At 45.8% G+C, this 230,686-nt stretch carries 215 protein-coding genes, 1 pseudogene and 1 other annotated feature (1 of these 217 cut by a window edge); of the genes and pseudogenes, 35 read left to right on the forward strand and 181 right to left on the reverse strand.

Annotated features, from left to right (window positions below):
* Positions 1-33 precede the first annotated feature (33 nt).
* From ACEN8J_RS12210 to ACEN8J_RS12625, 84 genes are all read right to left on the reverse strand, one after another.
* Positions 34-288, reverse strand: coding sequence for a DUF3243 domain-containing protein (locus ACEN8J_RS12210; protein ID WP_013309950.1), 255 nt, complete (start codon positions 286-288; stop codon positions 34-36).
* Positions 289-390: 102 nt separating this feature from the next.
* Complete coding sequence (gene ymfI, locus ACEN8J_RS12215) at positions 391-1,158, reverse strand: elongation factor P 5-aminopentanone reductase (protein WP_029517039.1); 768 nt, start codon at positions 1,156-1,158, stop codon at positions 391-393.
* Positions 1,159-1,178: 20 nt separating this feature from the next.
* The gene (gene yfmH / locus ACEN8J_RS12220) at positions 1,179-2,459 is read right to left on the reverse strand and encodes an EF-P 5-aminopentanol modification-associated protein YfmH (RefSeq protein ID WP_165147547.1); all 1,281 of its coding nucleotides are present in this window, start codon (positions 2,457-2,459) and stop codon (positions 1,179-1,181) included.
* 2 nt (positions 2,460-2,461) lie between these two features.
* A complete protein-coding gene (yfmF, locus tag ACEN8J_RS12225) occupies positions 2,462-3,742 on the reverse strand; it encodes an EF-P 5-aminopentanol modification-associated protein YfmF (protein WP_029517037.1) in 1,281 nt (426 codons plus the stop codon).
* A 160-nt stretch (positions 3,743-3,902) separates the two neighbouring features.
* Positions 3,903-4,754: a spore cortex-lytic enzyme gene (gene sleB, locus ACEN8J_RS12230; protein WP_342425964.1), complete on the reverse strand. Its 852-nt coding sequence runs from the start codon at positions 4,752-4,754 to the stop codon at positions 3,903-3,905.
* Between the two features lie 226 nt (positions 4,755-4,980).
* Entirely contained in the window at positions 4,981-7,653 is a 2,673-nt protein-coding gene (locus tag ACEN8J_RS12235) for an FtsK/SpoIIIE family DNA translocase (protein ID WP_449292717.1), read from the reverse strand.
* A gap of 103 nt (positions 7,654-7,756) precedes the next feature.
* Entirely contained in the window at positions 7,757-7,969 is a 213-nt protein-coding gene (locus ACEN8J_RS12240) for a YlzJ-like family protein (RefSeq protein WP_023988229.1), read from the reverse strand.
* Positions 7,966-8,814: a ClpP family protease gene (locus ACEN8J_RS12245; RefSeq protein ID WP_029517034.1), complete on the reverse strand. Its 849-nt coding sequence runs from the start codon at positions 8,812-8,814 to the stop codon at positions 7,966-7,968. The genes ACEN8J_RS12240 and ACEN8J_RS12245 overlap by 4 nt, the downstream gene beginning before the upstream one ends.
* A 229-nt stretch (positions 8,815-9,043) precedes the next feature.
* Entirely contained in the window at positions 9,044-10,723 is a 1,680-nt protein-coding gene (locus ACEN8J_RS12250) for a ribonuclease J (protein WP_013309942.1), read from the reverse strand.
* A 349-nt stretch (positions 10,724-11,072) separates the two neighbouring features.
* Entirely contained in the window at positions 11,073-11,954 is an 882-nt protein-coding gene (gene dapA / locus ACEN8J_RS12255; protein ID WP_029517033.1) for a 4-hydroxy-tetrahydrodipicolinate synthase, read from the reverse strand.
* Between the two features lie 39 nt (positions 11,955-11,993).
* Entirely contained in the window at positions 11,994-13,211 is a 1,218-nt protein-coding gene (gene dapG, locus ACEN8J_RS12260; RefSeq protein ID WP_069011410.1) for an aspartate kinase, read from the reverse strand.
* Positions 13,212-13,234: 23 nt separating this feature from the next.
* Positions 13,235-14,272, reverse strand: a complete 1,038-nt coding sequence (locus ACEN8J_RS12265; protein ID WP_013309939.1) for an aspartate-semialdehyde dehydrogenase — start codon at positions 14,270-14,272, stop codon at positions 13,235-13,237.
* 134 nt (positions 14,273-14,406) lie between these two features.
* Positions 14,407-15,000, reverse strand: coding sequence for a dipicolinate synthase subunit B (locus ACEN8J_RS12270; RefSeq protein ID WP_029517031.1), 594 nt, complete (start codon positions 14,998-15,000; stop codon positions 14,407-14,409).
* The gene (gene dpsA / locus ACEN8J_RS12275) at positions 14,997-15,896 is read right to left on the reverse strand and encodes a dipicolinate synthase subunit DpsA (RefSeq protein WP_029517030.1); all 900 of its coding nucleotides are present in this window, start codon (positions 15,894-15,896) and stop codon (positions 14,997-14,999) included. Before dpsA ends, ACEN8J_RS12270 begins: the two co-directional genes overlap by 4 nt.
* Before the next feature lie 146 nt (positions 15,897-16,042).
* Positions 16,043-17,442, reverse strand: a protein-coding gene (locus ACEN8J_RS12280) for an IS1182 family transposase (RefSeq protein WP_495594534.1) whose coding sequence is annotated in 2 segments (ribosomal slippage) — positions 16,043-16,875 and positions 16,875-17,442 — 1,401 coding nt in all. Because the reading frame shifts where the segments join, the coding sequence is not laid out codon by codon here.
* A gap of 215 nt (positions 17,443-17,657) precedes the next feature.
* Positions 17,658-18,104 (reverse strand): dUTP diphosphatase, encoded by a 447-nt coding sequence (dut, locus tag ACEN8J_RS12285; protein ID WP_013309936.1) that lies wholly within the window; start codon positions 18,102-18,104, stop codon positions 17,658-17,660.
* Positions 18,082-19,347 carry a M16 family metallopeptidase gene (locus tag ACEN8J_RS12290; RefSeq protein WP_495594535.1) on the reverse strand — a complete coding sequence of 422 codons (1,266 nt, stop codon included), beginning with the start codon at positions 19,345-19,347 and terminating at the stop codon, positions 18,082-18,084. The genes dut and ACEN8J_RS12290 overlap by 23 nt, the downstream gene beginning before the upstream one ends.
* Before the next feature lie 66 nt (positions 19,348-19,413).
* The gene (locus tag ACEN8J_RS12295; protein WP_340885108.1) at positions 19,414-20,418 is read right to left on the reverse strand and encodes a polysaccharide deacetylase family protein; all 1,005 of its coding nucleotides are present in this window, start codon (positions 20,416-20,418) and stop codon (positions 19,414-19,416) included.
* Positions 20,419-20,647: 229 nt separating this feature from the next.
* On the reverse strand, positions 20,648-22,750 hold the full coding sequence (pnp, locus tag ACEN8J_RS12300) for a polyribonucleotide nucleotidyltransferase (RefSeq protein WP_311082739.1): 2,103 nt from the start codon (positions 22,748-22,750) through the stop codon (positions 20,648-20,650).
* Between the two features lie 214 nt (positions 22,751-22,964).
* On the reverse strand, positions 22,965-23,234 hold the full coding sequence (gene rpsO / locus ACEN8J_RS12305; RefSeq protein ID WP_007430074.1) for a 30S ribosomal protein S15: 270 nt from the start codon (positions 23,232-23,234) through the stop codon (positions 22,965-22,967).
* Between the two features lie 132 nt (positions 23,235-23,366).
* On the reverse strand, positions 23,367-24,305 hold the full coding sequence (locus ACEN8J_RS12310; protein WP_340885105.1) for a bifunctional riboflavin kinase/FAD synthetase: 939 nt from the start codon (positions 24,303-24,305) through the stop codon (positions 23,367-23,369).
* A 169-nt stretch (positions 24,306-24,474) separates the two neighbouring features.
* Positions 24,475-25,413, reverse strand: a complete 939-nt coding sequence (truB, locus tag ACEN8J_RS12315) for a tRNA pseudouridine(55) synthase TruB (RefSeq protein WP_340885102.1) — start codon at positions 25,411-25,413, stop codon at positions 24,475-24,477.
* The gene (locus ACEN8J_RS12320) at positions 25,410-26,387 is read right to left on the reverse strand and encodes a DHH family phosphoesterase (protein ID WP_069011407.1); all 978 of its coding nucleotides are present in this window, start codon (positions 26,385-26,387) and stop codon (positions 25,410-25,412) included. The genes truB and ACEN8J_RS12320 overlap by 4 nt, the downstream gene beginning before the upstream one ends.
* Positions 26,388-26,438: 51 nt before the next feature.
* Positions 26,439-26,789 (reverse strand): 30S ribosome-binding factor RbfA, encoded by a 351-nt coding sequence (rbfA, locus tag ACEN8J_RS12325; RefSeq protein WP_010346342.1) that lies wholly within the window; start codon positions 26,787-26,789, stop codon positions 26,439-26,441.
* Positions 26,790-26,809: 20 nt separating this feature from the next.
* Complete coding sequence (gene infB, locus ACEN8J_RS12330) at positions 26,810-29,365, reverse strand: translation initiation factor IF-2 (RefSeq protein ID WP_029517022.1); 2,556 nt, start codon at positions 29,363-29,365, stop codon at positions 26,810-26,812.
* On the reverse strand, positions 29,358-29,681 hold the full coding sequence (locus ACEN8J_RS12335; RefSeq protein ID WP_029517021.1) for a L7Ae/L30e/S12e/Gadd45 family ribosomal protein: 324 nt from the start codon (positions 29,679-29,681) through the stop codon (positions 29,358-29,360). Before ACEN8J_RS12335 ends, infB begins: the two co-directional genes overlap by 8 nt.
* Positions 29,674-29,982, reverse strand: a complete 309-nt coding sequence (gene rnpM, locus ACEN8J_RS12340; RefSeq protein WP_007430067.1) for an RNase P modulator RnpM — start codon at positions 29,980-29,982, stop codon at positions 29,674-29,676. The genes ACEN8J_RS12335 and rnpM overlap by 8 nt, the downstream gene beginning before the upstream one ends.
* A 23-nt stretch (positions 29,983-30,005) precedes the next feature.
* Positions 30,006-31,103: a transcription termination factor NusA gene (nusA, locus tag ACEN8J_RS12345; protein ID WP_013309927.1), complete on the reverse strand. Its 1,098-nt coding sequence runs from the start codon at positions 31,101-31,103 to the stop codon at positions 30,006-30,008.
* 101 nt (positions 31,104-31,204) lie between these two features.
* Positions 31,205-31,666 (reverse strand): ribosome maturation factor RimP, encoded by a 462-nt coding sequence (gene rimP / locus ACEN8J_RS12350; RefSeq protein ID WP_029517020.1) that lies wholly within the window; start codon positions 31,664-31,666, stop codon positions 31,205-31,207.
* Between the two features lie 311 nt (positions 31,667-31,977).
* A complete protein-coding gene (locus ACEN8J_RS12355) occupies positions 31,978-36,294 on the reverse strand; it encodes a PolC-type DNA polymerase III (RefSeq protein WP_029517019.1) in 4,317 nt (1,438 codons plus the stop codon).
* Positions 36,295-36,498: 204 nt separating this feature from the next.
* Complete coding sequence (gene proS / locus ACEN8J_RS12360; RefSeq protein ID WP_495593542.1) at positions 36,499-37,947, reverse strand: proline--tRNA ligase; 1,449 nt, start codon at positions 37,945-37,947, stop codon at positions 36,499-36,501.
* Between the two features lie 51 nt (positions 37,948-37,998).
* Positions 37,999-39,270 carry an RIP metalloprotease RseP gene (gene rseP, locus ACEN8J_RS12365; RefSeq protein WP_029517017.1) on the reverse strand — a complete coding sequence of 424 codons (1,272 nt, stop codon included), beginning with the start codon at positions 39,268-39,270 and terminating at the stop codon, positions 37,999-38,001.
* A 106-nt stretch (positions 39,271-39,376) separates the two neighbouring features.
* Positions 39,377-40,516, reverse strand: a complete 1,140-nt coding sequence (locus tag ACEN8J_RS12370) for a 1-deoxy-D-xylulose-5-phosphate reductoisomerase (protein ID WP_029517016.1) — start codon at positions 40,514-40,516, stop codon at positions 39,377-39,379.
* Positions 40,517-40,661: 145 nt separating this feature from the next.
* Entirely contained in the window at positions 40,662-41,453 is a 792-nt protein-coding gene (locus ACEN8J_RS12375) for a phosphatidate cytidylyltransferase (RefSeq protein WP_029517015.1), read from the reverse strand.
* A gap of 17 nt (positions 41,454-41,470) precedes the next feature.
* Positions 41,471-42,238 carry an undecaprenyl pyrophosphate synthase gene (gene uppS / locus ACEN8J_RS12380; protein WP_029517014.1) on the reverse strand — a complete coding sequence of 256 codons (768 nt, stop codon included), beginning with the start codon at positions 42,236-42,238 and terminating at the stop codon, positions 41,471-41,473.
* Between the two features lie 84 nt (positions 42,239-42,322).
* Positions 42,323-42,877 carry a ribosome recycling factor gene (frr, locus tag ACEN8J_RS12385; protein ID WP_029517013.1) on the reverse strand — a complete coding sequence of 185 codons (555 nt, stop codon included), beginning with the start codon at positions 42,875-42,877 and terminating at the stop codon, positions 42,323-42,325.
* The gene (gene pyrH, locus ACEN8J_RS12390; RefSeq protein ID WP_013309918.1) at positions 42,877-43,605 is read right to left on the reverse strand and encodes a UMP kinase; all 729 of its coding nucleotides are present in this window, start codon (positions 43,603-43,605) and stop codon (positions 42,877-42,879) included. The genes frr and pyrH overlap by 1 nt, the downstream gene beginning before the upstream one ends.
* A gap of 120 nt (positions 43,606-43,725) precedes the next feature.
* Positions 43,726-44,376: a translation elongation factor Ts gene (tsf, locus tag ACEN8J_RS12395; RefSeq protein WP_013309917.1), complete on the reverse strand. Its 651-nt coding sequence runs from the start codon at positions 44,374-44,376 to the stop codon at positions 43,726-43,728.
* Between the two features lie 130 nt (positions 44,377-44,506).
* A complete protein-coding gene (rpsB, locus tag ACEN8J_RS12400; RefSeq protein WP_013309916.1) occupies positions 44,507-45,205 on the reverse strand; it encodes a 30S ribosomal protein S2 in 699 nt (232 codons plus the stop codon).
* 254 nt (positions 45,206-45,459) lie between these two features.
* The gene (locus ACEN8J_RS12405; protein ID WP_495593544.1) at positions 45,460-46,107 is read right to left on the reverse strand and encodes an endolytic transglycosylase MltG; all 648 of its coding nucleotides are present in this window, start codon (positions 46,105-46,107) and stop codon (positions 45,460-45,462) included.
* Entirely contained in the window at positions 46,104-46,736 is a 633-nt protein-coding gene (locus tag ACEN8J_RS12410; protein ID WP_029517011.1) for a hypothetical protein, read from the reverse strand. Before ACEN8J_RS12410 ends, ACEN8J_RS12405 begins: the two co-directional genes overlap by 4 nt.
* Positions 46,737-46,777: 41 nt before the next feature.
* Positions 46,778-47,098 carry a hypothetical protein gene (locus ACEN8J_RS12415; protein ID WP_029517010.1) on the reverse strand — a complete coding sequence of 107 codons (321 nt, stop codon included), beginning with the start codon at positions 47,096-47,098 and terminating at the stop codon, positions 46,778-46,780.
* Between the two features lie 82 nt (positions 47,099-47,180).
* Positions 47,181-48,590 (reverse strand): flagellar assembly protein A, encoded by a 1,410-nt coding sequence (locus ACEN8J_RS12420; protein ID WP_029517009.1) that lies wholly within the window; start codon positions 48,588-48,590, stop codon positions 47,181-47,183.
* A 44-nt stretch (positions 48,591-48,634) separates the two neighbouring features.
* A complete protein-coding gene (locus ACEN8J_RS12425) occupies positions 48,635-49,423 on the reverse strand; it encodes a FliA/WhiG family RNA polymerase sigma factor (protein WP_013309911.1) in 789 nt (262 codons plus the stop codon).
* Between the two features lie 14 nt (positions 49,424-49,437).
* Positions 49,438-49,851, reverse strand: a complete 414-nt coding sequence (locus ACEN8J_RS12430; RefSeq protein ID WP_029517008.1) for a hypothetical protein — start codon at positions 49,849-49,851, stop codon at positions 49,438-49,440.
* A 2-nt stretch (positions 49,852-49,853) separates the two neighbouring features.
* A complete protein-coding gene (locus tag ACEN8J_RS12435) occupies positions 49,854-50,351 on the reverse strand; it encodes a chemotaxis protein CheD (RefSeq protein WP_010346358.1) in 498 nt (165 codons plus the stop codon).
* On the reverse strand, positions 50,344-50,970 hold the full coding sequence (locus tag ACEN8J_RS12440; protein ID WP_029517007.1) for a chemotaxis protein CheC: 627 nt from the start codon (positions 50,968-50,970) through the stop codon (positions 50,344-50,346). Before ACEN8J_RS12440 ends, ACEN8J_RS12435 begins: the two co-directional genes overlap by 8 nt.
* Before the next feature lie 3 nt (positions 50,971-50,973).
* Complete coding sequence (locus ACEN8J_RS12445; protein WP_007430046.1) at positions 50,974-51,435, reverse strand: chemotaxis protein CheW; 462 nt, start codon at positions 51,433-51,435, stop codon at positions 50,974-50,976.
* A 62-nt stretch (positions 51,436-51,497) separates the two neighbouring features.
* The gene (locus ACEN8J_RS12450; protein WP_069011401.1) at positions 51,498-53,594 is read right to left on the reverse strand and encodes a chemotaxis protein CheA; all 2,097 of its coding nucleotides are present in this window, start codon (positions 53,592-53,594) and stop codon (positions 51,498-51,500) included.
* Positions 53,595-53,627: 33 nt separating this feature from the next.
* A complete protein-coding gene (locus ACEN8J_RS12455; RefSeq protein WP_029517004.1) occupies positions 53,628-55,178 on the reverse strand; it encodes a chemotaxis protein CheB in 1,551 nt (516 codons plus the stop codon).
* A gap of 30 nt (positions 55,179-55,208) precedes the next feature.
* Positions 55,209-56,096: a MinD/ParA family protein gene (locus ACEN8J_RS12460; RefSeq protein ID WP_029517003.1), complete on the reverse strand. Its 888-nt coding sequence runs from the start codon at positions 56,094-56,096 to the stop codon at positions 55,209-55,211.
* Positions 56,093-57,535 carry a flagellar biosynthesis GTPase FlhF gene (flhF, locus tag ACEN8J_RS12465; protein WP_029517002.1) on the reverse strand — a complete coding sequence of 481 codons (1,443 nt, stop codon included), beginning with the start codon at positions 57,533-57,535 and terminating at the stop codon, positions 56,093-56,095. The genes ACEN8J_RS12460 and flhF overlap by 4 nt, the downstream gene beginning before the upstream one ends.
* On the reverse strand, positions 57,532-59,565 hold the full coding sequence (gene flhA, locus ACEN8J_RS12470) for a flagellar biosynthesis protein FlhA (RefSeq protein WP_016820963.1): 2,034 nt from the start codon (positions 59,563-59,565) through the stop codon (positions 57,532-57,534). The genes flhF and flhA overlap by 4 nt, the downstream gene beginning before the upstream one ends.
* 23 nt (positions 59,566-59,588) lie before the next feature.
* The gene (gene flhB, locus ACEN8J_RS12475) at positions 59,589-60,701 is read right to left on the reverse strand and encodes a flagellar biosynthesis protein FlhB (RefSeq protein WP_039274693.1); all 1,113 of its coding nucleotides are present in this window, start codon (positions 60,699-60,701) and stop codon (positions 59,589-59,591) included.
* Positions 60,701-61,486, reverse strand: coding sequence for a flagellar biosynthetic protein FliR (gene fliR / locus ACEN8J_RS12480; protein WP_023988198.1), 786 nt, complete (start codon positions 61,484-61,486; stop codon positions 60,701-60,703). Before fliR ends, flhB begins: the two co-directional genes overlap by 1 nt.
* 10 nt (positions 61,487-61,496) lie before the next feature.
* Entirely contained in the window at positions 61,497-61,766 is a 270-nt protein-coding gene (fliQ, locus tag ACEN8J_RS12485) for a flagellar biosynthesis protein FliQ (RefSeq protein WP_007430038.1), read from the reverse strand.
* 37 nt (positions 61,767-61,803) lie between these two features.
* Positions 61,804-62,559: a flagellar type III secretion system pore protein FliP gene (gene fliP, locus ACEN8J_RS12490; RefSeq protein WP_013309901.1), complete on the reverse strand. Its 756-nt coding sequence runs from the start codon at positions 62,557-62,559 to the stop codon at positions 61,804-61,806.
* Positions 62,556-63,089, reverse strand: a complete 534-nt coding sequence (locus ACEN8J_RS12495; protein WP_029517000.1) for a flagellar biosynthetic protein FliO — start codon at positions 63,087-63,089, stop codon at positions 62,556-62,558. The genes fliP and ACEN8J_RS12495 overlap by 4 nt, the downstream gene beginning before the upstream one ends.
* Positions 63,090-63,101: 12 nt before the next feature.
* Positions 63,102-63,467 carry a response regulator gene (locus tag ACEN8J_RS12500; RefSeq protein ID WP_010346372.1) on the reverse strand — a complete coding sequence of 122 codons (366 nt, stop codon included), beginning with the start codon at positions 63,465-63,467 and terminating at the stop codon, positions 63,102-63,104.
* Between the two features lie 29 nt (positions 63,468-63,496).
* Positions 63,497-64,807 (reverse strand): flagellar motor switch phosphatase FliY, encoded by a 1,311-nt coding sequence (fliY, locus tag ACEN8J_RS12505; protein ID WP_495593546.1) that lies wholly within the window; start codon positions 64,805-64,807, stop codon positions 63,497-63,499.
* Positions 64,797-65,795 carry a flagellar motor switch protein FliM gene (gene fliM, locus ACEN8J_RS12510; protein ID WP_029516998.1) on the reverse strand — a complete coding sequence of 333 codons (999 nt, stop codon included), beginning with the start codon at positions 65,793-65,795 and terminating at the stop codon, positions 64,797-64,799. The genes fliY and fliM overlap by 11 nt, the downstream gene beginning before the upstream one ends.
* Positions 65,796-65,838: 43 nt before the next feature.
* Positions 65,839-66,312, reverse strand: a complete 474-nt coding sequence (locus ACEN8J_RS12515) for a flagellar basal body-associated FliL family protein (protein WP_023988194.1) — start codon at positions 66,310-66,312, stop codon at positions 65,839-65,841.
* On the reverse strand, positions 66,309-66,533 hold the full coding sequence (locus ACEN8J_RS12520) for a flagellar FlbD family protein (protein ID WP_013309896.1): 225 nt from the start codon (positions 66,531-66,533) through the stop codon (positions 66,309-66,311). The genes ACEN8J_RS12515 and ACEN8J_RS12520 overlap by 4 nt, the downstream gene beginning before the upstream one ends.
* A 60-nt stretch (positions 66,534-66,593) precedes the next feature.
* Positions 66,594-67,403 carry a flagellar basal-body rod protein FlgF gene (gene flgF / locus ACEN8J_RS12525; protein WP_318626666.1) on the reverse strand — a complete coding sequence of 270 codons (810 nt, stop codon included), beginning with the start codon at positions 67,401-67,403 and terminating at the stop codon, positions 66,594-66,596.
* Between the two features lie 103 nt (positions 67,404-67,506).
* Positions 67,507-67,887: a TIGR02530 family flagellar biosynthesis protein gene (locus tag ACEN8J_RS12530; RefSeq protein ID WP_039274704.1), complete on the reverse strand. Its 381-nt coding sequence runs from the start codon at positions 67,885-67,887 to the stop codon at positions 67,507-67,509.
* Positions 67,884-68,417 (reverse strand): flagellar hook capping FlgD N-terminal domain-containing protein, encoded by a 534-nt coding sequence (locus ACEN8J_RS12535; protein WP_318626667.1) that lies wholly within the window; start codon positions 68,415-68,417, stop codon positions 67,884-67,886. The genes ACEN8J_RS12530 and ACEN8J_RS12535 overlap by 4 nt, the downstream gene beginning before the upstream one ends.
* 19 nt (positions 68,418-68,436) lie before the next feature.
* Positions 68,437-69,897 carry a flagellar hook-length control protein FliK gene (locus tag ACEN8J_RS12540; RefSeq protein WP_342435048.1) on the reverse strand — a complete coding sequence of 487 codons (1,461 nt, stop codon included), beginning with the start codon at positions 69,895-69,897 and terminating at the stop codon, positions 68,437-68,439.
* A gap of 26 nt (positions 69,898-69,923) precedes the next feature.
* Positions 69,924-70,907: a magnesium transporter MgtE N-terminal domain-containing protein gene (locus ACEN8J_RS12545; RefSeq protein ID WP_341039248.1), complete on the reverse strand. Its 984-nt coding sequence runs from the start codon at positions 70,905-70,907 to the stop codon at positions 69,924-69,926.
* A 47-nt stretch (positions 70,908-70,954) separates the two neighbouring features.
* On the reverse strand, positions 70,955-71,398 hold the full coding sequence (gene fliJ / locus ACEN8J_RS12550) for a flagellar export protein FliJ (protein WP_029516992.1): 444 nt from the start codon (positions 71,396-71,398) through the stop codon (positions 70,955-70,957).
* 10 nt (positions 71,399-71,408) lie between these two features.
* Complete coding sequence (gene fliI / locus ACEN8J_RS12555) at positions 71,409-72,728, reverse strand: flagellar protein export ATPase FliI (RefSeq protein ID WP_029516991.1); 1,320 nt, start codon at positions 72,726-72,728, stop codon at positions 71,409-71,411.
* Positions 72,715-73,551, reverse strand: a complete 837-nt coding sequence (locus ACEN8J_RS12560; RefSeq protein ID WP_165147604.1) for a FliH/SctL family protein — start codon at positions 73,549-73,551, stop codon at positions 72,715-72,717. Before ACEN8J_RS12560 ends, fliI begins: the two co-directional genes overlap by 14 nt.
* Positions 73,544-74,560 (reverse strand): flagellar motor switch protein FliG, encoded by a 1,017-nt coding sequence (fliG, locus tag ACEN8J_RS12565; RefSeq protein WP_013309887.1) that lies wholly within the window; start codon positions 74,558-74,560, stop codon positions 73,544-73,546. Before fliG ends, ACEN8J_RS12560 begins: the two co-directional genes overlap by 8 nt.
* Positions 74,561-74,571: 11 nt before the next feature.
* Positions 74,572-76,155: a flagellar basal-body MS-ring/collar protein FliF gene (gene fliF / locus ACEN8J_RS12570; RefSeq protein WP_495593547.1), complete on the reverse strand. Its 1,584-nt coding sequence runs from the start codon at positions 76,153-76,155 to the stop codon at positions 74,572-74,574.
* Between the two features lie 35 nt (positions 76,156-76,190).
* Complete coding sequence (gene fliE, locus ACEN8J_RS12575) at positions 76,191-76,505, reverse strand: flagellar hook-basal body complex protein FliE (protein ID WP_029516989.1); 315 nt, start codon at positions 76,503-76,505, stop codon at positions 76,191-76,193.
* A 39-nt stretch (positions 76,506-76,544) separates the two neighbouring features.
* Positions 76,545-76,997: a flagellar basal body rod protein FlgC gene (flgC, locus tag ACEN8J_RS12580; protein ID WP_029516988.1), complete on the reverse strand. Its 453-nt coding sequence runs from the start codon at positions 76,995-76,997 to the stop codon at positions 76,545-76,547.
* A gap of 6 nt (positions 76,998-77,003) precedes the next feature.
* Complete coding sequence (gene flgB, locus ACEN8J_RS12585) at positions 77,004-77,411, reverse strand: flagellar basal body rod protein FlgB (protein ID WP_013309883.1); 408 nt, start codon at positions 77,409-77,411, stop codon at positions 77,004-77,006.
* A gap of 409 nt (positions 77,412-77,820) precedes the next feature.
* Positions 77,821-79,221: an ATP-dependent protease ATPase subunit HslU gene (gene hslU / locus ACEN8J_RS12590; RefSeq protein WP_340931962.1), complete on the reverse strand. Its 1,401-nt coding sequence runs from the start codon at positions 79,219-79,221 to the stop codon at positions 77,821-77,823.
* A gap of 36 nt (positions 79,222-79,257) precedes the next feature.
* On the reverse strand, positions 79,258-79,800 hold the full coding sequence (gene hslV, locus ACEN8J_RS12595; protein WP_013309881.1) for an ATP-dependent protease subunit HslV: 543 nt from the start codon (positions 79,798-79,800) through the stop codon (positions 79,258-79,260).
* A gap of 26 nt (positions 79,801-79,826) precedes the next feature.
* Positions 79,827-81,167: an FADH(2)-oxidizing methylenetetrahydrofolate--tRNA-(uracil(54)-C(5))-methyltransferase TrmFO gene (gene trmFO / locus ACEN8J_RS12600; protein ID WP_039274718.1), complete on the reverse strand. Its 1,341-nt coding sequence runs from the start codon at positions 81,165-81,167 to the stop codon at positions 79,827-79,829.
* Between the two features lie 27 nt (positions 81,168-81,194).
* The gene (topA, locus tag ACEN8J_RS12605; protein WP_318626672.1) at positions 81,195-83,297 is read right to left on the reverse strand and encodes a type I DNA topoisomerase; all 2,103 of its coding nucleotides are present in this window, start codon (positions 83,295-83,297) and stop codon (positions 81,195-81,197) included.
* Positions 83,298-83,648: 351 nt separating this feature from the next.
* A complete protein-coding gene (dprA, locus tag ACEN8J_RS12610; RefSeq protein WP_029516984.1) occupies positions 83,649-84,767 on the reverse strand; it encodes a DNA-processing protein DprA in 1,119 nt (372 codons plus the stop codon).
* 226 nt (positions 84,768-84,993) lie between these two features.
* Positions 84,994-85,923, reverse strand: coding sequence for a succinate--CoA ligase subunit alpha (gene sucD / locus ACEN8J_RS12615; protein WP_029516983.1), 930 nt, complete (start codon positions 85,921-85,923; stop codon positions 84,994-84,996).
* A gap of 49 nt (positions 85,924-85,972) precedes the next feature.
* Positions 85,973-87,133, reverse strand: a complete 1,161-nt coding sequence (sucC, locus tag ACEN8J_RS12620; RefSeq protein WP_029516982.1) for an ADP-forming succinate--CoA ligase subunit beta — start codon at positions 87,131-87,133, stop codon at positions 85,973-85,975.
* Positions 87,134-87,469: 336 nt separating this feature from the next.
* Complete coding sequence (locus ACEN8J_RS12625; RefSeq protein WP_209948035.1) at positions 87,470-87,940, reverse strand: MarR family winged helix-turn-helix transcriptional regulator; 471 nt, start codon at positions 87,938-87,940, stop codon at positions 87,470-87,472.
* A gap of 147 nt (positions 87,941-88,087) precedes the next feature.
* Between ACEN8J_RS12625 and ACEN8J_RS12630 the strand changes: the two genes are divergently transcribed.
* Positions 88,088-88,516 carry an organic hydroperoxide resistance protein gene (locus ACEN8J_RS12630; protein ID WP_209948033.1) on the forward strand — a complete coding sequence of 143 codons (429 nt, stop codon included), beginning with the start codon at positions 88,088-88,090 and terminating at the stop codon, positions 88,514-88,516.
* Between the two features lie 280 nt (positions 88,517-88,796).
* On the opposite strand, the gene ACEN8J_RS12635 is transcribed toward ACEN8J_RS12630, so the two are convergent.
* The 28 genes from ACEN8J_RS12635 to ACEN8J_RS12770 all read right to left on the reverse strand — a co-directional run bounded on the left by ACEN8J_RS12635 (position 88,797) and on the right by ACEN8J_RS12770 (position 115,034).
* Entirely contained in the window at positions 88,797-90,416 is a 1,620-nt protein-coding gene (locus ACEN8J_RS12635) for a YifB family Mg chelatase-like AAA ATPase (RefSeq protein WP_209948031.1), read from the reverse strand.
* Positions 90,417-90,577: 161 nt separating this feature from the next.
* The gene (locus ACEN8J_RS12640) at positions 90,578-91,129 is read right to left on the reverse strand and encodes a nitroreductase family protein (RefSeq protein WP_209948030.1); all 552 of its coding nucleotides are present in this window, start codon (positions 91,127-91,129) and stop codon (positions 90,578-90,580) included.
* Between the two features lie 155 nt (positions 91,130-91,284).
* Complete coding sequence (locus ACEN8J_RS12645) at positions 91,285-91,668, reverse strand: YraN family protein (RefSeq protein ID WP_039274735.1); 384 nt, start codon at positions 91,666-91,668, stop codon at positions 91,285-91,287.
* Positions 91,668-91,967, reverse strand: a complete 300-nt coding sequence (locus ACEN8J_RS12650; protein WP_023988176.1) for an EscU/YscU/HrcU family type III secretion system export apparatus switch protein — start codon at positions 91,965-91,967, stop codon at positions 91,668-91,670. Before ACEN8J_RS12650 ends, ACEN8J_RS12645 begins: the two co-directional genes overlap by 1 nt.
* Positions 91,964-94,090 (reverse strand): TP0910 N-terminal domain-containing protein, encoded by a 2,127-nt coding sequence (locus ACEN8J_RS12655; protein WP_209948028.1) that lies wholly within the window; start codon positions 94,088-94,090, stop codon positions 91,964-91,966. The genes ACEN8J_RS12650 and ACEN8J_RS12655 overlap by 4 nt, the downstream gene beginning before the upstream one ends.
* 92 nt (positions 94,091-94,182) lie before the next feature.
* Complete coding sequence (gene rnhB / locus ACEN8J_RS12660) at positions 94,183-94,830, reverse strand: ribonuclease HII (RefSeq protein ID WP_081112524.1); 648 nt, start codon at positions 94,828-94,830, stop codon at positions 94,183-94,185.
* Positions 94,831-95,039: 209 nt separating this feature from the next.
* The gene (gene ylqF / locus ACEN8J_RS12665; protein WP_029514994.1) at positions 95,040-95,900 is read right to left on the reverse strand and encodes a ribosome biogenesis GTPase YlqF; all 861 of its coding nucleotides are present in this window, start codon (positions 95,898-95,900) and stop codon (positions 95,040-95,042) included.
* Between the two features lie 77 nt (positions 95,901-95,977).
* Positions 95,978-96,604, reverse strand: a complete 627-nt coding sequence (lepB, locus tag ACEN8J_RS12670; RefSeq protein ID WP_025721709.1) for a signal peptidase I — start codon at positions 96,602-96,604, stop codon at positions 95,978-95,980.
* A gap of 101 nt (positions 96,605-96,705) precedes the next feature.
* Positions 96,706-97,050, reverse strand: a complete 345-nt coding sequence (gene rplS / locus ACEN8J_RS12675; RefSeq protein WP_010346403.1) for a 50S ribosomal protein L19 — start codon at positions 97,048-97,050, stop codon at positions 96,706-96,708.
* 224 nt (positions 97,051-97,274) lie between these two features.
* Complete coding sequence (trmD, locus tag ACEN8J_RS12680; RefSeq protein WP_340955197.1) at positions 97,275-98,093, reverse strand: tRNA (guanosine(37)-N1)-methyltransferase TrmD; 819 nt, start codon at positions 98,091-98,093, stop codon at positions 97,275-97,277.
* Positions 98,093-98,608 carry a ribosome maturation factor RimM gene (gene rimM, locus ACEN8J_RS12685; protein ID WP_013309864.1) on the reverse strand — a complete coding sequence of 172 codons (516 nt, stop codon included), beginning with the start codon at positions 98,606-98,608 and terminating at the stop codon, positions 98,093-98,095. Before rimM ends, trmD begins: the two co-directional genes overlap by 1 nt.
* Positions 98,609-98,705: 97 nt before the next feature.
* The gene (locus tag ACEN8J_RS12690) at positions 98,706-98,936 is read right to left on the reverse strand and encodes a KH domain-containing protein (protein WP_013309863.1); all 231 of its coding nucleotides are present in this window, start codon (positions 98,934-98,936) and stop codon (positions 98,706-98,708) included.
* 23 nt (positions 98,937-98,959) lie between these two features.
* The gene (gene rpsP / locus ACEN8J_RS12695; protein WP_013309862.1) at positions 98,960-99,232 is read right to left on the reverse strand and encodes a 30S ribosomal protein S16; all 273 of its coding nucleotides are present in this window, start codon (positions 99,230-99,232) and stop codon (positions 98,960-98,962) included.
* Positions 99,233-99,298: 66 nt separating this feature from the next.
* Positions 99,299-100,675: a signal recognition particle protein gene (gene ffh / locus ACEN8J_RS12700; RefSeq protein WP_069011393.1), complete on the reverse strand. Its 1,377-nt coding sequence runs from the start codon at positions 100,673-100,675 to the stop codon at positions 99,299-99,301.
* 51 nt (positions 100,676-100,726) lie between these two features.
* Entirely contained in the window at positions 100,727-101,095 is a 369-nt protein-coding gene (locus ACEN8J_RS12705; protein WP_029514999.1) for a putative DNA-binding protein, read from the reverse strand.
* 166 nt (positions 101,096-101,261) lie between these two features.
* On the reverse strand, positions 101,262-101,912 hold the full coding sequence (gene trhA, locus ACEN8J_RS12710; protein WP_025721713.1) for a PAQR family membrane homeostasis protein TrhA: 651 nt from the start codon (positions 101,910-101,912) through the stop codon (positions 101,262-101,264).
* A gap of 165 nt (positions 101,913-102,077) precedes the next feature.
* Positions 102,078-103,094: a signal recognition particle-docking protein FtsY gene (gene ftsY, locus ACEN8J_RS12715; protein WP_025721714.1), complete on the reverse strand. Its 1,017-nt coding sequence runs from the start codon at positions 103,092-103,094 to the stop codon at positions 102,078-102,080.
* 38 nt (positions 103,095-103,132) lie between these two features.
* Positions 103,133-106,702 carry a chromosome segregation protein SMC gene (smc, locus tag ACEN8J_RS12720; RefSeq protein WP_165147625.1) on the reverse strand — a complete coding sequence of 1,190 codons (3,570 nt, stop codon included), beginning with the start codon at positions 106,700-106,702 and terminating at the stop codon, positions 103,133-103,135.
* 255 nt (positions 106,703-106,957) lie between these two features.
* Complete coding sequence (gene rnc / locus ACEN8J_RS12725; protein WP_029515003.1) at positions 106,958-107,656, reverse strand: ribonuclease III; 699 nt, start codon at positions 107,654-107,656, stop codon at positions 106,958-106,960.
* A gap of 12 nt (positions 107,657-107,668) precedes the next feature.
* Positions 107,669-108,907, reverse strand: coding sequence for a beta-ketoacyl-ACP synthase II (gene fabF / locus ACEN8J_RS12730; RefSeq protein WP_029515005.1), 1,239 nt, complete (start codon positions 108,905-108,907; stop codon positions 107,669-107,671).
* A gap of 228 nt (positions 108,908-109,135) precedes the next feature.
* The gene (locus ACEN8J_RS12735) at positions 109,136-109,369 is read right to left on the reverse strand and encodes an acyl carrier protein (RefSeq protein ID WP_007429985.1); all 234 of its coding nucleotides are present in this window, start codon (positions 109,367-109,369) and stop codon (positions 109,136-109,138) included.
* Positions 109,370-109,477: 108 nt separating this feature from the next.
* The gene (fabG, locus tag ACEN8J_RS12740; RefSeq protein WP_039274753.1) at positions 109,478-110,227 is read right to left on the reverse strand and encodes a 3-oxoacyl-[acyl-carrier-protein] reductase; all 750 of its coding nucleotides are present in this window, start codon (positions 110,225-110,227) and stop codon (positions 109,478-109,480) included.
* Positions 110,228-110,277: 50 nt separating this feature from the next.
* Positions 110,278-111,222, reverse strand: coding sequence for an ACP S-malonyltransferase (gene fabD, locus ACEN8J_RS12745; protein WP_165147628.1), 945 nt, complete (start codon positions 111,220-111,222; stop codon positions 110,278-110,280).
* Between the two features lie 81 nt (positions 111,223-111,303).
* The gene (locus tag ACEN8J_RS12750; RefSeq protein ID WP_029515009.1) at positions 111,304-112,293 is read right to left on the reverse strand and encodes a beta-ketoacyl-ACP synthase III; all 990 of its coding nucleotides are present in this window, start codon (positions 112,291-112,293) and stop codon (positions 111,304-111,306) included.
* Positions 112,294-112,301: 8 nt separating this feature from the next.
* Complete coding sequence (gene plsX, locus ACEN8J_RS12755; RefSeq protein WP_039274759.1) at positions 112,302-113,294, reverse strand: phosphate acyltransferase PlsX; 993 nt, start codon at positions 113,292-113,294, stop codon at positions 112,302-112,304.
* Complete coding sequence (gene fapR / locus ACEN8J_RS12760) at positions 113,278-113,874, reverse strand: transcription factor FapR (RefSeq protein WP_069011389.1); 597 nt, start codon at positions 113,872-113,874, stop codon at positions 113,278-113,280. Before fapR ends, plsX begins: the two co-directional genes overlap by 17 nt.
* A 281-nt stretch (positions 113,875-114,155) precedes the next feature.
* Positions 114,156-114,329 (reverse strand): 50S ribosomal protein L32, encoded by a 174-nt coding sequence (gene rpmF / locus ACEN8J_RS12765; protein ID WP_007429979.1) that lies wholly within the window; start codon positions 114,327-114,329, stop codon positions 114,156-114,158.
* 186 nt (positions 114,330-114,515) lie between these two features.
* Complete coding sequence (locus tag ACEN8J_RS12770) at positions 114,516-115,034, reverse strand: YceD family protein (protein ID WP_029515015.1); 519 nt, start codon at positions 115,032-115,034, stop codon at positions 114,516-114,518.
* Between the two features lie 356 nt (positions 115,035-115,390).
* On the opposite strand from ACEN8J_RS12770, the gene ACEN8J_RS12775 reads away from it, so the two are divergent.
* Complete coding sequence (locus tag ACEN8J_RS12775) at positions 115,391-116,626, forward strand: nucleotidyltransferase (RefSeq protein ID WP_165147631.1); 1,236 nt, start codon at positions 115,391-115,393, stop codon at positions 116,624-116,626.
* Here the strand turns inward: ACEN8J_RS12775 and ACEN8J_RS12780 are convergent.
* Positions 116,616-117,647: a YlbL family protein gene (locus ACEN8J_RS12780; protein WP_165147634.1), complete on the reverse strand. Its 1,032-nt coding sequence runs from the start codon at positions 117,645-117,647 to the stop codon at positions 116,616-116,618. The genes ACEN8J_RS12775 and ACEN8J_RS12780 overlap by 11 nt on opposite strands.
* Positions 117,648-117,844: 197 nt before the next feature.
* On the opposite strand from ACEN8J_RS12780, the gene ACEN8J_RS12785 reads away from it, so the two are divergent.
* On the forward strand, positions 117,845-119,128 hold the full coding sequence (locus ACEN8J_RS12785; RefSeq protein WP_029514738.1) for a nucleoside recognition domain-containing protein: 1,284 nt from the start codon (positions 117,845-117,847) through the stop codon (positions 119,126-119,128).
* On the opposite strand, the gene coaD is transcribed toward ACEN8J_RS12785, so the two are convergent.
* The 8 genes from coaD to ACEN8J_RS12825 all read right to left on the reverse strand — a co-directional run bounded on the left by coaD (position 119,091) and on the right by ACEN8J_RS12825 (position 126,105).
* Positions 119,091-119,612 carry a pantetheine-phosphate adenylyltransferase gene (gene coaD, locus ACEN8J_RS12790; RefSeq protein WP_029514739.1) on the reverse strand — a complete coding sequence of 174 codons (522 nt, stop codon included), beginning with the start codon at positions 119,610-119,612 and terminating at the stop codon, positions 119,091-119,093. The two genes, ACEN8J_RS12785 and coaD, sit on opposite strands and share 38 nt — an antisense overlap.
* Positions 119,605-120,246 carry a 16S rRNA (guanine(966)-N(2))-methyltransferase RsmD gene (gene rsmD / locus ACEN8J_RS12795; protein ID WP_029514740.1) on the reverse strand — a complete coding sequence of 214 codons (642 nt, stop codon included), beginning with the start codon at positions 120,244-120,246 and terminating at the stop codon, positions 119,605-119,607. The genes coaD and rsmD overlap by 8 nt, the downstream gene beginning before the upstream one ends.
* A gap of 314 nt (positions 120,247-120,560) precedes the next feature.
* Positions 120,561-120,683, reverse strand: a complete 123-nt coding sequence (locus ACEN8J_RS12800) for a cyclic lactone autoinducer peptide (RefSeq protein WP_023988155.1) — start codon at positions 120,681-120,683, stop codon at positions 120,561-120,563.
* A 5-nt stretch (positions 120,684-120,688) separates the two neighbouring features.
* Positions 120,689-121,204 carry an accessory gene regulator ArgB-like protein gene (locus tag ACEN8J_RS12805; RefSeq protein WP_029514741.1) on the reverse strand — a complete coding sequence of 172 codons (516 nt, stop codon included), beginning with the start codon at positions 121,202-121,204 and terminating at the stop codon, positions 120,689-120,691.
* Positions 121,197-121,829 carry a hypothetical protein gene (locus ACEN8J_RS12810; RefSeq protein WP_029514742.1) on the reverse strand — a complete coding sequence of 211 codons (633 nt, stop codon included), beginning with the start codon at positions 121,827-121,829 and terminating at the stop codon, positions 121,197-121,199. The genes ACEN8J_RS12805 and ACEN8J_RS12810 overlap by 8 nt, the downstream gene beginning before the upstream one ends.
* Positions 121,830-122,000: 171 nt before the next feature.
* On the reverse strand, positions 122,001-123,119 hold the full coding sequence (locus tag ACEN8J_RS12815) for an acyltransferase family protein (protein WP_069011385.1): 1,119 nt from the start codon (positions 123,117-123,119) through the stop codon (positions 122,001-122,003).
* Positions 123,120-123,257: 138 nt separating this feature from the next.
* Positions 123,258-125,075: an APC family permease gene (locus ACEN8J_RS12820; RefSeq protein ID WP_029514744.1), complete on the reverse strand. Its 1,818-nt coding sequence runs from the start codon at positions 125,073-125,075 to the stop codon at positions 123,258-123,260.
* A 193-nt stretch (positions 125,076-125,268) separates the two neighbouring features.
* The gene (locus ACEN8J_RS12825) at positions 125,269-126,105 is read right to left on the reverse strand and encodes an AraC family transcriptional regulator (RefSeq protein ID WP_029514745.1); all 837 of its coding nucleotides are present in this window, start codon (positions 126,103-126,105) and stop codon (positions 125,269-125,271) included.
* Between the two features lie 138 nt (positions 126,106-126,243).
* On the opposite strand from ACEN8J_RS12825, the gene ACEN8J_RS12830 reads away from it, so the two are divergent.
* From ACEN8J_RS12830 to ACEN8J_RS12840, 3 genes are all read left to right on the forward strand, one after another.
* On the forward strand, positions 126,244-128,271 hold the full coding sequence (locus tag ACEN8J_RS12830) for a beta-galactosidase (protein WP_029514746.1): 2,028 nt from the start codon (positions 126,244-126,246) through the stop codon (positions 128,269-128,271).
* Positions 128,272-128,340: 69 nt separating this feature from the next.
* Positions 128,341-129,567 carry an MFS transporter gene (locus ACEN8J_RS12835; RefSeq protein ID WP_029514747.1) on the forward strand — a complete coding sequence of 409 codons (1,227 nt, stop codon included), beginning with the start codon at positions 128,341-128,343 and terminating at the stop codon, positions 129,565-129,567.
* Between the two features lie 211 nt (positions 129,568-129,778).
* Positions 129,779-130,414, forward strand: a complete 636-nt coding sequence (locus tag ACEN8J_RS12840; RefSeq protein WP_029514748.1) for a hypothetical protein — start codon at positions 129,779-129,781, stop codon at positions 130,412-130,414.
* Between the two features lie 74 nt (positions 130,415-130,488).
* On the opposite strand, the gene ACEN8J_RS12845 is transcribed toward ACEN8J_RS12840, so the two are convergent.
* From ACEN8J_RS12845 to ACEN8J_RS12865, 5 genes are all read right to left on the reverse strand, one after another.
* Positions 130,489-131,319 (reverse strand): DegV family protein, encoded by an 831-nt coding sequence (locus tag ACEN8J_RS12845; RefSeq protein WP_029514749.1) that lies wholly within the window; start codon positions 131,317-131,319, stop codon positions 130,489-130,491.
* Between the two features lie 21 nt (positions 131,320-131,340).
* Positions 131,341-131,778 (reverse strand): MarR family winged helix-turn-helix transcriptional regulator, encoded by a 438-nt coding sequence (locus ACEN8J_RS12850; protein WP_029514750.1) that lies wholly within the window; start codon positions 131,776-131,778, stop codon positions 131,341-131,343.
* A 387-nt stretch (positions 131,779-132,165) separates the two neighbouring features.
* On the reverse strand, positions 132,166-132,747 hold the full coding sequence (locus ACEN8J_RS12855; protein WP_069011382.1) for an NAD(P)H-dependent oxidoreductase: 582 nt from the start codon (positions 132,745-132,747) through the stop codon (positions 132,166-132,168).
* A gap of 78 nt (positions 132,748-132,825) precedes the next feature.
* Positions 132,826-133,248: a MarR family winged helix-turn-helix transcriptional regulator gene (locus tag ACEN8J_RS12860; RefSeq protein ID WP_039274799.1), complete on the reverse strand. Its 423-nt coding sequence runs from the start codon at positions 133,246-133,248 to the stop codon at positions 132,826-132,828.
* A 212-nt stretch (positions 133,249-133,460) separates the two neighbouring features.
* Positions 133,461-134,582 (reverse strand): NADH:flavin oxidoreductase, encoded by a 1,122-nt coding sequence (locus ACEN8J_RS12865; RefSeq protein ID WP_341039233.1) that lies wholly within the window; start codon positions 134,580-134,582, stop codon positions 133,461-133,463.
* 246 nt (positions 134,583-134,828) lie between these two features.
* Here ACEN8J_RS12865 and ACEN8J_RS12870 point away from each other — a divergent pair, with 246 nt between their 5' ends.
* Complete coding sequence (locus ACEN8J_RS12870; RefSeq protein WP_029514753.1) at positions 134,829-135,425, forward strand: TetR family transcriptional regulator; 597 nt, start codon at positions 134,829-134,831, stop codon at positions 135,423-135,425.
* 95 nt (positions 135,426-135,520) lie between these two features.
* On the opposite strand, the gene ACEN8J_RS12875 is transcribed toward ACEN8J_RS12870, so the two are convergent.
* Positions 135,521-136,672: an iron-containing alcohol dehydrogenase gene (locus tag ACEN8J_RS12875; RefSeq protein WP_069011380.1), complete on the reverse strand. Its 1,152-nt coding sequence runs from the start codon at positions 136,670-136,672 to the stop codon at positions 135,521-135,523.
* 253 nt (positions 136,673-136,925) lie between these two features.
* On the opposite strand from ACEN8J_RS12875, the gene ACEN8J_RS12880 reads away from it, so the two are divergent.
* From ACEN8J_RS12880 to ACEN8J_RS12895, 4 genes are all read left to right on the forward strand, one after another.
* Positions 136,926-137,960, forward strand: a complete 1,035-nt coding sequence (locus ACEN8J_RS12880; RefSeq protein ID WP_318626687.1) for a C40 family peptidase — start codon at positions 136,926-136,928, stop codon at positions 137,958-137,960.
* Between the two features lie 270 nt (positions 137,961-138,230).
* On the forward strand, positions 138,231-138,761 hold the full coding sequence (locus ACEN8J_RS12885) for a GNAT family N-acetyltransferase (protein WP_029514756.1): 531 nt from the start codon (positions 138,231-138,233) through the stop codon (positions 138,759-138,761).
* 202 nt (positions 138,762-138,963) lie between these two features.
* Positions 138,964-139,335 (forward strand): iron chaperone, encoded by a 372-nt coding sequence (locus ACEN8J_RS12890; protein ID WP_029514757.1) that lies wholly within the window; start codon positions 138,964-138,966, stop codon positions 139,333-139,335.
* 172 nt (positions 139,336-139,507) lie between these two features.
* A complete protein-coding gene (locus tag ACEN8J_RS12895; RefSeq protein WP_029514758.1) occupies positions 139,508-140,185 on the forward strand; it encodes a tetratricopeptide repeat protein in 678 nt (225 codons plus the stop codon).
* A gap of 102 nt (positions 140,186-140,287) precedes the next feature.
* Here the strand turns inward: ACEN8J_RS12895 and ACEN8J_RS12900 are convergent, their stop codons facing one another.
* The 10 genes from ACEN8J_RS12900 to ACEN8J_RS12945 all read right to left on the reverse strand — a co-directional run bounded on the left by ACEN8J_RS12900 (position 140,288) and on the right by ACEN8J_RS12945 (position 148,685).
* Positions 140,288-140,932 (reverse strand): GDSL-type esterase/lipase family protein, encoded by a 645-nt coding sequence (locus tag ACEN8J_RS12900; RefSeq protein ID WP_039274815.1) that lies wholly within the window; start codon positions 140,930-140,932, stop codon positions 140,288-140,290.
* 71 nt (positions 140,933-141,003) lie between these two features.
* Positions 141,004-141,426, reverse strand: coding sequence for a GNAT family N-acetyltransferase (locus tag ACEN8J_RS12905; protein WP_029514761.1), 423 nt, complete (start codon positions 141,424-141,426; stop codon positions 141,004-141,006).
* A gap of 43 nt (positions 141,427-141,469) precedes the next feature.
* Positions 141,470-142,024 carry a nucleotidyltransferase family protein gene (locus ACEN8J_RS12910; RefSeq protein WP_029514762.1) on the reverse strand — a complete coding sequence of 185 codons (555 nt, stop codon included), beginning with the start codon at positions 142,022-142,024 and terminating at the stop codon, positions 141,470-141,472.
* 19 nt (positions 142,025-142,043) lie between these two features.
* A complete protein-coding gene (locus ACEN8J_RS12915) occupies positions 142,044-143,297 on the reverse strand; it encodes an MDR family MFS transporter (protein WP_029514763.1) in 1,254 nt (417 codons plus the stop codon).
* Between the two features lie 56 nt (positions 143,298-143,353).
* Positions 143,354-145,069 carry an ATP-binding protein gene (locus tag ACEN8J_RS12920; protein WP_029514764.1) on the reverse strand — a complete coding sequence of 572 codons (1,716 nt, stop codon included), beginning with the start codon at positions 145,067-145,069 and terminating at the stop codon, positions 143,354-143,356.
* A gap of 49 nt (positions 145,070-145,118) precedes the next feature.
* Positions 145,119-146,183, reverse strand: coding sequence for a cobalamin B12-binding domain-containing protein (locus tag ACEN8J_RS12925; RefSeq protein ID WP_069011378.1), 1,065 nt, complete (start codon positions 146,181-146,183; stop codon positions 145,119-145,121).
* A 192-nt stretch (positions 146,184-146,375) separates the two neighbouring features.
* Entirely contained in the window at positions 146,376-146,837 is a 462-nt protein-coding gene (locus ACEN8J_RS12930) for a MarR family winged helix-turn-helix transcriptional regulator (protein ID WP_029514766.1), read from the reverse strand.
* A 199-nt stretch (positions 146,838-147,036) separates the two neighbouring features.
* Positions 147,037-147,486: a VanZ family protein gene (locus ACEN8J_RS12935; RefSeq protein WP_165147658.1), complete on the reverse strand. Its 450-nt coding sequence runs from the start codon at positions 147,484-147,486 to the stop codon at positions 147,037-147,039.
* Positions 147,486-148,154, reverse strand: a complete 669-nt coding sequence (gene rpiA, locus ACEN8J_RS12940; RefSeq protein WP_340885059.1) for a ribose-5-phosphate isomerase RpiA — start codon at positions 148,152-148,154, stop codon at positions 147,486-147,488. Before rpiA ends, ACEN8J_RS12935 begins: the two co-directional genes overlap by 1 nt.
* Before the next feature lie 60 nt (positions 148,155-148,214).
* Positions 148,215-148,685, reverse strand: a complete 471-nt coding sequence (locus tag ACEN8J_RS12945; RefSeq protein WP_274484967.1) for a GNAT family N-acetyltransferase — start codon at positions 148,683-148,685, stop codon at positions 148,215-148,217.
* Between the two features lie 468 nt (positions 148,686-149,153).
* On the opposite strand from ACEN8J_RS12945, the gene ACEN8J_RS12950 reads away from it, so the two are divergent.
* The 3 genes from ACEN8J_RS12950 to ACEN8J_RS12960 all read left to right on the forward strand — a co-directional run bounded on the left by ACEN8J_RS12950 (position 149,154) and on the right by ACEN8J_RS12960 (position 155,882).
* Positions 149,154-150,923, forward strand: a complete 1,770-nt coding sequence (locus ACEN8J_RS12950) for a methyl-accepting chemotaxis protein (RefSeq protein WP_029514770.1) — start codon at positions 149,154-149,156, stop codon at positions 150,921-150,923.
* A 145-nt stretch (positions 150,924-151,068) separates the two neighbouring features.
* Positions 151,069-154,764, forward strand: coding sequence for a non-ribosomal peptide synthetase family protein (locus tag ACEN8J_RS12955; RefSeq protein WP_495593553.1), 3,696 nt, complete (start codon positions 151,069-151,071; stop codon positions 154,762-154,764).
* 119 nt (positions 154,765-154,883) lie between these two features.
* The gene (locus ACEN8J_RS12960) at positions 154,884-155,882 is read left to right on the forward strand and encodes a polysaccharide deacetylase family protein (protein ID WP_165147683.1); all 999 of its coding nucleotides are present in this window, start codon (positions 154,884-154,886) and stop codon (positions 155,880-155,882) included.
* A gap of 91 nt (positions 155,883-155,973) precedes the next feature.
* Here the strand turns inward: ACEN8J_RS12960 and ACEN8J_RS12965 are convergent, their stop codons facing one another.
* On the reverse strand, positions 155,974-156,594 hold the full coding sequence (locus ACEN8J_RS12965; protein WP_029514773.1) for a TraX family protein: 621 nt from the start codon (positions 156,592-156,594) through the stop codon (positions 155,974-155,976).
* 22 nt (positions 156,595-156,616) lie between these two features.
* A complete protein-coding gene (locus ACEN8J_RS12970; RefSeq protein WP_238437778.1) occupies positions 156,617-157,336 on the reverse strand; it encodes a CBS domain-containing protein in 720 nt (239 codons plus the stop codon).
* 177 nt (positions 157,337-157,513) lie between these two features.
* Between ACEN8J_RS12970 and fsa the strand changes: the two genes are divergently transcribed.
* The 3 genes from fsa to ACEN8J_RS12985 all read left to right on the forward strand — a co-directional run bounded on the left by fsa (position 157,514) and on the right by ACEN8J_RS12985 (position 160,015).
* Complete coding sequence (gene fsa / locus ACEN8J_RS12975) at positions 157,514-158,161, forward strand: fructose-6-phosphate aldolase (RefSeq protein WP_013309811.1); 648 nt, start codon at positions 157,514-157,516, stop codon at positions 158,159-158,161.
* A gap of 197 nt (positions 158,162-158,358) precedes the next feature.
* The gene (locus ACEN8J_RS12980) at positions 158,359-158,814 is read left to right on the forward strand and encodes a MarR family winged helix-turn-helix transcriptional regulator (RefSeq protein ID WP_029516787.1); all 456 of its coding nucleotides are present in this window, start codon (positions 158,359-158,361) and stop codon (positions 158,812-158,814) included.
* Position 158,815: 1 nt separating this feature from the next.
* The gene (locus tag ACEN8J_RS12985) at positions 158,816-160,015 is read left to right on the forward strand and encodes an MFS transporter (protein WP_029516786.1); all 1,200 of its coding nucleotides are present in this window, start codon (positions 158,816-158,818) and stop codon (positions 160,013-160,015) included.
* A 92-nt stretch (positions 160,016-160,107) separates the two neighbouring features.
* On the opposite strand, the gene ACEN8J_RS12990 is transcribed toward ACEN8J_RS12985, so the two are convergent.
* Together ACEN8J_RS12990 and ACEN8J_RS12995 are read right to left on the reverse strand one after the other, a co-directional pair.
* A complete protein-coding gene (locus ACEN8J_RS12990) occupies positions 160,108-161,418 on the reverse strand; it encodes an MFS transporter (RefSeq protein ID WP_029516785.1) in 1,311 nt (436 codons plus the stop codon).
* A gap of 90 nt (positions 161,419-161,508) precedes the next feature.
* Complete coding sequence (locus ACEN8J_RS12995) at positions 161,509-163,227, reverse strand: methyl-accepting chemotaxis protein (protein ID WP_029516784.1); 1,719 nt, start codon at positions 163,225-163,227, stop codon at positions 161,509-161,511.
* Positions 163,228-163,499: 272 nt separating this feature from the next.
* On the opposite strand from ACEN8J_RS12995, the gene ACEN8J_RS13000 reads away from it, so the two are divergent.
* The gene (locus ACEN8J_RS13000) at positions 163,500-164,453 is read left to right on the forward strand and encodes a serine hydrolase domain-containing protein (RefSeq protein WP_340885053.1); all 954 of its coding nucleotides are present in this window, start codon (positions 163,500-163,502) and stop codon (positions 164,451-164,453) included.
* Between the two features lie 144 nt (positions 164,454-164,597).
* On the opposite strand, the gene yicI is transcribed toward ACEN8J_RS13000, so the two are convergent.
* On the reverse strand, positions 164,598-166,922 hold the full coding sequence (gene yicI, locus ACEN8J_RS13005) for an alpha-xylosidase (protein WP_069011369.1): 2,325 nt from the start codon (positions 166,920-166,922) through the stop codon (positions 164,598-164,600).
* 180 nt (positions 166,923-167,102) lie between these two features.
* Between yicI and ACEN8J_RS13010 the strand changes: the two genes are divergently transcribed.
* Complete coding sequence (locus ACEN8J_RS13010) at positions 167,103-168,023, forward strand: AraC family transcriptional regulator (RefSeq protein WP_029516781.1); 921 nt, start codon at positions 167,103-167,105, stop codon at positions 168,021-168,023.
* Positions 168,024-168,038: 15 nt separating this feature from the next.
* Here the strand turns inward: ACEN8J_RS13010 and brnQ are convergent, their stop codons facing one another.
* Positions 168,039-169,397: a branched-chain amino acid transport system II carrier protein gene (gene brnQ, locus ACEN8J_RS13015; protein WP_029516780.1), complete on the reverse strand. Its 1,359-nt coding sequence runs from the start codon at positions 169,395-169,397 to the stop codon at positions 168,039-168,041.
* Between the two features lie 517 nt (positions 169,398-169,914).
* Between brnQ and ACEN8J_RS13020 the strand changes: the two genes are divergently transcribed.
* Positions 169,915-171,189 carry an oligosaccharide MFS transporter gene (locus tag ACEN8J_RS13020; protein ID WP_029516779.1) on the forward strand — a complete coding sequence of 425 codons (1,275 nt, stop codon included), beginning with the start codon at positions 169,915-169,917 and terminating at the stop codon, positions 171,187-171,189.
* A gap of 94 nt (positions 171,190-171,283) precedes the next feature.
* On the opposite strand, the gene ACEN8J_RS13025 is transcribed toward ACEN8J_RS13020, so the two are convergent.
* Both ACEN8J_RS13025 and ACEN8J_RS13030 read right to left on the reverse strand, forming a co-directional pair.
* The gene (locus ACEN8J_RS13025) at positions 171,284-172,987 is read right to left on the reverse strand and encodes a methyl-accepting chemotaxis protein (RefSeq protein ID WP_029516778.1); all 1,704 of its coding nucleotides are present in this window, start codon (positions 172,985-172,987) and stop codon (positions 171,284-171,286) included.
* Between the two features lie 33 nt (positions 172,988-173,020).
* The gene (locus ACEN8J_RS13030; RefSeq protein ID WP_029516777.1) at positions 173,021-174,295 is read right to left on the reverse strand and encodes an ABC transporter substrate-binding protein; all 1,275 of its coding nucleotides are present in this window, start codon (positions 174,293-174,295) and stop codon (positions 173,021-173,023) included.
* A gap of 243 nt (positions 174,296-174,538) precedes the next feature.
* On the opposite strand from ACEN8J_RS13030, the gene ACEN8J_RS13035 reads away from it, so the two are divergent.
* Positions 174,539-175,387: a copper amine oxidase N-terminal domain-containing protein gene (locus tag ACEN8J_RS13035; protein WP_341071961.1), complete on the forward strand. Its 849-nt coding sequence runs from the start codon at positions 174,539-174,541 to the stop codon at positions 175,385-175,387.
* 140 nt (positions 175,388-175,527) lie between these two features.
* Here the strand turns inward: ACEN8J_RS13035 and ACEN8J_RS13040 are convergent, their stop codons facing one another.
* The 5 genes from ACEN8J_RS13040 to ACEN8J_RS13060 form a co-directional block, all read right to left on the reverse strand.
* Positions 175,528-175,869 carry a darcynin family protein gene (locus tag ACEN8J_RS13040; protein ID WP_340931928.1) on the reverse strand — a complete coding sequence of 114 codons (342 nt, stop codon included), beginning with the start codon at positions 175,867-175,869 and terminating at the stop codon, positions 175,528-175,530.
* An 83-nt stretch (positions 175,870-175,952) separates the two neighbouring features.
* A complete protein-coding gene (locus tag ACEN8J_RS13045; protein WP_069011365.1) occupies positions 175,953-176,534 on the reverse strand; it encodes a Crp/Fnr family transcriptional regulator in 582 nt (193 codons plus the stop codon).
* 126 nt (positions 176,535-176,660) lie between these two features.
* Positions 176,661-178,502: an adenine deaminase gene (locus tag ACEN8J_RS13050; protein ID WP_495593557.1), complete on the reverse strand. Its 1,842-nt coding sequence runs from the start codon at positions 178,500-178,502 to the stop codon at positions 176,661-176,663.
* A gap of 153 nt (positions 178,503-178,655) precedes the next feature.
* The gene (gene helD / locus ACEN8J_RS13055) at positions 178,656-181,034 is read right to left on the reverse strand and encodes an RNA polymerase recycling motor HelD (RefSeq protein WP_340885046.1); all 2,379 of its coding nucleotides are present in this window, start codon (positions 181,032-181,034) and stop codon (positions 178,656-178,658) included.
* A gap of 356 nt (positions 181,035-181,390) precedes the next feature.
* On the reverse strand, positions 181,391-182,422 hold the full coding sequence (locus tag ACEN8J_RS13060; protein ID WP_175405266.1) for an FUSC family protein: 1,032 nt from the start codon (positions 182,420-182,422) through the stop codon (positions 181,391-181,393).
* Between the two features lie 187 nt (positions 182,423-182,609).
* Here ACEN8J_RS13060 and ACEN8J_RS13065 point away from each other — a divergent pair, with 187 nt between their 5' ends.
* Both ACEN8J_RS13065 and ACEN8J_RS13070 read left to right on the forward strand, forming a co-directional pair.
* Entirely contained in the window at positions 182,610-183,932 is a 1,323-nt protein-coding gene (locus tag ACEN8J_RS13065) for an MFS transporter (RefSeq protein ID WP_165147710.1), read from the forward strand.
* 93 nt (positions 183,933-184,025) lie between these two features.
* The gene (locus tag ACEN8J_RS13070; protein WP_495593558.1) at positions 184,026-185,195 is read left to right on the forward strand and encodes a glycosyltransferase family 4 protein; all 1,170 of its coding nucleotides are present in this window, start codon (positions 184,026-184,028) and stop codon (positions 185,193-185,195) included.
* Positions 185,196-185,330: 135 nt separating this feature from the next.
* On the opposite strand, the gene ACEN8J_RS13075 is transcribed toward ACEN8J_RS13070, so the two are convergent.
* The 6 genes and pseudogenes from ACEN8J_RS13075 to ACEN8J_RS13100 form a co-directional block, all read right to left on the reverse strand.
* Positions 185,331-185,963: a DUF2238 domain-containing protein gene (locus ACEN8J_RS13075; RefSeq protein ID WP_025721732.1), complete on the reverse strand. Its 633-nt coding sequence runs from the start codon at positions 185,961-185,963 to the stop codon at positions 185,331-185,333.
* A gap of 25 nt (positions 185,964-185,988) precedes the next feature.
* Positions 185,989-186,192 carry a YwbE family protein gene (locus ACEN8J_RS13080; protein ID WP_069011361.1) on the reverse strand — a complete coding sequence of 68 codons (204 nt, stop codon included), beginning with the start codon at positions 186,190-186,192 and terminating at the stop codon, positions 185,989-185,991.
* 63 nt (positions 186,193-186,255) lie between these two features.
* Positions 186,256-186,996, reverse strand: a complete 741-nt coding sequence (locus tag ACEN8J_RS13085; protein WP_029516768.1) for a DUF1361 domain-containing protein — start codon at positions 186,994-186,996, stop codon at positions 186,256-186,258.
* Between the two features lie 312 nt (positions 186,997-187,308).
* Positions 187,309-187,606, reverse strand: a pseudogene (locus ACEN8J_RS13090) (sugar phosphate isomerase/epimerase); the annotation flags it as partial.
* A 200-nt stretch (positions 187,607-187,806) separates the two neighbouring features.
* Positions 187,807-190,359 (reverse strand): beta-mannosidase, encoded by a 2,553-nt coding sequence (locus ACEN8J_RS13095; protein WP_483594385.1) that lies wholly within the window; start codon positions 190,357-190,359, stop codon positions 187,807-187,809.
* 205 nt (positions 190,360-190,564) lie between these two features.
* A complete protein-coding gene (locus tag ACEN8J_RS13100) occupies positions 190,565-191,632 on the reverse strand; it encodes a LacI family DNA-binding transcriptional regulator (protein WP_039270191.1) in 1,068 nt (355 codons plus the stop codon).
* Between the two features lie 280 nt (positions 191,633-191,912).
* Between ACEN8J_RS13100 and ACEN8J_RS13105 the strand changes: the two genes are divergently transcribed.
* On the forward strand, positions 191,913-193,604 hold the full coding sequence (locus ACEN8J_RS13105) for an ABC transporter substrate-binding protein (RefSeq protein WP_340955125.1): 1,692 nt from the start codon (positions 191,913-191,915) through the stop codon (positions 193,602-193,604).
* A 71-nt stretch (positions 193,605-193,675) separates the two neighbouring features.
* Here ACEN8J_RS13105 and ACEN8J_RS13110 read toward each other — a convergent pair whose 3' ends face one another.
* The 3 genes from ACEN8J_RS13110 to ACEN8J_RS13120 are packed head-to-tail and all read right to left on the reverse strand — an operon-like array spanning position 193,676 to position 195,864.
* Positions 193,676-194,899, reverse strand: coding sequence for an MFS transporter (locus ACEN8J_RS13110; protein WP_495593560.1), 1,224 nt, complete (start codon positions 194,897-194,899; stop codon positions 193,676-193,678).
* A 2-nt stretch (positions 194,900-194,901) separates the two neighbouring features.
* A complete protein-coding gene (locus ACEN8J_RS13115) occupies positions 194,902-195,462 on the reverse strand; it encodes a GNAT family N-acetyltransferase (RefSeq protein ID WP_029516763.1) in 561 nt (186 codons plus the stop codon).
* A gap of 39 nt (positions 195,463-195,501) precedes the next feature.
* Positions 195,502-195,864: a DUF2500 domain-containing protein gene (locus ACEN8J_RS13120; protein ID WP_069011357.1), complete on the reverse strand. Its 363-nt coding sequence runs from the start codon at positions 195,862-195,864 to the stop codon at positions 195,502-195,504.
* A 407-nt stretch (positions 195,865-196,271) separates the two neighbouring features.
* On the opposite strand from ACEN8J_RS13120, the gene nrdI reads away from it, so the two are divergent.
* From nrdI to nrdF, 3 genes are all read left to right on the forward strand, one after another.
* A complete protein-coding gene (gene nrdI, locus ACEN8J_RS13125; protein WP_016819181.1) occupies positions 196,272-196,631 on the forward strand; it encodes a class Ib ribonucleoside-diphosphate reductase assembly flavoprotein NrdI in 360 nt (119 codons plus the stop codon).
* Entirely contained in the window at positions 196,618-198,702 is a 2,085-nt protein-coding gene (gene nrdE / locus ACEN8J_RS13130) for a class 1b ribonucleoside-diphosphate reductase subunit alpha (RefSeq protein ID WP_165147728.1), read from the forward strand. The genes nrdI and nrdE overlap by 14 nt, the downstream gene beginning before the upstream one ends.
* Before the next feature lie 218 nt (positions 198,703-198,920).
* Positions 198,921-199,886, forward strand: a complete 966-nt coding sequence (gene nrdF / locus ACEN8J_RS13135) for a class 1b ribonucleoside-diphosphate reductase subunit beta (RefSeq protein WP_029516760.1) — start codon at positions 198,921-198,923, stop codon at positions 199,884-199,886.
* Between the two features lie 96 nt (positions 199,887-199,982).
* On the opposite strand, the gene ACEN8J_RS13140 is transcribed toward nrdF, so the two are convergent.
* From ACEN8J_RS13140 to ACEN8J_RS13190, 11 genes are all read right to left on the reverse strand, one after another.
* Positions 199,983-201,233 (reverse strand): MFS transporter, encoded by a 1,251-nt coding sequence (locus ACEN8J_RS13140; RefSeq protein WP_069011356.1) that lies wholly within the window; start codon positions 201,231-201,233, stop codon positions 199,983-199,985.
* Between the two features lie 154 nt (positions 201,234-201,387).
* Positions 201,388-201,861: a MarR family transcriptional regulator gene (locus tag ACEN8J_RS13145; RefSeq protein ID WP_029516758.1), complete on the reverse strand. Its 474-nt coding sequence runs from the start codon at positions 201,859-201,861 to the stop codon at positions 201,388-201,390.
* A gap of 161 nt (positions 201,862-202,022) precedes the next feature.
* Positions 202,023-202,448: a VOC family protein gene (locus ACEN8J_RS13150; RefSeq protein WP_039270073.1), complete on the reverse strand. Its 426-nt coding sequence runs from the start codon at positions 202,446-202,448 to the stop codon at positions 202,023-202,025.
* A gap of 91 nt (positions 202,449-202,539) precedes the next feature.
* A complete protein-coding gene (locus ACEN8J_RS13155; protein WP_165147734.1) occupies positions 202,540-203,190 on the reverse strand; it encodes a hypothetical protein in 651 nt (216 codons plus the stop codon).
* 209 nt (positions 203,191-203,399) lie between these two features.
* Entirely contained in the window at positions 203,400-205,508 is a 2,109-nt protein-coding gene (locus ACEN8J_RS13160) for a class I SAM-dependent methyltransferase (RefSeq protein WP_318626706.1), read from the reverse strand.
* Between the two features lie 328 nt (positions 205,509-205,836).
* Positions 205,837-206,181: a DUF3024 domain-containing protein gene (locus tag ACEN8J_RS13165; RefSeq protein WP_238794840.1), complete on the reverse strand. Its 345-nt coding sequence runs from the start codon at positions 206,179-206,181 to the stop codon at positions 205,837-205,839.
* Positions 206,182-206,416: 235 nt separating this feature from the next.
* Positions 206,417-207,388, reverse strand: coding sequence for a glycoside hydrolase family 43 protein (locus ACEN8J_RS13170; protein WP_029516753.1), 972 nt, complete (start codon positions 207,386-207,388; stop codon positions 206,417-206,419).
* A gap of 40 nt (positions 207,389-207,428) precedes the next feature.
* Positions 207,429-208,814 carry an arabinan endo-1,5-alpha-L-arabinosidase gene (locus tag ACEN8J_RS13175; protein WP_029516752.1) on the reverse strand — a complete coding sequence of 462 codons (1,386 nt, stop codon included), beginning with the start codon at positions 208,812-208,814 and terminating at the stop codon, positions 207,429-207,431.
* 80 nt (positions 208,815-208,894) lie between these two features.
* Positions 208,895-209,737 carry a carbohydrate ABC transporter permease gene (locus ACEN8J_RS13180; RefSeq protein ID WP_029516751.1) on the reverse strand — a complete coding sequence of 281 codons (843 nt, stop codon included), beginning with the start codon at positions 209,735-209,737 and terminating at the stop codon, positions 208,895-208,897.
* 27 nt (positions 209,738-209,764) lie between these two features.
* A complete protein-coding gene (locus ACEN8J_RS13185; RefSeq protein WP_013309768.1) occupies positions 209,765-210,655 on the reverse strand; it encodes a carbohydrate ABC transporter permease in 891 nt (296 codons plus the stop codon).
* Between the two features lie 93 nt (positions 210,656-210,748).
* Complete coding sequence (locus tag ACEN8J_RS13190; protein WP_029516750.1) at positions 210,749-212,092, reverse strand: ABC transporter substrate-binding protein; 1,344 nt, start codon at positions 212,090-212,092, stop codon at positions 210,749-210,751.
* 509 nt (positions 212,093-212,601) lie between these two features.
* Between ACEN8J_RS13190 and ACEN8J_RS13195 the strand changes: the two genes are divergently transcribed.
* A complete protein-coding gene (locus ACEN8J_RS13195; protein ID WP_029516749.1) occupies positions 212,602-213,531 on the forward strand; it encodes an ArsR/SmtB family transcription factor in 930 nt (309 codons plus the stop codon).
* A gap of 56 nt (positions 213,532-213,587) precedes the next feature.
* On the opposite strand, the gene ACEN8J_RS13200 is transcribed toward ACEN8J_RS13195, so the two are convergent.
* Positions 213,588-214,298, reverse strand: coding sequence for a DUF1361 domain-containing protein (locus ACEN8J_RS13200; RefSeq protein WP_318626708.1), 711 nt, complete (start codon positions 214,296-214,298; stop codon positions 213,588-213,590).
* Between the two features lie 95 nt (positions 214,299-214,393).
* The gene (locus ACEN8J_RS13205; RefSeq protein WP_318626709.1) at positions 214,394-215,002 is read right to left on the reverse strand and encodes a DUF1349 domain-containing protein; all 609 of its coding nucleotides are present in this window, start codon (positions 215,000-215,002) and stop codon (positions 214,394-214,396) included.
* 189 nt (positions 215,003-215,191) lie between these two features.
* Positions 215,192-215,430 (forward strand) — a binding site (T-box leader).
* A 43-nt stretch (positions 215,431-215,473) separates the two neighbouring features.
* Between ACEN8J_RS13205 and ACEN8J_RS13210 the strand changes: the two genes are divergently transcribed.
* Positions 215,474-216,658 carry an aminotransferase class I/II-fold pyridoxal phosphate-dependent enzyme gene (locus tag ACEN8J_RS13210; RefSeq protein ID WP_029516747.1) on the forward strand — a complete coding sequence of 395 codons (1,185 nt, stop codon included), beginning with the start codon at positions 215,474-215,476 and terminating at the stop codon, positions 216,656-216,658.
* Between the two features lie 46 nt (positions 216,659-216,704).
* On the opposite strand, the gene ACEN8J_RS13215 is transcribed toward ACEN8J_RS13210, so the two are convergent.
* From ACEN8J_RS13215 to ACEN8J_RS13230, 4 genes are read right to left on the reverse strand one after another with little or no spacing between them, the layout of a single operon-like run.
* Positions 216,705-217,178: an NUDIX hydrolase gene (locus tag ACEN8J_RS13215; protein WP_069011350.1), complete on the reverse strand. Its 474-nt coding sequence runs from the start codon at positions 217,176-217,178 to the stop codon at positions 216,705-216,707.
* Complete coding sequence (locus ACEN8J_RS13220; RefSeq protein WP_495593561.1) at positions 217,168-217,728, reverse strand: O-acetyl-ADP-ribose deacetylase; 561 nt, start codon at positions 217,726-217,728, stop codon at positions 217,168-217,170. The genes ACEN8J_RS13215 and ACEN8J_RS13220 overlap by 11 nt, the downstream gene beginning before the upstream one ends.
* Positions 217,729-217,760: 32 nt before the next feature.
* Positions 217,761-218,153, reverse strand: coding sequence for a hypothetical protein (locus ACEN8J_RS13225; RefSeq protein ID WP_165147755.1), 393 nt, complete (start codon positions 218,151-218,153; stop codon positions 217,761-217,763).
* 22 nt (positions 218,154-218,175) lie between these two features.
* Positions 218,176-218,763, reverse strand: coding sequence for a TetR/AcrR family transcriptional regulator (locus tag ACEN8J_RS13230; protein WP_495593562.1), 588 nt, complete (start codon positions 218,761-218,763; stop codon positions 218,176-218,178).
* A 195-nt stretch (positions 218,764-218,958) separates the two neighbouring features.
* On the opposite strand from ACEN8J_RS13230, the gene ACEN8J_RS13235 reads away from it, so the two are divergent.
* Positions 218,959-220,194, forward strand: a complete 1,236-nt coding sequence (locus tag ACEN8J_RS13235; RefSeq protein WP_495593563.1) for an MFS transporter — start codon at positions 218,959-218,961, stop codon at positions 220,192-220,194.
* An 86-nt stretch (positions 220,195-220,280) separates the two neighbouring features.
* Here the strand turns inward: ACEN8J_RS13235 and ACEN8J_RS13240 are convergent, their stop codons facing one another.
* The 3 genes from ACEN8J_RS13240 to fabF (ACEN8J_RS13250) all read right to left on the reverse strand — a co-directional run bounded on the left by ACEN8J_RS13240 (position 220,281) and on the right by fabF (ACEN8J_RS13250) (position 223,614).
* Entirely contained in the window at positions 220,281-221,021 is a 741-nt protein-coding gene (locus ACEN8J_RS13240) for a zinc ribbon domain-containing protein (RefSeq protein ID WP_029516741.1), read from the reverse strand.
* A 107-nt stretch (positions 221,022-221,128) separates the two neighbouring features.
* Complete coding sequence (locus tag ACEN8J_RS13245; protein ID WP_029516740.1) at positions 221,129-222,082, reverse strand: helix-turn-helix transcriptional regulator; 954 nt, start codon at positions 222,080-222,082, stop codon at positions 221,129-221,131.
* Positions 222,083-222,375: 293 nt separating this feature from the next.
* Entirely contained in the window at positions 222,376-223,614 is a 1,239-nt protein-coding gene (gene fabF / locus ACEN8J_RS13250) for a beta-ketoacyl-ACP synthase II (protein ID WP_029516739.1), read from the reverse strand.
* A gap of 163 nt (positions 223,615-223,777) precedes the next feature.
* Between fabF (ACEN8J_RS13250) and ACEN8J_RS13255 the strand changes: the two genes are divergently transcribed.
* From ACEN8J_RS13255 to ACEN8J_RS13270, 4 genes are all read left to right on the forward strand, one after another.
* Entirely contained in the window at positions 223,778-224,617 is an 840-nt protein-coding gene (locus tag ACEN8J_RS13255) for a helix-turn-helix transcriptional regulator (RefSeq protein ID WP_023988057.1), read from the forward strand.
* 136 nt (positions 224,618-224,753) lie between these two features.
* Positions 224,754-226,568 carry a DEAD/DEAH box helicase gene (locus tag ACEN8J_RS13260; protein WP_069011346.1) on the forward strand — a complete coding sequence of 605 codons (1,815 nt, stop codon included), beginning with the start codon at positions 224,754-224,756 and terminating at the stop codon, positions 226,566-226,568.
* A 1-nt stretch (position 226,569) separates the two neighbouring features.
* Positions 226,570-227,520, forward strand: a complete 951-nt coding sequence (locus tag ACEN8J_RS13265; protein WP_029516737.1) for a YqhG family protein — start codon at positions 226,570-226,572, stop codon at positions 227,518-227,520.
* A gap of 259 nt (positions 227,521-227,779) precedes the next feature.
* Positions 227,780-228,841 carry a hypothetical protein gene (locus ACEN8J_RS13270; protein WP_495593564.1) on the forward strand — a complete coding sequence of 354 codons (1,062 nt, stop codon included), beginning with the start codon at positions 227,780-227,782 and terminating at the stop codon, positions 228,839-228,841.
* A gap of 96 nt (positions 228,842-228,937) precedes the next feature.
* On the opposite strand, the gene ACEN8J_RS13275 is transcribed toward ACEN8J_RS13270, so the two are convergent.
* Positions 228,938-229,129, reverse strand: coding sequence for a YqzE family protein (locus ACEN8J_RS13275; protein WP_495593566.1), 192 nt, complete (start codon positions 229,127-229,129; stop codon positions 228,938-228,940).
* Between the two features lie 208 nt (positions 229,130-229,337).
* Here ACEN8J_RS13275 and ACEN8J_RS13280 point away from each other — a divergent pair, with 208 nt between their 5' ends.
* Positions 229,338-230,099, forward strand: coding sequence for an N-acetylmuramoyl-L-alanine amidase (locus ACEN8J_RS13280; protein WP_459760218.1), 762 nt, complete (start codon positions 229,338-229,340; stop codon positions 230,097-230,099).
* Here ACEN8J_RS13280 and ACEN8J_RS13285 read toward each other — a convergent pair.
* Positions 230,074-230,686, reverse strand: partial view of a divergent polysaccharide deacetylase family protein gene (locus tag ACEN8J_RS13285; protein WP_459760217.1) — the 3' portion only. Its footprint extends 323 nt past the window's final position; only the last 613 of its 936 coding nucleotides appear in the window; its start codon lies beyond the right edge, outside the window; it ends in the stop codon at positions 230,074-230,076. The genes ACEN8J_RS13280 and ACEN8J_RS13285 overlap by 26 nt on opposite strands.

The following is a 230,686-nucleotide window of genomic DNA, read 5'->3' on the forward strand; positions in this document are numbered from 1 at the left end:
CCCCAAAAGGGAGCTTTTCATGTTGGTTCTTACTTATGCGTTGCTCTTGGCCAATTTAACCATTAGCCGGGCGATGGTGTGACGCTCGTCCTCATCGGCAACTCCCCACAGTTCTTTCAATGCGCGGTTGGAGTGGTTGGCTGGATCGACCTTCTCATCCAGAAAATCACCGATTTCATAAGCAAGCTCTGAAATGGTATCTTGGCTGATTCCCAGCTTCTCCGCTTGCTCTACACGCTGACCGAGGAACTTTTTCCAAACATCAAAATTCTGAACAACTGTTGACATACTTAAATCCTCCTTAGATGATTCAGATTTAAAATCAACAGTTGTAATATGCTCTTCTCAGACGCTTACTATACTGGTGGATTCCTCCAAGCGCTATTTCCCTTAAGTCACCCATCCTCCGTTAGGACTTATGACCTGGCCATTAATATAACCTGACTCAGGAAGCGCAAGAAAATAAACCAGGGATGATATCTCATCAGGTCGAGCCAATCGTCCGGCAGGAATTTCTTCTTCCAAACTGGTAATTTCGCCTTCATCTAAATGATCCAGCATCGACGTATTCACTGCACCTGGAGCTACTGCATTCACTGTCACCCCGGAAGGTGCTACTTCTTGAGCCAGCGCTTTAGTGAAAGCGTTAATGCCTCCCTTCGTGGTGGAATACAACACCTCGCACGAAGCGCCACATATCCCCCACACGGAGGAAACATTCACAATGCGGCCATAGCGTTGGGAAATCATATGTGGCATAAAAACCTGCGTACACAGAAAGGTTCCCTTAACATTGACTGCCATCACTTCGTCCCATTCCTCTTCCGAAACATCTGTCAACAGCCCATAATGAGATAATCCGGCGTTGTTCACAAGAATATCCGGCTTCATCCCGTGATTATCCAGCTTTTCCCGCATGCGTTCGATCTGCTCCTTGCTCCGCAGATCCGCTGACACGGTCATAACCTTGCCCGAATAAGCCATGCAACGACGGGCAACTTCATTTGCTTTTTCATGGGACTTCATGTAGTGAATGACCACATTCATCCCTACAGCTGCAAAACGCTCAGCAATAGCCGCACCAATTCCGCCACTCGCTCCTGTAATCAGCACAGTTGTATCGCCAATCGCTTTTAATTCTCCGCCCTCAGTGGTCATCGTTTCCCTCTCCCTGGACATTACGGACTCACCACTAGTGATATTGCGAGTTGATCCCACTGGATATGATCTTTCAGACGGCGATTTACATCCTCAAGCGTAATACTTTCATAAACCGGAAGCAGTTGGAAAAAATCACTGCCCCGGAAGCGATGTCTTGTAAATTCATGCGCAATATTTTCTGGTGAATTGAGTGTACGCAGATAACCACCGATTTTCTTTTTGCGTGCCCGTTCAAAATGTTCTGCTGCGAAGCCCTGCTTCTGGATGGACTCCACCTCTTCACGTATTCTCGCCAACAGCCGATCCGGGTCTTTGGTATCTCCACCGATTGCGGAAAATGCATATTGCTGCGTACTATTGTACTCATGGCCAAAACTGTCCGAAATCAGATCCTCATCGTAGAGCTTTTGATACAGTTGTGTACTGGAACCAAATAGGAGATCAAGCATCAGCTTGGTTTCCAGATCATGACGAAGCAATTCTTCACCCGTTAAACCTACTTCTGCCTCCTTGAATCCAAACAGTAGCTTTGGCAGAGAAACGGCCAGCTTCACCTCACGACGTGGTTCTGCAACTGTAGTGGGTTCATCGTCGAAAATCCGCTCAATCTCTCCCTGCGGCTTATAGTCCTTTTTGGCCTGATTGTTACGTACCAGCTCTATTACTTCAGCTGGATCCACTCCTCCCACTACAAAAAGAATCATATTGCTTGGGTGGTAGAAAGCTTCATAGCAACTGTACAGCGTTTCCTTTGTAATCGTACTGATGGATTGAATCGTACCTGCGATATCAATATGCACCGGATGGACCTTGTACAACGCCTCGATCAGACCAAAGTAACTCCGCCAATCGGGGTTATCTTCATACATATTGATTTCCTGGCCAATAATGCCTTTTTCCTTCTCTACATTTTCATCTGTAAAGTAAGGATGTTGAACAAAATTGACCAGCGTGGTCAAATTTTCTTGAATACGCTCAGTTGCCGAAAACAGATATACGGTTTGATCAAAGCTCGTAAATGCGTTCGCCGATGCACCATTAGAGGAAAAGGTAGCAAAAATATCTCCTTCAGGCTCTTCAAACATTTTATGCTCCAAAAAATGGGCTATGCCATCCGGCACCTTTACGGGCTGTTGACCTTCTACGCGGAAATGATTATCAACCGAGCCGTATTTAGTCGCAAATGTGGCGTACGTCTTCTGAAAACCCGGTTTGGGCAACACATAAACGTGTAAGCCGTTATCCATTACTTCATAGTACAGCGTTTCCTGCAAATGCTCATAAGGTATATGCTCCACCGTTATTCCCCTTTCTGGTCTCTCAAGAAATAAATAGTGTCCAGTCGGAACGTCCGGGCGGCATCCTGAACATCCTGCACCTTGACTGCCTCCACCTGACTCAGCAGCTCATCTACCGTCCGCTCTTTACCGGAAAGCTGTCTGTTAAAATCATAGGCGATCATCTCAAAAGCGGAATCCTGCATCTCCTTCAGCAAGTTGCGAATCATCGCCTGCGTTTGGGTCATTTCCAGCTCAGTAATCGCTCCGTTTTGCGTATCTTCCAGTTGCTTGCGGATAATAGTAACCGCTTTTTCATAATTAGGAATTTCAATACCAGATTGAATCGTACCAATCCCTTTATGCCCGTCATATCGCGATGAAGCGTAATACGCCAAACTTTCCTTTTCCCTTACATTAACGAACAGCTTTGAATGCGGATACCCGCCCAGAATGCCATTGTACATCAGAGCGGATGCATAGCGATCGTCACCATACGTAATAGGGGTCCGCAATCCCATGTTGAGCTTGCCCTGGTTCACATCAAGACGCTCTACAACAGTTTGAACATCACGCTCTACCGACTTGGGCTGTTCCGGAACATACCCTGCTTCCGCTGAACGGTTCAATTGAAAATAGCGATCAACAAACTTCTCAACTTCTTCTAGCGTCGTATCTCCCACAACGTATAAATCCATGCTGGCATGATTCAGCCATTCTCCATAAGCCTCATACAAGCTCTGTGCATCTATACTGTCCAGATCAGATCGTTGACCAAGAGGGTGCAGACGATAAGGCTCATCTTTGCACATTTCCTCCATGCAGCGCTCACCAGCATAACGTATTTTATCGTTAACTATAGATTCCAGCTTCTTGCGCACATTTTCTCGTTCCTGCTGAACGTATCCAGTTTGAAATGCATCATTTTCCAATGCAGGCTTCGTCAGCACTTCTCCAAGGAAAGCAAACGAACGATCCAGCAAACTATCCGGACTGTTTACAAAGCTGTCATTAATCGTATCCATGCGAAATTGCACGATCTGATAATCTCCACGTTTATACACATCGAATCCGAAACCTGCGCCATACAATTGCTCTAACTGTTCTCTGAATTGTGTAGTCTGCGGATACGATTCTGTACCCCGGCGCAGAACGAAAGGTACCAGCCCCACTCGAGTTACGGTTTCCTCCCGTAGCGGAGTGCCTACATACAATGATATAGCAAACGTCTTAAAGCGCTTGGTTGGCAGTACATGAATCCTCAGTTGTCTGCGTGTGCCACGCTCGAAACCTGTTTTGTTCAAGTCCAAAACTCCTTTGTGACGTCAATTGGCGTCTAGCCTTTGATTAGCATTAGCTGCTGTAAATCGTCCTCCTGTAAAGAGGTAAAGTGTACCAATCTTTATTCTAACCATGCAAAAGCCAAGAAGCAACCGGAGACAAGCTCCCGGCTGCTTCGGCGTTTTACATGCAAAAAATATGTTCCCCGATGGTTTTCACCTGCGGACGGGTCCAAATCCATTTGGAGGTGGCTGTTTTTGGGTTAAAATAATAGAGACATCCTCCGCTTGGGTCCCAGCCGTTCAGCGCCTGTCGTACTGCCTTCTGTGCAGTTTCATTCGGCGTAAGCCAGATTTGTCCGTCTGCTACAGCTGTAAAGGCCCCCGGCTGGAAAACCACCCCAGATGGTGTATTTGGAAAACTAGGTGACTTAACCCTGTTCAAAATAACCGCTGCCACGGCAACCTGCCCTTCAAAGGGCTCGCCACGGGATTCACCGTAGACCGCATTAGCCAAAATCTTAAGATCGTTTGCAGATAGTCCCATGGTGTTGGCCGATCCCATCGTTTCATCTTTTTGATCCGCTTTATCATTATTGTCCGCTGTGTGTCCCTGAGCGGAACCTTGATTGTTACGATGCATAGGAGTCTCCGTTGGCTTCCAGTTAGGGGTAGCATTCACCAGCTTTAATTTCGTCTTTGCTCCGACCACTCCATCGGGACGGATACCAAATTCCTTTTGAAAACCTTTAACAGCTTTTAGTGTACTGCTGCCAAAATGGCTGTCCACTTTCCCGCCAAAAAAGCCCAGCAACTTCAAACGTGATTGCAACTCATATACATCCTGACCGTAAGATCCAAAATCAACCGCTCCCGAGCTGAATGTCGGCTCGGATGGTTGCGCCGCTTGTACTTTCTGCTGTGTGTTGAGCGACTCTGTTTGCTGCTGTGCAGAGTCATTTTTAAAAAGTCCTGTGTACGTAATAGCCGAGGCTGCGAGGATACCCGTGCAAATCCAGACCATTGTCTTTTTCATATGCTGCGCTCTACCTTTCTTTTGTGGGATTAACAGGATGGCTACGTTTATTATGACAAGCTCCGCTTAAAGCTATTCACCCTTTTAATCTTCTTTCAGCAGGTAGTCGCCACACCTCAAAAAAACATCACAAAAAAACGCTGTTTGTACACTTGGAGTTGTCATTTTAGAACAACTACCTTGCGAACGAACAGCGTTTTAATGTAGTGCTGGGTAGAGATAATGCTTAGGAACTAACTTTATTTTGCTGATATTGCTCCATTGAGATAAGAACCTCACGGGGCTTGCTGCCCTCGTAAGGGCCGATGACTCCGCGAGCTTCCATGGAGTCAATCAGTCGAGCAGCACGTGTATAACCGATCCGCATACGGCGCTGAAGGAGCGAAACGGAAGCTTGTTTAGCCTCTAAAATGATGTTGACAGCCTGATCGTACAGCTCATCCAGCATTTCATCTGCATCAGCCGATACCTCTTCCACCTCCGGCACTAGCGTCTCATCATACTGCGCTTCACCCTGTTCACGTACGTAGTTAACAATATTTTCGACTTCTTGATCGCTCATGAACGCTCCCTGAACGCGGACTGGTTTAGAAGCACCCATTGGCATGAAAAGCATATCACCACGTCCGAGCAGCTTCTCGGCTCCACCCATATCCAATATGGTACGGGAATCTACCTGCGAGGAAACGCCGAAGGCAATACGTGAAGGAATATTAGCTTTAATTACCCCGGTAATTACATCAACCGAAGGTCTTTGCGTTGCAATGATAAGGTGGATGCCTGCTGCGCGCGCCATTTGGGCAAGTCGTGCAATCGCATCCTCCACATCTCCCGCAGCTACCATCATTAAATCTGCCAACTCGTCCACAATAACGACGATGTAAGGCAGAAATGCATCCGGGTTATCTTTCATCAAATTATTGTATCCCTCAATATTACGGGTTCCTGATTTGGAAAATAACTCATACCTTTTTTCCATTTCGACTACAATTTTCTTCAATGCAAGTGAGGCACGCTTTGGATCAGTCACGACCGGAGCCAACAAATGCGGGATTCCGTTGTACACGTTCAACTCCACCATTTTAGGATCGACCATCAAAAATTTGACCTCATCCGGCTTTGCTTTGTACAAAATACTCGTGATGATCCCATTGATACACACTGATTTACCCGAACCTGTTGCCCCAGCTACAAGAAGATGGGGCATCTTGGCCAAATTACCGACAATCGTCTGTCCTGCAATATCACGTCCGAATGCAATAGACAAGCTGGAAGCTGACTCCTGGAAAACGGTTGTCTCCATTACCTCACGCATCGTTACAATGGAAACTTCATTATTCGGAACCTCAATTCCGATAGCAGATTTGCCAGGAATCGGAGCCTCCATACGGATATCTTTGGCAGCAAGTGCAAGCGCAATGTCATCCGTCAGACTCACAATACGGCTGACCTTCACTCCAATGTCCGGCTGAATTTCATAACGTGTTACGGCAGGGCCACGGACAACCTCCAGCACCTTCGCCCGCACACCGAAGCTTTCCAGCGTTGCTTCCAGTTTGCGTGCCGTTTGCATATAATCCTTTTGTCCCATACCTTTGCCTGCATTTTGTGGTTTAGCAAGCAAACGAAACGATGGTAGCTTGTACGGTTTAGGCGGCGGCGGAGCCGGGATAGCTGTATGGGTACCTTCAACCTCTTCGCCTGCCACCCCAGTTGCAATCGTCTGAGCTTGTCCCTGAGCACCTTCTAATGTCCCCTGAATCGTAGTCGAATCATCCATATCCTTATTCGCATTGGCACCCATAAAGTCATCATCCAGGGGTTCGTCAATAATGGAAGTCGTCTGCTCTGCCCCTGTCAGGGACTCTCCAAATTCAGCTTCCGTTCTTCTTTCCTCATGCTTTACTTGTTCGAAGAAATCCCTAATAATCGGCGACCTTTTTACCGGAATTGCAGCTTCCTGCTCAGCGTGTTCGACTACGTCAGACAGCTCTTCACTCTGGTTGCCATTTCTCCACTGGGCCTGCGCGTCCTCAGCTTCATATGGAAAATCATGCTCATCCTCATCGACGGAATGCTCTTCCTTGTCCGCTTTATCTGAATTCTTAAGACCAAACAACTGAAAGAAAATCGGTTGTTTGCGTGCAGGAGGCTGCATTTCGTCAAAGTCATCATCCATGTCTTCCTCATAGGCAGGAATCGGCTCAGACTTGATCTTTCTATTTCCATTACCTTTGCTAGATGCCGAAAGCGGAGTAGCTTTACCAGTCCACTTTTTGCGCACACTTCCCCCAGCTGCTAGCAGCTTGGTCTTTACAATCCGCACCAAATCCACATAGGACAGTTGAGTCATCAGCATGAAACAAATGACGAACATAACAATCATGATCAGTTTAGCTCCCGTGAGACCAAACAGCCACAACAGAACAGTAAGCTGCAACGCGCCTACGTAACCCCCGCTGATATCCTTGTTCAGCATTGAGGAATGGCCCTGCTGATCAGGCGACAGCAACTGCTCGCGCATATCTATATGTATCTGGGTCATCACTCCGCCCGGCTGAAGCGCGTTGATCGGCCCCAAACGCTGCTCCATAGATGAAATAGAACTCATAAGTGTAAAGGCAAATACCAACAGGAGCAAACCCGTTTTACGCGAGTTCCACTGGTTCGGCCACTTGCGGTGAATCATCACCATCAGACCATAATAAATGCCAATCAGAGGGATAACAAAATAGAATTTCCCCAATACGAGCCCAAACATCTTGGATAGCGACCGACCAACTGCCGCTTCACCCGATAACGCAATGACCGCTAATGTAATCAGCACAATGCCGTAAATTTCAAATTTTAGAACTCCGCCAAATGCGGCTTTCTTTTTTCTTTTTCTTCTTCTGGACATACAAGGTCACCCCCCAGAAGAATATTATACCACGTCACCCGGTATCCGCACATATGTTCTTTTTCAGCAGTAAATGACCGATTTCTATACTATTCGACACCTTTTACGACCATTCGATGACTTGACCGGGTCCATAACGCGGATTCAGGTAGGCTTCCAGCGGGCAGTCCAACAACCGTACAATGATCCCCCGACGACTTTCAAGCGGCTGTACCTGCATAAGTAGACCGTCTACTCGAACCTCTGCAAGCTCCTCAGCCTCTTTCCACATCCCTTGCCACACCATTTCCATTGGCATTACAGTATATAATGTCATTGAGATAGCTCCCCGCTATGCTCCCCTGACAGTGTCTCTGTAGGAGTTCCTGTGGCACTGGGAATAAAAGGAGCATACGGAGCCTGCTGTTGGATCCCAGCGTTCCCGTTTTGCTGACGCCGCGTTTCAATAATGGTGTTCAGCTGTTTTAAAGCCTCTCCGATCCCTCCAACCGCGTCCATCAATCCATACTTCACTGCATCGGCTCCCCCAACCGCTGTACCAATATCGCGGTTTAACTCACCGGTTTTAAACATCAATTCCTTAAACTGCTCTTCTGTAATACGAGAATGAGAAACGACAAAGCGTACGACACGTTCCTGCATTTTTTCCATATATTCAAAAGTCTGTGGGACTCCAATGACCAGGCCGCTCATACGAATAGGATGAATGGTCATCGTCGCACTCTCCGCAATGTAGGAATAAGTGGAAGACACAGCAATCGGCACACCGATGCTATGCCCCCCGCCTATCACAATGGTCACCGTTGGTTTACTCATCGATGCGATCATTTCAGCAATAGCCAGTCCTGCCTCTACATCACCACCAACTGTATTCAGCAAAATCATTAATCCTTCGATACGAGGATTTTGTTCTGCCGCTACCAGTTGGGGAATAATGTGCTCATATTTTGTCGTTTTGTTTTGAGGCGGTAAAATGAGATGCCCTTCAATCTGACCGATAATCGTCATGCAAAAAATATTGGACTCGCCTCCAGGCATGGAGGTTTGACCCAGTTGCTGCAAAGCCTCCATAGCAGGTAACGCGGGTCTTTGCCCAATTTCTGGTTGATCTGGCGTTTCCGTTTCCTCGTTGCCAGATGATAGATTGCTGTATTGTTCCATATGGGTGATCTTCCTTTCGCTTTACGCATCTATATGACCCGTAGTCACCCTATAGTATGGGATGTAAATGGAATATTTTATACCTACCCCCATGCTTTTCCTTACCCCGAAAAATCAAAAAAGCCTCTCCTTCCGCGGAAACCGTCCAATATTTCCTGCGGGAAGAGAGGCGACTGTGTGCCTGTGACTTAAGTTTTTAATTCAGGTTTTTGAACAAATTTCAATTGAATCACACTTCCATTATAATTGGCAGGATCATCGGTCTGCGACGAGTTTGCTCATACAAGAAGCGACCCAGTGCATCCTTGACATTTGTCTTGAGGGAAGCCCATTCATTTACATTTTCACTCATGAGCTTATGCAGTGTACTTGAGACAATACGATTCGCTTCATCAAGCAAACCTTCCGATTCACGGACATAAACGAAACCGCGGGAAATGATATCTGGACCCGATTTAATCGTTCCGTCTTGCTTGCTCAGCGTGACAACCACCACCAAAATACCGTCCTGTGACAGCAATTTACGGTCGCGCAATACGATATTTCCTACATCCCCTACGCCTAGTCCATCGATCAGTACGTTACCTGCTGTAACTTTACCAGCTCTGCGTGCTCCGCCATTCTGAATTTCAATGACTTCACCGATATCCGTGATGAAAATATTTTCAGGCTCAATACCTACGCCTTCAGCAAGAAGGGCGTGACGACGTTGCATTCTGAACTCACCATGAATTGGCAAGAAGAACTTTGGTTTCATCAGATTCAGCATCAGCTTAAGTTCTTCCTGGCTTCCGTGTCCAGAAACGTGAATACCTGGATTAGCTGCGCTGTAATATACATTGGCACCCAGACGGAACAGTTCATCAATTGTGCGTCCAACGTATTTTTCATTACCCGGTACCGGAGTAGCTGCAATGATGACTGAATCCCCTGGAAGAATGTCAACCTTTCGATGTGTGGAACGAGCCATTCTTGTCAAAGCGGACATCGGTTCGCCCTGACTGCCTGTGCAGAGAATAACTACACGGTCCGCTGACATTTTGCCAACTTCTTCAGGCTCAATCAGCATTCCATCCGGAATTTCCAAATAGCCCAAGTCCGAAGCAATGCCTACGACATTAACCATGCTTCGACCAATAACTGTTACTTTACGTCCCGTTGCTTCAGCAGCATTAATTACCTGCTGAATACGATGTACGTTAGAAGCAAAAGTGGCTACGACCACACGCTGTCTCGACTTGCGGAAAATGTCTTCCAGCACAATACCAACGCTCTTTTCCGAAGGTGTAAAGCCCGGTTTCTCGGCATTCGTACTGTCTGACAAAAGAGCCAGTACGCCACGTGTGCCAATTTCAGCCATACGCTGCAAATCTGCATATTGTCCGTTCACCGGAGTATGGTCAAATTTGAAGTCACCTGTATGAACAACAGCGCCTTCAGGAGTATCAATACATACACCTACAGAATCCGGAATACTATGGTTGGTTCTGAAGAAGGTTGCTTTTAGTGTGGAACCCAGCTTGATTTCGGAATCAGCATTGATCAAAATACGTTTGGTTTCACCAAGCAGATTCGCTTCCTTCAGCTTGTTTTCCACCAATCCCAGCGTCAATTTGGTACCATATACTGGTACATTCAAATGTTTCAACACGTAAGGCAAACCGCCGATATGGTCCTCGTGACCATGAGTCAGCACAATGCCTCTTACTTTGTCGCGGTTCTCTGTAAGGTAGGAAATATCAGGAATAACGATATCAATGCCCAGCATGTCCTCTTCCGGGAATTTCAGACCGGAATCCACCACGACAATGTCATTGCCGTATTGAACGACATACATATTTTTCCCGATTTCACCGACGCCGCCCAAAGCGAAAATCATCAATTTATCGTTGTTTGTTTTTTTAGACAAATGAATCTAAACCTCCTATGGTAGTTGGACGTCGTACCTTGATTTGTTATTTAATTTTCAAAAAAATACCGCACCCAGTCACTTGACCCCATTATACATGATTAAAATACGAAAAAACAAGTCATCCTGTTCGTTACGCTAGGTTTCCCATTGCCGTCTCAAACCATTAGTATCTGTCATTTTATCTATATGCATGGTTAAAAGCACAGCAAAAAGGACGTCCTATAAGAACGTCCTTCATGCTGGAGGACCTTGTCAGACAATAAACTCTATCGGTTTTGTACCTACCGACTGCCCTTAACAAGGTTACTCCTTAGTATTAATTAATATCCTACATTCCTATTTGTCTTTAGCGGGTAAATAATTTCTTAATAAATTCCGCTTCATCCTCAGTTGGAGGAATGAGCGGCAACCGAACCGAACCAACCCTAATCCCCCGTAATTCCAATGCATATTTTACTGCCACTGGATTAGGCAGAGGATGAGGACAGCCAAACAAACCCTTGAAAATCGGGAACAACTGCTGATGCAACTTTGCTGCCTCCTGAGAGTGTCCTCCTACAAGTGAATCGATCATCTGCTTCATTTCAGCACCTACCACATGGCTCGCTACGCTGATAATACCATAAGCACCTACAGCCATAGCAGGCAACCCAGAAGCATCATCCCCGGAATAAACCAGAAAACCCTCTGGCGCTGCCGCTGCAATCTGTGTAACCTGCGCAAGTGATGCACATTCTTTGGTTCCCACAATATTTGGAATTTGTGCAAGACGCAGCGTTGTTTCAGCTGTTAGACTCGCTCCAGTACGGCTTGGAACATTATACAGTATAGCTGGAAGGGATGTGGAGTTTGCAATACTTTCGAAATGCTGATACATCCCTTCCTGATTCGGTTTATTATAATATGGCACTACCAGTAGAACACCATCTGCTCCTGCCTGCTCCGCGGCACGGGTAAGATGAATGGAGTGACGCGTATTGTTGCTGCCAGTCCCGGCAATAATTTTACATCGTCCAGCTGCTTTTTCTACAACAAAAGCAAACAACTTGATTTTCTCATCATCGCTCAGGGTAGGAGACTCTCCTGTTGTTCCAGATACAACAAGTGACTCTGAATGCTGTTCTTCTATTAAATAATCAATCAACGAGGACAATGCAGTCCAGTCAATCTCTCCTTGCTGATCAAAAGGTGTCACCATCGCGGTAATCAATCTGCCGAAGTTCACCATGCTGCCTCCTTTTTGCAAATCCGAGCACGGACCATGCACCTATTGATGGAGTTCAAATTTATTATGCAATGCGCGTACAGCCTGCACCATATCTTCTTTTTTAACAAGTACCCAGATCGTCGTGTTGGAATCTGCGGATTGAAGGATCTGTACGTCTGATTCTGCCAATGCCTCCACAATCGTCGCCATAATGCCCGGTACCCCGTTGATACCACCGCCTATGACAGAAACTTTAGCACATCCGGCCAGTATCTTAGGTTCTAGACCCAACCCGTTCAATACTTCAACCGCTTTGCTTCCATCATAATCGAACACAGTATAAACTGCCCCCGATGGCGTTACATTAATAAAATCAACGCTGATTCCATGTTCAGCCATAGATTTGAACACTTGTAATTGCAAGTGCTCCATACCCGGCTTTAATTCAACATTAATCTGAGTGACATTGCCAACATACGCAATACCGGTCACGAAACGGTCTACGATGTCTGCCTGCACGTCTTTAAAGCCTTCCGGATGGGTAACTAACGTACCTTCTCCTTCGGAGAAGGTAGAGCGAACACGGACCGGGATATTAGCCTGCATGGCGATTTCAACAGCACGAGGATGGATAACCTTTGCTCCCTGATGAGCCATATTACAAATCTCCGTATAGCTAACATGTGTAAGCGGCTTTGCGTTTTCCACAATGCGCGGATCGGCGGTCAATATACCATTCACATCCGTATAAATATCAACCATATCCGCATGTAGAGCAGCACCTAGAGCAGTAGCTGACGTATCGCTGCCTCCCCGACCCAAGGTAGTCATATCACCGTCTGCTGTTTGTCCCTGAAAACCTGTCACAATGACAACTCTGCCTTGGTTCAACTCTTCAACAACACGGTCTGGCTTTATATCCAAAATACGAGCATTGCCGTATTGATCATCCGTAATAAAGCCCGCCTGTGCCCCAGTTAGCACTGTAGCAGGAATACCTTCCTTCTCCATCAGGCTGCATAATGTAGCAGCAGAAATAATTTCACCACAGCACAGCAATAAATCCCGTTCGCGCTTTGGCAGACTGTCGCCGTTAGACACCGCCCAATCCAGCAGCGTGTCGGTGGCATAAGGCTCTCCTTTTCTCCCCATGGCCGACACAACAACAACCAATTGAAGATTTTGTTCCAGCTCCCTCTTCACATGTGCCAACACAAGTTTACGTGCTTCAGGTGTGGAAAGCGAGGTTCCTCCAAATTTTTGCACCAAAATACCCATTATTTTTCCCCCATATTGGAACGTTACTCCGCGTTTGCAGCAATAATTTCCGCGATTTGCACCGCGTTCCATGCCGCTCCTTTGAGCAGATTGTCGGATACGACCCACAAATTCAATCCACGGCTATTGCCCAAATCACGGCGTACACGCCCCACAAATACGTCAGGTTTTCCTGCAGCTTCAGATGCCAGTGGATAAAGCTGAGCAGCAGGATCGTCCACTAGCGTTACTCCCGGTGCTGAAGCCAGCAAATTACGGATTTCTTCTAAATCATAATCTTTTTTAAGTTCTACATATACAGATTCCGAGTGACCATATACAACAGGAATACGTACACACGTTGCTGTTACGTCCACCGATTCGTCACCCAGTATTTTTTTCGTTTCACGTACCATTTTCATTTCTTCCAGTGTATAACCATTGTCCTGGAATTTATCAATTTGCGGAATAGCATTGAAAGCAATCTGATGTTTTACTGGCAACGAGCCTACTGGCAACAGATCAGGCTGAACTTCATCACCGTTAAGAATCGCTGCGCTTTGACGATTCAATTCATCAATAGCTCGGCTTCCAGCCCCGGAAACGGCCTGGTATGTGGATACTATGATACGAGAAATGCCATACTGATCATATAATGGTTTCAAAGCAGCTACCATCTGAATGGTGGAGCAGTTCGGGTTCGCAATAATGCCTTGATGCTCGGCAATTTTGTCGCTGTTCACCTCAGGCACTACAAGAGGAGCTGTCGGATCCATTCGGAATGCATTGGTGTTGTCAATACAAACTGCCCCATGACGAACAGCATGCGGCGCCAATTCCTTACTTACGTCTCCACCTGCACTAAACAAAGCAATGTCGATTCCCTCAAAGCTGTCGGGGGTAGCAATCTCTACTGGAATTTGCTGACCTTTAAAGCTAATTAACGTGCCGGCAGAACGAGGCGAAGAAAGAAATTTGATTTTGTCCACAGGAAAATCCCGTTTTTCCAGCAGATTTACGATCTGTTCTCCTACAGCGCCTGTCGCTCCAACGACAGCTACATTAAACTTTCTATTGCTCATCTGGTATATCTCCCCTTCTCGACTAAAAAACCATTTTTTATTCTGAAAGCATCCACCGCCAACAAGAAATTAGACCCGATACAATATCGAATCATCTTCTAGGCGAAGGATGCTCAGCAGTTAACTATAATACTTCATGGGGTCTTGCGTTCCACAATCATCGGCTGAAGCTGTTTGCCCTGCAATGCTTCATAAGCAGCCTCCGGAATCAACTCCATGTTAGCTACAAGCGAGTTCGGCTTTTTAACTGGATTGTCCTGTCCGAACGGTACAAAAAAGATATTTTTGGCTACGAGTAATTTGGCGATATTGGCAGCATTTAGGCCCAGTCCATCATTAGTAGATATGGCTAAAAGAAGTGGACGGCCGTTGCGCAATTGCGCCTTGGCAGCCATCAAAACCGGACTGTCTGTCATCGCATTCGCTAACTTACTCATCGAATTCCCCGTCAAAGGTGCAATCACCAGCACATCGAGTATTTGGGAGGGACCCAGTGGCTCAGCCTCCACAATTGTAGAAATGATATCATTCCCTGTTATATCTTTCAACTGTTTTTGCCAACTTTGCGAAGTACCAAAGCGAGTATCCGTTGTTAGCACTGTATTGGATATAATAGGGACGACCTTTGCACCCTCATCAACAAAGCGCTGTATAACAGGCATTACCTCTTCAAATGTGCAATGTGAGCCTGTAATTGCATAACCTACTGTTTTCCCTTGCCAACTCATTGTGCATCCCCCCGATCAGGATTATCTTCCATTAACAACTGCACCAGCGTATTCGCTATAATGGCACCAGCAGTTTTGGGAGCAACAATACCGGGAAGACCAGGGGCAAGCATAGCCTTGATTCCACGCTTTTCCGCATAACGGAAATCACATCCGCCCGGGGCGGAAGCAAGATCTATAATCACGGTGCTCAGTGGCAATTTAGACAGGATTTGCGCTGTGATAATCATAGAGGGTATCGTATTAAAAATCAAGTCAACTCCCTTTGTCTCATGTGCTAAATCCCTTGTCATAAAAGGCTTCCAACCCATTTCCACGGCTCTCGCTGCATCCTCTGCCCGCCGTACTCCAACCTTCACTCTAGCTCCCAATCCCTGTAGTGCCCTTGCCATGGTAAATCCAGTCCGTCCCATGCCTAGAACCATACAATCTGCACCGTGAATCGTAAAATCAGTATGCTGAATGGCCATCATCAGTGCGCCTTCGGCCGTAGGTATAGAGTTGTATATGGCCACATCATCTCGCTCCAGCAGCTCTACCAGCTTTAACTCATGTCTGGTACAAATTTCTTTTAAGTACGTCCGCGCCATTCCTGTATATACAATACAATGAGGTGGAAGAGCAGCAGCATGCTCATTCAGGAACTGAAGCTTCTGTGCTCCGAAAAGTGCATTTACGTTGCCTTCCTCATCGCATCCCACCACCGGCAAAATCAATGCATCTGACGATTCCAGCAGCTTGACAGACAGTGGTTCTAGTGTCACTCCTTTGAGTGGTACTTCAAGCTTGTCAAAACCGACCACACTGACGGTAGCATCCATGTCCACACATTTACGGATTACCTCAAGCTGCCTCGCATCGCCACCCAAAACAACGACGCGTATTCCTGTTAGCATCCGGATCACTCCTTTCCGAGACACGATATGCTTTTAGTCTATGCGAGTGCCCGGAAAGGGGTGAAAAAACACAAAAAAAAGCCGCCTCTTTATGAGGCGACCAGATTGTCGAGAAACCCCGTCATTTTGAGACGTGGGTTTCTTTTTTACATCATAATGCTTTGGTCTCTGGAGAAGCAGGGGGGGTACCCCTGTTTCTCCAGGCGATCTAGGTGGATCGCCATCTTCTTCATGTTCTGCACGACTGCCGTCATAAGGGCTTGTTCCCTGACGTTTGGAAGACCGCGCAAACGGCAATAGCGAAACCCATGGAGCTCTTTGGCATCCGCGAAGCTTCGCTCAATCATCTCTTTTCGTTTGCGGTACAGCTTTTTACCAGATGGGCTCAGCCGGTTGCTCCGTACCCACTCTTTGCTGTCTTCCCAGACATGCCGAGTCACCACTTTGCGGTGGTTTCGAGACTGGGTACACTGACTTAGCAGTGGGCAATGCTGGCACTGAGCTGGGTCAGAGGCATACTGCCGGTATCCCTTACGGTCCGTCGTTCGGTAGGGCAGTTCCTGTTGGGCTGGGCATCTATACGCATTGCGTTTGGCATCGTATTCAAACTTCCATTTCGGAAACAGTCCTTGTCTGGGATGGAATCTTCGGTGAGCAATCACGGCAAAAATCTTTCGGTTCTGCAAACCTCGGCAAATCGGCGTTGTTAAATAACCTGAATCTAGTGCAACAGCTTCTACTTGAAAACCAAAACGTTCTCTTTGGCGATCCAAACGGGACAAATAGGGGACAGAATCATGTACATTCCCTGGTGTCACATGCACGTCCGTAATCAGATTGTACTTCATATCCACCGTGCGGTGGTCCAGATAGAAGAAGCCTTCGGGCTTGCCATCACGGATCATATAGCCGCTGTCCGGGTCTGTTTTGCTCACTTTAATTTCTTTTTCTTCGTTCACTTCCTCTCGGGATTTTAAGGCTTTTTTCCGTGGTTTCTCCGGTCATCCTTCACCGCTTCGTTCAGCTCGTCCATATAGTCTTTAGTATTCTGCAACACTTGTTCTTTGGTGTACTGGTGCCTGTTAGCATTGGCTTTGACGTGTGTGGAATCGGTGACGAGAACACGCCCACCCACCATTCGGTGAGAGATCGCCTGCAGCACAATTTCATCGAAGATATCTTGAAAGATCGTGGTGTCTTTAAAGCGAGTGCGACGATTCCAGCTAATCGTCGTATGGTCCGGAACTTTATCCGTTAAGCCCAACCCCAGAAACCAACGATAAGCTAGGTTCGTCTGAATTTCTCGCTCGAGTTGCCGTTCTGAGCGAATGCCATAGAAATAACCGAGAAAGATCATTTTAAACAATACGGTAGGATCAATGGCAGGACGCCCGTTGTCTGCACAATACAGTGGTCGAACTTTATCATCGATAAACGAAAAATCGATATACTTATCTACTTTGCGGAGCAAGTGATCTTGAGGAACCAGATCTTCGATGGAAACAAATTCGTAGGATTGTTGTTTTTCGCGGTTGGAGCGTAGCATATCAACACCATCCGTTCTACAATAGTTACCTATATTATACAACATTAACGCGGTGTCGTCTTAAACAAAATTAACATAAAATAGGCTGTCGAGACTTTCTCGACAGCCTGGCCGCCTCTTTATGAGGCGACCTTTATATGCATACATGCTCTTAAGCAAGTAAATTCGAAGCTTTTACAAAATAGATATTCGTACATTTTAAACCAACCATCGCCTCAGCGTCCTGTATGACCAAAGCCTCCAGCACCACGCACTGTTTCAGATAATTGGTCTACTTGTTTCAGCTCTACCTCAGGTACAACTTGAAATACCATTTGTGCAATTCGCTCATTGCGCGTAATCGTGAATGATTCCTCGCCCAAATTAATAAGAAGTACCTTAATCTCCCCACGATAATCCGCATCAATTGTTCCCGGTGTATTGAGACAAGTAATACCATGCTTAAGAGCCAGTCCACTTCGCGGACGGATCTGTGCCTCCAATCCCGCCGGCATAGCTATTGCAAATCCGGTTGGAACGAGGCAACGCTTGCCGGGTTCCAGTACCAGATTTTCCTGTACTGCTGCATACAAGTCAAACCCTGATGCAAGCTCTGACATTTTGCGGGGCAGCTCAATATCTTCATTGCCCGCGAGTCTGTTAATTTCCACGTAAGTTAACAAAATAGTCCCTCCTCATATCCTTTACCGCTGAATCACTCGCTCCCACCATCGACAGGGCAAACGGCTCCGAGAACATCCGATCCAGCACTTTGTTCACATCATTCGCCGTCACTTGCTCGATATGTTCGATCATTTGATCCAGCGTATAATGCTGACCAAGCATTAATTCATTTTTTCCAAGCCGATTCATCCGGCTACCTGTATTTTCAAGGCTTAAAATCAAACTTCCTTTTAATTGCTCCTTACCTTTACGAAGCTCATTAGCGTCTAAACCGTTGACAGCCACATCTCGTAAAAGCTCCAGAGTCAAATCCAGCACGTCCTTTGTTTGTTTAGGAGCCGTACCTGCATAGATCGTGAACATGCCACTGTCCGCATGGGAGCTATGATAGGAATAGACCGAATAAGCAAGCCCACGCTTTTCCCGAATTTCTTGAAACAAACGTGAACTCATGCCGCCGCCGATCGCGTTATTCAGCAAAACCATAGCATACTGGAGGTCGTCACCCGTCGCAAATCCAGGTAGGGATAAACAAATATGATTTTGCTCCGTTGCTTTCTCATGATACAACAGTTCACCGTTAAACGCAGGTACTGTCAGCGGCGAAACGGTTCCATGATTGTCAAAATGTCCAAAATGTCGCTCCAACAATTCTACCAAGCGATCGTCAACATTACCAGCCACACTGATAACCGTATTGTCGATTGTATAATGTTCCCTCATATAATGGCTGAGATGTGAGCTATCCATAGCAAGCAGGTGATCTTCGGTTCCGAGAATCGGATAAGCCAGTGGATGTTCACCATAGGCGGCGCGAGATACAAGATCATGCACCATATCATCCGGTGTATCCTCATACATGGAGATTTCCTCCAAAATCACATTCTTCTCTTTTGCCAATTCTTCCTGATCTAGTTTGGAATTAAAAAACATATCAGACAGCACATCAACTGCGATCGGTAGATGCTCATCCAACACTTTGGCATAATAGCATGTATATTCCTTCGAAGTAAAAGCATTAACATTTCCTCCGATGGCATCGAATTGCTCAGCGATTTCCTTAGCGTTAAAACGCTCTGTTCCTTTGAAAAGCATGTGTTCGATAAAATGAGAAATACCGCTATTGTCCGGCGTTTCATTCCGGGAGCCAGTTTTAACCCAGATGCCGAAAGAAACTGAACGCACGGTTGGAATTTTTTCAATGACCACTCTTAGGCCGTTTTTGAGTTGAATTCTTTCCACGATTGGCCCTCCTAAACTGAATTGCATACTTAGCCATAATGTTCAATCCTAACAGAAAAAAGACGTTCACTCAACCGGAACAGGTAGCTGCCGATCAGGAGAAAGCGTCTGACTGACAGTTCCGAGCATAAGTCCCTTACTACGAATGGCATGGATCATGCCTTTGAGAGCAGCCGCTGAGGAATCTGTTGGGTGCATTAATATCAGGGAGCCTGATTCAACCTTACTACTGATTTTGTTAATCACCGATTCCGGTGACGGATGTTTCCAATCTACTGTGTCCAATGTCCACAACACTGTTTTGAGCCCACTTTCTGCTGCTATATCCACCGTTTGCTGATTAAAATCACCCGAAGGAGGGGCAAACCAGTAATTTTTGATACCCAAAGTTTCTTGGAGAAGTACTTGAGTCTTTTCAATTTCTTGTGTGGCTCTGGCCCGACTCAGACGGCTCATATTCGGATGAGAGTAAGCATGATTTGAAAGCTCATGCCCTCTTTTTTGAATTTCCTTGGCGAGATCAGGATTTTTTTTCAACCAACTTCCATCAAGAAAAAATGTAGCCTTGATCTTTTCCTGATCCAACGTGTTCAGTATCGGCAGGATAAATTCATTCCCCCATGCTACATTGATCATGAAGGATACCATCGGCTTTTCGGGATTTCCCCTGTATATTGGAACATTACCGAGCTGATTTAAATGTATTTTAGGTGCCAATTGCCGATATACATATTGAATGGGTCGATCCGGAGATGCAATCGCTTTGCGATAGGTAGCATCCAAATCCACCTCCAGCCCGTTATAGCCTGGAATAGCCCTCCATACCCTGTCGATCTTGGCATCAACTGGCTCCCGCCGCTGACGGGCTGCTTCTGTTCTTAGTCGCTGCATAAGCGCATTATCGGGTAAAGCCGCCATCGCCATCGTTGTTTCAACTTTAGGCTCCCCAACTCCTGTAACGTCTCCATTGCGTAATTGATCAGCGAAGTCACGAACCCCGCTAAACTGTCCGATTACCAGTGTGATGGCTAAACTGGCTACCACCCACACTGCTCTTTTTGTCCTACTCATGATTCCTTCAGCCTCCCGCCCGTTTGTCCACATTGTATGCGGAGAGGAAAAGAACTATGACGCAGTAGCCTCTAGAAGCCCACTTTGGCGCAGCTTGTGCATATGTATGAAAAAAGAGCCAGAAACGTAGCTCTGCCTCTTTCCAAAAGCTTAAACAATGCTATTCAAATCCCTTGTACTGTTAATACGAAAAGCTACTCCTGTCTTTCTAGTCTGCAACATGCAGGTCCTAGGATTTTGCAGGTGCTTCTGCTGTCAGAACAGCCTTACGGGACAGATTGACACGTCCTTGTTGATCAATTTCGGTTACTTTCACCGTAATTGTATCCCCAATAGCAATTACATCTTCAACTTTGGCTACACGCTCAGTAGACAGTTGAGAAATATGAACCAGACCATCTTTACCTGGTAAAATCTCAACAAATGCACCGAATTTCTCAATCCGTTTTACTGTACCGATGTAAATCTCACCGACCACGACTTCCTTTACGATACCCTCAATAATGGAACGTGCTTTTTCATTCATCTCTTGATTTGTGGAAGCGATGAACACACGACCATCTTGTTCAATATCGATTTTCACGCCGGTTTCTTCGATGATTTTGTTGATGATTTTACCACCAGCACCAATAACGTCACGGATTTTGTCCGGGTTAATGTGCATCGTCATAATTTTTGGAGCATACGGAGACAACTGCTCACGTGGCTTCTGGATCGCTTCCATCATTTTGCTAAGAATGAACAAGCGTCCTTCTTTAGCTTGCTTGAGTGCATCCTGCAAAATCTGGCGGTCAATACCGTTAATTTTAATATCCATTTGAATGGCAGTTACGCCTTCCGCAGTACCAGCAACTTTAAAGTCCATATCGCCCAGGTGATCTTCCATACCTTGGATATCAGTCAATACGGAGACATGATCTCCATCCTTGATCAATCCCATCGCTACACCTGCAACCGGAGCTTTAATTGGTACACCTGCATCCATCATAGCCAGTGTACTTGCACAAATACTAGCTTGTGAAGTCGAACCATTCGATTCCAGTACCTCGGAAACCAGACGGATGGTGTATGGAAATTCAGTTTCGGAAGGAATTACTTTGGAAAGCGCACGTTCACCAAGAGCACCATGTCCGATTTCACGACGACCTGGCGCACGCAAAGGACGAGCCTCCCCTACGCTGAACGGCGGGAAATTGTAATGATGCATAAAGCGTTTTGTTTCTTCCAGATCAATACCGTCCAAAATTTGCACATCACCCAATGCACCGAGTGTACAAATGCTAAGTGCTTGCGTTTGACCGCGTGTAAATAAGCCCGAACCATGAGTACGCGGCAAGATGCTAGTGTCGCTTTCAATCGGACGAATTTCGTCAAGCTTACGACCATCAGGACGCACTTTATCATGCGTGATCAGACGACGTACTTCTTCCTTGACGATATCATAGAGAACTTCGCTCACGTCGCTCAAAAGCTCTGGTGTCTCTATGTATTGTGTTTCAAAATGGGCAACTGTCTCTTCGTTGACTGCATCAATCGCCTCTTGACGGGCATGTTTTTCTGCAATTTTAACAGCTTCCATTAAACGTTCAGCTGCATAAGCACGTACTTCACTGTTCACTTTTTCATCAACAGCATGCAGTTTAACCTGCATTTTCTCTTTACCTGCTACTTGCACCAATTGTTCAATGACTGCCACAATGTTCTTAATCTCATCATGACCGAACATAATGGCTTCCAGCATAACTTCCTCTGGAATCTCATTGCCTTCGGCTTCTACCATCATGATGGCATCTTTCGTTCCGGCTACAACCAGGTACATGTCGCTTGCATTCTGCTGTGCAATATCCGGGTTAATCACAAATTGTCCGTCTACACGTCCTACAGCGACTCCACCGATTGGCCCATTAAAAGGTACATCCGAAATGCTAAGTGCTGCTGAGGTTCCGATCATTGCTGCAATTTCAGGTTCGCAATCCTGATCGACACTCATAACCAGGTTCAACACCTGTACATCATTCCGGAAACCTTCCGGGAACAATGGGCGAATTGGACGGTCTGTCAAACGGCTGGACAAAATTGCTTTTTGACTCGGACGTCCTTCACGTTTAATAAATCCGCCAGGAATTTTCCCCACAGCATACAATCTTTCCTCATAGTTTACGGTCAGTGGAAAAAAATCCAAATCTTTCGGCTCACGGGAAGCGGTCACGGTACAAAGCACAACTGTTTCTCCGTAACTCACTTTAACTGCCGCATTGGCTTGTTTCGCAAGACGTCCTGTTTCCAGCACCAGCTTTCTTCCGCCGAGCTGCATTTCTACGCGTTGCTCCATGGTATCCCTCCATTTCATTTCATTGTAAAAGTTCTATACATATTCAGTATTTCCTGCGCAGGTCTTATTCATAAGAAGCTCGCAGGCAAATCAGGATATGTAATTCAAAAAAAGATTCCTCATTTCAAAAAAGAACCCGGCTGCTGTCCGCCGTCGCCTTAGCAGGGACAAGCGGTGAACAACCAGGCTTCTTTTCTCATTACATGTCTGAAAATTAACGACGCAGTCCGAGACGCTCGATCAACGCACTGTAACGTTTAACATCAGTCTTCTTCAGGTAAGCCAAAAGTTTACGACGCTGACCGACCATTTTCAACAACCCGCGGCGGGAGTGATGGTCTTTCTTGTGCGAACGAAAGTGACTTTGCAAGTTGACGATGTTTTCAGTAAGGATAGCGATTTGTACCTCTGGTGATCCTGTATCGGATTCATGAGTTTTGTACTCCTCGATCAATTGCTGTTTACGCTCTTGAGTCAATGCCATCCTGTTCACCTCCTTCATTATAATCGCCATTAGCCTCGTAGCCGCCGGTGAAAGCGGACAACCAAGCTAAGGTTCATCGTTGTTTACACAACATAAGTCAGTATAACACAGCGCCTGTCTTATGTAAATAAATTAGCCTAACAGCTTTTTAGCCGTTTGTGCGTCATTGCCAATTTGGTTGATCAGCTCATCCACCGAAGAGAATTTGCGTTCAGGACGGATGTAGTGGTGAAGCTCCACAAGTACAGACTCTCCATAAATTTGCTGATTAAAATCAAATAGATGTACCTCAAACGACGGATTCAGCACACCTTCATGGAAAGTAGGCTTAACCCCTACATTCATTACACCGTTTATCCAACGATCACCTACTAGTGCTCGTACAGCGTATACACCCTTGATCGGAATCACGTAAGTATCATTCAGTTTGAGATTAGCGGTCGGAAAACCGATCGTACGTCCACGCTTCTCCCCATCCATTACAGTACCCTGGATACGATAAGGACGTCCCAACCAGCGAGAGGCATGCGCTAGATCCCCAGTCTGTAAAGCACGGCGAATTCCAGAGCTGCTCACCTTGTCCCCATCCAGTTCGAACGGTGGTACGGTGTGCACAGACATCAGCTTTCCCCCCAGCGTCCGAAGTGTATTCTCATGCCCTGCTCCCCGGTGGCCAAACCGAAAATCAAAGCCTACTACCGCTGTTTGAATTTGCAATGGAAGCAGCACGTCGCTCATAAACGCCTCAGGGCTGACCTTAGAAAATTCTTCGTTAAAACTCAAAATATAAAGTACATCCACACCCATATCAGCCAGAATAGTCTGCTTGTCCGCAAGCGGTGTTAAATAACCTTCATAATCGCCTTTTTTCATGACTTCCTTCGGATGAGGGTGAAATGTCATGACAGATATCGGCATTTGCTGTTCACGAGCCAGCGCAACGGCCTCGCGTATCACGCTTGCGTGTCCAAGATGAAGACCATCAAACTGACCGATCGCCGTGACCTGTGGACGTCCCCATTGCTGCAAAAGCTCATCACTCAATGGATAAGATAACGATACGGTAATCATTATTAATTCACCTGCATTTCACATCATTTGACTAACTTCGTCAAAATTATAGCACAATTCAAGGTAAGAAAAACGTCTATCGACGTAATTCACGGAAGCCAGACCACGCCTAGCGGAAGTTTTTCTTGCGATTATAGAATTGTTCAGCTCCCCTGAAAATCTATAAATTTTATAATCTTAAAAAAACTTTAATGGGAGCAATCGCGTCTGATTCATCCCGACCAAATATGCCTAAAAACGTTTTATCCTCTTTATACAAACGGAAGGGCTGGTTGTCCGTCACAGGTGGTGAAATCATATTCAGCGACAGGCGTTGGCCTTGCAGAGCCGCAGTTACCTTGGCTTCAGCCACTATATGCTCAGGCATATAGTCAATCGCCTGATCCGTTGTAATAAGCCGCTCTCCAAGACTGCCATCCGCTACGAAACGCTCTATCTCTTCGAAAGTCAGACAACGTTCCGCAGGAATTCCCGCAGACATGGTTCGCTCCAGCTTAACCATCGTTGAAGGATATCCTAATTCACGGCCAATATCAACACACAGTGTACGGATATAAGTACCTTTGGAGCATAAGGCACGAAAAGAAATATCCACATACGCCCCCGTCTCCGCGAATCCCGTCATCTCCAACTCATAAATGCTTACTTCACGGCTTTGGCGCTCAACAGTTTTGCCTTCTCGAGCCAGCTCATATAGACGCTTGCCGTCCACTTTTAGCGCGGAGTACATTGGAGGCACTTGGGAGATCGTACCAACAAAACGCTTCAGAACCGCTTTGACTTCCACTTCCGTCACCTCTACTGGACGTTCACTTTCTTCCGTAATTTCCCCAGTCAGGTCCTCGGTATCCGTGGCAATGCCTAATCGCAGTGTAGCCAGATATTCCTTGGGCCGCTCTTGCATGTATTCCACCACGCGGGTGGCACGTCCCAGACACAAGGGCAAAACACCGGTTACTTGCGGATCAAGCGTTCCAGTGTGTCCGATTCGCTTCATACCTAATAAACGGCGAGCCTTGGCCACCACATCATGAGAGGTAAATCCAGCAGGTTTATAGACTGGTAGGACGCCTTCCCAAGCTGCTTGTTCCTTCTTTATCGGGTTCATAGCTCAGACTTCACCCGCCCTACAACTGTCTTAATGATATCTTCCAGTTTACCCTCTAGCCGACAGCCAGCCGCACGTACATGTCCACCGCCTCCAAATGATTGAGCCAGCGCGGCTACATCTACATTCCCTGCCGATCTCAAGCTGGCCTTGACCGCTTGATCATTAATAACCTTAAAGAAAATGCCTACCTCAACACCACGAATATTTCTTGGGTAATTCACGATGCCTTCCAAGTCCTCATTTACAGCGCCACATTCTGTCATATCGTCAGGTGATACAACGACCCAAGCGACTTTTCCATCCTCGGACATCGTGAGCGTTTGCAATGCTTTTGTCAGCACCTTCATTTGTGGAAAGGTCATTTCCTCGAGCAATTTCTCAGATAAAGAGGGACCATCTACACCGTAAGCAAGTAACTGTGACACAGCAGACATCACTTTCGGTGAAGTGTTGGAATAACGGAAACCTCCTGTATCCGTTAGCAACCCTGTATATAAAGCCGTTGCTACTTCGACGTCCCAGGTTACTGCAAACTCTTCCAGTAGATCAAAAAGAATTTCCGCTGTTGCCGCAGCATCCGACTTAATCACATTAACTGTACCATAAGCATCATTTGTTGGATGATGATCAATATTCAGGATAATGGCATCTTCCGTAAAAAACTGCTCTGTCAAACCAACACGACGGTAATCCGCACAATCTACACAAATGATCCGATTGTATTTCCGTTCTGGCGGTTGCTGGCTCATATCCATAATCTCATCGGCATGCCATAAAAAATCCATGCGCTTGGGAATAGGTCCCTCATTCAGCATGGTAAATTTCTTCCCCAGACATGAGAGAAGCCAGCCCACCGTTACGGTGGAGCTGACTGCGTCTCCGTCCGGCTGTACATGCGATACGATCAGGTAATCATCATGCTCCAGAATAAATTCCTTCGCTTGTTGAAGCGCCTGTTCATAGGTATGCATTGCCTTCTCCTTTACATTCAGTTCATGGTTCCTTCAGACAAACTAAAAGTTTTATTTTTCATCCTTGTCGATATCACTCAGCAGTTTTTCAATTCGACTGCCGTAAGCAATAGATTCGTCAATTTTGAAAATCAACTCAGGAATATGGCGCAGCCGTATCCGTTTGCCGAGTTCAGAACGAAGATAACCGTTCGCTTTGTCCAATGCTTTCAGGGAAGAATTTTTTTGTTCTTCATCCCCGAGCACGCTCAAGTATATTTTCGCTTGGGACAAATCATTTGTAAGATCGACACCCGTTACCGTGATAAAACCGATGCGGGGGTCTTTTAATTCAGTTTGGATAAGTTGGCTTAGCTCCTTCTTGATCTGCTCGCCAACCCGACCTGTACGTATTTTAGCCATGGATGCTCACCTCTCTGCCGTTAGCGCTCCACTGTTTCCATGACGAACGCTTCAATAATGTCGAGTTCCTTAACATCATTATAGCCATCAAGGGTAATACCGCATTCGTAACCTTGGGCAACTTCTTTTGCGTCGTCCTTAAAGCGTTTCAGTGAGTCGATTTTACCTTCAAAAATGACGATGCCATCACGAATCAGGCGTGCTTCTGCTGAACGGGTAATTTTACCGGATGTCACCATACAACCAGCGATCGTACCGACTTTAGTAACTTTGAACACGTTACGTACTTCAGCATGCCCAATCACATTTTCTTTATATTCAGGATCCAGCATGCCCTTCATGGCTTGCTCTATTTCTTCAATGACATTGTAAATGACACGGTGTAGACGAATGTCCACTTTTTCAGCTTCCGCTGTAGATTTCGCCTGGTTATCCGGACGAACATTAAAACCAATGACAATAGCATTGGAAGCTGCTGCCAAAATAATATCGGATTCGGTGATTGCTCCTGCACCACTGTGAAGAATTTTAACGCGCACACCTTCGACTTCAATCTTGTTCAAGGAACCTTTCAACGCTTCGACAGAACCTTGCACGTCACCTTTAATAATGACGTTCAGATCCTTCATTTCGCCATCCTTGATGTGTTGGAACAGGTCATCCAGTGTTACGCGTGTATTACTGCCCAGATCAGATTGGCGTTGTGTGATCGCACGTCTGTCAGCAATAGCGCGAGCTTTCCGCTCATCCTCAAACACCATGAATGGATCGCCAGCAAGTGGAACTTCTGTCAAACCAGTAATTTCAACTGGAGTGGAAGGACCTGCTTCCTTAAGACGACGACCTTTATCGTTGACCATGGCACGCACACGTCCGAAGCAGTTACCCGCTACGAAAGCATCGCCAACTTTCAGTGTACCATTCTGAACGAGGATACGAGCCACAGAACCGCGGCCTTTATCCAGTTCTGCCTCGATGATGGTACCACGTGCCCGTTTGTTCGGATTCGCTTTGTACTCATTCACTTCAGCTACGAGCAGAATCATTTCGAGCAGGTCTTCCAGACCCATTCTTTGTTTCGCGGAAACGTTGACGAAAATCGTATCGCCGCCCCACTCTTCAGGTACCAATTCATATTCAGTGAGTTCTTGCTTCACTTTATCCGGGTTGGCATCTGGTTTGTCGATCTTGTTCACAGCTACGATAATTGGCAGACCTGCCGCCTTCGCATGGTTAATAGCTTCGACTGTCTGTGGCATAACACCGTCGTCAGCTGCAACCACGATAATCGTCATATCTGTCACTTGAGCACCACGTGCACGCATAGCGGTAAAAGCTTCGTGACCCGGTGTATCCAGGAAAGTGATTTTTTTGCTATTAATTTCAACTTGGTATGCACCAATATGCTGTGTAATACCGCCAGCTTCGCCACCGGTTACATTAGTCGAGCGAATGGCATCCAGCAAAGTTGTTTTACCATGATCGACGTGACCCATAATCGTTACAACGGGTGGACGTGTTTTCAGATCCGCAGGATCATCATTTTCTTCCACCGTTTCAAAACGATCTTCTTCGACCGGAATTTTCACTTCTACCTCGACACCAAAGTCTCCGGCAAGCAAGAGGATAGTATCCATATCCAGTTCCTGGTTAATGGTCGCCATCGTTCCGAGCATAATCAGCTTTTTGATGACTTCTGACGCATCCTTGTGAAGAAGCTTGGCTGTTTCGCCTACGGTCATCTCACCGCGAACAATAATTTTCTTTGGCGTGTTGTCGATTTTCTCGCGACGTTCCTGTTGTTGACCTTTACCACGATTGTTAAATTTCCCGCCACGATTGCTACCACCGCGATTATTGCCTCCACGACCACCGTTACCACCGCGTCCGCCGCCTTGACGGTTATCATCAAAACGTCCTTGACCGGAACGGTTACCACCGTTGTTGGAGTTACTGCCTGTACGGTTGCCACCACTACGGTTCGCATTGTTGCTACCTGTGGAGGATGATGTTCTTACAGCCGTACCACCCTGACTACTTCCCTGAGGGCGTGAGTTAGTGCTTTGGCTACCTTGAGGACGCGAACCTGTGTTACCGCCGGGACGCTGTTGTCCTCCCTGTTGTTGACCATTACTGCGGTTTTGTGTACTTTGCTGACCAGTGGGTCTGCTAGTACTTTGTTGACTGCGGTTTTGACCGCCCTGCTGACTGCTTTGCGCTTTTGGAGCGCTGCTTCGGTTACTGTTTTGGTTGTTGTTTGTCCTATTCATACTTACCTGCTTTTCCTGTTGATTTTTGGTTTGCTCAGTTGAATGATTACTATTCTGGCTTGAACCGGCCTGATTCGAGCTTACTTGCACCGTACCTGCTTCGCCTTGCTTGGCCGCAGCATTGGATTTAATATTCTTAAAAAAACTTTCCACTTTACCTACGGCATCATGTTCCATGACGCTCATATGGTTGTTCACGGGAATATCCAGCCGTTTAAGAATGGTGATAATTTCTTTGCTGCTCATGTTCAACGATTTGGCGTATTCGTATACCCGCACTTTGTCTTTGTTTTCTTGTTTACTCAATATACTCCACCTCCGACATTATCCCCGTATGTTTCTTGATCAATTTCGCGAATCCTTGATCCGTCACAGCCAGCACAACCCGTTCAGGCTTGCCGATACTGCTTCCCAAGCTTTCCCGGTCAAATCCTATCATTAAGGGGATTTTGTACGTCCCGCATTTGTCGCGGAATTTCTTTTGAGTATTCATTGAAGCATCTTTCGCAAGAATGACCAGCTTGGCTTCTGAAGACCTGATCGCTTTATAAACGATCTCATCACCTGTTAGCAGCTTGCCAGCTCTCATGGCAAGACCCAATCCAGACAGCGCCTTATTCATCCTGCACGCTGCCTTGTGCCGCCAGGAATTCTTCCTCGACGGCAGCAAAATCACGACTTAGCTGCTCATAAATATCAGGATGAACCGAGTGCTTCAATGCTCGATCCAGTGCCTTGCTCTTTTGAGCCAGCTTGAAGCAGGCGGCTTTGCCGCACAAGTAAGCGCCGCGTCCCGACTTTTTGCCAGTCAAGTCAATCAACACTTCGTCTTCAGGGGTTTTGACGACACGGATCAACTGCTTCTTTGGCATCATTTCATGACAGGCCACACATTTGCGCAAAGGTATCTTTCTCTGTTTCATGCATTAACCCCCCTACACTCCGCTTAATCTACAGAAACGGAATCCTGATGCATTTCATCGGTGGATGTTCTCGGTCTGCCGAGTTCTTCCTCCGCCTGTGTTTCACTCTTAATATCAATTTTCCAACCCGTAAGCTTAGCAGCAAGGCGAGCATTTTGTCCTTTGATACCAATAGCAAGAGAAAGCTGATAATCAGGCACAATAACACGCGCCATTTTCTCTTCTTCAAACACCTGCACTTCGAGCACCTTGGATGGACTCAGCGCATTAGCCACGTATTCATCAACATTATCGGAATAACGTACAATGTCGATTTTTTCGCCACGCAGCTCGTTCACAATAGTCTGTACACGTGTTCCTCTAGGACCCACACAAGAGCCGACCGGATCCACCTCGGCGTTACGGGAATGAACCGCGATTTTAGAACGGAAGCCTGCTTCACGCGCTACGGAACGAATCTCTACAACACCATCAAAAATTTCAGGCACTTCGAGTTCGAACAAACGCTTAAGCAGACCCGGATGTGATCGGGACAGCATAATTTGCGGTCCTTTGGTTGTGTTTTCTACTTTGGTAATATAAGCCTTAATTCGATCCAGATGGCTAAATTTCTCATTAGGCATCAATTCGCCTAACGGGAGAACCGCTTCCACCTTACCAAGATCAATATAAATGTTACGTGGGTCTTGGCGCTGTACAGTTCCTGTTACAATATCTTCTTCCTTGTCCACAAACTTGTTGTAGATCAGTCCCCGTTCCGCTTCGCGGATACGCTGGGTCACGACCTGCTTCGCAGTTTGTGCAGCAATCCGTCCAAAATCACGTGGTGTAACTTCAATTTCAGCGATATCTTCCAACTGAAAATGCGGGTTAATCTCACGAGCCGCAGGCAACGAAATCTCGGTGCGAGGATCCAATACCTCCTCAACGATCAGCTTGCGGGCATATACCTTAATGACTCCCGAGTTGCGGTTCATATCAACACGCACGTTTTGTGCGGTGTTGAAATTCCGTTTGTAACTAGAAATCAAGGCTGCTTCAATGGCCTCAAACAGCACATCCTTGCTGATCCCCTTTTCTCTTTCCAACTCGTTCATTGCTTCAATAAAATCCATACTCATGGATTACTGCTCCCCCTTTCAAATGATGCACCTGCGTACTGGTCGGCACACGAGGCAAAAAAACATGTAGTACATGTCAAACAGCAACAGTCAAATCTGAATTAAAATATGATCGCGAGCCTTGCACCAGCTACCTTGTCATAAGGTATAGCATGCTTCTTTTGTCCGCTTTGAACGGTGAGTTCCCCATCTTCAAAAGAAAGCAAACGACCTTCAAATTCCTTCAGGCCGTTGATCGGCTCGTATGTAGTAACGAATACGTTTTTGCCTACCGCTTTAGTAACGTCCTCCGCTTTTTTTAGCGGTCTTTCGGCGCCTGGTGAAGACACTTCCAGAAAATATGCTGTAGAAACAGGGTCATTTTCATCCAACTTTTGACCCAAATATTCACTGATCATACTGCAGTCGTCCAGATCAATTCCTCCGTCTTTGTCTACAAAAACGCGAAGAAACCAATTACTGCCCTCTTTGACATACTCGACATCGACCAGTTCAAAACCATGCTCTTCGAGGTAAGGTTGGGCCATTTCTTCTACTACTGATTTGATCTTTGGTGTGCTCAAAGATTATAACCTCCAAAAGTGAACTTTCCTGTGTTGAAAAAAAGATGCCCTATTGCATGGACAATGCTTCTCCATCACCGGCATTTTCATTTTCATTTGATGTAATGTTCATTTCGGGCTCACTGCAAATAAACCGGCGTACCGGTTTCGTGCCCAAAAACAACCTTTTCACGTTGTAACTGTATATCAAACAGTAAAGAGTGGGTTTCCCCACTCTTTTAGCAACGGTTTTATCTCCATGATTACCAAAAAAATTATAACATAACCGTAGTTATGTGACAAGTGCCAGAGCTTGACTACTGTGGTTCGGATTAAAACAGAGACAGCTGATTACTCTCTGGAAGACCTCGAAAGCAACCCATCTGAGACAGCATTTCGACAATGGTTTTACTAGCCTTCGATTTTTGTTGAAAATCCTCGACAGACAAAAATTCACCATGTTCACGGGAGGCTGCGATGTTACGTGCCGCGTTGTCTCCAATTCCCTGAAGAGCTCCGAATGGCGGAATGAGTGAATCTCCATCCACCTTGAAGCGTGTAGCTTCGGAACGGTACAAATCAATGGATTTAAAACTAAACCCGCGAGCCGTCATTTCCAGAGCCATTTCCAGGATCGGAAGCATCCCTTTTTCTTTGGGAGGTGCCTGAAAACCGAGTTGCTCGATTTCGACAATCTTCCGCGCGATTGCATCATATCCCTGACAGCACAGCTCAATATCAAAATCGGCTGCACGTACTGAAAAGTAAGTCGCATAATATTCAATCGGATGATACAGCTTAAAGTACGCTGTGCGCACTGCTGAAATAACATACGCTGCAGCATGCGCCTTCGGAAACATGTACTGAATTTTCAGACAGGAATCAATGTACCACTGTGGCACCTTGCATTTTTTCATTTCCTCAATCCATTCAGCACTAAGCCCCTTACCTTTACGTACGCTCTCCGTAATTTTAAAGGCCAGACCTGCGTCCATGCCTGCCTTGTAAATCAAAAACAGCATGATGTCATCACGACAACCAATTACAGTCTTGATGTTGCAAGTATTATTCTTAATCAGTTCCTGTGCGTTCCCTAGCCATACGCCCGTGCCGTGAGACAGTCCGGATATTTGCAGTAAATCGGCAAAAGAACTTGGCTGCGACTCTACTAACATTTGGCGCACAAACTTCGTCCCCATCTCTGGTACACCATAGGTTGCTACAGGCGTGCGGATTTGCTGGGGTGTAACACCGAGCGCCTCCGTGGAGTTGAACATGCTCATAACCTTAGGATCATTCATTGGAATGGTCGTAGGATCGACACCAGTCAAATCCTGAAGCATCCTCATCATGGTCGGATCATCATGACCCAGAATATCGAGTTTGAGTAAATTCGCATCAAAAGCGTGATAATCAAAATGCGTTGTTTTCCATTCCGAGCTTGTATCATCGGCGGGGTACTGTACCGGCGTAATATCCTCGACCTCAATATAATCGGGAACAACGACAATTCCGCCTGGATGTTGCCCGGTACTGCGTTTGACCCCTGTACAGCCCGAAGCCAGCCTATTCAGTTCAGCCCCACGCCATTTTTTATGATGCGCCTCTTCATATTTCTTGGCAAAGCCAAAGGCTGTCTTCTCGGCAACGGTACCGATGGTTCCAGCACGGAATACACTTTTCTCACCAAACAGTACTTTCGTATAGTTATGTGCGACAGGCTGATATTCGCCAGAGAAGTTCAAGTCAATATCGGGAACTTTATCTCCCTTAAACCCAAGAAACGTTTCAAACGGAATATCCTGTCCCTCACCCTTCAGTTTGCCGCCGCAATTCGGACAATTTTTGTCCGGCAAATCAAATCCACTCGGCACACTACCGTCCAAAATCCATTCGCTATGTCTGCATTCAGGATTACCGCAAATATAATGTGCAGGCAGTGGATTAACCTCGGAAATACCGAGGAAGGTAGCGACCACAGAAGATCCAACAGACCCCCGTGAACCTACCAGATATCCATCCTTATTAGACTTTTTAACCAAGCGCTCGGAAATAAGATAGTTGGCAGAGAAACCGTATTTAATAATCGGCTCCAGTTCTTTTTCAAGGCGAGCTACAACCACCTCGGGCAATTCCTCACCATAGATAGATTTAGCCGTCTCATAGCAAGTGTTACGGATTTCCTCGTCCGCCCCATCCAGCAAAGGTGTAAACAGCTTGTCAGGGAACAACTCCAGCTCCTCAAATCGATCCGCCAACTCACTGGTATTCTTCACAACGACTTCATAGGCTTTCTCCTCGCCCAAAAACTCGAATTCTGCCAGCATTTCGTCTGTGGTGCGTAAATGCGCATCAGGCTTACGAATATCTTTTAGCGGACTAAATCCCGTAATGCCATGTATCGTAATATCACGGTACAACTTATCGCGCGTTTCCAAATAGTGAACATTGCCTGTGGCAATTACGGGCTTATCAAGTCGCCGCCCAATTTCGCATACTTTGCGTATTGCCGTTTTCAGAGCATCAGGCCCGCTTACCAGTTGTTTTTCTACTAAATGCATATACATCGTCAAAGGTTGAATCTCCAACACATCATAAAACTGTGCTATTTCCTCGGCTTCTTCCTCGGACTTGTTCAACACAGCCTCGAAGAACTCTCCTTTTTCGCAGCCAGAAATAATAAGCAGTCCGTCTCTCATTTCTGACAATTTTGATTTAGGAATGCAAGGCACACGCTTGAAATATTCGGTATGAGACATCGAAACCAGCTTGTACAGATTTTTTTTACCAATCGGATTGAGGGCATAAATACAACAGTGAAACGGACGAACGGTCGATAAGTCCTTACCCACATAATCATTCAGACGATCGAGCATTTTTAAACCCTTAATTTGTTCCGCATCATTCAGCAAGCCATTCAGCACTTCAGTCAGTGCGACTGTATCGTCAATGGCTCGGTGATGGCTTTCGAGCGCCACTTTATATTTGGTCGTCAGCGTATTCAGACGATGGTTTTTCATTGTTGGAAACAGTAAACGAGCCAGTTCGAGCGTATCCAGTACCGGATTGGTCATTTCAGGCAAACCCATATTTCGAAGGGTGGCCTGGATAAAACCGACATCAAAACGCGCATTATGGGCAACCAATACAGCATCGCCAGCAAAAGCTACAAACTCCTTCATAACAGGTTCTACATCCGGCGCGTCCTTGACCATTTCATCGTTAATGTTGGTCAGTTGCTGTATATTATATGGAATGCGCTCATGCGGATTGACAAAGGTAGCATAACGATCAATTTCTTTGCCATCATGCATTTTCACAGCTGCAATCTCAATGATTTTATTCTGTGTAACCGATAAACCGGTGGTTTCAATATCAAAAACGACATAAGTCGCTGTTTTCAAATTTAATGGCTGTGCCTGCATTACAACCTCAACGGCATCATTAACCACATTGGCCTCAACACCGTAGATCATTTTAATGCCGTTTTTCTTTGCAGCCTTAGCAGCATCAGGGTAGCACTGCACTCCGCCATGGTCGGTGACTGCAATCGCCTTGTGCCCCCATTTGGCGGCTGTTTTAACGTATTGATCAATCGAGGCAACAGCATCCATTGCGCTCATCTTTGTATGGAGATGGAACTCGACTCGTTTTTCCTCTGCTTTATCCTTACGTGTGGGTGGAGCCTGTACTTCAACTAGATCAGAGGGAATCATAACCAGCTCGGGAATTTGCATAAAACGATCATATTCAACTCGACCCCGTACTTTGACCCATTTCCCGTTAGCCAACAAGCTGAGGATCTTCAGATCTTCTTTAGTTTTAGCAAACATTTTCATTTGCAGGGAATCACTAAAGTCGGTCAAATAATACGTAAACAACGTGCTGCCATTGCGCAATTCTTTACTATCCAAACCGAAGATTGTTCCTTGTAAAGTGACTTTCTTCTCTTCGTCCTGAATATCTTGCATCGGAACAGCCGGTTCTTTGATGTCATAACCGAATTGAAGCCGTACGTCTCCTTCTTCTTCATCCAAAGGCGGCATTTCGGATTCCATACTTTCCATCATCTGCTGAATGACTTCGCGTTCTTCCTGCATTTTTTTCTCTTGGAATTGCTGTAACGCCTCCTGGTTACTTTCACCCACCTGGACTTTAATGCGCATAGAAAGCCCGAAATATTTATCGTAAAATTTGATGATAGCTTGATCTATCTGCTTTTTACGCGCCAGTTCCAACGACATACCGTCGCTCATCGTTAGCAATAATAGACCGTCGTCCCACTCATGCACAGCCCGATTCATCCAACCGTTAACCGATGGAATCTCACGATGTACCCACTCTAGAAAAAGTTTCCAGTATTCACTGATGATATCACCAGGCTGAATCTGCTCACTGTACTGAAAACGGAACGTAATTTTTGCGATGTGACTCATTTTTTCCTGTACTTGAATACAGAACGTACGATACACCTGAGCGGGGACCAATGTCTCCTTGGCAATGGTGATGTTCCAATCCTTATTGGTTCGGCTAATCTCCACTTGGTCAATCCAACCGTCCAAAAAATAAGGTTCAACCACTCCCGCCGGCATCCCAACTTGCTTCATTAGCAGTTCCAGCCGCTTTCTCTTTTCTTCAGCTCCGCCCATGGCTCTCCCCCCAATTTCAAATCTACCATTCTGAAAACATGAAAAGCTTCTGCGTCAAAAACATCTCCGACCGCAAAAGCTTTTCGTAGCCCTCTTCAATCCTCTTCACAACGACACATAGATCCTTCGGGACATTGTCCCGTAACAGTTACCATGTCAGCGAAGAGAATGAAGTGAGTATAGTGGTATTGCCCTACTTCTATATTAGTACGCCCGTGCGAACACTACTGTATGCTTGGCAGGTTTGCCACAGCACAAACATGTGGACTTTTGCTCGTTTGTTTTAAACGGTATATTACGACTTGTAGCACCTGTCACTTCTTTAACTTTATCTTCACATTCTTCAGATCCGCACCAGCCTGCCAAAGTAAAGCCGCGTTTTTCTTCCATGAGAGTCTTCATTTCATCCAGCGTATCAACGGAATAGAAGTTTTCTTCCATGAAATTTTTCGCACGATCAAACATCTCCTGCTGTACCTGTGCGAGCATCGCGTGTACTTCCTCAACCAGATTATCCTGCTGCACGATTTTTTTCTCACCGCTGATACGGGATACGAGCACACAGACACCGTTTTCCATATCACGCGGCCCGATTTCCAGACGAACCGGCACACCGCGCATTTCATATTCATTAAATTTCCAGCCTGGGCTTACATCGCTGCGGTCGTCCATTTTAACACGCACTCCAGCTTGTTTCAACTGAGCGAATAGTTCATCTGCACGAGCGATAACGGCAGCACGCTTCTTAGGTGGCCCAATTGGAACCATAATAACCTGCGTAGGCGCAACTTTAGGAGGCAATGCCAAACCACGGTCATCTCCATGGACCATAATCAGTGCGCCGATCAAACGTGTACTTGTTCCCCATGAAGTCGTATGCGCGAATTCCAGGTTGTTTTCACGACTCAAATATTTGATATCAAATGCAACTGCAAAATTAGTTCCCATATAGTGGGAAGTTCCAGCTTGTACTGCCCGTCCATCCTTCATCATCGCTTCCAGTGAAAATGTATCCTTCGCACCTGCAAACTTTTCAGAAGGTGTTTTCTGTCCAGTAATAACCGGAATAGCCAGAACTTCCTCAATAACCTCACGGTATACTTCCAGCATTTTCATCGTTTCTTCACGTGCTTCTTCTTCTGTTTCATGGGCCGTGTGACCTTCTTGCCACAAAAATTCACTTGTGCGCAAGAAAGGCAGCGTGCGTTTTTCCCAACGCACTACATTAGCCCATTGGTTAATAAGCACGGGTAGATCACGATAGGATTGAATCCATTTGGAGTACATATGACCAATCATGGTTTCCGAAGTCGGACGAATTGCAAGACGCTCTTCCAGCTTTTCCCCGCCAGCCTCGGTTACCCAAGGCAGTTCAGGATTAAACCCTTCAACATGCTCTTTTTCCTTTTGAAAAAAGCTTTCTGGAATGAACATTGGAAAATAGGCATTACGGTGACCTGTTTCTCTGAAGCGCACATCCATGGCTTCCTTGATATGCTCCCAAATTTCAAAACCATCGGGGCGGAATACAATACATCCGCGAACAGGGGAATAATCCATCAGTTCTGCTTTTTTAATAACATCAATATACCATCGGGAAAAATCTTCGCTCTGCGGCGTAATTTCCTCGACAAACTGTTTATCGTTCGACATAGAAATGCATGTCCTCCCATACAGACCGTTTTTATATAAGTCCGTCTCTAATTAACCATTAATTAAGCGTAAAATATCGTTATACGTGACCGCAATCATAAGCAGGAATAGCATAGCAAAACCAACGAAATGGACCATTCCTTCCCTGCTCGGATCAACGGGACGCCCTCTTACCGCCTCCACACCAAGGAAAACAAGTCTGCTTCCATCCAGCGCCGGAATAGGCAATAAATTAAATATCCCCAGGTAAAGACTCATTATAGCAGTCCAATACGTCAACTGCTCAATCCCCTGCTTGGCAATTTGCCCCGTCACTTCAAAAGTACGTACCGGGCCTCCCAAGTCATTGATAGAAAAACGTTGAATGAGCTGGCTAAATCCTTGGAAAATAATATCGGTCGTTCTGACCATGGATTGTCCGGCAAATTTGAACGTTTCACCCACACCTGCTTGGCGTTTTGGAAGTTCAGGCACAATGCCCACCTTGCCACCCTTTTGTCCTTCCATTGCACGAGGTGTAATCGTAAGATCAAAGGTCTTATTATCACGGCGAACCGTCCACTTCATCGGCTTGTCTTGAGAATCCGCAATCAGTTTGATCATGTTTTCAACATTCGCACCAATGGCTACTCCATTCACCGATTCGATGATATCTCCCTTATGCAAATCAGCTTCAGCAGCAGGCATACCTGCTGTAATTTCACTAATTTGGACATAAGTCGGGTTGTCCACTTGTATGCCGACCATCTGAATATGCAGACCAAACAAAATAAAGGCAAGAATAAAATTCATCAGTGGTCCAGCAAAAATAGCCAACGCACGCTGTCCTACTGTTTTACTCCCATACTGCCGATCCTTGGGTGCAATCTGTATGGATTGTCCTTTGGTTACCATCATCGCTTGCGGGTGCACAGTGTATTGCTGATCTTCGCCATCCACATCCAATTTTAAAGTTAATGACTGTTCCAGATCAATATCCAACACTTCGCCTCGCACCACATTCTTGCGATTATCCAGTTGATCCAGATAGATGGTTTTAACGACGTCATCCGTTAGGCGTACAGCAATCGTTTGTCCGGTCTCAATTTCATTAACCTCCGGATCCTCTCCCGCCATGCGGGCAAAGCCACCGAACGGCAACAAACGCAACGTAAATCGCGTCTCGTTTCTTTTATAAGAAAACAGTTTCGGACCGAAACCGATCGCAAACTCCCGTACCAGAATCCCGGCGCGCTTGGCAAAATAATAATGCCCCCATTCATGCACCGTCACTATGACGAAAAACATGAGCACCGTCATCAACACTATTTGAATCGTTTCCAATCGTTTCCGTTCCCCTTTCAATGAGATCGAGTTTGTCTTCCTAGATTATCATTATTCTCCGATCCCGCACAAGAGAATCACATTTCGTTTCTAACCCAACATTAGCCTACAACCCCGTGGCTATGCTACGAGTCTCTCCGTCACATGCTTCAATCGCAGACAGATCAGGATTAGCCACATTGACATGCCGCTCCAGCACACGTTCAATAATAGCTTCAATATGCAGAAAAGAAATTTCTCCACGCAGGAAACGGGCAACAGCAATCTCATTAGCTGCATTAAATGCGGTCGGTGCTGTACCACCCATTTTACCACATTCGAAGGCAAGCCTTAAACAAGGAAAACGATTATAGTCCATTTCCTTAAAATGGAGTCTACCCACTTCAGCCAGTGACAACGGCTTCGCCGGGGACTTCATACGCTCAGGATAAGTCAAAGCATATTGAATGGGTACTCTCATGTCCGGATTCCCAAGTTGAGCAACAATGCTTGTATCCTGAAACTCAACATAGGAATGAATAATGCTTTCCGGATGAAGCAACACATGAATCTGCTCATAATCAAGTCCGAATAGCCAATGCGCCTCAATGACTTCCAGCCCCTTGTTTACCATCGTTGCTGAATCAATCGTGATTTTGGCCCCCATTGACCAATTGGGATGCTTGAGTGCATCTTCCACGGTAACTTCACGCAACTGTTCTCTTGTCAAATCTCGAAAAGAACCCCCTGATGCTGTGAGTGTAATATGTGCCACATCTTTCATACGCTCACCATTCAAGCATTGGAAAATAGCTGAATGCTCACTGTCAATCGGCAGCAACGGCACTCCTTTCGCCCGAGCCCGCGCTGTGACCAGATGACCAGCAGTAACCAGTGTTTCCTTATTGGCCAAACCGATCTGTTTTCCAGCCTCAATCGCGGCCAGCGTGGAGTGCAATCCGACACTGCCCATTACAGCCGTCACAACCATATCCGCCTCCGTGTTCGCAGCAAGCTCAATGAGTCCTTCATTTCCCCAATACAGATCCATTCCAGAAGGCAGTAAAGGACGAATTTCATCCGCCAACTGCCGAGTACCCACAGACACTTTTTTGGGTTTATAAAGATGCGCCTGCTCAGCAAGTAACTTTATATTAGAACCACCTGCTAAAGCCTCAACAGTAAACTGATCCGGGTGCATGGACACTACATCCAGCGTTTGAGTTCCAATAGATCCGGTTGAACCAAGTACCGTAATTCTTTTCATGATGCACCTTCCTATCCTGAAAATCACTTTTATCCAGGAGCTCATTGATTATTATTCAGGCAGCTATGCTACTAGTTCCAACCTTCTAGTAGCGCAGAGTGAGCAGCATAGAGATTAGCCTGAGCATAAACTGTAATCAATAGACTCATGGAAGCAGCATCAGCATATGTACAAATGGAAAAACGACAATCCAGCTGTCGCAACGGTCTAGTATACCACCGTGCCCTGGCAGCAGATTACCGGAATCTTTAATGCCGTACACTCGTTTGTATGCAGATTGTACCAAATCGCCCAGTTGTCCCACAACTGCACATGACAAACCGATGCCGATGGCTTTGCCCCATGGCAGCAGTCCACCCGATAATCCAGCGAATACAAGAGCTATAACCAACGCTAAAACGATGCCGCCAATGGATCCTTCGACCGTTTTATTCGGACTGATCGCAGGCCATAATTTCGTCTTTCCTGCCATTTTGCCTACAAAATATGCCCCTGCATCACTTGCCCAAATACAAGCCAATAATAAAAATGTCCATAATAGTCCATGTTCCATATGACGTGATTCCGCAATATACGAAAATCCAAACCCTATATAAACGGTACCAAGAAATAATATAGCTACCGTTTGAATCGGGATTTTATTTTTTGTTCCTACCGTGATGATCATAAAAGCTATCATTACCAGCCAAAGCATACTGGCAAAGGGTAAGGGTGAGTGCAAGCCAAAAGGTTCATACGGGAATACAAAAGCTAATATGCTTACGTATCCAAGTATTGCTGTACCTCCAAAAGGAGATACCTGCGTCATTCGTGCGAACTCATAAAATCCGATTAGGGCCATCGCCAATATAAGCAAATGGTAGGCCAAGCCGCCCCACAGGACCATCGCCAAAAAGAATATGCCTGCCAGAATACCGGTAATTAATCTCTGTCTCAACGGCTTTCATCCTCCATTTACTTCAGTCCGCCATACCGTCGTGTTCTTTGCTGATATTCGATCACTGCTTCGTATAAGTGTTCTTTCTTAAACTCAGGCCAATAAATATCAGTAAACCACAACTCACTGTAGGCAAGTTGCCAGAGCATAAAATTACTAAGTCTAAGCTCACCGCTTGTTCGAATCAGTAAATCAGGGTCTGGCATACCGCTAGAAAGCAACGTACTACCGATCAGCTCAGATGTTATATCTTCCGATTTAAGCTTCCCATCCGCAATTTGACGGCCCAATGTTTGCATGCATTCGGTGATTTCCAACCGACTTCCATAATTTAATGCAAAATTAAGAACAAGTCCGGTATTATTTTCAGTTCGTCGAGTCGCTTCAGTCAGCGCTTCAACGGTATGGGAAGGTAAATGTTCTTTATTGCCCATCATACGTACTTGCACATTTTTTTCAATCAACTCATCTAGCTCAATAGCCAGAAATTCCTGCGGTAAGCGCATTAGAAAATCAACTTCGTCCTTTGGACGCGTCCAATTTTCAGTTGAAAATGCAAACAAAGTCAAATACTTAATACCCAGTTCATCCGCCGCAATTGCTGTGCGTTTCACTGCCTTCATTCCATTTTGGTGCCCTACAATCCGCGGCATTCCAATCCGTTTGGCCCATCTGCCGTTCCCATCCATGATGACAGCAACATGCTGCGGAATATTGTCTTTTGAAATGGCCGGTGTTTGCTGTTTTTGTTCCCCGTTCCACCAAGACCGAACCCGTTTGATCATTCCAGTTCCTCCAGCATTCTCTGAAAATGTGCCTCAGGCTTGAAAAGAGACAAACCCCACCGTAAGGGAGGGGCTGCCAATCTTTTAGACTTCCATAATTTCTTTTTCTTTTGCAGCTAAAACTTTATCCACTTCAGCGATAAACTTATCAGTTGTTTTCTGGATATCTTCCTGATGTTTACGAGATTCGTCCTCGGAAATATCACTTTTCTCCAATTTTTTGATGTCATCATTGGCATCACGACGAATGTTACGAATAGCGATCTTCGCTTCTTCACCGTTCTTCTTTGTCAACTTCACCAAGTCAGTTCTGCGCTCCTCCGTCAAAGCAGGAATGCTAAGACGAATGGTGTTACCGTCATTCGAAGGTGTCAAACCTAAATCGGATTTTTGTATAGCGCGCTCGATATCAGCCAAGGAAGATTTGTCCCAAGGCTGAATCATCAAGGTCCGGCTGTCAGGTGTATTGATATTCGCCAGTTGGTTGACTGGAGTCATTGCACCATAATACTCTACCTGTACACGGTCCAGTAAAGCTGGTGTCGCCCGTCCTGCACGCAAAGATGCAAGATCACGTTGCAATGCCTGGATTGCTTTTTGCATGCGTTCCTCAGCACTCTTTTTCACAGATTGTGGCATTAATTTACACTCCCTTTGACGATCGTACCAATTTTCTCACCCAGCACGACACGTTTAATGTTACCTTGCTCTGTAATAGCAAAGACAATCAACGGAATATTGTTATCCATGCACAACGAGGAAGCAGTAGAATCCATGACACCGAGATTTTTGTTGAGCACATCCAAATACGTAAGCTGCTCATATTTCTCAGCTGTGCTATCTTTAAACGGATCAGCAGAATATACGCCATCCACTTTATTTTTAGCCATCAGAATCACTTCCGCTTCGATCTCAGCGGCACGCAGTGCAGCTGTAGTATCAGTCGAGAAGAACGGATTACCTGTACCTGCTGCAAAAATAACAACCCGACCCTTTTCTAAATGACGGATAGCTCTACGACGAATGTAAGGTTCTGCAATCTGTTGCATCGCAATGGATGTTTGTACACGGGTAGGTACCTCAATCTGTTCCAAAGCATCCTGTAAGGCCAGTGAGTTCATCACCGTTGCCAGCATACCCATGTAATCTGCCGTGGCCCGGTCAATTCCGTTGGCACTTCCAGCAATACCGCGCCAGATGTTACCGCCACCACACACGATAGCAACTTCTACTCCCAGTTCCACTACGTCTTTGACTTGTTCGGCAATGGATGCAATCGTATCCGCGTCAATACCGTAACCGTTAGGACCTGACAGCGATTCACCACTAACTTTCAGGACAACACGCTTAAACACAGGTTTTTCCAAATGATCACCCTCCAATATCATTTATACTTTATGTAACAGGATAGGTGTCCTGTTGCAAGAAATGGAACACTGATGTGTCCCATTTCCATTTTTCCATATGCGATTACCGTTCGTTGGTAATTATTGTTTCACTTGAGACATAACTTCTTCATAGAAGTTGTCTTCTTTTTTCTCCAGACCTTCACCCAGTTCAAAACGAACAAAGCGACGCAGGGAGATGTTCTCGCCAATCGTACTGATTTTTTCGTTGATAAGCGTGGAGATTGTTTTGTCTGGATCTTTGATGAAAGATTGCTCCAACAAACAGAACTCTTCATAGAACTTACCAATACGGCCTTCAACCATTTTTTCAACAATTTTTTCTGGTTTACCTTCGTTCAGCGCTTGTGCTTTCAGGATTTCTTTTTCTTTTTCGATCTCTTCCTGTGGCACTTCTTCACGACGAACATAACGAGGGTTCGATGCAGCGATATGCATTGCAATGTCGCGTACAAAATCTCTGAACTGGTCTGTTTTAGCTACGAAGTCTGTTTCGCAGTTTACTTCTACCAGTACGCCGATACGGCCGCCAGCATGAATGTAGGATTCAACAACACCTTCAGTAGCAATACGACCCGCTTTGTTGGCTGCAGCTGCAAGTCCTTTTTCGCGCAGAACTTCAACCGCTTTTGTCAAATCACCGTTTGCTTCTTCAAGCGCTTTTTTACAATCCAGCATTCCTGCGCCTGTTTTTTCACGAAGCTCTTTTACTGCGCTAGCATTAACTGCCATATTATTTCCCTCCAAATTTGATTTTCAGTGGTATACCGTGCTTATTCCTTAAAAAAAGGGTAGTGAGAGGTTATACACCTGCCAACCACCCTTTTCATTTAATTCATATAGTTATTTCCTAATGGAAATGTTATGCTGTAGTTTCTTCGCCTTGGTTTGCTTCCATAACTGCATCAGCCATTTTACCTGTCAGCAATTTAACAGCGCGGATTGCGTCGTCATTACCTGGGATAACATAGTCGATTTCGTCTGGATCGCAGTTTGTATCAACGATACCTACGATTGGGATACCCAATTTGCGAGCTTCAGCAACCGCGATACGTTCTTTGCGTGGATCAATGATGAACAGAGCACTTGGAAGGCCCTTCATGTTTTTGATACCGCCCAAGAATTTTTCAAGACGATCTTTTTCTTTGCGAAGAATGATAACTTCTTTTTTAGGAAGAACTGCGAATGTACCGTCTTCTTCCCAAGCTTCTAGTTGTTTCAAACGGTCAATACGTTTTTGAATCGTTTGGAAGTTAGTCAGCGTACCACCCAACCAACGTTGGTTAATGTAGAATTGACCAGCGCGTGCTGCTTCTTCTTTAACGGAATCTTGTGCTTGTTTCTTCGTGCCTACGAACAGAATTGTACCATTCTCAGCTGCAATGCTTTTTACAAAGTTGTAAGCTTCCTCAACCTTTTTCACTGTCTTTTGCAAGTCAATGATGTAAATACCGTTTCTTTCAGTGAAGATATAACGATCCATTTTCGGGTTCCAGCGACGTGTTTGGTGACCAAAGTGAACCCCAGCTTCCAAAAGCTGTTTCATGGAGATTACTGCCATCTTCACGCACCTCCTAAGTTTGGTTTTTTGTGTGTCCTCCGCCGACATCATTTTTCATAAAGACTTTCCATTGGAAAGCACCCTTTATAAAATTAACCGACGTGCGTTTTTAACACCGTTAATTAATATACCATAACACTTGCATCGTTGCAACCAACTTTTCGACAATAGATTAGAACAACGCAAGATGTGACGTTTTACGCCTCTCATTGAACTTTTCAGCAAGAATAAAAGCCGGCCACTTCCCAGTCTGGTCAGTTGGACGGCTTTTTCGTAATTTTAGTAATGATAGAACTGAAATCCTCACCTTTAGCAAACTGATAGGTACCGGTACGAATTTTGGTATTGATTTTTTTAGCCTTAGCTGCTGCCTCAAATGCACTAGCATCCGATACGACCCCTGCCCGTTGCAATCCTGATGCCACACTTCTCAAATTGCTTCCGGATGCAATGCTATACTGCACTTGTGGGGTGGCAGGCTGCTTGGGGATATTGGGAGTCGCTGTAGTGCCAGAACTTTGAGTTTGCGGCTTATTCGGACTTTGTGGAACCGATGTGCTGGTCGAAGGTTTAGAACCAGCCGAGGATATGCTGTTTGCAGTTGCCTTTGGTGTTGCTGGCGTTTGAGCTGGTTTAGCTTTTTGGGGTGCAACGGGAGTTTTATTACCTTCCTTGATCACCTTATTACGCCATTCCTCTTCTGTCATTTTCGGGTTAGAGCTGTCACTGACCTGGAGATTTAATCCGGCTGCTGCCTTTTCTAATTGCTCTCGCGTCATGTTTTTCGGGTCTGTGGAAGATTGCTGCGATTGCCCCTGACCGATCAATGCCAGTTGCAATAGCAATGCCCCCGTTATAAGACCAGTACCCATGCCTAGCATAAATGAACGGTTTTTGATCACGTTACATCCTCCCGCTCCGCGAGTTGCAAAATAAGCTGTACTTCACCCCGTTGAATGCCTGATTGCTTAGCTATATAGTCCACTGACTTGCCTTGCTCATGCAGAGCAAACAACTCTTGATAACGATCACGGATGGACTCTGCTTCCTGCTCAGTTTCAGGATCTTGTAATGCCGTCTGTTCCTCCATAGTTATGAGGGGAGCTTCTGAACCAGAGTAGCCTTCCTGCACAGACATTTCAGGTTGCGGACTTTGAAATTGACCGTATGCAACCGCTGCCTGCTGAGAAGCAGTTGTATGTTGTATTTCCTTAGGTACAGGCTCGGTTTGCATAGACACAGTTGCAAACATAGCCTGGCGCTCAAGCTCCACGATACGGCTCCGAAGCTCAGCTACTTGCTCCTGTAATGCCGCCTGTTTCACTGTATGCTCCTGCTTCATACCAGAAACAAGCTCAATCAACTCGTCATTATCGTTTTCAATATCGGCCATATATTGCTCTAATGTGGCCTCGACCTTTTGGACGACGGCCTCTTCTGTTCCCCGGCCTGGCTGACGCTTAGGCTGTAGCCAGGCATAGACAACAGCTGCGGCGCCCAGCAGAACAATATAAATCCATGGTTGATCCACTGCCCATCGTCTCCTTTAATAACGCTTCTCCACCTGTCGGATCAGAGCGAAAAATCAATATGGTGTCCCTTGAACGGATGCTCTGCCGGATGCTCCTTAGGCAGTTCAGCCTCATCTGGCCGGGAGCGGCTCTGCTGGGAAGAATCTCTGCTCTGTCCCCCTGTTTGCCGCTCACCGACAAATGTTTCCGCAGACTGATCTACAGCACTGCTTCGCTGACGCATGTTCTCCGTCTCCAGCGCGGCCTTTTGTCCAAGCAATGCTTGATCATTCATCGGCCGCTGCTGGGACTCACTTTGGTATTTTCCAGCTTCGCTGGTGCGAGGTACGGCAATTTGCAATTCAACAGCCTTCAAGCTCATTGGACCACACCCTTTCCGATTGGGCATCCGTATCTTTCTTCCAAGGAATACAATGTTAAATGTTGTTTATCAGTGTGCCGAATTACACGTAGGAGGACATGCTGATGTCTCCCTCATGATAATAAAACGCCATTCTTTCCACTGAATCTTTAATAAATTTTGTATATCTGCCGATAACTATTTTAGAGCCACCGTAAATCACATTTTTCACTTCTACCCGTGCGCGGCTTGTATCCTCTAATGTTCGTTCAATTTCAAGCATTCTGGACTTGGTTTCCAAAAGCTCCTGTTCATTAGATTTTTTAGTAGATGTCAGCTTGATTCGCATAGCCATTCTTTCAGGTGCAAGCTGTCCGGCGGCGGCAAGCTGATCCAATATGGTAAGAGCCTTATTCGTTTTATCCTGGCTGTCTGTCTGCTGCTTCAAACGTGCGCGGAGTTCTGTCAGTTCATCGCGCAGTTCGGGAAGTACACCCACTTCGATATTGGTAGCTGTGGACATCGTATTACCGACGGTACGAGCCACTACCTTTTTACCAGCTTGTACACTGCCACCTACGATAAGCCCTTTTGTCCCTTCGCAGATTACATTATTACTCGCTTTGATCTGGGAATGCATGATACTCTGGGATACAAGTACATCGCCTCCCGCAATCACGTTACCATCTTGTATAAACGAGCATTTCACATTTTGTGCAGCTTTCACGAACCCCTTATGGTATCCGATAATACCGCCAGTGATTTCCACTGAACCTTCCGCCACAATTTCGGCCCCTTCCACACCACCGATGACACGAATGTCGCCAGCCGCCCGAACCCGGAAACCTGTCAAAACATTCCCACGAATGACGACGGTTCCAACAAAATCAATGTTGCCGACACTATAATCGACGTCCCCGTTAACTTCATATACGGGGAACACATTAAGTTTGCCCTTTTCAGTCGTAGTTACCAGTCCGTCAATAGCCGCATACATCGCAACACCTTCTGGATGAATCACTACATTTTTTCCAACTTTAAAACGCGCCTCTTTACCTGGAAGAAAAGGAATTTCCTCTCCGGTTACAGCAATCCCCGGTACACCTGGCAGAGGATCAACCCGTTCGGCAATCAGTTGACCACGTTTTACATTTCTTAAACGAGTTAGTTCTTTATAATCCACCCGTCCATCCACGGTTTCAAGCGGCTTATGTGCATCTTCGCCAGTCACAATATCAGCCAGATTGATTTTTCCGTCTGTGCCATGGATCGGCTGCTTTCCCTGAGCAATCAGTAATTTTCCGAAGAAATGATCTTCCGGACTTGCCGCAAATACGCGAATTGCATCGGCTATTAAACCGTAGGATATTTTTTGGTTGCTTAGAAAACGCTCTAATTCTTCCACAGAACAGGCAAAGCCTTCTTCACGTTTGGCAAACTCCAAGTAGGCGGTTTGTTTGTCAGGTGAGACAACCACTTTTAAAAACTGGTCCAAAGCATATTGCTTCTCCACAAGGGTGCTCCTTCCGTCTAACTGTTACTGTAACCTCCCGTACGTTAATCTTTACGCATTAGCAAATCCCGTTGTTTGTCCAATGTCGCTCTCAGACGTAATATTGCTTTGGAATGCAACTGTGAAATTCGCGATGGAGATAGCGACATGACCTCAGCGATTTCGCTGAGTGACAAATCCTCGTAATACAATAAAGAAACAACGATACGTTCTTTTTCAGTCAATTTATCAATGCCTTGTGCAAGGGCATCACGAAGTGTAAATTCATTGACCTTATGATCCGGATTTTTCGCCTTCTCGTCCACCAAAAGGGAAAGCCGTGTTTCCGATTCCTCTTCGCGGATCGGATCCTCCAGTGAGACAATCGACATAACAGCGACCTCTTGGATCATATTTTGAAACTCTTTCTCAGAAACGTCCAAATAATGACTCATCTCTTCGTCGCTGACCGTGCGTAGATATCTTTGTTCCAAATGCTGGTATGCATCCTCGATTTTTTTCGCTTTTTCCCTAACTGAACGAGGAACCCAATCCCCTTGACGAAGACCATCCAAAATCGCTCCACGAACACGCCAAGAAGCATAAGTCTCAAACTGCAAACCACGCTCATAGTCAAATTTCTCTAAAGCGTCAATCAAACCCATAACGCCGTTACTCGCCAGATCATCCTTGGATACATTTTTAGGCAAGCCTACTGCAAGACGGCCTGACACATACTCCACAATATGGAGATACTTTTCAATTAACTGTTTTTTTGCTTCCTTGTCACCGTGTTCTTTCCATTGTTCCCATAGTTCGGAATGGTTTAAATGAGCGGCTTTTCGCTCGTTCATCGGCTTCACCCTCCTTATTTGTCTGTCAGGTGACGAACGGCCTTGGCCAATTCTTCAGGGTCCTTGTTGGAAACCAGCTTAGGTGGGTTTAAAGGTGCAAAACCATTATCCCCCTCGTCCGTCTGCTCTGGTTTCGGTTTCAGCAATTCATTCAGGTCTTCATTTTCGTCTGGTGTCGTCAGGTCCAGATTCCCCCCTACGCCATCTACCTGAGAGCTTGCCCGGCTTTGGGCATTCCCCAGATCTGGCCGCGCTACAACACCTAGTGTCCAGCGCAGCACAAATGCAAGTAGGAACCAAAAAACGAAGGCGATCAAGCCACGAATTAAGCTCGTGGTCAGCAGATTGCTGCCAACGGACAACACAAAAGTCAGAATAAATCCGACTACTCCAGACCAAAGATTAATGCGTAAGCTGCCAAATAACATGTTTATAATTCCTTTACACCTTTTTGTACGCTTCGAATATTCAAAACGCCAGTTTCAGAGTCCAACTCAATCGTTCGTCCATAATTGCCGCCTGTGTCCTCCGCAATCAAAGGAATGCCGAGATCTACGAGCATTTCCTTGCATGATTCTACATTACGTGGACCAATCCGCATGGTGTCTCCACTACCAGCAAAGGCGAACATCTGCGCTCCCCCTGCCATTTTGGCAATCAGCCTGCGTCGTTCTGCACCCAATTTCAGCATCCTCTCAAATAACTCGGGCAGCGCCGTATCCGCATATTTGGCTATATTCAGCTGCCCTTCACGCGCAATATCTGAGGACGGTAGCATCACATGTGCCATGCCTGCCAGTTTCAAATGAGGATCATAGAGGGTCAATCCGACGCAGGAGCCAAGTCCTGTCGTACGAATCGAGTTCGGATTGCTGGTAACATTTAAATCTGCCATGCCGACTTTAATGATGCTTTTATCCTCAATCATCGTTCATCGGGACTCCTAACGACCTAAAGATTTTCCCGAACGATTCTGGATCAGGAATCAGGAAAAATTGACCCTCTATCTGATTCTGCCCTTCCAGAAACGATGTGTCAATCAATAATGCAGCATCTCCCATCTGCCCAAACTGCAGCAGTCCGTAGCTAAGAATTGCTCCTGCCATGTCCAACGCCAGCGCAGGGACTGTTGGATACATGGATAAACGTGTGAAATCGGCCAGCGAAGACAGGTAAGAGCCCGCTAAAATGTTTCCGATCTCCGACAGGGCTGAGTGCTCCATTTCGTTAAAACTGTCCTCGTCATCTGAAGGAATATTCGCCAAACGGGAAAGTAAGCCTTTTGCCGCCTGAGGCTGCAATATGAAGAATAGATTGCCGGGGGCTTCCCCTTCTACCCTAAAAAATATTGCAACAACAAGTTGCTCATTTCCACCGACTTTATCGGCAATTTCCTCAAAAGGCAGCATTTGTACTTTGGGCACACCCATGTCGACCGGTTTATTGAGAAGCCGGGAGAGCGCTGTAGCAGCGTTCCCCGAGCCAATGTTGCCGACTTCTTTCAACACATCCAACTTGAAGTCTTCGAGATTCCCAAGATTCTCCATATGTTAATCCTCTAAGCCTTCCAGTTGGTTCATTTCGCTACGATTCAGGACTTCGGACAAGTTCAGCATAATCAACAAGCGCTCTTCACCAATTTTAGCAACTCCGCGAAGATATTTAGCCTTAACTCCGCCAATCACTTCCGGTGGTGTCTCGATATTGTCAGTATTCAGGTCAATAACGTCATTCGCTGAATCAACGATAAAGCCGACTTGCATTTCGCCCACTGCAACGATAATGATGCGGGTTTGATCGGTATATTCAGCTTCAGGCAATCCAAATCGGCCACGAAGATCAATAACCGGAATGACTACGCCTCTCATGTTGAATACACCTTTTACAAAATCGTAAGTTCTTGGAACCCGTGTAATCGGCACCATGCGTTCAATAGATTGGACTTTTTCTACTTCAACACCGTATTCCTCTTCACCAAGCTTAAATACGATAACTTTAATTTCTTCTCCCATGTCTAAAAACCCTCCTTATTGATGTCAGCAACTTCACATTTCTTTCATTTCTGATGAAGACATTATTTAATGAAAACATTCGGGTCAATGATCAACGCAACCTGACCGTCACCCAGAATCGTGGCACCTGAAATTCCTTGGATGTTTGGAAGGTATTTGCCCAGATTTTTAAGGACAATTTCACTTTGTCCCAAAAAGTCCTGTACAGAAAGAGCTGCCAAACGGTCTCCCTTGCGGATGACCACGACCTCTGTCTCTTCTTCTTCATCTTCATTGAAGTCCGGTACCTCAAACAGCTGACTCAAGGAGATGAGCGGGATATGAGAATCGCGGAAAGCAATCATTTTATTGCCATGTACAGAACGAATTTGTGTCCGTTTGACAATCGCAGTCTCCACAATGGAGGACAATGGGATCGCATATTTTTCAGAACCGATCTGTATCATCATGGCTGCAATAATGGATAGGGTGAGCGGCAATTGCACAGAGAAATTAGTGCCTTGGCCCAGTGTAGAGTGAACCGTAACATTGCCACCCAAAGCAGTGATTTTGGATTTAACAACGTCCAAACCGACACCGCGTCCTGATACGTCTGAAATGACTGCAGCTGTGCTAAAGCCTGGAGCAAACAATACCTGATAAGCTTCCTCGTCGGTCATGACCGCTGCTTGCTCTGCTGTCAAAATCCCTTTAGAAATAGCACTGTTTAGTACCTTATCGCGATTAATACCATTTCCGTCATCTTCAATCTCGATGAATACGTTATTTCCGCTATGAAAAGCACGCAAGTTAACCGTTCCTGTCTCAGGTTTACCAGCTGCAATCCGATCGGCTACCGACTCAATGCCATGATCCACGGAGTTACGAAGCAAATGCACCAGAGGATCGCCAATTTCGTCGATAACAGTGCGGTCCATTTCAGTCTCTGCTCCAGTAATAACCAAATCAAGTTTTTTATCCAGCGATTTGGCCAGATCGCGCACCATACGCGGAAAACGATTGAAAACAGTGTCTACTGGTACCATCCGCAATTTAAGAACGACGTTTTGTAAATCGCTGCTCACACGACTCATGTGCTCTACCGTTTCTGTCAGTGCTGGATTGGAAGCTTCACTTGCCAACTGCTCTAACCGCACGCGGTCAATGAGCAACTCGCTAAATAAGTTCATAAGTACATCCAGACGTTCAATATCTACACGAATCGTACGGTTATGCGTAGGGGCAGCTGCCTTAGCTGCTGGCGTCTTACCTGCAGCTGCCTTAGCCACAGAGGCCGCAGCTGAAGACTGCGGCTGGGATGGAGCAGGTGATTGCACGGCAACAGGAGCTTCCTGTACCGCAGCAGTCTCAGCCAGTCCAGCAGTAACTTCGCTCATTTGTTTAAGCGATTCCTGATCTAGTTGTACCACTGAGACAGTGTCAATTTCAGAGATGCCCGCGATTTCCTTTTCCAGCTCCCCAACTTCTTTCTGCGTTATGTAATATAACGAGAAGCTTTGCTCGAATTTCTCCTGCTCAATATCCTGTACCGACGGATAGGCCTTGACGATTTCACCAGAGTTTTCCAGTGTATTAAACACCATAAAAGCACGCGCCGCCTTTAACTGGCTCTCTGAGCTGATTGTTACCTGTATATAGTGAACACGATGTCCTTCAGAAATAGATTGCTCCAATACAGAATACTGGAACTGATCCAAAACAAGCCCAGCACTATCGTTTTTGCCCACTTTTTTAGATGGAGACTCCTCAGTCGCAGCATTTGCGCCGGTCTTTTGGAAATCCCCGCTCACGATGGATTGTAGTGAAGATACAATAGAGGAGACATCCGCTTTTCCGTCGCCTCCCTCTGTAATGTGCTGCACCATGGACTCCAGAGCATCCAATCCCTTAAATAAGGTATCGAATATAAATTCATGCATCGCCAGCTTGTTGTTACGTACAAGATCAAGAACGTTTTCCATTTGGTGGGTAAGCGATGCTAGGTCTTCAAACCCCATCGTAGCAGCCATTCCCTTGAGGGTATGGGCAGAACGGAAAATCACCTGAACGATACCTAGATCAGTTGGATTGCTTTCCAGTTGAAGCATTTTTTCGTTAAGAGATTGCAGATGATCATTCGACTCATCAATAAACATGTTTAAATATTGGTTCATGTCCATTGTGAGACACCTCCTCCATGAGTTACACTCCGATTATTTCACAACTTGTACAAGCTTGGGGGCGATCTCCTGCATTGGCAGAAGGTGACGCACACATTTTAACTCTACTGCTGAGCGGGGCATTCCGTACACTACACAAGTTTCCTCATTTTCAGCAAATGTGGATTGTACCCCAGCATCATAAAGCTTCTTCATCATTTTGGCCCCGTCGCTCCCCATTCCAGTGAGCAATACTAGATGCCGCTCCAACGAGGTTAACGAGAGCAACGATTCAAACATCGTATCTACGGAAGGACGGTGACCATTGCGAGCTTCCTCCGTCTTCAGTGACACAGTGTATTTACCACCAGCTCCTGGTACAATTCTTAGTTGATATCCCCCTGGGGCAATGTAGGCCGTTCCAGTCTCCAACGTCATTCCCTGCTCAGCCTCCACAACTCGGAGTGGACTTAACGTGTTTAAGCGTTGTGCCAGCGAACGAGTGAAGTTTGGCGGCATATGCTGAACGATAACGATTGGAGCAGGAAAATCACCAGGAATGCGTTCCAACAGCGTCTTAAGCGCCCGCGGACCGCCCGTAGAACATCCCACCGCCACTAGTTTGCGAAAGTTGGACGTGTGCACACCTTTTTTAAGTGACAATCCCTTAGGTGCGGCAGGAACTGTAGGTGCCGCTACTGGAGGCGTAGCAGCCGCAGGAGTACGAGTAGCTGATGAAATCACCGTCTTATGGGGCTCCGGCTTAACCAAGCCTGCTTTATCCTTACCATGCAGCGATTTGCCAGCGGCCGTAGTAGTACTGTTTAGTTGCCCTGGTGTTCGTCCTATCCCCTTGGACAAATCTTCCTTCTTCTGAACAGTAGGTGCTTGGACTGACTTATTGCTTGGCTGAGCAGCTGGCTGCTGTTCTATGCGCCCCGCTGTAACAGATGTTCCAGACTGTTGTCGTTTAGTTTCCTGCTTGGCTACTGCCGGGGCGGACTTGCCAACATCACGCTTCGGCTGAGCTGATACAGCAGGTGAAGGAGCAAGCGGAACAACAGGAGACTTGTCTGTCGAAGCTTGACTGCCTGATCGCTTCTCAGTCACAGCCTGTCCTGGAGGCTTTTGCTGTGGCGTTTTTTTCGCTTGTTCCAATGCAGCTTTGCGCTCATTAGCTTCCTTGCGCTCCAGACGACTCCGCACTGCTTGCATAGCAGTGTGCATCTGTTCCAGCAGCGCCTTACTCACTTGCTCAATATCTTGCGCATGAGCGATGGAAGGCTTTCTTATAAAATCGAAAGCTCCTGCCTCCAGAGCCATGATGGTCTCCTTCATGCCTTGTTCATTAATGCCTGACAGCATAATTACAGGTAGCGGATGGGCTGCCATAATCAATGGCAATGCTTCAAGACCATTCATTTCAGGCATCTCGACATCCATGGTGACCAAATCGGGCTGCAATTCCTTCACTTTCTCTACAGCCTCTTTGCCATTGGCGGCTGTACCTACGATGTTGAACGACTCATCCCTTACAATTAAATCTGTAATAATTTTGCGCATAAAGGCCGAATCATCTACAACCAGCACCCGGTAAGCACACATGTTAAACACCTCTGTTTCCTCTCATCAAAATCAATGTACAGAACGCCGCAACCATTTTTGCATAAACCCTTTAATTCCACTCAATGCACCTGATTGCGGAATCTGTGGCATTGCTGCAAAACGGTGTGCCAGATTCAATACATCTCTTGAAGCCGCACATCCCGGAAAAGCAACCATAAATGGTACTTGCCTTTTGACTGCTTGCATGACATGAGTATCATCACTGATATGTCCAAGCAACGGGATATCGATCTCCAAAAAGCGTTTCGCAACCAGTGCGATCTTATCGGCAACTTGACGGGCCTCATTATCGTTATCGGCACGATTGACTATAATTTTGAATACCGTATCCTTTTGCAAACCGCTGACGACTTTAATTAGCGCATACGCATCTGTTAAGGACGTAGGTTCCGGTGTAGTTACAACCAGGCATTCGTCAGCTGAAGTGATGAATTTAAGGTTTTCTTTGGATAAACCTGCACCTGTATCAAATAGAATATAATCCATATCTGCCGCCATTTTCTCTACTTCTTCGGCAAAATAATTCAGATCGTCATCCGATAACGTGAACAATTCGCTCAAACCCGATCCTCCAGCAATATAAGGCAAACCACCTACACCCGTTTGAATAATTTCATCAATTGATTTCTCACGTTTTAGCAGATGTAAAAGATTGTATTGTGAATTGGCTCCCATTAATACATCAATATTGGCCATACCTATATCAGCATCAAACACAAGTACCCTTCGACCAAGGGATTGCAGAGCAAGAGCAAAGTTCAGCGTGAAATTGGATTTGCCCACCCCGCCTTTACCACTGGTGATCGTTATAATTTTTGCTTGACGACTACGTGGGGGCAATCGATATTTATCCAAGGAAGAAGCCATTTGTCTAAGTGATTGGGCTTGGTCACTCATATGGAATCTCCGTTAACTCCTGTTGATGTTTTGGGTCCAAGCAGCATGCTTGTGACCATTTCTGTATCGGGATGAAGCAGGTCATCAGGAACATTTTGTCCATTGGTAATATAGGCCAGCTGCATAGGAAATTGATGCAAAAGATTAAACATTCCACCGCAGCTACCTGTCTCGTCCATCTTAGTAAATACAACCTTACCGAGACCAAACTTGCTGAAATGTCCAGTTATATTGAGCATATCTTTACTTTTGGATGTCAGGCTGAGTACCAGATACGTCTCACTTTCATTAATAGGCGAAAGCAGACTTTGCAGTTCCGAAACAAGTAATTCATTACGATAATTTCGTCCTGCGGTATCCATGAGGATCAGGTCACAATGTTCCAGCCGTTGAATGGCTCTGTGGACGTCACCGGGAGATTGCACAACTTCAAGCGGTACATTCAAAATCGTAGCATATGTTCGCAGTTGCTCGACCGCTGAAATCCGGTACGTGTCAGAAGTAATAAATCCAACTTTGCGATGATGCTTAAACAACTGTTCTGCTGCTAACTTGGCAATGGTTGTTGTTTTCCCTACTCCGGTAGGACCTGCCACATACACAATTTTGGTATCTTTGGAGATCCCTTTGTCCAGTCTTGTCTGAATAAAACTGGCCACTTCCTCACGAAAGGCTTGTTCCCAATCGAAAGTTTCAGGCGCAAAAGGGTGCTCGCTCCGACGCACATATACCTGTTCGAGCCAATACTCCAGTAAATCACGTTCCACTTCCTGTTCCAGCACACGCTCACAAATCTCTTGCAGCGGCTCCGGCCAAGTACTTTCCATTGAAGAGTTTCGGGAAAACCGAGTCATCATAGTCTTCATTTCCCGCAATTCATTAAGCAGAGCCTGATTTTCCTCCGCTCCGCTCTTGTCTGGAACGCTTGCTTCAATGGGCTGTTTAAACAGTTCACTGGATGATTTCATGTTCGAAAGTAATGCTTCATGATCAAGTGCTTGAGACGTAGTCTCCAGATTATTAGCAGACCTAGATGACAAATGCTCAGTTGCTGAAGCTGCTTGTTCTGCATCGATCATTAATTCAGCTTGTTCTTCTTTGGAACCACCCGTCATCTGCGTTACCCGCCGATAAGCTTCTGGAGCAGCTTGTCTGGGAACCACAGGCATAAATGATTTTTCTGGCTGTTCAGGAGCATTCATTGAAGATGAAGCCGCCTGGGCAAGCTCTTGTGAAGATAGTCCAAAACGTCGTGGCTTTTGAGGTTGCTTCTCCTCTACCGCAGCTACCACTTCGATTTTCTTTTTACTGAACATTCCCATGAAACCGCCGACCTTCATTTCCTTTGTACTTAAAATGACGGCGTCTGTTCCTAAGTCACCCCTGATTTGCAGCATAGCTTCTGGCATGGTATCCACTACATATCGTTTCACTCTCATAAGTTCACCACCCCGACACTTTGAATTTCAACGTTCGGCTCCAGCTCACTGTACGACAGCACTGGGACATCCTGCATCGTCCGCTCCATCACTTGCCGCAAATACATACGAATTGTCGGTGACGTTAACACAATAGGCTGCTGTCCAGATTGAATGAGACGGTTGATTTGCTCCATCATTCTTTGATACACCGTTTGCGTTGACACCGGGTCTAGAGCTAAATAGCTACCTTGCTCCGACTGTTGCACGCTTTCAGCAATTTTCTTCTCCAATCCTGGTCCCACTGTAATAACGCGTAACGTCTCCCCTTGTTGGGCAAATTGCTGCGTAATCTGACGGGACAACGCCTGACGGACATATTCAGTCAGCACGTCGGGATCTTTTGTATAAGTACCGTAGTCAGCTAGTGTTTCGAAAATAGTCACCATATCGCGAATGGAGATTTTTTCTTTCAATAGCTTGGCCAGCACTTTTTGTACATCCCCAATCGCAAGCACAGAAGGAATAAGGTCGTCCACCAGCACTGGATAATTCTCTTTGAGATTGTCGACCAGCGACCGTGTTTCCTGTCTGCCAAGCAACTCATGAGCATGTTTCTTGATCGTCTCCGTAAGATGAGTAGCTACAACTGAAGGTGGATCAACTACGGTATAACCAGATAATTCCGCAACATCCTTGGTGTTCTCATCAATCCAGAGCGCAGGCAATCCGAAGGCTGGTTCCGTCGTTTCGATTCCTGTAATAGAATCATCGTCGTATCCCGGACTCATAGCCAGGTAATGATTTAACAGAAGCTCTCCACCGCCCACGGTATTACCTTTAATTTTAATTACATACTCGTTTGGCTTGAGCTGAATGTTGTCCCGAATACGAATGACCGGCACAACCAGACCTAGCTCCAAAGCACATTGACGACGGATCATAATAATCCGATCTAATAAATCCCCGCCCTGCTGTGTATCCGCCAGCGGAATTAACCCGTATCCAAATTCAAATTCAATTGGATCTACCTGAAGCAAATTAATGACACTTTCCGGACTACGGACTTCTTCAATTTGTTGCTCCTCTTCCAGCTGTTCATCGGCTATCTGCTTGCGCTCCATATTGCCCTGCATTCTTCGAGCCGCAAAAAACAGCAGAATCGCCAGTGGAAGAGTTGTAATGATATGAATAGGTGTGAAAAGCCCTAATAATGCAATTGTGGCAGCCACAATGTAGATCAGTTTTGGATAAGAAAAGAGTTGTCCAGTTAAATCCTCTGCCAAGTTGCCATCTGACGTAGCCCGCGTAACAATCAAGCCTGACGCCGTGGATATGAGCAGTGCGGGAATCTGACTGACCAGTCCGTCACCGATGGTGAGGACAGAATAAGTCGACAGCGCCTCTTGAAATCCTTTTCCCTGAACGGCCATACCGATAATAAAGCCACCGACCAAGTTGATGATCAAAATGATAATACTAGCAATGGCATCACCTTTAACGAATTTACTCGCACCATCCATCGCTCCGTAAAAATCTGCTTCCCGTTCGATTTTACTGCGTCGTTCACGGGCTTGCTGCTCATTGATCAAACCTGCATTCAGATCCGCATCAATACTCATTTGTTTACCCGGCATTGCATCCAATGTAAACCGTGCGCCTACCTCAGCAACCCGCTCAGATCCCTTGGTGATAACAATGAACTGTACGACCACGAGAATGAGAAAGACAACAAAACCGACGGCAATTTGCCCTCCTGCAATCCAACTACCAAACGTAGCAACTACTTCCCCTGCATGGCCCTCACCTAAAATAAGTTTGGTTGTAGAGATATTAAGTGCCAAACGAAATAACGTTGTAATGAGCAGCAATGAAGGGAAAATAGAGAACTGTAAAGCTTCCTTCGTATTCATAGAAACGAGTAGAATCATTAAAGCAATAGAAATATTAATGACGAGTAGGATATCCAGCAGCCATGATGGGATCGGGAGAATCATCATAAGAACGATACCGATGACGCCTGCAAGGACAGTTATTTCTTTTATTTTCACGGGTCTCTAGCCCTCCGATCCCTTTATTTCACTTTACCTTTTAATTTATATACATACGCCAGCACTTCGGCAACGGCCTGGAACAGATCAGCTGGTATCGCATCCCCGATTTCGGCTCTTTGAAACAGCGCCCGCGCCAGCGGCTTGTTTTCCATCGTTATAACGCCGTTTTGCTTGGCAATTTCTTTAATTCGGAGTGCAACGTAATCTTGCCCTTTCGCAATAATCTGCGGCGCTTCCATCTCCGAACCGTCATATTTCAAAGCCACAGCAAAGTGCGTAGGGTTGGTAATGATGACATCTGCATTAGGAACCTCCTGCATCATACGCTGCATAGCCATACGGCGCTGACGCTCGCGAATTTTCCCTTTGATCAGCGGGTCACCCTCCATTTTTTTGTATTCATCCTTGATGTCCTGTTTGGACATTTTCAGGTTTTTCTCATGCTCATAACGTTGATACATATAGTCCAATACCGCTAAAACGAACAGCACCACACCAATTTTGAGCCCCAGTTCCATCGTTAATGAAGCTGTAAAGCTCAACATCTGATCGCCGGACATTTCAGCCAGTTTGGGTAGGTCAGCCTTTGTTTTCCAGAGTACGCTGTACACCAGATAACCAATTACGGTCATCTTTAAAACAGATTTCAGGAATTCAACCAATGACCTCATGGAAAAAATATTTTTGAATCCTTTAATCGGATCAATCTTGCTAAACTTGGGCGTAATGCCCTCTCCGGTTAATAAAAAACCGATCTGCATGTAATTCGCTGCTATCCCAATGACAATGGCCCCAATAAAAATAGGTGCCAGCATAATTAAGATTTGCACGCCATATTCGCCCATCATCAGCAGCGTTGTGTTCGGCGTTACCTCCATAGAAAGCCGATTCACAAAAATATCTCGAAATAGTCGAACCGCATGGTCCTTAAAATACCCGCCGAAAATCATGAGGCAAAAAAACGTAACCAACAGGACACCAGCGGCGGGCAACTCCATGCTTTTGGCAACCTGCCCTTTTTGTCTTGCATCCTGTTTCTTTTTGGGTGTAGCTTTTTCCGTTTTTTCCCCTGAGAACAACTGCAGGTTCATAGCATATTTAAATGACAAACTACGTTCCTCCAGACCAGACATTAAGGACGATTACCCATAATATCCAACAAGTTGCGCATGGATTCGAACATCACAGAAAACAATCTTTCGAATATAAAAGCAAAACTTGGCATGAGAAGCAGTAACATGAACAGTCCCACAATAATTTTAAGAGGTACACCAATGACAAAAATGTTGAATTGTGGCGCTGTTTTAGCTAAAAAACCGAGTCCCACATCCGTTAAAAAGGTAGCTACTACAATGGGGGCAGCAATTTGAAAGGCCAGCATAAATGATTCCGCAAAAGAACGTACCAGAAATTCAGTTACACTGCCACCATACAGCTTTACAAAAAAATCATTTGTCAACGGTACCCAATCATAGCTGTATAAGATAGCATTTAGCAGATGATGGTGCCCATTTATACTTAAAAAGAACAATACAGCTATGGCAAACTTAAAATTCCCTGTTAAAGGCGTTGAAGCCCCTGTCATGGGATCAAACACACTTGCCATTCCGAACCCCACCTGTAAATCTATAAATGAACCTGCGGTTTGGATCGCTGTCATGAACAGATATGCAGTAAATCCCAATAACAACCCAATCAGCACTTCACGGCCCACTAACAGCACATACGCTACATCGGTCGGTACCTGTTGATGCGTTCCATATGTAAGATACACGACCAAAGCTAGAAATCCTGAAATTCCGACCTTAAAGATATTAGGTACACCTCGGGTCGAAAAAATAGGCGCTACTACAAAAAATGAGGTAATCCGACAAAAAATCAGCAAAAAAACAGGAAAACTTTGTAACAATATGTTCATAACATTCAGCCTAACCTATATATTTGTACAAATTGTCCAGAATGTTATACGTAAAGTCCACTAATGTGGTCAATATCCAAGGCCCGAACAAAAGCAATGCCAGCAATACGGCGACAATCTTCGGAACAAAGGCCAGTGTCTGCTCCTGAATTTGGGTTGTCGCCTGAAAAATGCTGATAATCAAACCCACGACTAGCCCCAAAATCAGCATCGGAGCGCTCACCTTGAGTACAATGTACACCGCTTGCCCAGCCAGGGAAATAATAAACTCCGAAGTCATTGCCGTCCTCCTTGATTGCTGTCCTTGCATGAAGTACTCATGTGTTAAAACTTAGAAGCAACGATTTGACTACCAAATACCAACCATCTACAAGTACAAAGAGCAGTATTTTAAAAGGAAGTGAAATCATTACCGGTGGTAGCATCATCATCCCCATAGCCATGAGTGTACTCGACACTACAATGTCTATAACTAAAAATGGTATGAAAATCATAAAGCCCATCTGAAAGGCCGTTTTCAACTCACTGATTGCATAAGCCGGAACCATCACCGTTAGTGGAATATCCTGATAATTCTTTGGTTTTTCCATCTTGGTGTATTTCATAAAGAGCAGTAGATCCTTCTCACGTGTATGAGAGAACATAAAGGTCTTGATCGGTACCGATGCCTTGTCCAGCGCCTGAGACTGTGTTATATCCCCCTTGAGATACGGCTGAAGCGCAGTTTCATTCATAGCTGAGAACGTCGGTGCCATAATGAATAAAGTGAGAAACAAAGCCAGTCCAACAAGCACCTGATTAGGCGGCATCTGCTGGGTTCCCAGCGAAGTTCGCACAAAGCCAAGCACAATCACAATTCGCGTAAAACTTGTCATAAGTACAAGCAACGCGGGCGCTACACTAATGACAGTAATAAGTAAAATAATAGACAGCGAGGTGGCACCGGGCTGTCCTTTGTCCGAATTGCCGACTTGAATATCAATGTTCGGAATCGGTTCCGCAGAGGCCGCCGTCACCGAAATGAAGCTGAACAAGACAAGCAGCAAACATGCAAGTATAATCTTTTTTCTCATGAATCTCCCGACCGATCTGTAGTATTCTCCTCATTGCGCAGCTTTTCAAGTTTATCCTTGCGATTCGGCATTTGCCGAAGCTTGGATTCAAACATCTCGTGAAAAGATGTCTCCTCTTCAGGCTGCTGCTGTGCCGCGTTGTTCCGGCGAAGCTTATCCGCAATTTTAGCGAATAGCGGGGCAATCGGGCCGCGCTGCAGAGAAGCTTCCTGCTCCAGTGCGGCCAAAATTTGCTCCACTTCTTCAGGATCGGATACTTTGTCAACAAGCTGGATATCTTCTCCCACACCAATGAGGTACACACTGCTACCTACTTCAACAAGCTGAAGGGATTTATTGGGACCCAGTCCCACGCCTCCCAGTATGCGAACGGAGCGGTTGCTGAACCAGCTCTGATTTCTTTTACTCAAAAACCGTATCAAGTACACGATCAGTACGATGATAAAGATTAGCACGAAAAGGACCCAGGCAATGTTGCCTATATTGCTGGATGTACTCAATGCGTCAGAGGCACCCTGTTGTGTATCCATACTGGGTGCGCCTTAGACACCCAGTGTTTTGTTGATGGCTTCGATAACCCGATCCGATTGGAAAGGCTTAACGATAAAATCTTTTGCGCCAGCTTGAATGGCATCAATAACCATTGCTTGCTGACCCATCGCGGAACACATGATAACCTTTGCATTCGCGTCAATTTGTTTGATTTCCTTCAGAGCGGCAATGCCGTCCATTTCAGGCATCGTGATATCCATCGTAATCAGGTCCGGACGAAGCTCCTTGAATTTTTCAATGGCCTGTGATCCATCTTGGGCCTCTCCTACTACCTCAAATCCATTTTTGGACAGGATGTCCCGAATCATCATTCTCATAAATGCAGCATCGTCCACGATCAAAATACGGTTTGCCATCTGAAATAAATCCTCCCTAAATTATGCTTTTATTGTAATTTTTGAATACGGTCCCATTGACTTACAATATCTGTTACGCGCACACCAAAGTTCTCGTCGATTACGACAACCTCGCCCTTGGCAATCAGTTTGTTGTTTACCAAAATGTCCACCGGCTCCCCAGCAAGCTTGTCTAGTTCAATAATTGAACCTTGTGAGAGCTCCAGAATATCTTTAATTTGCTTTTGGGTCCTTCCTAATTCTACGGTGACTCTAAGGGGAATGTCCATCAATAAATTTAAATTGTTTTCATCCACTTGCGCAAATGCACCGGACTGCAAGTTAGAAAATTGTACAGGTTGTACATTTACATTACGTCCCGGTACTGCGCCGTAGTGATGAGGCGTTCCGTAAGGAGCTTGCGGCGGTACACCAGCTGGCATTCCATAACCCGGTGTTCCATAGCCTGGAGCGCCCTGCTGCCCATATCCCGGGTCTTGAGGATACATTGGCGGTTGTTGTCCATAGCCTGCGTCTTGCGGCGCCTGCGCGGCTGCAGGTGGCTGATGATAGGCTGGTGCAGGCGGTTGCTGCGGAACGCTAGCTTGTTGCGGCACTTCGGGAGCAGCTGTTGCAGCTACCTGCTGTGCAGACGCTTGCGGTTGTTCTTCATCCTCTCCGCCATTCATTAGGATGCTCACCATTTTTTTGGCGAAATTAACAGGTAACAGTTGCATCAGCGTAGAGTCAATAAGATCCCCGATCAATAACCGGAAGGAGACTGTGATGAGCGTCTCTTCATCCGGCAGACTGGATACTCCATCACCGTGCATAGGATCCAAAATATCAATCCCCGGTGGAGAGATATTAACAAAACGATTAAACATAGTAGACATTGAGGTCGCCGACGATCCCATCATCTGGTTCATCGCTTCCTGCACAGCACTAATGTGGATTTCATTCAATTCTTCATCTGCTGGGTTTCCTTCACCACCAAGCATTAAGTCCGCTATCACTTGTGCATCACGCTTTTTGATTACGAGTGAGTTAATACCCTCGAATCCATCGACATAATTTACATGTACAGCTACGTGTGGCTTTGGAAATGCAGTTTCAAATTCAGAACGGGTAATAATTGAAACTTTAGGTGTCGTAATATCCACCTTTTGACCGAGCAGTGTGGAAAGAGCCGTAGCTGCGCTGCCGAACGTTATATTACCGATTTCCCCGAGAGCATCCTGCTCCAGAGGAGTCAGAAAATCGTCAACGGTCTTGCCTGCGGGAGTAGAATCCGTCCCCGCTTCAGACTGTTTCAGCAAGGCATCGATTTCCTCCTGGGACAAATAGTCTTTACTCGTCAATTTCTTCAACTCCTTCGTTGACAATTTCATCAATTTGTACGGCAACACGATCTCTTACCATGCCGGGACTTCCCATAAACTTCAATTTCTCGCCTACCCGGATGGATAGTCCTTCTTTGACAGGTTTGTTCAATGAAATGACATCCCCGACCGAAAGACCCAGAAACTCGGCTACATTTATCCGGGATTCACCCAACTCCGCAATAATAGGGAGCTCTGCTTTGGTGACCCGTAATCTCAAGGCGTCAATCTCTTCGGGCGCCCTTGATTTCTTTTCGGATGTAAACCACTGGTGCGTGGACAGTCTAGCCATAATAGGTTCCAATACCACATGCGGGATACAGAGGTTAATCATCCCTGTGGTATCACCAATTTTGGTACTAAGCGAAATCAGAGCAATCGTTTCATTCGGCGAGACAATCTGCATGAACTGCGGATTTGTTTCCATCGCCTCTAGGCGCGGTTCAATGTCCAGTACCGTTTTCCAAGCCTCTTGCAGGCTATCAAAGGTACGACTGAAAATTCGCTCCATAATCGTCGTCTCGATTTCGGTCAACGCAGTAACCTTTGACGGTGCCGAACCTGTTCCTCCGAGAAGCCTGTCCAACATGGCATAAGCAACGTTCGGGTGAACCTCAAGCACCATACGGCCTTCCAGCGGTTCAGCTTCAAAAATGTTTAGAATGGTCATTTTCGGAATGGAGCGAATGAATTCATCATAAGGAAGTTGCTCCACCTGAACGACATTAATTTGGACAAAAGTACGAAGCTGCGCTGAAAAATATGTGGTCAGATACCGTGCAAAGTTCTCGTGTATCCGCGTCAGACTCCGTATATGATCCTTGGAAAATCTAAGCGCTCTTTTGAAATCATAAGCGCGAACTTTCTTTTGGGTATCTTCCTTTTTAAGTTCTTCCGCATCCATTTCACCGGACGAAAGAGCTGCTAAAAGGGCATCAATTTCCCCTTGTGACAGTACATCCACCAATGTTATTCACCCCCTTACGTGTTCCTGACAAGTTCACCTGGAATCAAATGGCTGCCAGCAAAAAGTCTGTAATTTTGGCGTTCCCCAGGTGACCTTCAGGGAGCGACTTGTTGATGAGATCCGTCAGCTTGTCACTGAACTGGTCCCGGCCTTTAGCCGTTCTGAGCTCATCAGGTTTGGTGTCTGCAAGTAATTGAATAACGATGGGCTTAATACTGATGTCTTTGATTTTTTCAAAAGATTCTTTTGCTTTGGCATCGTTCAATTGAAAAGATAGGTTCATCTGAACAATGTAATCTGCGTCTGCCAGATTTGTTTTGATACCGGTAATTTCAGAGCTCACTTCCACCAATTCATCTGCTGACAATCTTGGAAGTTGTTCTGCCTGAGCAGCTTGCGCATTCGGTATGACTTCCGACTTCTTCCCGCTAAGCGCTGGTATAAGTACAAAGGCCGCGCCTGCAATCAAAGTAATCGCGAGTAAAATTGTAATGAGCCATGGCAGCATCTTCTTCATTCGTCTTCCTCCATTTGTTGCACTTTTATCGTGGCGGCATGCATGCCGATTTCACGGCTGTAACCCTTGATCAAGGAGACGACATCTGCCGCTTTTTCCAATACAATCAACCGTTTCCCCGTCACCAAAGTGACGTATGTATCCGGTGTTTCCTCCACAGTCTCAATGAGCAGCGCATTAAGCCACATAGGCGAGCCGTTCAGCCGCGTTAACGGGATCATCGTAATACCAACCTCCTGATAGGTGCGGAGGAGCCTCTACTCCTCCGCGTTTAAATGAGATTATCGTTTCAAGTTTACAACTTCCTGAAGCACTTCATCCGAGGTCGTAATGATACGCGAGTTCGCTTGGAATCCGCGCTGAGCTACGATCATTTCGGTAAATTCGCCTGTCAGATCAACGTTGGACATTTCCAGCTGACCCGCGATAATAGCTCCACGGCCCTCTGAGTTGGCTGCTCCTGGCTCAATGGCATCAATGTTGGAGTTGACCGTTGTACGATACAGGCTGCCTCCAATTTTCTCCAAACCTTCTGGGTTTGTAACTCTGGCTATACCAATTTGCGTGCCATTATCTACTGTACCATCATCCAGCTGCTGTACAATCGTACCATCCTGCGAGATAGAGACTGCCGTAACATTGTCAGCAAGTGTGATTGGATCTCCACCCGCATCTCCTACAAAAAATCCATCTGCAGTAACCAGATTTCGGTTTGCGTCTATGTGGAAATCACCCGCACGAGTCAGATAAGGGACTTCCTGTGCATCATTCATTTTGATCAGGAAAAATCCGTCACCGTTAATCCGCAAATCCGTCGGATTATTGGTAGTCATTGCACTACCCGGAAGGTGCAGGGTATCAATTGAGCTGACGGACACCCCTAGACCAACCTGCTTGGCATTTTGACCTGCAGTTGTCGTAGCGTCAGGCGCACTTGCACCCGAACTGGTTTGGCTCAAGATATCTTTGAACATCACTCGGCTGGACTTGAAGCCTGTAGTATTTACGTTTGCAATGTTGTTACCGATAACGTCCAGCTTTGTTTGAAAGCCCTTCATGCCCGATACACCTGAATACATTGATCTCAACATTGAGTATAAATCCTCCTCTGATTGGTTGCTTAGTTGACCGCATCAGTCGATCCGCGGCTTTTTCATGGCTTTCCTATTCGGGCCAGCCACTCCATATACATTTTTATGAAATAATTACAGCACTATCTATCTGCGTAAATACGTTATCCTCCATGGACTTCTTATCCATCGCGGTAACAACTGTTCGATTAGGTACACTTACAATCAAAGCCATATCCTGCATTAAAATCAATGATTCTTTGGCGCCTTTGGCAGCTGCTTTATCCACAGCAGAGTTGATTTTCGCCATTTGGTCACTTCTCAACTCTATTCCCCGCTGCTCCAGACGCTTGGCTGCATGGTTGCTCAGCTTGAGCACCTGTTCCTGCAACACCTGACCGAACGGTCTGGCATCCTTGGATACCGAATTTACTCGGTTTTGTGAGATTGCTGCCGGGGGCACGTTGGCGGGAAAAAGGCGTCCGACCGTCATTCTATCATTCATGAGTTCTCACCGCTTCCAGTAGAGGAAGAAGATGAAGTATCCGATGTATTTGTAGCGGGAGTCGTTGTATTAGCCTGACTCACTGATGTTACATCTTTTAATGCCACCTCAGCCGCTCCCATTTTGGCATACTGCACACCGTCGCGAATAACGATAGAATCCACGATTCCACTTTTTACGGTACCCGCACCTGTTTCACCTGTGATGGAGTCTTTTTTACCTGCCTCAATCCAGCTGACTTCTTTTCCTATCAAACCGGAAGCCGTACCCAAAGACTGTCCCAATGCATTCAACTGCGTAGAAATGTTCATCAGTTGTTCCACTGAGGAAAACTGGGCCATTTGAGCGATAAATTCTTTATCCTCCAAAGGCTGCATCGGATCCTGATTTTGTAGCTGGGTGATCAAAATTTTCAGAAATTGATCTTTACCCATAGTCTTAGTATCCTTAGCACTCGCCGTTTTGACATTGTTCACATTGTAATTCGGCCAGACGTTGCTGGTGGATACATTGTTGTCTGTCGTCGTCATTGTGTTCTCACCTCCATCATTACGCTTGTGCTGTAAAGGAGCCTGTCCGATTTATATCATCTGCACGTTGTTCTGCTGTCCAGTTACGGAGTTCCTCTGCCATTTCAGCTACCTTCATAGCATCTTCGCTCTCTTCTCTACCACGAGCTTTGGAACGTTGATTGGATTGCTGCTGCTGCTGATTAGCTCCAGATCCGCGCCCATCCTGATACATATGGGAGGAAAGCGACTCATTGTGCGTGACTTCTACCTTATCCACCTGGATACCTTGGCTCTGGAGACTCGAACGCAGCTGCGACATTTGCTGTTCCAGCAAATCCTTCGCTCCGCTATGCTCAGTCATGAACTGGGCAACCAGATGACCATTTTGCATTGTCAGCTTAACCTCCAGCTGGCCCAGATGATCTGGACGAAGCATGATAGTCGCTTCCGTCAAGCCAGTGTGTTTTACAATGTCAAGTTTCTGCACTACAAATTCGGTCATCTCCTTGGCAAATTGCCGCACATGTACGACTGGTTGAGCCGGAGCCGAAGGTGTTGTTCCTTGCGTTTGTACCGAAAGCTGTCCCGCAGTCGTGATCACTGGAGTCTGATTGTCAGTTGCTGTCGAATCCGCTTGCTCAGTTGCATCTACGAATGCACTCGCTTCATCCGTTGCAGTCGTCTTAACTGCAGACTGAACGAGAATATTAGTTGATGAACGTTGCCCTTCTGAACCTTGTTGATTAGTTTCGCCTTGACTAGCTTGCTGCTGAGAAGCAACAACCTGTTTGTCTGTAGTGGCTGTAGCTACGGTCTGAGTACCATTTGTTCGATTTGCAGAAGGCTGAACTGCTTGTGAATCCCCACCATCAGCAAGTTCCACAGCTTTCATTACACCATTCCACTGCTCATCGGAAATTGCTCCCGTACCTGCCGTTGCGCTTTGGAGCGATTGTAGCAACTGTGTCACCTGGGACTTTTGGTCTCCAGAAGCCTGCTCTGCTACATTGGCAAGTTGTGACAAAGCGTCCTGCAATGCAAATCGAAGAGTAGCCGGGTTGGCTGCCAAGGCTGTTAAGCCTGTCGCCTCTGTCGTTTCTCCACCGTTTAACTGTTGATTTGTTCCGTCGCCTTGCAAAAACTGTTGTACTTGCTGAATCCAAGCTTGAAGAGTTGCAAGCAGAGCAGGATCGGCAGCTACTTGATCATCCAACTTTTCGAGATTCTGCAGCAAAGGAGCCAGTGTTTCGACCAGCGACTCCGTTGGAGCTTCCGTGGATTCTCCAGTCGCAATAAGCGGGAGTACCATAACTAATGGAGAACCGTTCGCATCTGTGCCTGCTGAGCCCGTTTGCCCGCCTGTCATCATTTGCGTAAGTGTTTGATTAAAAGCACCCGTGGTTGCTCCAGCAGCTGTGGCTGTAGTCGTTGTTGAGGCCGTTGTACTGCTAGCTGTCTGACTGGAGCCGAGCGATACACTTTGAGAAATAAGGGTCATTTATTTTTCACCTCCCTTCATTTAAATTACTTACTGCCCATCAGTTTGTTTAAAATTTTTGCGGTCTGAGCCGCATCCTTGGCAGACATATTTTGTAGTAAAGAACCACGTGTCGAATCATCTACTGTATTTAATATGTTTAATGCCTTGTCTGGACTGATTTTGTAAGTTTGCAAAATAAGTTCGGCACCGCTCTTCTTGTCCATGGAAGCAAATGTGCTACTGATTTGAGTGCTTTGCAAACTCTTACTCGTCGTGCCAGCTGTGGTACCTTGATCCTTTTTCAGACGAGACTGCAACGCAGCAACTGACAAATCCGTAGATGGCGTTACGTTTTTCAGAGCCATAGTAATATCGGCTGCTTTTTTAGCGTCCATCTTTTGCAAAATCTTCGCACTGTTGGCAGGGTCCATGTAGCTTAGCAGCTGCACAGTCTCTTCCGTAGTCAGATTCTCCATAATCGGTGCCGCTTTACTAGCTGTCATTCCTTCATACATACTAGCAAGATCTCTGGCCTGTTTTACATAAGGATCTTCATTTGTTGTTCCACCTGTAGTTTGCGTACCAGCCTGTCCCTGCTGACTGGCCTGTGGCTGCTGTTCCTGTTGCGTTTGGAGCGTATTGACCTGATTCTGCAGTTCAGTAACCTTTTTATCTTGTGTCGTCTTAGCAGCGGTAGCCTTTTTAAGCTCCTCCGTCTGCTTGGCTAGATCTGCCTTTAACTGCTGAATGGTTGCTTCAGAACTTTCGGACTGAGCCTTTTGATCTGCCTCTTTCGTCTGTGTAGCCTTATCTTTCGGTTCAGGTACCCAATTTTTAACAACTGGTATTTTGTTCCCTAATGAAATCATTTCGCTTCTGAAGTCCATATTGAACAATGTAAGCAGGACCCCGACCAGAACGATTGTGAACACAATCGGAATCAGGAAAAACATAAACCGTTCAAATCCCCCGCCTGATTCTTTTCCTAAATCAATGTCCAGTTCATTTTCTGCTAACTTCTGTGCCATCGTCTTCCTCCTCAGGCAGCTGATATGCGTATCCTATGACTTTCCGCTTACCGGGCTTTCATGGCAAATCGCACGGAAGCCATTTCATCCAGCTCGTTCTGCTCGCGCAGGAGCACTTCCTGTTGGAATTTCACGTTGGCCTTCTCTCTCGCTTTCAGCCAAACCTGTTCATCCAGCATTTTATCGGTCAAAACGGTTTGTTTGCTTTGCACATTTTGCTGCGCATATTGAACATCCCTATGCTTGCGTGTAATACATTGGTCCAGATGATTAACATAAGCCTGTAATTCCTGAATGGTAGAGAGTGGTGCGCAATCCTCGGCAGCCTTTTGAATGGCTGATATGACTCGATTCCTTTCGCCTACAAGCTGTGTTAATGTCTGCTCCTCAGCCTGCAATTGTCCAACAGCACTGGAAAGCAACCATTCGGCCTGTGACTTTTCGTTGGTTTTCAAGTCTACAACTTTCTGAAAGGAATACTGAAATCTCATCGTTCAACCTTCATCTCCTCGTAAATTCAGAAATCAAACGCTCTCTTACCTCGTCCAGCTCAGCCTTTTCATCTGTTCTTTGTCTTGTAAAATCCCATATATCCCGTATACGCTCCATGGATTCGTCAATTTCTGCATTTGAACCCTGCTGATAGGCCCCAATATTAATCAGGTCCTCCGAATCTTTGTAAATGGCCATCAAGCGCTTAATGTTCTCGGCAGCGTCTATCTGATCTCGTGGTGCGATATCCTTCATAACCCGGCTAATACTCGCTAACACATCGATTGCCGGAAAATGTCCTTTGTTCGCAATTCCACGATTCAAGACAATGTGTCCATCCAAAATCCCGCGCACCGCATCCGCGATGGGCTCGTTCATATCATCACCATCGACCAGTACCGTATAGAAAGCGGTTATGGAGCCAGTAGGGCCTGTCCCTGCACGTTCTAGAAGCTTAGGTAGACTAGCAAACACGGAAGGTGTGTACCCTCTCATTGCCGGTGGCTCCCCTACGGCTAGGCCGACTTCACGTTGGGCCATCGCATACCGGGTAACTGAATCCATCATCAGCATGACATTCAACCCGCGGTCCCGAAAATATTCCGCGATCGTCGTTGCAATAAGTGCACCCTTAATACGGATTAACGCAGGTTGGTCGGAAGTTGCCACAATGACCACGGAACGTTCTAGTCCCTCCGGACCTAAATCCCGTTCAATAAAGTCCAGCACCTCGCGTCCACGTTCCCCGATCAAGGCGATTACATTCACATCAGCTTCCGTATTACGGGCAATCATTCCCATCAAGGTACTTTTACCTACACCCGAACCTGCAAAAATACCAACCCGTTGTCCTTTACCGATAGTAAGCAACCCGTCAATAGCGCGCACCCCGATACTGATTGGTTCCTGCACCCGCGGACGATTCAGCGGATTGGACGGAATATTGAAGGTTGAATATCTCGCCATTCGCGAGGGAATCAATGAGCCATCCAGAGGCTGACCCAAGCCGTCCAGCACCTTGCCTAACAGTTCCGACCCGACCTGCACATTCAACGGTTTCCCTGTTCCTACTACATCACAACCGGGACCAATGGATTGCAGTTCTCCAAGTGGCATTAGAAGCACTTTATTGTCCCTGAAGCCTACAACCTCCGCTTGCAACGGCTTTGCCGTTTTACCCGGATAAATGTAACAAACATCCCCGATACTGGCATCCGGACCTTCCGATTCAACCATCAGGCCGATAACCTGCGTAACCTTGCCATTTACCCGAACCGGGTCCAGCTGGCGCAAATGATCCATGTAGCGCTGCGTATTAAGCCCCTTCATGTCTTCGCTCCTCATTCTCATGTGCCAGACGCAGTAGTTCCTTTTTGATCTCAGCTAATTGCGTATCAATCCGCGCATCCACGCTCCCAAAAGAAGAACGGATAACACAACCGCGATCTTTCACGGTACCATCAGGAATAATTTGCAGTTCTGCCTGCGAATCGACAGTTAATGACAATTCTTCTCGTGCACCTTGCACAAATGCGAAATGCTGAGGCGACACACACAATGTAATGGTTCCTTTTTCCCGCTTACGAGCCAAATTTTTACGAATTAATTCAATTGTGTAGTCCGGCTCAAGGCTAAGCTGTTTCTCAATGACCTTCTCAGCAATAGCACTACTCAGTTCAACCAGAAAAGGCTCAGCTTCCTGAATTAGTTGTTCCTTTATCTCATAGGCCTGACGTAGAATATCCTGTGCTTCTTCCATCATCTGCTCTGATTTCGTCTGAAGCTCGGCCTCAGCCAGCTTCTGACCTTCTTCATATCCTTGCTGAAACCCATCAGCCTTTAACGACTGAGTCAGCTGATCGTCATGCTCGCGTCGCTCCTGCCACCAGGCTTCAATCTGCTGCTGCGCCTCCTGAAGCATCCGTTCCGCTTCTTCAGCTGCCTCGCGAACCTGACGTTCGGCAAAATCCTTAGCATCTTTCAGCATTTCATCCCGTAGCCGTTCAGCCTCATGATCTCGCTGAGGCTCCGGCTCCGTATATTCAGTTGTGATTTCTTCGTCCGTCGTTTCTGGCGCATACGTATGTGCCACATCAATTGTTTTCAAAGCCTCTACAGGAATATATTGGAAAGATTTGATCAAGTTAGACAATGATGTCATCTCCTCCGCCGCGTGCGATTATAATCTCACCGGCCTCTTCCAATCTGCGGATCGTCGATACGATACGTGTCTGTGCTTCTTCCACATCACGCAACCGCACCGGCCCCATGTACTCCATTTCCTCTTTGAAGGTTTCTGCCATACGTTTCGACATATTTCGGAAAATCACATCACGTACTTCTTCACTGGATACTTTAAGCGCCAATTGCAAATCTGCATTGTCGATATCGCGGACAATGCGCTGAATGGAACGGTTGTCCACATTGACGATATCCTCGAACACGAACATTCTTTTCTTAATTTCCTCAGCCAGTTCTGGATCTTGAATTTCAAGCGAGTCGAGAATCGTACGTTCGGTTCCGCGGTCTACGCCATTCAAAATCTGAACAATGGACTCAATACCACCTGCATTCGTATAATCCTGCGTCGCGGTTGCAGACAGCTTTTGCTCCAACACTCGTTCCACCTGGGAAATAACTTCCGGAGATGTACTGTCCATGACAGCGACACGCCGGGCCACATCTGCCTGCTTTTCCTGTGGCAGAGACGACAGAATTGCAGCCGCCTGCTCGAATTGCAAGTACGAAAGCACGAGAGCAATCGTTTGCGGATTCTCATTCTGTATAAAATTCAATATCTGGTTTGGATCAGCTTTGCGGGCAAAATCGAAGGGTCTTACCTGTAACGTCGCTGTTAGACGGTTAATGACCTCAACTGCTTTTTGCGATCCGAGTGCTTTTTCCAATATTTCTTTAGCGTAATTAATACCGCCTTGGGAAATGTACTCCTGAGCCAAACAAATTTGATGAAACTCGGCCATGATGGAGTCCTTCTCAATGGCATCGACCTTCCGCACATTGGCAATTTCCAATGTAAGTTGCTCGATCTCCTCATCACGCAAATGCTTGAATATTTGAGCAGATACCTCTGGTCCCATTGTGATCAGAAGTATAGCCGCTTTCTGTCTTCCCGTTAAACCTTGACTGCTTGCCTTTGCCAATGAACTCACCTCTATTCGTCAGCCAGCCATGTACGAAGCAGATTGACGAATTCGTCGGGTTTCTTTTTCGCCAGACTTTCAAGCTGTTTACGCACTTGACTTTCATTTGTCACACTTTCCATGGTAATAGACGGGAACTCCGTCGGCGTTGGCATGAGTTGCAATTCTTCATCCAACTCTTCTTCCTGCTTACGACGACCGCGTACGATGAGGAAGATTACACCCGCCAGCAGTGCCAGAACAGCAGCTCCAATGCCCCATAGCCAAGGGTTGGAAGCTGAGAAGAATGTATTCGTGCTCGCAGGCGCCGGAACAGCTTGTGAGAACACCGAAACCTTCTTAGCCAAATCAGCGTCTGTAATTGTAGTACCAGAATTCGCCAACGACGCTCTTACGATATTAACCAAAATATTTTGAATTGCTGTCTGAGTTGCAGTATCCAACGTTTGCTGACCTGTTGGTGGTTCAACTGCTACATTAATGGTTAAATCTTTTACAGTGTACGGACTTTGGATAATATCCCTTGCAATTCGGTTAACCTCGTAGTTAATCGTACTTGAGCTCTTATCTGAGCTGGTATTGCCGGAATTAGCTCCTCCGGGGTAGCCCGGAACATCCTGTGTTCCTGTTCCTGCAACTCCTCCGGTTTGTCCACTACTACCTGTATAGCTTTCCTGAATTTGTTGGGCGCTAATTTCAATACCCTTCATTTTTGTTTGATCAACAGGTGTAACTATTTGTTCCTTTGATGTTACTTTGTCGAAATTTAGCTGGGACATCACCAGCACATTTACCTTGTCGTCTCCAACAATTTTCGACAAAAATTGTTGAACATTATTCCTTACATCGCTCTCAAACTTCTTCTGTAGAGCCATGTTTTCTTGAACACCACTAGTGAGCCCACCTTGGCCGCCCTTGGCCGTTGGAATCAACTCATATTCCTTATTAGTGATCGTAATGTTTTCCACTGGAAGATTCGGTACGGCCGTTTTTACCAGATTAAAGTATCCATCGATTGCCTGCTGATTTGGAGTAAAGCCAGGCTCGAATTCCATTTGAATCGAAGCGGAGGCTTTGTCCTTTTCCTCAAGTCCGGCAAAAATGTTTTCCTTTGGCATATTAATGACAGCTTTGGAGCTTTGGACACCATCCATCCGTTCCAACAGTTGCTGTATTTCGCCGTTCAATGCATTATTGTACTTCACATTGAACTCGTTCTCCGTCATGCCAATGGCAGAGGAGGACTGGTCAAAAGCGCTCATGCCGATTGAACCCTTCTGAATCAGGCCTTGAGACCCAACATCTACCTTCGCCTTATCCGCATTAGCGGTTGGGACTGAGATTTGTGTCCCACCAGCATTAAGTTGATACGGTATACCCGCAGAATCGAGATATTTAATGACTCCGGCAGCATCGTTAGCATTTAAATCTCGGAAAGCCACTTCATACTCGGTTTTGGTAAACTGCATCGTTAGCACTACAACAGCGATAATGATGAATGCTAATGTCGAAACAAGTAATATCTTCTGTTTTTTGCTAAAATTATTCCAATACCCGGAAATCTTATCCCGATATTGGGCGATTCTCTCGTTCACTCCGTCACCCCATCCGAAACTTTGCTAAACCCTCTTTACATCTGTGTACGCATGATCTCCTGATAGGCTTCGATCGCTTTGTTTCGGACCTGTGTAGTAAGCTGCAGGGAAAGCAGCGCTTGTTGGGAAGTGATCATGACCTGATCTACATCAACTTTGCCTGCCATGAATTGGTCGGACATCTGGTGCGTAGCGGCTTCCTGCTGCCCTACTTCATTGAGAGCATCCTTTAGGAAGGAACCAAAGTCCTTCAAGGATTCGGAAGGCGTCGCTTTCGCCAACTCATTGTTAGGCGATTGAATCTGCTGTATTACCGGTGTCTGTACATTAAACATGGCGTTCTGAATCATGTTTTACTCTCCCTATTAAGTAATTAGTAGTCCTAGAGCTTAGCGACCGATTTCAAGCGCTTTGGAAACCATAGCCTTTGATGCATTCAGAGCTGTTACATTGGCTTCGTATGAGCGTGTTGCGGAAATCATGTCGACCATTTCTTTCATAATGTCTACATTAGGCATATATACATAGCCATCTTTATCAGCATCCGGGTGACCCGGATTGTACACAGGCTTCAAAGGTGACTGATCTTCCTGAATTTGCGAAACCTTAACGCCAGCAGCGCTAGTTCTACTTCCTTCCATTTGAGCCTTCAAAACATCGGCAAAGCCAGATTGGTTCGGCTCCAAAACAACCGTTTTTCTCCGATATGGAACTGCTTGTCCATTCTCTACTTTCGCCCGAGTTGTCTCTGCGTTGGCAATGTTGCTAGATATAACGTCCATCCGCAACCGTTGGGCCGTAAGAGCAGACGCACTAATATCAAAGCCGTTGTTAATCTTCACCTATTCCTATCTCCCTTCTACCGCTGTTCTCATCATCTTGATGCGCTCATTAATTTCTTGGATGTAGGTATTATATCTTAGTTGATTTTCAGCCATAAGACTCATTTCTCTGTCGATATCTACGTTGTTCATATTGTTATTCATGACTGAGTACCCATCTTTGGTGACCGTGGCATCTGGAATGGAGTTCACAGGTCCTATTTGAAAATGTCTTGAATTGGTTACTTTTCCACGTAGTGGTGTGACATCCCCGTCCATTTGCTGCTGAAGCAGTTCTTCAAATGAAACCTCCGAACGCTTAAAATACGGGGTATCCGCATTGGAAATATTGTCAGCCATCACACGTTGTCTCGTATTTGCCGCCTGTACACCTGCCTGAAGCTTTTGAAAGCTCATATCACCCAGCAGATTCATTTAGCTCCTCCCTCCCAGCGTCTACTCCAAAGTAAGATTCAATAAAACAAGATTTTTCACTTTTTTTCGACAATAAAATTTCATAATTATACATTTCTTTTAGGTCTTAAGTAGAAAATAATAACTTTCTGTCATATATTCTAAGTTTCGTAGAGTTGGGACCTAATTACAATAAGAAAAAAGCCCTATCTTTTTAAAAAAAGAGGGCTTTAGATGCATAAATTGTTAAATTTTTCAGGTTTTTTTCAAGAAAATGAATGTTTTCTTAGCACTTTACACCTGTAAAAGATTATACGTCCTACTTTTGGAATAGACAGAAAAATCATCAACTTGACCATTTTCTAGGTCTAAATGACGGTGCAAGATAGTGTTATTCTGGACCACACACCCTATTTTTAGAAAACCCTATTCATAAAATATACTGACTAAGGTCCCTGTTTTGGGCAATATCTCCCAGCTTCTCACGTACATATTCCGGGGTAATGATCATACGATCCAATGTAAGCTCTGGTGCTTCAAACGACAGATCCTCCAGCAGCTTTTCTAGAATGGTATGCAAACGACGTGCGCCAATATTTTCGGTGTTGCGATTTACAGACTCAGCAATACTGGCAATCTCACGAATCGCTTCCGCAGAAAATTCGACTTCAATCTCCTCGGTACGGAGTAGATCAGTGTATTGCTTGGTCAGCGCATTTTTAGGCTCCGTCAGTATCGACACAAACTCATCCAAAGTCAGGCTACTTAATTCCACACGGATTGGAAAACGGCCCTGAAGCTCAGGGATCAGGTCAGATGGTTTTGCAACATGAAAAGCTCCTGCAGCAATAAACAGAATGTAATCTGTTCTTACCGGACCGTATTTGGTCATGATGGTAGATCCCTCGACAATAGGTAAAATATCGCGCTGGACGCCTTCTCTCGACACATCGGGGCCACTCCCCTTACCCTGGCTGGCAATCTTATCTATTTCATCGATAAAAATAATACCCGATTGCTCAGCACGCTTCACAGACTCCTGAATCACATCGTCCATATCGATCAATTTGGCGGCTTCATCTTGAATCAACACCTTGCGAGCTTCCTTGACTGGCAGCTTGCGCTTCTTCGTCCGCTTGGGCAGAAAACTTCCGAACATCTCCTGCATATTCATACCCATTTGTTCATTCCCTTGCCCAGCAAACATATCGAGCATATTGGGTGCAGTATCCTCCACATCAATCTCTATGACATCATCCTCAAGCTTACCGGACAACAGATCGAATTTAACCTTACGGCGCTTTTCTGCCAAAGATCCATCCTGTTGTGGTGGTTCTTCTTCTATCGAAGTTCCCGTGTTATTGCCAAACAGCATTTCAAAGGGATTACGTTGCGATTTGTTTGACTTTTCTGCAGGTACAAGGATGCTGACAATCCGTTCATTTGCCATGTCCTCCGCTTTGTCCTTCACATTCTCTGTTCGTTCCGACTTGACGATGCGAATGGAGGTTTCCATCAGATCACGCACCATGGATTCCACATCACGACCGACGTAACCCACTTCTGTAAATTTGGTCGCCTCTACCTTGACAAAAGGAGCCCCCACGAGCCGTGCAAGTCTACGTGCAATTTCAGTTTTACCCACACCAGTTGGTCCGATCATCAAAATATTTTTAGGCACAATTTCATCCCGGATGTCATCCGGCAGCTTGCTACGCCGATAGCGGTTGCGTAAGGCAACAGCAACAGATTTTTTAGCTTCCTTTTGTCCGACAATATACTTATCCAGCTCGCATACCACTTGTCTGGGCGTCAACGATTGATTATTCATTTTGCACTCCTCCACCCTTGAATACTCAGAGCCGATTTACAGTTCTTCCACGATAATCTGATTGTTCGTATACACACATATTTCCGAAGCAACCTCTAGCGCTTCCCGTGCCATGTCCTTTGCTTCCATGCCAGAGCCATGGCGTTTGAAAGCACGGGCAGCCGCCAATGCAAAATTGCCACCTGAGCCAATGGCAAGCACATCATCATCCGGCTCGATAATTTCGCCGCCTCCAGAAATGAGCAGCATCCCGGAAGAGTCCATCACAATCATAAGCGCTTCCAGCTTACGCAGGATACGATCCTGACGCCAGTCCTTGGCCAGTTCCACGGCTGCTCTTTGAAGATTTCCGTGGTGTTCCTCTAGCTTATTTTCAAACTTTTCAAATAACGTGATAGCATCGGCCACCGAACCCGCAAATCCTGCAACGACCTGACCACGATACAATCTGCGTACTTTTTTTGCCGTCTGCTTCATTACAACACTGTTACCGAACGTTACCTGTCCATCACCCGCAATAGCTCCTTTGCCATTGTGGCGTACAGCGCAGATGGTGGTAGCATGAAAGGACATATCCATAACGCGCTCCTCCTTTTCCTTCATCCCTATGCCTGTACTTCAGCTGATATAACTCCCGTTTCATTGATATAACCGCGCAAACTTTCCAACGCGCGACTAGCGAGAGCTTCATTCTTTTCCTTTTTGTTACGAATCCGTTTTTCCAACTTTGGAAGCAAACCAAAGTTTGCATTCATCGGTTGAAAATGTTTAAAATCAGCGGTCGTAATATACCGCGCCATGCTGCCTAATGTCGTTTCTGCAGGAAATACAAACATTTCCTGTCCACGTGCTGCTCGTGCCGCATTCATCCCGGCCAGCAGACCAGAAGCTGCCGACTCCACATATCCCTCTACACCGGTCATTTGTCCGGCGAAGAATAGATTACTTCTTCCCTTGAACTGATAGGTTGGATGAAGTTGCTGCGGTGAATTAATAAAGGTATTGCGATGCATCACACCATAACGTACAAACTCTGCCTCTTCAAGACCCGGAATCATTGAAAATACACGCTTTTGCTCCCCCCATTTGAGGTGAGTCTGGAAACCAACCAGATTATACAGCGTTCCTGCAGCGTTGTCCTGCCGAAGCTGAACAACTGCGTGAGGCAGTTCACCTGTATGCGGATTTACGAGACCCACAGGTTTCATAGGTCCGAACAATGCCGTTTGTTTCCCACGTTGCATCATCACTTCGATGGGCATACAGCCTTCAAAATAAATTTCTTTTTCGAATTCCTTGACTTGCGCTACCTCAGCCGTAATCAGAGCCTCATAAAAAGCATCAAATTCCGCTTCGTTCATCGGACAATTCAAGTACGCTGCTTCTCCCTTATCATAACGGGAAGCCAGATAAACCTTGCTCATGTCAATAGAGTCCTTTTCCACAATCGGGGCCGCCGCATCGTAAAAATAAAAATACTCCTCTCCCATCAGTGATTTAATCTGTTCCGACAAAGCTGGAGAAGTTAAAGGTCCCGTCGCAATAACCACAATACCGTCCTGTGGGATTTCCTGAAGCTCTTCATTAACAACCTCGATCAAAGGATGTTGATGAAGCGTATCAGTAATATGACCGGAAAATCCGTCACGATCTACTGCCAATGCACCGCCAGCCGGAACAGCATGACGATCTGCTGCGCTCAGAATCAAGGAGTTCAGTATTCTCATCTCTTCCTTCAGTACGCCTACTGCATTCGTTAGGCCGTTTGCCCTCAAGGAATTACTGCATACCAGTTCGGCAAATTTATCTGTATGATGTGCTGGTGTTTTTACAACCGGCCTCATTTCATATAACTTGACTGGCACTCCACGGCTTGCAATTTGCCAGGCAGCTTCGCTGCCCGCCAAGCCTGCTCCGATGACCGTTACCTTTTGTAGTTCACTCACGTTTAAATCCCCCTGCTAATGTTGTTCTTAAGAAGTCTCTACACTCTCATCGCTCTCTTCCAGCATTTCGCTGTGATCGCAGACAGTACAGTTGAGCTTCGTTCCTTGTTTCGTACGTTTTTCAACCATTAGGCTACTGCAACTTGGGCAAGGCTTAATGGACGGTTTATCCCAGGATACAAAATCACATTCCGGGTAGCGGTCACATCCGTAAAAGATACGTCCCTTTTTACTTCGTCGTTCGACAACATGTCCCTCACCGCATGTAGGACAATCAATCCCGATATCCTTAACAATTGGCTTTGTGTTACGGCAATCTGGAAAAGCAGAACAGGCCAGGAATTTACCAAATCGGCCAAGCTTATAGACCATTTGGCTGCCACACTTATCACAAATGACATCGGATACTTCATCTTTTATTTCAATTTCTTTCATTTCTTCTTCAGCCACTTCAAGTCGCTTCTCGAATGACTCGTAAAAGTCACTCAACACCTTGACCCAATTACCTTCGCCTTCTTCGACGTGGTCAAGATCACCTTCCATATGAGCTGTAAACTCCACATTCAAAATCTCTGGAAAGAACTCCTCCATCTGTTCGATGACCAATTCGCCCAGCTCTGTAGGGAAAAACTTCTTCTCTTCAATAGCAACGTACCCACGTTTCTGAATGGTTTCCAGCGTCGGCGCATACGTACTTGGACGTCCTATACCCAGTTCTTCCAGCGTCTTAACCAGTCGCGCTTCCGTATAACGGGGAGGCGGTTGTGTAAAATGCTGCTTCGGCTCAACTGCTTCTTTTTTTAATTTATCGCCTGGTTGAAGTGGTGGCAGCAGTTTATCTTCTTCGGTTTTACCGTCGTCATTTCCCTCTACATACACTTTCATGAAACCTGGAAAACGAACCTTCGAACCTGCTGCCCGGAATATCGTCTCACCCGCTTCAATATCTACGGACAAAGTATCCATAATAGCAGAAGCCATCTGGCTGGCCATAAAACGTTCCCATACCAATTTGTACAAACGGAACTGATCCCGACTCATAAACGGTTTAACTGTTTCCGGTTCGCGTAACGCAGAGGTTGGGCGAATCGCTTCATGCGCATCTTGGGCGTTGGCCGCTTTTTTTGAATATTGACGAGGAGTTTCAGGTACAAAAGCTTCGCCATATTTTTGAATAATTAATTCTTTCGCTTCCTCTTGTGCTGAAGCGGCGATCCGTGTGGAATCCGTACGCATATACGTAATTAGACCCACGGTCCCTTCTTTACCTAAATCCACACCCTCATATAGCTGCTGAGCTACAGACATCGTTTTAGAAGCACGGAAGTTGAGCTTACGAGCCGCCTCCTGCTGCAAGGAACTTGTTGTGAATGGAGGAGAAGGATTGCGTAAACGCTCTTTCTCTTTCACATCGCGCACCTTGTAAGGCGATTTTCCGATAGCTTCCAACACTTCTTGTACATCCGCTTCGCTGGAGAGTTCTTTCTTTTCACCACGCAGCTTATGAAATTTCGCTTCAAAGGTGCTGTCTTTAATAGCTAGTTTAGCTGTAATCGTCCAGTATTCTTCCGGTACAAACTCACTGATCTCGTTTTCCCGGTCCAGAATAATTTTCACCGCAACCGACTGCACACGCCCAGCGGATAGGCCCTTCTTTACCTTTTTCCAGAGCAACGGGCTGATTTTGTAGCCTACAAGTCGATCCAGTATCCGTCGTGCCTGTTGAGCATTGACCAAATCCATATTGATTTTACGGGGTGTTTTAAAAGCATCTTTGACAGCCTGCTTTGTAATTTCATTAAATACAACACGGCAATCTGCCGTATCGTCCAGTTCCAGCGCATGCGCTAGATGCCAGGCAATAGCTTCACCTTCGCGATCCGGGTCAGCCGCTAGATATACTTTTTTTACTTTTTTTCGGGCATCCTTTAATTCTTTTAGAATTGAGCCTTTACCTCGAATGGTAATGTATTTGGGATTAAAATCATTTTCGACCTCTACGCCGATCTGACTCTTCGGTAAATCCCTGATATGACCCATGGAAGCCTTGACGATATATTTGCTGCCTAAGTATTTGCCGATCGTCTTCGCCTTGGAAGGCGATTCCACGATGACGAGTGAATCCGCCATAGGCTCTTCCTCCTCTCAATTACACACATGAGTATGATAGACTTCCTGAAATGTGGTGAGCTATAGTTCGTAGAGAAGCTACACGATGGAATTGATCTTACAATTGCTGTTGTAACGAAATTCTTAGATTTTATAAACCTTCGATAAAGTTAGAATTCCATTACAAAGGCGAACGCTGTCGCTTTTCCAAGTTCAAATCCAACGCTTCACTAGTACGAGCTATAAATTCAACACATTTCAGGAAGTGGGGAAGGAGTAGGAATCCGCGGCGCGGATAAATGCCATACTGCCCTCCACCTGATGTTTAAAATTAAATTTGTGCATTTACTAAGGACTTTGCAAAAACAACTACTAAATAAGCTTGTATTTTGTGCCCGCTAGCTGGGCGATCCTTTTTTTTATGATTAACGATAACAGAACTGCGTGTAAAAGTCCAAAATCCCATGCCGTAGCATCGAGCAGTTCATCCAGAGTCATGGTTCCCTGTTCGAGCAACAGTATGACACGGTTTTCCTCAGAAGTCTCACTTTCTGGCAATTTGGAGACCTCCTTCAGATTAGGACTCTGCTCTCTATTGTATGAAGAAACCTCCCTTGTACGCAAATCCGCTTCATACTCCTCAATAATATCCGAAGCTTCAGTGACTGTTTTGGCTCCTTGCTTAATCAAGCTCAGCGTGCCTCTACTCTTCGGTGACGTAATGGGTCCGGGAACAGCAAACACATCTCGATTTGCCTCTAGCGCAGCATCAGCTGTAATCAAAGAACCGCTTCTTGCATCTGCTTCGACGACAAGCGTTCCCTTCGTTAGGCCGGCTATAATCCGATTACGTTGTGGAAACATTCCCGGATGCGACCTTGTGCCTGGAGGATACTCTGATACGATCAAGCCTTTGCTAGCCAGCTCTGCAAATAAAGACGCATTTTGGGGAGGATAAATTTGATCGATCGCTGTTCCCAGTACACCAATCGTGTTTCCTCCCCGGCGCAGGGCTGTTTCGTGACAAATACTGTCAATTCCTCTCGCCAATCCGCTAACTATTGTAATCCCTGCATTACATAATCCCTCTGTTAGTATCTCCGCTGCTCTACGTCCATAAGCGGTGGGAACGCGAGTTCCTACCATGGCTACAGAACATGTATGCAAAAGTGATTTATCCCCTATTGTATACATTACCCAGGGTGGATCAACTGTTTCCTTCATTAATAGGGGATAATCCTCGTCCACATAAGTTACCGTTCCAATATCACCGGATTGGACTCGCTGATATCGTTCATGCACCCATTCTTCATCGTAACACTGGGCCGCAATGCGTGCCTGAGCAGGGCTTAACCCTATCTCAATCCATTTTTGTTCGCTAAAATGCAGTAGCTCATGCAATTGATAGTCACTCGACCAAATACGCTGGATTGTTTTTCTTCCGATTCCCTCTAACTCATGTAAGCCTAACAAAAGCCATCTTTCTTCCAAACTATGGTTCCCCCATTCACGGAAGAGTGAACCCTCCCTTATTTTGTGGCACAATGAGTCATTTTGCAAGCGTTTCCCTGATAAGCCTGTCTTAACGCAAAAAAAGCAACCTTTTCATCCCCTGTTTCAGAAGATAAAAAGGTTGCTTACCTTTCTTTCATTATACACTAGCCTGCGGCAAATTTCGATGCGTTTTATGGCCTGTATATTAATGAAGGAACACGATTTAATGTGTCGTGCACAAATTCAAAATACCACGTGCTTCCAGCACACTTACCAGTGTCGAGCCCATTTCGGAAGGAGTCGGTGCCACCTGGATCCCGCAGGCTTCAAGCGTGGCGATTTTCTCTTTAGCCGTTCCTTTTCCGCCAGAAATAATGGCACCAGCATGCCCCATCCGTTTACCCGGAGGCGCAGTCACACCGCCGATAAAACCAACCACCGGCTTCGTCATATTGTCCTTGATCCACTCAGCAGCCTCTTCCTCGGCTGTACCCCCAATTTCTCCAATCATAATGACAGCGTGAGTGTTGGGGTCCTCATTGAAACGTTGCAAAATATCAATGAATTCCGAACCTTTAACGGGGTCACCGCCAATACCAACAGCGGAAGATTGTCCTATACCCCGGGTCGTTAACTGATGCACTGCTTCATAGGTCAAAGTGCCACTACGTGACACAACACCTACATGACCTGGTAGATGAATGTAACCTGGCATAATACCGATTTTACATTCTCCTGGTGTAATAACACCTGGACAGTTAGGGCCAATCAGAACGGTCTTTTTACCTTCCATAAAACGTTTGACCCTAATCATATCAAGCACCGGAATGCCCTCCGTGATACAAATCACGAGATCTAAATCCGCATCTACAGCCTCCAAAATGGAATCTGCTGCAAAAGCCGGTGGCACGTAAATCACGCTCGCTGTTGCGCCAGTAGCTTCCTTGGCTTCGCTCACTGTGTTAAACACTGGCAATTTGACCTGTTGTCCGTTCTCCAGTGTAATTTCTACCTCGGTGCCCCCCTTACCTGGAGAGGTGCCACCTACCATTTGTGTACCGTAATCAAGTGCACCCTTGGCATGAAACAACGCCGTTTTTCCCGTAATCCCCTGTGTAATCACCTTTGTATGCTTATCGACCAAAATACTCACGATCTTCACATCCCCTATCGTTTATTCGGCATATCGGAATGCAAACAGGCTATTGAACAAGTTCGACGATTTTTTGGGCGCCATCCGCCATAGAATCGGCTGCCACGATATTCAAACCGGATTCCGCTAAAATCTGTTTACCGAGCCCAACATTCGTCCCTTCAAGACGGACAACAAGCGGACGAGTCAGCCCCAACTGTTTGGCAGCCTCCACGACGCCGTTCGCAATGATGTCACACTGCATAATTCCGCCGAAAATGTTCACGAAAATACCTTCTACCTTCGGATCGGACAAAATGATTTTGAACGCTTCGGTTACCTTTTCCGTCGTCGCACCGCCCCCCACGTCCAGGAAGTTGGCCGGATCGCCACCGTAATATTTGATAATATCCATGGTTGCCATCGCCAAACCCGCACCATTGACCATACAACCAATATTTCCGTCCAGAGCGATATAGCTTAGATCGTATTTAGATGCCTCAATTTCCTTCTCATCCTCTTCATCCAAATCACGCAGTTCCAAAATATCCTTGTGACGGAACAATGCATTAGAATCAAAATTCAGTTTGGCATCCAACGCCAGTACATTCCCATCACCCGTAACGACTAAGGGATTGATTTCTGCAATCGAACAGTCCTTGTCCACAAAAGCTTCGTATAGTGCCAACATAAACTTGACCGCTTTGTTTACCAGTTCATTAGGAATATTAATGTCATACGCCAACTTACGGGCCTGATACACCTGAAGCCCAATCGCTGGATCAACAACCGCTTTAAAAATCTTCTCCGGAGTAGCTGCAGCCACCTCTTCGATTTCCGTACCACCTTCTTCTGAGGCCATCATTACGATACGTCCAGTCGCACGATCTACGACAACACCGACGTAATATTCTTTACGAATATCGCAGCCTTCCTCAACCAAAAGGCGTTTGACCTCTTTACCTTCAGGTCCAGTCTGATGCGTCACCAGCACCTTACCCAAAATTTCAGCAGCAAAAGTCCGCACCTCATCCAAACCTTTGGCAACTTTCACGCCACCCGCTTTACCGCGTCCACCAGCATGAATTTGTGCTTTTACCACCGTAACAGCGCTCCCAAGCGATTCTGCCGCAGCAACGGCTTCCTCCACCGTATAGGCAACCTTACCGTTCGGTACAGCCACTCCGTACTGTTTCAATACTTCTTTACCCTGATATTCATGGATATTCATTCTGGAATCCTCCTATCAACATGACTGCAACAAGGGCGGTTCACAAGGAAATCTATACTAAACCTACATCATTGTAACATGTTTTTAAAACGCTTTCCTTATAATTTAACCTTATGAATTACAGTATTTTGATATCATTATCATTCCCAAAATCGAATGTTTGGATATTATTGGATATTATATATAATACAAATTCACACAAAAAAAGCACCTCTACAATATGGGATTACTAATCCGCATTAAGAGGCACTTTATTTCTTCAAGCATGATTAGGTATTTTTTCTTTCAGTGGAGATTAACTCATGCCGTAAGATTCGCAGAGCAACTGAAAATACCTTATGATTTTTCGATTTGTACATTCGCTTGATGAACACGATCGAGCAGATCATTGAATTGGAGCAGAAGCGACCCAAATTGATCATGGGTCATACTTGTTTTTTCCTGGATGCATCCAGGTACAGACAGAGCTTTTTCCCGTAATGCGATTCCCTCTGTCGTCAAAGAAATCAGCACCTTACGCTCATCCTGAGTGGAACGCTTTCGATCGATCAGCCCGGCGTTCTGCAATCTCTTCAATAGCGGAGTTAGTGTGCCGGAGTCCAAATATAGTGCCTCACCTAATTCCTTCACTGTACACTCTTCACGCTCCCAGAGCACGATTAGCACCAAATATTGTGAGTACGTCACACCGAGCTTTTCCAGATAAGGCTGGTATAGCTTCGTAATCTCTCTGGAGCATGCATATATGGCAAAGCATAACTGATTATCAAGTTTCAACGCTGCGTGTTCATTGAAGTTATTTTCCATACTGTCTAGTCACCTACTTTCGTCATTATTTTAGCACATTATATAGCAAAGTACATTCTAATTGCATAAAATACTTTACAAACAATAATTATTTTGATAAATTAAATTGTGTAAAATATAAGTTAAGCGAGAGGCAGTGATTGGATTATGATGACCATTCAACAAAAAATGTATGAAACAACAGTAAAAGCGGTTGGTGGACGTAACGGTTATATCGAGTCTTCTTCCCCTGAAATTCGTTTAGATATTGATACCCCAAAAGAAATGGGCGGCGCAGGCGGTGCTGGTACGAATCCAGAGCAATTGTTCGCAGCAGGCTATTCCGCTTGCTTTGATAGTGCCTTAAATATGGTTGCCCGCATGCAACGTGTTAAGCATGAAGGTACTGAAGTAACGGCTACGGTCCATTTCGGCAAAGTGGAAGACGGTGGTTTCGGAATCGGAGTAAACCTCGACATACTGGTCAAAGGCGTCGATCATGAAACTGCAGTAAAACTGGTGGAAGGCGCGCACGAACAATGTCCATACTCCCGCGCTACCCGCGGAAATATTGAAGTGAAACTGAACGTTTTGTAACATAGAGTTAGAATGAATTTCACAACAAGCCCCTGAACCGTATTGGTCGAGGGGCTTGTTGTTTTTCCATCAAGTAACATGGGAGATGATGCATAATCGTATATACGAAATTGATATACTCATAGTATAATCACTATTGTCATAATCTTTTTTGCTTCTCCAGGTCTTTTTGCCTGGAGCTTTTTTTTGTCCTTATTTCCGTTTTCTCTCGTATACATATCCTTTGGAAAAACTTTTTCATAAAAATGATCGTGCTGTATCTGCTAATTTTATCGCCTTTTTACATTTCGGGAAAATTGGAATTTGCTCTATCCATCTGGCGGTATTGAATAGCTTCAGCCACATGTGAAGTCGTAATTTTCTCTGACTCATGTAAGTCTGCAATGGTGCGGGACAGCTTGAGAATTCGATCATACGCACGCATGCTTAAACCAAGTGCATCCATCGTCTGGTCAAGCAACTCCGCTGCATTTTGTTCTAATACCGCATATTTACGCAGCAGCTGACCGGACAGCTCACTATTCCATGAAAAAGGAAGCTTGCTGTATCTGCGGATTTGTATTGCTCGAGCAGCCAACACCTGCTTTCTCATATCAGCAGACGACAGTGATTCTTTTTCCTCCCGCCAATCCTTCGGCTGCGATACTTCAAGCTGAAGATCGATCCGATCCAGCAGTGGACCGGAAATACGTGAACGGTAGCGGGCTACTGCTGCAGGTGAACAGGTACAGCGCTGATGTTCCGTATCATTTCCGAAAAAGCCACAGTGGCACGGATTTAAAGAGGCAGCAAGTAAAAAATGCGCCGGATACTTAAAAACAGCACGTGAACGACTGATCGTGACATTGTGGTCTTCCAATGGTTGGCGCAGTACTTCTAGTACATGACGGCTAAACTCAGGCAGTTCATCCAGAAATAAAATCCCTCGGTGTGCAAGACTGATTTCTCCTGGTTTGGGTATGCCTCCTCCGCCTACCAATCCAGCAGCAGAGATCGTATGATGAGGCGAACGGAAGGGACGAACATGCATGAGATGGGGCGATGACTCCTTCCATTTTCCTGCTGCGCTGTATACCTTGGTCACTTCTAGCGACTCCTTTTCAGTCAAAGGCGGCAGGATAGAGGACAATCTGCGGATGAGCATCGTTTTTCCAGCACCCGGCGGCCCCATAAGCAAAATATTATGCATTCCTGCTGCAGCAATAACTAACGCACGTTTGGCGTGTAGCTGACCCAGCACATCGCTGTAATCCTCCATATTACTGGCTAGTTCCTCTTGCTCGCACAACGCTATATGCTCTGCTTGGGATAAATGGTCATAGGAATGGATTATAACTTGTTTACTGGCAGTACAATTTTGATTGGTCACTTGGCCGTCCGGGGTGTCTTGTACATGCTCATTAACCGGGATAAGATCCACCAGATGGTGTATAGCGTAAATACGTATATCCGCAATTAGACGAGCCTCGCTTGCGTTTTCTTGAGGAAGCAGCACGGAATCGAATCCTTCTCGCTTGGCCAGATCAACCATAGACAACACCCCATTTACAGGACGAATGCTGCCATCCAGTGCCAGCTCGCCAATAAACAGCGTTCGTTCCCCTACTGGTAAAACAACCTGTCCGCTGGTTGTCAGCAAGCCTAAAGCGATAGCAAGATCAAAAGATGAGCCTTCCTTACGCAAATCTGCAGGAGCTAAGTTAATCGTGACACGCTGGGACGGATATTTGAAACCGCAGTTTTTGATTGCTGCTCTCACACGCTCTACTGCCTCTCGAATCGCTGAATCCGGCAATCCGATAATTGCGGTCTGAGGCAAGCCATTGGACAAATCAGTCTCAACTTCGATCAGAACGCCATCTATCCCATATAGGCAAGCTCCATGTAATTTTCCATACATATCAAAAAAGCACCTCTCCTCATATTGAAATGTCCCTCTCGGGAATCATTGCCTATATGAAAAAAGGTGCTTCCAAATTTTCATTTATTGCAAATATAATGTTCTAATTTTAGCTCCGAACATGCTTTCAAAATTCTTGACTAAGTTTATCTAACGAAAGATTATTTGTCAAACAAGGTCAGCTTATCGGCTGCCGGAGTACGTGGCCTTGATTCTGGGATAACGTCAGGATAGCCTGCATATATCATTCCTATTACCTTCTCACCCGGTTGGATTCCCAAATGTTCACGGAACTTAGGCGAGTATAAAAATGGCTTTGTCACCCAAAACGTTCCGATCCCTTTGCTCCATGCAGCAAGCATAAAGTTTTGAACAAGCGCGCTGACTGCTGCAAAATCCTCATCCCAAACCGCTTGACGCGGATCTTCTTCCATCACCACTAAAAGCTGAATCGGGTTGTGCAGAATTCCACTCTCAAACTTGTTGTCTTTACCAATATCGGCTGCAATGGCTTTTGCAAGCTTTTTCCGTCCTTCGCCAGCAAACAACAAAAAACGCCACGGTTCACGCATTTTATGATTAGGAGCCCACACAGCGACGTCCAACAGTTCTTTAATTGTATCTACCGGAATGGAGTCGGATTTAAATCGTTTAATCGTTCGACGTTCCTGAATTACATCTATGACATGTTCACTAAAGGTACGCTTTGTCACGTAAATCCTCCTTCACAGGTACAACTTCTCGATATTCATTTTAAGATGAAAATGATAACTATTCTCAATAAAATATACCTGTAGCTTTCCTTTCTGTCAACCTGCACATTTGAATTCAGTCCCGCACTCTTACCTTCGCAAAAGCTCTTACTCTTTTAAAATGCACCTATTAAATGGTCCGTAACAACTGCCTTTTCGTCAGTTAATTGTACAGAAATCATGTCAAAGCGGATTGGAGCATCTCCAATCCCATTCATATGCAAATATACAGCAGCTGTTTGGCGAACTTGGGCTATTTTACGCGCAGTAACTGATTCTGCTGGCGTTCCATATTTGGAGCTACTACGACTACGTACCTCAATAAACACGAATGTATGCTCCTGCTTGGCAATCAGATCTATTTCACCACTGCGGCATCGCCAATTACGCTCTATGATACGGTAACCCAAGTTTTCTAAAAACAAAGCCGCTGCCTCTTCGCCCATCGCTCCTTTGGCTTTCCGTTGATCCTTGCCTCCAGCCTTCATCTCATTCCTCATCACCAGTCATCCCTTGATGCAAGTCGATCCATTTGATAAATATAGGTAAGCACCTCTGCCACCAACTGATAGAGCTCAGCAGGGATTTGTTCGTCCAAATCAAGTTTGGATAGTACTTCAACCAGCGCAGCGTCCTCCTGTACCGGAACACCATGCTCTTTAGCTTTTTCTAAAATGCTATCCGCAATACGGCCGCTCCCTTTGGCAACGACAATCGGTGCTTCGCTCTCACCAGGCGTATATTTAAGGGCGACCGCCTTCTTTATGGAAGGAGAAGGAGGCTCCAACGGCTCTTTCATATTTTAAGATCGACTCCTTTATACGGCTGAGGTACATAGCTTTGTACTTCAGAAGAGACGAGGCTGTTCTGTTCAGTCCTTATGGGCATGGGCTCGGTACGAAGCGATAGAAGTTGGTATCCTAGTGACTCCAACGCTGTGTGAATGGACTCACGCCCACTGGTTAACAACGAAGCCGCCCATTCATGATCATTATGGAGCTTGACACTTACAATCCGATCTACAACCTGGACATCTACCAGGGTCGGTCCAAGCCCCTTCATGTCCAAATCAAACCAAAGACGACAGTTGGAGGCGTCCAGTTCTCCCCGTTTGCCGCGGCGAGACTGAATCTGGATCGTAGCTGTTTCACGACCGTCCGGTCCAACGAACGGTATAAACATGTGTACTTGTGCAAAAGGCGCCGTTCGGTCTGTATTGAGCAGCAACTGCTGACCTGTCAGGTTCTGTACAACCTGCTGAGCCGCCTCTTTCAAAGCGGGCGGCAGGTCGTCACTGCTCATCAGCTGGAGCAGCGCACCTTTTACGGTGGCTGCGTCTGCTGACACTGTGTCGCCTGACGTAGCCGCTAATCCCGGCAGTGTCTGGGGCATTCCCTCTGGCGACTCCATACGTGCCGTCGCCCCTTGCGCGACCTGTGTAGTCGCGCGGTGCACTTGCTGCTCATGCTCTGCACCGAGCAGCTTCAGTACGCGGCCCACCCACGGATCCTCCGTGGGGGTGAGCTGCGGGCTGGATGCCGCAGGCTGTGAAGCAGCGGCATCCGCAGTCCGCGAGGCGCCAGCCGCCGGCTGCGCTACCTCTCCCGTGGACTGGTCTGGTGCAGCCGTGCTCAGTTCGGGTGGCACGGCTGCACGCAGCTCTTGCAGCAGGAGGCGCAGCCGCTGGAGCGGCGCCTCTGGCGCAGTAACGTTGTTCGCCGCGGATGGTAGCGTAGAGCCAGCGGCTTGCTGTGCGGAAGGACGGTCTGCCATGACTGCGTTTAAGGCAGACTTCGTCCCCGTAGGCTCTGCCGTGGCCGGAGTTGGAGCACCATCGGCATCCTTAAGCTGCGTACCTGCCGCAGTAGCTTGCTGTTGTTGCTCCGCTTTGACGCGGGAGCCGTTTAATGCATCAGCAGCGCCCGATTCAGACGCATTGGCACCAGCATCCAATACCACTGGCGCTCCTCGCCCGCTAACTGCTTGCGGTTCTTCTGAAGCAGTCCCGTTGGATGCAAATGCAGTAGATCCCGCCGAAGTATCCGAATCTGTAGCCAAAACACTCGCTTCGCTTACTGTAGCAGCGAGATTGGCTGCCTGAGTCCCTTTTAACAATTCCTTGCCACCTGTGACTTGTTGTCCTGTTTCTGCCTGTTTTGTAGCAGCAGAGGCAGAAGCATCCTTGGACAATGTTAAAGCTTGGCCTTCCTGTCCATCTGCAATCACCACAGAAGAAGTGCCTGTTGGACTAACTGACGTTCGGTCAGTGCTTTTTATTGTGGCTGCTTCCCCTACTGAACGGTCAGTAGGCGTTCCCTGTCCTTGCTGCTTTAACACCGCTTCAAGTTCTTGCTCCAGCGAAGACAACAGATCATTTAAAGGAGGCCCAAACATCGCTTGACGCAATCCGTTTATGCTTTCTGCCGTCAATGGAAGTCCCCGCTGAAAAGCAACTGCCGCCGCCTGCACAAACGTTCCCAACTGTACATTGCCACTTTGCTTCGCCATAGCTTCTCGCAAAGAAGCCGCATTTTCAGATGTCAACGGCACACCATTCTTTTGCATTGCCTGTATAAGCTCCCTGTTCTGAGCTGTATCCGGCAGTCCCACCGATTCCAATACATCTGTCAGCGCTACGGTTTGCTGTGGTGTATTGGCCACATCGTTCAAAGGTTTAAGCACCGTCATTCCGCTGGGGGAAGCCGGTTGAACCTGAAACGTTGTAGTCTGCCCAGGTTGAAGAGGGGTCTCCAGCTTTGCCCTGACCTGAGAACCTTGTATTTGCAATACAGCCTCGTCGCCGTCCTCAGACACCTTTAATACGACTCCTCTTACGACCTGGCCTGGCTGCATATCAAGTTTTTTTGCCTCTCCCGCCTTCACATCTCCAAGTAATCCCCGAAATACAGATCCGATGTTCATATCGCCCCTCCTCTCACTCTCCCCCTACTCAAAAGGGGCTTATGGTATTAGTTATCCTTTATATCGGCATTGTCCCGATTCATAATAAGTAATCACAGATCAAACAGCGTCGGTTGCTCCGTCAACAGATTTCCCAGAAAGCTGCGTCTATGCATCTTTGTAGGTCCTAGCGCCAAAATTTGTTCCCTATGCAACTTGGTAGCGTAACCTTTATGTATACCGATCCCATATTCCGGATACTTCGCATCCCATTCACCTTTGCACAGCCGATCACGGGTTACCTTGGCGATGATAGAGGCCGCCGCAATAGACTGACTGTTCGCATCTCCTTTAATAATAGAGAGCTGAGGAATAGGCACATCTACCTTTTCTGCATCCACCAGTAAATAATCAGGAGACACATGTAAAGCCTCAATAGCCTGCTTCATAGCCAAACGAGCTGCTTGCTTAATATTGATATCATCAATCGTCTGCGCATCTACATAGCCAACTCCTACAGCAATGGCCTTCTCCATAATCAGCTCGTAGTACGCTTCTCTCTTCTTATCCGTCAATTTTTTGGAATCATCCACACCTTCCAGTAACTCACCCACTGGTAAAATGACTGCTGCGGCCACAACATCACCAAACAGACATCCGCGACCTACCTCGTCAATTCCTGCAATCCGCTCACAAGACTGCTCCCAGCATTTTTTTTCATAATGTAGCATGTCCTTCACTACAATCTCTTTATCTTCCATATTCAATACCTGCCCATCTATATGTAGTTTAACGCGTCATTCATGCCGTAGCTCTAGCGATTGAATTCAGCTTACCACAGACCTTCATCGTCCAAAACCCTTTTCTAACTGCCTTCAAATACCAAAAAAACCTTCCTCCTCTCCGGAGAGATGGGGAAGGTTCTTCCTTGCCACAAAGTGCTATGTTCTGTATCGGTGTACCTGTAGAATCAGTAAGGAGCTTCCAGACTGAACCGTCCCAGCTTCCCTGCACGCAGCTCACGCAAAATGATTTTTGACGCCTTTTCAAGATCCACACGTCCGCCGCTAACAATACAGCCGCGTTTACGTCCGATCGCTTCCATGACGTTGACAATTTCATCAGGATTTTCTGTATCTTCAGGACGTTTGGTGAGCTCAAAGCGCTCTGCCATTACATCCCAATAGTACTGGACCAAATATTTAGTCGCAAAAAAAGCAATATCCTCGACATTCAGAATTTCTTCCTTGATCGCACCTGTAACAGCCAGACGATAGCCTACATTCTGATCCTCGAATTTAGGCCATAGAATACCTGGTGTATCCAGCAATTCAATTTCACCGATCTTGATCCACTGCTGTGCCTTCGTTACCCCTGGACGGTCACCCGTAGCTGCAATATTACGTCCCGCCATTCGGTTGATCAGTGTCGATTTACCGACATTCGGAATACCAACAATCAACCCACGCATAGGACGCGGGTTCATTCCCTTCCGAATCTGCCGATCTATCTTTTCCTTAAGCAACAGCTTAGCCTGAATCGGGATTTCTTTTAGCCCCGTTCCAGTTGTGGCATCCACTGGTAAGGCCACATGCCCCTGTTCCTTAAAGTAGGCAATCCATTGCTGTGATACTACGGGGTCCGCCAAATCTGCTTTATTCAATATAATCATTCGCGGCTTGCCTTGCAAAATATCATCAATCATTGGATTTCGGCTGGAGAGCGGCAATCGAGCATCAATCAGCTCAATAACCAAATCAATCAGCTTTAATTTTGCTTCAATTTGGCGGCGCGCTCTGGTCATGTGACCAGGAAACCATTGAATCGTCACCGTCATCACCCCATTGTGCGTAACTCCAACTTTTACCCTTAGGCTCTTAGTTAGGATTACGGCAGCTATTAGTTATTCTAGTGGTTAATCCACTGCATATCTTTCGCCGGCCAGAAAATAACGTCAGCCCGACCCACGACTTCTTTCAAATCAATATATCCGATCATCCGACTGTCTGTACTATTGGAACGGTTATCTCCCATTACAAAAATATGCCCAGCCGGAACTTTTCCATCCTTAAACTTCTCATTTGGAAAATTTGTAAACTTGTTGTAAAGCTCGCCATTTTGATGCGCTTCTTCCAAAGGAGCTTTCAGGTAAGATTCCTGAATCGGCTTGCCATTTACTGTAATTGTGTCACCTTCTACCTTGACCGTATCTCCTTCAACGGCAATGACGCGTTTGATAAAGTCTCTTCCTTCCTCCGGCACATGAAACACGATCACTTCGCCTGGTTTAGGGGCACGGAAATCATACAAAATCTCATTCACAATGACGCGTTCTCCGGTATGAAAGTTAGGCTGCATCGACGGGCCATCCACAATAAACGGCTTAAAGAGAAGCCAGCGGATTAAAAAGACAAGCACTAACGCAATAATGATGGCCTTGAGCCACTCAAAAATCTCATTTTTTGGTTTACGCTTGGGCGTACCATCCTGATCAGTTGGCTGCTGTACAGCTCCTTGTCCTACTTCTTGCTCCATAGCTCACTGTCCTCTCTTTACGGTCAATAATCCACAGTTCCCTATGTACGTAGAAAAAACGAAAGGAGCTTGTAACCAAGCCCCTTTCGTTATTCGTTGTATTAACGACGAATTTCTTTAATTCTCGCTGCTTTACCGCGCAGTTCACGAAGATAATAAAGCTTCGCACGACGCACTTTACCACGGCGAGCCACGTCGATTTTATCGATTTTCGGGGAATGAAGCGGGAAAGTTCTTTCCACACCTACACCGTAAGAAATTTTACGAACTGTAAAAGTCTCACTGATTCCACCACCACGGCGTTTAATTACAACACCTTCAAACAACTGGATACGCTCACGAGTTCCCTCAATAACTTTCACGTGCACTTTCAAAGTGTCACCAGGACGAAAGTTAGGCAAATCTTTACGCAGTTGTTCTTCAGTGATCGCTTGGACGATATTCATCTATGACTCCCTCCTTCCGTACAGGTGTTCATGCTTCTTCTGGAAACACAACCGTTTCCTTCATCATCCACAGAGGACCACCGTATTACACACAACAGATGTATTGTATCATGGAGGATACCGCATTGCAACAACAAAAAGGGATTTGACCAAACATTATTTAATTGACTTTATTATAGAACAGGTCACTGCCTGCTTTCAAATCCACTCATGTTTAAAGCGTTTTAATGCTTGTCTTCCAAAAAGTCAGCTTTGCGTTGCTCCTCAATCCACACGCGCTCCTTGCCTGTCAGTTCAGCTTGTACCAATAGATCCGGTCGGCGTTCCATCGTGCGACGTAACGCCTCTTGTCGTCTCCAAGAATCAATATTGACGTGATGCCCTGACAGGAGTACATCGGGGACTTTCCAGCCCCGAAACTCCGCAGGCCGGGTATAATGGGGGTACTCCAGCAGCCCCGTACTAAACGAGTCCGTTACCGCACTCGTTTCGTTCCCCAGAACTCCTGGTAGCAATCGTGTCACACTGTCAATGACGGTCATGGCTGGAAGCTCACCACCAGTCAATACATAATCTCCGATAGAAAGCTCATCCGTCACCAAGTGCTCTCGAATACGCTCATCATAACCCTCGTAATGCCCACATATAAAAATAAGATGGTCCTCTTTAGCCAGCTCTTCCGCTTTCTTTTGCGTAAAAGTCTCGCCTTGTGGACACATCAAAATGATACGCGGAGATTTTATGTCTGTGTTACGTTCTACCCCTTCAAGTTGGTTAACTTCATCGGCAGTCTCTAATGTTGGTTGCTCTGATTTATCCAACAGCGCTTCCACAGCAGCAAAAATAGGGTCAGGCTTCAAAACCATGCCGCCCCCACCGCCATAGGGCGTATCATCCACTTGTCCGTGTTTGTTGCCGGCATACTGACGAAAATTAACCGCTTGCAGTGATACAATTCCCTTATCCCTTGCTTTTCCCAGAATGCTTGCATTAAATACTCCATCAAACATCTCTGGAAACAGGGTCAGCACATCCACCCGCATTACAGCAGACCTTCCATTAACCGTACCGTAACTCGTTTTTCACGCACGTTTACATCCAAAATAACATCTTCTATATACGGCAATAGCAGTTCCTTGCCTTTAGGCATTTTGACTACCCATACGTCATTGGCTCCCGGAGTCAAAATTTCCTTGACCACGCCGAGCTCATTTCCGTCCTCGGTCACCACTTCCATGCCGACTACTTCATGAAAATAGAATTCATTTTCTTCCAATTCGCCTAACCGCTCAGCAGATACCTTCAACAATGTACCTTTATATTTTTCAACTTCATTAATATTGTGATATTCCTTAAATTTAGCGACAACCATATTTTTTTGAAAACGCGCTGTTTCAACAGTTACGGGGATCGGTGCTTTACCTTCAGCCGGAACAATCAAAAGCTCACTGCCTTTTGCAAAGCGATCCTCTGGAAAATCTGTCGTCGTTAATATTTTTAGCTCCCCACGGATTCCATGGGTGTTCACAATTTTTCCGACATTAAACAATTGTTGCATCGTGTTCCTCCTGCTTGTAATCGGTCCCGCTCCATATCATCTTCATCATGTACGAAAAAGGGTTAGGACATACATCCTAACCCACTTTCGTATATCTTTAAGATATGATGTCTACGGTAACCCGTTTATCCATCTTAACGGCTGCTGATGCAACCACAGTGCGAAGCGCCTTGGCGATACGACCCTGCTTACCAATGATCTTGCCTACATCCTCAGGATGTACACTAAGCTCATATACAACAAGCCGATCCTTCTCCAAGGTCTTCACGGTTACATCTTCCGGATGATCGACTAAAGCCTTAGCAATGATTATCACTAATTCTTCCATGGTTGACCCTCCGTATCAGCACCTTATTTCTGTAGTTTAGACTCATGAAACTTTTTCATTACGCCCGCTTTGCTAAGCAAGTTACGGACTGTGTCGGATGCTTGTGCACCATCTTGCAACCATTTCAGCGCTTTATCTTCATCAATTTTTACAACCGCTGGTACTGTGATTGGGTTGTAGTAACCGATTTCTTCGATAAAACGACCGTCACGCGGGGAACGAGAATCAGATACCACGACGCGATAGAAAGGAGCTTTATGTGCACCCATACGTTTCAGACGAATACGAACTGCCACGAAAATTCACCTCCTTCAAAAAGTAGACTGTATATTGTTATCCATAATTCCAAGGGCCTATTGGCCTTAGCGGAAAGGAAACTTCATACCTTTACCCATACTCTTCAACTGCTTCATAGCCTTGTTTTTGCCACCCTTAGGTCCCATCATATCTGAGAACTGCTTCATCATGCGACGCATTTCGTCAAATTGCTTTATCAGACGATTTACCTCAGCCAGTGATGTTCCACTGCCTACAGAAATACGTTTGCGACGGCTATGATTAATCATGTCTGGGTTTTGCTTCTCCTGTGTGGTCATAGAATGAACGATAGCCTCAATTCGGCCCATCTGTTTGTCATCCACTTTGATATCTTTCATTTGCTTCATGTTGCCCATACCGGGAATCATATCAAGAATCTGGTCGATTGGGCCAAGCTTCTTAACTTGATCCATTTGCTCCAGAAAATCTTCGAAAGTAAACTCGGCATTACGCATTTTCCGTTCCATTTCCTTCGCCTTATCGGCGTCGATATTGGACTGCGCTTTTTCAATCAGGGACAACATGTCACCCATACCTAAAATCCGTGAAGCCATCCGTTCAGGATGAAACGGCTCCATCGCATCCAGCTTTTCACCCAATGTAGCAAACTTGATCGGACATCCCGTTACAGCTTTAACCGATAAAGCTGCACCACCACGAGTGTCGCCATCCAGCTTTGTCAGTACAACTCCCGTTAACTCTAGGCTAGTATTAAAGTGCTCCGCAACGTTAACCGCGTCCTGCCCCGTCATGCTATCTACAACCAGTAAAACTTCATCCGGGTTGACGTTGGTATGAATCTGGCGCAACTCTTCCATGAGCTCTTCATCAACATGAAGACGACCGGCAGTATCTATAATAACGTAGTCATTTCCATTATCCTTAGCATGCTGCAAACCCTGTTTTGCGATTTCCACTGGGCTTGTCTGATCTCCCAGAGTAAATACAGGAGTATTAATCTGCTCCCCAAGAACCTGAAGCTGCTTGATCGCGGCTGGTCTATAAATATCACCAGCTACAAGCAATGGGCGATGATTTTGCTTTTGCAGCAATTTCGCCAGTTTACCAGATGTCGTCGTTTTACCTGCGCCCTGGAGACCCACCATCATAATGACCGTAGGCGGTTTGTTTGCTTTGGCAAGCTTGGCCTGACTGCCACCCATCAACTCGGTCAGTTCCTTGTTCACGATGTCGATGATGACCATGCCTGGCGTAAAGCTGTCCATCACTTCCTTACCAACGGATTTCTCCTTTACCTTGGCAATAAAGTCCTTTACAACCTTGAAGTTAACGTCCGCCTCAAGCAAAGCTAATCGTACTTCGCGCATCGCCTGAGCTACATCATCCTCAGACACTTTTCCTTTACCGCGCAGTTTACTGAATACATTTTGCAAGCGAGTCGATAATCCTTCAAATGCCATACTTTCGCACCTCCTTGTCTACCAGGGTTGTTTGTTCTTAATCTATATGTCCTACAGTTCCTGCAGGCGATTTACAATTTGATGGACATGTTGCAGAGTACCTTCATCGGACTCACTGATTTTACCGAATGCCTCATACAACGTCTTATTTAATTCATCGAGATCTTGGATTCTGCGCTCATACTTACTTAGCAAACCAAGCTTTTCCTCGTACATTTCCAATACCTGTTCAGCACGTTTAATATGTTCATATACTGCCTGACGGCTAATTTGAAATTCCGATGCAATTTCCCCTAAAGAAAAATCATCATGGAAGTAATATTTTAAAAACATCTGTTGCTTCTCTGTAAGCAGAGGTTCATAGAAGTCAAACAGTCGGTTAATCCGGTTTGTCTTTTCCAGCCGATTCTCCTGACTCATCTTGTATACCTCCATCGTCAAGGAAAAACACTTTACAGTTCTTTTCAACGTTCCTTATGATACCTAAAAGAAAAGAAGATGTCAAGCGTTATCCCTTGTCATACAAAAAAAAGCCGATCCACTGTCCTTAAACGGAAGTACGGATCGACTTTTTACACATTGTTACTTAAACCCTTACTGGAGTAAGATACAGCAGAACAGCCAGAAAATGAAGTATGCTGCCTGCCAGAACAAACAGATGCCAGATCGCATGGTGATATGGAAATGCCCGCCACACATAGAAAATCGTGCCCAACGTATACATAAGGCCACCTACGAACAATAACGTCATCCCTCCGGCGGGAACAGTCGCAACCAGAGGATTCCAGGCAATGGTGATGAGCCAGCCCATCACAATGTAAAACACGGTAGACATAAACAGGAAGCGCTTGGTGAAGAACGCCTTGAACAACACACCGAACAGTGCAATCCCCCAAATCACTCCAAACAGTGTCCATCCCAGAGTACCTCGCAGTGCAACGAGCATAAACGGGGTGTAGCTACCTGCAATGAACAGGTAAATGCAAGAATGATCGAATATTTCGAACAAATCCTTCATTTTTCCTTCACGCAGGCTATGAAGCAACGTTGAATTAGTGTACAACAGCAGCATCGTAATCCCGTAAATCGTAAAGCTGACGACATGCCAAGTGGTTCCTTTCATGCTAGCAAAAACAATAAGCAACACAAGCGCTGCCACGCTTAAAACGGCTCCAATTCCATGTGTAATGGCGTTGGCTACTTCTTCCCGTCGGGAGTAGGTATAGGTGTTTGCCATCGGTTTTTCACCCGGCTTCCTGATTTATATTTTACATACAAGATACATTACATATACGACATCGACAGACCTCTTGCTTTCATTATACATCTGGGCAAACTTGAACAGCAACAGGATGGCTACTTAGTTATCCCAAACGTAGCATGAAAGCCCACTTTAAACGTATCAGTTCTGTTCTTCCTCGCCTGTAGCAGTTGCTTCGACCGTCTCTTCCTGAATCAACCCCGCGAACAACGCATGAACGAATTGCTCGGAATCAAACGGTTGAAGATCATTCACTTTTTCACCTAAGCCCACCAGCTTAACAGGCAAATTCAGCTCCTGACGGATGGCCACAACAATCCCGCCCTTCGCTGTACCATCCAACTTCGTTAGTACTAGCCCGGTTACACCGCTTTTCTCACCAAACAGCTTGGCTTGGTTAAGTGCATTTTGTCCAGTCGTCGCATCAAGTACCAACAACACTTCATGAGGAGCATCTGGAATCTCGCGTTGAATCACACGGAAAATTTTGTTCAGTTCCTCCATCAGATTGCTTTTATTCTGAAGACGTCCTGCGGTATCACACAACAAAACATCCACTTGTCGCTGCTTGGCAGCCTGTACGGCATCAAACATAACTGCAGCCGGATCGGAACCGGATTGCTGCTTAATAACCTCTACACCTGCCCGCTCGCCCCATACCTCCAACTGTTCGATCGCACCCGCCCGGAACGTATCTCCGGCAGCCAATAATACTTTTTTTCCCTCTTGTTTAAAACGATGAGCTAACTTGCCAATGGTTGTCGTTTTGCCGACGCCATTGACTCCCACGAATAGAATGACTGTAATTCCGTCAGGACTCATTTTGAGCTGACTGTTGTCATTCCCCCGCAGCAACTCGGACAGCTTTTCCGACAATACAGGCTGTAATTCGGATGCATCTTCAATTTTGCGCTTTTTCACTTCTTCTCGCAGGTCTTCAATGAGGTTCATAACCGTGTTGACGCCTACGTCCGCTCCGATCAGAATTTCTTCCAGTTCCTCATAAAATTCCTCATCAATCTTTTTGCGGCGAATCATCAAGTCCGTTACTTTTTCAACAAAACCTTTACGTGTTTTTTCCAATCCATCTTTGAACTGTTTTGTGACCGATTCAGTTTTGTTTGCAATGCTTTCCTTCAATTTCCTAAAGAAACTCATGGATTCCCTCCGTTGGTCTGAAAGTATGTTGTTTAATGTCAGGCAATCTCAGCTTCATCGTTGTCCAGCTTGACAGATACGAGTTTGGAAACCCCGCCTTCCTCCATCGTAACCCCGTACAGCACATCAGATTCTTCCATTGTGCCCTTGCGGTGTGTGACTACAATGAACTGTGTCTGCTCCGAGAATTCTCGTAAATACTGGGCAAAACGCACCACGTTTGCTTCGTCCAATGCAGCCTCTACTTCATCGAGTACACAGAATGGAACAGGTTTAACGTGTAAAATGGCAAATAGTAACGCCATCGCTGTTAACGCACGCTCACCGCCCGACAGTAGCTGCAAGTTTTGCAGTTTTTTGCCCGGTGGCTGAGCTACGATGTCAATTCCCGTCTCCAATAAGCGTTCCGGGTCAAGTAACACGAGATCAGCACGTCCGCCTCCGAACAGCTTGGAGAATACCGTTCCAAATTCGCGCCGAATAGCATCGAACGTAGTCTTAAAGCGTTTGGACATTTCTTCATCCATTTCACGAATAACCTGATAAAGTGTTGTCTTGGCCTCCACCAAATCAGACTTTTGCTCATCAAGAAACGTATAACGCTCATGCACACGCTGGTATTCATCAATGGCGCCCAGGTTCACCTCACCCAACGCGGAAATACCACGTTTGAGCCTTTCCACCTCGCTCTGCGTACCTTCAATATCTTCCGGTATAGGGTAACGCTGCTTGGCTAACTCATAACTGAGTTCATAATCATCACTTAATTTTTTCAGAACGTTTTCCAGTTCCACATCAAGTCGATTTACTCCAATTTCCGTTTGACGAAGCAACTCCTCCACTGACTTGAGCTGAATTCGCTGTTCTTTTGTATCGTTTTCAGCCACTTCAAGCTTTTTGGACAAGCTGCTGCGTGCAGCCCGCTTGAATTCCAGTTGCTGTGCGGCTTCTTCCTTTTTCAAACGGTATTGATTGAGATTTTCAATCTGTTTCACGGTCTCCTGCTCATTGGTCAGCAAATCTGCTTCGATGGAAGCAAGCAACGTTTTGTTTTGTCTTGAATCCTTACCAAGAGTATCATAATCCCCACGCAATCTGCGCAACTGCTCTTCCAATGAAAAGCGTTCCTGGTCCAGCTTTCCTTCTCTTACTTTGAGATTCGTGAGCTCTCCCTGCAACTGCTCTTTGGCAGATTCGTTGGCTTTACGGGCGAATTCAGCAGCGTGAATGGCCTGATGCGTTTTCTTTTCTTCTTCCTCCAGCGCAGCTAACTTTACCAACGCTTCTTCCCGGGAAGTTTCCAGCTCCTTGATTTCCTGATCAAAGCCCTTTTTCTCCTGACCAGACGCAGCGACCTGCTCCAGAACATGACGAAGTTCATGCTCCAGTTGCTTAAGTTCCATTGCCATCTGTTGCTCTTCACCGCGCTTCACATCGCCGCCCTGACGCAGCTCGTCCAGACGGGTCTGTGTCTCCTCCAACTGGCGTTTGGTATCTATTGCACTCTGGCGCAACCTTGCAATTTGCTGCTCCGTATCTACAATGTCTTGATCCAACTGATCCAACTGACGTTTGCGTCCAAGCAGATTAGCATTTTTCTTGAACTGGCTTCCACCAGTCATGGAACCCCCTGCATTGACAACATCGCCTTCCAAAGTGACAACGCGGTATCTATATTGGCAACGAGCCGCAATACGGTTTGCGTCTTCCAACGTACGAGCAATGACCACATTCCCCAAAAGACTGCCTACAATTCCGGCATATCGATCATCATACTGAACAAGATCTGCACCGATCCCGACAAAGCCTTCAGCTCCTTCTGCAATTTGGCGTTCTCCTGCGCCGATTTGACGCGGGCGGATAACATCCATAGGCAAAAATGTTGCTCTGCCCAGTTGACGTTGCTTTAGAAAACTAATTGCCTGTCTGGATACGGATTCATTTTCCATCACGATATGCTGAACTGAAGCACCCAAAGCGGTTTCCATCGCCTGCTCTAAATGCTCAGGCACCCGAATCAGCTCTGCTACCGCTCCATGCACACCGTGCAAGGTTTCTTTTCGTGCAGCCTTCAATACCTCTTTAACTCCAAGCATGAAGCCGTCAAAGTCATCCTGCATTTCCTTCATTGTATCTCGCCGTGAAATTTGAGCCTCACGTTTTTGTTCCCATTTACGAACTGTACCCTGGTTTTCTTCCAAAAGTTTTTGCAGGGCCTGGTACTTTTCACTTCCCTGAATATAGCCACTACGCAAACTACTGATTTCCTGCCCCAGCTTCTGAACCGCAGCTTCCAATCCCTTTTTGCGCTGTTCAAGTTGTACTTTCTGGGCTTCCCATTTGCCGGATTCGTCACTTACGCGAGTCACACGCCGTTCCAATGCTTCCTTCTGTTGGTCTGTATAACGGATTTCGTTACGCGCCTGCGCCATCTGATTCATCAGCTCCAGCAGACCACCCTTTAGACTTTCTTCCTGCTCCTGGCTGATTCCGCCTGTAACTCCAATCAGTTTTGCCTCTTCGTCAGACAGCCGCGCACGCAACTCGTCAAGCTCTACATTCAGTGCAGACAGCTTTTCGTTCAGCTGATCCAGTTCACTCTTGCGCTCGGAATGCCGTGATTCGCTTGTACTAAGTGATAAGATCAGTTGTTCCCGATTAGCCGCCAGATTGCGTGTGCGCTCTTTGAGCAATTCGCCGTAGCCTTCACTTTTCTCCGTCGCTTCACTGTATTGCAGCAGATCCCTTTGCAACTGTTCTACTTGCTCTTCCAGCTGGCGTAATTCGTTGCGGTCGCTTTCCAGCATCGCATCATGGCGGGAGACCACCGTAGACAACTGAAGTTGCTCCTGCTGCAGCAAAGCTAATTTGGAAGTCGCATCGCTCCACGAAGTATGAATTTGTTCAATTTGATGGACGTACATAGAGATTTCTTTTGATTTCAATTCACCGCGTAGCTCTTTAAAATGAATCGCCTTTTCTGACTGCTCCTTAAGCGGTCCAATCTGATCCTCCAGTTCACTAACTAAATCGTGAATACGCAGCAAATTTTGCTCCGTCTCATCCAGCTTGCGAACCGCATCTTTTTTACGGGATTTATATTTTACGATACCCGAGGCTTCCTCAAAAATACCTCGACGATCCTCAGATCGAGTACTTAGGATTTCTTCAATGCGTCCCTGCCCAATAATGGAATAAGCTTCTTTACCAATCCCTGTATCCATAAACAGCTCTGTAATATCTCGGAGTCTGCATGATTGCCGATTAATGAAATATTCACTATCCCCACTTCGATGTACACGTCGCGTTACCGTAACTTCACCAAAATCCAGAGGCAACGCCTGATCTTCATTATCCAACGTAAGCGATACTTCACCGTAATTAACAGCCTTACGAGCATCACTACCTGCAAAAATAATGTCCTCCATTTTGCCGCCACGCAGTGATTTGGCACTCTGTTCGCCCAGCACCCAACGAATCCCGTCGGAAATATTACTTTTTCCGCTTCCGTTGGGTCCGACGACTGCCGTAATGCCGCGGACAAATTCCATTTCCGTTTTATCTGCAAACGATTTGAAGCCCGCCAGCTCAATGCGCTTTAAAAACATGCTCAATCTCACCTCTAACATTTCAAATATGCTTGTACAACACCGTTTACCTGATTGATATGAATTATCCCTATTGTAGCATAAACTAGCTTGTTTAAAGCACAGTACCAACACTCACATTACACCAGCAAGCCACGAAAAAAGAGCAAAACGCAGTCCATTCGCCATTACGGGCCGGGACTCCCCGCGGACTGCCCTTTGCTCTTACTTTGTGCCCCCTGCTTGCGTAACCCGTCCGGGCTGCTCAGGTACCGATTACGATTCTGCCAGCTTCAAACGGTTTAAAGCTACTGCCGCCGCTTGCTGCTCTGCTTCTTTTTTGGAGCGCCCCGTACCTGCCCCTAGCCGTTCGCTGTCCATATATACCTCGGCTACAAACTCGCGCTCATGGGCTGGTCCGCGCTCCTCTACAATCTTGTATTCAAGCATCCCCATGTTATGATGCTGTGTCAGTTCCTGAAGCTCTGTTTTGAAATCACTCATCTGAAGTTTACCATTTAATACAATTTGAGGAAAAATATAATGTTCCAGAAACGAACGGACGGCCTCCAGACCCTGATCCAAATAAAGCGCACCTACGAACGCTTCGAATACATCAGCCAACAGAGCCGGACGAGTACGTCCACCTGTCAACTCTTCACCTTTTCCAAGCAGCACATATTGCCCGAACTCAAGCCCGACAGCAAACTTCACCAGAGAAGGCTCACAGACAATAGCTGCACGCAGCTTGGTGAGTTCGCCTTCGGGTCGGTTAGGGTACTGATTGTACAATTGCTCGGACACCGTCAATTCCAGAACAGCGTCACCTAAAAATTCAAGACGCTCATTGTCTGCATGCTGACTGAACCGATGTTCGTTTACGTAGGAAGCGTGCGTAAAGGCCTGCTTCAGAAGCTGCCGATTGTTGAATTGAATATGAAGTTTCTGCTGTAATTGCTTCAAGTCTCCACTCAACGAACTGACCCCTTATGCTTCATATTTTTTTAGAATAACCGTAGCATTGTGACCGCCAAAACCAAAGGAATTGGACATAACCACATTCAGTTCCGCTTTTCTCGGCTTATTAGGTACATAATCAAGATCGCATGCCGGGTCTTGATTATCCAAATTAATCGTTGGCGGAATCGTCTGATGCTGAAGGGCGAGACCACAGATCACGGCTTCAACGCCGCCCGCTGCACCCAATAAATGCCCTGTCATCGACTTAGTTGAGCTGATCGCTACCTTATAGGCATGATCTCCAAGCGTTTTCTTAACTGCTTCCGTTTCGGATTTATCACCGACTGGCGTAGACGTACCATGTGCATTGATATAATCAATCTCTTCAGGATTCAATCCAGCGTCACGGATCGCCATTCTAATGCAGCGTGCTGCTCCCTCTGGATCAGGCTCTGTCATATGATGAGCATCGCCAGAAAGACCGTAGCCAATCACTTCACCGTAAATACGCGCACCACGCTTCAAAGCATGATCCAACGATTCCAGAATAAGAACACCAGAGCCTTCGCCCATAACAAACCCGTCTCTTTCGGTATCAAAAGGGCGGCTTGCCTTTTCAGGCTCGTCGTTACGCGTGGACATCGCTCGCATGGAACAAAATCCAGCCATACCAATCGGACGGATAGTCGCCTCAGCTCCTCCGCAAATCATGGCGTCTGCGTCACCGCGCTGAATCATGCGGAAGGAATCGCCAATAGCATGACTGCCCGTGGCACAAGCCGTAACTGGTGATGTATTTGGGCCTTTAGCACCGAGCGAAATCGACACTTGACCGGAACCCATATTAGCAATCATCATCGGGATGAAGAAAGGGCTTACGCGTTTAGGTCCTTTTTCAATCAGTGCGTTGTGCTGATCTTCCCAAGTTCCCAATCCGCCAATACCGGAACCGACAGATACACCAACACGCTCAGCTTCAGCATTTTCTCCGATTACAAGTCCGCTGTCCTCAAGCGCCAATTTACTAGCAGCAACCGCAAACTGCACAAAGCGGTCCATTTTACGCGCATCCTTACGTTCAATATAATCCTCTGGATTAAAATCTTTAATGGAAGCGGCTATTTTCGTAGTGTACTCACTTGTATCGAAAGCTTCGATTTCACTGACGCCGGATTTTCCGGCCATCAGATTATCCCATAGTGTGTTCAAATCCTGTCCCAGCGAAGTGATTACACCCATTCCTGTTATGACAACACGTTGTTTCAAAGATAATCACCTCTATGTCTACTGCATATTGTATTTTAAGACCGCACACTTTTGTGCGTAAAAATAATATAGAATCAACTAAAGTTAGTAATGCGGCATACTTCTCAGCCTTTGACTAAGTTAAGCTGAACCAAACTCAAAAACACGCAGCAATTCCGCCTTTAGTTCAATCTGTATAATTAGGAGAAAGTCCCGCCTGTAACAGAACGGGACTTTTGATGACATGAATTAGGTATGAGATTGTATGTACTTCACAACTTCACCTACAGTTGTAATTTTCTCTGCATCTTCATCAGAGATTTCCATATCAAACTCATCTTCCAATTCCATTACCAATTCAACTACATCGAGAGAATCAGCGCCTAAATCATCTTTAAAAGATGCTTCAAGTGTAACTTCGGCTTCGTCGGCTCCCAAACGGTCAACGACAATGCGTTTTACGCGCTCCAATACATCGGACATCCGGCTCACCTCCTCTTAGGTATTATACGAAAATTACAATTAAAATGCCATAGAAGAGAGTTTTCTTTGACAACTCTTCATCGGGGCATGCAGATTGGCAACATGCTACTACATATACATGCCGCCATCCACATGCAAAGTCTGGCCCGTCATATATGAGGAAGCATCCGAGGCCAAGAACAGCACCACGTCAGCAATTTCCTCAGGCCGTCCAAGACGGGCCAGCGGAATACCGCTAAGCATATTGTCACGCAAATCATCAGCCAGTACCTGTGTCATCTCAGTATCGATGAATCCGGGAGCTACACAGTTCACTGTAATACCTCTCGATGCAAGCTCTCGAGCAGAGGATTTGGTAAGACCAATCACCCCTGCTTTAGCAGCAACGTAGTTGGCTTGTCCTGCGTTGCCAAGGACACCAACCACGGAGGAGATATTGATAATTCGGCCAGAACGCTGTTTCATCATTGGACGTGTTGCCGCCTTAAGACAATTAAACACACCCTTCAGATTCGTTTCGATCACCTGATCGAATTCCTCTTCCTTCATGCGCATGATTAAATTATCTCTTGTTATGCCGGCATTATTCACCAGGATGTCAATCTTGCCCCAAGCGCCAATCACATCCTTGATCAACTGATCTGCTTCGTCAGCGCGACCGACATTAGCCTGAACTGTAATAGCCTCCACACCTTTGGCACGAATCTGCTCAGCTACCTCAGTCGCAGCCGCTTCACTGCCAGCATAGTTTACCGCCACATTAGCGCCTGCATCAGCCAGCGCCAGCGCGATACTACGGCCAATTCCGCGCGACGCTCCCGTAACGAGCGCCGTTTTTCCACTTAATGGCTTAGACATCATAGTCCTCCCTTGCAAGTATATAACCCGTTAAGGCAATGATTATACTTTTAACGGGCCTCCAAGGCTTCCGTTACAGAAGCAATCGACTCCAGGCTACTTATATTATACAGCTTAACCGTTTTGTCGATTTTTTTAACCAGTCCAGTCAAAACACTTCCCGGTCCAAACTCAACAAAAGTGTCAACACCTTGTTCCAGTAGCCATGCTACACTGTCTTCCCACAGTACCGGAGAATAGACCTGATCCACCAACAGTTGGCGGATTTCACTCCCCTCACGTACAGGTTTAGCTGTTACATTAGCCACCACCGGAATCTGAGCTTCAGAGAAAGTTACAGTCCCCAACTTGTCTGAGAGCTTGGTCGCTGCTTCCTTCATCAATGACGAGTGGAAAGGACCGCTAACCTCCAGAGTAATAGCACGCTTGCCGCCTGCTTCCTTCACACGTTCAGCGACAGCAGCTACGCCCTCCTTCGTACCAGATACAACAATTTGTCCAGGACAATTGATATTAGCTAGTTCGACCAGTTGACCAGACTCCGTAATATCACGGCACAATGCTGTCAATGCTTCACGATCAGCTCCCAACACAGCAGCCATACCGCCTTGTCCATCAGGAATAGCCTGTTCCATAAACTGACCACGTGCACGAACAGTCTCAACCGCATCCGCAAATGCAAGGACACCTGAAGCAACTAGCGCGCTGTACTCTCCTAGACTGTGTCCAGCTACATAATCGGGATGAATGTCCATTTTTTCCTTGAACGCTTCATACAGCGCAATGCTCGCCGTTAACAGTGCAGGCTGCGTATTGGATGTTTGCTTCAAAGCTGTGTCTGGCCCTTCAAAAACCAGTGTGCTTAGTGCGAACCCTAACCGTTCGTCCGCTTGGCGAAATACTTCTGTTGCAGCTGGAACTGCTTCATAAGCATCTTTAGCCATACCTACAGCTTGTGAACCCTGACCGGGGAATATAAATGCCGTTTTGCCCATCGTGTATGCACCTCTCTATATCCAATGCTTGTCCTGTAAAACACTACACAAATTCAATATTATATCAAAAATTCCATCTTATTACCAGACAAGAACCGACGCTCCCCAGGTCAAGCCACCGCCAAAGCCCACCATTAATACACGGTCGCCTTCCTTCATGCGGCCTTCCTCAGCTGCTTCTACTAGGGCGAGAGGGATTGATGCTGCGGATGTATTCGCATATTTATGAACATTAACAACTACCTTTTCCTCTGGCAAATCCAGACGTTGCATCGCCGATTGGATGATGCGAACATTGGCTTGATGTGGAACGAACAGATCAATATCATCTTTGGACAGCCCTGCTTTTTCCAACACATCAACCGTTGCCGTTCCCATAACACGAACCGCGAACTTGAACACTTCGCGTCCGTTCATGTAAATATAGTGCTGTTTATTCTCCAGTGTGTCTGCACTCGCAGGCAAACGCGAGCCACCAGCTTCCAGCTTAAGCAAGGTTCCACCTGCACCTTCAGCCCCGAGATCAAAGGATTGGAATCCTCTGCCTTCAGGCACTTCGCCAATCACTACAGCTCCTGCACCATCTCCGAATAGGACACAGGTATTGCGGTCGGTATAATCTGTAATCCGAGAAAGACAGTCTGCCCCAATGATTAACGCATTATTATAAATACCTGTCTTAATGAAGCTCGTTGCCGTAGCCAGTCCGTATACAAAACCCGAGCATGCCGCAGACAAATCGAAAGCCGCTGCGCCTTTGGCTCCCAGTTTGTCCTGAAGAATGCAGGCAGTTGACGGAAACGCCATATCCGGTGTAACCGTAGCTACAATAATTAAATCCAGATCCTGTGCCGTCATACCCGCGGACTCCAACGCCTTAATTGCTGCTTCATAAGCTAAATCAGATGTAGCCTGCTCTGGAGCTGCAATATGGCGCTCCTGAATCCCTGTACGGCTGACAATCCATTCATCACTTGTTTCTACGATTGCTTCCAAATCTTTATTCGTCAGAATTTTCTCAGGTACGTATTTCCCTGTTCCGATAACACCAACCGGCCGTAATTTATTCATATCGTCACTCACTTCCTGCTGATTTCCTTGGATATACTTTCCACCAACCGGTTTTGCAGGGCCGTACGAGCCTGCCTTACCGCATTTTTGACGGCAACGCCGTCAGACGAACCGTGACTTTTCAGGACGAGTCCACTCAAACCCAGCAAAGGAGCCCCGCCATGCTCTTTATAATCCAATTTACCTTTCAGACTGCGGAGCTCAGGCATAATCAAGGCTGCCGCAAGCTTGGTCTTCAAGGATTTGGTGAATTGCTCTTTTAAGAGAGAAAATATGGCCCCCGCTGTACCCTCTAGTGATTTTAGCATGATATTTCCAGCAAATCCATCACACACCAGTACATCGCAATTCCCAGTTAACACATCTCTCGATTCAACATTACCCACAAAATGGACAGGTAACTGCTCAATAAGTGGAAATGCCAACTTCGTCAGTTCATTGCCCTTCCCAGCTTCAGTCCCCACATTCAGCAGACCCACCCTTGGAGAAGTCACACCGTGAACTTTCTGACGATACAAGCTCCCCATCAGTGCATACTGGGCAAGATGCTCAGGCTTGGCATCCATATTGGCTCCCAAGTCAAGCGCCAGAATACCCTGATCGTCAATCGTCGGTATCATCGGCGCGAGAGCCGGACGTTCAATGCCCTCCATTCTTCCAACCACCAGCAACCCCGTGGTCATTAGCGCGCCTGTATTACCTGCAGATATCATGGCATCCGCTTCGCCTTCTCTGACCATTCGACCAGCTACGACCATTGAAGCATCCTTTTTGCGGCGCACTGCCTTTACAGGCTCGTCCTGCGCATCTATCGTTTCGGATGCATGGCGAATGCTGAGGTTCGTCGGCAACGCTCTACCGTTCAGAACCGATTCAATTCGTTCCCGGTCACCAACCAGCGTAATGTCCGTATCCTTCCATTCCGCCGCCGCAGATAGCGCGCCCTCTACTGTCGCCTCAGGAGCATTATCTCCCCCCATGGCATCAATGGCGATCCGCATGCTGACTTCCTCCTTCGCTATACTCTTCCTCCGTGGAGCGATAAATGATAAAGTTGCCTTGGAACACCATTTCTTCTCCTACGTAGGCGAAAACTTCCACTTTAGCCTTCCCTTTTTGTTCTGGATTTGAACGTACATATGCCTTGGCAATGCACTTCTCACCTAAATGAACCGGGCGGACAAAGCGTATATCCGCTGATGCAGTCAATGCTATCTCATCATTAATCACAGCAACGGCCAATGAATTGGCCTGAGCAAATACATAATGCCCCCGCGCAATGCCAGTACGCGAAAAAACATGTTCCTCTTTAATCTCAAAAATCGAAATACCGCTTCGATCCAACTGCAGATCAACGATATCCCCGATCACTTCATGCAAAGGCAAGGAACGAACCTGGTCGTAGGAGCGCTCAGCCATCAGCTTTAGCCGTTCCCGCAATTCGGGGATTCCCAGCTCCATCCGGTCCAGCCGAATAGTCTGAATACTCACCTTCAGCTGTCTTGTCAATTCCTGATCCGTTACGAATGGATTATCATCAATTAATTGAGTCAGCCGCTGCTGTCTCTGTCTCTTCGGCAAACGTTCGATGTCAGTGACGCCTCCTTTCCCTACAATAAACCATCGTTCAGACGACAGTTCGGGTTACTTTACTTCACTTTCTAACGGCGAAACTTCAAGCCGATTTGTCTTCTTGTATGTATAAAGGAACCCCTTCGGCCCTTCTTTCTTAGAACCTGGTACTAAAACAGTATATAGCATGCTGACGTAAAAAGGAAGCATGCAGACAAAAAAAGTAGCGCCTCACTGAAGTGAAGCGCTACTTTTTTTGCGAAGATTCCAAAGAATCCGCTTATCGGACATTATTGAGAGATGATCTCTCTAGCTTTGTACGTTCCGCAAACTTTGCACACATGGTGAGCAAGTTTCAATTCGCCGCATTCGGAGCATTTCACCATACCTGGTACTGCCAGTTTAAAGTGAGTACGACGTTTGTCGCGACGAGTTTTGGATGTTCTCCGTTGAGGTACTGCCATTATTCCCACCTCCTTAACCAGATCAACCCCGCATAACGGGTATGACTTCTTATCTCATTCAAGACTGAAGAAAATGCCAGAAGCAATTATCTTACAGCCGGTGAATCAAGCCTGCAACATCCACGCATCGGTTCTGTAACTTTCCGGCACAAGCGGATGATGATTTTTCAGAATTGAACTCAATTCTCATTTAAAAAAATCCTTAAGCCCTGCCAGACGCGGATCAATCTTTTCCGTATCGCCATCGCTACTGTCATCGGAGCCAATACTCCAGTTTTGTCCGGTCTTTGGTGCGATTCCCTGACAATCCTCACTGCACAAAGGCGCAAACGGCACATGCAGTACAAACAGTTCTTCACAATACGGTGCAATGTCGAAGGAGTCCTCCGTCACTGCGATAAAATCGCCATCTTCATCCTCCTCTTCAACACTCGAAGAGGTTTGCTTGAACCGTTCACGGAATTCAATCTTTAAATCCTCGTGCATCGGGCTTAAACAGCGTGAGCAGAGCATGTCCAGACCTGCGGTCAACGTGCCTTCCACGCTCATCAACCCTTGACCCAGACTAACGGCGACCAAGTCGGTCTCCAGCGGGGAAACGGCCGTAACATCAGCACGATCATCCACCAATTCACTCACATTAAGAGATTCACGGATAGGAAAAGGACCGTCACTTGTTGCTACTTTGCGAAAAAATAGTTGCATCACTATCACTCCAAACAAACAAAAATTATTATACCGACTGATCGAGTCGTTTGTCAACACCTTTCACTTTACACCACTCACAAATCCACCGGTTTTCCAATGGTTCGACAAGTTTTATGCAGAAGCAAAAATGCATTGTGCTAAACATGTACTGATGAGTATTCGTACCCCCGCCACTCTTCGTGTACAATAATGCGAGTATAAAGCTTTTTCGTCCAGGTCTCAATGGTCTTGTTCATGCCGATGCTGAAAAATCAGTATAGCTGCCCTGAAAACAATCATTCACGGGTACTTAACCATTATTGTCAAAATAGTTATCCAATAAGCTACTATAAGAAAGGAGCCGACATACGGTCTTGAAAACACTCGGTATGATTGTAGAGTACAATCCCCTGCATAACGGACATGTCCATCACTGGGAGGAATCTCTTCGCATCACTGGTGCACAGCGCACAGTGGCTGTGATGAGTGGTCCTTTCCTTCAGCGAGGTGAACCCGCGATTACAGACAAATGGTCCCGCACCGAAATGGCACTCGCCATGGGTGTGGACCTCGTTCTGGAGCTGCCTGTGGCCTATGCCGTCCAGCCTGCAGAATGGTTTGCCCGCGGAGCAATCGCCCTGCTCCATGCGACAGGCATCGTAGACGCGCTCTGCTTCGGCAGCGAGAGCGGAGACATCGCCCCGCTGCGCGCGCTGGCCCGCGTGCTGGCGGCAGAGCCGGCCGAGCTCAAGGCCGGCATCGCGCAGCGCCTGAGCAGCGGCGCGAGCTATCCCGCTGCCTACGCGGGAGCCGCAGCCGCGCTCGCGGCCGAAGGAGCGGACGGCGCTGCGCTCGCCGCCCTCATGCAGCAGCCCAACAATACGTTGGGGCTGCATTACTTGATTGCGCTGGAACGGCTGGGCAGCACAATCAAGCCCTTCACGGTAGCCCGCACGGGATCGGGCTACCATGAAGCCGTGGCCCCTGCGGACGGAGTCATCGCCAGTGCCACGGCCATTCGCCGTCTGCTGCTGGACGGCGGGCCGGAGGCCGCGTCGCCATACATACCTGCGGCGACACTGGGGATTTTGCGGCGCGAGTGGCAAGCCGAACGCGCTCCGCTGCATTGGGAAGCGTTCAGCCAGCCGCTGCTGAACGCCCTGATCACACGTAGCTCGCAGCAGCTGGCGGAGCTGCACGAGGTCACCGAAGGGCTGGAGCATCGTCTGCGACAATCGCTTTACACGCTGCCCCAGCCCTCTGTGGAGGCCCTGCTCGCCGCGATCAAGACAAGGCGCTATACTCGTACGAAGCTCCAGCGGATGTGTGCACATATTTTGCTAAATCATGCCAAAGCCGATATGACTCCGGCTGAGCTGGCGAAAGGTCCGGGCTATATGCGCGTGCTTGGCTTTAACAGGGCTGGACGCGAACTGCTGGCACGTATGAAGCAGACAGCCACCCTTCCGGTATGGGTCAAGCTGTCTGCCGGATCACATCCTCATCTGGACTGGGATACAGCCGCAGCCGCCATACATGCAGCCGGGATGCCACGCCCCGCCATCCGCGACATGTATGCTGATTACTTGCGACCGCCCATTATGGTTTGATGGGCAGCTTTTCCATATAATTCAGCGCATCGCCAAGTTTGCGAACCGGAACAAGCTTCATCCGGGTTCCAATTTGCTCAGCTTTGGTCTTGGCCTCTTTATAATTATCCGCAGGGACGAAAAACAAATCCGCACCCTGACGGTCAGCAGCAACTATTTTATACTTTGCACCACCAATCGCTCCAACCTGACCGTCCTTATCAATGGTACCCGTACCGGCTACACGATATCCCTTACTCAAATCACCTGGTGTCAGTTGGTTATAGATTTCCATGGTAAACATCAAACCTGCCGAAGGACCGCCAACATCCGTAGATGTAAAATGAATCGTTTTACGTCCATCCTTCGGCTCTACCTTCTGTACCGTGGCAATACTGACGCCAAATCCGGAACGTTGCTTGCCCGTCTCACTGTCCGTAATGGTCGTTAAAGGAGCTTGCACGGACAGCAACTTTCCATCGCGCTTTAGCTTCACTTTAGCCATTATTCCCGGTTTTTCGTCCTCCAAAGCCTTCCGAATGGAACGATTATCGGTCACCCTCACGCCGTTCAGCTCCAATATTTCATCCCCGGGGTCAAACACGCTGCTCGATCCCGGGACCTTAAATACATACACGTAATCCGGCACAATGCGATAGGGGACATGGGCACGGGTGTAGGCAGCCTCCATCGCGGAAGACTGGGAATCCCCCATATACCATACCTGTTCTGCCGCATATTCGTCTTCACTTCTTCCATGCAGACGATCCTCTTTGCGCTGAATCTCCGAATTGCGGTCCAACTTGGACAGGCCCAACATGATAACATTGGCATAACGCGCCGATACCGTCGTCATCATAAAGGCCCCCCGTTCGATGCTGTCACCCTCCCGAACTCTAACCATCGGTTTAATCTCATTTGCCCCACCTGGTCCGTAGATCAGATAAGGGGTTGGCATATAGACCAGCACATAGACCATTGCAGCCAGCATTAAGACATAACCGGTTGTAAAAAAAGCTCTTTTCCGGTTTATTCGTTTCATTGCTTCTCCCCCCTTCCAGCCTAACTTCTCCCATCTTATCCAAGTGCCTCTGTGCACCTGTTCTCAAGCCTTTCAAAAAAGCATACATTATTTACGACAACGTATACGAACAACCTATCCCAAGACAGCGAACGTGAATAAACGCTGGAGATAGCATCCGACTCTCCTTAGCATATTTATGAGAGGTGAATTTTTTGATGCAAAAGGAAGCCCATTCCGCTCCTTATTGGACAACCGTACTGCTTGGCCTCGGAGCCATTTTGCTTGTACTGGCTGTTGTCGCCTCACCAGAAAAAGTATTTCAAGCCTCTACTCAAGGCCTTAAGCTATGGTGGAATATTATTTTCCCAGCTATGCTACCTTTTTTGATGCTGTCCGAAATGCTCATCGCCTTTGGTCTAGTACATGGACTAGGTGTCCTGCTGGAACCGTTTATGCGATTCTGGTTCCGTCTACCCGGACGAAGCGGCTGGGTGTTGGCCCTCGGCCTGACCGCGGGATTCCCGGCTGCTGCGGAAGCAGTACGCCAATGGTCACAACAGGAAGATATGACCGCGCTTCAGCTTCGACGTCTAACCGCCATCGCTCATTTCTGCAATCCGATTACCATCCTGCTCGTCATCGGGACAGGGCTACTGCACAATGCTGCCGTAGGCGTGATGTTACTTGCCGTTCACTGGATTTCCGGGCTGCTGGCAGGCTGGATCACCGCCAGACTACCTGTACCGTCCAAAGAATTGCAAAAACGGGAAACGCCAGCTGCCCTTCGGCGCACCTCAGTTTCCCGTACTTCTCCCTCCCTGATCCGATCCGCATGGGAAGCTACCCGTTCTGCCAGAGAACGGGACGGCCGCAGCTTCGGAAAACTGTTGGGCGAAACCGTATCCCATGCTGTACAGACGCTGATGGTGACAGGTGGATTCATTATTTTCTTTTCCGTACTGATTCGACTGCTGTCCATATACACAGGCCAAGGATCGCTTTCTTTCATATGGCCTGCTTGGATGGAAATCCATCTGGGTTCCTATGAAATCAGCCGTCTGCCCTACGATCTCCGTACACAAGCAGCGCTGATCAGTGCTGTGTTGGGCTGGGGCGGCCTGTGCGGCTGGCTTCAAATTACCGCCGTCACCAGACCTTCCGACAAGGGTATCACCTTCACCTTGTCACGAGTGCTCCATGGGATCATTGCTTTTGGACTTACCTTGGCGACATGGGTCCCGCTTAACCGCATCGTCAGCAATACAATTCCCGCTTACGTCAGTCGCAGTTCTGTGTCTTCTTTTGCGGAAAGCGTAAATGAATCCGCCACGCATCCTGTCATGGCCGAAGCCAGCAGCTTACTAACACAAATAGAAGGAACATCTATGTACCCCTGGCAACTAACCGTACTGTCCATTGCGCTGCTGGGTACAATTATAGTTACCCTGCTGGCCTTTTCCTTTATGACTTCATGGTGGAGCCGCCGCGATTTGCGTTGACCTTTGCACGCAGCGCGTCTTCCACCTCCGGTGCCACCAGATCTACAACCTTGCCATCAAAATGCGCAATTTCCTTCACCATACTGGAACTCAGATATGAATAAGCCGGATTGGTCATCATAAAGATCGTTTCCGCATCCGGGTTCAGCTTATGATTTGTAGAGGCTAATTGCAGCTCATATTCAAAATCAGTCACCGACCGGATTCCTCTGACAATAACTTGGGCCCCTTTTTGACGTACATAATTAGCTGTCAAATCACGGAAGCTGTCCACCTCAACGTTCGGGATATTGCGAGTTACCGTTCGCAGCAGCTCCATTCGTTCCTCAAGTGAAAACAGCGGATTTTTACTAATATTGTTAAGAACCGCGACAATCAATAGATCAAACTGTCTGGCTGCTCTTTGAATAATATCCTGGTGCCCCATTGTCACAGGATCAAAGGTTCCCGGATATACGGCAATACGTGGTTTGTGCTCAATCATGATGGTCCTCCCCGTCTGATTCGATGATGCCGAACTTGACCACTCCGGCTTCTGTATGTTCTTCGACATCCGATAAAGCATCGGCTGCAAAATGATAAATGGATAACGCCGTTTCCCCATAGACTGCTTTTCTAACCTGTTCGAACGGCCCGAAGCTTTCCGGATATTCATGTCCCGATTCATACTCCAGCACGATGATTGCATCTGAACGAAGCAAGTTCAATTCAACCATACGGCTCATCAATTCATCTCCGTGTTTGAGACGATAGGGCGGATCCAGAAAAACAGCATCAAAAAGAGCTCCACGTTTTGCCAGCGCCTTGAGCGCTCGTCCGGCATCATTGCGGAACACTTCAGCCTGTCCTTCCAATCCAGTTTTTCGCAAATTTTCTTTAATGACATCAATGCTTTTGGATTCCATATCAATAAAAACAGCCTTGTCCATCCCCCGGCTAAGCGCCTCTATACCCAGGCCGCCACTGCCAGCAAACAGATCAAGTGCGACTCCCCCATCAAAATAAGGACCTATCATGCTAAATAGCGCTTCCTTGACCTTATCCGTGGTTGGCCGCGTCCCTGTGCCGGGAACTGCCTTTAACGGCCTTCCTTTGGCACTACCTGATACCACTCTCACGCTGAAACTCACCTATTTTCTATATGTGTTCATAACCATAGATTATGACGCTATCGTACCACATGCACCGCCGTTTGAAAAACTTAGGATGAGGCAGGTATAAAAAACCATTCCCTGGGCATCCTTAGGATATCGGCATTCAACCAATGTCGTAGACAACCGCGGAGAAGACTTACGTTTCCCCATAAGCTCTTCGTCCGGTTTCTCCTCTCCCATTCGGGCGCTCTTTAAATGGAGCGCCTGATTTTTTTGCATAAAAAGAAGCTGCTTAATAGCAGCTCTCTATGTATCATTTTTCTATCTCGGCATTTTGTTTATTTCAGTAGTTCCTCGGGTGTATCCCCTTGATAAACATACACGTAACTCGCCACTGATACAGCAAATGTAGCAAACATAGACAACGATGTGGCTAACCCATATACCATTTTTCTCATCATTCCACTCACCTCCTTCCCCGGATCAATGTTAGGCTTTGGACCAAAAAAGCAACAGCCACTACAGAGGAACCGATTACAAAATTAGTACATACAAGCAAGGAGGATAACAGCCGCAAGAAGGGATAAAACCGTACTGGAATGCGCGACTGCTTTTCAATTCTGGACGGGGCAAAACATAAAACGAAAATGAGAGCTATTCCGGTAAACAGGTTTGTCCACCCACTATTTAAGGCAATGCAGGATATGTAAGTAAAAGCTGCTGAGGTCACCAACACACATGTCATGCCCGTTTTCAAATGAATGCCTCCTGACATTTGGCGCAGTAGGGCGAAAGCGACGAGAATCGTAACAGCCTCTACCATACGCCCCGTGAAGAATGAGGCGAATAGTGTCAACACAATGATCAGGGACGCATTCAGAATGAGAGCAAGTGCGTATTTAAGTACCGCGACAGAGGCCGGATGATCAGGCACAGTACGTTTGATCTGGTTAGCAAGTTTGAAAGCCATCGCTTCAATCATCCCGGTATTCCTTTCCGATTGCATAATAGATGAAAAATCCCGAAACCAGTGCAAAAAATATCATACTTAACCATACCTCGTTATAATAGAGCACAATAGAAGTTGAAATGAGAGACAGGATAATCAGCGTGATGACAATGCCATATTCTTCTTTGAACTTAAGCTTCTTGAAATTAGGGGAAAAGCCGATCCCTTTTCGATACAACATCAATGAAATAAGCAGTCCTACTGCTGCGCTTACCACTTGTAGCAGATAGCCCTTCAAGGACCCATCCTGCAGCTCAGAAACCGGAAGATTGCCGAACATGACTTTTAAGAGTACCGACTGAACAACGGCATATGCAAAATAACCTGTAACCGTCATAATACCGGACCACACAATCGGAATCTTCACGACCGTAGCGAGTAAAAAAATAAAAAGCAGCATATTTACGACAGGCACCAAATACGAAAGGGAAAACTCCTCTCTAAGCATATAACTTTGCATATTCATAATCAGGTTAACAAAAATGGCCTGCCATAGATAAGGGGTCATTTTAACTTTAAAAATACTCAAAATAAGCGCAAAAACAGCGACTCCCTCAAGTGTGGAGAAAAGCAAAAAGCCGATTGGCTTCAAAAGCATGCGTGCATCTCCTTTACAATTCCAACAAACCTCATCGGTGTATTCAAAAACTTGGATGTACATCGAATATAAAGGGCTGGGAGCTACTTTTCAAGAGGTCTTTTCAATTATTTCATAAATTTATTCAAGCACTTCAACCAAATGTTATCGGATGCCACTTCAAGTTGTAGCTTAGGCAACACTTTCTTTGACCGAATCTCCCTGCTTGCGCACAGGCTTCATACGTGATATAAGCTTTTTCCCCCAACGGATACCGGGCTGTTCAATCCACGAGTAGGTAAACCAAGATAGTCCGATGGTGACTAGCAACGTCATGATAAACATAAGTGTGAGGCTGACTAGGGGAGCAAAAGGTATTTTAACCTGTACGATTAGTCCCAGAGCCAGCATATGCGTTAAATACATGCTGTAGCTAAGGCGGCCGATCCATGACCATACCCGATTAAGCAGCCATATCGGCTGCCAGTGATACAAAGCATACGCTCCCAGCAGCAACCCGACACCTATGAGAACATCGGTCATGCCTTCTAAAAATGAAAATAGCACAGAAACAAGCAGCAAACCTCCACTGACTCGGTCTATACTTTTCCAATGCCGCTCGTCTTTCCAAATGAAAAACAACAATATACCTAGCCCAAAGACAGGCAATTGATTCGGAAACCATAAATACAGATAGTGCCCCCATAAAGAGTGATCACTAATCCATGGATATTGAACACTTACCGTATTTAGCCCCAAGCTTACCACAAGCGCCATCACGACAAACCACGTCGCATGGCGGACGGATCGGATCAGCTTAAATAATAGAGGGATAAACAGATAAAACATACATTCCACCGCAATGGACCATTCCACACCGATAATGCTGTTGATCCAGTACGGATTCAGACCATTCAAAAACAGGACATGAGCTGCGATATTGGCGGCAGTGACTCCCTCCTGATCCCCAAGCCAAAATCGTGGACCTGTCCCGTTCACAACTAAATAGATTCCTAACATCACGTAATACAAAGGAGCAATCCGAAAAAAACGACGCATCAGGTAAGCTGAAATTCTTTCACTCTTGTTACCCGAACGTCTGCTTAAGGACAAAAATAGCGTAAAAGCGCTGGCCATATAAAATAAAGCGACACCTTTGGCTCCTATACTCAAGCCTTTTTGCAACCAACCGTTTAATCCGTCCACATGCTGGCTGACATGCACAAGTAAAACTCCAATAATAGCCAGCGCCCTTAGCGTATCTACAAATTGCAGCTTGTCATCTTCCATTTTCCCCTTAGCTTCGGGCATCGTATCCCTCCATAACAGCCTCAAATGATACATTTTGTATCTATAATACACAAAATGTATCACTAAAGTAAATATCCTCGTTATGCAAAAAAACACCTTCCGACCGCAAAGAAATGCGGCCAAAAGATGTTCATTTTGTCATTTGTTTAAATGAAAAGGTACGGTCGTTACGATCACGTCTTTATAATTAATTAAATAAGCTCTCATCAGTAAGCTGGTCTGATTGTGTAGAATATTTTCCCACCAGTGCTTGGTGATGAATTGTGGAATGAGAACAGTGATATGGTCCTCGTCTGCTTTTTTCCACTCTACTGTATCGATGAACTTGCGAAGCGGATTAATAATGCTGCGATAACGGGATTTCAGTACGACCAAACGTATACCGACATCCCACTCTTCCCATTTCTGTTCCATTTTGCGAATTGCATCATCATCCACACCCACATATACGGCTACCACATTGTCCGACAAGGTTTTGGCATAGCTGATCGTATTCATGACGACTCGCGTAATGCCTGCCACCGGAATAATAATCGTATTGCCTTTCACCATAGGTTTATCCTTGGTAATATCAATGCGCAGTTGTTCAGCCGTATTTTTGTAATGCCTGTTGATCTTCATAAAGAAATACAGAACCAAAGGCAGGAAGATAAAGACTACCCACACCTGGCTAAACTTGGTGAAGATAAAGATGAGCGTAATCGACAGCGTGGTCAGCATCCCAACCGTATTAATAGCAAGTTTGACGATCCAGCCTGGCGGTTTGAGCTTGATCCAGCGAATCATCATACCAAGCTGTGAAAGGGTAAACGGGATAAATACCCCTACCGCATAAAGCGGGATCAGATTTTCTGTGTTGCCGCCAAATACGATGACCAGCAATGCCGAGAAGATACTCAGAAACAAAATACCATTAGAGTATCCGAGCCGATCTCCACGAACCATGAACATGTGCGGCATGTATTTGTCCTTCGCGAGCATAAAAGCAAGCAATGGAAAGGCCGAATAGGCTGTATTCGCCGCCAAAAACAAGATGAGCGCCGTCACGCCCTGAATGATGTAATACATCACACCGCGCCCGAAAGTGGCGTTCGCAATTTGCGAAATGACCGTTTCATGCGGATTAGGACGAACACCGTACCAATAAGCCAGCAAACTGATTCCGATAAACATACACCCGAGAATCAAACCCATCATCATTAGTGTAGTTGCTGCATTTTTGGCAGCTGGCTTGCGGAAGTTCGGAATGGCATTCGAGACAGCTTCTACCCCAGTTAACGCCGAGCAACCCGAGCTGAACGCCTTCAGTAACAGGAACAGGCTGACGTTGGATACCGTAGCTCCAAATTGCGGTGCTGCAGCATGAGCTCCCCCTGCCACGTAATGAATGATACCGCTAATAATCAAAACAAATATGGCAACAACAAATAAGTAAATCGGTACAGCCAGCACTGAGGCAGATTCTGTTACTCCGCGCAAGTTCATAATCGTCAAAAAGATGATCATAATTAGAGCAATGGCGATCCGATGATCATGTAACGATGGGAACGCCGATGTAATGGCATCTGTACCTGCTGATGAGCTAACTGCTACCGTCAGAATATAATCGACCAGCAAAGAACCGCCTGCAATCAGACTCGGACTCTTTCCCAAATTGTCCTGTGCAACAATGTACGCTCCTCCGCCACCAGGATAGGAAAAAATGGTCTGTCTATAAGACAGGATCAGAATGATCAGCAAACCCAATACCGCAATGGATATAGGAATGGAATACCATAGGGCAGCAAAGCCGGCTGTAATTAAAACCAGCAGAATTTGCTCCGTTCCATAAGCTACAGAGGATAAGGCATCTGAGGACAGAATGGCCAGTGCCTTGAGCTTATTCAGCTTCTCATCTTCAAGGGCCGTCGACTTTCGCGGACGACCGATTAATAATCTTTTGACTTTGCTCAGCATTTCGTTGACTCCTTCTTTGGATGAGGGTTTTGCAAAAGAATTATGGATCTTATGTTTATTATGTCACCTGCACATCAGATTGATGAAACAAATGAACTATTATTTTATACTCCCTCTTCCTGAAAAAAACAATAAGGAATGCTCCCTAAAAAGAGCATTCCCGAGTAAGAAAGAGCATTTCGATAAAATACCTTTATGTATACAGTAATTTGAACCTTTCCGGGGTAATTCCTTCAGCTCGGCGAAAAGTTGCCACAAAATGACTGGTATCTCGGAAGCCCACTCGCTCCGAAATCTCCTTTACTGTTAATTGCGGATATTCCGCCATCATTTCCTTGGCCTTCCGCAGCCGAATCACAATCAGATAAGCATACGAAGTCACACCAAACGCTTGCTTAAATAATGTATTTAAATGACGGGAGCTGACATTCATCATAACTGCCATATCGCCTAGACCCACATCTGGACTGGCATAATTTTGCTCCATAAAGGCCAGTACAGGGGTTAATCGTTCCACATTATGGGATAGGGAAGGCATCGAGCTATGTTGTCCATGTTTACGCAGCAGAGTCAGAAAACGATACATATTGGCCGAAGCATCTAATCCAGACAAATCACGTTCACTAACCATGGAATGAAGCATCGTTTCCCCAAAACTGTGCAGCTCGCTATCCGGGTCCCAATGATACCCACGCGTATGCTTCAACCCCAGTGCAGTCAGTACAGCAGCGGCGATGGGGCCGTCAAATGTAATGTATAACGTTCGCCATACCTTGGTCGCCCGTCTGTATGCATGGGATTCCCCAGGTAGCAGCAGAACTCCAGACTGCTCCCCCAGACGAAAGGTCCCCCCTTTAAATGTAAACATCCCTTCACCAGACACCGTCTGAATCCAGTGAAAGCACGGATAGCCCTCTGGACGGGACACATCTTCCTGCCTGCTGTTAAATCCGATACTTTCAATAAAAAGGGGTAAAGAGTGCTCACGCGTAGTCAGGAAAAATCGCAAATGATGGGGAGTTAAAATCATAAAAAGCACCTCCGGCGTATGCGGGTATGTATTTCTCATGTAGATCCATATTGTTATATACACGTTCATTTTATTATATTTAAAAGCAGTTATTTGTATTATAAGATAGAATTATTCTTATATACAGAGGTGATTGGCATGATAAGCAGTAAACTACCTAAAGTATTTTACGGTGGAGATTATAATCCTGAACAATGGGATGAGGCCACGCATCAGGAAGATTTACGGATGTTCAGGCAGGCAGGGATTGATATCGCCACGGTCAACGTATTCTCATGGGCCAAAATTCAATCCGACGAAATCACATATCATTTTGAATGGCTGGATCAATTGATTGACAGTCTTTATGAAAGCGATATCTTCGTTTGTCTAGCTACTAGCACGGCAGCGCATCCTGCTTGGATGGCTACTCGCTACCCCGACGTTCTCCGGGTGGACGCTGACGGACGGAAGCGGAAGTTCGGTGGTCGCCACAATTCTTGTCCGAACAGTCCTACGTATCGAAAATTTGCGGAGCAGATGGCTGGCCAACTTGCAGAACGATACAAAAACCATCCCGCGATCCTCGTGTGGCACGTGTCCAATGAGTACGGTGGGGATTGCTATTGTGATAACTGTGCGGCCGCATTCCGGGTGTGGCTCAAGCAAAAATACGGATCACTGGAAGAGCTAAACCGGGTGTGGAATACTTCCTTCTGGGGTCATACCTTCTATGATTGGGATGAAATCGTGCCACCAAATAATTTGAGCGAGCATTGGGGAGAAAATCACTCCTCCTTTCAGGGCATATCCCTCGATTATGCACGTTTTAATTCAGACAGTATGCTGGATTGCTATCTGCTGGAATACAACGCGATTAAAAAACATATTCCCCATGCCGTGATAACGACCAATCTGATGGGATTTTTCAAACAACTGGACTATTTTAAATGGGCTAAGCACATGGATATTGTATCTTGGGATAGTTATCCTGCGGCTAATACCCCGCCAAGCTATACCGCGATGGCACACGATCTGATGCGCGGCTTGAAGGATGGGCAACCCTTTATGCTGATGGAGCAAACACCGAGCCAGCAGAACTGGCAGGCGTATAATTCGCTTAAACGGCCCGGCGTTATGCGGTTATGGAGTTATCAGGCAGTCGCGCATGGCGCGGACACGGTCATGTTCTTCCAGCTTCGCCGCTCAATCGGCGCATGTGAGAAATTCCACGGGGCTGTTATTGAGCATGCCGGGCATGAGAACACACGTGTATTTCGCGAGGTGGCACAGCTTGGCAGTGAGCTTGGCGCATTAGGCAACACGCTACTTGACGCGACCGTCAATGCCAAAGTAGCCATTTTGTTTGATTGGGATAATTGGTGGGCATTGGAAAAATCAAGCGGTCCTTCTGTCGCCTTGAAATATGTGGATCAGGTGCATAAGTATTATGCGACCCTCTTCCGGCGCAACGTACAGATAGACCTGATTTCCGTTGATGCAAATTTCCAGAAATATGATCTCATTATCGCGCCTGTACTCTACATGGTCAAGCCAGGTACCGCCGAGAAGCTGGAACAATTCACAGAGCATGGAGGCACCTTCGTAACGACCTTTTTCAGTGGCATTGTAAATGAAAACGATTTGGTCACAACCGGAGGATATCCTGGTAAACTGCGTAACTTGCTCGGGATCTGGGTGGAGGAAATTGACGCGCTTCTGCCGGAATCATACAATCGCATTGTATTAAAAGAAAAGGTGGGCGTATTACAAGGTGAATATCAATGTGGTCTGCTCTGCGACCTGTTGCATAGCGAAGGTGCCGAGGTGCTGGCGGAATACGGCGATGATTTCTATCAGGGCATGCCAGTGCTGACACGCAATCGTTTCGGTCAAGGCGAGGCATGGTACGTTGCTTCAGATCCTGAAGAGACTTTCCTTGATGGCCTGCTGGGCTACATTTGTGAGCAAAAAGGGATTCCATCCCTGCTGCGCGCTCCTGCGGGTGTAGAAACCACTGTACGGACCAAAGATGGAAAATCATATCTGTTCATTCTGAATCATAACGCCCAGACGCAGCAATATCATCTGGATGATCAGAAAGGGAATGAGCTAATCAGCGGTAAATACCTGGAAGGAGATATTTCTATTGAAGGCTACGGCTTTCAAGTACTGGAGCTATCATAATCACTCAGATTTGACACATACAGTTCACTTTGCTGCATGAGTATAATCTAGGTATCAAAGGAGTTCATCATGAAACGACTGCTATGGATCGGCAGCTTGTCTTATTTTTTAATCGGCCTGGCACACGTGGTTGTAGGCTCCCTACTGCCTGTGTTGTTAGAGCATTACGGTAGAAACTATACGGATGGCGGTAGTCTAATCTTCGCTCAATTTTCCGGTTTTCTGGTTGGAGTCCTGCTGTCACCGTGGCTTGCCCGAAGTTTCGGCAAACGCCGAAGTCTGGTATTCGCCCTGCTTTTGCTGTGCGCGGCTGAAGTGCTATACTCATTGCTGCCGCCTTGGGATTGGCTATATGTCGTCGGTGCAGCAGCGGGGTTTGGCTTCGGCATGGTAGAAACACTCATTGGCACGATTATTATCAGCGGTATTACTCAAGGAACGGGCGCGGCGATGAGCCGTCTGGAAGTCTTTTTTGGGATTGGCGCTTTGGCTATGCCCGCTATCGCCAGCCAACTTATCGCTCTCGGTTGGTGGCGATTGGCCTTTCCCATCATTTCCATGTTTGCAGCCGTGACCATTATAGCTTGGTTGCGCGGGTCCTTCGGCCCGCTGGACGCTGTATTGGACCCACAGGAACACCGAGATAACAGCCTTAAGCGTTCGACTAATTCACTGAAGTCACCCACGGAGAAGGCTTCTGAAGGTAACCCTATTGGCAATCGGAAGCTACTTACACTATTTATCATCTTTTTCTTTATCTATGTAGGAACAGAGATGAGCCTAGCTAATTTCCTGCCCTCCATGTTCATCGAACGGCTGGGCCTCACTCAAGCCGAGGCAGCACTCAGTGTTACCTGCTTCTGGCTAGCAATGGCTACCGGACGGTTGTTCGCAGGAAGTATTGCTGATCGGTACGGCTATGGTGTCTTTGTAGCCCTAAGCTCGCTGGCGGCGACCGTGCTGCTATGCGTGTTCCCACTGATCAAGGGAACTACCGTTGCCTTTGTCCTTATCACACTGCTGGGGCTGGGCATGTCGGGCATTTTTTCCATCGCACTTGTTTTTGCCAGCAAAATGATGCCAGGCACCGAAGAATCTACCACCAGCCTGCTTATAGGCGCAGGTGGAGTTGGGGGAGCTCTGCTGCCTTTATGGCTCGGAAATAGCATGGATCGTGGTGGAGCAGTCTCATCGGCGTGGTTGCTGGCAGGCTTCACATGTATCCTGTGCCTGCTTGGGGGCATCTTGTACGCCCTATATGTGCGCAAAAAGCGGCTTCAAACCGCCTCATCATGATATACACCTCTACTGGTGCCTTTGTCTGTTCCTTGGTTGTCATCCAAGTGCACATTCAAAGGTGCTTTTTTTACATACTAGACGAATGTACCTTGTACAGTAGCCTGTTTTTAGTCAAAATAGATCGTTTCCTATGAATCACAGGACAGATATCCATGCCTCCTCTAGATGAATGGAGTAGTATACAACAAACCATATGGAGGTGTTTGTATTGGGTCATCCTGAATTAAAACGAAAAAAAGGCCGTAAAAAAAATGTTTTTGTCCGTGCCTGGTTTGATAAGTTAGAAAAAAAGTTTGAGGAGAAGCCCCCAAAGAGAAAGAGCCGCTCAAAACGGAAAGGGTTTGGGAAAGATATTATCGTCAAAAAGCAACTTGTAAGTGTGAATATTAATCATGGTGCTTTAGGGCCTGAAGGGGATTCTGGAACCATAGGTGATTTAGCGCAGTTTGGTTATATTTACAATGTGAAGCCCCAAGTTGTTCCGATTGAAGGGGATGTCATTTGGGATACGAACGGTATACTTACTCCTGGAATTGCTCATGTTCCAGGAACTACACAGATTGCTGTATCCGATACTGGAAAATATGAAGTTCACTTTTCGGTGTCCGGTGTGGAACCTAACCAATTCGCCATCTTTATTAATGGAGCACTGGCTGTGGGAACTGTATACGGCTCAGGAGCCGGGACACAACAGAACACAGGGCAAGCCATCCTTGCTCTGGCATGCGGTGACGTCCTTACTCTGCGAAACCATAGCTCTACTACTGCTGTTACCCTGCAAACACAAGCCGGAGGAACTCAAGCCAGCATAAACGCTTCTGTCCTCATTAGAAAATTGGGATAGGCTTGAACTCCCGCAAAGCCTCAGTGTACTAAAAAAGGGTTTATCCATACAGCGAGGATAAACCCTGAATATTTTTAAAAGGCCATAATGATCCCTTTGTCATTGGCATACATTGAACTAATCCCTCTGGTGGACACAATATGAATATCTTTAAATTGATAGCGTTTCCTCAGCGCATTCATTAATTTTTCCGCCAGCCCAGGATTATTGCAGTGAGTAATGACAATGCTTTCTCCTTCGGTAGCCCGGCCACTTTTTTCAATAGTATCTGCGAGCTTTTCGATAATTTGATTCTGACCGCGTGCTTGAGTAAAAAATGCGATATTACCGTCACCATCCGAGCCTAAAATAGGCCTGATATGCAAGAGTGAAAGTATCTTTCCAGTGATTTTATTCATCCGCCCGTTCTTAACCAAATTATCTAGATTTTCTAAAACAAAGTAGGTTTTCATCTTGCTGATAAAGCTCTCCAAGGATGAAATAATTTCGCTTTTATGATATCCCTCGTCAATCAACTTGCGCAGTTTTAGAGCTAACAAGAGCTGTCCAGCCGAAGCGCTTTTCGAATCAAATACATGAACATCCGCCCCCTCTTCTTCCGCCATATCTTTTCCTACCAATGCACTGGAATACGAACTGGACAGGTTGCTGGATAATGTAATGGCAAAAGAAGTATGCGCACCTTGAAAGGCTTCCTTATATAGCATAGGTGACGGTGATGCGGATCCAATTTTGGTTGTACAGGCTCTCATTTCTTCCATAAACTGAGGTAAGTCCAATGTGTCATCATCTACGAAGCATTTATCTCCCAGCGTCATATTTAACGGGATCGTAGTAATCTGCATCTCTTCTCTAAGCTCTCTCGTTAAATCACAGCAGCTATCTGCTATTATTTTATATCTCACCCGGTACACCCTCACATTATGTTATTTTTCAATAGAACGCGCGTTCATAATACTCAAAGAAAGCTCAATTAACCGTATAAATTCCTTCACATTCTTCTCACCCAAACCTACTACAAGCGCTTCAAAATAACCTTCAATTCTCTCTTGCTTCTGTCTGATCAAGGATTCACCATTTACTGTGAGCCTTACACACATTCGTCGTCTGTCATGCTCAGACATTTCCATAGTCACATAGCCTTTTTTCCTTAATCCCGTAAGCGCTGCCGTAATTCTTGATCTGGATACATGCAGATCATCGCTGAGCAAAGAAGGATTAATTTCATCATCCCGGTGCTGAACTAAATATTGAAGCACATGGTTTTCCCCCTGAACAAGCTCCGTCAGGCTACTGAATAATTCCATGTCATAAATCCGGTTAACGGATTCTCTCAATTCGTCCCTTAGTTCATAATCTTTCATAGTGAACCTCCGCAACACACGTAATACATACAGTTAACTATTAATACTATGTACTATAATGAATTGCCCACGATAATAACAATGAAATATTTGTGAATTTTTATACTTTATCCCCCCCTTGAATGTCCAGTAACAGGAGGTTTTATACCGTGGACTGTGAGACACCCAGAGGAGACAACAAGGAGTGTTTTATTTTATGAGGTTCTGGAAATGTGTTATATCATAGAATTTCAAGGAAAAGGGGGATTTGAGCAGCTCCAAATGAGATTGTTGTTTGGACTATATTAGAGAAGTATTAACATTTACAAGAAAAGGCCAACCACTAAATACGGGTTGACCTCATCATTTAAAGACTGTCTTACGTTTCTAAGAGAAAATGAACTGACTTTACAGCACCGTTTTAACCGTATCTTGGACTTGCTTTAGCAGCCCTTTATAGCCATCTTCATCAAGGTAGCCGATACTTCCAAGCAGCAAGTGACCGACGGATTCAATTCCAACGAAATCAAAAATTCCCGTATCGGATGTGATCTTCAATCCTGCGGTCATACCGATTTCATCGTAGATTGCGTTGGGAGTACCATGTGTATTCACGATAAAACCTTTTTTACCTGTAAGCAGCTTATTAATCCCTTCCGCACCAGCCGTATATGCAAAGCCGTATGCAAATACACGATCAACGTAACCTTTCAGGATAGCCGGAAGACCTGTCCACCAAATGGGAGAAATAAAAGTAATCGTATCCGCTTGTGAGATGTATTCCTGCTCCAATTTAATATCAGCCGGAGTTTGCCCTGCTCTCATAGCGGCAGTATCCTCAGGTTTTAATACAGGTTGAAAATTAAGGGCATAAAGATCGCGTACAACGACTTCATCACCTTTTTCTTTCAAGGTATTTACAACCGTTTCGAGTATCGCGTGATTGAAGCTTTCTGCGTTTGAGTGAGCATAGATAATAAGATGTTTCATTTTAATAACCTCCAGATGTTTTATTGTTATTTTGATATTAATATTAATATAGATATCTATACATTTACTTAAAAAAATTTATAATCTGTTTTTGACATGCTCCAGCAAATATTCCAGTTGTTCTTTTTCTTCATCTTTGAGACCACCATAGATGGTTTCTTGTAATCTATTGGAGATCATCTCAAATACAGGCTCTATCTCTCTTCCCTTATCGGTCAGAAATATCAGGGTAACTCGGCTATCCTCCCTTTCTTTTTTTCTTTCGACATATCCCAACTTCACTAGCTTGTCGATCAAGACAGTGACCGTGGGTTGCTGACGAGAAATTTTTTGCGTCAATTCCTTAATGGAAAGCCCGTCGTTTTGATAAAGGAACATTAGGATTCCGCCATGAGTAGGAACAATCCCTTCAATTCCATTCGATTCGAGCTCAGACACAATCAATTTATTGATCGAGTCTCTAATGGTTCCTATCAGTGCAGCTGCATTATTTTTTAACATACAAGCATTATTACATAGACATCTATATATATCAAGTATTGATACCAGTCTGAACTAAAAGCAAATATGACTTAATCTATAATGGTTCATGGTGGACTACTATCGCAGACGCATAAAAAAGCCAAAATACCCAAGTTCCTTACCTGACTTTGAGTATTTTGGCTTACAGTATTTATTTATGAAATGAAGAGATGTTCAAAGTATGATATGTTTTAGTTGAGCGTTTGAAGTATCTCAGGTGTAAAGGTTTGAAGATCATGAATTCGGCCTTCACGTATTTTCGTAGCCCATGCAGGATCGCCCAGAAGCGCACGCCCAACAGCTACCAGATCAAATTCATTGTTGTCGAGCCGTTCCAGAAGTTCATTAATATCTTGGTGTCCTGCCCCTTTCCCTTCGATATAACTTACAAAATCCTCATCCAGACCTACAGAGCCAACCGTAATCGTAGTTTTTCCAGTCAGCTTCTTCACCCATCCGGCAAAGCTCAAATCGGAGCCTTCAAATTCAGGTACCCAAAAGCGACGTGTCGAGCAATGGAAGATGTCCACGCCCGCTTCTACTAATACATTCAGGAATTGCTCCAGTTTATCCGGTGTATCGAACGGCTTTGCGTTGTAATCATTCATTTTCCATTGGGATAGGCGCATGGCAATAGGGTAGTCAGGGCCAACCTCAGCACGAATAGCTTCCACAAGCTCAATGGCGAATTGAGCACGTTTTATGATATCGCCACCATAGCGATCCGTACGTTGGTTCGTTTTCTCCCAAAAGAATTGATCAACCAGATAGCCGTGCGCTCCGTGAATTTCAACGCCGTCAAAACCCAGTCGTTTTGCATTCGCAGCTGCATCGACATAGGCGCGAATGACCTTGACAATTTCTTCTTCTGTCATCGGCTCGGTCACTTTATTGCCTTCCAGATCCAGCCCCGATGGACCAATCGATAGCGCTTCGGGATTCGGCTGAGATCCCAAAGGACGAGCCATCCCCATATGCCAAAGCTGTGGGAAAATTTTACTACCAGCTTCATGAACCTGTCTGACCACTTCAGCCCAACCGTTTAAAGCCGCTTCCCCATAAAAATTAGGTATCCTCGGCTCACTTGTTCCAGCCGGATGGTCAATCACTGCGCCTTCAGTAATAATAAGACCTACATCATTCTCTGCGCGACGGCGATAATAAGCGGCTACATCCGGTCCTGGCACACCATTTGGTGAAAAAGCGCGGCCCATTGACGGCATTACAATACGAGTCTGTAGGGTTAGATTATGAATGGTATAAGGTTGAAATAAAGCTTCTGTTGAATGAACATTTTGCGGTTGATTACTCAAGGATTGTACCTCCTCATTTTCTTTCATTCTTTTAAAGGATTATATATAAGGCTCGTGCATCATCAAACGGGGTGCAAGTGAAATGTTAGCAATGTTTAATTTATCATTCAACCGACAAAATGTTCATTCTGTTGCTTAACCAAAAGGGTTATGAAATTGTTGTATATCTAAATTCACTTGTTGACAAAACAACACATGTTTATAATGGGGGAATCATTTGATTTACCTGAAAGGAGTGTCTTTAGGATGCCTGGTGTAACTTCACCCAACCCAAACGATCCTCGCGTCATTCGAACACGTAGATTAATTCTCGACGCATTCGTTGACCAATTAAATAAGAAAGACTTCTACACGATTACGATCAATGACATTACCCAAAAAGCCACCATTAACCGCGCCACGTTCTATGCACATTTTCAAGATAAATATGCACTGCTTGAAACCCTTTTGTCAGATGCATTTTTGGAGTATGTTATCAAGAGGATTGATGCTGAGGCACGTTTGTCGGAGGAGATCATTCAGAAACTTATTCTTTCGTTATGTGACTATCACGACTCAAGTAACCAATGCGTTCATAAATATAATTCAGTGGCACCGATCCTGGAAGAACATATTAAGAATCAATTACAGCAATTCATACTTCAACTCATAACAAGAGAAGCCAATAATACAGACCAAAGAACGTTAGAACTTGCCGCGACCATTTTAAGCTGGTCCATTTATGGTGTAACCTTTCGCTGGAATGTGGAAGGAAAAAAAGAGTCTCCTACAGATTTAGCCGAGAGAGCTGTGCCTTTAATCTTCAATGGGGTTGTCTTATCTCTAGTCTCACAAATCTCTTAGTAGAAAATGCGAATAAAAAGGGCCGTTCCCAGTATACTTCGATCAGTTCCTGGGACAGCCCTTATAGTATTTAGTAAAATAATTGCCTCTTTTATTTAAAGAATTTTCTTAAACATCTCGATAACTTGTTCTTTGCTAGGTATAAACGGATTGCCCGGAGCGCAAGCATCCTTCATTGAGTTCTCGGCAAGCAGATCCAAATCCACTTCATTTACACCTAGTTCAGAAAGTTTGGAAGGAATCCCTACTTCCTTCGACAGGTCTTTGATTCTTTGGATTACATAGTCTGCGCATTCCTTATCCGTTTTCCCCTTATCTTCAAAACCGATGGCTTTAGCGATGGCACGAAACTTCTCCGGTACATGCTTGGCATTCTCCTCCTCCACGATTGGCAGCAGCATGGCATTACAAACACCATGAGGCAAATCGTAAACGCCGCCAAGCTGATGCGCCATCGCATGAACGTAACCCAATCCGGCATTATTAAATGCAAGTCCTCCCAAGAAAATAGCGTATACCATTTGCTCACGCGCTTCTATATCATGACCGTTTCTCACTGTACGAGCTAAATGTTTAAAAATAATTTCTACTGCTGCCAAGGCAGTTGCATCCGTTACAGGATAAGCACCTGGCGTAACCAAAGCTTCAATGGCATGGGTCAAAGCATCTAGCCCTGTAGCTGCCGTTAATGCGGCGGGTTTATCTACCATCAGTTCAGGATCATTTACTGAAATCGTAGCTACACTATTCTTATCAACCATAACCATCTTGACCTTGCGCTCTTCGTCCGTAATGACATAATTGATCGTGATTTCAGCAGATGTTCCTGCTGTGGTATTAATGGCGACAATAGGAAGCGATTTATGCTTGGATTTATGAACGCCCTCATACTCGGTTATATGTCCCCTATTGGTGGCAATAATGCCGATTCCCTTAGCCGTATCCTGTGGTGATCCTCCGCCAATCGAAATTAAAAAGTCACATTCATTTTCTTGCAGAAACTGAACACCATCATGTACATTTTTACAAGTCGGATTTGGTTTTACTTCATCGTATACCGCATAGTTCAATCCAATATCATCCAGCAAAGATGTAACCTTGCCTGCAATACCACTCTTCATCAAAAATTTATCCGTCACGACTAGAGCTTTGTTTAAATTCAGTTCTTTTATATACGGCCCAACTTCTTGCAAACAGCCTGTTCCCATAAGATTGATAGATGGTACAAAAAATACATGTGCGCTCATATAAAATCGGCCTCCTAAAGGATTCACTTCTTGTTGCCTCGCTAAATATAAGGGTATTTCTCAAAAGTGAAATATTTCACATGTATAATGTTATCTTTATTTTATTTTGGTGTCAACAATTAAACACAGATATTTATTGGTTTTATTTTTGTTTGTTTACGTTTTTCGAATCAGTCCAATATTTGGTACACAACTAATCGGAGGAAGCCTCGTACAACTTAGATGAACATATTCACAATGAGGTGATGACAGCATGACAATCAACAAGAAAGCATTGCTAGCTCTGCTAGCAGTATCACTGCTCCAAGCAAACCCGTCGTATGCGAAGTCGGTACCGCTGACTCCGGTGACGACCGTTTATGTAGATGACCGCCCACTTCAGCTTGCTGCCCAGCCGCTGCTGCTAGAAGGAACAGCGCTCGTCCCGATGCGCCAGTTGTTTGAGGCACAAGGAGCCGAGCTTTCCTGGAACGCATCCAGCAAAACCGTAACAGCTACCAAAAATGAAGCGGTGCTGACCTACCGTATGGGGGAACTTGCTGCCACCTTAAACGGCAAAACGCTGTCCCTGAATGTTCCTGGACAAATTGTTGAGGGCAACACAATGATTCCACTACGTTTTGTGAGCGAGGCACTTGGGAGCACAGTGAAGTGGGATGCCCTGACCCGAGCGATTCGGATTGTCTCCAGTAACGATTTTTTTACAACGGTTCTTTCGGGAGTCAACCTGCGCAGCAAACCGGATTCGTCGGGAGCTTCCCCTTCCCTGCGGCTTATTCCAGCCAACGAAAAGGTTCATGTCATCCGTGAGATCAATGCCCTCTGGTTGGAAGTGCGCACTAAAGACAACCTGACCGGATACATATCGGCTAAACCCAAATACAGCGATTATACCAGCTCATCTCTGGTGGAACGACAGGGAGATGAACTCATCGCCTACGGAGAGAAATTCCTTGGTACTCCTTATGAATTCGGCGCAGCAAGCGGCCAGACATCGACCTTTGATTGTTCTTCTTTTGTGGGGGAAGTGTTCCGACATACGCTCTCCATCGACCTCCCCCGTGTCTCTTACGATCAGGCTAAAGAAGGCCAGAAGGTCGGGCTAAACGAGCTACGTAAAGGCGACCTGCTGTTCTTCAGCGCACGCGACCTGGAGATCGGCCATGTGGCGATCTATGCAGGGAACAACAAATTGTTGCATACATTCTCCAAAGAACGTGGCGTTCATTTTGACACGCTTGATGGTAAATGGCAGAATCGTTTTGTAACAGCCCGCAGGCTGTTTTAAGACAAACTGGATGGCTAATAATAGCGGGCTATTCCAGTACCACATTCAATATTTTCTGTTTGCATTTTTGCCGGACGCCTCCCTTGCGGTTTGCGTTCAGGTGGCAAAAGGTATTGATTCGTTCCCATTGTTCAACACGTAATTCGATCCTCTTCTCTAGCACTTTCTCTCAAAATCTTGGATCTTCCCCATCAGATCTGCTTAAATAGGATTAATAGAATGTGCAGAAAACACGAATATGTATGCTAATTATAGACAGGAGGAATCGTTATGCAATTTGAGACAAAACGGCTCATCATTCGTGATATTTGTACATCCGATTGGGGAAGTATACATACCTACACGTCATTGCCTGAAGTTACTAGGCACACAGCATGGGGACCCAATACAGAAGAAGATACAAAGGCATATATAGAACAAGTTCTAGCCTCACAGCAGGAAATGCCACGACAAGACTACGAACTAGCCATATGTCTGAAAAACACTGGAATCCTGATCGGCGGTGTTGGTATTCATGTCAAAGATACTAATGCAGAAATGGGCTATATTCTAAACCCAGATTATCAAGGAAAGGGTTATGCAACAGAAGCGGCACGAGCCCTGCTAGGCTTTGGATTTAGCACACTTGATGTCCATCGTATTTATGCAACATGTCGTCCAGAAAATAAGGCTTCTGAGAAGATTATGCAACAGATCGGAATGCAACGTGAAGGTATAATGCGAGAACACTGGTACTACAAAGGCGAATTTCACGATTCATATTTGTACTCTATTCTTTCTGAGGAATATAACAGGACATAAAAGGTATTGTTTACATCTTGGGAAGCATGTTGCTGCGATAAATTGATAGTAAACCATTTTGACTATCTAGTTTGAAAATATATATCGTTGGAAATAGGTGTTGTTAAGAACGTGTCTGAGCCATTCTATGAGGAGTTTTAACGACAAATAGGTTCGAGGAACTTCTCTGAACGATACAATTTTTAATTAAGGAGGGAACAACATGGAAGCTTTTGCAGAATATTTAGCGCATATTGATAACCCCCAACATCGGGCTCGAACGCAAGAAGTATTGGCTTGGGTAACCAAGAAATTTCCAAATTTAATGCCAAAAATTGCGTGGAATCAGCCTATGTTTACGGATCACAGCACATTTATTATTGGCTTTAGCGTAGCCAAACATCATTTGGCCGTTGCCCCTGAAAAGGCAGGGATTAATCATTTTTCTGAGTTAATTGTGCAGGCTGGCTATGATCACACCAAGCAGTTGGTACGTATCCAGTGGGATAGTCCAGTTGATTTCTCATTACTTGAGAAAATGATCGAGTTTAATATTTTGGATAAGGCAGACTGTTCAACCTTTTGGCGGGAATAAAAAAAGGTTCCTTTTCTCGTAAAACTATACACCGAGCATCACAAATAAGTGTTTTTCTTCTCACCCCCTCTACCATCCTTCGAAATCTCATCAGGCTAATGCCCCTTAAAGCGGCTTTATGCTATAATGTGGAAAGTATGGATTGTTACATGCACAGGAGGATTGGAGAAAAATGATTGGGAAATTTTTAATTTTCTCTCTACTATGGAGTTTGCTCGGCAACCCGTTTCTGGCACTGCTCGTACTCTTAATCGTGATCTATATATTGGATCGTAGCTTTGTCGGTGTATTGCCCAGCATCAGCAAACCATGGAAAAGAAGACGCAATGCCGCTCGATTGCGCCAACAGATTGCGCTAAACACCAACGATGTGGCTGCTAGGTTCGATTTGGCTCGTATCTGGATCGAAAGCAAGAAATATCCGCAGGCTTTGGAGCTCTTATTGGAAATTCAATCCCGTTATGAAGACTCAGCAGACTATTGGAACGCACGGGGAACGGCTGAAGTACATACAAACCATCTGGAGGATGGAGAACAACATTTACTAAAAGCACTGGATATTAACCCGCGGGTACAGTACGGTGAGCCTTATTTGCATTTAGCCGCTGCTTTCAAGGAACGTGACGTCAATAAGTCGCTTCATTATCTGCAGCAATTTCAGGAGATTCAGTCTTCTTCCAGCGAGGGTTATTATCTGACAGGCTTGATGTACCGTATGCTGGGACGCAAGGATGAAGCCACTATAGCCTTTAACCAGTCCATTGCCGTCTATCGCTCTCTACCCAAATACCGCAAACGAAGTGAGCGCAAGTGGGCTGCGCGTAGCTTATTTCGTAAATCAATCGGCTAAACAGCGCCTACTAACGCAAACAAAGAGGTTCATAATGGTCAGTTTCTACTGTCATCATGAACCTCTTTCTTTAATATACTTTGTCTGATCCAAAGCATCCTCTCACGCTCGCCTTAATGGCGCATAACCAAGCCGATTCAACTCTTCCGCAATCACGCGATAACCACGACTGTTCGGATGCACCCGGTCTAACGAAAGTAGTGCCCGTTCATAGCCCTCAAATGCGGGATAAATATTCGCCACCCGGTAATTCGGTCCGCCTAATGTATAGAGAAACGAGTTGTACTGACGCACATATACTCCCGCCTCCCTTACTTCTGGAAAAGGATTATATAATCCCACCATTCGAATGATAAATGGCTCACGCTGACCGGACTTTATCTGATACAGGGCATGTACAATTTGGCGTACATGTTCTTTTGTGTGATTCAACGCTTGTGGAATGGAAGAACCCGACAAGCCGGACCCTCCAGCAAGGGCGCTGATGTATGGGCGCAGATCATTCCCACCGATCGTTACCGTTATAAGTTCAGCCCGGCTGATCGCCGACCGAAAAAGTGGATTGTTGCGGACCATGGACAGCAACTCCTGCGATGTCAGCCCGTTAATTCCCAGATTCTCGTAACTGACTGGCGTACGCAGATGTCTTTCTGCCATTCGCCGATAGATAGGTACAAATCCGCCGCTCAGCAACGTCCCTGCACCTGTTGTTAAAGAATCTCCAATCGCTGTGTAGTGGTACGCCAATGAAACCCACCTCCCTCTTTCTGCATAACATATCTTATGTAGAAAGAGGGACGCGGGACCCGGAGATTCGCTTATTCTTCGTCTATTTCATATACACAATGGAATTGCCCACCATCCGGCAAATCCTCTGATCCATACACGGCAAAGCCCACTTTGCGGAAAAAATCTGCCCCCTCCGCATCCGTGTCCACAGTAAGCCGTTTTGGATTACGCTCCTGAATGAGCGTAAGTAGCATACCTCTGGCATATCCTCTATGACGGTTTTCAGGCAACACGGCCAGATGGCGAATTACAGTTGTTCCATCCTCCTGGTCCTCAAAGCCGACAATACCTACAATAAGTCCTTCATCTTCTACACCGAACAGCTTCCAGTCATCCGAGCCTTGATAGGTACGTAAAGCTGTTTCTCCGCGTTCAGGATGATCCAGCACGGCGTAGGTTAACAGCTCCAGAACTTCCTCACGATCTGAATCTATTTTTATATTTTTAAACATTGTTTGTCGTCTCTCCTTAATATCCTAAAATTAGGATTTCACTCTAATTCTCCATAATAAGCAACGGCCAGTTATCAAGCCATTGCTTCTCAAATACACGCTGCCGAAAAGCCGTTGTGTGACGAAACAAAGGGCTTTGCCGTACCCGCATATCCAGCAGATCTTCCAATCCATGCGGACAAATAACCTCTATTTGATCCTTGTCATTCAATCTAACCGCCACCGCCGTTGCCGTCTCTGGCCAGCGGCTCATCGCATCCTCTACCGAGGAATAAGGAGCCTCCCCGTTGCGAAAATGCATCCGAGCCTGATTTTTGACAGACCAGTTACGTCCGGCCTGCTTACGGTTCAAGGACAACTCTAGATACTCATCTCGTTCCTCTAGCGTGTTTTTCGGGTCAAAATAGATAACATCTATATCGTTTAAAGGTGTAGCCGTTGTATAGCCATGGAGCTTATCCCAAACGCGGTTACGTACATAGCCTGCGGCAATACATCCTTGCGGCAACTTCAGCTCTCGCACATAGCGCAAGTCTTCCAGTACCTGCGGATCATTCATATATTGTATGACTCGTAGCACATCTTCTTCCGCCTTCATCCTGCACTCAACTCCCTTTTTATGATGACAGTTGCTGCACCGATTCTCCTCCTTGAGCCGCGATCCGTGCTGTACGCTGCACCAGGCGGCGGCGTGCGACCAGAAGGAACGGAATACCAATCACAACCGACAGGGCAACCGGAACAAAAACAACAAGCGGCGCCGTTTGACCATAGATATCCAGCAACCAGCCACCAAATAAAGGAGCCAGCACGCTTCCCAAATTATTAAATCCGATTGTACCGAAGTAGGTCCCTTTATATTGAGCATCTGCAATTTGGTCAATCAATACGTCCAGCATCGTGAACAATAACACTTCACCAACCGTAAATAGCACCATATCCAGTATAAACATCCAGCCTGAGTTTAGCATACCGCACAGCAACAGGCTGACCGCAATACATATATTCCCTGCAATCAGAGAATTCACCGGGGAAAATCGGCTTGCCAGCCGCACCAGCGGATATTGAAATGCCAATACACAAACCGCGTTGACCGTCAGCATATATGTAAACCATCGAGTTCCTTCCGCGAAGGATAAGGACAAGAATTGAGGCATTGTGGAATTGGAATGCGCATAGCCCATCACACAAAATACCGTTCCCAGCAAAATCGGCATAAACACCGGATCACGGCTGGCTGTACGGAATGCCTCAGCCATTCGCAGTGGAGCCTCTCTCGCCGTTGTACCTATATGCAGATCCGATGCATAACGGGCAAATTGGATCAACAACAGTACTCCGTATAGTGCGTACACACCAGCAGCTACCATGAACGGCGTACCATTGGATGCAGATCCTAACATCAAACCAAGCAACGGCCCTGCCACTACCCCAACATTAATGGCCGCATATCTCATATTATAGATAAGCAGTCTTTTCTCCTTGGGGGTTACATCTGATAACAGCGCCCGCGAGGTTGGCTCGAACAAGGACCTGCACAGTCCATTTAGAGCATTAATGACAAAAAAGGCCCAGGCCGCTTCCGCCAACGCAAAAGCAACGAATACAAGCGCCCAGCTCGCAATGGACACCAACATCACCTTACGCCGTCCGATTCGATCTGAAATATATCCACCGTAAAAGCTGGCAAAAATGCCGACCAACGAGCTTACCGACACGATCACCCCCGTATGAAAGGGGGACACTCCTAAACGGGTGGTAAGGTAAATTGACAAAAACGGGATACTCATGGATGTCGCCATCCGCCCGAAAATAGTACCGACAATAATCGTCCAGGCCAGCGGGTGAATGGAACGCAACTGTTCTTTCATATATGCCTCTTACGTTCTCCTTCCGCGTGCAAGTCTAATAAGGGGGGGAAAACGGTCTAGCACTGGTGAATATAGCGTTCCAGTTCTAAACACGTTGCTTGATAGACAGATTGGAGCGCAGACAACTTCGCTTTCGCATTCTCGAGTCGGTTCTCCCGTGCAAGCTGTTCAATATCCGACAGCAACGAGGACAAACGCCCGACACCCAGACTCACGCTGCCTGATTTCAACTCATGAGCAGCCTCTACTACTTTTGTGACTTCGCCCACAGCAGCCAGTTCTCTTAACTTATTGATTTTGGCAGGTGTATCACTTGTATACATTTCGACCAATGACTCCAGTAGTGCCGTGCTGCCATCCTCGTCCAGCAGCATAATTTCACGTATAACTTCCTTATCCAAAATCGGCTCGGTTTCCGGCTTTGGAAGCCATTTGACAAGCTTTTCAGAGAGCTTTTCAATCGTTACTGGCTTTATCAAGTAATCGTTCACTCCAACCTCCCGGCCCCGTGCCTGATCCTCCTCAGACACATTCCCGGTCAAAGAAATGATCGGTACAGGTGGTTGCTGGTTTTCTGCTTCCCGCTGGCGGATCGCTTTTGCCGCATCATGACCATTTAGCAGAGGCATGTAATGATCCATTAGAATACAAGCGTAGGATCGTTCGGAGGCCGCTTTTACAGCAGCTTGTCCATCCTCAGCAAAATCAATATGCTGGAATCCCAAATGGTTAAGCTGTAATTGCACCACCTGACGATTTACCCGATTATCCTCAGCCACCAAAATAGTTAGAGAATGACTATGCTCACGCAGCAACTCGCTAAATACCTTTAAATCACCATTTTCACGCTTCTCCATTTCGCCTGCCTGCTCCAATCCTTTCATGAGGGGAATTTCAAACCAGAACGTGGAGCCTTGGCCTTCTGTACTGACGACCCCAATTTCTCCCTGCATGAGTTCCACAAATGAACTGCATATCCATAGCCCTAGACCCGTTCCTCCATATTGGGAGGCGCTGCCTTCACCGGCTTGTACATAAGGCTGAAACAGCTTATTCTGATCCTCCGGTGAAATCCCAATACCCGAATCCTGCACCTCAAACCGAACACGTTGGGAGTCTTTTGTTTCCTCCACTAATTTTGTTCGAATGATGAGCAATCCTTCACTCGTAAATTTATTCGCATTGTTCAACAGATTGAGCAAGATCTGCATGATCCTTGCCGAATCTCCCTCCAGATGCTCTGCCACACCGGTATCGGTCTCTATACTCAACCGGTTACCCATCTGATAGATTTGCGGCTCCAACAACTGAGCAACATGGCTCATAATCGCCTGAACTCTGACGTTTCCGATCTCCAGTTCCATCTGTCCTGCTTCCACTTTGGATATATCAAGCAGATTATTAATCATGTTCAATAACAGGGAGGCTGACTCACGTATCACACCGATGGCCTGCCGTTGATCCGGGGAAAGTTTGGATGAACCTAACATTTCGATCATTCCAAGTATTCCGTTCATTGGCGTTCTGAATTCATGACTAACCACAGCCAGAAAAGTGCTCTTTAGGTCATTAGCCCGTACCGCTTCTTCCTTCGTCCGTGATAATTCCGCATTGCTTTTGGCAAGCTGACGCTGCAGATTAACCAGCTCGTTGTTCATCGCTGAAAATTCATTCAGCAGCTTTTCTTCCTCAGCCTTGCTTTTCACTATCTCATCCGTTAATTGTTCGACCGTTTTCCGCAGAACAGCCATTTCTGCTGTCGGTTCCTTCATATTAAAAGGCCCCCTTTACAAAATGACTTACAGGTTCACAAAACCAACCTTATTTCCTGAGCGAAAGTAAGTCACCCGCAACCTCCAGCGCTTCTTCCGCACCTGGTGCGTATCCGTCCGCCCCTACTTCTTGCCACAAGAGGGAATCGAGATTAAAAGGCAAGCCTCCGACCATAATTTTCACATGGCTAGTCGTTGGGTCTTGCCGAATGAGAGCAATCAACTCTTTCACTAGATGGACATGGTAAGCCATGGTAGCTGAGATAGCCACTACATCCGCCTTGTAACTCACAATGGCCTGAAGCAAACTCCGGTTAGGTACATTGGCGCCTAAATAATACGTATCCCAACCATCCATTTCAAATATATCAGCCAGCATACGCACTCCAATTTCATGCTGCTCGCTGCCTACACACGCCGCCACCAGGCAGCGTTCCTTACTTCCACTCCCCATCCATCTGGGATACAGGCTTGAAATAATAAATTGAGTCACGGCAGTGCAAAAATGCTCTTGACCGACGGTGATTTTGCCTTCATGCCATAGACGGCCTATTTCATATTGCGAAATTTGAAAAATATATTTATACGTATGTTGAATAGAGATACCCTCATCCAGCAAGCGAACGATCCAATCCAAAGCCTGTCTGCGATTACCTGAGAGTAAATATTCCAAATATTGAGCCACGTCAGCAGCATAGGGATTATCACCTGTAATAAAAGAGGCATACTCCTCTTTCTTCCCAATTTGCTGTATCCCCAAATCCAGGTGCTCCAGCACCATGACTTTATTCGTATGATCGAAGTGCTCTACCAATGTCTCCTGGATTAATCTGAAATTGATGCTCAAATCTTCTTGGGTTATCCCGAAACCCTCCAGAAGCTTTTTTAACCAAGAAACATACTGTGTAAATAAAATAGGGCTGTTCATGATTACACTTTCAGCCAAATAGTTCAAACTATATATGGAATCCTGTTTTGTCTTTATTTTACCGTTATCCCCAAAACGCTGCAAAAGATCGGGCTGTAATTCGTATTGCTTATGGGTAACTAATTCAGCCAAAGCTCCTGCTTGCATCAATAGCGATTCACCTGCGGTGTATTGCTGTATACTCATGTACAGCTCCTTCCCCGACAAGGTTTTGTATTCGAAACAGGTACTGGGAATTTGTTCCGGACGTGACTATTAGACAATTATACCTGATTTGCGTCTCTACATTAACCCTACTCCCCCATAATACGACAAAAAAATAAAATACCGAAAAGTCGGTATTTTATCTAAAGCAGATTTAACCTGTACATGCACCGTTTATGATCCGTTACTCTTCTGCCCCTCAGCCGTTAGTCCAAGCTTTTTTAACAGATGAATAGCCTGCTCCTTCTCTTCCACAGATAAGCCATCCACGGTCTCCATAATGACACGATGATGCTGCGGGAATATTTGCTCAAAGAAGTGACGTCCCTCATCAGTCAATTCTGCATAAATCACACGCCGATCATCTTGCGAAGCACGACGGGTAAGCAAGTTTTTCTTCTGAAGTTTATCGACCACGTACGTAATATTCCCACTAGAGATTAGTACCTTTTCTCCAATTTTCTGTAAAGGCTGTGGCCCCCGATAATACAGCAGATCAAGCACACCAAATTCTGTTGTATTTAATCCATGACTATGAATGTCCCGATTCGTACGAGACGTGACCGAATTATAAGCACGAGCCAGAACAACGAACAAGTTAAGTGCTAGGTCCTGATCATCTGGTTTTACAGACATATTAACAGCCTCCGTTACTCATATCTTTATTCCAAGATATCTTAATTGTGCGCTTTTGTCAAGTTTAAGCGTTCCTCCCCCTACTCCTACGGCCTAAAAATGGAGGAATTGTCGTCTATTATGTGAAGATTACAGTTCATTATGTAAAAAAAGCCCGCTCTCAGCCAGTCTTAACACACTGATCCAGAGAGCAGGACGATTATATTGCAATCCCTAACTTCTTACGTAAAAATACGTAGGCAATACGGCCGCATAATACTCCCAGAACATTCAGTATGATGTCATCCACATCCATTGTACCTGCGCCCAGCAGCATTTGGGACACCTCAAGAATGACCAGTGCGATCACTATCGTTAACAACAGACTGCCTATACTTCGCATGGACACCCAAATGATAGGCACAAGGATACCGAAGGGAATGAATACGCCAATATTACCGAGCAAATTAACACCCCATACCCGAAAAGGAAACGACTCCATTGCCCGCCAGTATTGCCTGATCGTATCAAACGGCACAATATTATACGAATACGGGGGTCCTGGCCGTAATGTACGACCAAAACCGAGAAACATCCAATATAATAGAAGTCCTGTATATAAAATCAATAACACCAATGCCACATGATGAAGCAGACGGGTCCTAGACATTACTTGTTACGGACGTCGATCTGTCCATTGGCCCGTGCGATAATCACCTGGTCCGCCATATTAATGAACAGTCCGTTATCGACTACTCCCGGAATTTGGTTCAAGCGGATTTCCAACTCCTGCGGATTCTCAATCGTACCATAGCGACAATCGGCAATATAATTACCGTTATCCGTAAGGTAGCGCTCGGCGTCTTTCTTACGCCACTCCGCTTTACAGCCCGTCTGCCGCAAGGCCTCCAACGTCCATTCACTGGCAAAGGGTACGACCTCAACAGGTAAAGGAAATGCACCCAGCACCTTCACATCCTTGGACTCATCGACAATAATAATTAATCGGTCGCTATTGCTTTCCACAATTTTCTCTCTCAGTAAGGCTCCGCCTCCACCTTTCACCAGCACCAGCTGCTCATTCACCTCATCTGCACCGTCGATGGTAACGTCAAGCCTTCCAATCTGATCAAACGGAATGATGGGAATTCCCAGCTCCCTGGCCTGATCTTCCGACGCTTGGGATGTAGCTACAGCCTGTATATGTAATCCTTGCGCTACACGCTCACCAATTTTTTGAATAGCCCAAAAGGCTGTCGAGCCTGTACCAAGTCCTACTTTCATGCCGTCCTGAATCGCCTCAACTGCTTTTTCGGCCGCTTTTTGCTTCAAATTCATTATCATCTCTCCCGCTATATAGGCTAGTATTGATCATCATCCATTTTATAAGAGAACGCTTTATATTAACAGAGACAGCTTTTTACCATAACAAAGGCTGTTTTCATCGTGTTCATACTCCCCAAATCGTTCAATAGGTTCGTATCCCCGCTTGGTATAGAGAGCAATCGCTTCAGGTTGAGCCGCTCCGGTCTCCAATTTAATCCTTACAACTCCCCGTTTTCTGGCTTCCTCTTCCAAAAAAGATAATAGGCTCACCGCAATTCCTTGTCTGCGATAAGAGGAATCGACATAAAATCTTTTAAGCTCCATTTCTTCCGCATCTATAGGCCTAAGCCCTCCACAAGCCACCGGTTTTTCGTCCACATACACAACAGCGAAAACCATCTCTTTAACTTTAGGATTGGAAAAATCAACCAAGTAAATTTCGTCGGCAGAATACCTTTCCAGCAAGTCCTCATCCAGCCTTTGAATCAACTCATGCAGATCCTCGTGATTACTCTCAACCTTTAAAATCGTAAGCTTGGACATTCTTCTTATCCCTCTTCTCTTTGCATAGATATAAGGACTCATTTCGCAAACAATTCACAAAAACCGCGATAAATCAAGCATTTCCAACGTTAAATATGAAAAATGTCCCAAATTGATAAGTGCATTTGACTCTATTATAAAGTATGATGGTTTCTGTTGAATAGTTGCTTATGGACTGTAATGAATTCGAATTTCAAGTTGAAGTATAAATTGGAATATACTGAAACACAGACAGCGTTTACCTATTAAAAATTAATTTTTTATTGTGTAAGCTATTCATTTCAAGGGCTTTTCGTACGACATATATATAGGGATATCTTACTTGTCTATAAAAGGACTTAAGACCTATTACATAAAATTCAAGGGTCTATGATCTCTATTATCATGTTTGTAAGGGGGACTTGATTATCTCATTCGATAAGCGGTTCAACACCATATACAAAAAATACAACCAGGGAGTGGAACATTTTGAAAAAGTGGAGTAGCTTATCATTCTTCACCAAAAACCTATTATTATCCTTCTTCAACATCGTATTGATTGGGCTAGTCCTTATTGTGTCCAGCTATTTGATCCAACGTACGATTTTGATAGACCAATTGCATGGGCAAGTGGAAAAAATCACATTGAAGTGGGCCCAGGGCATTAATTCCGATGAAGTAACCCAAGCGGTTCAAGAGAAAAATTATGATGGACCCATTCAAACCAAACTCCGCGCGTACCTAGATAACATCATGGCGACGAATCCAAATATCTCTCATGCCTATATTTTCGGGACGGAGCTCGAAAATGGCAATCTGACATCTATTGTGGCGATGCCAACGGATCTCAGAGAAGCATTTGAAAAAGATAAGATGCTCGTTGGCTCTATGTATGAGCAACCCAATGTCGTGGCAGTAGGCGTAACCGGTATGCTGGACAGTGGCAAACCAACATTCACCAGCTTCTACGATGATACTTTTGGTACATGGACGACTTTGATGACTCCGATTAAAGATCCAAGCGGCAAAATCTTTGCATATTTTGCAGTCGATGCAGATGCCGGTGCCGTACCTGCAGGATTGACCAAGCTGCTCATTAGCGGCGCTACCATTTTAGTGATTTTCCTACTGATCTGCCTGGCGCTTCAATATTGGGTTGTGAAACGTACGCTGTCCCCGATTAAGCAATTGATGTACGGTATCAGCGAAGTAAGCAGAGGAAATCTGGATGTTCAAATTCATGCAGGTCATGATGATTTAGGACTCGTAAATCAGAATTTCAACGATATGGTAAGTCATATTAACAGCATTATGACCAAGGTGAAGCAGACAACTGATGAAGTCAATGAATCTGCCAAAGAATTGCTCGCAATCTGCGAACAAAACGGAATCAATTCCAACATCATCAATCAAAATATCAGTGAAATCACGGAGAATATCCGTTCGCAGGAAAAAGCAACAGGCGATAGTGCACGTGCCATGGCTGAAATGGCTTCGGTCATTCAAAATATTGCCACGAGTTCTTCTAATGTTGCGGAAGAAGCCAATTCGGTAGAGAAACGCTCTAACGAAGGCAACGAGATTGTAAGTAAGGTGTCATCCCAAATGCACTTGATTACCGATACAGTAACCAATACTTCCCGTATCATCAAGTTGCTGGACAGTCGTTCGCAGGAAATTGGCAATATCATCAGTACCATTTCAGGCATCTCCAGTCAAACCAACCTGCTCGCTCTGAACGCTTCTATTGAAGCTGCGCGCGTTGGTGAAGAAGGTAAAGGCTTTGCCGTCGTTGCCAGTGAAGTACGTAAGCTGGCAGAACAATCTGCGGAGGCAACCAAACAGATTACATCACTGATTGAAGAAATTCAAAATGAAATCGGACAAGCTGTGAAGTCGATGGAGCAAGGAAACGTTGAAGTTCAAAACGGAATCGTCGTTGCTGGACAAGCAGGCGTGCTGTTCAATGATATTCTTCAAGCAACTAAAAATGTAGCATGGCAAATCCAAGAAGTATCCAGCGCTACTGAGCAAATATCTGCGGGTACACAGGAAATGACAGCGACAGCAGACGATCTTTCTTCCACTGTAACCAAAACAGCCAATAACAGTGTTCACATTGTGCAAACGGTGGAGGAACAAAAAGCTTCTTTGGATTCGATTATTGATTCATCCCATAAATTGACATCCATGTCTGAAGAGCTTCAAGAAATTACATCTTATTTCAAAATTGCAGACACCAACCGTAGCAAATCATAATAGCCATTTATCGACTTAAAGTTAATTTCATAGTTAATCATTCATTCGGTAATGCCTCCCTCCTGTTCATGCATTTGAAGGGAGCGAGGCATTTACTGAGTTTACCATTTATATTAAGACATCATACATTCAGGAGGTTAGCGTAATGGCTTCATTACTACAAAACAGTACACAGACAACCCCTTCCCCATTCCTAGTTCCCTTGGATTATGCACGTATACAACGCAAGCATACATCCTCTACTTATCAAGTAGAGTTAGAAGCGTCCATCTCGGAACAATTAATTCAGCAAAAAACTGCGGGAGACAAACAAGCGTTGCTCTTATCAGCATATACTGCATGGGTATATCGCCTTTCCGCAGAAGAAGAAGTTTCTTTTTCTACTTTCGTGCCACAAACTGGTCTGCTTACAGCTTCGCTGACAGTCGAAAAGGAAACGACTTTTCATGAACTAGCAGACTTATTTCAGGAGATGCTCCGTGAGCCAAGTGCATACCTTGCGGAACCACAAGCCGATACTTCATTTTCGACAAATCTGCCTACGGACAGCGGTGTAGAATCCCGTATTATGGATTGGGCTGTCAGTGAACACAATGGCGCTTATCAAATACAGATACGATATGATCAATCACTCTTGCTGGAAACAACGGTTGTCCGATACGCAGAATACTTTGAAACCCTTTTGCGTGGCGCGCTAACCAACAGCCATGCACCTGTGAATTCAATTGATATATTATCGGATGCAGATCGAGCTGCTCACGAAGCTTTAAATAATACAGTCGTGAAATATCCTGAGCATCAAACTATTCATGGAATGTTTGAGGAGGCGGCTTCACAATACCCTGATCGTCCGGCTATTGCTTCCCACACTGGAGAGTACACGTACCGTGAGTTGAACGAACGCGCTAACCAAGTCGCACGTGTCTTGTTATCCAAAGGTCTTACCAAAGGTGAATTCGTGACCATCTTCATGGAACGGAGCTTAGAGACCGTTATTTCACTGCTTGGTATCCTAAAAGCCGGAGGCGTATATGTACCTGTTGATCCCGCCCACCCCGCTGACCGGAGTAGCTACATTGTCGAAGACACGCGTTCTCCTTTTGTATTAACAACTTCCGCACTTATGGAACAAGCGACTGAACTGTGCGGTTCTATTGAAACGGTAAAAGAAATTTTAGCTATTAACGGGCCGCTGGCAGGCTATGCTGCAAGCAATCCGAACGTTCGTGTAAGTCCGGATGATCTAGCTTATGTCATCTATACATCCGGCTCTACAGGCAAACCGAAAGGTGCCCTGATCGCTCACCGCGGTGTTGTTAACCTAGGAGCTGTCGTGCAACGCGATTGCGACATTACACCTCAGGATGTATTGACCCAATTTGCAACCTACAGCTTTGATGCATCCGTTTGGGATACCATTGGAGCCTTGTTTTACGGTGCAAAATTGTACTTGCTGTCTTCTGAAGAGCGTGTATCTGTTGAAGAATTCGCTGAAGCCATTGCACGTACAGGCACGACGATTATTACCATTTTGCCAACTGTATTCTTTAATCAGCTATCTACGTACTTGTCAGACGAAGGCTATCGCAAACTCGCTAATGTACGGATTGTTACTGTAGCAGGCGAAGCGCTGTACGGCTCCCAAGTTCGAGCGTTCCAAAGCAAATTCGGTACAGATACCGACATCGTAAACGTATACGGACCGACCGAATGCACCGTAGCGACAACGACCCATCGGGTCCGTGGTGCCGTGCCTGAGCATGTCGTCAATATCCCGATCGGCAAGCCGATTTACAATTACAAAGTGTATATCGTTAACGATGATAACAAGCTCTGCCCAGTCAATATTCCGGGTGAAGTATGTATTGCTACTCCTGCATTGGCCCATGGTTATCTCCATCAGCCAGAACGTACAGCGCAATCGTTCGTGGACAATCCTTTTGTTCCGGGTGAAAAAATGTACCGCTCGGGTGATATCGCCAAGCTGCTGCCAGACGGTACGATTGAATACGTAAGCCGCAAGGATTCGCAGCTCAAAATTCGTGGAAATCGGATTGAAATCGGAGAAATTGAAGATCATTTTTCCAAACATCCAGGTGTTCAGGACGTTGCTGTGGTAGCCGTCAAAGATCACACAGATCAGAACATGCTAGTTGGCTATTTCACCACTTCGGATGGACAATCCATTCCACAGGACGTTATTCAGTCTTATATTGGGGGCAAGCTACCTTCTTATTTTGTACCGAGCCATGTCGTTCATTTGGAAGCTATGCCAATTTCACCAACTGGCAAGATCGATCGCAAAAAGCTGGCCCTGCGGCCACTGCCGGAAGCGTCTGATCTTTCATTTGGCGGGGAACCTCTTCGCGAAGGAACCGAAACACTCATTGCCGAAGCATGGACTCAAGTGCTTGGTAAAAATAACATTGGCGCTACCGATGATTTCTTCCTGATCGGGGGCGACTCGCTTCGTGTCATTCATGTGCTGGCTATTCTGAAGCCACGTTATGGCGCGCTGCGCATCGGAGATTTTTTCCGCTACAAAACCGTTCGTGAGCTTGCTGAATACGTGGAACAATTAGGTACGGAACAAACGCAGCAACGCAAGCCACTCGCGATTCCTCAAGAAAAAATGGATTTGAATGAGCATCCTATTGAGCTGTCTGATGCTTCTGACTTAGCTGAAGTCCGCGACTTGCGCGTGATTTTGTTGACTGGAGCTACAGGCTATCTGGGCTCGCACATTTTGTATGACCTGCTTCAACGGACAGAAGCCAAAATATACGCGATGGTACGCCCTTCTCAGGACGGTCCATCTGGTATCGAGCGTATTCAGTCCGTATTGACGGGATATTTTGGACATGATATCTCCAGCTTGATCGAAGGACGAGTGAAGGCTGTCTATGGGGATCTGGAGCAAGCTGATCTGGGTCTCTCTTCTGTCGACCGCCATATGCTGGAGCACCAAATCGACGGCATTATTCACAGCGCCGCTGACGTACGTCATTTTGGTGATTCGGCAGCCTTCGATCGCACGAATGTGACCGGAACACTGGAACTGTTGAAAATCGCTCAAGCCAAGCCAGGAGTATCCTTCCATCATGTCTCCACTATGGGAATACCGGAGGATCTTGCTAACGAAGGAAAATGGGAGTCGGCATTGGAGCTTTCTGCCTTCCCAGACGAACTGAATGTGGACAACCTGTACACGAATAGTAAACTGGCTGCGGAGAAGCTGTTGTTCCAAGCAGCTCAAGCGGGTACGCCTGTCTCGATCTATCGCGCGGGTAATTTGACAGCCCATTCGGCCAACGGACGCTTCCAGCGAAATATTGATAGCAATGCTTATTATCGTATGATGAAGGCGATGCTGCTGCTGGGCAAAGCGCCACAAGCCGATTGGCATACGGACTTCACACCGATTGATTACGCCAGCCGTGCTATCGTAGAGCTGTCTGTTCATCAAAAAAGCGCAAACCGTATTTTCCATATCTGCAATCCGAACCCACTGCCATATGATGAACTGATCGCTATGGTAAACCAACTCGGTTACGCAGTAGAAACCCTGCCTTTTGACGATTACAGCGCCTGGTTGCTAAATCCGTCTTCCGGCATTCAGGAGGATGCACTTCACCTTGCTATGGGACAACTAGAAGGTGACGGAGCCAAGGATTCAGCTTACCGTTACGGATGCTCTGTAACCACAGCTCTGCTGGAACAAGCTGGCGTTCAATGCCCGGCAACCGACCTGAATTTTATTCGGAACATGATCCAGCATGCCGTCGAGATCGGTTACTTCCCGACCTCTTCACCGGTATCTGTAAAAGCTACACAGAGGTAACAAAGTTGTGATATTTCCCCCGCGTGTTTTCGGTATGATAGACTAGATTTTGCTAGTTTCATATCTAGTATAAACCTCTATACTTTCAGAATTTTTTTGCATGCGGGGGATGTCATTCAATGAAACACACTTTTTTTAAAAGAACGTTGCTAATCATAAGTTTGTTGGCTATTTTAGGAATTTTGGTGTATGAAGCACGTAGCATATACCACACACCTACAGTTAAAGGGGCTCATCGTACACGCACAGCTAATGCAGATCGACTGGTACGCCATTTATTTTCAATGACGCCTACACCAGATAAAGTATATTACCAAAACAAAGTAATTGTCCTGATGTATCATGAGGTGACCAAGACTCCACCTGATCCCGGTGCTCTCAAGCTTAGTAATTTAACGAGGCAGTTGGACGAAATGAAAGCTAACGGCTTCCACTGGATCACGATGAAAGAGTATACGGATTTTATTTTACATAAAGCCAAGGTTCCTGATAATGCGGTACTTATGACATTCGACGATGGCTACGAGTCCTTTTATACGGACACTTTTCCTGTGTTGAAAAAGTACCAGGTACCGGCAACCAATTTTCTCATCACGTCCACGATCAGCAATCCCAAACATATTGGTATTCCAAAGCTGACATGGGATCAAATTCATCAGATGCATGCTGAAGGCATTGATTTCTACAATCATACCAATGACCAGCATGCTTACGGATACTCCAACACAGCGCGCACCCAACAAAAGCCGCTTCTGATGGCTCCAGTGTATTCGAAAAAGCTGGGGCGAATGGAAACCGAGAATGAGTTCAAACAGCGAGTTTCTACCGATTTGGACATGGCTGACAAGAAGCTGTTCAAGCATCTACACAATGATCAGAATGTACTTGCCTTCCCTTATGGTGGGTATACCAAGGAGACGATGGAAATTTGCCGTTCCTTGGGTATTGACGTTACGTTTACGGTGAAACGCGGGATTAACTCGCCAGGGCAAACGAACGGCTATCGCGTCAATGCAGGTGGAATACACAATATTCCCGAAGTATTGGTGCAATACATGAAGGAAGGTGCTCCCCTTCGCCCACTTCCTTTTGCTCAAGGTCCCAACAAGGTATCCTAAACGTTGGCTAGCTTATTGAAGGATAAAAAAGAACCTTTAAAACCATTTTATGTCGTGGTTTTAAAGGTTCTTTTAATGTATGAGATGTAGATTAGGGCCAGATGCGAATTGCCGCGATAACAGCCAGATGTACCGGGTAAAAGCTACGCCACAACCAACGCGGTACCCGACTATAAAATCCGCTTTCTCCAGTTGCAAAACATACGATCAGAATACTGGACAGCAGACTAAAGTGCTGAAGATTCGCGTGATGCACCATGTCATACACTACGTTCAAAACAAAATGGGCTGCAATCATCATATATGAACGGGTGTATCGATAAATCAGAACCAACAGCAGTCCATAGGCTCCGTAATCCATCTGGCTGAGCTCCATAACCAGAGCTGAGACGACGTACAGGCACGTTACAGCCGTCCAATGCTTCAAGCGGGATGCAGCAGCCAACGCAAGCAACGAGGTCAATAGCGTCCAGATTACGTTCGGTCTAAGCACATCAAACGCCAGCATATAGGGCACCTGAGAAATCAGAGCCAGTCCGAGTAGACGGAGCATATAGCTCTGCATGTCTCGGGTATGAGTATATCCCGCATACAGCGCGTACGCGTAGATTGGAAAAGCAAGCCTGCCGGCAATTCTCCAAGCCGGATCCGTCGGAAAAAACACAAGTCCGACATGGTCAATCAGCATCGTCAGCATGGCCAACCAGTACATACAAGGCCCCCTTATTTATGTTTTACGTTTTATCTTCTGTCAAGCTCAGAATGGCGTTCATGATGTCCGTTTTCGTAACCCGTCCTACCAACTCCCGAATTGGAGTTGAGGAGCTACATTGCTCGTCCAAAACTGGAAGACAATTGACCTGATGCCGAATCAGTTTCGATATCGCTTCCAGTAAAGTGTCTTCTGGAGCAAGCGTCGTCATTTGGGCCCGGCGCGTCATTGCCATGGTCACCGGGACGGTGTGAAGATCGGTATGCCCCAGCATGACCTTCAGCAAATCCTTGCGGGTAACAATTCCAATGAGCTCCTGCTCCTCTCCTGTGACCATCAGGGTACCTGTATTTTGCTGAAACAGCATCAGCACCGCATCATAGGCGGTAGTGTCACCGGAAATCAAAATCGGATCACTAAGTATATCCGCCACCGTCAGCTTTTTGAGCATGTTGCCGATATGACTATCATATTTAGGATGACGCCCTGGCAGGTAGCCTACCTTCGGCTTGGCATCCACCAGTCCGAGCATAACGAGCAGAGCAAGGTCAGAACGGAGAGTCGGACGCGTCAATCCCAGTGTTTCAGCAATTTTATCCCCCGTAACAGGTGCCAGACGCTGGACAATATCAACAATTTCCCGCTGTCTTTCAGACAGTTGAATAATGATTACCTCCTTATGGAGTGGGGTAGAATACATTATAAAGAGCGTAGATCGGTAAATTTCAGCATCTTCCGACAATTCATCAAATTTTAATCATACACCGCTTGTTTTCAAATTTAAAATGTGTCACAATTAAGAATGTAATACATACTAATTATAAGTTTAACGTGTGCAATATGCTACATTTATCAATGAACTATTGTACATCGCATGTGATATGTATTATGTATTATATAAACCTGAGGAGGAAATCAAATGAAATTTTTCTTGGATACTGGTAACATTGAAGAAATCAAACGTATTGAACGTTTGGGTCTGGTTGATGGTGTAACAACGAACCCTTCACTGATCGCTAAGGAAGGTCGAGTGTTCAAGGAAGTCATTCAGGAGATTTGCAGTATCGTTGAAGGTCCCGTAAGTGCTGAGGTTATTGGTCTGAAGGCTGAAGATATGCTCAAAGAAGCTTATGATATCGCCAAGTGGGCACCGAACGTGGTTATCAAGCTTCCTATGACTGAAGATGGCTTGTATGCTTGTAACGAGCTGACCAAGAACGGAATCAAAACGAATGTAACACTGATTTTCTCCGCGGCTCAAGGTTTGATGGCAGCCAAAGCTGGCGCTACTTTTATCAGCCCGTTCGTAGGACGTCTGGATGATATCGCTGTTGATGGTATGAAGCTGATTCGTGAGCTGAGACAAATTTTGGACATTCATGGTCTGAAATCCGAAATCATCGCCGCATCCATCCGCAATATTAAGCATGTAGAAGATGCTGCTCTGTCTGGTGCACATATTGCCACCATTCCAGGTTCCTTGCTCCCTTCTCTGTGGAAACACCCACTGACAGACAGTGGTATCGAACGCTTCCTGAAGGACTGGGAAACCGTACCTAAAGCTTAATTCGCCAGTCATGGCAAACGATATTATATCAACCCAAACAGCCCGTATTTTACGGGCTGTTTTTTTTGCTGTAGAGATAGCAGAACCCAAAACGCTGAACAACTTTTTTTGACAAAATAACTTGTTGTTCATATAATTGTTATAACAACTAATTAATTTCAAAGTAATTTATGTACGGGAAACAGAAAGGAGTACCTATGAATAACTTGCCTCCCGATTGTTCCATTGGGATGTTGCTCGGGATTACTCACCGCAAAATGAGTCAGCAGCTCTTGCAGCGCCTCAAACCTTATGATATTTCCCCAGAGCAATGGTCGGTTCTGTTCCAAATCTATCAGGCTGAGGGTTTAAATCAGAAAGAAATTGCAGCTAAGGCCGTGAAGGACCAGCCTACCACGACTCGAATTATTGATTTGTTGGACAAGAAGGGCTGGGTACGGCGTGTAAATAGCCCACAGGATCGTCGGGCCTATTTGCTTCATCTGACTGAAACAGGCCGACAGCTTGTGGAGAAGACTCTTCCTGTCGAACTTGATACCAATCACGATTTTGTAAAAGGAATTTCCTCGGCCGATCTGAAGCAATTCCGCCGGACTCTTTTACAAATTCACGCCAACATGACCGAATCAGAAAAACAAGGAGAGAACGATTAATATGCAACAAGGCAAGCAACCTCTTTGGACCAAGGAATTTATCGTTCTTACGGTTTCCAATTTATTTTTGTTTCTGGAATTACAGATGATTCTATCTTCCATTCCTTCTTATGTGAAAAATACATTCCACGCTAGTTCCGTTCAGGTGAGTCTCGTTACCACCTTATTCGCTTTAAGTGCGATTGCAGCACGACTCTTTTCAGCCCGTATGCTGGAAAAGGGACATCGCAGTACCCTGATCTTCGTGGGACTGCTGTTTGCATTGGCAGGAACGCTGGGGTACAGTGTTTCGCCAACGATTACAGTGCTTCTGCTCATGCGGATGTTATTTGGGATTGGCTTCGGTATGAGTAGCACGGCCTTTCCAACGATGGCCTCTGACGTCATCCCGCCCAAACGTCTCGGTGAAGGAATGGGCTTCTTTAGTCTGTCCACTAGTCTAGCGATGTCGATTGGGCCGACCATCGGCATTTCGATGCTTCAATACGGGAGTTTCAACCTGCTTGCCTATACGACAGCAGCTGTAATTGTTGTGATATTCCCGTTGGCTTACTGGCTGATTCGTACACTACCCAAAGGGCACATCGAACCACCTATGGTTCCTTTGGAAGAAGGGCGAAAACCGGCATTTAACCGTAAATTGTGGGTTCCCGCCTTGTTGAACATGCTGATGTCTATCACATATGGTGGATTACTCGGCTTTATGGCGCTTTACGGGGATGAAGCAAATCTGGCACATCCGGCCTACTTTTTCCTGTTTAATGCGGTATCCGTGCTGATCGTGCGTCCCTTCTCGGGCCGTATTTATGACAAAAAAGGGGCAAAAGCACTGCTCATCCCTGGCTCCCTGTTTTTAATTGGCGGTCTGATCCTGCTTTCCTACGCACACAGTGATGTCTTCATGTATATGTCTGCTCTTTGCTACGGTATCGGGTTTGGTGTCATGCAGCCGACCCTCCAAACCTGGATGATTCAGGTCGTGTCTCCTAAACAGAGGGGCATGGCAAACGGTATGTTTCTCAATTCCCTCGATTTCGGGGTTGCAGCCGGAGCGCTTATACTTGGCATTATCGCCAAAGCAAGTGATTATGCGTGGATGTACCGTCTTTCCTCGCTGTTTGTTGTACTGTTCTTACTAATCTATGTCATACAAATCGTTGTGAGCCGCAAGCCTAAGACGCATCTCCCTCTAGAAGGGTAGACTATATTTTACAATTGAACATTAGCTCTTACTTGCTTAGTTATCAAAAACACCCGTTGCCATGGTTTCATGGACAATGGGTGCTTTTTCATTTATTTCGCAGGAGTTTTGCGTCTTAGCTTGGGAGAACGAGGCTTTTCCCGGGACACGCTTGTTTGCTCCTCATTTACACTCATACGGTCCGTGGATTTGTCATCTGTGGGTTCATCCTGCTTGGGTCTGACCGCAAACAGCATCAGCAGAGCTGCAATGCCTCCCACTGCGGCCATCACGCCAAAGAGCAGACCATGTCCACTGCTGCCCAGCAGCAAGGATACAACCGGAGGGCCTAGTGACACCCCGACAAAGCGCATGCTGCTATACAGGGCAGTAATGGTTCCGCGTTCCTCTTTTTCAATTCCCTTTGTAATGAGAGAATCCAAACAAGGCAGCGCAAGCCCAATTCCGCCGCCCCCTAACGTAAACAGTCCGATCACCGCATAAATATTTTGGATAAATCCGAGAATGGCAAAGCTGATCGTCAATATGGCCAAACCACTGAAACCGATCCACTTCATACGCTTTTTGTGCTTGCCGATGATCTTGCCTCCTACATAAGAACACAGACAGAGGGAAATCAGCGGAATGGCTAACACAAAACCTTTCCACACTCCATGGAGGTTGTAACGACTTTCCAAGATGTCGGATAAGTAGAACAAGACGCCAAAAATGACAAACATACAAATGCCGCCCATAGCGAAAATAGCATAGAGCCAACGTCCTTTTTCGGCAAGCACCCGCTTCACATTTCCCACAAACTCCCGAAACATAATCGGTTGGTTCTTACGCTTAGGCACATGGATCAGCCAAAGCACCAAAATGAGCGAAATCAGACAGAGGCCTGGAATTACGGCCAGTGGCAAAAACCATAGAACAGCTCCCAATGCGGCACCGAGTATCGGACTTAGCACTTTGCCAAATGTGTTGTAAGTCTCGACGACCCCCAGGTTCTTACTGGCCTCATCCTCATTCTCGTACAGATCACCCACAAGCGGAATGACTATAGGAAAAGCCCCTGCCGCTCCCGCACCCTGAAGTAGACGGCCTGCAATAATGGTCCAGTATGCTGCCGAATCGTGAAGCAGCCATGCTCCCGCTGCAGAAATCCCCCCACCAATCACCGTCAGAATCAGACAGGGAACAATCACCGCCTTACGGCCAAATCGGTCGGAGAGATAGCCCGCAATCGGTATCAGTAAAATGGCCACCACCGCATATACTGTAATCAACATGCTAATCCGAAAAGAGCTTACATGTAGCTTACGTCCGATTTCCGGTAACACAGGAATCAGCATGGAATTACCCAGCGTCATCATCAGCGGGATGGAACCTAACGCAAGCAGATTCCCCTTATTTTGTTGCATCCCGTTACCACCTTTGCAAAAGTAATAACACAGCTGTTCAGATTTGTTCTACAGATGTTATTGTGTTTACATTGGTGGGGATTTATACGGCTACACTTTAAATCCACCGACCCTTGCATTTAGTAGCTGCGACATATCCGCCAGTGTATGAATAGATGATGCAATTTCCTCCATGGAAGCCAGTTGCTCTTCTGCCGCCGCACTGACGCTCTGGGTTCCCCCTGCCGACTGCTCTGCTACTTCACGAATACGTTCTACTGCTTCCACCATTCGCTCTGATCCGCCGGACATTTGTTCTACGGACCGGTTTACACTGTGAATCTGTTCGCTGACCTGTTGAATGGAACTTCCAATCTGACGAAATGCGGTTTCTGCGGATTGCATGACCTTTACGCCAGACTGCACTTCAACCGTCCCTGTCTGCATACTGGAAGCGACATTTCCAACATGCTCCTGAATATTTTGCACAAATTGTGTGATTTCTGCTGCTGAAACCGATACCTGCTCGGCCAATCTTCTTACCTCAGAGGCTACAACTGCAAATCCTTTGCCCTGCTCTCCGGCTCTTGCCGCTTCAATCGACGCGTTGAGCGCCAGCATTCCTGTCTGTTTAGCAATTCCAGTAATAACAGCTCCAATCATGCCAATCTGTTCGGCCTGTTCACTAAGTGAACGTACAGCACGTGCAGAGCTGTCTACACTTTCGCTTACCTTCTCCATCTGACGCATAGCCTGACCTATAGATTGTTCCCCTGCTTCTGCATCTTTAGCGGCTGTATCAGACAACTCATATACCTGCTGGCTCGTAGCTGCAATATGCTCCAGTTCGTGGGCAAGCTCTTTCACAGTATCTGTAGTTTGTGTAATATCGTCGACCTGATGCTCCATACCAGCCGCTAATTCTTCCATTACACCGGAAGTATGACGATTGGCCTGATTCATTTCCTCTGTACTTACGCTAACCCGCTCTGCGGTTACGGTTAATGTACGCGCCGTATCCTGAGCATCCACTATAATACTGCGGAATCCCTCAATAAGCTTGTTGTAGGAGCTTGCAATCATACCGATTTCGTCTTTGGACGTAATATCCAGTCGGCTACGCAAATCTCCCCCACCTTCAGACATTTCCAACAGTTGCTCATTCATATGGTGTAATGGACGAATTGAACGAATCAGAACGATGGATTGAAAAATACTGTAAATGATAACCAGAAGCCCTACAATACTCGTAATCAAGGATGTATTCGTCATCGTTTGGTGCGCTTGCTGTACTTTCACCGTCACCATATCCTCTTGAGCTTTGACGAAGGCTACTACCTTGGTATCAAGTTGCTTGCGCAACACCCGTTCGTTTTCAAAATCATCGAGCAAATCAGAAAATGGCGGGAAAGCGTCATCTCTTGTACTCTGATACCCCGCTGTAGTCAGTAAACGATGAACTTGATTCATATAGGTATTAATCCCCGTCTTGAGATCAGTCATCTTTTTACTAGAATCCTCATTGCCTGTACTAAGCAGAGCTTCTGTCTCCTGTAGCAACTTTGCAACTTCACTTTGCTTGTTTCCGATCTCTTTCCCATACTGTTCGTCACGAGTTAGCAAATATGCCCGCTCATCATTAGATATGCCGTTTAACAAAAATTGAAGAGACTTCGAGTTATACGCAATAGCCTCTTCACGATTCATAATATCCTTGTACTCATTCTCACTATGTACGCTTAAAATGTAATTGGTCAGCAGCATTGCTGCAATCACACTCGGGATCAGTATCGCGCTAAGAATCATTTTGGCCTTAATCGTTAAATTCATGAATCGGTCCCCCAGTTATTTCTGAATAAAATGTCCAACTTACTATATATCGTTTTATTCGATTGTTTTTTTGAATGAAATAGAAAATAGTGTATAGATTTTTAAATATATTTATGTCTATTCAGTGAACATATATATCTTTTTTAATATCAAAAAACAAAAAAATTCAAAATTAGGTAAATGAACTGTTTTCAGTTTGTACTCTTCGAATTTCAGACTATTTAAATGATATACTATGTATTGGTATAGCATAAGCCTCAAGGAGGATCTGCATGAACAGTCTGGAGCTCAAACCGCTTATTCACGTGCTTAACGAGTTGGAAACCCGCAGCTGCCTTATTGAGCAGCAGGGTAACATGATCTTGAATTACTATCGTGAACCTCAAATTGCTAACGAACTCTATAAAATAAATTCCTGCACCAAAAGCGTGATTTCTGCATTAGTTAGTATCGCTATGAACCAGCAACAGGGACCGAAACCGGAGACGCCGATCCTCGAATTCTTTCCCCAGTTGGCCACAGATAGTGATTCTCGAAAACATGATATTACGATTGAACATCTGCTGACGATGTCCGCAGGCTTTAACTGGACGGAGTTTGGCGGACAAAACTCTTTTCCTACCATGAGCAAAACGTCAGACTGGGTGCAATTTGTACTTTCACAGCCATTATCGGATGTGCCAGGCACGCGAATGGAGTACAGTTCTGGCTGTTCTCAACTTTTGGCCACCATACTACGTCATGTTTCTGGACAAACAGTTGCTGAATTTGCCGAACAGCAATTATTCCAACCGCTCGGTATCGAAAGCTACCATTGGGAAACCGATCCTCAGGGCACTCATACGGGAGGCTTCGGACTGCATCTCAGGCCAATGGACATGCTCAAATTCGGGCAGCTTTACCTGAATGAAGGAGGCTGGGAAGGACGGCAGATCATCCAAGCAGAGACGGTTCGATATTCAACCCGTCCGTTTCTCCCTGCTGCCAAACCACAAAAAGCATTTTACGGATGGCACTGGTGGACTTCTTCCTTTTCAGATGGAACAAATACAGGAAGTGAAACGGACTATTTTTACGCTCTCGGCTTTGGTGGGCAATATATTGTTGTCGTCCCGTCGTATGACATGGTTGTTGTCGTTACCGCCGATAAATTCAAAAAGAAACGGACTCCTGTGGATATTTTCCGGCAGTATATTGTACCGCTACTACTCCAGCAGAATGGATAGGAGTAGATAACCAATGCTAAAAGTTGCAACTGATTCTATCAAAAATCTGCATCAAAAAGGGCTTGCCTGTTGGATCAAGCAAGCCCTTTCTTTACATATAATCGCTACATTGTGACATACTTCATCCACTTTCTAGCGCCTTACCTAGCCCAAGTGAATCGTAAGCTCTTGCTGTCCACTGGAAGCTGGTGTAATAATTACACCCTGTTCTCCCGACTGGCTGCTGCCTTGCTCCACTTGAACAACCTCGTGGATACCGCGCAGGACGATCGACCATGGTTTAACAGCACCTTCTGCCTTCACTGTAATGACAGAATCCTTGCGGCTGGCAATAACCGTTAACTCTTCTTCACCTGACGTATTCACGATAACCGTTCGAGCCTGTTGCCCCTCACCAAGCTCAAACAAATGAAGCGCCACTTGATCAGCATAATCATAATCCGGACGACTGTCCTCATGACCGATTGCCAACAGTGTGTTCGGCTTCACGAGCACAGGCAAAGTTGTAAAATCATGATGCTCGTTGACCCAACGACCACCTGACACTCTCTCATTCGTAAGTAAATTTGTCCACTGACCTTCTGGTACATAATACTGTACATTGCCTTCTTTATTAAAGATTGGGGCTACCAAAATGGAATCCCCCAGCATGTATTGCAGATCCAGTGTTGCACAGGTTGGGTCCTGCGGGAATTCCAATACCATAGCCCGCATCATCGGCAGTCCCTTTACCGAGGATTCCACAGCAGAAGGATACAGGTATGGCATTAGCGAGCATTTGAGTTTTGTAAAGCTACGCACCACATCCACTGATTCTTCGTCAAATAGCCAAGGCACGCGATAGGATTCGTTTCCGTGCAGACGGCTATGGGAGGACAGAAGTCCAAATTGTACCCACCGTTTGTATACGTCCGGCGCAGCCGTTAACTCAAAGCCGCTAATATCATGGCTCCAGAAGCCGAAGCCGCTCAAACCAAGCGACAAACCGCCTCGTAAGGATTCCGCCATCGACTCATACGTCGACGAGCAGTCTCCTCCCCAGTGAACCGGGAACTGTTGCCCCCCGGCTGTAGCGGAACGTGCAAATAACGCGGCTTCATTTTTACCCAGCTTTTCCTCCAGCACATCAAATACAGCCTTGTTGTACAAATGCGTATAATAGTTATGCATTTTCATCGGATCAGATCCGTCATGATATACCACATGGGTAGGGATGCGCTCGCCAAAATCAGTTTTGAAGCAATCTACCCCCTGATCTACTAACACCTTCAGCTTATCCTGGTACCAGGCGACTGCAGCCGGATTCGTGAAGTCAACCAGCCCCATCCCCGCCTGCCACATATCCCATTGCCACACGCCACCATCGGCGGTTTTGACCAGATAACCATTCTCCATGCCTTCATCAAACAAAATGGATTTCTCAGCAATATACGGATTGATCCATGCACAAATTTTGAGCCCCTTTGCCTTCAATCTTTGCAGCATGCCTTCCGGGTCTGGGAACATGTCTTGATCCCACTGGAAATCGCACCATTGGTATTCCTTCATCCAGAAGCAGTCAAAATGGAATACCGAGAGTGGCAGATCTCGCTCAGCCATCCCGTCCACAAAATGATTCACTGTGGCTTCATCGTAATCTGTTGTGAACGAAGTGGTCAGCCACAAACCAAAAGTCCAGGCTGGTGGTAATGCAGGCTTACCCGTCAGCTTGGTGTAATTGTCCAGTACCTCTTTAGGGTTAGCTCCTCCAATAATAAAATACTCTAACGATTCGCCGGAGACGCTAAACTGAACCTTTGATACATTTTCCGATGCAATCTCATAGGATACCTTTTCCGGATGGTTGACGAACACACCATACCCTTTATTAGATAGATAAAATGGAATGTTTTTATAGGCCTGCTCACTGCTGGTCCCGCCATCTTCATTCCAGATATCGACCACTTGGCCATTTTTTACGAACGGAGTGAAACGCTCTCCGAGTCCGTATACGTACTCACCGATGCCCAGCTCCAGCTGTTCCCGAAAAAAAGGCTGATCCTGCGGGTCTGTAATATATCCTGGTCCCCGATGTCCGCTACCTGTGACTCTGCGATCCTCGACATAAAAGCCTACGTCCCAGCTCTTTCCACGACCGACTCGCACACTCAGATCGCCGCTTTTCAGTACCGCTGCGTCCTCATCCACCGTAATGCCTACCTCTGTTGGCAAGGTGTGAATTTCAAAATCCGGTCCCTGATGCACCCGTCCCTTATGGTGGTTTAGACGTACCCGAATGACATTCGGCATAGGCGAGCTGTAGGTCGCTTTCAGCAACGCTCCGTTCAGTGTATCTCCTTTATGCTCGATCCGGTGGGTTGCTGCATATACCGTCATGGAAGCATCGTCCGTCACGATATCACGGATTTCAGCAGGATTTTGTATTTCATAGCCCTTGCGAACCAACCAATAGCCATCTGTAAATTTCATCTGTTCCTTCCTCCGTCTCAATCTTTATATTCTTGATTCCAAATCGCTTGTTGGATTTTTTCGAAATCCTCACTATAATAATATTGATTTATGTAAGGGTTTACTTCTTTTATTTTGACGTATTGTATCAATATTTTGATGTTTTCTATATAAATCAGTTTGCCGAAAGGAATCATTGAAATGCAAAGGGAAATGTTACGAGAAAACCGCATTCACGGCAATCCCATGTATCCAGTCAGCGTATATCCGAGCGTAGAGCAATTGAACGGAAATAGTATATTGGAGTCCCATTGGCATGAGGAAATGGAGTTTATCGTAGTGGAACAAGGGACCGCTGTATTTCAGACGGATATGGTCTATACGGAGGTTAGCGAAGGTGAAGCCCTTTTTGTAAACAGTGGCGAGCTTCACGCCGGTTATTTACAAAAAAGTCCTCGCTGTGTATTTTCTGCGGTGGTGTTTCACCCCGACATACTGCACAGCCGCACGCAGGATACGGTGCAGACGCAGTTTATTGACCCATTTATCAGTAAAAAGCTTGTCCCTCCCCCCCACATTCGCGGCGTGCAGCTCTGGGAGCAAGAGGTGCTGGCTGCATTGCGATACATTATCACCAGCCATGAAAAGAATGCGCCTGCCCGTGAACTGGCGACCAAGGCACAGCTCTATAGCATGATCGCCTGCCTGTACCCACACATGACTCCCGCTAACGGAGAGGATGTGATTATGGCGGGTCAGCGCAACAAAGTTGAACGGATCAAAAAAGCGTTGGCGTATATCAACAGTCATGCTCATGAGCCTATACGTTTACGGGAAATCGCAGATGAGATTGGAATGAGCGAGGGACATTTCTGCCGTTTTTTTAAGCAGATGGTTCAGAAAAGCCCGGTAGAATATATCAACTATCATCGGATTCAAAAGGCTTGCAGGTTGTTGGAGCAAAGTGATCGAAAAGTGGTTGATATTGCGCTGGATGTTGGATTTGACAATCTAAGCTACTTTATTGCGACCTTTAAAAAATGGAAAGGCCTGACCCCTTCGCAGTACCGTAAGCAGCACGAAGCAGATCAGGCGCTTGCTGTCCCTTATATAACAGACTGATATGCATAGGATAAATTATTTGTTTTTTTTGGGCTTCATAAGTACTAAAATTATTTTTCTTCCTCTTAATTTAGTAAATATGTAGCCAGCTACACCTCCTAAAACAGAGGGAATTAACCACCCTAACCCTACATTATATAATGGGAGAAAATGGGTGAAAAAATCATTAATTACATTAATTTTTATTCCAGCAGCATTTAAGCCATCAAATAAACTAATGATAAAGGTTAATATCAAACTGCCTTGATATACTTCTGACTTTCCTTTAAATACGGGATGTAAAAAAGTTAAAAATATTAGAGAAATAGCAATAGGATATATTGCCATTAATACTGGCGTTGAAACCTTAATGAGCTGTGTTAAACCTATGTTGGCTACAAGGATACTAAATATAGATAACATGAGAGCGACTCTTTTGTAAGAGACTTTTGGAAATAATCCATGAAAAAAGGAAGAGCAGGAAGTGATAAGCCCCACACTTGTCGTTAAACACGCTACTGTAATCATTAAGCCTAATAGAATAGATCCATAAGATCCAAAATAATAGGAGGAAACCTTAGCTAACACCTCAGCGCCATTTCCTAAAATGCCCAGTTTTTCAACACTAGAAGCTCCCATGTATGAAAGAGACGTATAGATAAAAGCTAAGAGTATAACCGCAATTGCTATCGCTTTGCCACAAATGATCATCAGCTCTTTTTTTGTATTAACCCCTCTATCCTTAATCGCATTCACAATGATAATTCCAAAAATAAAGGCTACAAGAGCGTCCAATGTTAAATAACCCTCTTGAAAGCCTTTAAAAAAGACATTGGATGTATAACCCTCCGCAGGTTCTTGGAATTTTCCTATTGGGTGAATAATAGCTACAATCACAAGTAATCCAATGAATGTCAATTTAATGGGTGTTAGGAACTTTCCGATGACATCAATAATTTTTGTAGGATTAAGTGACAACAAACATGCAACTGCAAAAAAAAGGATAGTAAATGCAAAAAGTGCGACAGGATGATCTACATTGTCTGAAAAAAAAGGCTTTACTCCAATTTCAAATGACACACTACCGGTTCTAGGAATTGCATACAAAGGCCCGATGGCTAGATAAAGGATTGTTGTAAAGACAAGACCGAATACAGGATGTACACGACTCGCTAAAGTTTGCAAATTGCTTTTGCCCGAAAAAACAAAGGCTGTGACGGCTAGTAATGGTAAGCCGACACCGGTAACCAAGAAACCCGCATTGGCTATCCATACATTCTTTCCGGCCATTTGCCCAAGCATAGGTGGAAAGATTAGATTCCCTGCACCAAAAAATAAGGCAAATAGCATTGATCCTATAATGATAATAAAGGACGTAGAAACACTTTTAGACATAATAAATCCTCCAACCACGAACTCACAACATTTTGTTTTTATTCGTTTTCTTTTAATTTTGTATACTATATGTTAATAGGAACGTAGCCAATTGTTGCATTCAAAGAACGGCATCTGATTGCCTAGAGTATGTTACTCTATATACGATCATCGTTTCAAGTAACTTTGTACTTGCAAAAATGAATCATTTCATCCCCTTGCTTTTGCAATTATGAGGCTACCCTATATTTCTCCTCCTACTTAGTGAGCTTAATGAACTATAAGAGAATTTTACACGTAGGACTTATTTCTTACAAGACATAGATGTAGTTACACACACCCGGTAGGTCTCGTAAAAGTTTTAAATTACTACATAATCTGCGGTTTAAGCGAATCATCAACTGATTGTAATAAGCACAGGAAATCTTGGGAAAATGCCCTATGGAAGCAAGCGAATAATCCTTACAATTAATAGTACAACAATGCATATTAACGTTGAATACAATTTGAGCGGCTACAATTGAAGGGGTGCTTAAACATGACGAATTTGGCAAAACGCAACTATTGGTCTCTGAGTATTTTTAACTTCGCTTATCTATTTACATGGTCTGCCGCCATGTCTTTTTTTGTCATTTGGCTGGGACAAAGCCTGGAAATTTCAGAAACCTACACGGGATTTTTATACGCGGCTAATTCAATCGTCGCCTTGATCATGCAGCCTTTGTTCGGTTACTTATCTGACAAGCTGGGCTTGAGAAAACACCTGCTGTACATACTCTTTACAATCCTTTTGCTCGTCGGGCCCTTTTTTATCTATGTATACGGTCCATTGCTTCAAACGCAGTTCGTCATTGGTGCCATTGTTGGTGCGCTATTTATCGGCCTGGTATTTAATGCAGGTAACGGTGTCGTCGATTCGTATATGGACAAAGTTTCGCGTAAATATGGCTTTGAATACGGACGGGTTCGTATGTGGGGTTCACTCGGGTGGGCGGCGGCTACTTTTGTTGCGGGACGGGTCATCAATATCAATGTAAATCTGACCTTCTGGATTGCCTCCGTATCTGCCGTTGTTGCCATGATCTGCATCTTCCTGACCAAAGTCGAAATTTCTGGACAGGAGCAGCAGAAAACAGAATCGTTGAAGCTCATTGATGTGCTGCATCTCGTACGTACCACAAAGTTCTGGTTTCTTATGCTATTCATGGTTGGCGTGACCCAAATTTATGAGGTATATGACCAACAGTTTGCCACATACTTCGTATCGCAGTTCAGTTCCAAAGCGGAAGGAAATCAATTCCTTGGCGATTTGAGCGCTGTGCAGGTTTTTCTGGAATTTGTGTTCCTTTTCGTTACCCCTTGGTTTGTGAACAAAACGACCGCCAAATGGGCATTAATTATTGCCGGGTCGATTATGTCTTTGCGTATTATCGGCTCTTCGCTGCCATTCGGTTCTATATGGGTGGCTGCGATGAAGATGATTCACTCCCTGGAGAAACCACTTATTCTGGTAGCCATCTTCAAGTACATTACCGTTAACTTTGACCAGCGCTTGTCCTCCACCATGTACCTGCTGTATTTGTTTATGGGCTCCCTGGTGGTTTCCATTTTCTCACCCATTGTCGGGCATATGTATGAAGTATTAAATTTCCCGATTACTTATGTAATTCTGGGTTCCATTGCAGGTCTATTCACCATCCTATCCTGTTTTACACTGACAGCAGACAAGAAGAATGGAGAGCGGTATCTGGAAGAACGCCGTAAACAGGATCTGAAAAGAGCAACCAAAAAAGCTGAAGCAGTTCATTCGTAATCTAATGGTTTAAGCTTAACAAAACAGCGGCAGTCTAGGACTTTCTTCTCGTCCAAGGCTGCCGCTCTTAACTCCAGTTGATTTGAAGCTTATTTTAAATCTTGAATACCGACACCGTCTGATTCATCTCTTCCGCCCTCTTGGCAAGCATGTTAGCACCCGCAGACACTTCCTGCATGGATGCAGTAGTTTCCTCGACTACGCTTGCGACTGTTTGAGTAGAATCTGCTGCACGTTCGGAGATTTCAGCAATTTTCTTCATCGATTCCACCATAGAAACGGTCCCTTCATTTACGGATCTTGCTTCTACAGCCGCAGTGTCCACCTCACCGCTCACTTCTTCAACGGCACCTACAATCTCAGAAAAAACGTTACCTACGCCTTCGACAAGCATCATGCCTTCATTCAGAGATTGAACACCTTCATTCATTGAAATCACAACTTCATCTGTTCTTAAGGCAATTTCGTTAACCAGAGAAGAGATCTTGCCTGTTGCTTCACTTGCTTGTGCCGACAGATTACGTACTTCAAAAGCAACAACCGCAAACCCTTTTCCCTGCTCTCCCGCCCTCGCAGCTTCTATACTCGCATTTAGTGAAAGCAAATTGGTTCGAGCTGCTATATCACGGATCATAGCTGTGATCTGTCTGATCTCCGCAGACTTTTCTCCTAGAATATTTACTACTTCAGCGGATTGAGTTACCTTGGTATGCACATCTCTTATTTGAGAAACAGTCGAAGACATTTGGGTTTTTCCGTTGTTTGCTTTTTCTTGTGCTTGGGTTGTGAGATTTGCCACATTCACAAAGCGATTGGTTATGTTCTCTACACTTTTAGAAACGTCTACCGTGTAATTCAGCGTTTCAGCTATGTCTACAAGCTGTGTCTGAGATCCCTCCGCAACCTGAGTGGCACTTATAGCTATCTGCTCGGTAGCAATGCTTGTCTGTTCCGCACTAGCCGTTAACTGTTCAGCCGTAGAGGCAACCAGTAAGGAATTATCCACAACTTCCTTTAAAAGATTGCGAAGTGAATCGCACATTTCATTAAAATCGGATGCCAGCTCCCCGACCTCATCTTTGGATCGGATACTAAGGGGTTCCACTTGCAGGTCCCCTCTCGTTACCAGCTTTATCTGTTCCGCTATCTTTAATATGGGCTTAGTGAACGATTGAGCCAGTAAAAAAGAACCGATAATTCCAAGGATCGTACATATGATAGTCAGAGAAATCATCAAAAGTCTACCTGAATGGTAAGATTGACTCGATTGATTAGCGGCATCAGTAGCGTACTGCTCATTAAGCAGCTTCAGTTTATTCACATCGTCCAAGGCTGCCTTATAAATAGAAGAATTCCCATGGATGATCATGTAGGCCATCACCTTGTCGTTTTCTTCCATGGCCGCGGAAACCACCTTTAGATGGCGGAGATACATTGCCCACTGACCATAAAAGTCGGTGAATAGTTCTTTTTCCTCTGCCGTGGAGGCTAAACTTTGATATTTATTTACACTCTTATCCATTGACGCTGTAGCTTTGGTTAGTTCTTCTTGATAAGTGCTGCGGACGGCTGCATCCTCTTCGAGTATCATTCGAACGGTGAGCCTATCGATTTCTGTAATCTGCTTATCCATACCTTGAAGAAGAATGACTGCAGGTAAAGACCTGTTATTTACCTTATCAGAAGCCTCCCCCATTTCCGACATCTTAATGACGCCTATAACACTTGAAAGGGACAGCACGATCACCAGTATGAGCGCTGCACTAATTATCTTTTTCTTTAACGTTAATTTAAACACCCTTATCTTCCTCCCGTGACTGGTCTCGTATCATCACTGCTGAGCTTTCCAATATATACGTATTTGGCGCAACAGCTCTGCCTTATCTATCTTTCCACTGATGTAGCTTTGGATAGATGCTCCTGTGATGCCCCCATGATCAGGTGGAAGGGTTGCCATGAACGGCAGCGTCTTTCCGCTCGACATATATGACTTGATCGATTTACTCAAAGGATCTGAAGGCACCATGTCAATATTCTTGAACGCCGGTATAACATTGGCCTTGTTAACCAAAAGTTCTTGTCCGGATTTTTCATATACCAGCCAGTTCAAAAACTTCTTTGCTTCCTCTTGCTGCTGAGGTGTGGTAGTTGTGGAGTCGATGAATATATACTTTGTCACACCGACAGTGATCTTAGCATTGTTAGGATCATCCGTATTATCGTTTAGCGGAAGAGGCAAGAAACCGTATTCCTCATTTGCCGTATCATTGCTCTTTATTCCATTCCAAGCCCAGTTGCCCATAAACCAAAGCCCTACCTTGCCCTCTCCCAAAGCTTTGGCTCCATCTTCATACGTACTGTCCAAAGGCAAGTGCTTATTAATGTTGTTATCCTTGAGCAGATCTAAAGTTTGTACCCATCCAGACATTACATTGTTCTGGGACATATCAATGGAGTTATTCTGCATACCTTTAACAAACTCCGGAAAGCCCCCAGGTTGAACAGAATAAGACAGAGCTAAAAGATGAGAGCCGAGAGACCAGTCCATTGGTGAAAGCATGTCCGGTGCTACTCCCGACTTCTGAATTTTAGCCATTAATGAATTCAGGCTACTTCTACTTTTTACCGAGGAAACATCAAAAGCCCCCCCTGTTGCTTTGTCCAGTACTTTCTTATTGTAAATTAATCCGTAGCCTTCTACTGCAAATGGAAACCCCAGCACAGCATCATTTTTCTTGACGGTGTCAAGTCCATTTTCTATCGTATCGGCTACCCACTTCTCTTTACTTAAATCAATAGCTTTATCCAAGAATGTCTGCGTGTCGCCTGGATCAAGCATCGACATGGTAGCTGGACTTCCTGAGCCATACATCGACATCAGCTTTTGATATGCAGACGTCCCCTCAGGAGCGGTTATAATCTCTAAAGATACTTCAGGGTGCTCTTGATTGTATTGTTTTGCTACTTCCTCTAACTGGGTTTTTATTTCAGATTTAGAATTCAAAAGTGTAATCTTGGTCGTCTGCTGTGATAATGGTGAAGCTGAACAACCTATAAACATAATTAAACATGCTAGAGAAATCGCAACTTTTAGCTGTTTTCTCATTAACTTCCCCCCCTAAGGATTTGCTTTCATAAAATTTATGAACAATATTCAATGTTATCGACATAATCCTTCGCGAAGGTTAGAAGTTTTTCGTTGGTAAATATCGGAAGTTAAATAATAGTACAAACAGGTTGTTACGTTAAGTTAACAGACAAGATAGCACAACAAATTTTATCCAATCGCGTCTTAATATGGGGAAAAGTTACTTCACAACAAATTTAATCAAAAAAGGGGCAATCATTTATGAACAAAGCATTCTGCTGGGTTTTTCTTGCAATCTTTTTATTTATTTCATCATCCACTACTTATGCAGCAGAAAATCAAATCAAAGTTGACGGTGTGACTGCTACATCCGATGTGAAGCCCGAAATGAAGAACAACCGTTTAATGGTACCTCTACGTGTTGTTAGTGAAAGTTTGGGGGCTAGCGTCGAATGGTCCAATTCCGAGGTTATTCTCGCTAAAAGCGATATGAAAGTGAAATTAGCAATAAATAGAAGTACAGCGGAGAAAAACGGCGAAAAGATACTGCTTGATGTAAAACCATACACGAAAAACAATCGCATATATGTTCCACTTCGTTTTATTGCAGAGACGTTTGGCTGCAATGTCAATTACAGCAACCTTGCAGTGATTGTTGATACTAAACCACTGTTCATAAACGGTGTACAAGTAAAAGCATTGCAACAGGAATACCGTATGACTTTGGGCGGCGTAGTTCAGCAAATTCATGGCAATGCATATAATGAAACCATTTATAATATTTTCACAAAAGGCAAAGGTGAAAAGGTCGAAGCACCTGAAAACTATTCTTGGAGCTTAACTCTTGACACACCTGGATCTTATTATAAAGATGCACAATACGATTTCTTAGGCCAAAAAGGGAAAAGCTTAGCTCGTTTTGATATGTATTCTTTAATTCACACTTATCCACCTGAACTTTTAACAGGCTACCCAGAGACATTGATTCATGACGTATCGAATGATGAGTGGTATTTGTTTAACGATACCGCAAGAAAATCCATTTATCAGTTAATGGAGACCGCTGGGAAGAACGGTTTTCTGAAGGTTATAAGTAATACCGTTGTATAATGCGATTCTTTCTTGTTACACTTTTTCGTCTCCAAAAGATAAAAGGCGAATTCCCAGCTGAACATAAGCAGCACAGGAATTCGCCTTTATTAACCGATATAAGATGAACTCTTCATTTTACATAGAAAGCGGAATGAAGGTTATTTTTCCATCTGTAACATTTCTGACTCATAGGACTGAAATGCATTTTCCATACCCATCACTACATCTTTAATCTTCATGTATCTTTTGGTATACGGTTCCGAATCGCGAATTTCTTCCCACATATAGTGATATTGCTTCATATCCTCTGTTTCGCATACGACGAAATCGGTGTAGTCCTTTCCAGGCAATGCTTCTGCATCAAAAAACCGAACCTGAACCTGTTCGTTATACTTTTGAATGGTAGCCTGCAAGGTCCCCGCATGTTTTCGACGTTCCTCCCGAGGAAGAGCCAACCAGGAAGGGTAGAATTCCAATAATACAATCATCATATAACGCATATGCCTATCTCCTTTTTTTGGTGAAGCTTGAATGATGTATCGTTATTGTACGCTGCTTGTCTACAAATTCGCATTAACATAGGTTAATGCGGATCACTACGCAGCAAACGACTAAGTGACACAGGGGAGACGCCTATGTAAGAAGCTATATGATATTGGGCAACTCGCTTGTCCAATCCGGGGTATTTGAGGAGAAAAGCGTGATAACGTTCCTTAGCGGAGAGGTACAATAATTCGCGTTCCCGCTCCTCTTTTCGAATGTAAAGTCTCTCTACACTCTTGCGCACGAATCTTTCCCACATATGGCTTGTATCCATAAGCTCCTTCAATACGTGATATGGAATTTCAATGACAACCGAATCTTCCATTGCCTCAATCGAAAAAGTGGAGGCTTCTTCTTGGATCATAGCCCCATAAGAGGTTACGTAATCATCTTCTGGCGAAAAACCAACATTATATTCTCTGCCATCTGCTAATGTATAAAATAAACGGAATAATCCCTCTGAACAAAAATAGGCATGTTTCACAGGCTCACCCGTTTCAATGAGAACCGTTCCCTGCTGAACATGCTTCACACGGGTTTGCTCTACAAACCGGTTCCAATCCTGCTCTATAATCGAGGCATGATGAGCCATTTTTTCTAGTGAACGATAATAGGGATGCATCTGCCCACCTCTTCTTGACTTTTATAAAGGAATCGAAGATAACTTTTATGGCTTCGTATATGAAAAACAGGGGTTATCCCTTAGGTCTGGACAGACCTGCAGGACAACCCCCAGCGACGTGTTCTATCAGACTTCCGCAGCATCCTCTTCCACGAAAAGAGATACCTTGCGGATGCCATCCGCTCCGATGACGACAAGCCCCTGATCCGACAGACGGATTTCAGGGATAACGACCAGTGCGAGCAGTGACAGTGTCATCAGCGCGTTGTTCAGCATGCAGCCGGCTTGCTGAAGCGCGCGGCTGATACTTTCGGACTGCGCTGCCACCTCTGCAAACGGAGCTGGGGACATCAGCCCGGCAATAGGCAGCGGGAAGCGTGTCTCACCCGAGGCGGATACAACCACCACGCCACCACGCAGACCAACAGCCTGCTTCGCCGCCTGGGTCATGAGCTCGTCATCATTACCAATGACGAGCAGGTTGTGACTATCATGCGCGACGGTCATGGCAATCGCAGCCGGCTCAGTGAAGCCGACACCTGTCACAAGTGCGACCGCGTGACTGCCACTGGCATGATGTCGCTCGAAAACGGCGATTTTGCACAAATCCTGCGCAGGATCTGATGCAACTTCACCATCACGCACCGGAACGGTCATCCGCACTTCCTTCGTGTCCACGTGATTTTCCGTAACACGAATCACCCGTACGGGTACGTTCCCCTCCTGTACTGGAGCCGCAATGCGGAAATCTGCTGCACTCAGCTCTCGTCCCAGATGGACCGTGTCCATTACTTCCGCAGGATAAACGAATCCGTCCCAATCGGCGACCATTTGACCGTGCTCGGCCACCAGCTGGCCCGCTGCGATGGTAGCCGTCACATTCACTTCGGCCAATCGGCCATCAAGCAAAATAATGTTGGCAATCGCACCCGGAATGATCGAGCCGATGTCCCGTGCCACGCCGAAGCGCTCTGCCGTATTCAGCGTAGCCATCTGAAACGCGGTTACGGGCTTGACGCCCTGTGCAATGGCATGACGCACAACGAAGTCCATCTGCCCTTCATGGAGCAAGGATTCTGCGCTGCGGTCATCCGTTACCAGCATCATGCGGCGCGTGTCGAGACCCATTTCCGTGCTGGCGCGGATCGTCTCGGCCACATCATGCCATGCGGAACCTTGCCGCATCTTGGCATACATGCCGAGCCGGATACGCTCAGCTACATCCTCGGGCGTGACACACTCGTGGTCGCCCGAAATTCCCGCGGCTGCATAGACCGGCAGTCGCCAATCATCGGAGGCCCATGTAAAATGGCCATCCGCCACCTTGCCCGCGCGCAGCGTGGCCTGAATTTCCCCGATCATCACATCGTCTCCATAGACGACACCAGGGAAATTCATAACTTCGCCCAGCCCGATCATATCCGGGCCCCAGCTTAACGCTTCTGCGACTTCCACCGGGCCGAAGGAGGCACCCGTCGTTTCCAGCTCCGGGCCTGTGGACGGCACGCAGGAAGCCACCTGCATGTAAGCTGCCAGCGGTGTCGTACGGGCTTCGTCCAACATCAGACGAAGCCCTTTTAGACCCAGTACATTAGAAATTTCATGCGGGTCAAAAAAACCACCCGTCACTCCCAGCGGCAGTACAGCCTTAGCAAACTCAGTTACCGTAAGCTGCGTGCTTTCGATATGACAATGTCCGTCCAGTAACCCCGGTGCCATATAGCGGCCTTCCGCTTCAATGATTATGGTGTCTTCTCCAATCGTATGACTGACGTCCCTACCGACGTAAGCGATACGAGAACCTTGCACAGCAATAGACATGCCCGGCAGCAACTCGCCCGATACCACATTGACCAGTGTTCCTCCGCGGATCACCAGTGATGCCTTGCGCTCCCCTCTAGCTGTAGCTACTAACTCGGGTACACACTCCGCCAGTGGCGGGCGTTGAAATACACTCTTCATGTCCATTACGTTTGTAACCTCCGTTTATGCTTCTTACCTGTTTTGCTTATTTGCTTATGTTACTGGAATACGCTCCATAATGCCAGCCAACTCTATATCTATTCAAACATCGCAAAGGTTCCTGTGGCATTTGTCCCCAGCTGATTGCCAATATCCTCTCTACAGAACACGATCACTTTCTTCCACATTGCGGGTATACGTATCCGAATCCCGTAAACTCACGAATGGTGTAATCTCCCCTATGCTATAAATATGCAGCAAATGCATCGCTCGCGTACAGGCGGTGTAGAACAACTTACGCTCACTCTCACGCTGGTATTGTTTCGCTGATCCGTCATAAATCAGGACCGCATCGAATTCCACGCCTTTTGCCAGGTAGGCTGGAATGATATGAATCCCCTTTTCAAAAGCGGGGGTTGTTTTCTTAATTAATTTTGGCTTCACTGACAGCTGTCCTTCCAGCGCTTCGTAGGCTGCCGCGCTTTCGTCAGCATTTTTACAGATCACCGCGATGGACTCATAGCCTTCTGCCAACAATTCAGTGACATTCCCAGCTATCCGTTGATGCAACTTTTCACGTGAACGCACCTCGGTTACCAGAGGCTTCTCACCCTTACGGTTAAACGGTACAATGTGCTCTCCCCCAGCGACCATCCCCCGGGTAAATTCCACAATCTCCTGTGTCGAGCGATAGCTGCGTGTCAGGGAAATCATCTCGGTCTGGTCTGCTCCATACAGGTCATACAATGGTTCTGCATCCTGAAGCACCGAGGCATGGGCATAGATGGCCTGATTAAAATCACCCAGTGCCGTCATTTTAGCCTGTGGAAACAAACGCTTGAAGAACGCCAGTTGGAATGGGGAATAGTCCTGTGCCTCATCAATAAACACGTGACGGATGTTGCTATTGGAACGAAAGCCCAGCATCAGCTCACGCAAATATAAAAAGGGCGTCACATCCTCATACGCTAACTCCCCAGCCTGAATTCGTTGCAGGGTTTGCCGACTAATTTCACTCCAGCTGACGGGCAGCTCTGCATGATTCGCCAGTTGGCTCAACAATGCCTCATTCATAAACAGCTCGCTGTAGAGCCGGGTCGTATCTACGAAGCGAAGCGCCTTAATCCATTTGCGCAGAGGCTTTAAGCGGTCACTGACCACCATACGCGCCAATATTTCTCTTTCACGTGCAAAATCGTCGAAAGTATCGCCCTTATTCTTGGATTTACGGCGCATACGGTTATAGGCACGCTGATAATCCTCCGGCTCCATCAGATCCATCTGTTGATCCACCCATGGAGCGGAGCATTCCTCCTTACCAAAGCGGGCCAGCTCTTTAAGCATCCAATCCCGCAGCAGTTCCAATCGATTCGCCAGTCGCACCGTAGAGTCGAATTCATAAAACTTGCGTGCCATCTGCTCTACTGAAACCACCTCACGTCCCTGAAAGCGGATGGGTTTAAAACGCATGCCCTCCTGCTCCAAATACGCCTTGTAGCCTGTAATCACATGTAGGAACGTCTTAGACGATTTAAAACGGATACCTTCCATCCTGGCTTCATACCCAGGCAGTAACGACGCTGAAAGCACATATTCCAGCTGTTCAAATGGATCTTCTAACTGAAACTCCCGGCCCAAACGCCGCTCCAAATATTCCTGAAACGTGGCCTGAAGCATATTTTCCTCACCTAATTCAGGCAATACTGTCGATACATAACTGTTAAACATCGGATTAGGCGAAAATAACACGACCTGATCCGCTCGTAAGCGATCCCGGTACTTATACAGCAAATACGCTACTCTCTGAAGCGCAGCAGAGGTTTTGCCACTTCCTGCCGCTCCCTGAACAATAAGCATACGGCTTCGGTCATCACGGATAATGCGATTCTGCTCCCTTTGGATGGTAGCGACAATACTTTTCATTTGGGCATCCGAGCTGCGGCTCAATACGGCTTGAAGAAGTTCGTCTCCAATCGTCACCCCTGTATCGAACATAAAACGAATTTGTCCATCACGGATCGAGAATTGACGCTTAAGCGTGAGCTCTCCATCCATCTCCCCTGCCGGAGTTTTATAAGAAGCGGGACCCGGCATGTTATCGTAATAAAGATTGGAAATAGGCGCGCGCCAGTCATAGATCAGAAATTCCTCATCTTGATTATCAAGCAGGGAGGCAATCCCCAGATAAACACGTTCCGCAGTCTGCCCTTCCTCAGCAAAATCAATGCGTGCAAAATACGGTGAATCAAGCAACTTTTTCAAACGACCTAACGCCTCAGTGGAATGCTTGTGTCTTCGTTCCCGCTCAGACAAAATCTCAGACTGCTGACGCAAACTGGTGGACGTCTCGCCCACATCATCCGCCTCACTGAAATTGATCGTTACCTCATCCCAGAAGTCTTTACGCATATCGACGACATCTCCGCGCACAGAACCAACCTCTGTCTCTAGCTTCCGAATACGCCCGCTAATTACTGCGGTCACATCTTCTACTCTTCGTTGTTCTTCATTCCATTGCTGTTCAGTAGTCACTGGCATCGCTCCTGTTCCGTTTCCTCCTGCTCCACGCAGGGCTCCTTTGCGTACAAACTATGCTCTATTATGGACCCGGACATACCCGCGGCATCCCCCTGCTCCGGGAAAATTGACTAATCCTTTGAAGCATGCTATAATGTAAAAAGAAGTGTAACTCACAATTTATGCATATGGTTTTACCATAAAACAGAGCATTCTCTATTGTAGCAAGTTCAGTCCCTGTTCGCAACCAGCGGGCTTTTTTTGTGCGTTCTGGCAACCTTCTATTAACCTGTTCTGACATACTTGAATTCATTACATAAAAAAGCGACCGTTCATCTGATTGATGAATGCGGTCGCTTTTCTTTTAGGAAATTCGCCTATCTGCTCTCTTCCACAGGATGAATATGATCGGCCAATCTGCTCAACCTCTCCAGCTGATGACCATAGTCGTACATGGCCGCAGCCACAATAGAAAGCCGCAGCATTCCTTCCTGACAATGGTCAAAACGTGTAATCGCATGCTTCATAAATTCGCCGTTCGCCTGCTGGAACAATTCACTTTCGTCCTCATTCGGTTTTAGCTTATTTTCGAATTTCAGTAGAGCGTGCTCGTGAAAACGAATCAGCAACTCCAGGTGACTGTCAAAAAAAGCATCCGTTCCCTTTGGCCGTAAAGACTGGAAGTAGTGCCTTTCCACCGCATCCAGTACCTCATATCCTTTGTGTAAACTTCCGAGCATTTGTTTGTATACTACCATTTGTCTCGTTTGACTAAACTTGGAGCGCTTGAGCTTCTTCTGCTCTTCCTCGAACAAATGATATTTGTCCGAAAGCGATTTAATGGCTCCCTCTAGATTTCCTTTTTCCTCTTTAAAGACAGACTCCTTAATCTCATCGGAAATAGCAGTACGCAGCAGCAAGGACATGCTGTTAAAGACATTTTGAATCTGATTAATAAACTGCCTTTTCGGTTTCGGGGGAAAAACGCTAACATTGATGACAAAAGCAGACACAATTCCAATCAAAGTGAGCGCAAATCGAGTCACCGCAAATTTCCAGTCCCCTGAGGCTTCCATTACAGAAACAACGGTCACGAGTGTCAATCCAACCGTATCAGCCATATTTATTTTCAGACATATCATAAGTACCAATACACATACGAGTCCGACTGCAATCGGCTCATTCGAAAATACCATTCCGCCCAGCAATGCCATGATTGCACCTAGTGTGCTTGTTTGGAGTTGATCCAAGAAATAACGCCACGACCTATATATCGACGGTTGCATGGCAAAAATAGCGGCTATCGCTGCCCCCACAGGCGAATGGGTGTTCAAAAGCGTGCTCAGAAAAAGGGCGAGCGTCACTGCAATTCCCGTTTTCAACACCCGTGCTCCAAAAGCCAAAGCCATCCCTCCTGCTTACCTTTCAAATTTATTCATACCGAATTACTATAATGAAAATTCAATGTAAAGTCCATGCTTTATTATTACCCAAAACAAGCGAAGATCAGGAATATTTATGAAATGTACAGTTCCTGATAGAATACATATCAACAGAATTAACTTATTTGCAACAACGTCACAGGAGGAACTCATCGTGTCATGGATTAGCAAAATGTTAGAAGAGCCCCGAAAGTGGCCACGCAATATCCGATTGTTTTTTATGGCCAATCTGCTGTACCAGATGGGTACAGGAATGTTTTCTGTGCTGTACAATCTGTATATCCAAAAGCTTGGCTTTGACGATGATATGAACGGCCAAGTGGTCAGCATGCAGGCGCTGGCGACGGCGTTGCTGTTCATTCCGGTCGGATTTTTGGGGGATCGGATAAGCCGCAAAAATATGCTGGTCATCGGTGCATTATTCAGCGGCCTGGCCTTTCTCGCCCGTACCTTTACAGATACCAGCGGAAGCATGTTGGTATTTGCCGTAATCTCAGGTGTATTCGCTGCCTTTATTCAGGTGCTGGCCGTGCCTTTTTTAGCAGAAAGCATAAGCAAAGCCCAACGTTTAAAAATATTCAGCTATTACTCAGCTCTTGTACTGGCAGCCCAAGTCCTGGGCAGCTTCGGGGGTGGCGCACTCGCAGATGGGCTGCAGACGTGGGGAATCACACCGCTATCCAGTCTGCGGGTTGCTCTGTTCCTTGGAGGAATGGCAACATTGACTGCTTTTATTCCTCTATTGTTCATCACAAAAACTACGGCTAACTTAGAAGCACCCGTTCCTGCCGAATCTTCACCTCAAACAGAACAAGTACAGACGCCGTACAGTACATCCGATATCCCTGCCTCGGAGACACCTACTGCTTCTTCTGATCGCCGGGTTATTGGACAATTTGTTCTGGCCCAGTTTTTTCTTGGACTGGGTTCAGGTCTGGTCATCCCGTATCTTAATTTGTATTTTACGAACCGCTTCTCCGTATCGCTCAGCGCAATGAGTTTACTGATTGCACTCGGCCAGCTCATGACCATCCTCTCCATGTTGATCGGACCTACCCTCGGCAGCCGAATTGGTCTGGTCAGAGCTGTAGTTGGCTTCCAACTGCTTTCGCTACCGTTCCTTCTCATTACAGGCTTTACGAACGTGCTATGGATCGCTTCGATCAGCTTTCTATTCAGGCAAGCGCTCATGAATGCAGCTAATCCGCTGCAAACCGCCATTCTCGTCGAACGTGTGTCAGATAAAAATCGTGGCATTGCCAACTCCATTCTCCAGACGACCTGGATGCTAGGCACCGCAGGTATGGGACCTGTACAAGCCTATCTGGTTACAACTTATGGCAACTACTGGGGCTATGCCATCACATTTAGCATGACAGGTGTTTTCTATATTTTGTCCTCCCTCGTCTATTACAGGATGTTTCGAGAAAAGCGTCCGTCCGCGAACCAGCTTTTACAAAACCCGGCAGGCCCGTAAACAAAATCATGACACAATAAAAGCCGGAGCCTCCAAGCGGACTCCCTTGGAACGTCATAGGATAAATGAGAATGGCGGAGGAGGAATGAAGGCATGCTTCGAGTTGCATTATTTACGGACACGTATACGCCTGACGTGAATGGCGCTGCTCTGACCCTGGAACGATGGATTGGCTATCTGGAGACACATGGAGTATCTACGCTCGTCTTCGCACCGGAGGCAGACCATCATCTGCCCTCTGGGCCGGGTGTAGAGCGATTTCGAAGTATTCCCTTTTTGTTGTACCGGGAATGCAGACTTGCGATCCCCAACGCCAAACAGATCAACGAGCGTCTGTCAGCCTTTTCCCCGCATTTGATTCATGTCGCTACTCCGTTTAACCTTGGCCTGTATGGAACAAGCTACGCAGCCAAACACCATATTCCACTCGTTGCCTCATATCACACCCACTTTGATAAATACCTTGAATATTACAAGCTTCGCTGGCTTGAACCTGCGTTATGGAAATACATGCTCTGGTTTCATAGACATTGCGAAAGGGTATATGTCCCCTCTCAATCAACCATGGAATTGTTGCGCAATAAAGGAATGGGGCAGCTCGAAATCTGGAGCAGAGGCATTGATACCGACCGATTTCAACCAAAGGTGGACCGTCATGCAGTATGGAAGAAATGGGACGTTCATGCAGATGCATTTGTTATTTTGTATGTGGGCAGGCTTGCACCAGAAAAGGGGATAGACACGTTACTGGATTCCTACCTCCAGTTACCTGACGACGTCCGCGCAGCCTCTGTGCTGGTCATTGCAGGAGATGGTCCATTATATAAGGTCAAAACTGCAGCGGATATAGGGGTGCCGGAGCATGCACTCCACTGGCTTGGTTTTGTGAAAGGGCCGGAATTAGCTGAACTCTACGCCGCAGCCGACGTATTTCTCTTCCCTTCCACCACGGAAACCTTCGGCAACGTAGTACTGGAGGCTATGGCGAGCGGTACACCTGTGGTCGGTGCCAATGAAGGCGGGGTAAAAGATAATCTAATCCATGGAAAAACGGGGCTATTGTGTCCGACTGGGGACGCCTCTGCCTTTGCCAAAGCTGTACACCTGTTGTATGAGGACGCCTCACTTCGCGATGCTATATCCAGAACTGGTAGAGCCTACAGTCTGGAGCAGACATGGGACCGTATTTTTGAACGGCTACTGGACAGCTACATGGACGCAGCGACCCTCCATCTTGACAGCCATCCCATGAGGCGAATGTAACTCTGAGGACTTCATAGCTACAGATGCTAAAGGGTGGTTAGAAAATGCTCCTTCACGCATTCTGTAACCACCCTTCATCAGCTTAACTATTTCCCCGTCTAACTACAATTGCAGATAAAAGAAGAAAAGCCTTTGCTAATACCTTAATTGTTTCAGCAGCTTGTTATGTACCCCACTCAACAAAATCACTGCGGTCAAAGCGCCGATGAACGCAAGAAGCATATCCCATTGGGTGTCCCATACATCCCCCTGTGTGCCCAGAAAAGCTTCTGCTGCTGTTCCCGTTGCCTTGGCTACAGCAAACTCAATCAACTCGTATACAGCGCTGATCGCAAGACACACACTAACCGTGAGGAAAGTGAGCCAGCTCCCGCTTCCCAAGGCCGTTTTACGCAACAGCACTTCCCTGACAATGAGTGCGGGTACAAAACCTTGTACAAAGTGCCCAAGTCGATCATAATAATTGCGCTCCAGTCCGAACGTGTCCCGAATCCAGTTGAACAGTGGCATTTCGGCATAGGTATAATGTCCGCCCACAATCAGGATCAATGCGTGCAGCCAGATTAGGGTATATACCAGATTGGTAAACCGAAATCTTCGGTATAGAGCCGCCAGCAGTACAGCTCCCAAAACCGCTGGGAGAACTTCCAGTACCCATGTAAAATAATCCGCCGGGCGAATCAAAGACCAAATGAGGGCAAGCGCCAGCAATACAAGTAAAACAAGCGGGTAGCGATCATTTTTAGACCATGCCGTTGCCTGGTTCATCGTCATTCCTCCTCAGCCCAAAGCTCTAGCCTTCGTTCGTTACGATATGTTTGACACGCCCAACCTGTCCGTCTGCCAAACGCACTTTGATTCCATGCGGATGACGTGGGGAATTGGTCAAAATATCTTTCACCGTTCCTCGCGTCAACTTACCGGTAGGCTGATCCTTTTTAAGTACAATATCTACCTGAAGACCAGCGCAGATGTCGGATCGATTCTGTCCGTTCATTGTAGCTATTCCTCCTTTGTTTTTATATTTATGATGATATTCAGCCACTCAGTTACAACAAAATCACCAACGACGCCATTCGTCCTGGCGGCTGTTCCCCATCCAGACTACGCACATCGTGGATACATAGCTGACGAGCAAAATAACGAATACCATCCCGCTAAACTCCACAAAATGAGTACGTTGCAAGGAGTCTGCCCATATGGAAGATACCTGTGCATACAGTTGAGAAGGCGCAGAAACAATATCCCATGTGTTCCCTCGAAAGAAACGGCCAATATAAATACCCAGGCTGCTCAACAAGAGTACCGCCATCATAAACAGCCAACTAACAAGCCCACCACGTGCACGTTGTACCAACTGTCGTACGGATTCAAGTGATACAAATCCCATTGTCAGACCAAGTATGGCTACCAGCAGCATCCCCAATACATGATTCCAAAAGTACGGATTTCCCCAGAAACGTTGCTCCCCGAGAAACGGATATCTGGCGAATACATGCAGCAAATCTGTGATCAAATAGGGTGTATTGGGATAAAAGAAAAGCCATGCCGCCCCCGTGACCCAGAGTAAAAAAGTCCTCGTTCCTCGCCTCCACGAGCTATACACTACATCAAGCAGCAGCGTCAACAGCATAGGAATCCAGGCCAGCATCATATTCCACCAAATAAAAAGATAAGGGCGGCCCCCTGAGGGCAGTCGCACGTTAATGATCCACAATGTACTGATTACGGAGCATAAGGCCAGTGTTAAAAAAACATAAAGTTTTACTGGATAATTTAACGATCTTAAACGGGCATACATACGTGTCTTTCCCTCCTTGTAACCGTCCTGCCTTCCTGACGTTCCAATTTACACCTGTTCTGGACAGTGTACACCACAATGGCTTCAAGCTCAATGGAAGCGCTCCACCTCTGCATAAATGAACTAAAAAGACATCTATTCTTTGGGAATCGACCCCATCCCGAAAAATAGATGCTTACTGTGTTTTAGACTTCACTCACAGGTAAAGGCGTAGCTCCGGTAGTTTTAATATTCGGGCAGCATGAATTAGCATAATACCGCTAACGGCATTATAAATTCCGTTGCTGCGCTCTGTCCATTCGCCATCTGTCGTCCGGGATGCACAATTCCCGCTTTTGCTCCGTACTGATGCGCATATTCCACAGATTGCACCAGCAGTTCTATCGCACGTTGTCGCTTGGTCTCATCGTCAAACCCGAGCAGAACGGAATTCGTGCTAATTCGGATCTGGTGTATGAGGAAATGTATTGTACACACTCGATATGCCGATTTTCCCCCGCTCAATCATAGGCTCAATCGTCGTTAGCATTTCCCGGGTAATGTTATAATTCAGCTCCACCCTGCTAAAGTCCAACTGACGGATTTCCTCTACAAGTTCTCGGCCGCCCATATGTTTTTTTATATTCCAACAGTTAGATGCTGAATAGATAAATTTCTTACAAATGATCTGTTATCACTCAGCTCCCAAGCCTTCTTTTGTTATGTATATGAACATTATGAAATCGCTCCACATATCACAAAAATAAATTTATATTATAAAAAAAAGCCTATCCATCATCTACTTAAAGACGGATAAGCTTTTACTGTTGTCTAACCTTGTATCCAATTGACTAATGAATGTACTGCCAATGTACCCGGCGCAGCTGCCACAAATGCTGATGAACCGTTGTGCAAAGCCAAAAATTCCACTGTTTTTGGAATACCGGGAGCCAGATCCAGATGGTTGTCGCTGAAAATACCTTCCTGCTCTGCCGATAGCCACACGTGTCGGGCAAGTACATCCGAACACAGCATGAATCTGCTAGCCTCGCTTCCCTGAATCTCTGTCACTTCAATTTTTGCCTGCGGTAAATCCATCTCTTTCGTGTCTGCAAAATAAATTTCACTGGAGATCACCTGTTCACCATTCTGCGTCAGACGCGCGACCAGCATATGCTCCGCACGGTTCAGGCCACTCAGCCATTTGTCGATAGGCAGTATATGTACAATTCCTGCACCACCTGCTGGTTGCTTTACCTTAACATTCTCTTCACGAACAGCCTGGCTGCTTCGGATATGCAAAAGCGTCAGCCGCAGCGTACCTGATATCGGCTCTAGTGTATCGTTGACCAGATGTAGTGCCTTATTCCCCTGTTCTGTATCTGTTGCACTCAACAACACATCGGCAAAGCTACGCTTAGCCGTATATTGGAGCGCTTTCCAACGACCAAAATAGTCCATACTCGACCAGGAGGCAACGGGCCAGCAATCATTCATTTGCCAGTATAATGTTCCCATGCAATAAGGCTTGTGACGACGATGCGCCTCTATAGCTGCTTTCATTGCTTCTGCCTGTAAAATTTGGCTCATGGGAAGAAAACTTGTAAAATCCTTTGGTTCTCGCATGTACCGCTCCATATATTCTTTAATCAGACGATTGCCCGCACCGTTCTTCTGATGTGCCAGCATCACCGCAGATTCCAGTTCCAAATCCTTCTCTTCCGCATAAGTACGAACGGACTTGTATTCAGGAAAAGACTGAAAACCATATTCACTCATAAAACGGCCCACATGTACATGATAATTCTCAAACGGCTCAGACGCGTGCCATACACCCCAATAATGAACATCACCTGCAGTTGAAGACCGATGGGCATGCTGATTCCGATCTCTCGTCAGGTCAATTAGCGGGGAGGAGGGCCAATATGCTGTCTGCGCTGACCAGGTGCGTACCGCCTCCGGTAGAATCCGATGAAAGAGCATTTCATAATCATTCCACAGGCGTTCCCGTTGCTCAGGTGTGTAGTTCTTTTTCCAGCCCCAGCCTCCATTCTCTTCATAATGCGCCCACGCAGAATCGATCTCATTGTTGCCGCACCATAAGGAAATACAGGGATGATTACGCAGCCGCTTGATATTGTCCTCGGCTTCCTGTGCCACATTGTCTATAAAATCTTCATCGCCTGGGTACATACTGCAAGCGAACATAAAATCTTGCCACACGAGCAAACCGTATTCATCACAAAGCTCATAAAATACGTCTTGCTCATATATACCGCCACCCCACACTCGCAACATATTCATATTCGAGGCGGCTGCGCTGGCAATTTCATACCGATATCGTTCCATCGTAACTTCAGTGACGAAGCTGTCATTCGGAATATGGTTAGCCCCTTTTGCAAACACCGGAATTCCGTTCAGCTCAAAATAAAAGCTCTCTCCTGCTGCATCCCGTTCCCGTACAAGACGGATGGAACGCAGTCCCGTTTTTACTGATTTTTCCGCGATTACAGCTCCTTGTTCTTGTTCCACTAATTCGGCCACAAACGTATATAGTTGCGGCTCCCCCAGTCCACGGCACCACCACAGCTTCGGCTTCTTCATCTCCAGCTCCAGCTCCACTGTCTGCTTCCCCTTCAGCAGCCGAACTGGCTTGGACCACACTTTGCCGTCAGCAGAAATACGCAACTCGGCATCTCTAATCTCATCTGCATTTTCGATCTCTACCACTGCCATGAGTTTAGCCCCTGCCGAACTCACTTCGTCCTGTCGAATAAACAAGTCTCTCACGATCAGACCGGACCAAGCCTCGATCCGAACCTCTCTCCAGATACCGCTCGTCACCAGCCTCGGTCCCCAATCCCAACCATAGTGGTAAGGAGCTTTACGTGCGAAAACGCTTACCTTTTTATCGGACAAACCACCGATCTCAGACTGATCATTGGGTGCAGGGAGTCCATAACCTAAGCTTTCCAGCTTGGGTACATCTTCAGCAATCGGAGAACGAAAACTGATTTCTAGCCGATTTTCCCCTTGCTGAACCAATGCCTTCACATCCTGTCTCCATACTCGAAACATATTATTGGCTGACAAGACAGATTGATCATTCACTTTTACATCTGCGTATGTGTCCAGACCTTCCAACACCAACTCTACACATTGACATTGAAGCTGATCTGCATTTATCTCAAAATGGGCTTCATATATCCAATCCTGCTTATCAATCCACTGTACCTCCATCTCGTTCATACCCATAAACGGATCAGGAATTTTGCCATGTCGTAAAAGATCGGTATGCACACAACCCGGCACTTTCGCGCTGAGCCACTCATCACTTTGTGCTTCTCTAAACCTCCAGCCATCCAACCCTATCACATTAACCATCGTCACAAGCCTCCCTATAAGCATGATTGGGAACATCTGGATTCGTCAGTAACATAACAAAAATAACATTAAGCTAACAAAGTAGTCAATCGTTTTTTTGGAACAAGTGACAAAATACAAAATAAAAGTCGCCCTCTGCCCCAAACAGGCTAAAAGCGACCTCCTTTGTCTTCACGATGTATGGTGTCACACACGTATCTGGACATTAACTATATGTGATTGTGCTGATGGGACGCTCACGGTCATCATTTTCCCGACTGATCCGGGGTGCATGAACTTCCCGTATGAATAGCTCAGCATGTAGCAACTTTTTCTCGACAGGCGAGTTCGGGTTCGTTATGCGCCACAACAATTGGTCCACTGCACGCATTCCCAGCAATTCCTTATCCACTCTCACCGTGGCATAAATTGGCATTTGTTCATTCGTATCGTCAAACCCGGTCACTCCGCAACGCCTCGGAACGTCAATCCCCTTTTCTTTCAGCACATCCACGACCTGCGCAGCAGTCACATCATTAGCACATACAAAAACCTCAGGCAGTTTGTCCTCAGACAACTTGTCCATTTCCTCAGCAAGCGCCTGCGCTCCTCCGTGAAGAAGGGCTTTATTTTGTCGCAATTCTACTCCGCTCATTTCCAGTGTAGAACGACAAGCTTCCCAGCGTTCGTAGAAACTGTGAGCGTCATCAATATGACCCACAAACTGAAAGCGGGTATAGCCCCTACACAGCAAATCCTTCATTAATTCACTCATGCATGTGCGATTATCTGTAAACACCGTATCACTTAAAAATGCAGAATCCCAATGATCTACCATGACGACCGGAATACCCATCCGATAAATGTTCAGCAACAACGAAGTTGAAATTGTCCCTACTGTGATAATCCCTTTAATCGCCTCCGGGTTCAGTAGAGAAAACATATCCTCAGTCGAGGGCTCCGTTAACGTGATCATATCCATCCCCTTACGGTTCAGACGCTCGGAAATCCCTTCAAATACAGGTCCCCAGTACCTGGATTCCCTGTTCTGGTGCCGAATATTTGGAAATAACACCAGCACCGTACCCGACCATTCTCTGGCATCTGTGTCCCGAGGCTCTATCCCAGTCATTTTGGGATGACTGCGAAAATAGCCCATCTGGGCAGCAAGCTTAACCAGCAGCGCCCTCGTCTCTTCACTTACACCGGGTTTGCCTGACAGTGCACGCGAAACAGCAAACTTTGAAACACCCGCCGCATCCGCAATTTCCTGTAATGTTACTTTTCCACGCATCTCCTCACCCAACCCTATTCGAAATCTTTTTCTACCTTAGTCTTCTAAATATACAGGTATGCCTATAAACTGGTACCATCGTAGCATACTTTGTTTTAGATCATCAAACGATGGATTTACACAAATCCACACTTTTCATTAAAATATGTTTGCTTAATAAAAAAACAAACTGCATAACAAACAATTATAAATGACTTGACGTGAGGTTCTTTATTTCCTACAATTTACTATTGAAAGCACTTACATTGTGTAAATCATACTTATTAAGGGGGATTTGCAAATGTTCATGAACAGGTCGGTACGACAGAGCTCTATTCTACTCCTGTCTTTGCTGCTGCTCGTTACAACGGGCTGTGCGAATGGAACAGACGGTAAGGCAGAAAAGGAAGATCCTAATGACACCAGTCCCATTACATTTACTTTCTTTGGCGGTGATTCCAGCTCTAACTGGAACAACATGAAGGATGCTGTCGGACAGGAAATTATCAAGAAAACGGGCGTTACGCTAAATGCCGAACATGCTGTCAATGGTCGAGGCGAGGAAAAGTTTGCTTTAATGGCAGCGAGCGGAGAATATCCAGATCTCGTGTACCCTAAATCAGACATTGGCAAGTTAGTCGATGCCGGGGCACTCATTGACTTAACCGACCTCATTGACAAATACGGCCCTAACATTAAGAAAGTGTATGGAGACTATTTTAATCGTATTAAATATAGTAGTGAAGATCCAGCCATCTACACGATCCCGACCAATCTGGGTGTGGATCACATTGCGTTTGATGCACAAGCCGGCTTCGAAATCCAGCACCAGGCACTTAAGAAGCTCGGATACCCTAAAATCCGCACCGTTCAAGATTTTGAAAAAGCACTTAAAGATTATGTCGCCAAATATCCAACCACCAATGGACAGCGAACCATCCCCCTATCACTCGATGCCGAGGACTGGAAAATTCAAATTACAGTGACAAACCCGGCTGTTACTGCTACAGGTGGACCCGACGATGGCGAATATTATATTGATCCTAAAACACACAAAGCCATTCTTCACTACAAGCGCCCAGAAGAACGTGAATATTTCCGTTGGTTGAACCATATGTACAATGAGGGACTGTTGGATAAGGATACTTTTGTGCAAAAAAGTGATCAGTACAAGTCCAAAATTGCCGCAGGCCGTGTCATCGGACTCATTGATCAGGAATGGAACTATCAAGATGCCGAAAATGCGCTCAAAGCAGCAGGTAAGGATGAATTCACTTACGCCCATTTTCCAGTCACTTTAAATGAGAAATACGAGGACCATTCCCTCCAGCCCATCGGCTTCGATACCGCATCCGGGATCGGAATTACAACCTCATGTGAAAATCCGGTGCGAGCTATCAAGTTTCTGGATTTTCTGGCCTCCGACGAAGGACAAATTTTACGTAATTGGGGAATTGAAGGCCAGCATTACAACGTAGAGAATGGCAAACGAGTCATTCCGGCGGATGTGCAACAACGTAAGAACACGGATAACGCTTCTTTTAGCAGAGAGTCAGGTATCGGTTTGTACTGGATATGGGGGCCACATTACGGCGATAGCGTAAAGGACCCTTCGGGCAATTATTACACAACCAATTATCCGGAGATGATTACCGAAAATTATAGTCAAGCCGAGAAAGAGTCCCTTCAGGCATACAAAGCCCATACGTGGAAAGACCTGTTCCCGAACGAAAAAGATTTTCCGGTAAAAGAGTGGGGGGCTGCCTACAACATGCCTGTTCCGACCAATACGAATTACAATGTTATTTATCAAAAGTCGCAGGACATTGTACGCAAACGCATTCCTGAGGCCGTACTCGCCAAGCCAGATCAGTTCGACGCTGTGTATGACCGCATGCTCCAAGAGCTGGATCAGGCGGGTGTGCCAAAGGCTGAAGAAATCTATACTGGCCTAATTCAAAATCGGCTGAAACTGTGGTACGGCGAAAAATAGGGTTTGCCTTTTTAATGAAATATTACAGGGCTGACAGACCATGCTGTTCAGCCCTTCTACATTAACTATTATTACATATTCTGTTTGGTTTCTTTTTCTTTCCAAGAATTACTTTTCCCTGATACACGATTGACGTAAAACAATAAGATGATAGGAATCAACGCAATCCCCCCACACATTACCCAAGATATTTGAATAGGTGTTTGATCGGAAGACAAATCCGTAAAATTACGACTGATGATCCCTGTCACGATTAAACCTATGCACATGCCTAATTGTGAAATCGCAGAATCCAGAGATAGTAGTGTAGAACGATACTCATTAGAGATTCTTTTGTTCAGAAAAATTTGTTTGGCAACCGGGTACATGCCGCGCCCCATTTCATAGATCAAAAAGGTAAGCAGTACAGGATAAAATGTGTTGAACGCACCGGCAAAAATGAGCCATACTCCAATCATGCCGCAAGCATACATGAGTATATGTACATCACTGTATCGTGCGCCTAGCTTTCGAACCAGGTAGCTTCCCAAAGTCATACATAGTGAATACCCTGCCTTGATAAACCCCATAATCCAAATCCCTTGTTCGGAAAGGCCCACCAGACGTGGCTGTTGAAATGTATTTCCAGCCGAGTTTGAAAAGCTGATAAATAAGCCAATCATAAACACAATCCAGATAGACTTATTTTCAAAACCGATACGGACACTTTCTCCGATAATCGTTTTAATGCGGGTAGTGGACGTCTTTCGATGAGCCACATTCTCCTCATCCATATAAAAGAAGCATAGAAAAATGCATACAATAATAGATAAAATGCTAACCGCCCATGGAAGTGAATAGTTAAAAGTTGCGAGAAAGGCCCCCAACAGACCACAAATAAATCCTGAAATGTACTGTATACTGTTAGAGATTGTAAAAAGAACTTCCATGGGCTTATCACTATTTTCCACAACCCATGATTCCAACGAACCTGATTGTAAACATATAGCCAGACCTCCAAAGACTTGCGCAAGCACAAGCACCCCGATATGATCTGTCGAAACGAACAATACACTATAGGCTAGAAAACAACAAAGTCCCAAAATAACAGAGATTTTTCTTCCATACTTGTCTGCAATAGCCCCAGTAGGTATCTCAAACAGAAAAATACTTACAAAGAATACAACCAGTAAGAAGTTCGCACTCTGCAAAGAAAGTCCTTTAGCTAATAAAAAAAGGATGAGCGTAGTCCCCGTGATTTCACTCATAAAAAATTGAAGAAAGCTGACGGAGTAATATAGCTTATGAGGTTGCACTCTCAGGATTCCGTCGATTGCTGTGCAGCCTCATATTCACTTCGCAAAATCCCCATCTGAATAATGTCATAGTATCGCCCTTCCCTGAATAGCTTTTCCCGCAGCCGCCCTTCCTCCTTGAAGCCGCTGGCCAAATAGCAACGGTGTGCACGTTCATTGAACGCATAGACCTCCAGCTCCAGTCGATGTAGGTTCAGCGTATGAAATGCAAATTTTTGTAACAGCCGGATCGCTTCCCGTCCATAACCTTTGCCCAGATCACCGTCACGCCCGATCACAATTCCAAGGGTGGCATGCCGATTCACCCAGTTGATTTTAAATAAGTCCAGTTGTCCGATATAATCCAGGGTGTCTTTATGCGCAATGACAAAACCTTTGATCTCGGGGTTGCCGTCAATCATCATCTGTACAAAAGATTCACTATTCACCTGTGAATGCGGATAGATAAACACGTCGCTTAAACCACGTGTGATTTCCGGGTCATTGACCCATTTTCGGATATCTGGTATATCCTCTTGACGGTATTCTCTCAATACAACTCGTTTTCCAATGATATGCGGCATCGTAATCTTCCCTCCGATTATGTATTTGTTTAAGCACCTTTATGCTTCCATTACTCTCACAAACTCCAGAAAACGTGTACCTTTATAATGAAGCTCCCCACGATCCCCGATCACAATCATACCAAAGTCCCTATCCTTCACCTCCAGCTCCTTACGCTCACCCCCGTCAAACTCAAAGGTGATATAATAATAGGTCGAAGCTGAAAAATCGCCTGATCCCCCACGCACTCTCGTCCGTTTATCCACAACCTTACATGAACGTTGTACCCGTTCGGCTGCTTGATTGGACAGGCCCGCTCCGATCGTTTTGACAATTCCCATAATCATTACAAAAGCAATGAGTCCAAATACGATAAAAAAGATCGTATTAAACGATTGAACTTCCATAGAATCACTTCCCATTCACTTCATCCTTTCTACAGTAAAATGTAAATTTTCCATTCTATTGCCCATTGACAAATCGTACATCTTCACCCTCAAAAACTCCAATACTTTTTTAACATACTTACGAAAAAAAAGTTCTTTCGCTCTTTTCCGCACCCCGCTTGGACTTCTACCCGATCTGGGTCCTCTGATCCCCTCTAGACCGATTGACAAAACTATATATAGATATAAAATAGAGAATGTACTCTAAATATAGTGTAAAAAACGTATTTATGACCGATATCTTGAAGATACAGGTATGAAAATACATGTAAATATAGAGTCAAAAATTTAAAATGGCACAGCCAGCAAGGGATTAGAGCTATGATGGATCTCGGGCAATGCCGTTTTCTTTTTTTCGTTAATTGTTAAGGAGGATGCATACCATGCTGATTGCTTATGATTCCAAGACCGGCAATGTAAAAAGATTTATAAACAAGCTCAAGCTTCCAGCGGTTCAGATCGAGGAGCAAATGACTATAGAAGAGCCTTACGTACTTATTACATATACAACCGGGTTTGGGCAGATACCTGAGAGGGTATCTTCCTTTTTGAAAAAAAACGCACAAAACCTTGTTGGTGTAGCTGCAAGCGGCAACCGTAACTGGGGTGAGAAATTTGCCAAAAGTGCGGATTTGATTGCCGACCACTATAATGTCCCCGTGATTAGTAAATTTGAATTATCTGGAACGTTCGGAGATGTAGAGCGTTTTAAACAGGAGGTGAGCCGAGTTGCGGCATATTGAATTGAACAACATGTTGATGAAACGCGATACAGACGGCTTTTTCCAATTGGAAAAGGACCAAGAGGCTGTAGCAGAATTTATGAAGGAAGTTCAGGAACGGAGTTTGAAGTTTGCTGACACAGCCGCTCAAGTGCTGTATATGATTGAGAATGATTATTATGAGAATTTCTACAACAGCTATACGGCTGACGAAATTAATGATATTTTCCATATCACTCATAGCTATAATTTTAAATTCCCTTCCTATATGGCAGCATCCAAGTTTTATACCGATTATGCAATGAAGAGTAATGACCGTAAAGTCTATCTGGAACATTACCCTGATCGGGTTGCCGCGGTTGCCCTGCATTTGGGACGCGGTAACGCGGATACGGCACGCCTGTTGTCCCGCTCGATGATGGAGCAACGTCTCCAGCCAGCGACACCAACGTTCCTGAATGCAGGCAAAAGCCGCCGTGGGGAATTGGTATCCTGCTTCTTGCTCGAAATGGACGACTCCCTGAACTCGATCAACTATGTGCTAAACACTTGCATGCAGTTGTCCAAAATCGGCGGCGGTGTTGCCGTTAACCTGTCGAAGCTGCGGGCACGCGGCGAAGCGATTAAAGGCGTAGAAGGCGCAGCAAAAGGCATTATGCCTGTGCTGAAGCTGATGGAAGACGGCTTCTCTTATGCGGATCAAATGGGGCAACGTAAAGGCTCTGGGGCAGCCTATTACAACATTTTCGGATGGGATGTGCTGGAGTTTCTGGATAGCAAAAAAATCAATGCTGACGAAAGAGTACGTCTTAAGACACTTTCGATTGGATTGCTGGTGCCAAACCGTTTTTACAAGCTGGCTCAAGATAATGAACCGCTGCATGTATTTGCTCCTTACAGTGTGTTCAAAGCCTATGGAACACATCTGGACGACATGGATTTGGATGAAATGTACGACACGCTGCTCGCCGACGATCGGGTGAAGAAAAAAATAGCGATGAGCGCACGTGACATGCTGACGAAAATTGCCATGATTCAGTTGGAGTCTGGTTATCCATATATCATGAACAAAAGTAACGCGAACCAGGCACATGCTCTTAAAAACGTGGGTCAAGTCAAGATGTCGAACCTATGCACGGAAATCTTCCAGTTGCAGGAAACTTCCGAAATTACAGATTACGGCCAACAGGATACCATCCGCCGGGACGTGAGCTGTAATCTGGCTTCTCTGAACATTGTAAATGTGATGGAGCATGGCAAAATCCGCGAATCCGTTCACGAGGGTATGATTGCGCTCACCTCGGTCAGCGATATGACCCAAGTAGCTAATGCGCCAGGTGTTGCGAAAGCGAACCGTGAAATGCATTCCGTCGGTTTGGGTGTCATGAATCTGCACGGCTACCTTGCCAAGAACAAAATTGCGTATGAAAGCAATGAAGCAAAAGATTTTGTCCGTACCTTCTTCATGACGATGAACTATCATTCCATCGAAAAGAGTATGGAAATCGCGAAAGCGGCTGGACAAAGCTTTTATGGATTTGAGGAATCGGATTATGCGACAGGCGTATATTTTGACCGATACCTGAACACAGATTATCGTCCAACAACTGCACGTGTGCAAGAGTTATTCAAGGGCATCTATGTTCCGACTACAGCGGACTGGGACAAATTAAAAGCAGATGTGATGAAAAATGGCCTGTACCACGCCTATCGTATGGCAATTGCGCCGACTGCCAGCATTTCGTACATTCAAAATGCAACATCCAGTGTTATGCCGATTGTTGAGCAGATTGAAACCCGTACCTATGCCAATTCGACGACCTACTATCCAATGCCTTATTTGCAAAAGGATAACGTGTTCTTCTATAAATCTGCTTATCAAATGGACCAATTCAAAGTGCTGGATCTGATTGCAGAAATCCAGCCGCATGTGGACCAAGGAATTTCGACCGTGCTTCATGTGAACAGTGACGTGACTACGCGTCAGTTAGCACGTTGCTATCTGTACGCCGCACACAAAGGACTTAAATCGTTATACTACACACGCACCAAAAAGCTGTCTGTGGAAGAGTGCCTCACCTGCTCCATCTAAGCATAAATGGTAACAAGCTGTAGTATAAAAATTAGATTTTAAATAGATATGGATGCTTTGCATTAGAAGCTGTATCCAGCGTGTGGTTCAGACCTTTACGGGGCTGGACAAGACCCTCGCGGATACAGCTTCCGTATGTCAAGCATACGATGATTCGCCTGCACTATTTCAATGTGTGTTTCTAGGGAATCTCGCAAGCTGAAGGGAGAATGCTAACAATGACAGGTATACAAGCCGTAAACTGGAATCGCTCGGACGATGATTTTACACTGATGTTCTGGAACCAGAACATCATGCAATTTTGGACGGATGATGAAATCCCGTTGTCTGACGATAAAATGTCCTGGGTAACCCTCAGTGATATCGAAAAAGAAGCCTACATGAAGGTGCTGGGCGGATTAACACTGCTGGATACCATTCAAGGCGGTGTAGGTATGCCGCAAATTATGGAGCATGTGGACGGACTGCAACGCAAAGCCGTACTAAGCTTTATGGCGATGATGGAACAAATCCATGCCAAGTCGTACAGTAGCATCTTTACAACGCTAGCTTCCACGGAAGAAATTGACGGTGTATTCCGCTGGGTGGAAGAAAATCCACATCTCCAAACCAAAGCAGAAACCATTCGTCAATATTATATGAATATCCACACACCGAAAGACCTCTATCTCGCGATGGCTGCGTCGGTGCTGTTAGAAAGCTATTTGTTTTATAGCGGCTTCTTCTATCCTCTTTATCTGGCGGGCCAGGGCAAGCTGACATGTAGTGGAGAAATTATCGATTTGATCTTACGGGACGAAAGTATTCACGGTGTGTACGTAGGTGTACTGGCACAGGAGATTTATGCAGAATTGGACGAGGAAGAACAACGTGATCTTTACCAGACGCTGGTAGGCTTGCTGCGCTACTTGCATAATAACGAGGAACAATACACCGAGCAAATTTACACCCCTATTGGACTCGTAGACGATGTGAAAGTCTTTTTGCGCTATAATGCCAACAAGGCCATGATGAACTTGGGCTTTGATCCACTGTTTGAAGAAGAAGAAGTTAATCCCATTGTATTCAACGGCATCAGCACCCATACTAAGCAGCATGATTTCTTTTCTAAAAAAGGAAACGGCTATGTGCGGGCGATGAATGTAGAGCCGCTGACAGATGATGATTTTAATTTTGGCGTATAAGTACAATTACGTAAAACTGTAAACAAATAGGGTTTCAGAACTTGTCCCTGAGTTCTGAAACCCTATTGCCTAAATAAAGTAGATAGTTTACATATTTCAGGATTTTGCAAAATCCTCATTTACATGCGTTCGCTTATATAAAACTGGTATTGCCGCTGTTATAAGGATTATACCCATAAAAGCGGGTGCGGCATGACCAAGTGATACATAGATTTGACCCCCAATAATAGGCCCAATCATTCTTGCTAAAGCCTGAATAGATTGACTACCTCCTTGAATCCTTCCTTGTTCACTAGAATCGACAGACTTGGAGAGCATCCCGTTGAATGAAGGTCCAAAGATCGAATCACCAAAACCAAATATAAACATTCCAGCGATAAAAAGAGGATAGAATGAGAACAAAGTAGATAGCGCAATAAGACTGTAACCTATAATCTCCGAAACCATTCCAAGAATGGCTATCTGTTTATCATTAAGTTTTATCAAAAGCTTGGGCATGATGAAACCTTGTGAAATGATGTCTTGGAAACCCATAATTGAAAACATAAGTCCGATTAGTGCAGGCCTCCAACTGAAAGTATCCATTGTAAATTGTGAAAAAACGGCCTGTAAAGATCCGTTGGGTATCCAAAGTAAGAACGCAGAGACAAGTAACCTATTTAAGTTTTTCATGGAAAGCAGATTTGCAAGCTGTGTAAATGGATTCAGTCTTACAAAGGTAATCTCTTTCAGTCTATGTTTCTTGTCAAGGCTCTCAGGCATAAAAAAGAATCCATAAACAACGTTCAATAAAGTTATGATTGCTCCAAAATACATGGGTACAGAATAACCAAACTTGGCAAGTAATCCGCCTAGAGTTGGCCCAATGACAGTGCCTACACCTACAACCGCACTCACCCATCCAAAGTATTTGGTTCTCTCTTCTGGAGGAATGATGTCTGCAAAATAGGCGAAGATCGTGCTTATGCTCCCGCCTGTTAACCCTTCTATGATGCGCCCAGCAAATAGTACCCATAGAGCTCCTCCTATGCCAAAAACCAAGTACCCAATTGCGGAACCCAAAAGGCATACTAAGAGCAATGGACGACGGCCATATTTGTCGCTCAAAGCTCCAAGTACGGGAGCCGCAAAAAACACGCAGAATGCATAAACAGAGGTCAGCAGCGTAACAACTATAGCTTGTTCTCCCGGACTGCTTGTATAAGGCTGCACTAAGAATGGGACGACAGGTATTATGATACTGAAGCCTATTCCGCAAAGAAATACAGAGATAAGGCCGAATATTAAAGCGTGTTTATCTACGGTTTGTTCTGTGTTCTGTTCATTGTGTGATCTACATTTGAACACTTCATTTCTCCCCTTAAAGGTTAATTTTCACTTCCTCGGAAGCAAAAATATCGTATCACAATTTTGCTTCCTCGGCAACAAAATAATAACAAAAAAATGCAGCCCGTTCTCAATAGAGCCCGGCTGCCTATGGTTTGATTTTCATTATTCAAATTTATTCCGTCTTAATATCTATACCCTGTTTTTTTATTTCTGCATCCAAATGCCTACTATACTTTTCCAAGAAGCTAATCATACTGTTAAATTGTTCTTCGGTTACCTGCTCAAATACGGCTTTATCCCGCTCTTGAAACTCTTTGTGCAGTTCCTCATGGATGTTATAGATTACTTTCCCTTCCTCAGTAAGCCTAAAATAGACTTCTTTCTTGTTATCCAGCTTCTGGTAGCTTTCGATAATGCCTTTTTTTATAAGCTTCTTAGTTATTTTACTTATGGCACCGGTAGTCATATAAAGGGACTCCGCAAGTTTTGTCACGTTGGAATCTGCATTTCTTTCAATGTATTCGATGCAATGTACTTCAGAAGGCTTATAACCCTTAAGGCTGTCTTCCATCTTATCTTTATTAAGCCAAACCATCTTGTTAAATAAGTCCCTGAAACCCACTATGACCTGTTCTTCTTTGTTCATGGCCTGTCCTCCCACCAGTTGGTGCATTAACAATACAATATAGTATATTTTTGTTTCTATTTCAACAATATTAAAATAATTATTGAATTGAGCACGAGGGCATACACGAAAAAAAAACGGCCAGATCGCTAAAGTAGCGGAATCGAGCCGTTTTACATTTCTTAAGACCGAGCCTCAGTGAACATTTGAAAAGTGACACCAAACTTGTCTGTTACATTCCCATAAGCTGGACTAAAATGGGTTTCCTGCAAAGGCATTCCCACCTGTCCTCCCTGCTGTAGAGCATTAAACATTTTTTGAGCTTGCTCCACACTATCGGTTGTAATACAGATGCTCACCTGATTCCCGCGGCTAAACGGTGACCCGGGAAAGGTATCAGAAAACATGAGCTCTGTCTCACCCACTTTAAGGGTAGCATGTCCCACACGTTCCTTGACCTCTGCGGGAATGGGAAAATCGGGGTTTTCCGGCATTTCCCCAAAGGTTTGAATAAAAAGCAGTTGAGCATCCAATGCCTCTTTATAAAATTCGATTGCTTCTTTTGCATTTCCATCCATCGTGATGTAAGGAATCAAACGTTTGGACATCTTCAACACAGCTCCTTTAATTCGAGGTGGTTAACCCAGCATTTCTCCTGTATTATATACAAAACTTGTCAAGAAAAACAAATCTGTATTCTTAGCTTTCATGCACTTGAACGCCAAGCTGCTTTAGCTCCTTTATCGCTTCCGTAACGTTACGCTGTGGATGAAGCGCAGAGATCATCTGTGCAGTGATCGGAACGCCGTTGAAAATCTGGCTTACCACCCCTAGAGAAATCGGCAACTCATAGTAACTCTCAGCCCAATCCTGATATTCCTCCGGTGTAACTATAATTTTCCCCAACAAAAAGGATGAGCCATCGTCATATCCCTCAGGAAAGTTCGCGTTGCCCATACGCCACTCTTTATCTCCCGCTTCCCTCCACATACAAAAGGTAACGTCCTCTTTCTCCAGTGCTTCATCTTCCAAAAGCTCCATCATATCATCAGGCACACCGTCATATATGCCCGGCCAGACTTCATATTCGTCTCTCGCATGAGAACTTACAGGGGATTCATGGTCAAACCCCTTCAGCAGCACACCTTCACCCGTCCATAGCATATGAATCGTATCTCCAGCGCCATTGTTTACCTCACCCAGGCACACATCACCAGACCATTCAGACTGCATACGATACGTGCGTAACCAATCTTCTGGAGACAATATAATGTCCAGCGCTGACAGTAGTAGCATTCTGTCTTTTAAACCATTCGGCGTTAGCTGTGCATCAAGCATCATATTCTTCATCATTCCCCCACTTTGTTCATGCGTACTAAGAATTCATCTGTCCCTACCTATATCTTTCAAGCTTCGCTCGCTCAACCACCTGCCGAATGAATGGTCCTTTGGCTTCGGTATACGCTGCACGGTCATATTTGAATGCATAGCTTTCTAAAAAATGCCTTCTAATCGTGCTTGGCACAAATCAGAAGGCATTCTCTTGTTCAATTTAAAAATCATTCAGCAACTCCAACCCTATTATTCGGCTTCTCAATCACGATCAGACAGGTGCTGTCTGGCAAAGAAACCTGCCGGCCCTGCTCATCCATGAACTCAACACGTCTAGACAGCGCCTCGGCATAGCCCTCCTGTAAATAGTGGCGGCTCACGCGGATAATCGCTTGTGATCCAAGTGTGCTACGAATACACTCTTCATACTGTGACGGGGTAAAATAACCAAACTGCTCCTGCACTTCATGCACATAGGCTTCCGCTCCCCATGTATAGGTATAGAGAAATTCCATCGCATCGTTCACTGGTAAAACAGCCTCATGCTCCCCCACACGCTCTATTTCAATGTGGCGACCTGCAAAATCTTGCGCATACCGTATCAGCCATTCCATTCCATCCGGCTCCAAGAATCGAATTCGTCTGCGCTGCTCTACTGGTTCGGTCATAATCCCGTCACGAATGATGATACGCCCGCCGGGTGCAAGCACACGATAGGCGCTCTGCAGAGCTGCCTCCACTGTTTGTGGATTGAACCGAATCCCATCTCGTTCAATGTAGGAATAGAGCTCGTGAAGAATCGAAGAGAAGATGACCGTGTCCATACTCCCCGTTTCCACATATTCCTCTAACTGAAGCGCATCCCCTTTGATGACATCCCAACGATGGCGCTCCAATTGCTTTTTACGTTTAAGTGCCTCAATGACATTTACAGAAATATCAAGACCTAATGGCTTCGCATCTGGTCTTTCCTGTTCGATCAGATCCAGCAGTACGCCCCCGCCGGGTCCAATATCCAGTATGCGGGTTCCAGTCACATAATCTAAAATGACCCTTTTGTAATCTACGGTCTGGTTCATATCTGTAAGGTACGTTTCCTCATTGTGAAAGCGATCATACGCATCGCGCCGTAATCCGAACAGATCGAACAGCAGCAGGACTGCTTTGTCATACAGAGGCGTTTTTTCTGCCTCAATACAAAAGTCAATCAGTTTCTCAGCCGCAGATGAAAATACAAAATTAAAAAATACAGTACTCGGCAGCTCTTCTTTATGCTCCACGATCACACTCAAATGAGGATTATGCTTCCGTTTTCCTTTTGAAATGTCCTGCCAAGACAGTGCACTTAAATATTTTTCTATCATTCGTTTTTTATATACGTTAATTTTCTTGACACCACGATAGTCATAGTACATCGTATTCATGAGCGATTCGAAACTGATATGGCGAACGGTCGCAGGCTGTTCCTGCCCTGTGCCATCCCTTAATGTGAGTAAAAATACCTTTACCAGTTCTTGAAGTGAAAAATCCTGCAAAGCTGATTCTACATACCAAAGTGTCCGATTCTCCAACGGAGCCAGCGCCTTCTCTACATTCAACTCCCGCTCTAGTTCTGTGTAAGCCTGCTCGAACGGCTCCCCTTCATGAATGGAAACCGACCGTAATCTTTCCAGTCGCTCCTTTACACTCCAGACTACAGGTGCGTTATCCCATGCAATCCAGCCGATCAGCTGCTCCACTTCACTGCGTACTTGGTCCCATAATGCAGGTTCCACCCCGGCGATAATACACTCGTTCAGGGCCCGTAAAACAAGCTCCAGTTCCTCAGGGCTTAGCCAGCCCTTACGAGTAATTTCAAGCAGCAGTCGATTTTCAGCAAAAGGAATTTCCCCCCGTATATATTGCCCGATCAATCCATGCGTCTCAATCAGAATTCGGGTCATGCTATTGCGCGGGTAAGCAGGGGACTCCGCTTGGGCCTGTCTGACATACAGTTGGGAGGATCCGATATTATGTACAAATAAATTAATACCCTCATGCTGCCAGCGTAGCCGTTCGCGGACTGTGCCTCCTTTGGCTGTCTCAGACCATACCAATACATCCTCCAGTAGCTCTTTAACCCAGAATGACAATGGAAGTCCGTCCAAAATAAGCAACGTACGCTCCACGTAATCCAGTACAGGATTGGCATCCTTTAACTCACCTATAGATCGAATGCGTTCCAAATTTACAATACGCTCCTCAGCCGAAACAAGCAGCTTTAACCAAGTCGGTGTATCCCAGGCCAGATCATTTTCTTTCCTGTAATTAGCAATGGCTTTTAACGATTGCAACATTTTTCTCACCTCGTGTGATTCGGATTCGGTATGCACAGGAGACTTTGAATAAGACATTTGGATTAAAACCTTGTATATACTACACTTTACCATACATTTGTAACTTCCACCTCGTGGAAAATATTAAACATTTGTATCAATCAACCGCTTGACATACTTTCCAAACGCATACATAACCCTCAAGTGCACTAGACAGTGCCACATCAGACAAAACAAATGACCGTAACTTCCATATAAGGAATTACGGTCAGCCTGTTTATTTCCATATACAGTTTAACGACACGACTCCCACTACCTCCATCTTCCGAACTTATCATTCTGGACTTCGTTAACCTGTCCAAAAAATACCTGCATGATCTATTTCTACCTGTTCGAGCTGTTCTTCAAAGCACGGATTAGGTGCAATCTCTTTTACACACTGCCAGCTTTCAGCTTCTTGCCGGGCATATACATGCCAATGATTTTCTTCCCAGCGAAATTGGACAATGTCCGTGCGATCCCACAACTCAGTTTCATTAGAAGGCCTTTCCTCCATCAAGATCAAACAGTTATCCTCTATTTGATAAATGAGCCGCACGTCAGAACGTACGTAGCCTGGCACCTTTAGCGCAATATAGCCATTCAGCAGGTATTCAACCTTTTTAACGGTAAACGGATCGATCCGTTCGTTCACGAGATTTCCACCCCTTGATCAATTCGTAAATATTACGATTTAAATATAGCAGAAATCGAAGTTTTTGAAAAGAGTCCTTCATGCCGTCCCAAAATCAAAAAGATATCCTCCAGCCTGAAGGCTCAGAAGATATCTCATTACTCTTGTTATACGCAGCCGAATCATAATCCCCTATGATTTCTAGAAAGTTAAAGTGCCACTGTGCAACACGTCAACCATCTATAATAGATTTCGCTTATTTATCAACAGAAACGCCATCTGGTACTGGAATACCAAAATCAGGTGTTCCATCTTCTTTCCAGTAGAACGGCTGCACACGTGTATGACGATTCGGATCATACAGCGGGTCGCCTGTAATTTCCTTGTAATTCCGGGCGTGATATACGATTACATCGCTACCATCAGCAGCAACCGTAAAACTGTTATGACCTGGCCCGAATTGTCCTGTTTCCTCATGGGTGCAGAATACCGGCTGAGGTGATTTCGTCCATGATTTCGGATCAAGTAAATCCGCATTCTCATCTGCCGTCAACAGACCCATGCAATAATTGTGGTCTGTGGCGCTAGCTGAATAACTGATAAAGATCCGCCCGTTCCGTTTCAGAACCGCTGCTCCTTCATTCACCTTAAAACCGATGATTTCCCAATCATATTCAGGAGTGGAGATCATCACCTGCTCACCCCGCAACGTCCATGGATTGCTCATTTCGGAAATATACAGATTGGAATTACCGACGATGTCAGGGTCCTTCTGAGCCCACACATAATACAAAACTCCATTATGCTGGAAGGTTGTCGCATCGAGAGCGAACGTCTCCCAACGGGTTTTGATCTGTCCTTTTTCCACCCATTCCCCTTCCAGAGGATTAGCTGAATCATTTTCAAGCACGAACATCCGGTGGTCGAACAGGCCTTCCTTCGTTTCTGTTGTACGAGCTGCTGCAAAATAAATGTACCATTTGTCGTTTATATAGTGAATTTCCGGTGCCCAAATGTTCGCACTTAACGGGCCCGTTTCATATTTGTGCCACACTGCGACAGGCTCTGCTGTACTCAAGCCTTGAATAGTACTTGCTCGTCGAACCTCAATGCGGTCATACTCTGGTACAGATCCGGTGAAATAATAGTATCCGTCACTATGCTTGTAAATCCAAGGGTCTGCCCGTTGCTCAATGACCGGATTATTAAAGGGTACAGTTTGATTCATGGTTATTCTCTCCTCTATGTGTAGTATGTAGTTCATACAATTAATCGCTGATACGCTTTCCCCAAATGGAAATTCCCTTTTCATTCATACCCGTGAAAATTAAAGTATGGCGACCAAGCTCCCAGTCCCATGAAGGAAGCAATAACAATTCTTCCTTAGTTCCTTCGGATGTATTGCTCCAATCCATTGTTAGAGTACGCCTGCCATCAAAGCTCCAGTGACCTTCAAGAGAACCGCTAGTTGCCCGCCCTCCATCTTCTAGACGGAGCTGTTCAGCTTCCACCTGGCCGTCTACTTCCTGCTTTATCACGATGCGCTCCCAGTTGCCGGATAATAGCCTTTTGGGTATATCCTGCTCCTTTTCGCCGGCATAGCGCTCTGGAGAGACGACCGGCCAGCCCTCTGTCGTCCACAATATTCTGCGTACATGCAGGTACGGCCAGCTCTTGTCCGTTTCTCCTCGCGCATGATGTACAATATAATAATCCGCACCGTCCTTCAGGACAGAATTGTGACCTGGCGCAACCCAGCCTTCTCCTTCGCTGAACCGATAACCGCCCAATACCTTGTTTCCAATCTCGTATTGAGGCAAATAGTTGGTATCTGCCATATCATGTCCATTCATGTCCACATAAGGGCCTGTGATAGAATCTGAACGGGCAACGCGAACATTGTAGTCCTCAAACAAAGAATCATACGAGACGAACAAGTAGTATTTACGGAACATTGGATTGTACACAATGTATGGTCCTTCTACAGCACCGTCCTCAGTTGCCCGATCTCTGGCAGCGATATTTTTACCATAGCCAGATTCTTTGAGCTTTCCAGTCTGGGGATCAAGCGGTGTAATATAAATACCGCCGAAAAAAGAGCCGTATACCATCCATGGATTACCCTCTGCATCCAGCACCGGATTGGCATCAATCGCATTCAGCTTGTCATGCTCTTTCGTTTTAACGACCAGCCCCTCATCCTTCCAAGGGCCTTCCGGGGAGCTGGATGTCTGCAATCCGATCGCAGACCGTGTGCTGCCAAAGGTAGAAGCAGAGTAATACATCCGATAGGTATCACCCATCTTGATGACGTCCGGTGCCCACAGATTGGTTGCCGATGACCACGATTCTGCTTCCTTTGGAATGCCGGGGAGTGCATACTGCACCCAATTCCAATGAATCAGATCAGTCGATTTGCGTACCATGACACCGGGTCTCAATTCTCCACCTGTCTTTACATCCGTTGAGTAGACATAATAGCCTTGATCTGTTTTGATAATCGCCGGGTCATGTGCATTGTTAATGGTCCAGCGCTGTTCATCGTTAATCGTACTTTGATCATACAAGTGATCGGGAGGCGGAGCCTGCGGATACACAGGGTCCGGAGTGTTATCCCCACAGCCAGATAGACCCAGCATGAGCAGCATAACCATAACTGTTATTCTCCTCCTTCCTTTACCCATTACATATTGTAACTGCCTTACATCATTCATGCGTACCCTCCAAGTGTCAATTAACCTTTGACACCCGAAATAGCAACCGATTCAATAATTTGTTTCTGGAAGATCAAGAATATAATCAGTACAGGTAACAAGGCTATTATTGATGCTGCCATTATAAGCGGATAGTCCGTCTGAATGGCGTAAGTCGCATTAAAATTCGCGATAACCAGTTGCAATGTCTGCGTTTCTGGTGAGTTCAAGTAAATAATCGGTGCCAAATAATCGTTCCAAATCCCCATGAACCATAAAATAAGCTGTGCCGCAACTGCTGGCTTAATGAGCGGGAACGTAATCGACGAATAGAGTCGGAAATAAGAACTTCCGTCAATTTTCGCAGCTTCGATAATGGCATCCGGTACACTAAGCAAGTACTGCCGCAGGAAAAAGATCATAACTACATTTCCGAACAAACCCGGAACGATCAGAGGCAAAAGTGTATCAACCCAGCCAAGTTTGGAAAACATCATAAACTGTGGAATCATAACCGTTGGGTATGGAATCATCATAGATGCGATGAGTGCCAAAAACAGTTTGTTTTTATGGGGAAATCTCAGCTTAGCAAATGCAAAAGCCGCCACACTGGATGTAAAGGTACCTACAACGGTAACACTTACAGCTACAATCACGCTGTTCTTGATTCCGCTTAACAAAGGCCCTGCTTCCCAAATTTCCTTATACTTGCCAAACTGGAACACCTCTGGTATCCATACTGGTGGAAGAGCAAAGACATCCTGCTTTTCTTTCACTGAAGTGGACAGCATCCAAAGCAGCGGCGCGATCATCACAATCGCTCCAATCGCTAGTGCAATAAAGATAATGATATTGGTAACTTTCGTTTTTTGACTATGGGACATAATCAGACTCACTCCTTTCCGCGAAAATCAATCCCCATCAAAGGACGATTTTTCATTCATTTTGAATTGAATCAAAGTTACGATAAAAATGAAGATGCCGAGAATCATAGCCATCGCGGAGGCATATCCCATTTGCAGGTTTTTAAATGCCTTATCCCAAATATAAAAGACGATTGAGGCGGATGAGTATTCCGGACCCCCTGTAGGTGTCATAATGTTCATTTCAGTAAAGATTTGCGAACCACCAATGATATTAGTTACGACCAGGAAAAAAGTTACTGGTTTCACCATTGGCCATGTAATATTGCGGAACATTTGGAATCCGCTAGCTCCATCTAGCTCTGCTGCTTCATAATAAGAGCGAGATACGCTTTGCAGGGCTGCCAAATATAGCAGCATCGTATATCCGAGACCCTTCCAGACGGTCATGAGGATCAAGGCCGGTTTGACCGTATCCTTATCCATTAGCCAGTTAGGACCCTTAATACCGAATATTTCGAGGAATTGGTTCACCAAACCATAGTCCCCGTTGTATGCCCAGTTCCACATAATAGAAACGGCAGCCAACGAAGAAATAACCGGGATATAGTAAATCACACGAAATGTTGTCGTACCTGGAATCTTGCGATTCAAACCTAGTGCCAGCAGTAAAGCTAGTACAAGACCGATTGGAATACCTAGCATTAAGAAAAGAGTATTGTACATCGATTTATAAAAGAGCTCATCGCTAAATAAATCTTTAAAATTGTCGAGACCAATAAAGTTCATTTGTCCCAATCCGTCCCAGTCTGTAAAAGAGCCGTATAATGAATAGACAAACGGGAATAACGTAAAGATTAGCAGACCGAGAATAGGTGGAAGAATAAATAAGTATCCATATACCTTCTCTTTGCGGTAGAGATTAGATTTGGTTATCACAGGGCTCACCTCTGTTTCTAATTTGGAATGAAGATGATGTTAGCAGCATGATATTCAGCCACTAACATCATCCTTTTTTCCTCTATTTACGCATTATTTCTGTGATTTTTTCTCTTGCTCCACCGCTTTATCCAGCAGTTTCTGCATCTTCGGTTGTTCTTGTTTCACATAATCTGCCGCCGTAATTTTACCATCCAGCACAGGTTGAATATCTGTGAAGAAAATATCGTACCATTCTGCATTATACGTATAGTTGCCTGGTAATGAGCGTCCATAGTCATTTACGATATCAATAAATTCTTGTTTATTGTTAGGCTTGGTTTTCGTATCTTTGGACCATTCATCAGCCATGTCCAGCAGATTCGGAATTTGTACCTTGGCATCTACGAGCTGCTTCATTCCTTCTTTAGAAGTCGTCAGATAGTTAACCAGTTCAACAGCTTCATCCGGGTATTTTGTTTTAGAGGAAACGCCGATACCCAGAGAACCGATCCATGTTGCTGATTTGCCAGTCGATCCGGCTGGGAACGGCAGTAAATCATATTCGAATGGCAGTTTTTCAAATGTACTCATATCCCAAGGACCAACCGGGAAGAATGCCATTTCGCCCTTCATCCAACGTTGGTATGTGTCCAATGTTTGTGATTGTTCAATACCAGGTGTGATTTTATATTTGTTTTGCATGTCAGCAAAGTACTGAAGAGCTTCCGCAAATTTCGGATCATCAATCGTTACTTTCGTTTTGCTCTCATCCAGCCAATCAGCCCCATTACTCCATACAAAGGCTTGCAATGCCCACTGAACGTTAAAACCTGTACCGTATTGATCTGGCTTGCCGTCACCATTGGTATCTTTGGTCAACTCTTGGCTAACCTTGATAAATTCATCCCATGTATACGGTTTGTCTTTGTCAGGCAATGGAACGCCCGCTTTTTCGAACATCGTTTTGTTGTAGCCAAGTGCGAATGGACCTAAGTCCTTCGGCATACCGTAAATATCTCCTTGACCGGCCATTTTACCGTCATAGCGATACAAATCTATACCGTATTTCCAGATGTTATCCAGTTTAATATCCTTGTTCTTCTCAATGTAAGGAGTGAGATTCTTCAATACCCCACTGTTTACATAAGCTTTCACATCTCCAGGGGCAAAGTAAAAGATATCTGGAAGATTATTTCCTGTGATCGCAGCTCTTAGCTTTGTAGCATATTGATCCGCTGCCGTCACGACCATTTTAACCTTTACGCCAGGATGTTCCTCTTCAAATTTCTTGATTACTTCCTTATAAGCCTTTTGTTCATCTGTGCCACCACGGAACATGAATGTCAGTTCCTTACTTCCATCACTACTGGAACTTCCCCCACTACAACCAGCCAGTGCAGCCACCATTAACAACAGAACAACCATTGTTATTGCAAAACCTTTTTTCTTTATCAACGCGACCCCTCCTAAATTTAAATGAAACCGCATACATTTAGTGTTAAAATAACTTCATACCACTCGGCCTAATCTTTAACTGTGCGGTACACAACCCGTTGTTGATTGCCGCTGTGATTATCATCCCTCTCATGTACCATATAATTAACATTTTACTTTATCAATAATGAATTCGTTTACAAACAAAATATAGCATGCCTTTCCTCGGTTCGTCAATGTATTTTTCAATCTTTTTAAATAATTATAAAACATAGATTAGAGTAACATGGAAAGCAAAATTAAATCGTATTTAAGTTAACTTTTATCGAAATAATCAGTGATAAAGCTTAAATACGATTTATTTTTGAAGTAATTCTTAATTCGGAGTTTAATTTGCTCCCCTCTTTATTTAGTAAAAAAAAATTTACAAAAAAGCAGTTTACTTCTTTTTGATTTTATTTTAACATAAATCAAAGTAAATATATAAGCGCTTACATCACAATTTTTATAGATAAGGATGGTCTATAGCTATGATTTATATTAAGGACTTAATGTCAGGATTAGATATTTTTAAAGCACTGGGTTCAGAAATCCGCATTCAAATTCTCGAGTTACTTGCCTACCAGGGACAAAGTATGAATGACATTGCTAACAAACTTAATTTGAGCAACGGTACCATTACAATGCATATTCGAAAATTGGAAGAATGCGGCCTTGTGGAGATCAATACCGTGAGCGGCAAGCACGGCACCCGAAAAATGTGCTATTTGAACAAGGATAAACTGATGGTAGATTTGCGCAGTAGAGAACAAAAAAATGTGTATGAGGTTGAGATTCGCGTAGGTCATTATAGTAACTATCAAGCGTCCCCCACTTGTGGATTGGTGACCCGAGACAGCATTATCGGCGATTTTGATGATCCACGCTATTTTGCAGATCCCGGGCGGCTGGAGTCGGAAATGATCTGGATGGCTGAGGGCTTTTTGGAATACCGTATCCCCAACTATCTGAAAGCGAATCAATCCTTTAAAGAAATTCAATTCTCCGCAGAACTGGGCTCAGAAGCACCCTGCTATTGTGAGGAATATCCCTCCGACATTTGTTTTCACATTAACGGTATCCCTATTGGGCACTGGACCAGCGCCGGAGATTTTGGAGAAGTGCCGGGGGTTCTCAATCCAGATTGGTGGCCACCGCATCTGAATCAATATGGTATGCTCAAATTAATTCGCATCAATCAACAAGGCAGCTTCATTGACGGGTGCCGCATTTCCGAGGTCACAATAGATGATATTAACCTTAACTATAAAAGCGACATTACACTCCGTCTATCTGTAACCGATGAATCAGAAAACAAAGGAGGACTCACTATTTTTGGCAAAAGATTCGGGAATTTCAGTCAGGATCTGCTTGTGCGCGTGCTTTACGATGTGCATGGGGAGGACAACGCCAACTCCTGACTCGCCACATGTAAAAATAGGCCGAAGCCTGTATTCATGGAATACATGTCCTCGGCCTAAACATCCTGATCCTCACTTAAAGAGATATAGATCAATAAATAAAAAATGACTGCTATCCCAAACACCAGCCAGCAAAAGGACAGCAAATGAAGCCTAGGTCCAGCATATACTCCCCATCTCCAAATATCCGTAAGGAGCACCAGTGGCTGCAACAACACATCCCAGCTATTCCAGCGAGCAAATCTGCCTATATATACGCCTATGCTGTCCAGCCACAACAACACCAAAACTACAGCCCATGCGAGCCCCTTTGAACAAATCCTCCTCAGCATATGATGGATCACCAACACACAAAGGGATGTAAGAAAAAGGCCAAGCCCTGCTGCTGAAAAAGACGTAAATAAGATTAACCAAAATTGGGTGTTCAACCAAAAACGTGTATCAGGATTCACATCGTAAAAACGAAACGCATGAAGTAACTCAGTCACCAAATAAAGAGCATTCGGCAGAAAAAACAACCATACCATTGAGGAGAAAAATAAAAGAATACTCCTCACTTTTGTACTTCGCAGTCTGGATAAAGCCATCATGCCGAGAGTGATAAAGACCGGAACCCAGGCCAGGAATATATCCCAGTACAGAAATTGATACATCCTCGTTCCGCTTGTGGACTGTAAATACATAATGAGCCCGAAACAGCCCAACGTAGCTACAAGCAGCACTCCCAACAAGCCGGGCAGCTTGTAACCCTTCCTTCTTAACAGCAAGTTTCCATCTACCTCCTGCCTGAGTTACGTATATGCGTCTTTTCTAATCCTAATTTTATAACGCTTTCATATTAAGAAAGAGGGTCTTTGTCTGTTTACTCCACGTTTCGTATGTCCTCAGATACATGGTTTGTTATCGTCAAGGCATCAAAGGTAACAGCACAGCCCTCCCCCACGGGAGATTGAGCAACAACTCCGACTTTTAGCTGGTTAGGAACATTCATCCCAAAATATCTCGCCAGCTTCCAATGCTGACCATCTGATGAATAATGAAATGCAAAGCAATTTCCAGCTCGTGCCACTCGTAAATACGGATTGGACACGTCCATCGCCCCAGAGATACAATCATCAGATGTATCCCGAGTGACCACACTAAGAATAGATGGAGTGTTTTCGAAATATTCAAAACACAGCTTAGCCCAGCGGGTATCATCCGCCATTATCATCAAACATCCTGAATCATAAGGCTGCTTCATATCAACACGAACCCTCGTCCATATTGTAAAATCACCTTGAAGCGTTGTATGCAAAAAGGGTGCGGACGATTTAGTCGCTGCGCCGGACGGATCCCTAAAGAAATCTGCCTGTGAAGGTGCAAAAATTTGCAAAGACTTGGTATCATCAAATCTCCATTCTGTCGGCTCATTGTTCCAGCTCCAATCCGCCGGCAAAACTTCACCGCTAAAGCGTTCAAATACGTTCATATGGATACCATTCCTCTCTGGCAATATAGTCATATAATACATTGAAATCTGGGGCACAATCCCCTTGATACCACTATATACGTTATTTTCCAGTCGTCAATAATGATGATATGTCTTTAAAGTTTATGAAAAAAAGACTTGCCATCCTGAAATGTTGTGCTTATAATTACACCTAACTTGATACAGTAACAAATTTCAATGACGAGAACGAGTAAGCTATACAGCGGATTTGCAGAGAGTTGGGGCAGGTGAAAGCCAACATTCCGAGGGTAGCCGAACGCCATCTCTGAGAAGCGGGCTGAACCTGAAGTAAGCTCTGCCGCCTTTCCAGCGTTAACCGGAACACGTATTGATGGATACGTGAACAGAGTGTCATTTCCTATGGAATGAAACTAGGGTGGTAACACGGGTATAAACTCGTCCCTTTTACAGGGGCGGGTTTTTTTGTTTTTCAAAAAGGAGGAAATCATCATGACAAATGTATCGACAGTAGTATCTATAACCGATTTTTTGACTCCAGCTGTACGGGAAATGCCGCCTTCAGGCATCCGTAAGTTTTTCGAATATAGTACAGGCAGAAAAGATATTGTATCGCTTGGTGTCGGTGAACCCGACTTTGTAACCCCTCAACATGTCAGAAAGGCCTGTATCACAGCACTGGAAAATGGCAAAACATCATACACACCAAATGCCGGTCTTCCTGAGCTTCGTGAGGAGATTGCCGGGTATCTGGAGAGCAACTTCAACACATCCTACAACCCGACAGATGAAATCATGGTTACCATTGGCAGCAGTGAAGCCCTAGATTTGGCACTACGCGCCCTCATCTCAACACACGATGAAATACTCATTCCGGCTCCATGTTATATTTCGTATTCGCCCATCACGTTTCTGAACGGAGGACATACCGTAACGGTTGAAACCTCTGCGAATCAGCAGTTCAAGCTGACAGCTGAGGCACTTCAAGCCAAGCTGACTCCACGATCCAAAGTGCTTATTCTCTGTTACCCGAATAATCCAACGGGTGGGGTGATGACCTATGAGGATTGGCTACCGATTGCCCGCCTGGTTGAGGAGCATAATCTTGTCGTCATATCAGACGAAATTTATGCTGAACTGACCTATGGACAGAAGCATGTAAGCTTCGCTGCTCTGCCAGGAATGAAAGAGCGCACCCTGCTCATCAGCGGCTTTTCCAAAGCATTTGCGATGACAGGCTGGAGGGTCGGCTATGTGTGTGGCCCCAGAGAGTTGATTTCAGCTATGCTGAAGATTCATCAATATACCGCCATGTGCGCTCCTATTATCGGGCAAATTGCCGCTATTGAATCCCTGCGTAACGGGCTGGAGGAAAAAGATCGTATGATGGAGTCCTACAATCTGCGTAGAAAATGGTTCGTTGAAGGCCTATGTCAGACAGGACTGCCATGTCACGAACCAAACGGTGCCTTCTATGCTTTTCCCTCCATTATGCACACAGGGTTAAACTCAGAGCAGTTTGCCAAGCGGTTGCTGGAAGAAGAAGGAGTCATTACTGTACCCGGTTCCGCATTTGGCTCAGGCGGCGAGGGCTTTATCCGCTGCTCGTATGCATCATCGCGAGATCAGTTGGAAATGGCTTTGGAGCGCATTAGCGCATTTTTGAAGCGCCTGTAAATGCGATTTTTCCTATCTTGAAATGAACATGAGTACTGGATGAACCCTACTGTAACAGCTTCTGAATAAGCTTTTTCTGGTGTGCTGGCAAGCCTTCCGGCCATTCCCCTACACGGCAATAACAAATGTCGGAGATTTCGGCGCTTGGTCGGAAAGTACCCGGGATAACCCGGCCTGTGAAAATGAGATCCACACGGTTCGGCGTCTGACCAAACTGGGCTTGTGCTAATGAGGTGATCTCTACCTCCAGCCCGGTTTCTTCTCGGACTTCGCGCTGTAGTGCGATTTCCGGCTGCTCTAGCTCCATCCAGCCACCGGGAATTCCCCATGGTTGCTTCCGATATACGTGCTTTAATAGCAGCACTTCCCCGGCATCATTCGTAAAAATGCCCAACACAGCAATCAAAAATTTGTGCTGCGCCCGATACACCAATGCATTTTTCAATCGAGTGAACGGCGTGTGCTTATACATGAATACAAGCCAATCCCGTGGAATTTTATTTACCAGCTTAGCCAGCATCGTGCACCTCCTGTTGAGCATTACGGCTGTATAACTGAGCATTTTCCGCATCAAAACAAACAAAAATAATCTCATTCAAACCGGCATGTTCACGTACAAAACGTGTCACTTCCTGTATAGCAATATCCGCCGCCTTTTCTTTGGGGAAACGGTAGATGCCTGTGCTGATATTCGGAAAGGCAATGCTTCGTGCATTCAGTTTTAAAGCTAATTGGAGTGCATTATGGTAGCATTTCGCCAATAGCTCCTCTTCCCGATGGTCGCCACCATTCCACACAGGGCCGACGGTATGAATAACATATTGGGCATCCAGCTTGCCAGCTGTGGTATAAACTGCCTCTCCTACGGGACATCCACCCTTCTTGTTTCTGATACTTACACAATCTTCTAAGATAGCCGGACCGCCAGCCCTATGAATCGCGCCGTCTACGCCACCGCCACCCAGCAAGCTTGTATTGGCTGCATTGACAATAATATCCGCCTTACAACGGGTAATATCCCCTTGCATCACACGTATTGTCACGTTTAATAGTTCAATTTGGGTATCCATTGATCCTCTCTCTCTTCTAAAAATCAACTCGTTTATATAGTCATCTTATAGTCTCTACAGGCAATTTCTACTATATCGTCATAGGTTTTCAACATATAGTGCTTTAGATTTTTCCCCCGTGCGCTTGCTATTGTAGCTAATAACGGCGTATCTATAAGCTCATCAAAGCTGCTGCCCTGCGTATATTCCCGTTCAGACATGTGCAAAGCGACGTCCAATTCAATCATGTTGAAGTAGTAGACTTCTGTAAATATCAGTTCATAGGGCACAAAATCATCTGCTGCTTCCGTTGTCAGCCCCCCATTAATCTCTCCCTTTAAAATCAGCTCCTTCTTCGAATAATTCATATGCACATGGTCCAAATAGATCGCATCTCGTCCATACAATACTCCAATCGGGGTTTGAACGGCCTTTATCTGTGGCATCCACGTTACCCTCCCTTCATCTCTATTTCCCATCCAGCAACATAAGTGCGGTCGCAACCGCATGATCCACAAAAGAACGCTCTGGGCGTGATTTCATCATCACGGTAATCCCGATTAACAAAGAGACCAACATATGCGCCAAAGCCCGTGCATCCATAGTCGCCTCAAGCTCCCCAGATTGAATACCACGTTCGAGGGTCTCCTGAAAGACAGCAGAAAGATACATTTGATGTTCTCTAGTTAAAATTTCGAATTTTTCATCATGAGGGGCTAATTCTACCATCGTGTTGATGCAAAAGCATCCCTTATTGGGTCCCTCCTCGTACTCTTCTGCCACCACTCCTCCAAAAAAATTGTAAAATGCTTCTTTTACAGATGAACTATTTTGCAGTTTAGCCCTAACACAAGCTGCATGAGATAGCGTATATTTGCGCAGCGCGGCTTCGAATAATTGCTTCTTGTCTCCAAAAGCAGCGTAAATACTAGGACGCTGAATTCCCATTTTGAAGGTTAAATCGCTTAAAGAGGTAGCCTCGAATCCTTTTTCCCAAAAAATTTGCATCGCTGCATCCAACGCTTGATCTTCATCAAATCCCCGTGGTCGAACCATAAGCAGCTCCTTCTTTTCGTATCGTTCAGTATATTAAGATTGTATGATTACGAAAAGGAACTGTCAAATATGTACAGGATAAACTCTTGACATAACATATATGCACGAGTTATATTGACCTAAATTAATTACATACCAATCGGTATATTATACTTAACGGTATGTAACTTACAGAAAGCGATGTGGTATGTGAAAATGAAGACGTCAGAAGAAAAAGCGGTACTCCTCCCTCATCAAACGGTAGCAAATGCTACCGAAACAGCCCCCATTCCCTCCCTGTCCCGATCTGTGGCACTCCTATTTGCCATAGCCTGCGGGCTGGCTGTCGCTAACATTTACTATGCACAGCCACTGTTGGATGCGCTGGCAAATGAATTTGGCATTACGCACTCATCGGTAGGCATGGTCATTACCATCACGCAAATTTGTTATGCATTGGGTTTATTGCTGCTCGTCCCGCTTGGCGATCTTTTGAATCGACGGCGGCTGATTGCTGGGCAAATGCTACTGTCCGTGCTGGCATTAATCGTGGTTAGCTTTGCTCCTACTCGTACAATACTACTTATGGGAATGGCAATGGTTGGACTGCTGGCTGTAGTTACTCAAACACTCGTGGCTTTCGCCTCTACCTTGGCTAATCCGACTGAACGGGGGAAGGTCGTAGGTCTGGTGACCAGTGGAGTCGTTATCGGCATTCTGCTAGCACGAACCGTGGCCGGTGTATTAACTGATCTGGCAGGCTGGCGTTCAGTTTACCTTGTTTCTGCTATACTTACGCTGTTTATGGCTGTAGCTCTGTTGCGGGTGTTGCCAAAGAACGAACCCACGAGTGCGACACTTTCCTATCCGCAGCTGCTCCGATCGGTTATCTTGTTGTTCGTGCAAGAACGAATTCTACGCATTCGCGCTGTCCTTGCATTGCTCATTTTTATGGCATTCAGCATATTGTGGACTTCGCTTGTGTTACCTCTCAGTGCCCCGCCTCTATCTCTTTCACATACAGCCATCGGAGCCTTTGGCCTGGCTGGAGTCGCCGGAGCATTAGCAGCAGCACGAGCAGGGCGTCTTGCTGATCAAGGCTTGGGACAACGGACGACAGGTATCGCACTCGTTGTATTGCTGCTGTCCTGGTTACCTATCCGCTACACCGAGCATTCTTTGTTCGCTTTAGTTCTTGGCGTAATACTTTTGGATTTGGCCGTACAGGCTGTACATGTCACCAACCAAAGCTTGATTTTCAATGTTCGCCCTGAGGCACGGAGCCGACTTACCGCAGGCTACATGATATTTTATTCCATCGGTAGCGCCACCGGGGCTATTGCTTCCACTCATATGTACATCTATGCCGGATGGAACGGGGTGTGTCTATTAGGAGCTGGTGTCAGTGCTCTGGCTCTCATCTTTTGGGCTGTGACCCGACGTTCAACTTGATGGGGAGAATGCTATGGATTGAATCAGAAAAAACCGCCGGGTCCACGACAATGACCGGGTGGTTCTCTTCTGTCACGACAAAATCATCACTTGATTGCGATATAAATCAAAACAGGTTCATCAGGACTGCCATACACTTCAAAATCACCTGTGTATGTCCGCTCCCCTTGTCCCGTGGCAGCCCACTCCCAGATCGTCTGCCATACACGGAAGATAGAAGAGGGTTCCTGAGTTGTCTGAAAAATGGCGTAGCGTGCAGCCGGAATAACAAGTTCTTCAAGATCGTCAGGAGTTTGGAAATCAACAGCCGCTTCCTTCCCGATAAAGAATGTATACTCGCCCAAAGCTCCATTTTCATAGTCAGTATAGCAACCATAGACGGAAGCAGATCCTTCATGCCCCCTGATCCGACCTGGCACACCCTCGCTCCAAAAACGTTCCCACATGTTTGGAATGATCCCGTGAGATGTTTGTTCCTTCTGATTATTTGTACGTGCTTTTAGTCCAATTAAATGGATTTCACCTCGGTATTCCTCCCGAATGGGTCCATCAAGTTGAAGCTCTGTATCCTCTAAAGACCTCCACCTTTTCAAATGCGGTAGGTAATTACGCAGCATCGAAGTCGCTTCTTCTGCCTGCATCCCCTCTTCTACCAGGATAGGCACACACTGCTGAATCATCCCCTCCATAGTCAATTCAGGCTGTACAAATTCGCCTTCCTTGTAACAATACTTGCAATACTCATCCGTTTTATGATGTTGTGCATCCGTTCCATATTGGTCCTCATGCTCCAGCGGCATCCCACAACTTTGACAAGCTTTATCCATCCTCGTAAATCCCCTTTCGCTATCTGATATCAGGTATGCCACCAGTATAACGAAACAAACCTGACAACTATGGGTCAGGTTTGTTTTACTTTAATCTAAGAATTCCTTTATGATTCCCGAACTTCTTCGTAATTAGACGCAATACGCAGCGCCATCTTATGAATCTTATCCCGCAAATGGGCTGGTTCTTTGACAACCACATCCGGTCCCAGGCTTAAAATAAATCCGTACGCCCATGCATCCTCAGGAAACGGGACCGAGACCGTATAGATCCCTTCCTCCTGCTCGGTCAATGCTTCTACGCCAAACCAGTCCTCCGCCAGATGCCTTGAGTTACGGTTAAATTGTAGCGTAAATGGTTGTACGGCCCTGGATACCTCCATCCGCCCCTCATTCCACGGCAACACTTCATAAGAAAGATCCCTGCGAGCAAAAACGGTCTCTGTAACCACAAGGTCACTCATGCGGGAAAGCTTGAATAGACGAAACTGCTCCCTATCGGGACAATATGCATATACAAACCATTGTTGTCCTTTCAGAACGAGCGTATGCGGTTCAACATTCCGTTCTGTAATGGCTCCCCCCGCATTTCGATAGGTAAAGGCGACAGTGCGCGCTTGGCTCATTGCTTCTTTTACCTTTATCAATTTGCCTTCCTGCGCAGCCCGATTTCCCCATCCCGAATGATCGACGATAAACTGTGTGGTATGGACACTAAATTGCTCTTTCCCAGACTCTGGTATAATACTTTCAAATTTATGAAGTAACCGCGACACATTCGGGCCACCCAACGACGAGGACAAACTCTGCAGCCCCATTACAATGTCCTTGACATCATGATCCGTCAACATACTGCGATCCAGGCGGTATCCTTCCATCAAGCCGATCCCCCCATTGGCTCCCTGATAAGTCACCACCGGAATACCTGCCATACTAATCGCTTCAATATCTCTATAGATCGTCCGGATCGAAACCTCATATAAATCAGCCAGTTCCTTCGCTTGTATTCTATTTTTCTTTAGTAGCAAAATGACGATAGAAAGCAATCGGTCAATTTTCATTTTTTCAAAACCTTTCACCATTAATAAAAATAAGCCATGAACTCCTCATCGTATTCCTTCATCTTACTCTATCTCTTATCTTGGGATTTAGCAAAAATCCATTGAGCGACTTTCAATAAACAAGATATAGATCGAAATGGTTTAGTTCGTCTATATCTTGCACTTCAGAGCCACTAGTATCGAATTTTGCAAAATCCGGATCTAAAATGAATCTGTTATTCTTCAATTAAAATAACCTCAGGTACTCTATCCAGCCGAATAGAATGCCTGAGGTTTCAATAACTCCTTACAAATTATGATTCGTAGCGCTTCAGCACAATGACCGCATTATGACCACCGAAGCCGAAAGAATTAGATAGCCCAATATTTAGTAGAGCCTTGCGCGCTTCGTGAGGTACATAATCCAGATCGCAAGCCGGGTCCGGATTGTCCAGGTGCATCGTTGGTGGAATGATGCCCTCCCGTAGGCTTTGCACAAGCGCAATCGCTTCGACCCCGCCCGCAGCTCCCAGCATATGACCCAGCATGGACTTATTCGCAGTAACCGGAATCTGATAGGCATAGTCGCCAAACAGTTTGTGGATTGCCAAAGTTTCAGCGGTATCCCCTACAGCTGTACTCGTTGCGTGGGCACTGATCACGTCCACTTCTTCCGGGGAGATGTGAGCCGAACGAAGGGCCGCTTTCATCGCCAAGTAAGCTCCGGTTCCTTCGGGATGCGGTGCAACCATGTGATAAGCATCCGAACTCGCTCCATAACCGATGACCTCACCATAGATTTCCGCTCCCCTCCGGGTAGCGTGCTCCAGCGACTCCAGTACTAGGATGCCTGCTCCTTCGCTCATGACAAAACCGTCACGATCTTGATCAAACGGCCGGCTTGCTATCGAAGGCTCCTCGTTACGTGTGGACAAGGCTGTTGCATTAGCGAAACTTGCCAAGGCCAATCGGGACACCGCTGCTTCAGCTCCACCGGCAAAAATGACATCCGCATCTCCTGTACGAATCGTCCGAAACGCCTCTCCAATTGCTGTATTCCCAATAGAGCAAGCCGTCACGGGGGAAAGCGTAGGTCCCATCGCTCCAAACGCGATACTAATTTGAGCAGCAGCCATATTTGAGATCATCATGGGTACCAGCGTCGGGCTAACTCTGCCCGGTCCACGCTGTAGCAGTACATCTACATTGTCCACCAACGTATCCAAACCGCCGACTCCCGATCCCACATAAACACCGACACGCTCCAAATCGGTGTGATCCAGTTCCAGACCGGAATCCTTGAGCGCTTGCTCTGCCGCATATAATGCAAACTGAGTAAACCGATCCATTCGTCTAGCATCTTTACGTCCCCATTGCTTTTCTGCATCAAAATCCTGTACCAGTCCAGCAATTTGTGCTTTCAAATCGGACACATCGAATGTATCAATTTTACGTATACCTGAATTGCCTTCCAGCAAATTCTTCCACAACGTGTCCACTTCATTACCCAGTGGGGAAACGACACCCATACCTGTTATCACTACTCTTTGCATAAGCTATTCATTCCTCCTGCTCGGTGACTTACTTATAATCCTCATTTTACCCTCGTCTTATCCTATTACAAGTGTTTGTTTATCCTGGTATAATGAACACTACTATAGTACACGCCTTATTGGCTCACTTCGGATATACCCATTGAATGGAGAGAAAATACCTATGAAAACGGAAGCACGTCTGGAAGCACTATCTGTTTTTCTAAAAACAAAAAGAGCCCGCCTACACCCACATATGGTCGGTCTCCCCCAAGGATCACGTCGGAGAACACCAGGCTTGCGCAGAGAAGAAGTCGCTCAGCTGGCTGGTGTCAGTACGACCTGGTATACCTGGCTGGAGCAAGGACGAGATATTAAGGTGTCCGCCTCTGTGTTGGATGCTATTGCTGCCGCATTGCAGTTGAACACAGACGAGCGCAAATATTTGTATGATTTGGCGATCGAGGCTGGGTCTCACAGCCTTCCTGCTCCTGCAGAGCAAGCCGTCATTTCCCCCTCTCTGCAAAAGATCGTACAAGAGCTACACTACTGCCCTGCTATTATTTCAGATCGGCGCTGTCATATTGTCGGCTGGAACGCCGCTGCTGCTCATGTTTTTATGGATTTTGCCGAGCTACCACATGAGCAACGCAATATGATTGAACTGCTATTCACCAAAAAGGAGTTTAAAAGTCTAGCTGTGAATTGGGAACACTTTGTAAAGGGGTTCCTTGCTATTTTCCGCGCTTATTACGGGCAATACGTGACAGATCCCTGGTATGCACAATTTATACAAAATATGAGCCAGGCCTACCCGGAGTTTAACGAGCTTTGGAATCAGAGCGAAGTAAGCTCTGCACCGGAGGTGCTCATTGAATTTCGTCATGCGAAGGCTGGCAAAATGCTATTTGACCTAACTTCTCTTCAGGTACAAGGCAGTGTTGATCTCCGTTGCAGTATCTACACCCCCAATGCGCAAACCTCAACGGAAAGCAAACTCCAAAAGTTAATGGAAGGCAGCTAAAGGATTTCATCCCTCCTGTTATGAAGATATCATTTTCCGTCCATACTACATCTACGATCTGTGCAAAAATAGATGCCACGTATGTGACAGAACCAAGAGCTTCAACTGTGCTACTACCAGGAGGGAGGGAATCATCATGAAAGCCAAATCGACAAGTTCCCCGCACATACACAATCAAGCGCCACTGCCTGTTCCGGTGCAATTTGATCGAAGCTGGCAGGATGAGCTGGACCAACGCCTACGCAAAGGTGGCCCTTGGGGAGATTGGAATCTGTATCAGCTGGCCATTGAGGCAGAAAAAGTCAAACTGGTGCCGAACTTCGATGAGCTTCAATGTCTACAGCATTTGCAAGACCTCACTCCACTACCCCATCAGCTGGATACCGCTCGGAAGGTACTGTTTCAAATGTCCGGACGTGCCATTCTTGCCGATGAAGTCGGCCTGGGCAAAACGATCGAAGCTGGAATGATCCTAAAGGAATATCTGGTTCGCGGGCTGGCTTCCAAAGTGCTTATTCTTGTACCCGCATCCCTGGTCCTACAATGGGTGCGTGAGCTGAACAGCAAATTCGGTATTCCCGCTGTCGCCCAGAAAAAAGCGTATTCTTGGTCTTCCGAGGTTGTCGTGGCCTCTATGGATACTGCCAAGCGAGAGCCCCATAGTAACATCCTGCTAGATACCGATTATGACCTGCTCATTATAGACGAGGCCCATAAGCTGAAAAATAAAAAGACATCCAACTACCAGTTCATTATGAAGCTGCGTAAAAAATATTGTTTGCTCCTGACAGCGACACCTGTACAAAACGATCTGTCTGAGCTGTTTAACCTGATTACACTGCTCAAGCCCGGTCAATTGGGAAGACATGGCGATTTTTCAGCCAACTTTGTTGTAGATAAACGTCTGCCCAAAAATGAAGATCAGCTCAAGGATGAGCTGTCTAAAGTCATGATCCGCAATCGTCGCGGAGAAGGCCCAGTTCAATTCACCAAACGAAATGTTTCCAATATTCACTTGGAACTTTCGCCGGAAGAGCAAGCGCTGTACGATGGGGTAACCTCTTTTGTCAAAGAGCAATACCAGGCGAATGGCGGAAATTTAAGTAGCATGCTGTCTCTCGTTACCCTTCAACGGGAAGTGTGCAGCAGCCGGGACGCTGTGTTCGTGACGCTGGTCAATTTGTCTAAAAAAATGGCTCCAGACTCTCCCCTACGCGATCGTGTCTGGGATTTGGTTGCACACATTAAAGCGATCAAGGCCAATTCCAAAGCAGAAAAGGCGCTCGAGCTTATCCGTCAGATGAACGAAAAGGTGATCATTTTTACAGAATACAGAGCCACACAGGAGTATTTGCTGAACTATTTCCGTGACCGTGGCCTATCTGCTGTTCCTTACCGAGGCGGTATGAACCGTGGACGCAAGGATTGGATGATGGATCTGTTCCGTGGGCGCATTCAGGTCATGATTGCCACCGAAGCGGGTGGTGAAGGCATTAACCTGCAATTTTGTCACCATATGATTAACTTCGATTTACCGTGGAACCCCATGCGCGTGGAGCAGCGGATCGGACGGGTGCATCGACTTGGACAGACGCATGATGTTAATATTTTCAACTTGTCCACAACCGGAACGATTGAGGAGCATATCCTACATCTGCTGCATGAAAAAATAAATATGTTTGAGATGGTCATTGGCGGATTGGACGTTATTCTGGAGAAGTTTGAGAAGAAAGAATCCATTGAAAAAAGTTTGTATAAAATCATGCTTGAATCCAGTAGCGATGATGAAATTCGCAAAAAAATGCAAAAACTGGGCCACTCGCTGGATTCCATCAAACAGGAAATGGAACAACTGCGCACAGACCAGCCAAACACCGAGAACTTATTAGGCTTAGCAGGCAATACGGTTCCTCCGGGTAAAGCTCGACGCAGTGTGAAGGGAGGTCGCTAGTTTGACCATGGATGCACAGCAAGTCCAGCGTTTTGTCCACACCTATCTGGAAGCTACCGGATGCAGTGTCATTGAGAGGTCACCCCACCATGTAACCGTCAAGCTTTCTCCAGAAGCGGATAAAGCCTTAACAAACCGGCCCTACTATTGGGGATACGTGGAGCGTACTGGCGTTCCAGCGCAGACGATGTCCTTCACCTTCATCTTTGATGGGGAAGCCTATCGCACAGAACAGGAACGTTTAGCGGACCATACACCCCCAACTCCAGCATCAGGCAACGCAGCACAAGATCAGGTCATGGGGCGTTACTTCGGTCATGTACCGACGTTACCACAATTGGGACCTGGACGTATTTTGCAGGAGGAGCTTCGATATGGAAGCCGTCGGCTGCACCAAATTTTTGAAGCCGCACGGGATGGAGGAAAATATGTTTATTTGTTTGAGCAGCCTGATGCCCGTCAGTTGTCTGCCCGCTCTCCCGTAGTCTATGAAGCTTGGCTCAGCATCTGCTATAAAATTGAATTCGCTTGCGATTTGAAGCGTGAGGAACTTCATTGGCTAGGTATTTCGCTCAAAAGCGGCACCATTGTAACCGATTTTGGCGCCATGCTCGAAACCCGGCAGCTCAGCCCGCTGCTGGCGGGCAATATGCATGTACAGCCTGCCAAGCTATCTGTCCCGGAAGCTTCCACCTCGCTTGAAAGCTACCTCACTGAACAACTCCGTCAGCAAGATTATGGTTGGGCTGAGCAGGCGAAGGAACGATTGCGCGAGGAATTGGAGGTCATTGACCACTATTACGAAGATCTAATCAAGGAGCAGAAAGAGGAAGAGGAAAAAAAAGAAGCCATATCCGAGCAGCATCAAGCCCGCCGTAAAGAAATGGTATGGCAATATGAGCCAAAGGTACTCGTATCCGCCATTAACTGCGGGATATTTCATCTGCGGTAACCGATATCTCTCGCTCCTTCGCAGGAAAGTTGCAGAGATATCGTCAGCTTGTAACATCTTGCTTCAGCCTACATCAGTTTCCGCTGCTGTAACCACAAGTTTGGTTAAACATGTCTCCTATGTATCGACAGCAAAAAGCGAACCTGGATATGACATTTATGCCGACAAGGTGCAGCAGTCTTTTTATGGGACAGGCTGTATGCTGGATAGAAAAGAATGCCTCCGTCGGGCAATCAAGCCGACAGAAAGGTGGATACCATTGAATAAAAGTCATTCCGGGCACTATAGCATAGGTATGATCGCAGCAGTTCTGATCGGCCTGTCCGCAGTCTGTCCGTTCGCTTCCATTCATGCGGCTCCCTCAGTCGCACAAAGCAACAATTTAAACTCGGTGTCTCTCTACAACGAAAGCTTGTGGGTTCCTCCATTGAACTCCACGAGTCCTGCTACTCCTTCCCCTTCCCAGGATGACGTTTCCGCAAGTTTTCCTACACAGGAGCAAGGCGTACCTACGGGCGTAAAACAAGCCGCGGACAACAAGGTACAATCCTTATCGTCCCAACCCCCTTTTTCCTTGTGGAAAGATGCTGAGCTGAGCTATCATCCGCTCGGACCTGGAACCCATAGTTGGCTTGTTCAAGTAAACCGTGCAGGAGAATACATCGGCTACCTGATTATCGGATCAGACTCAAATGGCGCATATCAACTCAACGAATATGGGAATGGTCCAGGTGGACCTTATAGTATGGATGTACTTCGCCAATCTCTGGTGTCGCTCACAGAAACCGATCTTTCATCTATCGACAAGCTGCAAATCACACCTATGTATGAGGAACCGCTACTAGCCTACTGGCTGGTGCGTTCCTCTACAAGCAGCCAAATATGTATTGATGCTGTAACTGGCGATCCGTTACCTGTAGAAGTGGCAGATGGGAGTTGGAAACATAAGCTCCAAAGCAACGCATTCTCTTCATCTATACCCTTTTTGAAAACACAGGCGCAAGCGGTTACGGTCTCGTCTGCTCCTTTCGATCCCTATGACGATCTGGGTTGGCTTCAACCCAAGCAAAAACTTTCTGTCCGTAACACAGCCCAATTTATGGATACACTGAGTATTTCACCGCGTATTATATTTTCTGCCACAGGTATCAATTTTGCCTTTGGAGGTCCCTTATCCATTAGTGGGTATCAGTCCTGGATATCCCCAGATCATCCGTCCCAACCCAATTTATATGCGTTAACCTACCATCATGGACTTTCCCGATTTGTACCACTAAAACAGTTATTGTCAGCTGGCGAATTTTATCGTTTGGACTCCTAGTTATTAAGAAACACGAAAAGATCGGAATGATCCCTGCAACATAAAAAGAGACCTCAAATGGCATACCCTATGCCTCTTGTGGTCTCTTTGGCGAGTTTAATGTCGCTCCCTTCGCACTCTGCGTGTGGATTTCATCCACATTTTCAGAGCGAGAGGCAACATGCCAAACCATTTGCTCCCCCACGGCTCTCTGGCTTGTTTTTGACTGCGCCGAACATCACGCGGCGTTTCCATATAGCGAACAATCCGCTGCGTAATATACGTCACCAGTTCGTCACTCTTTGCCATCCTACATGACCTCCTCCAATCTGCGCCCATCCTTTCCATTTACGTTGCTTGGAAATATCGGATTTACACGTTAGGTGCAGATACAACTAGCTTGCTCATTTTCCAAAAGGTCTAACCCTTGTGGGAATAACTATGCATGGTTTCCCTTAAATGGAACATACTATCTTCAATCAGTAAATAATCAATTCGTCCACTGGAGGAATAGAACGTGCGGAATAAAAAGTTAAACAAGATAGGGCTGACAAGGCTGGGATTGAGTCTATGCATCCTTTGCAGTGCTGTATTTGCCCCATTTACCTATATAGCTGCTCAGCCCGACGATAAAAGTAACGAACTGAACAAGTATACAGATGTTCCGCCCAACGTACATTCGTCCTATCACGCTTTTGCCAAGCCCGTTGTCCTGATTGATGTAGGCCATGGTGGTGTGGATGGTGGAACAAGTCACAAAGGAATTTTGGAAAAAGACATCAATCTCGCCATTGCTCAAAAGCTGTACTTGATTTTACGATCCCAGGGATATCCTGCTGTTCTGAATCGGGACAAGGATTACGCACTGAGTGACGACAACCGTTGGCTACAGTCCAAATCCCGGCATCTTAAAGACCTCGCCCAACGTAAAAGCCTAACAGAACAACTGCCCACCGCTTTGGTTGTAAGCCTGCATGTCAATTGGACCAAACGTGCCGAAAAACGGGGACCCATTGTGCTGTATCAGGATGAAGGCAGCAGCTATCTGTTAGCTGAACGGATTCAGCATTCATTAAACCGCTTATTTTGCATGAATAGAAAAACAGTGTACGGAAAACCCTTTTATCTTTTGAATAAAATCCAGCACCCTGCTGTCATTGTGGAAACCGGATTTATAAGTAACGAACAGGACAGAGCTATGCTTTCCGAGGATCGTGGTCAAAAAAGCATTGCAGGAGCTATTGCCGAAGGCATTATTGCGCATCTGACGGCCTGGTAGTGTTGGTGGCTGGGTCTCCCGTCCATCCCCATACAGCTCGCACCAAATCGCTAATACCCACAAATTTGGCCTGCTCCTTTAGCTTGGGAACCGACGAATGAAGAGCGGAGGACGTGTACATGCCCGACACGCCGACATGCCCAATCGTTACGCAGGTGTTGTGCTCATCCAGCCATTCAACCACTTTTGTAAGTTGCCGATTCACATGGGCGTGGGTATGGACATCATCCAGAAAAACATTATTGCGTACCGGAGGCATTCCCTTTTTAGCGGCAAGCTCAGGCACCACTGACCAATAATTAGTACGGCTATCGACAAAAAATAGTCCATGCTCCTTACAAACATCAAGAACTACAGACATAATGCGCTTATCTGAAGTGACCTTGGAACCCATGTGGTTGTTCATCCCTATCGCATAAGGAACATCCTTAATGGCTGCTGTCACCTTAGCGTGTACTTCTTCATCCGTCATATTAGCCTTAATTGCTCCGGGTCCGAGCCATTCGGGCTTTCCCTGTTTTGGCTCCATTGGAAGATGAACAATGACGTCATGACCACGCTTGTGCGCTTCCATAGCGTCCTGTTTG

Source organism: Paenibacillus sp. Paensp38 (assembly GCF_059491915.1).

Bases quoted from the DNA above. Each gene is read 5' to 3' on its own strand.
- ACEN8J_RS12210 (WP_013309950.1), bottom strand. From the start codon at position 288: ATGTCAACAGTTGTTCAGAATTTTGATGTTTGGAAAAAGTTCCTCGGT.
- ymfI (WP_029517039.1), bottom strand. From the start codon at position 1,158: ATGACCACTGAGGGCGGAGAATTAAAAGCGATTGGCGATACAACTGTG.
- sleB (WP_342425964.1), bottom strand. From the start codon at position 4,754: ATGAAAAAGACAATGGTCTGGATTTGCACGGGTATCCTCGCAGCCTCG.
- ACEN8J_RS12235 (WP_449292717.1), bottom strand. From the start codon at position 7,653: ATGTCCAGAAGAAGAAAAAGAAAAAAGAAAGCCGCATTTGGCGGAGTT.
- ACEN8J_RS12240 (WP_023988229.1), bottom strand. From the start codon at position 7,969: ATGACATTATATACTGTAATGCCAATGGAAATGGTGTGGCAAGGGATG.
- ACEN8J_RS12245 (WP_029517034.1), bottom strand. From the start codon at position 8,814: ATGGAACAATACAGCAATCTATCATCTGGCAACGAGGAAACGGAAACG.
- dapA (WP_029517033.1), bottom strand. From the start codon at position 11,954: ATGGTGAACTTCGGCAGATTGATTACCGCGATGGTGACACCTTTTGAT.
- dapG (WP_069011410.1), bottom strand. From the start codon at position 13,211: ATGGGTATTTTGGTGCAAAAATTTGGAGGAACCTCGCTTTCCACACCT.
- ACEN8J_RS12265 (WP_013309939.1), bottom strand. From the start codon at position 14,272: ATGAGCAATAGAAAGTTTAATGTAGCTGTCGTTGGAGCGACAGGCGCT.
- ACEN8J_RS12270 (WP_029517031.1), bottom strand. From the start codon at position 15,000: ATGAGTTGGCAAGGGAAAACAGTAGGTTATGCAATTACAGGCTCACAT.
- dpsA (WP_029517030.1), bottom strand. From the start codon at position 15,896: ATGCTAACAGGAATACGCGTCGTTGTTTTGGGTGGCGATGCGAGGCAG.
- ACEN8J_RS12295 (WP_340885108.1), bottom strand. From the start codon at position 20,418: ATGAGTAGGACAAAAAGAGCAGTGTGGGTGGTAGCCAGTTTAGCCATC.
- pnp (WP_311082739.1), bottom strand. From the start codon at position 22,750: ATGGAGCAACGCGTAGAAATGCAGCTCGGCGGAAGAAAGCTGGTGCTG.
- rpsO (WP_007430074.1), bottom strand. From the start codon at position 23,234: ATGGCATTGACTCAAGAGCGTAAACAGCAATTGATCGAGGAGTACAAA.
- ACEN8J_RS12310 (WP_340885105.1), bottom strand. From the start codon at position 24,305: ATGATTACCGTATCGTTATCTTATCCATTGAGTGATGAGCTTTTGCAG.
- truB (WP_340885102.1), bottom strand. From the start codon at position 25,413: ATGAACCCGATAAAGAAGGAACAAGCAGCTTGGGAAGGCGTCCTACCA.
- ACEN8J_RS12320 (WP_069011407.1), bottom strand. From the start codon at position 26,387: ATGCATACCTATGAACAGGCGCTTCAACAAGCGAAGGAATTTATTCTG.
- rbfA (WP_010346342.1), bottom strand. From the start codon at position 26,789: ATGGCTAAAATACGTACAGGTCGGGTTGGCGAGCAGATCAAGAAGGAG.
- ACEN8J_RS12335 (WP_029517021.1), bottom strand. From the start codon at position 29,681: ATGAATAAGGCGCTGTCTGGATTGGGTCTTGCCATGAGAGCTGGCAAG.
- rnpM (WP_007430067.1), bottom strand. From the start codon at position 29,982: ATGAAACAGAGAAAGATACCTTTGCGCAAATGTGTGGCCTGTCATGAA.
- nusA (WP_013309927.1), bottom strand. From the start codon at position 31,103: ATGAGTATGGATTTTATTGAAGCAATGAACGAGTTGGAAAGAGAAAAG.
- ACEN8J_RS12355 (WP_029517019.1), bottom strand. From the start codon at position 36,294: ATGGGCGGAGCTGAAGAAAAGAGAAAGCGGCTGGAACTGCTAATGAAG.
- proS (WP_495593542.1), bottom strand. From the start codon at position 37,947: ATGTCGAACGATAAACAGTTTGTCGAGGAAATTACGCCGCAGAGCGAA.
- ACEN8J_RS12370 (WP_029517016.1), bottom strand. From the start codon at position 40,516: ATGAAAAGAATTACGGTACTTGGTTCAACCGGATCTATTGGAACTCAA.
- uppS (WP_029517014.1), bottom strand. From the start codon at position 42,238: ATGATCAAACGGGTTCGGTCTTGGTGGAACGGGGAACAAAAACAGCAA.
- frr (WP_029517013.1), bottom strand. From the start codon at position 42,877: ATGCCACAATCTGTGAAAAAGAGTGCTGAGGAACGCATGCAAAAAGCA.
- tsf (WP_013309917.1), bottom strand. From the start codon at position 44,376: ATGGCAGTTAATGCTAGCGCAGTAAAAGAGCTTCGTGAAAAAACAGGC.
- rpsB (WP_013309916.1), bottom strand. From the start codon at position 45,205: ATGGCAGTAATCTCCATGAAACAGCTTTTGGAAGCTGGGGTTCACTTT.
- ACEN8J_RS12415 (WP_029517010.1), bottom strand. From the start codon at position 47,098: ATGAGCTTGAAGGCTGTTGAATTGCAAATTGCCGTACCTCGCACCAGC.
- ACEN8J_RS12425 (WP_013309911.1), bottom strand. From the start codon at position 49,423: ATGAACGAGCGAAAAGCCGCTCATTTAAACCATTCCGAACTATGGGAA.
- ACEN8J_RS12430 (WP_029517008.1), bottom strand. From the start codon at position 49,851: ATGTTATTTGGCAGCTTACGCATTAATCTTTGGTCTGGAGTAGTCGGA.
- ACEN8J_RS12435 (WP_010346358.1), bottom strand. From the start codon at position 50,351: ATGATTGAGGATAAAAGCATCATTAAAGTCGGCATGGCAGATTTAAAT.
- ACEN8J_RS12440 (WP_029517007.1), bottom strand. From the start codon at position 50,970: ATGGAGAATCTTGGGAATCTCGAAGACTTCAAGTTGGATGTGTTGAAA.
- ACEN8J_RS12445 (WP_007430046.1), bottom strand. From the start codon at position 51,435: ATGGGAGAAGAAATTAAAGTTATCGTATTTAAGCTTGGTGAAGAGGAA.
- ACEN8J_RS12450 (WP_069011401.1), bottom strand. From the start codon at position 53,594: ATGGACATGAACCAATATTTAAACATGTTTATTGATGAGTCGAATGAT.
- ACEN8J_RS12455 (WP_029517004.1), bottom strand. From the start codon at position 55,178: ATGTGTGCTTACCGGGTGCTGGTTGTAGATGATTCGGCCTTTATGCGC.
- ACEN8J_RS12460 (WP_029517003.1), bottom strand. From the start codon at position 56,096: ATGAGTGACCAAGCCCAATCACTTAGACAAATGGCTTCTTCCTTGGAT.
- flhF (WP_029517002.1), bottom strand. From the start codon at position 57,535: ATGAGAGTGAAACGATATGTAGTGGATACCATGCCAGAAGCTATGCTG.
- flhB (WP_039274693.1), bottom strand. From the start codon at position 60,701: ATGTCTGGTCTGGAGGAACGTAGTTTGTCATTTAAATATGCTATGAAC.
- fliR (WP_023988198.1), bottom strand. From the start codon at position 61,486: ATGAACATATTGTTACAAAGTTTTCCTGTTTTTTTGCTGATTTTTTGT.
- fliQ (WP_007430038.1), bottom strand. From the start codon at position 61,766: ATGACTTCGGAGTTTATTATTTCCCTGGCTGGGCAAGCGGTGTACATT.
- fliP (WP_013309901.1), bottom strand. From the start codon at position 62,559: ATGAGAAAAAAGATTATACTTGCATGTTTGCTGCTTGTCTTGTTCAGC.
- ACEN8J_RS12495 (WP_029517000.1), bottom strand. From the start codon at position 63,089: ATGGATACACAACAGGGTGCCTCTGACGCATTGAGTACATCCAGCAAT.
- ACEN8J_RS12500 (WP_010346372.1), bottom strand. From the start codon at position 63,467: ATGGCAAACCGTATTTTGATCGTGGACGATGCTGCATTTATGAGAATG.
- ACEN8J_RS12515 (WP_023988194.1), bottom strand. From the start codon at position 66,312: ATGAAGAAGATGCTGCCATGGCTCATTACAATTTTACTCGCGATTACT.
- ACEN8J_RS12520 (WP_013309896.1), bottom strand. From the start codon at position 66,533: ATGATCCCGTTAACGCGGCTGAACGGCTCGCCTATGTGGCTTAATGCG.
- flgF (WP_318626666.1), bottom strand. From the start codon at position 67,403: ATGTTGAGATCAATGTATTCAGGTGTATCGGGCATGAAGGGCTTTCAA.
- ACEN8J_RS12530 (WP_039274704.1), bottom strand. From the start codon at position 67,887: ATGAATGATAGAATGACGGTCGGACGCCTTTTTCCCGCCAACGTGCCC.
- ACEN8J_RS12535 (WP_318626667.1), bottom strand. From the start codon at position 68,417: ATGACGACGACAGACAACAATGTATCCACCAGCAACGTCTGGCCGAAT.
- ACEN8J_RS12540 (WP_342435048.1), bottom strand. From the start codon at position 69,897: ATGACCCTTATTTCTCAAAGTGTATCGCTCGGCTCCAGTCAGACAGCT.
- ACEN8J_RS12545 (WP_341039248.1), bottom strand. From the start codon at position 70,907: ATGGCACAGAAGTTAGCAGAAAATGAACTGGACATTGATTTAGGAAAA.
- fliJ (WP_029516992.1), bottom strand. From the start codon at position 71,398: ATGAGATTTCAGTATTCCTTTCAGAAAGTTGTAGACTTGAAAACCAAC.
- fliI (WP_029516991.1), bottom strand. From the start codon at position 72,728: ATGAAGGGGCTTAATACGCAGCGCTACATGGATCATTTGCGCCAGCTG.
- fliE (WP_029516989.1), bottom strand. From the start codon at position 76,505: ATGATTCAGAACGCCATGTTTAATGTACAGACACCGGTAATACAGCAG.
- flgB (WP_013309883.1), bottom strand. From the start codon at position 77,411: ATGAATCTGCTGGGTGATATGAGCTTTCAAAAGCTTCAGGCAGGTGTA.
- hslU (WP_340931962.1), bottom strand. From the start codon at position 79,221: ATGAATAATCAATCGTTGACGCCCAGACAAGTGGTATGCGAGCTGGAT.
- hslV (WP_013309881.1), bottom strand. From the start codon at position 79,800: ATGGATATGTCCTTTCATGCTACCACCATCTGCGCTGTACGCCACAAT.
- topA (WP_318626672.1), bottom strand. From the start codon at position 83,297: ATGGCGGATTCACTCGTCATCGTGGAATCGCCTTCCAAGGCGAAGACG.
- sucC (WP_029516982.1), bottom strand. From the start codon at position 87,133: ATGAATATCCATGAATATCAGGGTAAAGAAGTATTGAAACAGTACGGA.
- ACEN8J_RS12625 (WP_209948035.1), bottom strand. From the start codon at position 87,940: ATGGAAAATAACTTCAATGAACACGCAGCGTTGAAACTTGATAATCAG.
- ACEN8J_RS12630 (WP_209948033.1), top strand. From the start codon at position 88,088: ATGATGACCATTCAACAAAAAATGTATGAAACAACAGTAAAAGCGGTT.
- ACEN8J_RS12635 (WP_209948031.1), bottom strand. From the start codon at position 90,416: ATGTATGGAAAATTACATGGAGCTTGCCTATATGGGATAGATGGCGTT.
- ACEN8J_RS12645 (WP_039274735.1), bottom strand. From the start codon at position 91,668: ATGAGGAATGAGATGAAGGCTGGAGGCAAGGATCAACGGAAAGCCAAA.
- ACEN8J_RS12650 (WP_023988176.1), bottom strand. From the start codon at position 91,967: ATGAAAGAGCCGTTGGAGCCTCCTTCTCCTTCCATAAAGAAGGCGGTC.
- ACEN8J_RS12655 (WP_209948028.1), bottom strand. From the start codon at position 94,090: ATGAACATCGGATCTGTATTTCGGGGATTACTTGGAGATGTGAAGGCG.
- rnhB (WP_081112524.1), bottom strand. From the start codon at position 94,830: ATGGAAGATAAAGAGATTGTAGTGAAGGACATGCTACATTATGAAAAA.
- lepB (WP_025721709.1), bottom strand. From the start codon at position 96,604: ATGGAGCAAGAAGTAGGACAAGGAGCTGTACAGCAGCCAACTGATCAG.
- rplS (WP_010346403.1), bottom strand. From the start codon at position 97,050: ATGAATATCGTCCAAGCGATCACTGAAGAACAACTGCGTAAAGATTTG.
- trmD (WP_340955197.1), bottom strand. From the start codon at position 98,093: ATGCGGGTGGATGTGCTGACCCTGTTTCCAGAGATGTTTGATGGAGTA.
- rimM (WP_013309864.1), bottom strand. From the start codon at position 98,608: ATGCAACAATTGTTTAATGTCGGAAAAATTGTGAACACCCATGGAATC.
- ACEN8J_RS12690 (WP_013309863.1), bottom strand. From the start codon at position 98,936: ATGGAAGAATTAGTGATAATCATTGCTAAGGCTTTAGTCGATCATCCG.
- ffh (WP_069011393.1), bottom strand. From the start codon at position 100,675: ATGGCATTTGAAGGATTATCGACTCGCTTGCAAAATGTATTCAGTAAA.
- ACEN8J_RS12705 (WP_029514999.1), bottom strand. From the start codon at position 101,095: ATGAGTCAGGAGAATCGGCTGGAAAAGACAAACCGGATTAACCGACTG.
- trhA (WP_025721713.1), bottom strand. From the start codon at position 101,912: ATGGCAAACACCTATACCTACTCCCGACGGGAAGAAGTAGCCAACGCC.
- ftsY (WP_025721714.1), bottom strand. From the start codon at position 103,094: ATGAGTTTCTTTAGGAAATTGAAGGAAAGCATTGCAAACAAAACTGAA.
- smc (WP_165147625.1), bottom strand. From the start codon at position 106,702: ATGTTTTTAAAGCGCATTGAGCTGGCGGGCTTCAAATCGTTTGCAGAT.
- ACEN8J_RS12735 (WP_007429985.1), bottom strand. From the start codon at position 109,369: ATGTCCGATGTATTGGAGCGCGTAAAACGCATTGTCGTTGACCGTTTG.
- fabG (WP_039274753.1), bottom strand. From the start codon at position 110,227: ATGTCTAAGCCATTAAGTGGAAAAACGGCGCTCGTTACGGGAGCGTCG.
- fabD (WP_165147628.1), bottom strand. From the start codon at position 111,222: ATGGGCAAAACGGCATTTATATTCCCCGGTCAGGGTTCACAAGCTGTA.
- ACEN8J_RS12750 (WP_029515009.1), bottom strand. From the start codon at position 112,293: ATGAATAAATTACGGCCGGTTGGTGTTATCGGAACAGGGAAATACGTA.
- plsX (WP_039274759.1), bottom strand. From the start codon at position 113,294: ATGCGGATCGCCATTGATGCCATGGGGGGAGATAATGCTCCTGAGGCG.
- rpmF (WP_007429979.1), bottom strand. From the start codon at position 114,329: ATGGCAGTACCTCAACGGAGAACATCCAAAACTCGTCGCGACAAACGT.
- ACEN8J_RS12770 (WP_029515015.1), bottom strand. From the start codon at position 115,034: ATGCAACTATTTTTTCGCAAAGTAGCAACAAGTGACGGTCCTTTTCCT.
- ACEN8J_RS12780 (WP_165147634.1), bottom strand. From the start codon at position 117,647: ATGAAACGAATAAACCGGAAAAGAGCTTTTTTTACAACCGGTTATGTC.
- ACEN8J_RS12785 (WP_029514738.1), top strand. From the start codon at position 117,845: ATGCAAAAGGAAGCCCATTCCGCTCCTTATTGGACAACCGTACTGCTT.
- coaD (WP_029514739.1), bottom strand. From the start codon at position 119,612: ATGATTGAGCACAAACCACGTATTGCCGTATATCCGGGAACCTTTGAT.
- ACEN8J_RS12800 (WP_023988155.1), bottom strand. From the start codon at position 120,683: ATGATGAGAAAAATGGTATATGGGTTAGCCACATCGTTGTCTATGTTT.
- ACEN8J_RS12805 (WP_029514741.1), bottom strand. From the start codon at position 121,204: ATGATTGAAGCGATGGCTTTCAAACTTGCTAACCAGATCAAACGTACT.
- ACEN8J_RS12810 (WP_029514742.1), bottom strand. From the start codon at position 121,829: ATGCTTTTGAAGCCAATCGGCTTTTTGCTTTTCTCCACACTTGAGGGA.
- ACEN8J_RS12815 (WP_069011385.1), bottom strand. From the start codon at position 123,119: ATGCCCGAAGCTAAGGGGAAAATGGAAGATGACAAGCTGCAATTTGTA.
- ACEN8J_RS12820 (WP_029514744.1), bottom strand. From the start codon at position 125,075: ATGCTGAGCAAAGTCAAAAGATTATTAATCGGTCGTCCGCGAAAGTCG.
- ACEN8J_RS12825 (WP_029514745.1), bottom strand. From the start codon at position 126,105: ATGATTTTAACTCCCCATCATTTGCGATTTTTCCTGACTACGCGTGAG.
- ACEN8J_RS12830 (WP_029514746.1), top strand. From the start codon at position 126,244: ATGATAAGCAGTAAACTACCTAAAGTATTTTACGGTGGAGATTATAAT.
- ACEN8J_RS12835 (WP_029514747.1), top strand. From the start codon at position 128,341: ATGAAACGACTGCTATGGATCGGCAGCTTGTCTTATTTTTTAATCGGC.
- ACEN8J_RS12850 (WP_029514750.1), bottom strand. From the start codon at position 131,778: ATGAAAGATTATGAACTAAGGGACGAATTGAGAGAATCCGTTAACCGG.
- ACEN8J_RS12855 (WP_069011382.1), bottom strand. From the start codon at position 132,747: ATGAAACATCTTATTATCTATGCTCACTCAAACGCAGAAAGCTTCAAT.
- ACEN8J_RS12860 (WP_039274799.1), bottom strand. From the start codon at position 133,248: ATGTTAAAAAATAATGCAGCTGCACTGATAGGAACCATTAGAGACTCG.
- ACEN8J_RS12870 (WP_029514753.1), top strand. From the start codon at position 134,829: ATGCCTGGTGTAACTTCACCCAACCCAAACGATCCTCGCGTCATTCGA.
- ACEN8J_RS12875 (WP_069011380.1), bottom strand. From the start codon at position 136,672: ATGAGCGCACATGTATTTTTTGTACCATCTATCAATCTTATGGGAACA.
- ACEN8J_RS12880 (WP_318626687.1), top strand. From the start codon at position 136,926: ATGACAATCAACAAGAAAGCATTGCTAGCTCTGCTAGCAGTATCACTG.
- ACEN8J_RS12885 (WP_029514756.1), top strand. From the start codon at position 138,231: ATGCAATTTGAGACAAAACGGCTCATCATTCGTGATATTTGTACATCC.
- ACEN8J_RS12890 (WP_029514757.1), top strand. From the start codon at position 138,964: ATGGAAGCTTTTGCAGAATATTTAGCGCATATTGATAACCCCCAACAT.
- ACEN8J_RS12895 (WP_029514758.1), top strand. From the start codon at position 139,508: ATGATTGGGAAATTTTTAATTTTCTCTCTACTATGGAGTTTGCTCGGC.
- ACEN8J_RS12905 (WP_029514761.1), bottom strand. From the start codon at position 141,426: ATGTTTAAAAATATAAAAATAGATTCAGATCGTGAGGAAGTTCTGGAG.
- ACEN8J_RS12910 (WP_029514762.1), bottom strand. From the start codon at position 142,024: ATGAAGGCGGAAGAAGATGTGCTACGAGTCATACAATATATGAATGAT.
- ACEN8J_RS12915 (WP_029514763.1), bottom strand. From the start codon at position 143,297: ATGAAAGAACAGTTGCGTTCCATTCACCCGCTGGCCTGGACGATTATT.
- ACEN8J_RS12920 (WP_029514764.1), bottom strand. From the start codon at position 145,069: ATGAAGGAACCGACAGCAGAAATGGCTGTTCTGCGGAAAACGGTCGAA.
- ACEN8J_RS12925 (WP_069011378.1), bottom strand. From the start codon at position 146,183: ATGAGTATACAGCAATACACCGCAGGTGAATCGCTATTGATGCAAGCA.
- ACEN8J_RS12930 (WP_029514766.1), bottom strand. From the start codon at position 146,837: ATGTCTGTAAAACCAGATGATCAGGACCTAGCACTTAACTTGTTCGTT.
- ACEN8J_RS12935 (WP_165147658.1), bottom strand. From the start codon at position 147,486: ATGTCTAGGACCCGTCTGCTTCATCATGTGGCATTGGTGTTATTGATT.
- rpiA (WP_340885059.1), bottom strand. From the start codon at position 148,154: ATGAATTTGAAGCAAAAAGCGGCCGAAAAAGCAGTTGAGGCGATTCAG.
- ACEN8J_RS12945 (WP_274484967.1), bottom strand. From the start codon at position 148,685: ATGTCCAAGCTTACGATTTTAAAGGTTGAGAGTAATCACGAGGATCTG.
- ACEN8J_RS12955 (WP_495593553.1), top strand. From the start codon at position 151,069: ATGGCTTCATTACTACAAAACAGTACACAGACAACCCCTTCCCCATTC.
- ACEN8J_RS12960 (WP_165147683.1), top strand. From the start codon at position 154,884: ATGAAACACACTTTTTTTAAAAGAACGTTGCTAATCATAAGTTTGTTG.
- ACEN8J_RS12965 (WP_029514773.1), bottom strand. From the start codon at position 156,594: ATGTACTGGTTGGCCATGCTGACGATGCTGATTGACCATGTCGGACTT.
- fsa (WP_013309811.1), top strand. From the start codon at position 157,514: ATGAAATTTTTCTTGGATACTGGTAACATTGAAGAAATCAAACGTATT.
- ACEN8J_RS12980 (WP_029516787.1), top strand. From the start codon at position 158,359: ATGAATAACTTGCCTCCCGATTGTTCCATTGGGATGTTGCTCGGGATT.
- ACEN8J_RS12985 (WP_029516786.1), top strand. From the start codon at position 158,816: ATGCAACAAGGCAAGCAACCTCTTTGGACCAAGGAATTTATCGTTCTT.
- ACEN8J_RS12990 (WP_029516785.1), bottom strand. From the start codon at position 161,418: ATGCAACAAAATAAGGGGAATCTGCTTGCGTTAGGTTCCATCCCGCTG.
- ACEN8J_RS12995 (WP_029516784.1), bottom strand. From the start codon at position 163,227: ATGAATTTAACGATTAAGGCCAAAATGATTCTTAGCGCGATACTGATC.
- ACEN8J_RS13000 (WP_340885053.1), top strand. From the start codon at position 163,500: ATGAACAGTCTGGAGCTCAAACCGCTTATTCACGTGCTTAACGAGTTG.
- yicI (WP_069011369.1), bottom strand. From the start codon at position 166,922: ATGAAATTTACAGATGGCTATTGGTTGGTTCGCAAGGGCTATGAAATA.
- ACEN8J_RS13010 (WP_029516781.1), top strand. From the start codon at position 167,103: ATGCAAAGGGAAATGTTACGAGAAAACCGCATTCACGGCAATCCCATG.
- brnQ (WP_029516780.1), bottom strand. From the start codon at position 169,397: ATGTCTAAAAGTGTTTCTACGTCCTTTATTATCATTATAGGATCAATG.
- ACEN8J_RS13020 (WP_029516779.1), top strand. From the start codon at position 169,915: ATGACGAATTTGGCAAAACGCAACTATTGGTCTCTGAGTATTTTTAAC.
- ACEN8J_RS13030 (WP_029516777.1), bottom strand. From the start codon at position 174,295: ATGAGAAAACAGCTAAAAGTTGCGATTTCTCTAGCATGTTTAATTATG.
- ACEN8J_RS13035 (WP_341071961.1), top strand. From the start codon at position 174,539: ATGAACAAAGCATTCTGCTGGGTTTTTCTTGCAATCTTTTTATTTATT.
- ACEN8J_RS13040 (WP_340931928.1), bottom strand. From the start codon at position 175,869: ATGCGTTATATGATGATTGTATTATTGGAATTCTACCCTTCCTGGTTG.
- ACEN8J_RS13045 (WP_069011365.1), bottom strand. From the start codon at position 176,534: ATGCATCCCTATTATCGTTCACTAGAAAAAATGGCTCATCATGCCTCG.
- ACEN8J_RS13050 (WP_495593557.1), bottom strand. From the start codon at position 178,502: ATGGACATGAAGAGTGTATTTCAACGCCCGCCACTGGCGGAGTGTGTA.
- helD (WP_340885046.1), bottom strand. From the start codon at position 181,034: ATGCCAGTGACTACTGAACAGCAATGGAATGAAGAACAACGAAGAGTA.
- ACEN8J_RS13060 (WP_175405266.1), bottom strand. From the start codon at position 182,422: ATGGCTTTGGCTTTTGGAGCACGGGTGTTGAAAACGGGAATTGCAGTG.
- ACEN8J_RS13070 (WP_495593558.1), top strand. From the start codon at position 184,026: ATGCTTCGAGTTGCATTATTTACGGACACGTATACGCCTGACGTGAAT.
- ACEN8J_RS13075 (WP_025721732.1), bottom strand. From the start codon at position 185,963: ATGAACCAGGCAACGGCATGGTCTAAAAATGATCGCTACCCGCTTGTT.
- ACEN8J_RS13080 (WP_069011361.1), bottom strand. From the start codon at position 186,192: ATGAACGGACAGAATCGATCCGACATCTGCGCTGGTCTTCAGGTAGAT.
- ACEN8J_RS13085 (WP_029516768.1), bottom strand. From the start codon at position 186,996: ATGTATGCCCGTTTAAGATCGTTAAATTATCCAGTAAAACTTTATGTT.
- ACEN8J_RS13095 (WP_483594385.1), bottom strand. From the start codon at position 190,359: ATGGTTAATGTGATAGGGTTGGATGGCTGGAGGTTTAGAGAAGCACAA.
- ACEN8J_RS13100 (WP_039270191.1), bottom strand. From the start codon at position 191,632: ATGCGTGGAAAAGTAACATTACAGGAAATTGCGGATGCGGCGGGTGTT.
- ACEN8J_RS13105 (WP_340955125.1), top strand. From the start codon at position 191,913: ATGTTCATGAACAGGTCGGTACGACAGAGCTCTATTCTACTCCTGTCT.
- ACEN8J_RS13115 (WP_029516763.1), bottom strand. From the start codon at position 195,462: ATGCCGCATATCATTGGAAAACGAGTTGTATTGAGAGAATACCGTCAA.
- ACEN8J_RS13120 (WP_069011357.1), bottom strand. From the start codon at position 195,864: ATGGGAAGTGATTCTATGGAAGTTCAATCGTTTAATACGATCTTTTTT.
- nrdI (WP_016819181.1), top strand. From the start codon at position 196,272: ATGCTGATTGCTTATGATTCCAAGACCGGCAATGTAAAAAGATTTATA.
- nrdF (WP_029516760.1), top strand. From the start codon at position 198,921: ATGACAGGTATACAAGCCGTAAACTGGAATCGCTCGGACGATGATTTT.
- ACEN8J_RS13145 (WP_029516758.1), bottom strand. From the start codon at position 201,861: ATGAACAAAGAAGAACAGGTCATAGTGGGTTTCAGGGACTTATTTAAC.
- ACEN8J_RS13150 (WP_039270073.1), bottom strand. From the start codon at position 202,448: ATGTCCAAACGTTTGATTCCTTACATCACGATGGATGGAAATGCAAAA.
- ACEN8J_RS13155 (WP_165147734.1), bottom strand. From the start codon at position 203,190: ATGAAGAATATGATGCTTGATGCACAGCTAACGCCGAATGGTTTAAAA.
- ACEN8J_RS13160 (WP_318626706.1), bottom strand. From the start codon at position 205,508: ATGTTGCAATCGTTAAAAGCCATTGCTAATTACAGGAAAGAAAATGAT.
- ACEN8J_RS13170 (WP_029516753.1), bottom strand. From the start codon at position 207,388: ATGAATCAAACTGTACCCTTTAATAATCCGGTCATTGAGCAACGGGCA.
- ACEN8J_RS13175 (WP_029516752.1), bottom strand. From the start codon at position 208,814: ATGGTTATGCTGCTCATGCTGGGTCTATCTGGCTGTGGGGATAACACT.
- ACEN8J_RS13180 (WP_029516751.1), bottom strand. From the start codon at position 209,737: ATGTCCCATAGTCAAAAAACGAAAGTTACCAATATCATTATCTTTATT.
- ACEN8J_RS13195 (WP_029516749.1), top strand. From the start codon at position 212,602: ATGATTTATATTAAGGACTTAATGTCAGGATTAGATATTTTTAAAGCA.
- ACEN8J_RS13205 (WP_318626709.1), bottom strand. From the start codon at position 215,002: ATGAACGTATTTGAACGCTTTAGCGGTGAAGTTTTGCCGGCGGATTGG.
- ACEN8J_RS13210 (WP_029516747.1), top strand. From the start codon at position 215,474: ATGACAAATGTATCGACAGTAGTATCTATAACCGATTTTTTGACTCCA.
- ACEN8J_RS13215 (WP_069011350.1), bottom strand. From the start codon at position 217,178: ATGCTGGCTAAGCTGGTAAATAAAATTCCACGGGATTGGCTTGTATTC.
- ACEN8J_RS13220 (WP_495593561.1), bottom strand. From the start codon at position 217,728: ATGGATACCCAAATTGAACTATTAAACGTGACAATACGTGTGATGCAA.
- ACEN8J_RS13225 (WP_165147755.1), bottom strand. From the start codon at position 218,153: ATGCCACAGATAAAGGCCGTTCAAACCCCGATTGGAGTATTGTATGGA.
- ACEN8J_RS13230 (WP_495593562.1), bottom strand. From the start codon at position 218,763: ATGGTTCGACCACGGGGATTTGATGAAGATCAAGCGTTGGATGCAGCG.
- ACEN8J_RS13235 (WP_495593563.1), top strand. From the start codon at position 218,959: ATGAAGACGTCAGAAGAAAAAGCGGTACTCCTCCCTCATCAAACGGTA.
- ACEN8J_RS13240 (WP_029516741.1), bottom strand. From the start codon at position 221,021: ATGGATAAAGCTTGTCAAAGTTGTGGGATGCCGCTGGAGCATGAGGAC.
- ACEN8J_RS13245 (WP_029516740.1), bottom strand. From the start codon at position 222,082: ATGAAAATTGACCGATTGCTTTCTATCGTCATTTTGCTACTAAAGAAA.
- fabF (WP_029516739.1), bottom strand. From the start codon at position 223,614: ATGCAAAGAGTAGTGATAACAGGTATGGGTGTCGTTTCCCCACTGGGT.
- ACEN8J_RS13255 (WP_023988057.1), top strand. From the start codon at position 223,778: ATGAAAACGGAAGCACGTCTGGAAGCACTATCTGTTTTTCTAAAAACA.
- ACEN8J_RS13260 (WP_069011346.1), top strand. From the start codon at position 224,754: ATGAAAGCCAAATCGACAAGTTCCCCGCACATACACAATCAAGCGCCA.
- ACEN8J_RS13275 (WP_495593566.1), bottom strand. From the start codon at position 229,129: ATGGCAAAGAGTGACGAACTGGTGACGTATATTACGCAGCGGATTGTT.